At 67.5% G+C, this 230,686-nt stretch carries 199 protein-coding genes, 5 tRNA genes and 1 pseudogene (2 of these 205 cut by a window edge); 84 read left to right on the top strand and 121 right to left on the bottom strand.

What is annotated here, in order from left to right; translation table 11 throughout:
- The 11 genes from SLW55_RS14195 to SLW55_RS14145 all read left to right on the top strand — a co-directional run.
- On the top strand, positions 1-2,083 hold the 3' portion of the coding sequence (locus tag SLW55_RS14195) for a methyl-accepting chemotaxis protein (RefSeq protein WP_320745318.1). Its footprint begins 125 nt before the window's first position; the window shows 2,083 of its 2,208 coding nt (coding positions 126-2,208); its start codon lies beyond the left edge, outside the window; the stop codon is at positions 2,081-2,083.
- 60 nt (positions 2,084-2,143) lie between these two features.
- Positions 2,144-2,926 carry a flagellar brake protein gene (locus SLW55_RS14190; protein ID WP_026144691.1) on the top strand — a complete coding sequence of 261 codons (783 nt, stop codon included), beginning with the start codon at positions 2,144-2,146 and terminating at the stop codon, positions 2,924-2,926.
- 122 nt (positions 2,927-3,048) lie between these two features.
- Positions 3,049-3,543, top strand: coding sequence for a chemotaxis protein CheW (locus tag SLW55_RS14185; protein ID WP_017910573.1), 495 nt, complete (start codon positions 3,049-3,051; stop codon positions 3,541-3,543).
- A gap of 200 nt (positions 3,544-3,743) precedes the next feature.
- Positions 3,744-4,106: a hypothetical protein gene (locus SLW55_RS14180; RefSeq protein ID WP_017910574.1), complete on the top strand. Its 363-nt coding sequence runs from the start codon at positions 3,744-3,746 to the stop codon at positions 4,104-4,106.
- Positions 4,107-4,207: 101 nt separating this feature from the next.
- On the top strand, positions 4,208-6,592 hold the full coding sequence (locus SLW55_RS14175; RefSeq protein WP_152180626.1) for a methyl-accepting chemotaxis protein: 2,385 nt from the start codon (positions 4,208-4,210) through the stop codon (positions 6,590-6,592).
- 169 nt (positions 6,593-6,761) lie between these two features.
- Positions 6,762-8,987 (top strand): methyl-accepting chemotaxis protein, encoded by a 2,226-nt coding sequence (locus SLW55_RS14170; RefSeq protein WP_320745317.1) that lies wholly within the window; start codon positions 6,762-6,764, stop codon positions 8,985-8,987.
- A 360-nt stretch (positions 8,988-9,347) separates the two neighbouring features.
- Positions 9,348-11,573 (top strand): methyl-accepting chemotaxis protein, encoded by a 2,226-nt coding sequence (locus SLW55_RS14165; protein ID WP_320745316.1) that lies wholly within the window; start codon positions 9,348-9,350, stop codon positions 11,571-11,573.
- Positions 11,574-11,670: 97 nt separating this feature from the next.
- Positions 11,671-12,537 (top strand): CheR family methyltransferase, encoded by an 867-nt coding sequence (locus SLW55_RS14160; protein ID WP_017908722.1) that lies wholly within the window; start codon positions 11,671-11,673, stop codon positions 12,535-12,537.
- Positions 12,534-13,136, top strand: a complete 603-nt coding sequence (cheD, locus tag SLW55_RS14155; protein WP_017908723.1) for a chemoreceptor glutamine deamidase CheD — start codon at positions 12,534-12,536, stop codon at positions 13,134-13,136. The genes SLW55_RS14160 and cheD overlap by 4 nt, the downstream gene beginning before the upstream one ends.
- Positions 13,133-14,206 (top strand): chemotaxis response regulator protein-glutamate methylesterase, encoded by a 1,074-nt coding sequence (locus tag SLW55_RS14150; RefSeq protein WP_026143996.1) that lies wholly within the window; start codon positions 13,133-13,135, stop codon positions 14,204-14,206. Before cheD ends, SLW55_RS14150 begins: the two co-directional genes overlap by 4 nt.
- Positions 14,207-14,210: 4 nt before the next feature.
- Positions 14,211-16,808 carry an EAL domain-containing protein gene (locus tag SLW55_RS14145; protein WP_267084381.1) on the top strand — a complete coding sequence of 866 codons (2,598 nt, stop codon included), beginning with the start codon at positions 14,211-14,213 and terminating at the stop codon, positions 16,806-16,808.
- A gap of 132 nt (positions 16,809-16,940) precedes the next feature.
- Here the strand turns inward: SLW55_RS14145 and acnB are convergent, their stop codons facing one another.
- Genes acnB through SLW55_RS14130 form a run of 3 tightly spaced genes read right to left on the bottom strand, consistent with a single transcriptional unit; the run spans position 16,941 to position 20,252 of the window.
- Positions 16,941-19,532, bottom strand: a complete 2,592-nt coding sequence (gene acnB / locus SLW55_RS14140) for a bifunctional aconitate hydratase 2/2-methylisocitrate dehydratase (RefSeq protein WP_152245898.1) — start codon at positions 19,530-19,532, stop codon at positions 16,941-16,943.
- 52 nt (positions 19,533-19,584) lie between these two features.
- Positions 19,585-19,992 (bottom strand): type II toxin-antitoxin system VapC family toxin, encoded by a 408-nt coding sequence (locus tag SLW55_RS14135; RefSeq protein ID WP_017908728.1) that lies wholly within the window; start codon positions 19,990-19,992, stop codon positions 19,585-19,587.
- Complete coding sequence (locus tag SLW55_RS14130) at positions 19,989-20,252, bottom strand: AbrB/MazE/SpoVT family DNA-binding domain-containing protein (RefSeq protein WP_010343322.1); 264 nt, start codon at positions 20,250-20,252, stop codon at positions 19,989-19,991. The genes SLW55_RS14135 and SLW55_RS14130 overlap by 4 nt, the downstream gene beginning before the upstream one ends.
- Before the next feature lie 149 nt (positions 20,253-20,401).
- Between SLW55_RS14130 and acnA the strand changes: the two genes are divergently transcribed.
- From acnA to SLW55_RS14115, 3 genes are all read left to right on the top strand, one after another.
- Positions 20,402-23,161, top strand: a complete 2,760-nt coding sequence (gene acnA / locus SLW55_RS14125) for an aconitate hydratase AcnA (protein ID WP_320745315.1) — start codon at positions 20,402-20,404, stop codon at positions 23,159-23,161.
- Positions 23,162-23,826: 665 nt separating this feature from the next.
- Entirely contained in the window at positions 23,827-25,512 is a 1,686-nt protein-coding gene (locus tag SLW55_RS14120) for a long-chain fatty acid--CoA ligase (RefSeq protein WP_320745314.1), read from the top strand.
- Between the two features lie 149 nt (positions 25,513-25,661).
- Positions 25,662-26,534: a crotonase/enoyl-CoA hydratase family protein gene (locus tag SLW55_RS14115; protein WP_267084377.1), complete on the top strand. Its 873-nt coding sequence runs from the start codon at positions 25,662-25,664 to the stop codon at positions 26,532-26,534.
- Positions 26,535-26,587: 53 nt separating this feature from the next.
- On the opposite strand, the gene SLW55_RS14110 is transcribed toward SLW55_RS14115, so the two are convergent.
- From SLW55_RS14110 to SLW55_RS14025, 18 genes are all read right to left on the bottom strand, one after another.
- Positions 26,588-28,771 (bottom strand): ATP-binding protein, encoded by a 2,184-nt coding sequence (locus SLW55_RS14110; protein WP_267099501.1) that lies wholly within the window; start codon positions 28,769-28,771, stop codon positions 26,588-26,590.
- A 1-nt stretch (position 28,772) separates the two neighbouring features.
- Entirely contained in the window at positions 28,773-29,909 is a 1,137-nt protein-coding gene (locus SLW55_RS14105) for a two-component system response regulator (protein ID WP_043086876.1), read from the bottom strand.
- A 147-nt stretch (positions 29,910-30,056) separates the two neighbouring features.
- Complete coding sequence (lysS, locus tag SLW55_RS14100; protein WP_267099500.1) at positions 30,057-31,574, bottom strand: lysine--tRNA ligase; 1,518 nt, start codon at positions 31,572-31,574, stop codon at positions 30,057-30,059.
- Positions 31,575-31,668: 94 nt separating this feature from the next.
- A protein-coding gene (gene prfB, locus SLW55_RS14095) for a peptide chain release factor 2 (protein ID WP_100224025.1) occupies positions 31,669-32,794 on the bottom strand; the annotation gives its coding sequence in 2 pieces (ribosomal slippage) (positions 31,669-32,718 and positions 32,720-32,794; 1,125 coding nt in all).
- 68 nt (positions 32,795-32,862) lie between these two features.
- Positions 32,863-33,759, bottom strand: coding sequence for a LytTR family DNA-binding domain-containing protein (locus SLW55_RS14090; RefSeq protein ID WP_026143995.1), 897 nt, complete (start codon positions 33,757-33,759; stop codon positions 32,863-32,865).
- A 50-nt stretch (positions 33,760-33,809) separates the two neighbouring features.
- Positions 33,810-36,743 (bottom strand): VIT domain-containing protein, encoded by a 2,934-nt coding sequence (locus SLW55_RS14085; RefSeq protein WP_267099499.1) that lies wholly within the window; start codon positions 36,741-36,743, stop codon positions 33,810-33,812.
- Between the two features lie 314 nt (positions 36,744-37,057).
- Positions 37,058-38,791, bottom strand: a complete 1,734-nt coding sequence (recJ, locus tag SLW55_RS14080) for a single-stranded-DNA-specific exonuclease RecJ (RefSeq protein ID WP_320745313.1) — start codon at positions 38,789-38,791, stop codon at positions 37,058-37,060.
- The gene (locus tag SLW55_RS14075; RefSeq protein WP_152237822.1) at positions 38,788-39,708 is read right to left on the bottom strand and encodes a phosphoglycerate mutase; all 921 of its coding nucleotides are present in this window, start codon (positions 39,706-39,708) and stop codon (positions 38,788-38,790) included. Before SLW55_RS14075 ends, recJ begins: the two co-directional genes overlap by 4 nt.
- Positions 39,709-39,712: 4 nt before the next feature.
- Positions 39,713-40,177 (bottom strand): transcription elongation factor GreA, encoded by a 465-nt coding sequence (greA, locus tag SLW55_RS14070; protein WP_026143501.1) that lies wholly within the window; start codon positions 40,175-40,177, stop codon positions 39,713-39,715.
- An 8-nt stretch (positions 40,178-40,185) separates the two neighbouring features.
- Positions 40,186-43,428, bottom strand: coding sequence for a carbamoyl-phosphate synthase large subunit (carB, locus tag SLW55_RS14065; RefSeq protein WP_017915611.1), 3,243 nt, complete (start codon positions 43,426-43,428; stop codon positions 40,186-40,188).
- A gap of 53 nt (positions 43,429-43,481) precedes the next feature.
- On the bottom strand, positions 43,482-44,051 hold the full coding sequence (locus SLW55_RS14060) for a hypothetical protein (protein WP_152180614.1): 570 nt from the start codon (positions 44,049-44,051) through the stop codon (positions 43,482-43,484).
- Positions 44,048-45,175 (bottom strand): glutamine-hydrolyzing carbamoyl-phosphate synthase small subunit, encoded by a 1,128-nt coding sequence (carA, locus tag SLW55_RS14055; protein ID WP_295942743.1) that lies wholly within the window; start codon positions 45,173-45,175, stop codon positions 44,048-44,050. Before carA ends, SLW55_RS14060 begins: the two co-directional genes overlap by 4 nt.
- A 162-nt stretch (positions 45,176-45,337) precedes the next feature.
- A complete protein-coding gene (gene dapB, locus SLW55_RS14050; protein ID WP_267099495.1) occupies positions 45,338-46,054 on the bottom strand; it encodes a 4-hydroxy-tetrahydrodipicolinate reductase in 717 nt (238 codons plus the stop codon).
- A 327-nt stretch (positions 46,055-46,381) separates the two neighbouring features.
- Entirely contained in the window at positions 46,382-47,098 is a 717-nt protein-coding gene (locus SLW55_RS14045; RefSeq protein WP_153750902.1) for an MOSC domain-containing protein, read from the bottom strand.
- 20 nt (positions 47,099-47,118) lie between these two features.
- Entirely contained in the window at positions 47,119-48,327 is a 1,209-nt protein-coding gene (locus SLW55_RS14040; RefSeq protein WP_152245425.1) for a PLP-dependent aminotransferase family protein, read from the bottom strand.
- Positions 48,328-48,401: 74 nt separating this feature from the next.
- Positions 48,402-48,656, bottom strand: coding sequence for a DUF6587 family protein (locus tag SLW55_RS14035; RefSeq protein WP_148828380.1), 255 nt, complete (start codon positions 48,654-48,656; stop codon positions 48,402-48,404).
- Position 48,657: 1 nt separating this feature from the next.
- Entirely contained in the window at positions 48,658-50,517 is a 1,860-nt protein-coding gene (gene feoB / locus SLW55_RS14030) for a ferrous iron transport protein B (protein WP_320745312.1), read from the bottom strand.
- Entirely contained in the window at positions 50,514-50,765 is a 252-nt protein-coding gene (locus SLW55_RS14025; protein WP_026144392.1) for a FeoA family protein, read from the bottom strand. The genes feoB and SLW55_RS14025 overlap by 4 nt, the downstream gene beginning before the upstream one ends.
- Before the next feature lie 124 nt (positions 50,766-50,889).
- On the opposite strand from SLW55_RS14025, the gene SLW55_RS14020 reads away from it, so the two are divergent.
- The 6 genes from SLW55_RS14020 (at position 50,890) to SLW55_RS13995 (ending at position 55,120) form a co-directional block, all read left to right on the top strand.
- Complete coding sequence (locus tag SLW55_RS14020) at positions 50,890-51,678, top strand: enoyl-CoA hydratase-related protein (RefSeq protein ID WP_152237815.1); 789 nt, start codon at positions 50,890-50,892, stop codon at positions 51,676-51,678.
- Positions 51,675-52,079: a VOC family protein gene (locus SLW55_RS14015; RefSeq protein ID WP_152237814.1), complete on the top strand. Its 405-nt coding sequence runs from the start codon at positions 51,675-51,677 to the stop codon at positions 52,077-52,079. The genes SLW55_RS14020 and SLW55_RS14015 overlap by 4 nt, the downstream gene beginning before the upstream one ends.
- Before the next feature lie 142 nt (positions 52,080-52,221).
- A complete protein-coding gene (locus SLW55_RS14010) occupies positions 52,222-53,118 on the top strand; it encodes a hydroxymethylglutaryl-CoA lyase (protein WP_320745311.1) in 897 nt (298 codons plus the stop codon).
- A 112-nt stretch (positions 53,119-53,230) separates the two neighbouring features.
- Entirely contained in the window at positions 53,231-54,001 is a 771-nt protein-coding gene (locus SLW55_RS14005) for an SDR family oxidoreductase (protein WP_267120929.1), read from the top strand.
- A 116-nt stretch (positions 54,002-54,117) separates the two neighbouring features.
- A complete protein-coding gene (gene yeiP, locus SLW55_RS14000) occupies positions 54,118-54,684 on the top strand; it encodes an elongation factor P-like protein YeiP (protein ID WP_017912214.1) in 567 nt (188 codons plus the stop codon).
- Between the two features lie 4 nt (positions 54,685-54,688).
- Positions 54,689-55,120, top strand: coding sequence for a hypothetical protein (locus SLW55_RS13995; protein WP_267081471.1), 432 nt, complete (start codon positions 54,689-54,691; stop codon positions 55,118-55,120).
- A gap of 318 nt (positions 55,121-55,438) precedes the next feature.
- Here the strand turns inward: SLW55_RS13995 and SLW55_RS13990 are convergent, their stop codons facing one another.
- The 3 genes from SLW55_RS13990 to SLW55_RS13980 form a co-directional block, all read right to left on the bottom strand.
- Positions 55,439-57,361 (bottom strand): DUF4105 domain-containing protein, encoded by a 1,923-nt coding sequence (locus SLW55_RS13990; RefSeq protein ID WP_320745310.1) that lies wholly within the window; start codon positions 57,359-57,361, stop codon positions 55,439-55,441.
- A complete protein-coding gene (locus SLW55_RS13985) occupies positions 57,358-57,675 on the bottom strand; it encodes a DUF2388 domain-containing protein (RefSeq protein WP_010341821.1) in 318 nt (105 codons plus the stop codon). The genes SLW55_RS13990 and SLW55_RS13985 overlap by 4 nt, the downstream gene beginning before the upstream one ends.
- Positions 57,676-57,793: 118 nt before the next feature.
- Positions 57,794-59,182, bottom strand: coding sequence for an FAD-binding oxidoreductase (locus tag SLW55_RS13980; RefSeq protein WP_320745309.1), 1,389 nt, complete (start codon positions 59,180-59,182; stop codon positions 57,794-57,796).
- 349 nt (positions 59,183-59,531) lie between these two features.
- Here SLW55_RS13980 and serA point away from each other — a divergent pair, with 349 nt between their 5' ends.
- Complete coding sequence (serA, locus tag SLW55_RS13975; RefSeq protein ID WP_043091919.1) at positions 59,532-60,773, top strand: phosphoglycerate dehydrogenase; 1,242 nt, start codon at positions 59,532-59,534, stop codon at positions 60,771-60,773.
- 215 nt (positions 60,774-60,988) lie between these two features.
- Here serA and SLW55_RS13970 read toward each other — a convergent pair whose 3' ends face one another.
- Positions 60,989-61,570, bottom strand: coding sequence for an NUDIX hydrolase (locus SLW55_RS13970; RefSeq protein WP_320745308.1), 582 nt, complete (start codon positions 61,568-61,570; stop codon positions 60,989-60,991).
- 169 nt (positions 61,571-61,739) lie between these two features.
- On the opposite strand from SLW55_RS13970, the gene SLW55_RS13965 reads away from it, so the two are divergent.
- From SLW55_RS13965 to SLW55_RS13935, 7 genes are all read left to right on the top strand, one after another.
- Positions 61,740-63,212 carry an amino acid permease gene (locus tag SLW55_RS13965; RefSeq protein ID WP_043091917.1) on the top strand — a complete coding sequence of 491 codons (1,473 nt, stop codon included), beginning with the start codon at positions 61,740-61,742 and terminating at the stop codon, positions 63,210-63,212.
- A gap of 85 nt (positions 63,213-63,297) precedes the next feature.
- Positions 63,298-64,731 carry an amino acid permease gene (locus SLW55_RS13960; RefSeq protein ID WP_320745307.1) on the top strand — a complete coding sequence of 478 codons (1,434 nt, stop codon included), beginning with the start codon at positions 63,298-63,300 and terminating at the stop codon, positions 64,729-64,731.
- A 260-nt stretch (positions 64,732-64,991) separates the two neighbouring features.
- Positions 64,992-65,633, top strand: coding sequence for a methylthioribulose 1-phosphate dehydratase (locus SLW55_RS13955; protein WP_017912143.1), 642 nt, complete (start codon positions 64,992-64,994; stop codon positions 65,631-65,633).
- A gap of 94 nt (positions 65,634-65,727) precedes the next feature.
- The gene (locus tag SLW55_RS13950; protein ID WP_320745306.1) at positions 65,728-66,294 is read left to right on the top strand and encodes an acireductone dioxygenase; all 567 of its coding nucleotides are present in this window, start codon (positions 65,728-65,730) and stop codon (positions 66,292-66,294) included.
- Between the two features lie 3 nt (positions 66,295-66,297).
- Positions 66,298-66,996 carry an acireductone synthase gene (mtnC, locus tag SLW55_RS13945; RefSeq protein WP_320745305.1) on the top strand — a complete coding sequence of 233 codons (699 nt, stop codon included), beginning with the start codon at positions 66,298-66,300 and terminating at the stop codon, positions 66,994-66,996.
- Between the two features lie 34 nt (positions 66,997-67,030).
- Positions 67,031-68,110, top strand: coding sequence for a C13 family peptidase (locus tag SLW55_RS13940; protein WP_320745328.1), 1,080 nt, complete (start codon positions 67,031-67,033; stop codon positions 68,108-68,110).
- A gap of 517 nt (positions 68,111-68,627) precedes the next feature.
- A complete protein-coding gene (locus tag SLW55_RS13935; RefSeq protein ID WP_319019448.1) occupies positions 68,628-68,984 on the top strand; it encodes an STY0301 family protein in 357 nt (118 codons plus the stop codon).
- Between the two features lie 236 nt (positions 68,985-69,220).
- On the opposite strand, the gene SLW55_RS13930 is transcribed toward SLW55_RS13935, so the two are convergent.
- The 10 genes from SLW55_RS13930 to SLW55_RS13885 all read right to left on the bottom strand — a co-directional run bounded on the left by SLW55_RS13930 (position 69,221) and on the right by SLW55_RS13885 (position 78,339).
- Positions 69,221-70,804: a calcineurin-like phosphoesterase family protein gene (locus SLW55_RS13930; RefSeq protein ID WP_320745304.1), complete on the bottom strand. Its 1,584-nt coding sequence runs from the start codon at positions 70,802-70,804 to the stop codon at positions 69,221-69,223.
- A 77-nt stretch (positions 70,805-70,881) separates the two neighbouring features.
- Positions 70,882-71,505, bottom strand: coding sequence for a bifunctional phosphoribosyl-AMP cyclohydrolase/phosphoribosyl-ATP diphosphatase HisIE (gene hisIE, locus SLW55_RS13925; protein ID WP_267084358.1), 624 nt, complete (start codon positions 71,503-71,505; stop codon positions 70,882-70,884).
- Complete coding sequence (gene hisF / locus SLW55_RS13920) at positions 71,495-72,271, bottom strand: imidazole glycerol phosphate synthase subunit HisF (RefSeq protein WP_267084357.1); 777 nt, start codon at positions 72,269-72,271, stop codon at positions 71,495-71,497. The genes hisIE and hisF overlap by 11 nt, the downstream gene beginning before the upstream one ends.
- On the bottom strand, positions 72,265-72,999 hold the full coding sequence (hisA, locus tag SLW55_RS13915; protein WP_320745303.1) for a 1-(5-phosphoribosyl)-5-[(5-phosphoribosylamino)methylideneamino]imidazole-4-carboxamide isomerase: 735 nt from the start codon (positions 72,997-72,999) through the stop codon (positions 72,265-72,267). Before hisA ends, hisF begins: the two co-directional genes overlap by 7 nt.
- Positions 72,996-73,598, bottom strand: a complete 603-nt coding sequence (gene hisH / locus SLW55_RS13910) for an imidazole glycerol phosphate synthase subunit HisH (RefSeq protein WP_017913325.1) — start codon at positions 73,596-73,598, stop codon at positions 72,996-72,998. Before hisH ends, hisA begins: the two co-directional genes overlap by 4 nt.
- A gap of 31 nt (positions 73,599-73,629) precedes the next feature.
- The gene (gene hisB, locus SLW55_RS13905) at positions 73,630-74,703 is read right to left on the bottom strand and encodes a bifunctional histidinol-phosphatase/imidazoleglycerol-phosphate dehydratase HisB (protein WP_267084356.1); all 1,074 of its coding nucleotides are present in this window, start codon (positions 74,701-74,703) and stop codon (positions 73,630-73,632) included.
- Complete coding sequence (hisC, locus tag SLW55_RS13900; protein ID WP_320745302.1) at positions 74,700-75,800, bottom strand: histidinol-phosphate transaminase; 1,101 nt, start codon at positions 75,798-75,800, stop codon at positions 74,700-74,702. Before hisC ends, hisB begins: the two co-directional genes overlap by 4 nt.
- Positions 75,797-77,092: a histidinol dehydrogenase gene (gene hisD / locus SLW55_RS13895; RefSeq protein ID WP_320745301.1), complete on the bottom strand. Its 1,296-nt coding sequence runs from the start codon at positions 77,090-77,092 to the stop codon at positions 75,797-75,799. Before hisD ends, hisC begins: the two co-directional genes overlap by 4 nt.
- Positions 77,089-78,003, bottom strand: a complete 915-nt coding sequence (hisG, locus tag SLW55_RS13890; protein WP_152236963.1) for an ATP phosphoribosyltransferase — start codon at positions 78,001-78,003, stop codon at positions 77,089-77,091. Before hisG ends, hisD begins: the two co-directional genes overlap by 4 nt.
- 9 nt (positions 78,004-78,012) lie before the next feature.
- Positions 78,013-78,339, bottom strand: a complete 327-nt coding sequence (locus SLW55_RS13885; RefSeq protein WP_152236964.1) for a YerC/YecD family TrpR-related protein — start codon at positions 78,337-78,339, stop codon at positions 78,013-78,015.
- 189 nt (positions 78,340-78,528) lie between these two features.
- Between SLW55_RS13885 and SLW55_RS13880 the strand changes: the two genes are divergently transcribed.
- On the top strand, positions 78,529-79,779 hold the full coding sequence (locus SLW55_RS13880; protein WP_320745300.1) for a hypothetical protein: 1,251 nt from the start codon (positions 78,529-78,531) through the stop codon (positions 79,777-79,779).
- Positions 79,780-79,896: 117 nt separating this feature from the next.
- On the opposite strand, the gene hisS is transcribed toward SLW55_RS13880, so the two are convergent.
- The gene (gene hisS / locus SLW55_RS13875; RefSeq protein ID WP_267084351.1) at positions 79,897-81,297 is read right to left on the bottom strand and encodes a histidine--tRNA ligase; all 1,401 of its coding nucleotides are present in this window, start codon (positions 81,295-81,297) and stop codon (positions 79,897-79,899) included.
- Positions 81,298-81,408: 111 nt separating this feature from the next.
- Between hisS and SLW55_RS13870 the strand changes: the two genes are divergently transcribed.
- Positions 81,409-82,164 (top strand): helix-turn-helix domain-containing protein, encoded by a 756-nt coding sequence (locus SLW55_RS13870; RefSeq protein ID WP_017912245.1) that lies wholly within the window; start codon positions 81,409-81,411, stop codon positions 82,162-82,164.
- A gap of 321 nt (positions 82,165-82,485) precedes the next feature.
- Positions 82,486-82,782 carry a hypothetical protein gene (locus tag SLW55_RS13865; RefSeq protein ID WP_320745299.1) on the top strand — a complete coding sequence of 99 codons (297 nt, stop codon included), beginning with the start codon at positions 82,486-82,488 and terminating at the stop codon, positions 82,780-82,782.
- A 37-nt stretch (positions 82,783-82,819) separates the two neighbouring features.
- Here the strand turns inward: SLW55_RS13865 and thrC are convergent, their stop codons facing one another.
- From thrC to SLW55_RS13840, 5 genes are all read right to left on the bottom strand, one after another.
- A complete protein-coding gene (thrC, locus tag SLW55_RS13860; RefSeq protein WP_152245463.1) occupies positions 82,820-84,121 on the bottom strand; it encodes a threonine synthase in 1,302 nt (433 codons plus the stop codon).
- An 899-nt stretch (positions 84,122-85,020) separates the two neighbouring features.
- Positions 85,021-85,974, bottom strand: coding sequence for a homoserine kinase (locus SLW55_RS13855; protein ID WP_320745298.1), 954 nt, complete (start codon positions 85,972-85,974; stop codon positions 85,021-85,023).
- Positions 85,975-85,985: 11 nt separating this feature from the next.
- On the bottom strand, positions 85,986-88,430 hold the full coding sequence (thrA, locus tag SLW55_RS13850) for a bifunctional aspartate kinase/homoserine dehydrogenase I (protein WP_295913439.1): 2,445 nt from the start codon (positions 88,428-88,430) through the stop codon (positions 85,986-85,988).
- A gap of 545 nt (positions 88,431-88,975) precedes the next feature.
- Positions 88,976-89,308, bottom strand: a complete 333-nt coding sequence (locus SLW55_RS13845) for a hypothetical protein (RefSeq protein ID WP_226980490.1) — start codon at positions 89,306-89,308, stop codon at positions 88,976-88,978.
- A 416-nt stretch (positions 89,309-89,724) separates the two neighbouring features.
- Positions 89,725-89,801, bottom strand: a tRNA-Arg gene (locus SLW55_RS13840).
- A 170-nt stretch (positions 89,802-89,971) separates the two neighbouring features.
- On the opposite strand from SLW55_RS13840, the gene SLW55_RS13835 reads away from it, so the two are divergent.
- From SLW55_RS13835 to SLW55_RS13800, 8 genes are all read left to right on the top strand, one after another.
- Positions 89,972-91,504 carry an aldehyde dehydrogenase family protein gene (locus SLW55_RS13835; RefSeq protein ID WP_320745297.1) on the top strand — a complete coding sequence of 511 codons (1,533 nt, stop codon included), beginning with the start codon at positions 89,972-89,974 and terminating at the stop codon, positions 91,502-91,504.
- Between the two features lie 66 nt (positions 91,505-91,570).
- Positions 91,571-91,852, top strand: coding sequence for a DUF4190 domain-containing protein (locus tag SLW55_RS13830; RefSeq protein ID WP_017913403.1), 282 nt, complete (start codon positions 91,571-91,573; stop codon positions 91,850-91,852).
- Positions 91,849-92,622, top strand: a complete 774-nt coding sequence (locus SLW55_RS13825; RefSeq protein ID WP_267084346.1) for a class I SAM-dependent methyltransferase — start codon at positions 91,849-91,851, stop codon at positions 92,620-92,622. Before SLW55_RS13830 ends, SLW55_RS13825 begins: the two co-directional genes overlap by 4 nt.
- Before the next feature lie 8 nt (positions 92,623-92,630).
- Positions 92,631-93,686: a quinone-dependent dihydroorotate dehydrogenase gene (locus tag SLW55_RS13820; protein WP_043091899.1), complete on the top strand. Its 1,056-nt coding sequence runs from the start codon at positions 92,631-92,633 to the stop codon at positions 93,684-93,686.
- Positions 93,683-94,726, top strand: a complete 1,044-nt coding sequence (gene murB, locus SLW55_RS13815; RefSeq protein WP_152236846.1) for a UDP-N-acetylmuramate dehydrogenase — start codon at positions 93,683-93,685, stop codon at positions 94,724-94,726. Before SLW55_RS13820 ends, murB begins: the two co-directional genes overlap by 4 nt.
- On the top strand, positions 94,720-95,628 hold the full coding sequence (locus SLW55_RS13810) for a DMT family transporter (RefSeq protein ID WP_320745296.1): 909 nt from the start codon (positions 94,720-94,722) through the stop codon (positions 95,626-95,628). Before murB ends, SLW55_RS13810 begins: the two co-directional genes overlap by 7 nt.
- A gap of 130 nt (positions 95,629-95,758) precedes the next feature.
- Positions 95,759-96,448 carry an aspartate/glutamate racemase family protein gene (locus tag SLW55_RS13805; RefSeq protein WP_152236848.1) on the top strand — a complete coding sequence of 230 codons (690 nt, stop codon included), beginning with the start codon at positions 95,759-95,761 and terminating at the stop codon, positions 96,446-96,448.
- Positions 96,449-96,450: 2 nt separating this feature from the next.
- Positions 96,451-97,608, top strand: a complete 1,158-nt coding sequence (locus SLW55_RS13800; RefSeq protein WP_043091897.1) for a TPM domain-containing protein — start codon at positions 96,451-96,453, stop codon at positions 97,606-97,608.
- A 557-nt stretch (positions 97,609-98,165) separates the two neighbouring features.
- Here SLW55_RS13800 and SLW55_RS13795 read toward each other — a convergent pair.
- Positions 98,166-98,876: a phosphatase PAP2 family protein gene (locus SLW55_RS13795; RefSeq protein ID WP_152236849.1), complete on the bottom strand. Its 711-nt coding sequence runs from the start codon at positions 98,874-98,876 to the stop codon at positions 98,166-98,168.
- Complete coding sequence (ispG, locus tag SLW55_RS13790; RefSeq protein ID WP_017909991.1) at positions 98,857-100,122, bottom strand: flavodoxin-dependent (E)-4-hydroxy-3-methylbut-2-enyl-diphosphate synthase; 1,266 nt, start codon at positions 100,120-100,122, stop codon at positions 98,857-98,859. Before ispG ends, SLW55_RS13795 begins: the two co-directional genes overlap by 20 nt.
- A 124-nt stretch (positions 100,123-100,246) precedes the next feature.
- On the opposite strand from ispG, the gene SLW55_RS13785 reads away from it, so the two are divergent.
- The 3 genes from SLW55_RS13785 to SLW55_RS13775 all read left to right on the top strand — a co-directional run bounded on the left by SLW55_RS13785 (position 100,247) and on the right by SLW55_RS13775 (position 103,905).
- Entirely contained in the window at positions 100,247-101,470 is a 1,224-nt protein-coding gene (locus tag SLW55_RS13785) for an ATP-binding protein (protein ID WP_043091040.1), read from the top strand.
- Complete coding sequence (locus SLW55_RS13780; RefSeq protein WP_152236850.1) at positions 101,467-102,033, top strand: response regulator transcription factor; 567 nt, start codon at positions 101,467-101,469, stop codon at positions 102,031-102,033. The genes SLW55_RS13785 and SLW55_RS13780 overlap by 4 nt, the downstream gene beginning before the upstream one ends.
- Before the next feature lie 78 nt (positions 102,034-102,111).
- The gene (locus SLW55_RS13775) at positions 102,112-103,905 is read left to right on the top strand and encodes a sensor domain-containing phosphodiesterase (protein WP_193312619.1); all 1,794 of its coding nucleotides are present in this window, start codon (positions 102,112-102,114) and stop codon (positions 103,903-103,905) included.
- A 28-nt stretch (positions 103,906-103,933) separates the two neighbouring features.
- Here the strand turns inward: SLW55_RS13775 and SLW55_RS13770 are convergent, their stop codons facing one another.
- The 8 genes from SLW55_RS13770 to SLW55_RS13735 all read right to left on the bottom strand — a co-directional run bounded on the left by SLW55_RS13770 (position 103,934) and on the right by SLW55_RS13735 (position 121,034).
- Positions 103,934-105,496, bottom strand: a complete 1,563-nt coding sequence (locus SLW55_RS13770) for a sodium/sugar symporter (protein WP_152236851.1) — start codon at positions 105,494-105,496, stop codon at positions 103,934-103,936.
- A gap of 96 nt (positions 105,497-105,592) precedes the next feature.
- Positions 105,593-108,181 carry an exo 1,3/1,4-beta-D-glucan glucohydrolase gene (locus tag SLW55_RS13765; RefSeq protein WP_152236852.1) on the bottom strand — a complete coding sequence of 863 codons (2,589 nt, stop codon included), beginning with the start codon at positions 108,179-108,181 and terminating at the stop codon, positions 105,593-105,595.
- Positions 108,182-108,634: 453 nt separating this feature from the next.
- Positions 108,635-109,093: a hypothetical protein gene (locus tag SLW55_RS13760; protein ID WP_152236853.1), complete on the bottom strand. Its 459-nt coding sequence runs from the start codon at positions 109,091-109,093 to the stop codon at positions 108,635-108,637.
- Between the two features lie 187 nt (positions 109,094-109,280).
- Positions 109,281-109,490: a hypothetical protein gene (locus tag SLW55_RS13755; protein ID WP_152236854.1), complete on the bottom strand. Its 210-nt coding sequence runs from the start codon at positions 109,488-109,490 to the stop codon at positions 109,281-109,283.
- Positions 109,491-109,787: 297 nt separating this feature from the next.
- On the bottom strand, positions 109,788-109,931 hold the full coding sequence (locus SLW55_RS13750) for a hypothetical protein (protein WP_017912154.1): 144 nt from the start codon (positions 109,929-109,931) through the stop codon (positions 109,788-109,790).
- Positions 109,932-110,227: 296 nt separating this feature from the next.
- On the bottom strand, positions 110,228-110,677 hold the full coding sequence (locus tag SLW55_RS13745) for a hypothetical protein (RefSeq protein ID WP_152236855.1): 450 nt from the start codon (positions 110,675-110,677) through the stop codon (positions 110,228-110,230).
- Positions 110,661-116,036 carry an RHS repeat-associated core domain-containing protein gene (locus tag SLW55_RS13740; RefSeq protein WP_193312620.1) on the bottom strand — a complete coding sequence of 1,792 codons (5,376 nt, stop codon included), beginning with the start codon at positions 116,034-116,036 and terminating at the stop codon, positions 110,661-110,663. Before SLW55_RS13740 ends, SLW55_RS13745 begins: the two co-directional genes overlap by 17 nt.
- A 63-nt stretch (positions 116,037-116,099) precedes the next feature.
- Entirely contained in the window at positions 116,100-121,034 is a 4,935-nt protein-coding gene (locus SLW55_RS13735; RefSeq protein WP_320745295.1) for an IPT/TIG domain-containing protein, read from the bottom strand.
- Between the two features lie 113 nt (positions 121,035-121,147).
- Here SLW55_RS13735 and SLW55_RS13730 point away from each other — a divergent pair, with 113 nt between their 5' ends.
- Positions 121,148-122,203 (top strand): cytochrome c peroxidase, encoded by a 1,056-nt coding sequence (locus SLW55_RS13730; RefSeq protein WP_320745294.1) that lies wholly within the window; start codon positions 121,148-121,150, stop codon positions 122,201-122,203.
- On the opposite strand, the gene SLW55_RS13725 is transcribed toward SLW55_RS13730, so the two are convergent.
- From SLW55_RS13725 to pcnB, 7 genes are all read right to left on the bottom strand, one after another.
- The gene (locus SLW55_RS13725; protein ID WP_152236859.1) at positions 122,200-122,619 is read right to left on the bottom strand and encodes a hypothetical protein; all 420 of its coding nucleotides are present in this window, start codon (positions 122,617-122,619) and stop codon (positions 122,200-122,202) included. The two genes, SLW55_RS13730 and SLW55_RS13725, sit on opposite strands and share 4 nt — an antisense overlap.
- Before the next feature lie 139 nt (positions 122,620-122,758).
- Positions 122,759-124,273, bottom strand: a complete 1,515-nt coding sequence (gene pgi / locus SLW55_RS13720; protein WP_152236860.1) for a glucose-6-phosphate isomerase — start codon at positions 124,271-124,273, stop codon at positions 122,759-122,761.
- On the bottom strand, positions 124,270-124,650 hold the full coding sequence (gene panD, locus SLW55_RS13715; protein WP_017909999.1) for an aspartate 1-decarboxylase: 381 nt from the start codon (positions 124,648-124,650) through the stop codon (positions 124,270-124,272). The genes pgi and panD overlap by 4 nt, the downstream gene beginning before the upstream one ends.
- 159 nt (positions 124,651-124,809) lie before the next feature.
- Positions 124,810-125,649, bottom strand: coding sequence for a pantoate--beta-alanine ligase (gene panC, locus SLW55_RS13710; RefSeq protein ID WP_267094745.1), 840 nt, complete (start codon positions 125,647-125,649; stop codon positions 124,810-124,812).
- Complete coding sequence (panB, locus tag SLW55_RS13705; protein ID WP_152236862.1) at positions 125,646-126,464, bottom strand: 3-methyl-2-oxobutanoate hydroxymethyltransferase; 819 nt, start codon at positions 126,462-126,464, stop codon at positions 125,646-125,648. The genes panC and panB overlap by 4 nt, the downstream gene beginning before the upstream one ends.
- 31 nt (positions 126,465-126,495) lie before the next feature.
- The gene (folK, locus tag SLW55_RS13700; protein ID WP_152236863.1) at positions 126,496-127,005 is read right to left on the bottom strand and encodes a 2-amino-4-hydroxy-6-hydroxymethyldihydropteridine diphosphokinase; all 510 of its coding nucleotides are present in this window, start codon (positions 127,003-127,005) and stop codon (positions 126,496-126,498) included.
- Positions 127,002-128,420 carry a polynucleotide adenylyltransferase PcnB gene (gene pcnB / locus SLW55_RS13695; protein WP_026143854.1) on the bottom strand — a complete coding sequence of 473 codons (1,419 nt, stop codon included), beginning with the start codon at positions 128,418-128,420 and terminating at the stop codon, positions 127,002-127,004. Before pcnB ends, folK begins: the two co-directional genes overlap by 4 nt.
- A gap of 29 nt (positions 128,421-128,449) precedes the next feature.
- Between pcnB and SLW55_RS13690 the strand changes: the two genes are divergently transcribed.
- Positions 128,450-128,524: transfer RNA gene (locus SLW55_RS13690), tRNA-Glu, on the top strand.
- Positions 128,525-128,768: 244 nt separating this feature from the next.
- On the opposite strand, the gene folE2 is transcribed toward SLW55_RS13690, so the two are convergent.
- From folE2 to SLW55_RS13645, 9 genes are all read right to left on the bottom strand, one after another.
- The gene (gene folE2, locus SLW55_RS13685; RefSeq protein WP_193312623.1) at positions 128,769-129,719 is read right to left on the bottom strand and encodes a GTP cyclohydrolase FolE2; all 951 of its coding nucleotides are present in this window, start codon (positions 129,717-129,719) and stop codon (positions 128,769-128,771) included.
- Between the two features lie 431 nt (positions 129,720-130,150).
- Positions 130,151-131,578: a sugar porter family MFS transporter gene (locus SLW55_RS13680; protein ID WP_152236865.1), complete on the bottom strand. Its 1,428-nt coding sequence runs from the start codon at positions 131,576-131,578 to the stop codon at positions 130,151-130,153.
- A 91-nt stretch (positions 131,579-131,669) separates the two neighbouring features.
- Positions 131,670-133,010: a xylose isomerase gene (xylA, locus tag SLW55_RS13675; RefSeq protein WP_320745293.1), complete on the bottom strand. Its 1,341-nt coding sequence runs from the start codon at positions 133,008-133,010 to the stop codon at positions 131,670-131,672.
- A 34-nt stretch (positions 133,011-133,044) separates the two neighbouring features.
- Positions 133,045-134,538, bottom strand: coding sequence for a xylulokinase (gene xylB / locus SLW55_RS13670; protein WP_320745292.1), 1,494 nt, complete (start codon positions 134,536-134,538; stop codon positions 133,045-133,047).
- A gap of 743 nt (positions 134,539-135,281) precedes the next feature.
- Positions 135,282-138,164 (bottom strand): TIM-barrel domain-containing protein, encoded by a 2,883-nt coding sequence (locus SLW55_RS13665; RefSeq protein WP_320745291.1) that lies wholly within the window; start codon positions 138,162-138,164, stop codon positions 135,282-135,284.
- A 52-nt stretch (positions 138,165-138,216) separates the two neighbouring features.
- Entirely contained in the window at positions 138,217-139,902 is a 1,686-nt protein-coding gene (locus tag SLW55_RS13660) for a DUF5597 domain-containing protein (RefSeq protein WP_320745290.1), read from the bottom strand.
- A 17-nt stretch (positions 139,903-139,919) separates the two neighbouring features.
- Positions 139,920-141,854, bottom strand: coding sequence for a sialate O-acetylesterase (locus tag SLW55_RS13655; protein WP_320745289.1), 1,935 nt, complete (start codon positions 141,852-141,854; stop codon positions 139,920-139,922).
- Positions 141,855-141,939: 85 nt separating this feature from the next.
- Entirely contained in the window at positions 141,940-144,876 is a 2,937-nt protein-coding gene (locus SLW55_RS13650; RefSeq protein WP_152236870.1) for a TonB-dependent receptor, read from the bottom strand.
- 288 nt (positions 144,877-145,164) lie between these two features.
- On the bottom strand, positions 145,165-146,127 hold the full coding sequence (locus SLW55_RS13645) for a LysR substrate-binding domain-containing protein (RefSeq protein WP_017913161.1): 963 nt from the start codon (positions 146,125-146,127) through the stop codon (positions 145,165-145,167).
- 282 nt (positions 146,128-146,409) lie between these two features.
- On the opposite strand from SLW55_RS13645, the gene SLW55_RS13640 reads away from it, so the two are divergent.
- The 5 genes from SLW55_RS13640 (at position 146,410) to fdxA (ending at position 150,424) form a co-directional block, all read left to right on the top strand.
- Positions 146,410-147,030 (top strand): 2-dehydro-3-deoxy-6-phosphogalactonate aldolase, encoded by a 621-nt coding sequence (locus SLW55_RS13640; RefSeq protein ID WP_041500105.1) that lies wholly within the window; start codon positions 146,410-146,412, stop codon positions 147,028-147,030.
- Positions 147,027-148,178: a galactonate dehydratase gene (dgoD, locus tag SLW55_RS13635; protein ID WP_017913163.1), complete on the top strand. Its 1,152-nt coding sequence runs from the start codon at positions 147,027-147,029 to the stop codon at positions 148,176-148,178. The genes SLW55_RS13640 and dgoD overlap by 4 nt, the downstream gene beginning before the upstream one ends.
- A 4-nt stretch (positions 148,179-148,182) precedes the next feature.
- Positions 148,183-149,106, top strand: coding sequence for an SMP-30/gluconolactonase/LRE family protein (locus SLW55_RS13630; protein ID WP_320745288.1), 924 nt, complete (start codon positions 148,183-148,185; stop codon positions 149,104-149,106).
- Positions 149,103-150,002, top strand: a complete 900-nt coding sequence (locus tag SLW55_RS13625; protein ID WP_320745287.1) for a 2-dehydro-3-deoxygalactonokinase — start codon at positions 149,103-149,105, stop codon at positions 150,000-150,002. The genes SLW55_RS13630 and SLW55_RS13625 overlap by 4 nt, the downstream gene beginning before the upstream one ends.
- Before the next feature lie 98 nt (positions 150,003-150,100).
- Complete coding sequence (gene fdxA / locus SLW55_RS13620) at positions 150,101-150,424, top strand: ferredoxin FdxA (protein ID WP_017909525.1); 324 nt, start codon at positions 150,101-150,103, stop codon at positions 150,422-150,424.
- Between the two features lie 439 nt (positions 150,425-150,863).
- Here fdxA and SLW55_RS13615 read toward each other — a convergent pair whose 3' ends face one another.
- Together SLW55_RS13615 and dapA are read right to left on the bottom strand one after the other, a co-directional pair.
- Positions 150,864-151,388, bottom strand: a complete 525-nt coding sequence (locus SLW55_RS13615) for a hypothetical protein (protein WP_048489026.1) — start codon at positions 151,386-151,388, stop codon at positions 150,864-150,866.
- Between the two features lie 17 nt (positions 151,389-151,405).
- Positions 151,406-152,314: a 4-hydroxy-tetrahydrodipicolinate synthase gene (dapA, locus tag SLW55_RS13610; RefSeq protein ID WP_295911513.1), complete on the bottom strand. Its 909-nt coding sequence runs from the start codon at positions 152,312-152,314 to the stop codon at positions 151,406-151,408.
- A 166-nt stretch (positions 152,315-152,480) separates the two neighbouring features.
- Here dapA and SLW55_RS13605 point away from each other — a divergent pair, with 166 nt between their 5' ends.
- The 9 genes from SLW55_RS13605 to SLW55_RS13565 all read left to right on the top strand — a co-directional run bounded on the left by SLW55_RS13605 (position 152,481) and on the right by SLW55_RS13565 (position 158,437).
- Positions 152,481-153,056, top strand: a complete 576-nt coding sequence (locus SLW55_RS13605) for a glycine cleavage system protein R (protein WP_087943489.1) — start codon at positions 152,481-152,483, stop codon at positions 153,054-153,056.
- 65 nt (positions 153,057-153,121) lie between these two features.
- Positions 153,122-153,601: a peroxiredoxin gene (locus SLW55_RS13600; RefSeq protein ID WP_320745286.1), complete on the top strand. Its 480-nt coding sequence runs from the start codon at positions 153,122-153,124 to the stop codon at positions 153,599-153,601.
- An 82-nt stretch (positions 153,602-153,683) separates the two neighbouring features.
- Positions 153,684-155,084 carry a PhoH family protein gene (locus tag SLW55_RS13595; RefSeq protein WP_026144466.1) on the top strand — a complete coding sequence of 467 codons (1,401 nt, stop codon included), beginning with the start codon at positions 153,684-153,686 and terminating at the stop codon, positions 155,082-155,084.
- A 29-nt stretch (positions 155,085-155,113) separates the two neighbouring features.
- A complete protein-coding gene (locus tag SLW55_RS13590; RefSeq protein WP_052250903.1) occupies positions 155,114-155,575 on the top strand; it encodes a hypothetical protein in 462 nt (153 codons plus the stop codon).
- Positions 155,576-155,659: 84 nt separating this feature from the next.
- A complete protein-coding gene (locus tag SLW55_RS13585; protein WP_320745285.1) occupies positions 155,660-156,328 on the top strand; it encodes a YoaK family protein in 669 nt (222 codons plus the stop codon).
- A 47-nt stretch (positions 156,329-156,375) separates the two neighbouring features.
- Positions 156,376-157,185 (top strand): bifunctional hydroxymethylpyrimidine kinase/phosphomethylpyrimidine kinase, encoded by an 810-nt coding sequence (gene thiD, locus SLW55_RS13580; protein WP_320745284.1) that lies wholly within the window; start codon positions 156,376-156,378, stop codon positions 157,183-157,185.
- Positions 157,182-158,051 carry an alpha/beta fold hydrolase gene (locus SLW55_RS13575; RefSeq protein WP_150409710.1) on the top strand — a complete coding sequence of 290 codons (870 nt, stop codon included), beginning with the start codon at positions 157,182-157,184 and terminating at the stop codon, positions 158,049-158,051. Before thiD ends, SLW55_RS13575 begins: the two co-directional genes overlap by 4 nt.
- A 62-nt stretch (positions 158,052-158,113) precedes the next feature.
- Positions 158,114-158,190: transfer RNA gene (locus SLW55_RS13570), tRNA-Arg, on the top strand.
- Positions 158,191-158,360: 170 nt separating this feature from the next.
- Positions 158,361-158,437, top strand: a tRNA-Arg gene (locus SLW55_RS13565).
- Positions 158,438-158,668: 231 nt separating this feature from the next.
- Here SLW55_RS13565 and SLW55_RS13560 read toward each other — a convergent pair.
- The 3 genes from SLW55_RS13560 to SLW55_RS13550 all read right to left on the bottom strand — a co-directional run bounded on the left by SLW55_RS13560 (position 158,669) and on the right by SLW55_RS13550 (position 161,911).
- Positions 158,669-159,463 carry an SDR family oxidoreductase gene (locus tag SLW55_RS13560; RefSeq protein WP_320745283.1) on the bottom strand — a complete coding sequence of 265 codons (795 nt, stop codon included), beginning with the start codon at positions 159,461-159,463 and terminating at the stop codon, positions 158,669-158,671.
- 383 nt (positions 159,464-159,846) lie between these two features.
- Complete coding sequence (locus SLW55_RS13555; protein ID WP_320745282.1) at positions 159,847-160,836, bottom strand: DedA family protein/thiosulfate sulfurtransferase GlpE; 990 nt, start codon at positions 160,834-160,836, stop codon at positions 159,847-159,849.
- A 139-nt stretch (positions 160,837-160,975) separates the two neighbouring features.
- On the bottom strand, positions 160,976-161,911 hold the full coding sequence (locus SLW55_RS13550) for a LysR substrate-binding domain-containing protein (protein ID WP_320745281.1): 936 nt from the start codon (positions 161,909-161,911) through the stop codon (positions 160,976-160,978).
- Between the two features lie 149 nt (positions 161,912-162,060).
- On the opposite strand from SLW55_RS13550, the gene SLW55_RS13545 reads away from it, so the two are divergent.
- The 5 genes from SLW55_RS13545 to SLW55_RS13525 all read left to right on the top strand — a co-directional run bounded on the left by SLW55_RS13545 (position 162,061) and on the right by SLW55_RS13525 (position 167,595).
- Entirely contained in the window at positions 162,061-162,762 is a 702-nt protein-coding gene (locus SLW55_RS13545) for a pirin family protein (RefSeq protein WP_152239236.1), read from the top strand.
- A 229-nt stretch (positions 162,763-162,991) separates the two neighbouring features.
- The gene (glgX, locus tag SLW55_RS13540; protein ID WP_320745280.1) at positions 162,992-165,127 is read left to right on the top strand and encodes a glycogen debranching protein GlgX; all 2,136 of its coding nucleotides are present in this window, start codon (positions 162,992-162,994) and stop codon (positions 165,125-165,127) included.
- A gap of 340 nt (positions 165,128-165,467) precedes the next feature.
- On the top strand, positions 165,468-166,019 hold the full coding sequence (locus SLW55_RS13535) for a CPBP family intramembrane glutamic endopeptidase (RefSeq protein WP_267116726.1): 552 nt from the start codon (positions 165,468-165,470) through the stop codon (positions 166,017-166,019).
- Between the two features lie 287 nt (positions 166,020-166,306).
- A complete protein-coding gene (locus SLW55_RS13530) occupies positions 166,307-166,477 on the top strand; it encodes a CsbD family protein (RefSeq protein ID WP_017914264.1) in 171 nt (56 codons plus the stop codon).
- Between the two features lie 587 nt (positions 166,478-167,064).
- Positions 167,065-167,595: a hypothetical protein gene (locus SLW55_RS13525; RefSeq protein WP_320745279.1), complete on the top strand. Its 531-nt coding sequence runs from the start codon at positions 167,065-167,067 to the stop codon at positions 167,593-167,595.
- 191 nt (positions 167,596-167,786) lie between these two features.
- Here SLW55_RS13525 and SLW55_RS13520 read toward each other — a convergent pair whose 3' ends face one another.
- Positions 167,787-168,287, bottom strand: coding sequence for a DUF3592 domain-containing protein (locus SLW55_RS13520; RefSeq protein WP_320745278.1), 501 nt, complete (start codon positions 168,285-168,287; stop codon positions 167,787-167,789).
- A gap of 1,344 nt (positions 168,288-169,631) precedes the next feature.
- Here SLW55_RS13520 and SLW55_RS13515 point away from each other — a divergent pair.
- A complete protein-coding gene (locus tag SLW55_RS13515) occupies positions 169,632-170,006 on the top strand; it encodes a hypothetical protein (RefSeq protein ID WP_320745277.1) in 375 nt (124 codons plus the stop codon).
- A gap of 53 nt (positions 170,007-170,059) precedes the next feature.
- On the opposite strand, the gene SLW55_RS13510 is transcribed toward SLW55_RS13515, so the two are convergent.
- On the bottom strand, positions 170,060-171,670 hold the full coding sequence (locus SLW55_RS13510) for a MobA/MobL family protein (protein ID WP_320745276.1): 1,611 nt from the start codon (positions 171,668-171,670) through the stop codon (positions 170,060-170,062).
- Between the two features lie 613 nt (positions 171,671-172,283).
- Between SLW55_RS13510 and SLW55_RS13505 the strand changes: the two genes are divergently transcribed.
- The 3 genes from SLW55_RS13505 (at position 172,284) to SLW55_RS13495 (ending at position 174,339) form a co-directional block, all read left to right on the top strand.
- Positions 172,284-173,057 carry a DUF4145 domain-containing protein gene (locus tag SLW55_RS13505; protein WP_320745275.1) on the top strand — a complete coding sequence of 258 codons (774 nt, stop codon included), beginning with the start codon at positions 172,284-172,286 and terminating at the stop codon, positions 173,055-173,057.
- A 362-nt stretch (positions 173,058-173,419) separates the two neighbouring features.
- The gene (locus tag SLW55_RS13500) at positions 173,420-173,989 is read left to right on the top strand and encodes a hypothetical protein (protein ID WP_320745274.1); all 570 of its coding nucleotides are present in this window, start codon (positions 173,420-173,422) and stop codon (positions 173,987-173,989) included.
- A 50-nt stretch (positions 173,990-174,039) separates the two neighbouring features.
- A complete protein-coding gene (locus SLW55_RS13495) occupies positions 174,040-174,339 on the top strand; it encodes a hypothetical protein (protein WP_320745273.1) in 300 nt (99 codons plus the stop codon).
- Between the two features lie 78 nt (positions 174,340-174,417).
- Here the strand turns inward: SLW55_RS13495 and SLW55_RS13490 are convergent.
- Both SLW55_RS13490 and SLW55_RS13485 read right to left on the bottom strand, forming a co-directional pair.
- Positions 174,418-174,996 (bottom strand): annotated as a pseudogene (locus SLW55_RS13490) (integrase core domain-containing protein); the annotation flags it as partial.
- Between the two features lie 181 nt (positions 174,997-175,177).
- Positions 175,178-175,912, bottom strand: a complete 735-nt coding sequence (locus SLW55_RS13485) for a hypothetical protein (protein ID WP_320745272.1) — start codon at positions 175,910-175,912, stop codon at positions 175,178-175,180.
- 233 nt (positions 175,913-176,145) lie between these two features.
- Here SLW55_RS13485 and SLW55_RS13480 point away from each other — a divergent pair, with 233 nt between their 5' ends.
- Entirely contained in the window at positions 176,146-176,364 is a 219-nt protein-coding gene (locus SLW55_RS13480) for a hypothetical protein (protein ID WP_320745271.1), read from the top strand.
- Positions 176,365-176,595: 231 nt separating this feature from the next.
- On the opposite strand, the gene SLW55_RS13475 is transcribed toward SLW55_RS13480, so the two are convergent.
- The 5 genes from SLW55_RS13475 to radC form a co-directional block, all read right to left on the bottom strand.
- Entirely contained in the window at positions 176,596-177,402 is an 807-nt protein-coding gene (locus SLW55_RS13475) for a hypothetical protein (protein ID WP_320745270.1), read from the bottom strand.
- A gap of 614 nt (positions 177,403-178,016) precedes the next feature.
- A complete protein-coding gene (locus SLW55_RS13470; RefSeq protein ID WP_320745269.1) occupies positions 178,017-179,186 on the bottom strand; it encodes a DUF6161 domain-containing protein in 1,170 nt (389 codons plus the stop codon).
- Between the two features lie 122 nt (positions 179,187-179,308).
- Positions 179,309-179,992: a thermonuclease family protein gene (locus SLW55_RS13465; protein WP_320745327.1), complete on the bottom strand. Its 684-nt coding sequence runs from the start codon at positions 179,990-179,992 to the stop codon at positions 179,309-179,311.
- A gap of 108 nt (positions 179,993-180,100) precedes the next feature.
- The gene (locus SLW55_RS13460) at positions 180,101-180,301 is read right to left on the bottom strand and encodes a hypothetical protein (protein WP_320745268.1); all 201 of its coding nucleotides are present in this window, start codon (positions 180,299-180,301) and stop codon (positions 180,101-180,103) included.
- A 69-nt stretch (positions 180,302-180,370) separates the two neighbouring features.
- Positions 180,371-180,853 carry a DNA repair protein RadC gene (radC, locus tag SLW55_RS13455; RefSeq protein ID WP_320745267.1) on the bottom strand — a complete coding sequence of 161 codons (483 nt, stop codon included), beginning with the start codon at positions 180,851-180,853 and terminating at the stop codon, positions 180,371-180,373.
- A gap of 514 nt (positions 180,854-181,367) precedes the next feature.
- Here radC and SLW55_RS13450 point away from each other — a divergent pair.
- Positions 181,368-181,721, top strand: a complete 354-nt coding sequence (locus SLW55_RS13450) for a hypothetical protein (RefSeq protein ID WP_320745326.1) — start codon at positions 181,368-181,370, stop codon at positions 181,719-181,721.
- A gap of 566 nt (positions 181,722-182,287) precedes the next feature.
- Here SLW55_RS13450 and SLW55_RS13445 read toward each other — a convergent pair.
- Positions 182,288-182,749 (bottom strand): hypothetical protein, encoded by a 462-nt coding sequence (locus tag SLW55_RS13445; protein ID WP_320745266.1) that lies wholly within the window; start codon positions 182,747-182,749, stop codon positions 182,288-182,290.
- Positions 182,750-183,189: 440 nt separating this feature from the next.
- On the opposite strand from SLW55_RS13445, the gene SLW55_RS13440 reads away from it, so the two are divergent.
- A complete protein-coding gene (locus SLW55_RS13440; RefSeq protein ID WP_295842072.1) occupies positions 183,190-184,581 on the top strand; it encodes a tyrosine-type recombinase/integrase in 1,392 nt (463 codons plus the stop codon).
- Positions 184,582-184,675: 94 nt separating this feature from the next.
- On the opposite strand, the gene SLW55_RS13435 is transcribed toward SLW55_RS13440, so the two are convergent.
- Both SLW55_RS13435 and SLW55_RS13430 read right to left on the bottom strand, forming a co-directional pair.
- Entirely contained in the window at positions 184,676-185,005 is a 330-nt protein-coding gene (locus SLW55_RS13435) for a hypothetical protein (RefSeq protein ID WP_320745265.1), read from the bottom strand.
- Between the two features lie 50 nt (positions 185,006-185,055).
- Positions 185,056-185,328 carry an EexN family lipoprotein gene (locus SLW55_RS13430; protein ID WP_081047857.1) on the bottom strand — a complete coding sequence of 91 codons (273 nt, stop codon included), beginning with the start codon at positions 185,326-185,328 and terminating at the stop codon, positions 185,056-185,058.
- Between the two features lie 279 nt (positions 185,329-185,607).
- On the opposite strand from SLW55_RS13430, the gene SLW55_RS13425 reads away from it, so the two are divergent.
- The 3 genes from SLW55_RS13425 (at position 185,608) to SLW55_RS13415 (ending at position 187,333) form a co-directional block, all read left to right on the top strand.
- Entirely contained in the window at positions 185,608-185,889 is a 282-nt protein-coding gene (locus tag SLW55_RS13425) for a hypothetical protein (protein ID WP_155604425.1), read from the top strand.
- A 381-nt stretch (positions 185,890-186,270) separates the two neighbouring features.
- Positions 186,271-186,663, top strand: a complete 393-nt coding sequence (locus SLW55_RS13420; protein ID WP_320745264.1) for a hypothetical protein — start codon at positions 186,271-186,273, stop codon at positions 186,661-186,663.
- Positions 186,664-186,919: 256 nt separating this feature from the next.
- Positions 186,920-187,333: a hypothetical protein gene (locus tag SLW55_RS13415; protein WP_320745263.1), complete on the top strand. Its 414-nt coding sequence runs from the start codon at positions 186,920-186,922 to the stop codon at positions 187,331-187,333.
- A gap of 222 nt (positions 187,334-187,555) precedes the next feature.
- Here the strand turns inward: SLW55_RS13415 and SLW55_RS13410 are convergent, their stop codons facing one another.
- From SLW55_RS13410 to SLW55_RS13400, 3 genes are all read right to left on the bottom strand, one after another.
- Positions 187,556-188,917 carry a PIN domain-containing protein gene (locus SLW55_RS13410; RefSeq protein ID WP_320745262.1) on the bottom strand — a complete coding sequence of 454 codons (1,362 nt, stop codon included), beginning with the start codon at positions 188,915-188,917 and terminating at the stop codon, positions 187,556-187,558.
- A 214-nt stretch (positions 188,918-189,131) separates the two neighbouring features.
- Positions 189,132-189,266: a hypothetical protein gene (locus SLW55_RS13405; RefSeq protein ID WP_309915245.1), complete on the bottom strand. Its 135-nt coding sequence runs from the start codon at positions 189,264-189,266 to the stop codon at positions 189,132-189,134.
- 35 nt (positions 189,267-189,301) lie between these two features.
- Positions 189,302-189,628, bottom strand: a complete 327-nt coding sequence (locus tag SLW55_RS13400) for a helix-turn-helix transcriptional regulator (RefSeq protein ID WP_320745325.1) — start codon at positions 189,626-189,628, stop codon at positions 189,302-189,304.
- Positions 189,629-189,733: 105 nt separating this feature from the next.
- Here SLW55_RS13400 and SLW55_RS13395 point away from each other — a divergent pair, with 105 nt between their 5' ends.
- The 4 genes from SLW55_RS13395 (at position 189,734) to SLW55_RS13380 (ending at position 192,355) form a co-directional block, all read left to right on the top strand.
- On the top strand, positions 189,734-190,492 hold the full coding sequence (locus SLW55_RS13395) for a hypothetical protein (protein ID WP_320745261.1): 759 nt from the start codon (positions 189,734-189,736) through the stop codon (positions 190,490-190,492).
- Positions 190,493-190,567: 75 nt separating this feature from the next.
- A complete protein-coding gene (locus tag SLW55_RS13390) occupies positions 190,568-190,882 on the top strand; it encodes a hypothetical protein (RefSeq protein WP_320745260.1) in 315 nt (104 codons plus the stop codon).
- Complete coding sequence (locus tag SLW55_RS13385) at positions 190,879-191,259, top strand: hypothetical protein (RefSeq protein WP_320745259.1); 381 nt, start codon at positions 190,879-190,881, stop codon at positions 191,257-191,259. The genes SLW55_RS13390 and SLW55_RS13385 overlap by 4 nt, the downstream gene beginning before the upstream one ends.
- Before the next feature lie 355 nt (positions 191,260-191,614).
- Positions 191,615-192,355, top strand: a complete 741-nt coding sequence (locus SLW55_RS13380; protein WP_152180818.1) for a DNA/RNA non-specific endonuclease — start codon at positions 191,615-191,617, stop codon at positions 192,353-192,355.
- 115 nt (positions 192,356-192,470) lie between these two features.
- Here SLW55_RS13380 and SLW55_RS13375 read toward each other — a convergent pair whose 3' ends face one another.
- The 20 genes from SLW55_RS13375 to rlmE all read right to left on the bottom strand — a co-directional run bounded on the left by SLW55_RS13375 (position 192,471) and on the right by rlmE (position 213,070).
- The gene (locus SLW55_RS13375; RefSeq protein ID WP_267102444.1) at positions 192,471-192,806 is read right to left on the bottom strand and encodes a hypothetical protein; all 336 of its coding nucleotides are present in this window, start codon (positions 192,804-192,806) and stop codon (positions 192,471-192,473) included.
- Between the two features lie 377 nt (positions 192,807-193,183).
- Complete coding sequence (locus SLW55_RS13370; RefSeq protein ID WP_320745258.1) at positions 193,184-193,654, bottom strand: hypothetical protein; 471 nt, start codon at positions 193,652-193,654, stop codon at positions 193,184-193,186.
- Positions 193,655-193,844: 190 nt separating this feature from the next.
- Positions 193,845-194,249, bottom strand: a complete 405-nt coding sequence (locus SLW55_RS13365; protein ID WP_320745257.1) for an H-NS family nucleoid-associated regulatory protein — start codon at positions 194,247-194,249, stop codon at positions 193,845-193,847.
- Between the two features lie 92 nt (positions 194,250-194,341).
- A complete protein-coding gene (locus SLW55_RS13360) occupies positions 194,342-195,919 on the bottom strand; it encodes an ArsR family transcriptional regulator (protein WP_320745256.1) in 1,578 nt (525 codons plus the stop codon).
- The gene (locus tag SLW55_RS13355; protein WP_320745255.1) at positions 195,912-196,286 is read right to left on the bottom strand and encodes a DUF6516 family protein; all 375 of its coding nucleotides are present in this window, start codon (positions 196,284-196,286) and stop codon (positions 195,912-195,914) included. The genes SLW55_RS13360 and SLW55_RS13355 overlap by 8 nt, the downstream gene beginning before the upstream one ends.
- A 254-nt stretch (positions 196,287-196,540) precedes the next feature.
- A complete protein-coding gene (locus SLW55_RS13350; RefSeq protein WP_320745254.1) occupies positions 196,541-198,010 on the bottom strand; it encodes a site-specific integrase in 1,470 nt (489 codons plus the stop codon).
- Between the two features lie 69 nt (positions 198,011-198,079).
- Positions 198,080-198,172, bottom strand: a tRNA-Ser gene (locus SLW55_RS13345).
- Positions 198,173-198,253: 81 nt separating this feature from the next.
- Positions 198,254-198,466 carry a carbon storage regulator CsrA gene (gene csrA, locus SLW55_RS13340; protein ID WP_010341308.1) on the bottom strand — a complete coding sequence of 71 codons (213 nt, stop codon included), beginning with the start codon at positions 198,464-198,466 and terminating at the stop codon, positions 198,254-198,256.
- Positions 198,467-198,602: 136 nt separating this feature from the next.
- On the bottom strand, positions 198,603-201,254 hold the full coding sequence (gene alaS, locus SLW55_RS13335) for an alanine--tRNA ligase (RefSeq protein ID WP_267093990.1): 2,652 nt from the start codon (positions 201,252-201,254) through the stop codon (positions 198,603-198,605).
- Positions 201,255-201,360: 106 nt separating this feature from the next.
- Positions 201,361-201,855 (bottom strand): recombination regulator RecX, encoded by a 495-nt coding sequence (recX, locus tag SLW55_RS13330; protein ID WP_017914259.1) that lies wholly within the window; start codon positions 201,853-201,855, stop codon positions 201,361-201,363.
- 116 nt (positions 201,856-201,971) lie between these two features.
- Positions 201,972-203,009 (bottom strand): recombinase RecA, encoded by a 1,038-nt coding sequence (gene recA / locus SLW55_RS13325; protein ID WP_017910627.1) that lies wholly within the window; start codon positions 203,007-203,009, stop codon positions 201,972-201,974.
- Positions 203,010-203,205: 196 nt separating this feature from the next.
- Positions 203,206-203,841 (bottom strand): transcriptional repressor LexA, encoded by a 636-nt coding sequence (gene lexA, locus SLW55_RS13320; protein ID WP_017910626.1) that lies wholly within the window; start codon positions 203,839-203,841, stop codon positions 203,206-203,208.
- Between the two features lie 334 nt (positions 203,842-204,175).
- Positions 204,176-205,852 (bottom strand): 2-polyprenylphenol 6-hydroxylase, encoded by a 1,677-nt coding sequence (ubiB, locus tag SLW55_RS13315; protein ID WP_267099421.1) that lies wholly within the window; start codon positions 205,850-205,852, stop codon positions 204,176-204,178.
- Positions 205,853-205,886: 34 nt separating this feature from the next.
- Positions 205,887-206,381, bottom strand: a complete 495-nt coding sequence (locus SLW55_RS13310) for a CinA family protein (RefSeq protein WP_017914255.1) — start codon at positions 206,379-206,381, stop codon at positions 205,887-205,889.
- A 181-nt stretch (positions 206,382-206,562) separates the two neighbouring features.
- Positions 206,563-207,873, bottom strand: a complete 1,311-nt coding sequence (gene hflX, locus SLW55_RS13305; RefSeq protein ID WP_320745253.1) for a ribosome rescue GTPase HflX — start codon at positions 207,871-207,873, stop codon at positions 206,563-206,565.
- A 26-nt stretch (positions 207,874-207,899) separates the two neighbouring features.
- The gene (gene hfq / locus SLW55_RS13300) at positions 207,900-208,175 is read right to left on the bottom strand and encodes an RNA chaperone Hfq (RefSeq protein WP_010341316.1); all 276 of its coding nucleotides are present in this window, start codon (positions 208,173-208,175) and stop codon (positions 207,900-207,902) included.
- Positions 208,176-208,294: 119 nt separating this feature from the next.
- Positions 208,295-209,245, bottom strand: a complete 951-nt coding sequence (miaA, locus tag SLW55_RS13295; RefSeq protein ID WP_267093989.1) for a tRNA (adenosine(37)-N6)-dimethylallyltransferase MiaA — start codon at positions 209,243-209,245, stop codon at positions 208,295-208,297.
- The gene (folP, locus tag SLW55_RS13290; protein ID WP_267099419.1) at positions 209,245-210,150 is read right to left on the bottom strand and encodes a dihydropteroate synthase; all 906 of its coding nucleotides are present in this window, start codon (positions 210,148-210,150) and stop codon (positions 209,245-209,247) included. Before folP ends, miaA begins: the two co-directional genes overlap by 1 nt.
- Before the next feature lie 278 nt (positions 210,151-210,428).
- Positions 210,429-212,366, bottom strand: a complete 1,938-nt coding sequence (gene ftsH / locus SLW55_RS13285; protein WP_017910619.1) for an ATP-dependent zinc metalloprotease FtsH — start codon at positions 212,364-212,366, stop codon at positions 210,429-210,431.
- 71 nt (positions 212,367-212,437) lie between these two features.
- Positions 212,438-213,070, bottom strand: a complete 633-nt coding sequence (rlmE, locus tag SLW55_RS13280; protein ID WP_017910618.1) for a 23S rRNA (uridine(2552)-2'-O)-methyltransferase RlmE — start codon at positions 213,068-213,070, stop codon at positions 212,438-212,440.
- 66 nt (positions 213,071-213,136) lie between these two features.
- Here rlmE and yhbY point away from each other — a divergent pair, with 66 nt between their 5' ends.
- The gene (gene yhbY / locus SLW55_RS13275; RefSeq protein WP_010341321.1) at positions 213,137-213,442 is read left to right on the top strand and encodes a ribosome assembly RNA-binding protein YhbY; all 306 of its coding nucleotides are present in this window, start codon (positions 213,137-213,139) and stop codon (positions 213,440-213,442) included.
- Between the two features lie 18 nt (positions 213,443-213,460).
- Entirely contained in the window at positions 213,461-213,835 is a 375-nt protein-coding gene (locus SLW55_RS13270; RefSeq protein ID WP_017910617.1) for an Mth938-like domain-containing protein, read from the top strand.
- Between the two features lie 778 nt (positions 213,836-214,613).
- On the opposite strand, the gene SLW55_RS13265 is transcribed toward SLW55_RS13270, so the two are convergent.
- Genes SLW55_RS13265 through surE form a run of 4 tightly spaced genes read right to left on the bottom strand, consistent with a single transcriptional unit; the run spans position 214,614 to position 217,495 of the window.
- A complete protein-coding gene (locus SLW55_RS13265) occupies positions 214,614-215,411 on the bottom strand; it encodes a peptidoglycan DD-metalloendopeptidase family protein (protein WP_150409700.1) in 798 nt (265 codons plus the stop codon).
- Positions 215,408-216,022 carry a YqaA family protein gene (locus tag SLW55_RS13260; protein ID WP_017917495.1) on the bottom strand — a complete coding sequence of 205 codons (615 nt, stop codon included), beginning with the start codon at positions 216,020-216,022 and terminating at the stop codon, positions 215,408-215,410. Before SLW55_RS13260 ends, SLW55_RS13265 begins: the two co-directional genes overlap by 4 nt.
- Before the next feature lie 19 nt (positions 216,023-216,041).
- Positions 216,042-216,719: a protein-L-isoaspartate(D-aspartate) O-methyltransferase gene (locus SLW55_RS13255; RefSeq protein ID WP_017914224.1), complete on the bottom strand. Its 678-nt coding sequence runs from the start codon at positions 216,717-216,719 to the stop codon at positions 216,042-216,044.
- A complete protein-coding gene (gene surE / locus SLW55_RS13250; RefSeq protein WP_026143981.1) occupies positions 216,716-217,495 on the bottom strand; it encodes a 5'/3'-nucleotidase SurE in 780 nt (259 codons plus the stop codon). Before surE ends, SLW55_RS13255 begins: the two co-directional genes overlap by 4 nt.
- Positions 217,496-217,699: 204 nt before the next feature.
- Between surE and SLW55_RS13245 the strand changes: the two genes are divergently transcribed.
- From SLW55_RS13245 to SLW55_RS13225, 5 genes are all read left to right on the top strand, one after another.
- The gene (locus tag SLW55_RS13245; protein WP_017911056.1) at positions 217,700-218,233 is read left to right on the top strand and encodes a Smr/MutS family protein; all 534 of its coding nucleotides are present in this window, start codon (positions 217,700-217,702) and stop codon (positions 218,231-218,233) included.
- 323 nt (positions 218,234-218,556) lie between these two features.
- Complete coding sequence (locus SLW55_RS13240; RefSeq protein ID WP_267099416.1) at positions 218,557-219,624, top strand: VirK/YbjX family protein; 1,068 nt, start codon at positions 218,557-218,559, stop codon at positions 219,622-219,624.
- Positions 219,625-219,672: 48 nt separating this feature from the next.
- Positions 219,673-220,221 (top strand): RNA polymerase sigma factor, encoded by a 549-nt coding sequence (locus SLW55_RS13235; protein WP_017911058.1) that lies wholly within the window; start codon positions 219,673-219,675, stop codon positions 220,219-220,221.
- Positions 220,221-221,189 carry a FecR domain-containing protein gene (locus SLW55_RS13230; RefSeq protein ID WP_320745252.1) on the top strand — a complete coding sequence of 323 codons (969 nt, stop codon included), beginning with the start codon at positions 220,221-220,223 and terminating at the stop codon, positions 221,187-221,189. The genes SLW55_RS13235 and SLW55_RS13230 overlap by 1 nt, the downstream gene beginning before the upstream one ends.
- A 173-nt stretch (positions 221,190-221,362) precedes the next feature.
- Positions 221,363-223,675, top strand: coding sequence for a TonB-dependent receptor (locus SLW55_RS13225; RefSeq protein WP_320745251.1), 2,313 nt, complete (start codon positions 221,363-221,365; stop codon positions 223,673-223,675).
- 40 nt (positions 223,676-223,715) lie between these two features.
- On the opposite strand, the gene truD is transcribed toward SLW55_RS13225, so the two are convergent.
- The 10 genes from truD to SLW55_RS13175 form a co-directional block, all read right to left on the bottom strand.
- A complete protein-coding gene (truD, locus tag SLW55_RS13220) occupies positions 223,716-224,771 on the bottom strand; it encodes a tRNA pseudouridine(13) synthase TruD (protein ID WP_320745250.1) in 1,056 nt (351 codons plus the stop codon).
- Positions 224,768-225,271 carry a 2-C-methyl-D-erythritol 2,4-cyclodiphosphate synthase gene (ispF, locus tag SLW55_RS13215; RefSeq protein ID WP_152236374.1) on the bottom strand — a complete coding sequence of 168 codons (504 nt, stop codon included), beginning with the start codon at positions 225,269-225,271 and terminating at the stop codon, positions 224,768-224,770. Before ispF ends, truD begins: the two co-directional genes overlap by 4 nt.
- A gap of 39 nt (positions 225,272-225,310) precedes the next feature.
- The gene (locus SLW55_RS13210) at positions 225,311-225,778 is read right to left on the bottom strand and encodes a hypothetical protein (RefSeq protein WP_152236373.1); all 468 of its coding nucleotides are present in this window, start codon (positions 225,776-225,778) and stop codon (positions 225,311-225,313) included.
- Entirely contained in the window at positions 225,778-226,479 is a 702-nt protein-coding gene (ispD, locus tag SLW55_RS13205; protein ID WP_193312591.1) for a 2-C-methyl-D-erythritol 4-phosphate cytidylyltransferase, read from the bottom strand. The genes SLW55_RS13210 and ispD overlap by 1 nt, the downstream gene beginning before the upstream one ends.
- On the bottom strand, positions 226,476-226,838 hold the full coding sequence (gene ftsB, locus SLW55_RS13200) for a cell division protein FtsB (RefSeq protein ID WP_043095785.1): 363 nt from the start codon (positions 226,836-226,838) through the stop codon (positions 226,476-226,478). Before ftsB ends, ispD begins: the two co-directional genes overlap by 4 nt.
- Before the next feature lie 3 nt (positions 226,839-226,841).
- Positions 226,842-228,134 (bottom strand): phosphopyruvate hydratase, encoded by a 1,293-nt coding sequence (eno, locus tag SLW55_RS13195; RefSeq protein WP_017915389.1) that lies wholly within the window; start codon positions 228,132-228,134, stop codon positions 226,842-226,844.
- 87 nt (positions 228,135-228,221) lie between these two features.
- A complete protein-coding gene (locus tag SLW55_RS13190) occupies positions 228,222-228,566 on the bottom strand; it encodes a hypothetical protein (protein WP_026143441.1) in 345 nt (114 codons plus the stop codon).
- An 85-nt stretch (positions 228,567-228,651) separates the two neighbouring features.
- Entirely contained in the window at positions 228,652-229,482 is an 831-nt protein-coding gene (kdsA, locus tag SLW55_RS13185; RefSeq protein ID WP_017911068.1) for a 3-deoxy-8-phosphooctulonate synthase, read from the bottom strand.
- Complete coding sequence (locus SLW55_RS13180) at positions 229,479-229,766, bottom strand: hypothetical protein (protein WP_017911069.1); 288 nt, start codon at positions 229,764-229,766, stop codon at positions 229,479-229,481. Before SLW55_RS13180 ends, kdsA begins: the two co-directional genes overlap by 4 nt.
- Positions 229,763-230,686 carry the 3' portion of a CTP synthase gene (locus SLW55_RS13175; RefSeq protein ID WP_017912623.1) on the bottom strand. Its footprint extends 741 nt past the window's final position, so only the last 924 of its 1,665 coding nucleotides appear in the window; its start codon lies beyond the right edge, outside the window — the gene reads right to left on this strand; the stop codon is at positions 229,763-229,765. The genes SLW55_RS13180 and SLW55_RS13175 overlap by 4 nt, the downstream gene beginning before the upstream one ends.

Raw genomic sequence — 230,686 nt, 5'->3', positions numbered from 1 at the left:
CCTGGCCGCCGCCTGGCATCAGGGCGCGTGGACGCCGTGGCTGGCGGTCAGCCTGCCGACCCTGGCCGTCATTGCCCTGCAGGTGAAGCTGCATCCGGGCAGCCTGCTGAGCCGCTGCACCGTGGCCTTGGGCCTGATGGTGCTGGCCGCGGCGCTGATCCAGCAGGCCGGCGGCATGATCGAAGTGCACTTCGGCGTCATCCTGCTGATCGCGCTGCTGCTGTACTACCGCGACTGGCGGCCGATCATGGTCGCGGCCGCCGCGATCGCCGTGCATCACGTGCTGTTCTTCTGGCTGCAGCACCGCGGCCTGCCGGTGCGGGTGTTCACCGCCGAGGCCGGGATCGGCATCCTGGCGATCCATGCGCTGTACGTGGCGGTGGAAGCGGCGATCCTGGTGCCGATGGCGGTGCAGATGCGCCGGCAACTGCTGGACGTGGGCCACGACCCGCACGCCCTGGCCCAGGCCGCGCGCGCCATCGCCCAGCAACAGCCGCTGTCGGCCGCGATCCGCGAGCTGGACCTGCCGGAAGGCTCCATCGCCCACACCCTGGTGGCCGCCAACGCGCAGCTGCTGCGCAGCCGCGAGCAGGACAGCGAGGCCCAGCGCGAGACCCAGCGCATCCGCAGCGCGCTGGACGATGTCACCACCAACGTCATGATCGCCGATGCCGACCGCCGCATCGTCTACGTCAACCGCCCGCTGCTGCAGATGCTCAGCGAGGTGCAGGAAGACCTGCGCCGCGACCTGCCGCAGTTCAATGCCAGCGCATTGCTGGGCAAGACCATCGACGTGTTCCACCGCCATCCCGAACACCAGGCGCGCATGCTCGCCGAGCTGACCGGCACGCACCGCGCGCAGATCCGCGTCGGCGGCCACACCATGCGCCTGATCGTCAATCCGGTCACCGACGCGACCGGCAACCGCCTCGGCTTCGTCGTGGAATGGGCCGACCGCACCGACGAAGTGGCGGTGGAAGAGGAGATCGCCGGCATCGTGCGTGGCGCGGTCGCCGGCGACCTCGGCGGACGCATCCGCCTGGACGACAAGCACGGCTTCCTGCTGCAGTTGGGCGAGCAGATCAACGCCATGCTCGCCGCCAGCGCCTCCGGCCTGGGCCACATCCAGCAGATGCTGCGCGCGCTGGCCGAGGGCGACCTGTCGCGGCGCATCGACGCCGACCTGCAGGGCGTGTACGCAAACATGAAGGACGATGCCAACGCCACCGCCGAGCAGCTGTCGGCGATCGTGCGGCAGATCCAGGGCGCCTCGGACGCGATCAACACCGCCGCCGGCGAGATCGCCGCAGGCAACGACGACCTGTCGCGCCGCACCGAACAGCAGGCCGCCAGCCTGGAGGAAACCGCCGCCTCGATGGAGGAGCTGACCTCCACCGTCAAGCAGAACGCCGAGCATGCGCACCAGGCCAACCAGTTGGCGGTCGGCGCCGCGGCGGTCGCCTCGCAAGGCGGCAGCGTGGTCGGCAAGGTGGTCACCACGATGAGCGGCATCGAAGCCTCGTCGAAGAAGATCGCCGACATCATCAGCGTGATCGACGGCATCGCCTTCCAGACCAACATCCTGGCGCTCAACGCCGCGGTCGAGGCCGCGCGTGCCGGCGAGCAAGGCCGTGGCTTCGCCGTGGTCGCCAGCGAGGTGCGCGTGCTGGCGCAGCGTTCGTCCAACGCTGCCAAGGAGATCAAGGACCTGATCGACGATTCGGTGACCCGTGTGGCCGAAGGCTCGGCCCTGGTCGACCAGGCCGGCCGCACCATGCAGGACATCGTGACCTCGGTCCAGCGCGTCACCGACATCATGCGCGACATCGCCTCGGCCTCGCAGGAACAGTCGGCCGGCATCGAGCAGGTCAACCAGACCGTCGTGCAGATGGACGAGGCGACCCAGCAGAATGCCGCCCTGGTCGAGGAAGCCAGCGCCAGCGCCCGGTCGATGGAACACGAGGCGGGCGAACTGGCACGGGCCGTGGCATCCTTCACCCTGGAGCAGCGCCCGCCGTCGAACGCGGTCGCCACTGGCGGCAACGTGCAGCCGGTCTACAAAAAAGTCCAGCTCAGCCGATAGCATGCGTGGGGCGGCCCGACGCGGTGCCGCCCCACCCACCTCCAGTACCCACTCTCCACCATGGCCGAAGGCACTCCCAGCGACTCCCCTGTCCCGACTTCGCCGGAAGAAGAAGTGGAGGACGACCGTTTCCTGCTGACCAAGCCGCGACAGATCCGCCAGTTGCTGCAGTCGCTGATCCAGCAGCGTTCGCAGGTCAGCGCGCACGTGGGCGGTCGCGACCAGGCCTTCTCGACCGCGTTGCTGGACCTGGACGAGGACAGCGTGCTGCTGGACCTGAGCGTCAACGAGGCCTCCAACCGCGCCGCCGAGCAGGCCGAGTACCTGCTGTGCTTCGCCCAACTGGACAAGGTGCGGGTGCGTTTCCGCATCGAAAGCCCGCAGCGCACCGACGACAACGGCCAGCCGGGCCTGCGCGCGCCGCTGCCGGAATCGCTCTACTACCTGCAGCGGCGCGAGCATTTCCGCCTGGAGACCCCGATCACCGATTCGCCGTTGTGCGTGCTGCGCATCGACGACGATGCCGGCCAGGTCGAACTGAAACTGCGCGTGGTGGACATCAGCGGCGGCGGCCTGGCGGTGGCGCTGGTACAGGGCCAGCCGATGCCGCAGCTGCAGCAGAGCTATCCGAACTGCGTGCTGCAGCTGCCCGATGCCGACGCCATCCGGCTGACCCTGCAGGTCTGCAACATGTATGTCTCCAAGCTCGCCAACGGCCAGGACACCCTGCGCGTGGGCATGCGCTTCCAGGACCTGCCGCGCGGTGCCGACGCGGCGATCCAGCGCTACGTGTTCCGCATCGAGCGCCAGCGCAGCGCCCGCAAGAGCGGCGTGCTTTCCTGAACGCCGCAAGCGGCCGGCCGATCCAGGTCTAAAGTTCGCCGTGGCCGCGCCGATCTAGCATCAGAGTCGCGCTTTCCCACCCACGCCACCACCCGCAATCCCGTGCGCACCAGGAGCACACGATGAACGACAAGACCACCTCCAATTCCGACGCCACCGGCGGCGAATTCCTCAGCTTCACCCTCGGCGAAGAACACTACGGCGTGGATATCCTCAAGGTGCAGGAAATCCGCGGCTACGACTCGGTCACCCGGGTCCCGGACGCCCCCGAGTACATCAAGGGCGTGATCAACCTGCGCGGCACCATCGTCCCGGTGATCGACCTGCGCCTGAAGCTGCGCCTGAAGGAAGCGCGCTACGACGCCTTCACCGTGATGATCGTGCTCAACGTCGAGAACCGCGTGGTCGGCATCGTGGTGGACAGCGTCTCCGACGTGATCCCGCTGAACGAAGAGCAGATCCGCCCGACCCCCGAGTTCGGCGCCGCGGTCGACACCCGCTTCATCTCGGGCATCGGCACCCAGGACGACAAGATGTTGATCCTGCTGGATATCGAGACCCTGCTCGACAGCGCCGAGTTCGGCCAACAGCACGCCCACGTCGACGAAGCCGCCTGACCCCCGGCCGCTGCGGCGGCCGCCCGGCTGTAGACGAAACCCGCCGCAAGGCGGGTTTTTATTTGAAATGCGAACTGTTTATCACTTGGGCGAATCAAGTTAACCGGTTTCACGCCGATAGCTGAAGAGTGGCCGGCATCACACGGCCCTCACTTCAGCCCCCGTCCCCAAGGAGTCGTTCCATGAAACCGAGCTTTCCCATGCTGCTGGTCCTGCTGCTCGCCGCCAGCCCCAGCACCTTCGCCCAGTCCCAGCAGATGATCCCGCCGGAGATGGCCACCCGTTTCGTCGGCAAGGACGGCATGGTCTGCGGCAAGGTCGAGAAAGCCAAGTACGCCCAGAATTCCGAAGGCGAGCCGACCTTCCTGTACATGGGCGGCATGTTCCCGCGCCACACCTTCTCCGCCCGCATCGCCGGCGCCGACCGCAGCAAGTTCGGCTTCGCCCCGGAAACCCTGGAAGGCAAGGACGTGTGCGTGATCGGCAAGATCGAGCGGGACAGCTCGCGTGCCGAAATCCAGGTCAGCGCGCCGTCCAGCCTGAAGCTGGCCACCATCAAGTAAGCCATTGCGCCGCCGTGCTGGACCCGTGCACACGGTCCGGCGCGGCGGCGTTTGCTTTTTTGCCCCTTGTCGTCCCCCTCCGAATTATGGGAAACGCGCTCATGCAGTGGATTAAAGATCTGAAGGTGATGCCCAAACTGATGCTGGCGTTCGGCGTCGTGCTGGCGTTGATGCTGATCCAGGGCGTGGCCGCCTACCGCGGTCTTAACTCGCTCGATGGCGTGACCACGAATGTGTCGTCGCAGGTGGTGCCGAGCGTGCGCACCGGCGGCGAAATGCGCGGCATCCTCGGCGAGTACCGCAACGCGGCCTACCAGAGCCTGATCCGCAGCAGCGATGCGCTGAAGAAGGAATCGGCCGCGCGCAAGGTTGCGCTGAAGAAGCAGATGGACCAGATCCTGGCCCAATATCCGCCCAAGATCGGCAGCCCGCAGGAAAAGACCATCTACGACCGTCTGGTCGCCGACTGGAAGAAGGCCAGCGCCTCCTACCAGTCCGTCGACGAAATGCTGCAGCTCGACCTGCACGACGACGCCATCGATACCTTCACCGGCGAGACCCGCACCCTGCACAACAAGGTGGTGGACGACGTCGTCGCCCTGATCGCCGAGAACGATCGCCAGGCCAAGGCCGCGGCCGACGCCGCCAGCGGCACCTACCGCAATGCCTCGGCAACCCTGCTGATCTGCCTGCTGATCGGCCTTGGCGCAGCGGTCGGTCTGGCCTTCCTGTTCGGGCGGATGCTCGCCAACAGCGTGCGCGATGCGGTCAAGGTGGCCAGCGACGTCGCCGCCGGCAAGCTCGACGGACATATCGACGCCAACAGCAAGGACGAGATCGGCGAGCTGATGCAGGCGCTCAAGCGCATGCAGCAGGACCTGCGCGGGCGCATCGAGCGCGACGCCGCGGTCGCCGCCGAGAACCTGCGCATCCGCACCGCGCTGGACAACTCCTCGACCGGCATGTTCATCGTCGATCTGGACTACAACATCGTCTACGCCAACCCGTCGATGCAGGGCCTCACCGACAAGTACGCCGAGCAGATCCACTCGGTGGCGCCGGCTTTCGATTCGAGCCTGCCGCTGGTCGGCTCGCCGGTGACGGTGCTGGAGTACGGCAACCAGCACGATCCCAAGACCCTGGCGGAGCTGGAAAAGAAGGGGGTGATGGAACGCGAGATGGCCTACGTCGACGCGCGCGTCGCCCAGACCATCACCGCCATCCGCGACCAGCACGGCACGCACATCGGCTTTGTCTGCGAATCGCGCGACCGCACCCTGGAAGCGCAGGTCGAGCAGGAAGTGGCCAAGATCGTGCGCGAGGCCGCCGCGGGCGACCTCAGCGGGCGCGTCGGCATCGAAGGCAAGCACGGCTTCTTCCTGCAGCTGGCGCAGCAGCTCAATGGCCTGCTGCAGGCCAACGGCGACAGCATCGGCCAAGTGTCCAGGCTGCTGACCGCGCTGTCGCAGGGCGACCTCACCGCGCGCATGCATGGCGATTTCCAGGGCGTGTTCGCGACCATGCGCGACGACGCCAACGCCACCGCCGAGCAGCTGGCGGCCATCGTCGGCCGCATCCAGCAGGCGGCGAACGCGATCAATGCCGCCGCCGGCGAGATCGCCGCCGGCAACGACGACCTGTCGCGCCGCACCGAGCAGCAGGCGGCGAATCTGGAAGAGACCGCCGCCTCGATGGAGGAACTGACCTCCACCGTGCGCCAGAACGCCGAGCACGCGCGCCAGGCCAATCAGTTGGCCGGCGGCGCCGCCACGGTCGCCTCGCAGGGCGGCAGTGTGGTCGGCCAGGTGGTGCAGACCATGAGCGGGATCGAGGCGTCCTCGAAGAAGATCGCCGACATCATCAGCGTCATCGACGGCATCGCCTTCCAGACCAACATCCTGGCGCTCAACGCCGCGGTGGAAGCCGCGCGTGCCGGCGAACAGGGCCGCGGCTTCGCGGTGGTCGCCAGCGAAGTGCGCACCCTCGCCCAGCGCTCGGCCAACGCCGCCAAGGAGATCAAGGGCCTGATCGACGCGTCGGTGAGCCAGGTGGCCAACGGCTCGACCCTGGTGCGCCAGGCCGGCCAGACCATGACCGAAATCGTCGCCTCGGTGCAGCGCGTCACCGACATCATGGGCGAGATCGCCGCCGCCTCGCAGGAGCAGTCGGCCGGCATCGAGCAGGTCAACCAGACCGTCACCCAGATGGACGAGACCACCCAGCAGAACGCCGCGCTGGTCGAAGAAGCCACCGCCGCCGCGCGTTCGATGGAAGAACAGGCCGGCCAGCTGATCGAGGCCGTGTCGATCTTCCGCGTCGAGCAGTCGGCGCAGGCCAGCGCGGTCCACGCGCCGCAGGCCGTGTCCGCGCCGCGGCCGGCAGCGCCGGCGAAGAAGCCTGCGGCCGTCGCCGCCGCCAAGCCGGCGGCGGTGCGTGCCCGCAAGGTCGAGCCGGCCCTGGCCGATTCGGACTGGCAGGAGTTCTGAGACAGGCCCGGCCTGTCGCTGCATCCCCCCATCCCCGGCCTGCGCGCCGGGGATTTTTTTGACCGCCGCGCCAGCGCGAGGATTGTCTACGGATCGGTCGCGCCGCGCGCTCAACTTCCCCGTTCCCGGAGCCGTTAAACCTTTGGGAACCTTTCCAAGGATCAGGTCGATGTCGTCTCGCTCGTTGCTCACCCGCCTCTCGGATCTGCCGCTGCGCCGCAAGTTCCTCTGGCAGACCTTGTTGCTGGGTGCCGGCATCGTCCTGCTGGCGGTGATTGCCGCGCGCATGCAGTACCTGGACATCCGCAACACGCGCGAGCAGGCACTGAAGAGCCAGATCGAGCTGGCGCTGGGCGTGGTGCGCGCCTATGCGGCCGAGGTGGACAAGGGCAGCATGCCGCTGGCCGAGGCGCAGCGCACCGCCCTGCGCACCCTGGAATCGATGCGCGCCCGCGACGGCGTGGACTACTTCTACGTGCACGACCTGCACCCGACCATGCTGATGGACCCCACCCGCCACGACCTGGTCGGCAAGGATATCGGCCAGGTGCTCAGCGCCGACGGCAAGCCGATCTTCCGCGAGTTCGTGAAGGTGGCCGAGGCCGGCGGCGGCTATGTCGACTACCTGTGGCCCAAGCCCGGCAGCGACAAGCCGGTCGAAAAAATCTCCTACAACGCCGCGTTCGCGCCCTGGCACTGGGTGATCGGCACCGGCGTGTACATGGACGACGTGCAGGCGCAGGCGCTGGTCTTCACCGGGGTGATGACCCTGGCCGGCGGCATCCTGGTGCTGCTCACCTTCGGCATCAACTGGTTGATCGGCAGTTCGGTGCTGCGACCGGTATCGCGCAGCCTGGAGGCGATCCGCGCGGTGTCGCGCGGCGACCTCAGCGTGCGCATCGACAATCCCGGCCGCGACGAGACCGGCGAGATGCTGCGCGCCACCGGCGAAATGATCCGGATGCTGGAGCGCTTTTCCAGCGAGACCGCGCAGATGGCCGTACTGCACGCCGACAAGGACATGTCCCACCGCATGCCGGAGGACTTCCCCGGCGTGTACGGCGACCTGGCTGCCAGCATCAACCGCATGATGTTCGAGCACCTGGACGCGATCGTCGACGCCATCGCGGTGCTCAACGAGTACGCCAATGGCGACCTGCGCCGCGACGCACGCCGCCTGCCCGGCAGCCGCGCGGTGCTGCACGAATCGATGGACGCGGCCAAGGCCAGCCTGCTGGCGATCAACACCGAGATCAAGCGCCTGGCCGCGGCCGCCGCCGCCGGCGACTTCAGCGTGCGCGGCGACGCCGGGCGGTTCCAGCACGACTTCCGACTGATGGTGCAGGACCTCAACGCGATGATGGAGGTCAGCGACCGCAACCTGGGCAAGCTGTCGACCCTGCTGCAGGCCATCGCCGCCGGCGACCTGAGCGCGCGCATGCACGGCGACTTCCACGGCGTGTTCGCGCGGATGCGCGAGGATGCCAATACCACCGCCGACCAGCTTGCCGACATCGTCGGCCGCATCCAGACCGCGGCCCGCAGCATCCACGGCGCCACCACCGAACTGGCCGCCGGCAACGACGACCTGTCGCGCCGCACCGAACAACAGGCGGCCAACCTGGAAGAGACCGCGGCCTCGATGGAGGAGCTGACCTCCACGGTCAAGCAGAACGCCGAGCACGCCCGCCAGGCCAACCAGCTCGCCACCGGCGCGGCCGCGGTGGCCTCGCAGGGCGGCCAGGTGGTCGGCCAGGTGGTCACCACCATGAACGGCATCGAGGCCTCGTCGAAGAAGATCGCCGACATCATCGGCGTGATCGACGGCATCGCCTTCCAGACCAACATCCTGGCGCTCAACGCCGCGGTGGAAGCCGCCCGCGCCGGCGAACAGGGCCGCGGCTTCGCGGTGGTCGCCACCGAGGTGCGCACCCTCGCCCAGCGTTCGGCCAATGCCGCCAAGGAGATCAAGACGCTGATCGACGACTCGGTCGGTCGCGTGAACGAAGGTTCTGCCCTGGTCGACCAGGCCGGTCGCACCATGCAGGAGATCGTCGCCTCGGTGCAGCGGGTGACCGACATCATCGGCGAGATCGCCGCGGCCTCGCAGGAACAGTCGATGGGCATCGAGCAGGTCAGCCGCACCGTGGCGCAGATGGACCAGGCGATCCAGCAGAACGTCGCCGTGGTCGAGGAAGCCAGCGCCTCGGCGCGGGCGCTGGAAGACCAGGGCCGCCGGCTCGGCGAGGCGGCGGCGGTGTTCCGGCTGGACCCGGCGCAGGCCGGCGCGAACGGCGGCGCAGGCCCCACGCCCGCGGCCCCCGCACGCGGCGCGGCGCGGCAGGCGCCGCTGCGGCTGGTGCGCAAGGCAGTCCCGGCCATCAAGGCCGATTGAGCGGCCATACCGTTGCGATAGAAACAATCACGCACGACACGCCGATTCGCACCACGGCGCGGTTCAAGCTATCGCCGCGCTAGTCGATATCAGGATCACGCTTCGTGGTCCGCGCCCGTCACCGCCGGATCACCAACGCGACCGTTCAGGGAGCACGTGATGCCCAGCCGCCGACATCCGCCATCGTCCACCCTCCCGTCGCGGCGCCGCGGCGCCGCACGCGCGCCCCTGTTCGGCATGGGTTCCCGCCCGCCTGCGCGCGCCGCCACTGGCGCGGCGCTGCCCTCGCCCCGCTTCGTCTTCGCCGGCTGACCGCCGGCCGCCCTGCTTTTTTCAACCGCTGCTGCACATGGAATGCCCATGAACGTACTTGCGCACCTGAAAATCCGCGACAAGCTGATCTTCGCCTTCGCCGTGACCACGCTGCTGACGGTCGTGCTGGGAGGCTTTACCTACTCCCGGACCAACCTGTCCATCGCCGAGCTCAAGCACATCCAGCACGATTGGGTGCCGGCGACCCAGGCACTGGCCGAGGTGCGCGCGCAACTGGGCGAATTCCGTACCTACGAACTGGCGCAACTGTCGCGCGCCGGCGATCCCCAGGCCCAGGCCGACTACTTCAAGCGCATGCAGAAGGTGCGCACGGAGGTGGCGAAGAACCAGCAGGTCATCGCCGCGATGATGCGCGACCAGAAGCAGGTGCAGATGTACGCCGGCGTGCAGGAGACGCTGAAGGCCTACCTGCAGGCCAACACCGAGATGGGTGCGGCGCTGCGCGCCGGCGACGTGGCGGGCGCACAGAAGATCTCCGACACCCAGTCGCGGACGCTGCGCCGGACCCTGTTCGAGCGCATCGTGGCGCTGACCCAGTACAACGTCGCCGAACTGAACCGGGAGATGGATCTCGCCGACAGCCAGCTGTCCAACACCAAGACCCTGATCGTGACGCTGCTCGGGCTGGCCGTGCTGTTCGCCAGCGTCACCGCCTGGCTGATCGCGCGCGGGATGGCGCGCCAACTGCACGCGGCCAAGCGCCTGTCGCAGGCGGTGGCGCGCGGCGAACTGGAGGGCGCCACCTATCCGCACGGCAAGGACGAGATCGGCGAGCTGATGGACGACATGCTGATCATGCGCTCGCGCATCCACAGCGTGATCCGCGCCCAGGAGGAGATGGCCCGGCAGCACGCGTGCGGCACCATCAGCTACCGCATGGACGAGAACGCCTTCCCCGGCGAGTACGGGCAGATGGTCAAGGGCACCAACGAACTGGTGGCCTCGCACATCGCAGTGAAGATGCGACTGCTACAGATCATCCAGCGCTATGCGATCGGCGACCTGTCCGAAGACATGGACCGCCTGCCCGGCGAGAAGGCCGTGCTCACCGAAACCATGGACATGGCCAAGCAGAACCTGACCGCGATGAGCGAGCAGATCAAGCAACTGGCGGAGGCGGCCGCGGCCGGCGCCTTCGGCACGCGCGGCGACCCGGAACGCTTCCAGTACGGGTTCCGGGTGATGGTGCAGGACCTCAATGCGATGATGGAGGTCAGCGACCGCAACCTGGGCGAGCTATCCACGCTGCTGCGGGCCATCGCCGCCGGCGACCTGACCGCGCGCATGCACGGCGAGTTCCATGGCGTGTTCGGTCGCATGCGCGACGACGCCAACGCCACCGCCGCACAGCTGGCGGCGATCGTCGGCCGCATCCATGCCGCGGCCGCCAACATCAATGTCGCCTCCACCGAGATCGCCAGCGGCAACGGCGACCTGTCGCGCCGCACCGAACAGCAGGCGGCCAGCCTGGAGCGCACCGCCGCCTCGATGGAAGAGCTGACCTCCACGGTCAAGCAGAACGCCGAGTACGCACGCCAGGCCAACCAGCTTGCGGCCGGCGCCGCCGCGGTAGCCTCGCAGGGCGGCGACGTGGTCGGCCACGTGGTCACCACCATGAACGGGATCGAGGCCTCGTCGAAGAAGATCGCCGACATCATCGGCGTGATCGACGGCATCGCCTTCCAGACCAACATCCTGGCACTCAACGCAGCCGTCGAGGCCGCGCGCGCCGGTGATCAGGGCCGCGGCTTCGCCGTGGTCGCCACCGAGGTGCGCACCCTCGCCCAGCGTTCGGCCAATGCCGCCAAGGAGATCAAGACGCTGATCGACGAGTCGGTCGGCCGCGTCGCCGAAGGCTCGGCCCTGGTCGACCAGGCGGGCCGCACCATGAGCGAGATCGTGACCTCGGTGCGCCGCGTCACCGACATCATGGGCGAGATCGCCGCCGCCTCGCAGGAGCAGTCCGCCGGCATCGAGCAGGTCAACCAGACCGTGGTGCAGATGGACGAGAGCACCCAGCAGAACGCCGCGCTGGTGGAAGAAGCCACCGCCGCGGCGCGCTCGATGGAGGAACAGGCCGGCCAGTTGGGCGCGGCCATCGCCGCCTTCAAGCTGGACACCTACCACGGCGTGGCCGCCAACGCGCCGACTGCGCAAGCCGCGCCGGCCCCGGCCCGCGCCAGGCCCCGTGCGGCGGCGCGCCCGCGCCCCGCCAGCACCGCCGCCAGCGAGGCCCAGTGGCAGGAGTTCTGAGCCCGCACGCCACCGCCGGCGCTCTTTCCTGACTGCCGGCTGTCAATTTCGTCCGTTCCCGGCCGATAACCCGATTGACCGACCATCGCTGCGCACCATGGCCATCCAGACTCCCGCTTCGCCCTCCTCCGGTTCCGACAATCGCGACTTCGACTTCAGCGACCGCGATTTCAAGCGGGTCTGCGACCTGATCTACCAGAAGGCCGGCATCGCCCTGGCCCCGGCCAAGCGCGACATGGTCTACGGCCGGCTGTCGCGGCGCCTGCGCGTGCTGGGCCTGCGCTCGTTCCGCGACTACCTGGACTGGCTGGAGCGCGAAGGCGGCGACGAATGGGAGGCGTTCACCAATGCGCTGACCACCAACCTGACCTCGTTCTTCCGCGAGCCGCACCATTTCGAGCGGCTGCGCGAAGAGTTGCAGAAGCACTCCGGCGCGGCGCCGCTGAAGATCTGGTCCTGCGCCTCGTCCACCGGCGAGGAGCCCTACTCGCTGGCGATCACCGCCTGCGAGGCGTTCGGCACGCTGACCCCGCCGGTGCGGATCCTGGCCACCGACGTCGACACCCAGGTGCTGGCCACCGCCTCGCGCGGCGTCTACGCGCTGGAACGCGTCGCCAGCCTCGATCCCGCCCTCAAGCGCAAGTATTTCCAGCGCGGCAGCGGCGCCAACGAAGGCCACTGCCGGGTGCTGCCGGCGCTGCGCGACCTGCTCGAGTTCCGCCAGCTCAACCTGCTGGAACCGCGCTACGACGTCGCCGGCCCGTACCTGGCGCTGTTCTGCCGCAACGTGATGATCTATTTCGACAAGCCCACCCAGCGCGGCATCCTGTCGCGGCTGATTCCGCACCTGGACGACGACGGCATGCTCTACACCGGCCATTCGGAGAACTATCTGCATGCGGCCGACCTGATCCAGCCCTGCGGCCGCACGCTGTATCGCCGGGCGCAGAAGGATCGCGCATGAGCGCCGCGGCCATGGCCCTGGACCAGGTGATGCGCTATCACGACACGCGCTTCCAGACGATGGCGGCCAAGCTGTTGCCGACCCAGTACCTGGTGGTGGACGACGACACCGCGCTGACCACCATCCTGGGTTCGTGCGTGGCCGCCTGCATCCGCGACCCGCTGCTGAAGATCGGCGGCATGAACCACTTCATGCTGCCCGACGGCCAGAGCGGCGACGGCGCGCCGGCCCGCTACGGCAGCTATGCGATGGAAGTGCTGATCAACGACCTGCTCAAGCGCGGCGCCGCACGCAACCGCCTGGAAGCCAAGGTGTTCGGCGGCGGCAACGTGCTCAAGGGCTTCACCAACAATCCGGTCGGCACGCGCAACGCCGACTTCGTGCTGAACTACCTCAAGGCCGAACATATCCCGGTGGTGGCCGAGGATCTGCGCGGCATCCATCCGCGCAAGATCTGGTTCTTCCCCGCTACCGGCCGCGTGGTCGTGCAGCGCCTGCCGCACGCGCACGAGGAAGCCGAAATCGCCGCGGCCGAGTCGGCGGTGCGCGCCCGTCTCGCCAAAGCCCCCGTCACCGGTGCCGTGGAGTTGTTCGAATGAGCCTGGAAGCCCCTTGCCGCGTGCTGATCGTCGACGACTCGGCGGTCGTGCGACAGATCCTTACCGAAATCCTGTCGGGCGCGCCCGGCGTGGAAGTGGTCGGCTCGGCCGCCGACCCGCTGCTGGCGCGCGAGAAGATCAAGCGTCTGAATCCGGACGTGATCACCCTGGACGTGGAAATGCCGCGCATGGACGGGCTGGCGTTCCTGGAAAACCTGATGCGGCTGCGGCCCACGCCGGTGGTGATGATTTCCTCGCTGACCGAGCGCGGCGCCGACACCACCTTGCAGGCGTTGTCGCTGGGCGCGGTCGACTTCGTCTCCAAGCCCAAGCTCGACGTGGCCCGCGGGCTGGAGGAGTACGCCGAAGAGATCATCGCCAAGGTCAAGAACGCGTCCAAGGCCAAGGTCCGCGCCCTGGACCGGCCGGCCGCGCCGAAACCGGCCGGCGCCACCGCCACGCCCGCCGCGGTGTCCTCGCTGAAGTTCCGCACCACCGACCGGCTGATCGCCATCGGCGCCTCCGCCGGCGGCACCGAAGCGCTGCGCGTGGTGCTGGAAGGCATGCCGGCCGACGCGCCTGCGGTGGTCATGACCCAGCACCTGCCGGCCGGCTTCAGCACCGCGTTCGCCGACCGCCTCAACCGGCACTCGGCCATGGCCGTGCGCGAAGCGACCGAAGGCGAAGCGATCCTGCCCGGCCACGCCTACCTGCCGCCCGGCGGCAAGCACCTGCAGGTGATCCGCGACGGTGCGCGCTGGCGCTGCAAGATCGACGACGGCCCGCCGGTCAACCGGCACAAGCCGGCGGTGGACGTGCTGTTCCAGTCGGTGGCACGCAACGCCGGCGCCAACGCCATCGGCGCGATCCTCACCGGCATGGGCGACGACGGCGCGCGCGGCCTGCTGGAAATGCTGCAGGCCGGGGCCAGCACCCTGGTCCAGGACGAGGCCACCAGCGTGGTCTGGGGCATGCCCGGCACCGCCTTCCGCCTGGGCGCGGCGCAGGAGGTCTTGCCGCTGGACAAGATCGCCGAGCGGCTGATCGCCTTGTCCGTGCAGGCGCGCTGACACCATGCCGGGCCGCCGCGTCACAACGTCGAGCGTGCCCAGCGACGTCAGCGTGGAGGCGGCGCGGGTGGCATCGGCCCGTTCCGAACTGGACCTGCTGCTCTGCCTGCAGTACGCGCCGGAAGGCGTGCTGATCGTCGATCCGCAGGCGCGTGTGGTTGCCTTCAACCACACCGCCGAGGCGCTGTGGAACCGTCCCCGCGCGCAGGTGCTGGGGCGGCCGCTCGGCGAGTTGGCCGATGCCGACGTGCGCGACGACTTCCTCGCGCATTGCCTGCACGACGGCGGCAGCGGCAGCTACGAGCTGCTGTTGCGCGACTACGATGGCGCAGCGCGCTGGCTGGCGGTGAGCGCAGCGCGGGCACCGCAGCACTACAGCCAATTGCAGGTGCTGTTCGTGCGCGACATCAGCGCCGAGCGCGCTCGCGACGCCAGGATGCGGCTGCTGTCGCTGGCGCTGGACTCCAGCGACAACGCCATCGTCGTCTGCGATCCGGAATTGAACACCCTCTATGTCAACGCCGGCTTCAGCCAGGTGTTCGGCTACGCCGAGAGCGAAGTGCTGGGACGCCTGCCCAGCAGCGTGCTGAGCGGCCCCGGCACCGACCTGCAGACCGTGCAGCACACCCGCGAACGCGTGCGCGCCGGTTTCGGCCACCAGGCCGACATCCTGGCCTATCGCAAGGATGGCACGCCGCTGTGGGCCACCCTGGTGGCCACCCCCATCGCCAGCGAGGACGGCAGCCAACAGCACTACATCCTCTCGTTCACCGACATCACCCAGAGCAAGATGCACGAGGTGCTGCACAAGAACGTGCTGGATGCGCTGGTCCGCGAACAGCCGCTGATCGAGGTCGCCACGCTGATCTGCAAGGAGGTCGAGCGCATCGCGCCGGAACTGATGGCCGCGATCGTGAGTGTCGACGGCAACGGCTGCCTGCAGCCGCTGGCGGCGCCGAGCATGCCGGCGCGGTTCGGCGAGACCATGAACAACATGCGCGCCGGACCGCGGGCCGGCGCCCTCGCCACCTCGATCTGGCGCGGCAAGCAGGTACTGGTCCTCGACCCGCACACCGACCCGCTGTTCGCCGACTACATGGGGCTGGTGCAGCATGTGCAGTTGGGCACCTGCGTGGCCACCCCGATCAAGTCCAGCAGCGGTCGCGTCCTCGGCAGCTTCGCGCTGTGCTATCGGCAGGTGCGCGAGCCATTGGCCTGGCACCTGCGCCTGATCGAGCTCTGCGTGCATCTGTGCGCCCTGGCGCTGGAACGCGAGCAGACCAGGGCACGCGTGCACCAGCTCGCCTTCTACGACTCGCTCACCGGCCTGCCCAACCGGGTGATGTTCAGCGCCCGCGCCGAGCAGGCGCTGGCCGCCGCAGAGCATCAGGGCGCACCGGTGGCGATCCTGTTCGTGGACCTCGACCGCTTCAAGCGCATCAACGAGACCCAGGGCCATGCCGCCGGCGACGGCCTGCTGCGCGACATCGCCCAGCGCATCGGCGACACCCTGGGCCTGACCGATCTGGTCGGCCGCCAGGCCGGCGACGAGTTCGTGCTGATGCTGCCGAACTGCAGCGTCGAACAGGCCGCCGGCGTCGCCGAGCGCCTGCTGCTGGTTCTGGCCGAGCCGCTGGTGGTGGGCCAGGTGACCCTGCACCCCAGCGCCAGCATCGGCGTGGCCATGTTCCCCGACGACGGCCGCGACATCGAGACCTTGCTGCGCCATGCCGACCTGGCCATGTTCCGGGCCAAGCACGAAGGCGGCGACAGCGTGCGTTACTTCAGTTCCGACATGAACCGCATGGCGCAGGAACGCGTGGCAATGGAGACCGCGCTGCGCGACGCCCTGCATCGCAACAAACTGCAGCTGCACTACCAGCCGCAACTGGACAGCCAGGCGCCGCACGCGCTTTACGGCGTGGAGGCGCTGCTGCGCTGGGAACATCCCAATCTCGGCGCGATCTCGCCGGCGCGGTTCGTGCCGATGGCCGAAGAATGCGGGTTGATCGACGAACTCGGGCAGTGGGTCTTGCGCGAAGCCTGCCGGCAGATGGCCGACTGGCGTCTGCGCGGCATCGCGGTGCCGCGCGTGGCGGTGAACCTGTCGGCGAACAACTTCGCCGACCCCGAATTGCCCACGCGGGTGGAAGGCCTGCTCACCGCGTCCGGCCTGCAACCGTCCGACCTGGCACTGGAAATGACCGAGAGCGTCATGCTCTCCAACACCAACGCGGTGCTGGCCAACCTGCGCCAGTTGCAGGCCAGCGGCGTGCTGCTGTCGCTGGACGACTTCGGCACCGGCTATTCCAGCCTCAGCCATCTGCACCAGTTGCCGGTCAACGAGCTCAAGCTGGACATGAGCTTCGTCAGCGACCTGGAGCACTGCCAGACTTCGCGGGCGCTGACCACCTCGGTGCTGCGGATCGGCGAGACCCTGGGCATGCACACGGTCGCCGAGGGCGTGGAAACCGAAGCGCAACGCGCGTTCCTGGCGCGGCTGGGCTGCCGCGTACTGCAGGGCTTCCTGTTCGCGCCGGCGCTGCCGGCGGCGGCGCTGGAACACTGGCTGCAAGGGCGAGCGTCCGCACCACAGGCCTAGCGCAGGCAAGCGGCGAACCCACCGTCGTACCCACCACAGGCACCACCAACGAAAAAGCCCGGCAGTGCCGGGCCTCTTCGTTGCGACCGTGCCGCATGGGCGGCACGTCGCATCAGCGCATCGCCGGGGCGATCAGGCCGCGACCGTCGCGGCCACGTCCTGGTAGTCCTGGATCTGATCGAAGTTCATGTAGCGATAGATCTGTTCGCCACTTGTCTTGATCACGCCCACGTCGGCCATGTACTCGTCCTTGGTCGGGATCCGGCCCAGGCGCGAGCAGATCGCCGCCAGTTCCGCCGAACCCAGGTACACGTTGGTGTTGCGGCCCAGGCGGTTGGGGAAGTTGCGGGTGGAGGTCGAGAACACCGTGGCGCCCTCGCGCGCCTGCGCCTGGTTGCCCATGCACAGCGAGCAGCCCGGCATTTCCATGCGCGCGCCGGCGGCGCCGAAGGTGCCGTAGTGGCCTTCCTTGGTCAGCTCCGAGGCGTCCATCTTGGTCGGCGGCGCGACCCACAGGCGGGTCGGGATGTCGCGCTTGCCTTCCAGCAGCTTGGCCGCGGCACGGAAGTGGCCGATGTTGGTCATGCACGAGCCGATGAACACTTCGTCGATCGCCGCACCGGCGACGTCGGACAGGGTCTTCACGTCGTCCGGGTCGTTCGGGCAGGCCACGATTGGCTCGTGGATGTCGGCCAGATCGATCTCGATCACCGCCGCGTACTCGGCGTCGGCATCGGGCTCGAGCAGCTGCGGGTCGGCCAGCCACTCCTCCATCTTCTTGATCCGCCGCGCCAGCGAACGCGCGTCGGCATAGCCTTCGGCGATCATCCACTTCAGCAGGGTGATGTTGCTGGTCAGGTACTCGACGATCGGTTCCTTGTTCAGGCGCACCGTGCAGCCGGCGGCCGACCGCTCGGCGGAGGCATCGGACAGTTCGAACGCCTGCTCCACCTTCAGCTCCGGCAGGCCTTCGATCTCCAGGATGCGGCCGGAGAAGATGTTCTTCTTGCCCTGCTTGGCCACGGTCAGCAGGCCCTGCTTGATCGCGTACAGCGGAATCGCGTTGACCAGATCGCGCAGGGTCACGCCCGGCTGCATCTGCCCCTTGAAGCGCACCAGCACGCTCTCGGGCATGTCCAGCGGCATGACGCCGGTGGCGGCGGCGAAGGCCACCAGGCCGGAACCGGCCGGGAACGAAATGCCGATCGGGAAGCGGGTGTGCGAGTCGCCGCCGGTGCCGACGGTGTCGGGCAGCAGCATGCGGTTGAGCCAGCTGTGGATCACGCCGTCGCCCGGACGCAGCGACACGCCGCCGCGGGTGGAGATGAACTCCGGCAGGGTGTGGTGGGTCTTGACGTCCACCGGCTTCGGATACGCCGCGGTGTGGCAGAACGACTGCATCACCAGGTCGGCGGAGAAGCCCAGGCAGGCCAGGTCCTTCAGCTCGTCGCGGGTCATCGGGCCGGTGGTGTCCTGCGAACCCACCGAGGTCATCTTCGGTTCGCAGTAGGTGCCCGGGCGCATGCCCTGGCCTTCCGGCAGGCCGCAGGCGCGGCCGACCATCTTCTGCGCCAGCGAGAAGCCCTTGCCGGTGTCCGGCGGGTCCATCGGCAGGCGGAACAGGGTGGAGGCCGGCAGGCCCAGGAACTCGCGCGCCTTGGCGGTGAGGCCGCGACCGACGATCAGCGGGATGCGGCCGCCGGCGCGCACTTCGTCGAACAGCACGTCCGACTTCATCGCGAACTCGGCGATCACCTGCCCGTTCTTCAGCGCCTTGCCCTCGTACGGACGCAGTTCGACCACGTCGCCGTGCTCCATCTGCGACACGTCCAGCTCGATCGGCAGCGCGCCGGCGTCTTCCATGGTGTTGTAGAAGATCGGCGCGATCTTCGACCCCAGGCACACGCCGCCGAAGCGCTTGTTGGGGATGTACGGGATGTCCTCGCCGGTCCACCACAGCACCGAGTTGGTCGCCGACTTGCGCGAGGAACCGGTGCCGACCACGTCGCCGACGTAGGCGACCAGGTGGCCCTTGGCCTTGAGGTCGGCGATGGCCTGGATCGGGCCGCGCTTGCCGTCTTCTTCCGGCTCGAACGGCGCGCCGTCGCGCTTGTTCTTCAGCATCGCCAGCGCGTGCAGCGGGATGTCCGGGCGGGTGGTGGCGTCCGGCGCCGGCGACAGGTCGTCGGTGTTGGTCTCGCCCGGCACCTTGAACACGGTGATGGTCAGGCTCTGCGGCACTTCCGGCTTGCTGGTGAACCACTCGGCCTCGGCCCAGCTCTGCAGCACGGCCTTGGCGTGCGCATTGCCGGCCTCGGCCTTTTCCTGCACGTCGTGGAAGGCGTCGAAGATCAGCAGCGTGTGCTTGAGGCCCTCGGCGGCGACGGCGCCCAGCTCGGCGTTGTCCAGCAGCTCGACCAGCGGATGGATGTTGTAGCCGCCGAGCATGGTGCCCAGCAGCTCGGTGGCGCGGGTGGGCGAGATCAGCGGGGTCTTCTCGCTGCCGAAGGCGACCGCGGCCAGGTACGAGGCCTTGACCTTGGCGGCGTCGTCGACGCCGGCCGGCACGCGCTGGCTCAGCAGCTCGACCAGGAACTGCTCCTCGCCGGCCGGCGGGTTCTTCAGCAGTTCGATGACCTGCGCGGTCTGCTGCGCGCTCAGCGGCAGCGGCGGGATTCCGAGCGCGGCGCGCTCTGCAACGTGGTGGCGATAGGCTTCCAACATGCGGGTTCTCCGGAAAAATACGGTGGGGATGTGCGGCAGCGGCGGCGCGGCGTCAGCCGGCAGGCTTGGGGACGATGATCTTCAGGCCTTTGAAGTAATCGCGGAAAAAACGGTCGTCGTGGGTGATCAGGCCATCGCATTGCAGCAGCGCATGCGCACCGATCAGGAAATCGGCCACCACCCGCTCGCGCTTGCCGCCACGGGCGCGGAAGCGGCGCTGCATCTCGCCGGCGCGCAAGGCCGACTTGGCCTCCAGCGCGCTGAAGCGGATGCTCATGTCCTCCAGCACCGACAAGGCCTCGGCGCCGTCGCGCAGCGCGCTGCAGACCTCGGCCAGGACGATGTCGCAGACCACCACCGGGCCGGTGCTCAGGCACTGGCGCAGGCAGGCTTCGGTGGCGTCGGCCTGCGGGCCGTCGGCCAGCAGGTCCACCAGCACGGACGAGTCGATGGCGATCATGCGCCTGCGTCGGGCTCGGGTTCGAACGGATCGCCCGGGGCACGGCCGCGGATGGCGCGCATCGCCTCGTCGGTGCTGGCGAAGCCGTCGAGCTTGAAGCGGCCGCGGGCGCGCGAGATGGCATCGTCCACGCTCTTGCGCAGGATGATCCGGCCGCCATCCAGTTCCACCTTCAGGATGGTGCCCTTGCTCAGGCCCAGCGCATCGCGCACGGCCTTCGGCAGGGTGATCTGACCGCGTTCGGCGACAGTGGCTTCCATCGGGCGGGCTCCACAAGGTATGTACGAATTTTACATACTTGAAGCGTCATACTCAAGCCCGCATACAGCGGCGGTCACACCTGCCATACACACTGAATCGGTCAGAATGACCGCAGTCCCTACAGCCGCGACGCCATAGGAGTTCCGTGATGAGCGATTCCTTTTCCACCCGCGCCTCGCTCGAGGTCAACGGCCAACGCTACGCCTACTACAGCCTGCCCAAGCTCGCCGAGCGCTTCGATATCGCCCGCCTGCCCTACTCGCTGAAGATCCTGCTGGAAAACCTGTTGCGCCACGAAGACGGCGGCGTGACCGTGGGCAAGGACCACATCGAGGCAGTGGCCAAGTGGGATCCCAAGGCCGAACCCGACACCGAGATCGCCTTCATGCCGGCGCGCGTGGTGCTGCAGGACTTCACCGGCGTGCCCTGCGTGGTCGACCTGGCGGCGATGCGCGATGCGGTGGTCAAGCTCGGCGGACGCCCGGAGCAGATCAACCCGCTGATCCCCTCGGAACTGGTGATCGACCACTCGGTGCAGGTGGACGTGTTCGGCAAGCCCGACGCGCTGGATCTCAACGGCAAGATCGAATTCCAGCGCAACAAGGAACGCTACGGCTTCCTGCGCTGGGGCCAGAAGGCCTTCGACAACTTCAAGGTGGTGCCGCCGAACACCGGCATCGTGCACCAGGTCAACCTGGAGCACCTGGCGCGGGTGGTGATGACCGGCGAGCGCGACGGCGAGGCGATCGCCTACCCGGACACCGTGTTCGGCACCGACAGCCACACCACCATGATCAACGGCATCGGCGTGCTCGGCTGGGGCGTGGGCGGCATCGAGGCGGAAGCGGCGATGCTCGGCCAGCCTTCGTCGATGCTGATCCCGCAGGTGGTGGGCTTCAAGCTCACCGGCAAGCTGCCCGAAGGCGCCACCGCCACCGACCTGGTGCTGACGGTGACGCAGATGCTGCGCAAGCACGGCGTGGTCGGCAAGTTCGTCGAGTTCTTCGGCGACGGCCTGCAGCACCTGCCGCTGGCCGACCGCGCCACCATCGGCAACATGGCGCCCGAGTACGGCGCCACCTGCGGCATCTTCCCGATCGACGCCGAATCGCTGACCTATCTGCGCCTGTCCGGGCGCAGCGAGGAGCAGATCGCGCTGGTCGAGGCCTACGCCAAGGCGCAGGGCCTGTGGCACGACGCCGACAGCGCGCATGCCGAGTACAGCGCGGTCCTGGAACTGGACATGGGCGACGTCAAGCCGTCGCTGGCCGGTCCCAAGCGCCCGCAGGACCGCGTGCTGCTGGAAGACATGCAGCTCAACTACCGCGACAGCCTGGTGCCGTTCGCCGACGCGCGCGCCAAGCGCCGCAGCGATGCCGTGCAGGAAGACCGGCTCAAGAACGAAGGCGGCGGCGGCACTGCGGTCGGCGCCCAGGCGGCGCATGCGCAGGACGCCGAGGCCAGCGGCGCCGGCTGGCAGCTGCGCGACGGCGCGGTGGTGATCGCGGCGATCACCTCCTGCACCAACACCTCCAACCCGGCGGTGATGCTCGGCGCCGGCCTGCTCGCGCGCAATGCCGTGGCCAAGGGCCTGAAGGCGCAGCCGTGGGTCAAGACCTCGCTCGGGCCGGGTTCGCTGGTGGTCACCGACTACCTGAAGAAGGCCGGGGTCATGCGCGACCTGGAACAGCTCGGCTTCTACGTGGTCGGCTATGGCTGCACCACCTGCATCGGCAACTCCGGCCCGCTGCCCGAGGACGTGTCCGCGGCGATCGCCCAGGACGACCTGGTGGTGGCCTCGGTGCTGTCGGGCAACCGCAACTTCGAAGGCCGCGTGCATCCGGAAGTGAAGATGAACTACCTGGCCTCGCCGCCGCTGGTGGTCGCCTACGCCATCGCCGGCACCACCGACATCGACCTGACGCGCGACCCGCTGGGCACCGGCAGCGACGGCCAGCCGGTGTACCTGCGCGACATCTGGCCGAGCAACAAGGAGATCGGCGACACCATCGCCGCCACGGTCGGCCCGGAGATGTTCAAGCAGAACTACGCCGACGTGTTCAAGGGCGACAGCCGCTGGAACACCATCGCCTCGCCCGACGGCGAGCTGTACGCCTGGGACGGCGCCTCCACCTACATCAAGAACCCGCCCTACTTCGACGGCATGACCATGCAGGTCGGCCGCATCGAGGACGTGCATGGCGCGCGCGTGCTGGGCCTGTTCGGCGATTCGATCACCACCGACCACATCTCCCCGGCCGGCAACATCAAGAAGGACTCGCCGGCGGGCCGCTTCCTGCAGGAGCGCGGCGTGCAGCCGGCCGACTTCAACAGCTACGGCAGCCGCCGCGGCAACGACGACGTCATGGTCCGCGGCACCTTCGCCAACATCCGCATCAAGAACCTGATGTTCGGCGGCGAGGAAGGCGGCAACACCCTGTACCACCCGCCCGGTGGCGGCCAGCCGGAAAAGCTGGCGATCTACGACGCGGCGATGAAGTACAAGGCCGACGGCGTGCCGCTGGTGGTGATCGGCGGCAAGGAGTACGGCACCGGCTCCTCGCGCGACTGGGCAGCCAAGGGCACCAACCTGCTTGGGGTCAAGGCCGTGATCGCCGAGAGCTTCGAACGCATCCACCGCTCCAACCTGGTCGGCATGGGCGTGCTGCCGCTGCAGTTCCTCGACGGCCAGAACGCGCAGAGCCTGGGCCTGGACGGCTCGGAAGTCTTCGAGATCACCGGCCTGCAGGACGGCGCCAGCAAGCGCGCCAAGGTCGTCGCGACCAAGGCCGACGGCAGTGCGCAGTCCTTCGAGGTGGCAGTCATGCTGCTGACCCCGAAGGAAGTGGAGTACTTCCGCCACGGCGGCCTGCTGCAGTACGTGCTGCGGCAGTTGGCTGCGCGCTGACCGGCCCTGCGCTTTCCGGCAGCGGAAACCCGGCCCCCGCGCCTGCGCGGGGGCTCTGTCGGGACGCTTGAACCTGCGATTCGCTTGTTCGCGCGCCCGCGTCGTGGCCACAGTGAATTGCTGCAGTACCTGCGTCCCCAGTGGCTGCGCACTGATGCACCTTGCAGTCTGTGCGAACCACTGGCGGCATGCGCTCTAAAAGCAAAGGCTTTCGCCTTGCGGCGAGTTACTTTTCTTTGCTTGTGCAAAGAAAAGTAACCAAAAGAAAGCACACCCTGCCTCGCGCCCTCCGCGCTGCGCGCTCCGGGTCCGCGTCCATCACGGGGATCCGCGGAAGGGGCATCCTGCCCCTGCCGCGGACGGCGCACATCCCTGTGCGCCGCCCTTCGGGTGTTTCCCCGCGATGGCCGCCGCTTCGGAAGGGAACCCGGTACGGCAACAGCAACGGCAACAGCAACGGCAACGGCAAAAGCAGCGTTGCTGGCGTCCAGGCGGTCATCGCTCTTCGGCATTCCTCACAGAACCGTCACCCAAAGGCACCAGTCCACCGGCATTCGGTGCTCTCCCCTGTTCGCCTTTTCCCTACGGAACGGTATGCTGCCGTTGCCGGTTCTAGCGGATACTGTCCGTACAGAGCCCAACAATACGTTTCCTGGAGGGGGAATATGAGTCTGGATCGTCCGTGGTTGCAGAGTTATCCGGCCGGCGTTGGCGCCGACATCGATGTCGAGGAATACCGCTCCGTCGCCGCCGTCTTCGAAAGCTCCGTGGCCAAGTTCGGCGACCGCCCCGCCTACAGCAACTTCGGCAAGACCCTGACCTACCGCGAGGCCGGCGAACTGGCCCGGCAATTCGCCGGCTACCTGCTGGGCGAACTGCAGCTCAAGAAAGGCGACCGCGTCGCCCTGATGATGCCCAACTGCCTGCAGTACCCCATCGCCACCTTCGGCGTGCTGCTGGCCGGCATGACCGTGGTCAACGTCAATCCCCTGTACACCCCGCGCGAACTGCGCCACCAGCTGATCGACTCCGGCGCCAGCGCCCTGGTGGTGATCGACAACTTCGGTACCACCGTGCAGGAAGTGCTCGCCGATACCCCCGTCAAACAGGTCATCACCACCGGCCTGGGCGACATGCTGGGCTTCCCCAAGGGCCCGCTGGTCAACTTCGTGCTGAAGTACGTCAAGAAGCTGGTGCCGGACTACGACATCCCCAACGCGATCCGCTTCCGCGACGCGCTGACCCTGGGCCGCCTGCACACGCTGCCTCAGATCGACATCGAACCGGACGACATCGCCTTCCTGCAGTACACCGGCGGCACCACCGGCGTGGCCAAGGGCGCGATGCTGACCCACCGCAATCTGGTCGCCAACATGCTGCAGGCCGGCGCCTGGATCTCGGCGACCGGCAAGCTGGAGGAAGGCAAGGAAGTCATCATCACCGCGCTGCCGCTGTACCACATCTTCGCGCTGACCGCGAACGGGCTGGTCTTCATGAAGCTCGGCGGGCTCAACCACCTGATCAGCAATCCGCGCGACATGCCGGGCTTCGTCAAGGAGCTGCAGAAGACCCGCTTCACCGCCTTCACCGGCGTCAACACCCTGTTCAACGGCCTGCTCAACACCCCCGGCTTCGACAAGGTGGATTTCTCCTCGCTGAAGTTCACCCTCGGCGGCGGCATGGCGGTGCAACGCGCGGTGGCCGAGCGCTGGAAGCAGGTCACCGGGGTCACCCTGGTCGAAGCCTACGGCCTCACCGAGACCTCGCCGGCGGCCTGCATCAACCCGCTGACCCTGACCGAATACAACGGCGCGATCGGCCTGCCGATCCCGTCCACCGACGCCTGCGTCAAGGACGACCAGGGCCAGGTCCTCGCCCATGGCGAGGTCGGCGAGCTGTGCATCCGCGGGCCGCAGGTGATGAAGGGCTATTGGCGCCGTCCGGAGGAAACCGCCAGCGCCATCGACGCCGACGGCTGGCTGCACACCGGCGACATGGCGCGGATGGATCCGCAGGGCTTCTTCTACATCGTGGACCGCAAGAAGGACATGATCCTGGTGTCCGGCTTCAACGTGTATCCGAACGAGGTCGAGGACGTCATCGCGATGATGCCCGGCGTGCTGGAAGTGGCCGCGGTCGGCGTGCCGGACGAAAAATCCGGCGAGGCGGTCAAGGTGGTGATCGTGAAGAAGGACCCCAACCTGACCGCCGAGGAGGTGAAGGCGCACGCCCGCGCCAACCTCACCGGCTACAAGCATCCGCGCATCGTCGAGTTCCGCAAGGAGTTGCCCAAGACCAACGTGGGCAAGATCCTGCGGCGCGAACTGCGCGACGCGCCGCCGCCGCAATAAGCAGGTCCGACGGGCGCCCACGCGGCGCCCGTGCAGGCGCTGGCGGGGCGAGTTCCGGCCGCGGCACCCGGGTGTAGCATCCGCCGGGTGGAAACGCACTCGCCCGCTGCGCCACGCCATCTCCGCGGGCGTCTTTCCGAGAGCCCGCCATGAGCACGATCGACACGCTGCCCCGTACCCGCGCCTACTCCAGCATCCGCATCGATGCGGACGGCGACGACGATAGCCATTGGCTGTACATGCATGCAGGCAGCGCCGCGAAGCAGCGGCCCTGCTTCCATCCCACCTTGATGCGCGAGATGCACAGCTACCTCGCCTCGATCAGCCAGCCTGGCAGCCTGGCGTCGGCGAGATTGGGCAGTCTGGTGCTGGCGTCCGATGGCAGCGCGTTCAACCTTGGCGGGGATCTGGAACTGTTCGGCCATTACATCCGCCGCCGCGATCGCGCCGGCCTGATGGCCTACGCGACAAGCTGCATCGATGGCGTACATCGTTTTCACGAAGGGCTCGGCGGCAATTTCCGCACCATCGCCCTGTTGCAGGGTGATGCCCTCGGCGGTGGACTGGAAATGGCGTTGTCGTGCCATGTGATCGTGGCCGAAGAGGATGTCGGCATGGGTCTGCCGGAAATCATGTTCGGCCTGTTTCCGGGTATGGGTGCGTATTCGTTTCTCAGTCGCCGCATCGCGCCGCATGCCGCGGAGAAGCTCATCCTGGGAGGCCATGTCTTCAGCAGCCAGGAGATGCATGCCATGGGCATCGTCGACGTGCTTGTCCCCAAGGGCCAGGGCAAGGACGCGGTGCACGATCTGATCCAGCAACAGCGGCGCGCGCCCCTGGCGCATCTGGCAATGAATGCAATGCGCAACGTGGTGCAGCCGGTGCGCCGCGAAGAACTGCTGGCGGTGACGGAGATCTGGGTGGATGCGGCGCTGGCCCTTGGCGAAAAGTCGCTACGGATCATGGATCGGCTGGTACGCGCCCAGGTCCGGCGCGCCCAAGCCGGCGTGGTCGCCGCCTGAGCACGGCATGCTGCCGGCAATGAGGGATGACCCGGCTCAGCGCCGGGCCTTCCTCAGCGCAGTTCGCCGTCCTGTACGGCGCTCTGCCGGGCGCGCAGTTCCAGGGCTTCGCGGCCTTCGGTCAGGCTGGCGTTGAGCGCCATCAAGCGCGGGCGCCACTCGCTGCGCACCTGCCATTCCGGCATCTGCATCAGTTCCCCACCGAGACTGGCGAGCCGGATCAGTCCGAGATTGCTGGCAACACCCTTGATCGCATGCGCATGTTCGCGCAGGCGATCCCAATGCTCGGCCTCACCGGCGATCTGCATGCCGCCAAGGCAGCCCTCGGCATCGTTGAGGCATTGCGAGATGAATTCGCGCTCGAAGCCGTCGCCCATGCCAAGCCCGGCGAGTTCGTCCAGGACCGACGAATCCAGAACGCCCTCGCTCGACACCGCGCTCTGCCGCACCGTGCTCGTCTCGCTGCCGACGCGCAAGCGCCCCTCCATCGCGATGTCGGAGAGCGTGTCCAGCAGGCGATTGGCCACCACCGGCTTGGCCAGAAACGTCCGGGCACCGGCTTGCTCGCAGCGCTGGATCGACTCGGGAGTGACGTCGGCGCTGAGCACTACGACGGGGGTGCGCGGCCCGCCGGCCTGCATCACCCGCAATTGCCGCAACATGTCCAGCCCGCTCATGCCGGGCATGTGCAGGTCGACGATCACCGCATCGAATTCGCTTTCGGCCAATGCATCCAGCACCGCCTCGGCGCCGTCCACGCAAATGGCACGATGGCCGGCCTTCTGCAGCATGCGCTGCAGCACCATGCGATTGGCGGCGTGGTCGTCGGCGACCAGGATACGCATGCCGCGCACCCGCGCGCGGTGGCGCAGGAACGGATCGGAGAACGCGATGACGTTGCCGCTGGTATCGATCTCCTCGGCGACCGCCGACACGCTGGCCGCCGGCGCCCCGAGGTCCGTCGACGCCGGTACCGCCGCGGCCACGAACGGCAGTTCGAACCAAAAATGGCTGCCGTGCGGTGCGTTCTCCTGATAGCCGATACTGCCCCCCATCGCTTCGACCAGGCCCTTGGCGATCGTGGTGCCCAGGCCGCTGCCTTCGTAGCGGCGCGCGAGGCCGACGTCGGCCTGTTCGAATGCCTCGAACAGGCGCGGCCGCATCTCCGGCGTCACCCCGATCCCGGTATCGACGATGTCGAAACTCAGGCGTTTCGGCTGTCCCTGCTCGTTCTTGTGCAGGCGAACCCGGATATCGACCCGGCCGGTCTCGGTGAACTTGATCGCGTTGCCGGCCAGGTTCAGCAGCACCTGGCGCAGATGGCCCGGATCGCCGGAAAGATAGTCCGGCACGTCCGGCGCGACATCCACCTGGTAGGCCAGGCGCTTGGCCCGTGCCTGCGGCTGCAGGATCAGGCTGATCCCTTCCAGGGTTTCGCGCAGCGAGAAATCGCGCTTGTCGAGCCGGAGCTTGCCGGCCTCAATCGCGGAGATATCCAGCACTTCCTCGACCAGCGACAGCAGGCTACGCGCGGAAGCCTGGATGGTATTGACGCACTCGCGCTGCTCGGCGTCCAGTCGCGTGGTCGCCAGCACCTCGGTCATGCCCGACAGACCATTCAACGGAGTGCGGAACTCATGGCTCATGTTGGCCAGGAAGCGACTCTTGGCCTCGCTGGCGCGGCGCGCCTCGGCGGTGGTGCTGGTCAATTGTCGCAACAGCCCGGACAGGTATAGCGGAATGGCGGCGAGACCGACCAGCAAGCCGATACCCAGGCCGCGATTGGCGATCCAGTAGTCACTGGTCATCAGCGTGATGCTGAAACTGGCCACTGCCATGGCCACGGCCAGGTACAGATAACGGTTCCCGTAGCGCAGCCCGTTGCCGATGGTGACCCACATGATGACCACGTAGATGCAGGCCATCGGTTCGCCGATCGCACTCATCGCCATCGACATGAGTCCGTAGTCGGCGACCATGCCGATGATCCGGCGCACGTCAGAGCGCTGCGGCCGGGCCAGGATCCAGCTCATCAAGGCCAGAGCCACGGCCTGCGAGATCAGGGTCAGGCCGATGACATAGGCGCGCTGCCGCGGGGCGATGTCCCAACCGTGCGAGAACGACAGTTCGTACGCCAGGATCAGCGCGACCATGCAGATACGGACGAACGCCTGGCCGTGCTCGGTATCCTTGCGCTCCGCGAACCGTTGCCGCACCCACGTGATCGCCGAGGTCATGTCAGACTCCTGGTCGCGCCGAGGCGGTGGAGAATTTCTCGCAGATCACCTGCAACTGCTCGCGGCCGCGGAACAGCGCGTCCACGCAGCGCGGGTCGAACAGGCGGCCGCGCTGGGCGTAGAGATAGGCCAGCGTCGCATCCATGGTCCAGGCTTCCTTGTAGGGGCGCGGCGAGATCAGCGCGTCGAACACGTCGGCGACCGCCACGATCCGCGCTTCCAGCGGAATCGCCTCGCCGACCAGGCCGTCCGGGTAGCCGCTGCCGTCGTAGCGCTCATGGTGGCGCAGGGCGATCAGCGCGCCGACCTGGATGAAACGGTTCTGGCTGCCGCTGAGCAGTTCGTAGCCGATGCGCGGGTGCATGCGCATCACCGCCATCTCGTCCTCGTTGAGCTTGCCCGGCTTGAGCAGCACCGCGTCGGGAATGGCGATCTTGCCCATGTCGTGCAGGCTCGCGGCCATCTCGATGACCCGCACCTCGTCCTCGGACAGGCCCAGTTGCTCGGCGATCAGCCCGGCCACGTGCGCCATGCGTTCCAGGTAGGCGCTGGTACCGACGTCGCGGTACTCGATGGCCCGCGCCAGCCGCGACAGGGTCTCGCGCTCGCGTTCCTCGACCTCGCGCATGCTGGCCAGCAGGCGCTGCTCCAGCGACATCGCGCGCTGCTTGATGTTCTCGCTCTGCAGCCGCAGCTGCAGCAGGTTGTGGCAACGCGCGCGCAGCTCGCGCGGGCGGATCGGCTTGACCAGGAAGTCGATCACCCCCGCTTCCAGCGCCGCCTGGCGGATCGGCTCGTCGCCGACCACGGTGATCAGGATGATCGGGATGTCGCGGTGCTTGGGCAGCCGGCGCAGGCGCCGCGCGAACTCCAGCCCGTCCATGCCCGGCATGCGGTAGTCGAGCAGCAACAGGTCGACCTTGCCGGCCTCGCACCAGGCCAGCGCGGCCTGCGAGTCGCCGAAGTCGCGCACGGTCAGTTCCGGGGCGATGTCCTCGATGACATGCCTCAGCATCGTCCGCGCGGAGGTCTGATCGTCGACGATGACGATGTTCAAACGATTGTCGCTTCCGTCCGCCCAGTGGAGACGGTCCCCGTTCGAGGACGCGCCGGAGAGGCTCATGCTGGCATCATGCATCTGCAATCCTCCGCCCGTCGCATCTGCGCGGGCTGCTGAGACGACAACGGGAACGCGCCGACGCTGACTCACCCCGGCCCGTCCACCTCACTTCCTTTTGCGTGCAACGCCTGGTGCAAGAACCGCGCCACCTCGTCCGCGGCTAGGTTAAGCCTCCGGACGCATGTACGGAAACAGCAGCACGTCACGAATCGAGCTGCTGCCGGTGAGCAACATTACCAGTCGGTCGATGCCGATGCCCAGGCCGCCGGTCGGCGGCAGCCCGACTTCCAGCGCCCGGATGTAGTCGGCGTCGAAGTGCATGGCCTCGTCGTCCCCCCCGTCCTTCGCCGCGACCTGAGCCTGGAACCGCGCCGCCTGGTCTTCCGGGTCGTTGAGCTCGGAGAAGCCGTTGGCGATTTCCTTGCCGTTGATGAACAGCTCGAAGCGGTCGGTGTAGCCCGGCTCGGTGTCGCTGGAGCGGGCCAGCGGCGACACCTCGACCGGGTGGTCGGTGATGAAGGTCGGCTGGATCAGGGTGTGCTCGACGGTGGCCTCGAAGATCTCCAGCAGCAGCTTGCCCCAGCCGTAGGACGGCTTGGTGCGGATCTTCAGCCGCTCGCAGTGGCGCAGCAGGGCCTCGCGGTCGGTGCAGTCGGCGGCGCTGATCTCCGGGTTGTGGTGGCGCACCGCCTCGTCCATGCGCCAGCGGCGGAACGCCGGCGCCAGGTCGATGTCGGCGCCGTCCCAGTGCACCTGGGTGGTGCCCAGCACCTCGCGGGCGACGTCGCGGATGACGTTCTCGGTCAGGTCCATCACCTCGTGGTACGTGGCGTAGGCCTCGTACAGCTCCATCATGGTGAATTCCGGATTGTGCCGGGTGCTGACGCCTTCGTTGCGGAAATTGCGGTTGATTTCGTAGACCCGTTCCAGGCCGCCGACCACCAGGCGCTTCAGGTACAGCTCCGGGGCCACCCGCAGGTACAGGTCCAGGTCCAGGGCGTTGTGGTGGGTGGTGAACGGCTTGGCCGTGGCGCCGCCGGGGATGTAGTGCATCATCGGCGTCTCCACTTCCAGGAAGCGGCGCGCGTCCAGCCAGGCGCGCATGGCGCGGATGATCTTGGAGCGCTTGACGAACACCTCGCGCGCCTCCGGCGACACGATCAGGTCAACGTAGCGCTGGCGGTAGCGCTGCTCCACGTCCGACAGACCGTGCCACTTGTCCGGCAGCGGCCGCAGCGCCTTGGTCAGCAGCCGCAGGCCAGTGGCCTTGACCGACAGCTCGCCGGTCTTGGTGCGGGTCAGCCCGCCTTCCACGCCGATGATGTCGCCGATGTCCCAGCCCTTGAAGGCGTCGTAGGCCTCGCCCAGGGCGTTGGCCTGCAGGAACAGCTGGATGCGCCCGGACTCGTCCTGCAGTTGCACGAAGCTGGCCTTGCCCATCACCCGCTTGGCCAGAAGGCGCCCGGCCAGGCGCAGGCTGCGGCCCTGGGCCTCCAGCACCTCGGCGGTCCAGCGCTCGGTGTCGGCGAACTCGGCCTGCAGATCGCCGGCGAAGTCGCTGCGGCGGAAATCGTTCGGATAGGCCACGCCCTGCGCGCGCAGCGCGGCGAGTTTGGCGCGCCGTTCGGCGATGAGGCTGTTCTCGTCGACGGGAAGGGACGGCGCGGGGGTCTGCTCGGTCATGGGATGGGGGATGCGTGAGGAAGGGAAAGAATGCACCAGCCGGCGGGCCGTGTGCCGCCGCACGGCCTCCGTCGCCAGGACGGAGGCCGCCGGTTCAGGCGTCGCTGCGTTTCGCGCCGGCTTCCAGGCCGGACTTGAGGCTGGCCTCGACGAACTCGTCCAGGTCGCCGTCGAGCACCTTCTGGGTGTCCGAGCGCTCCACGCCGGTGCGCAGATCCTTGATCCGGCTCTGGTCGAGCACGTAGTTGCGGATCTGGCTGCCCCAGCCGATGTCGGACTTGGTCGCCTCCACCGCATCGCGCTCGGCATTGCGCTTCTGGATCTCCAGCTCGTACAGCTTGGCGGCCAGCATCTTCATCGCGTTGTCGCGGTTCTGGTGCTGGCTGCGCCCGGTCTGGCAGGCCACCACGATGCCGGTGGGCACGTGGGTGATGCGCACCGCCGACTCGGTCTTGTTGACGTGCTGGCCACCCGCGCCGGAGGACCGGTACACGTCGGTCTTCAGATCGGCCGGATTGATGTCGATGTCGATGTTGTCGTCCACTTCCGGCGACACGAACACCGAGGTGAAGCTGGTGTGGCGGCGGTTGTCCGAGTCGAACGGCGACTTGCGCACCAGCCGGTGCACGCCGGTCTCGGTCTTCAGCCAGCCGTAGGCGAAGTCGCCCTCCACGCGCAGCGTGGCGGACTTGATCCCGGCCACTTCGCCGCCGGAGACTTCCATCAGCTCGGTCTTCCAGCCGCGCGACTCGCACCAGCGCAGGTACATGCGCAGCAGGATCTCGGCCCAGTCCTGGGCCTCGGTGCCGCCGGCGCCGGCCTGGATGTCGACGAAGGCGTTGCTGGCGTCCATCTGCCCGGAGAACATGCGCTGGAACTCCAGCTTCTCCACCTGCGCCTGGAAGCGGTCGACGTCGGCCAGCACCGCCTGCGCGGTGGCCTCGTCGTTCTCGCTCTCGGCCAGTTCCAGGAATTCCAGCGATTCGTTCAGGCCATCGAGCACGCTGGCGATGCCGCCGACGGTCTTCTCCAGGCTGGCGCGTTCACGGCCCAGGCCCTGGGCGCGCTCGGGGTCGTTCCAGACGTCGGGGCTTTCCAGCTCCCGGGTGACTTCCTCTAGACGCTCCTTCTTGGCGTCGTAGTCAAAGAAACCCCCGTAGCGACAGCACCCGATCGGACAGATCGGCGATGCGGTGGCGAATCGGATTGAGTTCGATCATTGCGGCGTTTCCGGCAGACAAGAGCGCGATTCTAGCAATTCCGGCCGCCGCGCCACAGCGCCGCCGGACTACTCGACGGTCGCCGCCTCGCCCTCCCCAGCCGCCACGCGCAGCGCGGCGCGGTAGCGGCGGCTGCACGGCACCTGGCTGCCGTCGCGCAAGTGCACCCGCGCCTCGCCCGCCTCCAGCGGCTCGATCGAGACCACGCTGGCCAGGTTGACGATGTAGCTGCGGTGGATGCGCACGAACCGCGCCGGGTCCAGCCGCGCCTCGATCGCGGCCATGGTGCTGCGCAGCGGGTAGTCGTGGCCGCGCACGCGCAGGTTGACGTAGTTGCCGGCGGCCTGCAGCCACTCGATGTCGGCCGCGGCGACCAGGAAATCGCGGCCCAGCTTGCGCACCAGGAAGCGCTCCGGCCGTTCCAGCGAGCCCACCGGCGGGCCGGCGTCGGGCGCGCCGAGCAGCGCCGCCTCGCCCTGCCAGCGCCGCAACAGGAACCGGTACATCTCCACGCACAGCGCGATCGAGGCCAGGCTGCGCACGTCCTTGAGGTATTCGTAGGCCAGCCCCTGCGGCCACGGCCCGAAGTCGTACTGCTGGCCCTGCAGGCGGTAGACCAGGCTGCGCAGGGCGACCATTCCCACCACGTGCAGCACCGACAATGCCACGCTGCCCAGCAGGTAGCCCGGCAGCCGGCGCCGCCAGGTGTCCCAGTGCAGCGGGTAGCGCCGGGTCAGCAGCACCACCAGCGGCACGATCAGCAGGAACATCAGTTGGCTGGACCACTCCCAGACCACCGGCTCCCAGGCGGCGAAGTGCAACCCGGTGGTGCGGATGTCGATCAGCACCGTGATGCTGTTGGCGGTGGCGTTGATCAGGGTCAGCGCGACCCAGAAGCCGATCTCGAAACTGCGGCGCCAGGGCTGGAAACGGGAATAGGCGCTGGCGCCGGAGGGGTCTGACATCGGCAAAGTGTAGCGCGCCGGCATGACCGCACCGGCGCGCCATGGGCGGATCAGCGCACGTCGAACTCGCCGACCAGCACCGTCTCCTTGCGCTCGGTCAGGCGCAGCGTCACCTGCTGGTCGCGCTGCGCGGCCGTGCCCCAGCCCGTGCTCAGTTGCAGATGCAAGGTGGTGGCACCGGTGACCAGCGGCTGGCGCTCGCCGAAGAAGTTCGCTTCCACCTTGTACTTGCCGGGCTTGGCGGTGCGCAGCGAGAACTCCTCCGGCCCGTAGCCGCCGGTGAAGTCCGGCGACAGCTGGCCGCCCTGGTAGGTCGCGCGGTTTCCGTAAAAGCAGCGCTCGCCATTGGGGTCGGTCACCCACAGGTCCATGTCGCTGTTGTCGCTGTCCCAGTTCAGCACCACGCGCAGGTCCAGCGGCAGGTTGCGCAGCAGCCGTGGGTCGACGAAGCCGGTGTCCAGCGGCCGCGGCGCCCGCGCCACGATCGCGTTCAGTTCGTTGAGCGCGATCATGCTCACCCCGTCGAAGCGCGTGTCCCAGTCGCGCACCACCACCTGGTACAGCTGCGCGATCGCCGCCTGCGCGTCGCCGCGCGCGGCATAGGCCAGGCCCAGGTCGCGGAAACTCTGCGGCTCCTCTTCGCCCAGCCGCAGCACCTGCTCGAACACCGGCACCGCCAGGTCGGCGCGACCGGCCTGCAGCAGCCGATAGCCGAGCACGCGCAGCACGTGGCGATTTTCCAGTTGCAGCTCTGCCAGGTTGGAGAGCACCCGCAGGGCCAGGTCGCGCTGGCCGCGCTCGAACAGCACATCGGCCACATCCAGGTAGAACGCCACGCTGTCGGCGTGCGCCGCGCGTTCGCTCAGGTACAGCGGATACACCGCGTCCGCTGCGGCCGCACGCAGGCGCCGCGCATACGGCGAATCCGGCTGCCAGGGCTGCACGGCCAGGGAGATCGTGGCCGGAGCCGCCACACGCTCGCGCGCAGTCGCCGACGCGGCCGCGTCGCTGGGCGCGCCGGACGAACCGCCGACGATGTCCAGTTCCAGCGGCGCGAGTGCAGGCGCGGCAGCGGGCATCGGCGCAGGCGCTGCGAGGGCCATGGACCGTTGCGGGCCCGACGGGGTCTGCATGCGCTGGTCGGCAGTGTCAGCGGCGGCGATCGCCACTGGCGGCGCGTCCTTGGGAAAGCGCCGCTGCCACCAGGCGACACGCTGCGCGAACGCTTCGGCGATCGCGTCGATGCGTCGCTTGCGCGTGTCGTCCTGCAGCTTCTGCTGCCGCACCTGCGCACCCGCCACCGCCGCACGCAGCGCCGTGGGCGCCGGGATGCCATAGCGGGCGTAGTCGTCGGCATTCTCCAGCACCAGCAACGAAGTGTCGGCGCTGACCAGCCCGAAGCGCGTCGCCAGCGCCTGGCGGCGCGCGGCCGATCCCTGCGGATCGGCGGACAGGTTGCGCAGCATGGCCCGTGCCCAGGCGCCCGGCACCAGGTCGCCTGGAACTTCCTCCGCCTCGCGCAACGGCAAACTCAGGCGTCGGGTGCTGGCGGCGGTGGCGATCTCCAGGTGCAGCGTCGCATCGGCGCCGAGCAGGCGCCCGGCGATGCGCAGGTAGCCATCGTCGGCGTCGCGCGAATCGGCGACCAGATCGGCGACCAGATCGGCGACCTGGCTACCGTCCAGCGCGACCAGTTCGCCGCCACGCCGCAACAGCCGCTCGCTGGCCAGTTGCACGCCCGGCAGGCCCTGCAATGCGATCGCGCGTCCGCCGCGCGCTTCCGCGATCGCCGCCAGGCGCGCGGCATCGGCGTGCACGCCGGCCGAGTCGATCGCATACAGGCGCTGCCCCGGCGCCAGCGTCGGCATGGTCTGCGCGCCGTAGTTGCCCAGGCCATCGCTGAACAACAGATACTCCTGCACCTGCGCCGCCGGTTGCCAGGCGCCCAGCGCACTGGCGCCGTCGGGCTGCTCGGCCTGCAACGCCACCTTCAGGGCGCTCCAGTCGCCGTTGCGCACCTGGAACCTGCGCGGCGCCGCGGCACGGTCGCGCAGCACGATCAGATCGACCTGGGCAGTGCCGACAGCGGCGAAATAGCGCTGCAGCAAGGCCAGTTCGGCCGGAATGTCGCGCTGCCGTGCCGAACCGGACGCATCCCAGAGCAGGCCGATGCGTTGCGGCAGCGGGCGCGGGCCATGCAGGTCGGCGATCGGCACCAGCGCCTGGAAGTAGCGCTGGCCATCGTGGAGACCGGTCGCCACGCGCGGCGTGGCGCTTGCGCGCAGCGACAGCACGAGCTCCGACGGCAACTGCGCCGGGCTGCCGGACCAGGACGCGGCGTAGCCACCGTCCGCCGTCGGCAGCAGCCGCATGCCGGGCGTCGCCGCGCGTTCATCAGGCGCGGCCTGGGTACTCAGCGCGACCTGCAGCGACCGCGCGCCGACCGCATACGCCAGCGGCAAGCGCCATTGCCAGCCGGCGGCGGTACGCTGTAGCGATTCGCGATAGACCAGGCGCACATGGCGGCTGCCATGCGCCGGCAGCGGGTAGACGCGCAGCCGGAACTGGTTGCCGGCGGTCTGCTCCAGCAGGCCCGGATCCACGCCGCGCCGCTCGACCGCTTCGAACACCTGGCGCCCGCGCGCCTTGGGCACCGGCACCGCGTCGCGCATCTGCCCGTCGACATCCAGGGCGAAACCGCTGAGTTGCTGCCCCTCGCGCAGCGGAAACGTCAGCTGCCCTTCCAGCACGCGCGCGTTGGGATTGAAGAACTCCAGCTCCACCGTGGTTTCGGCCAGGCCAGCGGCGGCATACGCACGCACGGTCGCCGAGCGCAGCTCGACCGGACGTTCGCCGGCGTCGGTGTGCAGCAACGGCGCGACCAATTGCCGCTGCGGCGCGGACTGCGCCCCGACCGGGACCGCGGCGAGTAACGACAACGAAAGCAACAACACGTACACGCTTCTGCGCATGGTGGACGGCATGGATCGCTCCTTGCTGGGACGGTATGGCTTGAACGTCCGCCGTGACGCGATGGGGTTGCTTGTGTGCGTCCAGACTCAGGCGACGCGCAAGCCCTTCTCCCATCGGGAGAGGGGTTGGGGTGAGGGTGCGGCGCAAGGCGCGGCGCTTTGGCGATGCGAGGCTGCGCCCGTACCCTCATCCGCCCCTGCGGAGCACCTTCCCCCAAGAAGGGGGCCATGGTCCCGGCGGGAGAAGGGACCATGGCCCCTCTCCCTCCGGGAGAGGGGTTGGGGTGAGGGTCCGGCACCACGCGCAGCGTCAGACCGCCAACTGCTCAGCCATCCAATGGCAGACAGTGCTCCACCACCAGTTGCACCGCATCGCCGCCGCGGTAGTCGTCGGCGACCAGCCGATAGGCGATGTGCACGCGGCGGCCCGGTTCGCGACCGTGCCAGCCGTTGAAATGGATCGCGTTCAAGGGTTCGGCACGGCCGGGGCAACGCAGGCTCAGCTTGACGTGGCGCTCCTTCAGCAAGCGCCACTGCAGCACCTCGAATTCGCCATCGAACAGCGGCTCGGGGAAGCCCTGCCCCCATGGCCCACCCTGGCGCAGCGCCTCGGCATGGCGGTGGTCGAGTTCGTGCGGCTCCAGCGCGCCGTCGCTGAGCAATTCGGCCTGCAGCAGTTCCGCGTCCAGGCTGGCCAGCGCATGCGCGCGGAACACCTCTTCGAACTCGGCCAGCGCGTCCTGCGGCAGGCTCAGGCCCGCGGCCATGGCATGGCCGCCGAACTTCTCCATCAGGCCCGGCCGCTGCGCCTCCACCGCCGCCATCGCGTCGCGGATGTGGAAGCCGGGGATCGAACGCGCCGAGCCGCGCAACTGGGTGCTGCCCGGCTCGGCCGGGGCGAAGGCGATCACCGGCCGATGCAGGCGGTCCTTCATCTTCGAGGCGACCAGACCGATCACACCGGGATGCCACTGCGCATCGAACAGGCATACCGCCACCGGCGGCTGCTCGGGCGCGGCCAGCAGCGCCTGCGCCACCACCGCTTCGGCCTCGTCGGTCATCTGCTGCTGCACGGCGCGGCGCTCGGCGTTGATCTCTTCCAGCGTCGCGGCGATCGTGCGCGCCTGTTGCGGGTCCTCGCACAGCAACAACTCGATGCCCAGGGCCATATCCTCGAGGCGGCCGGCGGCGTTGAGCCGCGGCGCAAGGGCGAAGCCGATGTCGCTGGCGCTGAGCCGTGCCGGGTCGCGGCCGCTGGCCTCGATCAAGGCGCGCAGGCCGATGCAGCCCTCGCCGCGCTGCAGGCGGCGCAGGCCGGCCGAGACCAGCGCGCGGTTGTTGGGATCCAGCGGCACCAGGTCGGCGACGGTGCCGACCGCGACCAGGTCCAGCAGCACACTCAGGTCCGGCGGTGCCGCCGCGAACGCGCCGCGCACGCGCAGGTGCCGGCGCAAGGCCAGCAGCACGTAAAAGATCACCCCGACGCCGGCCAGCATCTTGCTCGGGAACGCGTCGCCGGCCAGGTTCGGGTCGACGATGGCGTCGGCCGGCGGCAAGGCCGGACCCGGCAGGTGGTGGTCGGTGACCAGCACCTGCCAGCCCAGCGCCTTGGCCGCGGCGACGCCGGCATGGCAGGCGATACCGTGGTCCACCGTCACCAGCAGGTCCGGCTGCAACGGCGCCAGTTCCGCGACCAGCGCCGGCGACAGCCCGTAGCCATGGACCATGCGGTTGGGCACCGCATGCAGCACCTGCGCGGCGCCGAGCAGGCGCAGCCCGCGCACCGCCACTGCGCAGGCGGTGGCGCCGTCGCAATCGAAATCGCCGACCACCAGGATGCGCTTGCCCGCCGCGATGGCTTCGGCCAGCAAGGCCACCGCGGCGTCGATGCCGCTCAGTGCATCCGGCGGCAGCAACTGCGCCAGCTTGGGCTGCGCCAGGCCACTGTCGTGCGCGCCGCGCGCGGCATAGATGCGCCGCAGCAGCGGCAAGGTGGCCTCATGCCACGGGCCGGCCGCGGCCGCCGCGGGCCGCCGCACGATGCGCGCGCTGGAACTCATGCGTCCAGGCGCGACAGCGGTCGCCGCCACAGGCGCCAGCGTTGCGCGGGAGCGATGCGAAAACAGGTGCCGTCCTCGAAATCCAGCTGCAGCTGCTGCAACTCGCCATCGCGCAACGCCTGCAGCAGCGGCTGCACCACCTCGCCGACGAACTGCTCGGGCGCGCGCAACTGGCGCAGGTCGACCAGCGCATCGACCCGCGGCGCCTGCGCATCGGCGACGCCGGCGGCCTGGGCCAGTGCGCGCAACAGCGGATCGCGGCTGCGCACCTGCGCATGCGCAGTGCCGACGGTGGCCGGCAGGCGGCCGCCGCCCCAGAACCACAGCGAATTGATGGCCGGCTGGCCGCGGGCGACGCGTTCGCGGTTCCAGGGATGCTGGTGCAGCACGATCTGCACTTCGGTCAGCAGGGCACGCCAGCGGCGCGCGTCCTCGCCCTGCGGCAGATGATCGAACAGGTCCGCCCCGAGTACCTGCGCCGGTGCCGCGAACACGGGCAGCACGCTGTCGGCCGGCAGGCGCAGGTACCAGCGGGTCGGATCGGGCGCATCCAGGGTCAGCCCGCTCTCGGCGAACACGCCCTGCACCGCCGGCAACAGCGCGTCCAGGTCCACCGCGTCGAGCGGCAGCATGTCGCCATGCGCCATTAGCCGCGCGCCCTGCATGTCCGGCACCACATAGGCGGGATCGGCGCGCAGCCACAGGCCGTCGCCGGCATCGCCGGCGTCCAGTTGGCGGGTCAGCGCCGCGGCCGGCAGCGATGCTTCCGCCAGCACGAAATGGCGGCGCAACTGCGCCTCGCCGCCGGGCGCGGCCTGCGTGCGGTCGGCGCGGCCGAACGCGCGCGCCACCTCGCCGGCCAGCACGGCGCCGGCCAGGCGGACCCGCTCCGGCAACAGCAAGGTGGCGACCGCCATCGGATCAGCCGACGTAGGCGACGCTGACGATCTCGTACTCGCGGCGTCCGGCCGGGGCATCGATGCTGACGCTGTCGCCTTCCATCTTGCCGATCAGCGCACGCGCCAGCGGCGAGGAAATCGCGATCAGGCCGAGCTTGATGTCCGCTTCGAGATCGCCGACCAGCTGGTAGCGCTTCTCTTCGTCGGTCTCCACATCGGCCAGGGTCACGGTGGCGCCGAACACCACCTTGCTGCCGACCGCCAGCTTGCTGACGTCGATGACCTCGGCGTGCGACAGCTCGCTCTCCAGCTGCTTGATGCGGCCTTCGATGAAGCCCTGCTGCTCGCGCGCGGCGTGGTACTCGGCGTTCTCCTTGAGGTCGCCGTGCGCGCGCGCCTCGGCGATCGCGGTGATGACCTCGGGACGCTTGACCGACTTCAGGTGATCCAGTTCCTCGCGCAACCGCTGCGCGCCTTGCATGGTGATCGGGGCTCTCACGCTTCCAGCTCCTTGTGCAGTTCCTGCAGCGCCCAGACCGGACCGGTGCCGCGGAATTCCAGTGAATGCACCAGCGCACGCGCGCCGGCGACCGTGGTCGAATAGGTGACGCGATGCTGCAGGGCTTCGCGGCGGATCGAGAACGAGTCGGAGATCGCCGCCCGGCCCTCGGTGGTGTTGACGATATACACGATTTCGCCGTTCTTGATCAGATCGACGATGTGCGGGCGGCCCTCGGCGACCTTGTTCACCTGCTCGCACTGCAGGCCGTGCTGCTGCAGCCAGGCGCAGGTGCCGCGGGTGGCGACCAGGGTGTAGCCGCGCTCGACCAGCGCCTGCGCCACCGGCAGCACGCGCTGCTTGTCCGGATCGCGCACCGACACGAAGGCCTTGCCCAGCGGCGGCGCCTTGATGCCGCCGGCTTCCTGCGCACGCGCGAACGCCGCGCCGAAGCTGCGGCCCACGCCCATCACCTCACCGGTGGAACGCATCTCCGGGCCGAGGATCGGATCGACGCCCTGGAACTTGGCGAACGGGAAGATCGCCTCCTTCACCGAGTAGTAGTCGGGCACGATTTCCTTCAGCGCGCCCTGCTCGGCCAGGGTCTTGCCGGCCATGCAGCGCGCGGCGATCTTGGCCAGCGGCACGCCGATCGCCTTGGACACGAACGGCACGGTACGCGAGGCGCGCGGATTCACTTCCAGCAGGTAGACGATGTCGTCGCCGGCATCGTTGACCTGCACCGCGAACTGGGTGTTCATCAGCCCGACCACGTTCAGCGCCTTGGCCAGTTCGACCACCTGGCGGCGCAGCTCGGTCTGGGTGGCCGGCGACAGCGAGTACGGCGGCAGCGAGCAGGACGAATCGCCCGAATGCACGCCGGCCTCCTCGATGTGCTCCATCACGCCGCCGATCAGCACCTGGCCGCTATGGTCGGCGATGATGTCCACGTCCACTTCCACCGCGTTGTCGAGGAAGCGATCCAGCAGCACCGGCGAATCGTTGGAGACCTTGACCGCATCGCGCACGTAGCGGGCCAGGTCGGATTCGCCATAGACGATTTCCATCGCGCGGCCGCCGAGCACGTAGCTCGGGCGCACCACCAGCGGATAGCCGATCTCGCGCGCCAGCACCAGCGCCTCGTCGGCGTTGCGGGCGATACGGTTCGGCGGCTGCTTCAGGCCCAGCTTGTCGACCAGCTGCTGGAAGCGCTCGCGGTCCTCGGCCAGGTCGATCGAGTCCGGCGAGGTGCCGATCACCGGCACGCCGTTGGCTTCCAGCGCGCGCGCCAGCTTCAGCGGGGTCTGCCCGCCGTACTGCACGATCACGCCCTTGGGCTGCTCCAGCTCGACGATCTCCAGCACGTCTTCCAGGGTCAGCGGCTCGAAGTACAGGCGATCGGAGGTGTCGTAGTCGGTGGACACGGTCTCCGGATTGCAGTTGACCATGATGGTCTCGTAGCCGTCCTCGCGCAGCGCCAGCGCCGCGTGGACGCAGCAGTAGTCGAACTCGATGCCCTGGCCGATGCGGTTGGGGCCGCCGCCGAGGATCATGATCTTGTCGCGATTGCTGGGCGCGGCCTCGCACTCGTCCTCGTAGGTCGAGTACAGGTAGGCGGTGCTGGTGGCGAATTCCGCCGCGCACGAGTCCACCCGCTTGTATACCGGGCGCACCTTGTGCGCGCGGCGCAGCGCGCGCACCGCGGCCTCGTTGGTGCCGCACAGCTCGGCCAGACGCGCATCGGAGAAGCCGGCGCGCTTGAGCGTGCGCAGGCGCTTGGCGTCCAGCGCGCCGAGGCCGTCGGCGGCCAGTTGCGCTTCCTGCGCGATCAGGTCTTCCATCTGGTCCAGGAACCAGGGATCGATGAAGGACAGCGCGTGCACCTGCTCCACGCTCATGCCGGCGCGGAAGGCGTCGGCGACGTAGAACAAGCGCTCCGGACCGGGCGCCTTCAGCTCGCGCTTGAGCGTGGCCAGGTCGTCCTCGCTGCTCAGGTCCAGCCCGGTCGGGTCCAGCCCGATCTTGCCGGTCTCCAGGCCGCGCAGCGCCTTCTGCAGCGACTCGGAGAAGGTACGGCCCATCGCCATCACCTCGCCCACCGACTTCATCTGCGTGGTCAGGCGCGCGTCGGCCTGCGGGAACTTCTCGAAGGCGAAGCGCGGAATCTTGGTGACCACGTAGTCGATCGACGGCTCGAACGAGGCCGGGGTCAGCCCGCCGGTGATCTCGTTCTTCAGTTCGTCCAGGGTGTAGCCCACCGCCAGCTTGGCCGCGACCTTGGCGATCGGGAAGCCGGTGGCCTTGGAGGCCAGCGCCGAGGAGCGCGACACGCGCGGGTTCATCTCGATCACCACCACGCGGCCGGTCTGCGCGTTGATGCCGAACTGCACGTTGGAACCGCCGGTGTCCACGCCGATCTTGCGCAGCACCGCGATCGAGGCGTCGCGCAGGCGCTGGTATTCCTTGTCGGTCAGGGTCTGCGCCGGGGCCACGGTGATCGAGTCGCCGGTGTGCACGCCCATCGGATCCAGGTTCTCGATCGAGCAGACGATGATGCAGTTGTCCGCGGTGTCGCGGACCACTTCCATCTCGAACTCCTTCCAGCCCAGCACCGACTCCTCGACCAGCACTTCGCTGGTCGGCGACAGTTCCAGGCCGCGGCCGACGATCTCGATCAGTTCCTCGCGGTTGTAGGCGATGCCGCCGCCGCTGCCGCCGAGGGTGAAGCTGGGGCGGATGATGGTCGGGTAGCCGACCGTGGCCTGGATCTCCAGCGCCTCTTCCAGGGTGTGCGCCACTGCCGCCTTCGGGCATTCCAGGCCGATCTCGCCCATCGCCACGCGGAACAGCTCGCGGTCCTCGGCCATGCGGATGGCCTCGCGCTTGGCGCCGATCAGCTCGACGCCGTACTTCTCGAGCACGCCGTGGTCGGCCAGGTCCAGCGCGCAGTTCAGCGCGGTCTGTCCACCCATCGTCGGCAGCAGCGCGTCGGGCTTTTCCTTGGCGATGATCTTCTCGACCGTCTGCCAGTTGATCGGCTCGATGTACACGGCGTCGGCCATGTTCGGGTCGGTCATGATCGTGGCCGGGTTGCTGTTGACCAGCACCACGCGGTAGCCCTCGTCGCGCAGCGCCTTGCACGCCTGCGCGCCGGAGTAGTCGAACTCGCAGGCCTGGCCGATGACGATCGGGCCGGCGCCGATGATGAGGATGGTTTGGAGGTCGGTGCGCTTGGGCATTTCTTTCTCGAAGTCTGGACTGGCGGCGTTTGGATCGGCGCGTCTAAAGTCGTTCAGGAAAAATCTTTGTCGGACAATGCGCATCGCTGGAAGAGTTCGTCTCCGAGCGAGGCCTGCTGTGCTTGCGTCATCTCAGGCGGTGAAAGCGGCGGCGCTGCGCTAAACACCATACCGGCCGGCGACGCCATGAACTCAAGCGTCTGCGCGGCTTGATCAGGCGTCATCCCAAGCAGCAACCCGGATCGATCCGGCCGTGGCCGCCCGAGGAACGTCGCCGAGGCATTAGCGGCCACGTACTGAATGTAGCGCTGCCCCGCCGCCGTCTTCGAGAAGGCGATCCAGCTCTCGGCTTGGGCGCTATTGCCAAAGATGGTCTTCAGCCGTGCCTGGGTATTCGTGTTCAGTATTTCTTCCAACAGCCCTGCAACGCAGGCTCGCTTCTCAGATGCGAGCTTCTGGAACATCGGCTGCGCTCCGACCGAATCCACGGCATAGGTGGCAATTGCTTGCCGTAGTCCGAGCAGATCAATGAGTTGCGCGGCCTGTTGCTCCGACACTTCGGAAGCACCCGCGCCGCCACTGAATGCGAGAGCGCCTAACAACGCCAGTTTGCGCAAGCTCATGCGCCTGCGGCCGCCATCAGCGCGGTGAAACGATCGAACAGCGGCGCCACGTCGCGCGGGCCCGGCGAGGCTTCCGGATGCCCCTGGAAGCTGAAGGCCGGCGCGTCGGTGAGCGCAATGCCCTGGTTGCTGCCATCGAACAGCGAGCGATGGGTGACGCGCACGTTGGCCGGCAAGGTCGCCTCGTCCACCGCGAAACCATGGTTCTGCGAGGTGATCATCACCCGGCCGCTGTCCAGATCCTGCACCGGATGGTTGGCGCCGTGGTGGCCGTGGCCCATCTTCAGGGTCTGCGCGCCGGCGGCCAGCGCCAGCAGCTGGTGGCCCAGGCAGATGCCGAAGGTCGGGATCTTGCGCGCCAGCAGTTCCTTGATCGCGGCGATCGCGTAGTCGCACGGCGCCGGGTCGCCGGGGCCGTTGGACAGGAACACGCCGTGCGGGTTCATCGCCAGCACCTCGGCGACCGGCGTCTGCGCCGGCACCACGGTCACCTCGCAGCCGCGCTCGGCGAGCATGCGCAGGATGTTGTGCTTGACCCCGTAGTCGTAGGCGACGACCTTGAACTTGGGCTCGGCCGTGACGAAGGCGTTGCTGTCCAGGTCGAGCTGGCCGTCGCGCCAGGGATAGGACTTGTCGGTGGAGACCACCTTGGCCAGATCCATGCCCTTCAACCCCGGGAACTTGCGCGCCGCGTCCAGCGCGGTGTCCACGTTCACCTCGCCGGCCATCAGCGCGCCGTTCTGCGAGCCCTTCTCGCGCAGGATGCGGGTCAGCTTGCGGGTGTCGATGCCGGCGATGGCGACCACGCCGCGCTGGATCAGCCAGTCCGGCAGCGCCACCTGGTTGCGCCAGTTGCTGGGGCGGCGCGGCACGTCGCGCACGATCAGGCCGGCCGACCAGACCTGGGCGGCCTCGTCGTCCTGGTCGGTGCAGCCGGTGTTGCCGATATGCGGATACGTCAGCGTGACCAGTTGGCGGGCGTAGGAGGGATCGGTGAGGATCTCCTGGTAGCCGGTCATGGCGGTGTTGAACACCACTTCGCCGACGGACAGGCCGGCAGCGCCTACGGATTCGCCCTCGAACACGGTGCCGTCTTCAAGGACAAGGATTGCGGGTTGAGTCACGGGGTTCGCCTTGGGGAGAGAGGAACCCTGCCCCACCAACTTGCAGGCTGCAAGAAACCGCGAACTCGGCGCTTCTCCGGGTCCGTGGCGATGGGTAACAGGCGAGCGAGAATTGTACCGGCGCGGGGCGGTCCGCGCCAGCCGTTTATGTGAAAACCGCGTTCAGCCGAGCAGGTCGCGCAGCCGATAGGCCCCGGGCGCACGCCCCGGCAGGCGCGCGGCGGCATGCAACGCGCCGCGAGCGAAGATGTCGCGGTTGCTGGCGCGGTGCACCAGTTCGACCCGCTCGCCGAGTCCGGCGAACTGAACCAGATGTTCGCCGACGATGTCGCCGGCACGCAGGCTGGCGTAGCGCGGGGTCGCGCCGCCGTGCGCGGCCGCGTCGCCGAGGGTGAGCGCGGTGCCGGAGGGCGCGTCCTGCTTGTGCACGTGGTGGGATTCGACGATGTCGCAGTCCCAGCCCGGCAGCGCCGCGGCGGCGCGCTCGACCAGATCGTGCAGCACCGCCACGCCCAGGCTGAAGTTCGAGGCCCAGATCAGCGGAATGCGTTCGGCCGCAGCGGCCAGCGCCTGCCGCTGCGCGTCCTCCAGCCCGGTGGTACCGGACGCCAGCGCCGCACCGCGTGCGGTGCACAGGGCCAGCACCGGGTCGAAGCCCTGCGGCAGGCTGAAATCGATCGCCACGTCGAAGGCCGGCACGCCGCCCAGTTCGGCTGCGGCGAAGTACGGCACGCCGTCGATCACCCGCTGCGCCGGCGCGCGCCGCACCACCGCGGCCACCACTTGCAGCGCCGGGTCCTGCGCGGCCAGCCGCAACAACGCCTGGCCCATCCGGCCCGACGCACCATGGATCAACACACGCAGCGGAGAAGTCGTCATCGGCACAAGGCTAGCGGTTTGCGCGCGGGTGCGACAGAGGGCGCGCGCGCCCGAGACGCAAGCGTCCCACGCGCCACCTCGGACGTGGCGATGCTTCCCTCGTCGGGGCTGCCGCCCCTCCCACAGGGGCGTGGCGGCACTGGAAGCGACAAAAAAGCCGCCGGGCGAGGCACCCGGCACCTGCCAAGAGACATCGCAGCCGATCGGACACCCCCTGTGGGAGGGACTTCAGCCCCGACGCGTTGCACCCACCCAATCGGGCATGCACCTGTCGACGCCACCACTCCCGCCAAGAGGGGAGCACGCTCGCCGGATCGATCAACCGCCCTACTCGGCCGCCGCCTGCCCCAACAAGCGCTTGTCCCAGTCCTCCACCGCACGCTGCGCCAGGCGCCGCTCGAACAGGGTGCGCCAGTTCGGCACCAGCGGCAGCGCCAGCACCTCCTGCAGTTGCGCCGGGTCGATCTCGCGGCGGTACAGCAGGCCGACCAGCCGCGCCAGCGGCCACTGCGGATACGGACGCTCCAGCAGCACCAGACTGTCACCGGCGGCGACCTCGCCGGGCTGCAGCACACGGTAGTACCAGCCGGTGCGGCCGCTGTCCTGCACGCGCCGCGCCAGCGCGGCCACGCCGAAGCGGTCGGACAGCTTCCAGCACGGCTGCCGCGACTGCGACACCTCGACCAGGGACGTGCCCAGGCGCAGGCGATCGCCCAGGCACAGGTCGGCTTCGGTCACCCCGCTACTGCTGAGGTTTTCGCCGAACGCACCGGGCGCGTCCAGCAAGGCATGTGCGCCGAGTTCCTCGCGCCAGGCCGGGTAATGGTCGCGGGGGTAATGGTGCAAGGCCTTGTCGGGGCCGCCATGCACGCGGCGGTCGCCCTGCTCGTCCAACTCCAGCCCCTCCGGGCCGATGCGCAGGCGTCCGTCCTGGGGCCGCTTGTCGATCGCGCTGCGGCTGCCCGGGCGGGTGAACGCCTGCGCGCGGCCGACCAGGACCGCGTCGATGGTCCAGGACGCGACGGCGGCATCGGACGACGTCATCGACGGAGGCGACGCCGGACTCAGGCCGTCGCCCGCCGGTGCGCAGCGACCTCGTCCTGCAGCAGCGCACCGAGGATGCGCACGCCGGTCTCGATGCGTTCGGCCGGCACGGTCACGAACGACAGCCGCAAGGTATTGCGCTGCGGCGCGACCGCGAAGAACGGCGCGCCCGGCACGAAGGCCACGTTGCGCTCGATCGCCTTGCTCAGCAGCGCGCCGCCGTCCATGCCCTCCGGCAGTTCGACCCAGATGAACATGCCGCCGGCCGGGCGGTTCCAGCGCACCTGCGCCGGGAAGTACTTGGCCAGGGCCGCCAGCATCTGCTCGCAACGGCTGGCGTACAGCGCACGGATGCCGGGAATATGCGCATCCAGGAACCCGTCCTGCACCGCCTCGTAGACGATGCGCTGGCTGAACGAGGGCGTGTGCAGATCCGCCGCCTGCTTGGCCTGCACCAGCTTGGCGTGCACGGCCTCCGGCGCGACCACATAGCCCAGGCGCAGGCCCGGCGCGAACACCTTGGAGAACGAGCCCATGTAGATGGCGCCGTCCGGGTTCATCGACAGCAGGCTCGGCAGCGTATCGCCGCTGTAGCACAGCTCGCCATAGGGATCGTCCTCGACGATGGGCACGCCGGCTGCGGCCGCACGCGCGACCAATGCCTGGCGGCGGTGCAGCGGCAGGCGCCGCCCGGTCGGATTCTGGAAGTTCGGCAGCACGTACATGAAGCGCGCGCCGGCCAACTGCGCATCGTCCAGCGCGTCCACCACCACGCCGTCGTCGTCCGACTGCATCGCCGCGAACGCCGGCTGGAACAGCGAGAACGCCTGCAGCGCGCCAAGATAGCTGGGCGTTTCCACCAGCACCTTGCTGCCTTCGTCGATGAACACCTTGCCGAGCAGGTCCAGGCCCTGCTGCGAACCGGTGGTGATCAGCACCTGGCTGGGACGGATGTGGGCGCCGTCGCGGCTCAGCCGCGCCGCCACCCATTCGCGTAGCAACAGATAGCCTTCGGTCGGGCCGTACTGCAGCGCCGCCTGTGGCGCGTCGCGCAGCACCTTGTCGCAGGCCTCGCGCATGCGCTCGACCGGGAACGTGTCCGGCGACGGCAGGCCGCCGGCGAAGGAGATCACTTCAGGCCGTTCGGTGACCTTGAGGATTTCGCGGATCGCCGAACTGGTCAGCGCCTGCGCACGGCGGGAGAACTGGAATGGGCTGGTCATCGGCATAGGATAGTCGCCGCCATCGCGACGCGCATGTGCGGCGCACAAGCGATGCGCCGGCCAGCAACGGGCGACGCGACTCAGTGCCGCCGCGGCGGCGTCGGCCCGCAGCTGTCGCAGCCGCCACAGGCGCCCGCACCGGCGCTGGCCGGCGGTGCGATGCGCCGCCCCAGCGCCTGCAGCCAGGCCGCCCGGCCGGGCTTGAGCAGGCGTAGTGCGAGCGCGCCGCGCAGCTTGCGCGCGGTGCCCGGGAACTGCTTCTTCAACACCACCCAGGCGCTGACCAGTACCGCCAGCGCGATCACCAGGTACTGCAGCAGCAGCGAGGCGCTCATCTCAGCCGGCTCCCAGCGCCACCGCAACCTGGTAGGTGACCAGCGAGGCCAGATACGCCAGCGCGAACAGGTAGAACGCGGCGAAGCTCATCTGCTTCCACGAATTGGTCTCGCGCTTGATCGTGGCCAGGGTGGAAATGCACATCGGCGCGTAGATGTACCAGACCAGCAGCGACAGCGCGGTGGCCAGCGACCAGCCGTCGTGGATCAGCGGCGACAGCGCCTGCGCGGCGGCATCGTCGTCGGCCGCCGACAGCGCGTAGACCGTCGCCAGCGAGGACACCGCCACCTCGCGCGCGGCCAGCCCGGGGATCAGCGCGATGCATATCTGCCAGTTGAAGCCCAGCGGCGAGAACACGGTGGTCATGGCGTGGCCGATGCGGCCGGCGAAGCTGTAGTCGATCGCCGGCAGGGTGGCGTCGGCCGGCGGCGCCGGGAACGACAGCAGGAACCACAGCAGGATGGTCAGCGCCAGGATGATGCCGCCGACGCGCTTGAGGAAGATCGCCGCGCGCTCCCACAGGCCCAGCGCCAGGTCGCGCAGGTGCGGCACGCGATAGGACGGCAACTCCAGCAGCAGCGGATGCTCGCCCTTGTCGCGGCGCCACTTCTTCATCGTCCACGACACCACCAGCGCACTGGCGATGGCGGCGAAGTACAGGCCGAACAGCACCAGCCCCTGCTGGTTGAACACGCCCCACACCTGCCGCTGCGGGATGAACGCGCCGATCAGCAGCGCGTACACCGGCAGGCGCGCCGAACAGGTCATCAGCGGCGCCACCAGGATGGTCGCCAGGCGATCGCGCGGATCCTGGATGCTGCGGGTGGACATGATCCCGGGCACGGCGCAAGCGAAACTGGACAGCAGCGGGATGAACGAGCGCCCGGACAGGCCGGCGGCGGCCATCATGCGGTCGAGCAGGAAGGCCGCACGCGGCAGGTAGCCGGATTCCTCCAGCGCCAGGATGAAGGCGAACAGGATCAGGATCTGCGGCAGGAACACCACCACCCCGCCGAGGCCGGCGATGATGCCGTCCACCAGCAGGCTGTTCAGCGGCCCCTCCGGCAGGGTTCCGCCGATCCAGGCGCCCAACGCCTTGGTGCCGCCATCGATCAGGTCCATCAGCGGCGCCGCCCAGGCGTACACCGCCTGGAAGATCAGGAACATCACCACCGCCAGGGTCAGCAGGCCGGCCACCGGATGCAGCAGCCAACGGTCCAGCGCATCGTCCACCCGCGAGGTGCGGGTCGGCATCGACACCGCCGCCGCCAGGATCGCGCGCACCTGCTGGTGGTAGTCGCCCTGCCCTTCGCTCGGCGCCACCGCGGGCGGCAGTGCCGGCGCCAGCGCGTCCAGCCGCTCGACCAGGGCGCGGGCGCCGTTGCGGCGCACCGCCACGGTCTCGATCACCGGCACGCCCAGCGCCTGTTCCAGCGCCTGGCTGTCGATCTGGATACCGCGGCGCTGCGCCGCGTCGACCATGTTCAAGGCCACCAGCATCGGCTTGCCCAGCTCGCGCAGTTCCAGCGCGAAGCGCAGGTGCAGGCGCAGGTTGGTGGCGTCGACCACGCAGACCAGCACGTCCGGCGCCGGTTCGCCCGGGTAGAAGCCGCGGCACAGGTCGCGGGTGATCGCCTCGTCCAGGCTGGCCGGCTGCAGGCTGTAGGCGCCGGGCAGATCCAGCACCGCGAACTCGCGCCCAGACGGCGCGCGGAAGCGGCCCTCCTTGCGCTCGACGGTGACGCCGGCGTAGTTGGCGACCTTCTGCTTGCTGCCGGTCAACTGGTTGAACAGCGCGGTCTTGCCGCAGTTCGGGTTGCCGACCAGGGCCAGGCGCAGCGGCGCGGCCACCGCGCTCACGAGCGCACCTCGTCCAGCGCGCTGACCTGCACCCGTGCCGCCTCGCTGCGCCGCAGCGCGAAGCGCGTATACCCCACCTGCACCAGCAGCGGTTCGCCACCGATCGGCCCGCTGGCCAGCACCTGCACCTGTTCGCCGGCGACGAAGCCCAGCTCGCGCAGACGCCGGGCGATGGCGTCGTTGGCCTGGCGGTCGTGCACGGATTCCACGAGGGCGCTGCTGCGCAACGGCATGTCGGACAACGTCACAGCACGTTCCGTCGATAAGAATGGTTATCAATTGTAGCATCGCCGCGGCGCGTCATGGCGGGACCGGCACGGCCGGCTATGATCGCCGTATGGCTGCCGTTTTCCCTTTGTACGAGCGTGTTCGATGAGCGATGCCCTGTTGTTGCAACGATCCGGCAAGGTCCTGACCCTGCAGTTGAACCGACCCGAGGTCCGCAACGCCTTCGACGCCGCGCTGATCGTCCAGCTCAGCGACGCCCTGCTGCAGATCGGCGCCGATCCGCAGGTGCAGGTACTGGTGCTGGCCGGTGCCGGCGCGGCGTTCTCGGCCGGTGCCGACCTGCAGTGGATGCGCTCGATGGCCGGCGCCGGCGAACAGGAGAACCTGGACGATGCGCTGGCCCTGGCGCGGCTGATGCGTCTGCTGGACGAACTGCCCAAGCCCACGGTGGCGCGGGTGCAAGGCGCGGCGTTCGGTGGCGCGGTGGGCCTGGTCGCCTGTTGCGACATCGCCGTGGCCGCCACCGATGCGCGCTTCGCGCTCAGCGAAAGCCGGCTGGGCCTGCTGCCGGCGGTGATCTCGCCGTACGTGATCGCGGCGATCGGCGCGCGCCAGGCGCGGCGTTGGTTCGCCAGCGCGGAAACCTTCGACGCCGCCACCGCGGCGCAGATCGGCCTGGTCCACCAGGCGGTGGCGCCGGAGGCGCTGGACGCGGCGGTGCAACGCCAGGTCGCCCTGCTCGGCCAGGCCGGGCCGCTGGCCGCCGCCGGCGCCAAGGCCCTGGTGCGGCGGGTCGCCGCCGGCGGCGAGCGCGATGCGCTGGACCAGGCCAACGCCGCCCTGATCGCGCAATTGCGGGTCTCGGCCGAAGGCCAGGAAGGACTGAATGCGTTCCTGGAGAAACGCGAACCGGCCTGGAGGGCTAGTCCATGAACCCGATCGACCATCTCGGCCTGCGCTGCAGCGACCTCGACCGCAGCCTGACCTTCTACCGCGCCGCCCTGGCCGCGCTGGAGCTGGACGTGGTGATGCAGGTGAGCGCCGAGGAAAGCGGCGGCCAGCGCCACGTCGGTTTCGGGCGCGACGGCAAGCCCAGCTTCTGGATCGCCGACGGCGGCCGCGACGCCGGCGACAATGGCGTGCACGTGGCCTTCGTCGCCGCCAGCCGCGCGCAGGTGGACGCGTTCCATCGCGCCGGCCTGGCCGCCGGCGGCCGCGACCACGGCGCACCGGGCCTGCGCCCGCACTACCACCCCGACTACTACGGCGCGTTCCTGCTAGATCCGGACGGCCACAACATCGAAGCGGTCTGCCACCGTCCGGCGTCGGCCTGATCCGCGCCGCCGCGTCGTTCCCGCGGACGGCGCTGGACGTGCCGCCGGTGTTTCACCGCCTCCCTCTCTCAGGAATTCCGATGATCCTCGTTGCTTCCCGTCTCATGCGCAGTACCCGGCCAACGGCGCAGGAGTCTCGCCGATGAGAGACAGCGTCCGCATCGTCGAAGTCGGCCCGCGCGACGGCCTGCAGAACGAGAAGGCCTGGGTCGCCACGGAAGACAAGATCGAGCTGATCGCGCGACTGGGGCGCACCGGCCTGCGCAGCATCGAGGCGACCAGCTTCGTCAGCCCGAAATGGGTCCCGCAGCTGGCCGACGCGGCCGAGGTCTACGCCGGCATCGCGCAGGTGCCGGGCGTGGACTATCCGGTGCTGGTGCCGAACCTGCAGGGCTACGAACGCGCGGCCGCGGTCGGCGTGCGCGAGGTGGCCGTGTTCACCGCCGCCTCGGAGACCTTCAACCGCACCAATACCAATGCCGGCATCGACGAATCGCTGGCGCGCTTCGCGCCGGTGCTGGAGCGCGCGGCCGCGGACGGAGTCAAGGTCCGCGGCTACGTGTCCACGGTGCTCGGCTGTCCCTATCAGGGCGACGTCCCCCTGGCCGACGTGGTGCGGGTGGCGCAGCGGCTGCATGCGATGGGCTGCTACGAAATCTCGCTGGGCGACACCATCGGCGTGGGCACGCCGGGCAAGGCGCGGGCGATGCTGCGCGCGGTCGCCGCCGTGGTGCCGATGGACGCATTGGCGGTGCACTTCCACGACACCTACGGCCAGGCCCTGGCCAACATCGCCGCCTGCCTGGAAGAAGGCGTGCGCGTGGTCGATGCCGCCGTGTCCGGCGCGGGCGGCTGCCCCTACGCCAAGGGCGCCAGCGGCAACGTGGCCAGCGAGGACGTGGTCTACCTGCTGCACGGCAATGGCGTGGAGACCGGCATCGACCTGCCCGCGCTGGCCGCGACCGGCCGCTGGCTGGCGCAGAAACTGGGCCGTCCTACCGGCAGCAAGGTCGGCCAGGCGCTGGCCGCCGAGGGCTGAGCCGCGGTAGTTCCTTACCCGGCGACGGACCTGCGCGCCGCGGCCCATCGCCGATCTCGCCGCGATGGGGCGGCAGCCTCTAAACTGGGCGTTTTCCTGGGAGGGAACATCCATGCAGCTTGCCGATCTCAAAGCGGTGGTCACCGGCGGCGTGTCCGGCCTCGGCCTGGCGGTGGCGCAACGCATCGTCGCCGAAGGCGGCAAGGTCGCGCTGTTCGATCTGAACGACGACAAGGGCGCGGCCGCCATCGCCACCCTGGGCGCGGACCGTGCCTGCTACCTGCGCACCGACGTCAGCGACGAAGCCCAGGTGGCCGCGCAGCTCGGCGCAGCGCAAGGCTTCCTCGGCGGCCTCAATGCCGCGATCAACTGCGCCGGCATCCTCGGCGCCGGCCGCGTACTGGGCAAGGAGGCGCCGATGCCGCTGGCCACCTTCCAGGGTACGGTGATGGTCAACCTGGTCGGCAGCTTCAACGTCGCCAAGGCCGCCGCCGACCTGATGCAGCACAACGCCCCGGGCGAGGACGGCGAGCGCGGCGTCATCGTCAACACCGCCAGCGTCGCCGCCTACGAGGGCCAGATCGGCCAGGCCGCCTACGCCGCGTCCAAGGGCGGCGTGGTGGCGATGACCCTGCCGATGGCGCGCGAACTGGCGCGCTTCGGCATCCGCGTCAACACCATCGCGCCGGGCATCTTCTGGACCCCGATGGTCGACGGCATGCCCGAGGCCGTGCAGCAGTCGCTCGCCGCGGCGATCCCGTATCCTTCGCGTCTCGGCCGCCCGGACGAATTCGCCGACACGGTGATGTTCCTGCTGCGCAACCGCTACCTCAATGGCGAAACCATCCGCCTCGACGGCGCGGTGCGGTTGGCGCCTAAGTAGCCGGGAATGGAGAATGGGGAATGGGGAATCGCAACGGCGTTTCCCTTCCGCTGATCCTCTCCGCCTGCTTGACCCTGTTTCGATTCCCTATTCCCCATTCCCGATTCCCAGCCCTCATGAAAGCCAACGAAATCAAGAAAGGCAACGTCGTCGAGTACAACAACGGCGTGTACCAGATCCGCGACATCGAGCGCAGCTCGCCGCAGGGCCGCGGCGGCAACGTGCGCTTCCGCTTCGTGATGTACAGCGTGCCGGGCGGCAACAAGCTCGATGCCAGCTTCGACGGCGACGACGACCTGCGCGAAGTCGAGCTGATGCGCCGCCAGTCCACTTTCTCGTACAAGGACGGCGAGGCCTTCGTGTTCCTCGACGACGAGGACTACACCCCCTACACCCTGGACGCCGATGCGATCGGCACCGACGCCGGCTACATCACCGACGGGCTCAGCGGCATCTACGTGCAGGTCATCGACGACCAGCCGGTGGCGATCCAGTTGCCGCAGAGCGTGACCCTGGAAGTGATCGAGACCCCGCCTGAGCTCAAGGGCGGCACCGCCACCAAGCGCCCGAAGCCGGCCAAGCTCAACACCGGGATCGAGATCATGGTGCCGGAGTACATCGGCAACGGCGAGCGCGTGCTGGTCAACACCACCACCGGCGAGTTCGCCGGTCGCGCCGACTGAGCCCATGCGCGGGCGCCGTGTCACCCACGTCTCCCGCACAGGCAGCGCCGCGCATGCGCCGCGGCCCGCCTGCCTCGGCCTGCTGCTGGCCGTGCCGGTGCTGGCGCTCGCCGCGCCGGCGACGCCGGCCACGGCGGCCGCCCCCAAGCCCGCGTGCACGATTCCCGACGCGGTCGATCCCGAGCACCACGACGGTTTCTGCACGCTGCCCGAGCCGATCCGCGCCTTCGTCGCGCGCCAGGACACCTGCACCCATTTCGCCGGCGAAGAGTCCTACGACGCGGCGCGGCGGCGCGAACTGGAGCAGGCGATGGCCAAGTACTGCGACGGCAATGAACAGACCTGGGCGACGCTGCGCGCGCAGTACCGCCAGGATCCGCCGCGCGACGCCTGGCTGCGCCGCTACGGCGAGGATGCCGGTCTCGAGCTGCCGTGATGGCGGCTTGCGTGCGGGCAAGGTGGCGCCCTTGCGGACATGGACGTCAGCCCTGACGGCCGTCGACATCGGCCTGCTTCGCGTCTTCGCTCGTCGCGGCTGAAGCCGCCCCTACATAAATGGGTTGGAAGCTGCGCCGCGTTTCTGTGGGAGGGACTCCAGTCCCGACCCATGGAGCGATCAGCCTTCCTTCATGCGAACACGGCTGCGCCTGCGACGCACAGGTGCTGCGGACTCACGCCGCCACCGCGCCGCCGTCAACCGCACGCACGATCCAGTTCCCTTCGATCGCCTCGCATCGCAAGCCCGCACGCTGCGCTACGGCTGCCCACCACGCTGCCGCAACAGCGACGGCGAATCCAACTGCAGTCCACCGCCTTCGCGATTGAGCGTGCGCAGGCGTGCGCCCAGCGTCGCCAGGTTGGCATCGATCTGCGCCAGGTCCGCCTGCAGCGGCGCCGGCAGCAATCCGCGCAGGCGCGTCTGCAGCGCGGCGCCGTCCTCGTGCAGCGCCGCGATCCGTGCCTGTCCCTGCACCTGCAGCCAGGCACGTTCCTGCGCCTGCGGCAGGCCATAGCCCGGCTGCCCCTGCAGCAGGCTCGCCGGTTGGCTCAGTAGCCCCTGCTCGGCCAGCACAGCACGCACCGCGCTGGCGGCGTCACGGGTGTCGGCACCCGCATCGCCCCCGCCCGCACCGGCCACCGCGGTCGGCAGCGGCTTGCCCAGATAGCGCCGTTTCAATGCATCGCGCCCACGCTGTTCGGCGCGGCGGCGGGCGGCGTTCTCCAGCAGCAACAAGGCGGCACTGGCACGCAGGTCGCCACGCTCAAGCCACGGCGCGCGCTGCGCGGCCGGCAGATCCAGCCACGCGTCGGCATTGCGGGCCGGCAGTGCCAGGGAGCCGCGCGCCACCGCGAACATCTGCGCAAAATGCGCGCTCGCCGCCGGGAAGAAGTAGCCATCGCGCACCGCCGCGTCGGCGTCGTCGAACACCGACGCATCGGCGATGCCGGCGCGTACCAGGCGCCGGCGCAGGCCGGTCGGGCTGATCCCGGACAGGTGCGCGGCCGCCAACCGCGGCACGCCGTCGTGCAACAAGGCGTAGGTCTCCACCGCGCAGTTGTTGCTCAGGAAGTAATAGCGGCCGTCGTAGCTCCAGTGCAGTTGCGCGGCACGCTCCAGCAGCGCGGCGATCTCTTCGCGCGACAGCCGCAGCGGCAGCGACTGCAGGCCGCGCAACTGCACCTGGGTGTAGTCGTCCACCACCTGGCGCAGCGGCAGCACGAACAGCCGCGACGGGTAGGAGCCGGTGAGCCCGCGCAGGTTGGAAATCTGCACGTCGTCGACGAAGGCGCGGAACGACAGCACCCGGTGCTCGGCCAGGTCCAGCCGGCATGCCGGGCCCAGCGGCCGCCCCGGCGCGCAGATCACCAGGCGCAACATGCTGTGGCCCCAGTGGCTCATCGGCTGCGCGTTGCCTTCGGCCAGCAGGTAGTCCACCGCGTAGATCCGCGCCGGGTCCACCTGCAGCAAGGCGGCCGCGTCGGCCAGCGGGTCCTGCACGAACACCTGGCCGGGCGCGCATGCGCTCGCCGGCGGCGTCCATGCCAGGCGCGCGGCGAAGTAGCGGGCCAGCGCCGGCCGCCGGCAGGCGTAGTCCGGATCGAGCAGGAAGTGCTCGAGATTCACCGCCACGAACTCGGCCGGCGACTGCAATTCGTAGCGATCCGGGCTGCGCTCGGTGAACCGGTTCTGGCCGCGACGCAGGCCCAGGCGCATCGGGCTCACCTGCCAGCCGGCCAGATCCAGCAGTCGCGGATCGGACGAGAGATGCCCGGCCGTGGAGCGGTCGTAGAAATGCGCCAGCTCGTGCAGCAAGGCGGCCAGCGCCGGGCGCCGTGCCGGGTCGGCGACCGGATCGGTGTCGCGCCCTGGCGCCGCGATCCAGTCGCGTAGCAAGCGCTTGTTCAACAGCAGGCGCCTGGCCTGCGCGCGCCCGTGCACCTGCGTGGGGAGATCGTCGCGCCACTGCAGCGGCAGTCCTGCGGGTAGCGCCGCGGTCCAGGCCGGCGGCAGTCGCGCCTGCGCCGCGGCCAGCACGGCCTCGCTGGCCATGCGTTCGGCGGGGCTCAGGCCGGTGGCGTCGACAGCGAGCGGCGCGGCCGCTGCGTGCACCGCAGCGGCCAGCGCCAGCAACGCCAGCCACCGCGCGCGCAGGCGCCGTGGCCGGCGCGGGATCACAGCGCCAGGATCGCCTGCGCCAGTTCCAGGTCGCTGGCCTGTTGCGCCTGCGGGTTGCGCTCGCGCAACACGCGCAGCGCCGCTTCCAGTTGCACGCCGCGGATGCGCCCGGCGCTGGCGACGAAGCCGGCCGCGTCGTCGCGCGCCTGCAGCACCACCTTATCGTTGTTGGAACTGCTGTCCGAGGACGCCGAGCTGCCGGCCGAGCCGGCCGAGGCCGAACCGGCGGAGCTGCCGGCGAAGCTGGAGGCCTGCGCGAACGCGGGCAGGATCAGGGCGAACAGCAGGGCGCAGCGCGCGGTCACTCGGGTCATTGCAATCGTTCCAAACGGGATCGTGAAAAAGGGGACGGCCAGCGCCGCGCCGCATAGCCTAGCGGTCCGCCCCGCGCAGCGCCTGAACGGGCCGCGCGGCAGCGGTGCACGGCTGCGCTCAGGGATCGAACAGCTTGCCCGGATTGAGCAACCCGGACGGATCGAACACGCGCTTGACCGCGCGCATCAGCGCGATCTCCTCGGCGCTGCGCGTGCTGTCCAGGTAGGGTTTCTTGACCAGGCCGATACCGTGCTCGGCGGAGATGCTGCCGCCGTGCTCGGCCAGCACCTGCGCCAGCAGCTTGGTGACCTGCTCGCAGGCCGCGATGAAATCCGCCGGCGCAGTGGCCTCGGGCTTGAGCACGTTGATATGCAGGTTGCCGTCGCCGATGTGGCCGAACCACACCACCTCGAACTGCGGGTAGGCCTCGCCGAGCAGCGCCTGGGTCCGCGCCAGGAACGCCGGCATCGCCGAGATCCGCACCGACACGTCGTTCTTGTAGGGGGTGTAGCGCGCCACCGCCTCGGTGATGCCTTCGCGCAGGCGCCACAGCTGCGCGGCCTGCGCCTCGCTCTGGCTGATCACCCCGTCCAGTACCCAGCCCTGCTCCATGCAGGCCTCGAACGCGGCCAACGCCGCGGCCTCCTGCGCCTCGTTGCCGCTGGCGTACTCGGTGACCACGTAGTACGGATACACCGTGTCGAACGGCGCCTGCGCGCCATGCGCGAGCACGTGCTGCAACGCGCGGTCGGTGAAGAACTCGAACGCCTCCAACTGCAGCCGGCTGCGGAACGCGGCGAACACCTGCATCAGCACCTCGAACGAGGGCAGCGCCAGCAGCATCACGTTGCTCGGCGGCGGCGGATCGGTGAGCCGCAGGGTGGCCTCGACGACGATGCCCAGGGTGCCTTCGGAGCCGATCAGCAACTGGCGGAAATCGTAGCCGCTGGAATTCTTGATCAAGCCGCGGTTGAGTTCGAGCAGTTCGCCGCTGCCGGTGACCACCTTCAGCCCGGCGATCCACTCGCGGGTGTTGCCATAGCGGATCACGCGGATGCCGCCGGCGTTGGTGGCGATGTTGCCGCCGATCGAGCACGAGCCGCGCGCGGCGAAGTCCACCGGGTACAGCAGACCGTGCTCGCGCGCAGCGTTGTGCACCGCTTCCAGCGGCATGCCGGCCTGCACGGTGAGAGTGCGGTCGACCGGATCGAAGGCCAGCGCCTTGTTCATCCGCTCCAGGCTCAGCACCAGCTCGCCGTGCGCCGCCACCGCGCCGCCGGACAGGCCGGTGCGGCCACCGGAGGGCACCACCGCCACCGCGTGCTCGTTGGCCCAGCGCAGCACTGCCTGCACCTCCTCCACCGTCGCCGGCAGCGCGATCGCCAGCGGCGCCGGGGTCCAGCGCCGGGTCCAATCGCGACCGTAGTGTTCCAGGTCGGCGGGATCGGTCTTCAGGCGCAGGCCGGGAACGGCAAGGGCCAGGGCATCCAGGCGCGGGTCGGTCATGGGCGGAGAGGCATCGGCGGAGGCAAGCATTCAAGCGTGCCAGCGTTGCGTAACCGCGTCCAGTTGGGGAGGAGCCGGGGCTCGGGAATCTAGAGCCGGGACCCGGGACCCGGGACCCGGAAAAGCAAAAGCAACCGACGTGGGACGTCAAGCAACACCGTCAGGCGCAAGAGGTGCACGCTTCTCCGGGTCCCGGGTCCCGGGTCCCGACTCCTCCCAACAAACATCGATGCACCTGAAACCTTTCCAGCGTTGCATCGCTATCCTCCCGGCATCCTATTGCGGCGCACCAAAGCGCGGAGCCATCTGGCATAGTGACCGGCCCGTTGGCCATCGCTCCCTCGCCGCAATGTCGCCCAAGAAGACCTCGTTTCCGAAGCAGGATATCCGCGTGCTGCTGCTCGAAGGCATCAGCCAGACCGCCGTCGACGTGTTCCGCGCGGCCGGCTACTCGCAGATCGAACTGCACGCCAAGTCGCTGCCGGAAGACGAGCTCAAGCAGCGCATCGCCGAGGCGCACATCGTCGGCATCCGCTCGCGTACCCAGCTCAGCGCCGAGGTGCTGGCCCACGCCAAGCGCCTGATCGCGGTCGGCTGCTTCTGCATCGGCACCAACCAGGTCGACCTGGACGCCGCGGAACTGGCCGGCATCCCGGTGTTCAATGCGCCCTACTCCAACACCCGCAGCGTCGCCGAGCTGGTGATCGCCGAGGCCATCTTGCTGTTGCGCGGCATTCCGCAGAAGAACGCCGAATGCCACCGCGGCGGCTGGTCGAAGTCGGCCGCCGGCAGCCACGAGACCCGCGGCAAGGTGCTGGGCATCGTCGGCTACGGGCATATCGGCACCCAGGTCGGCGTGCTGGCTGAGGCGCTGGGCATGCAGGTGATCTTCCACGACATCGAGACCAAGCTGTCGCTGGGCAACGCCCGCACCGCCACCGACCTGGACGACCTGCTGGCGCGCTCGGATGTGGTCACCCTGCACGTGCCGGAAACCGCGGCCACCCGCGACATGATCGGCGCCACGCAGCTGGCGCAGATGAAGCCGGGCGCGCACCTGATCAACGCCTCGCGCGGCACGGTGATCGACATCGACGCCCTGGACGCGGCGCTGCGCAGCGGCCACATCGGCGGCGCCGCGGTGGACGTGTTCCCGATCGAACCCAAGGGCAACGGCGACCTGTTCGAATCGCCGCTGGCCGCGCACGACAACGTGATCCTGACCCCGCACGTCGGCGGCAGCACGCTGGAAGCGCAGGACAACATCGGCGTGGAAGTGGCGGCCAAGCTGGTGCGCTACAGCGACAACGGCAGCACCCTGTCGGCGGTGAACTTCCCCGAGGTGACCCTGCCCGAGCACGCCGAGAGCCTGCGCCTGCTGCACATCCACCGCAACGTGCCGGGCGTGCTGTCGCAGATCAACGAACTGTTCTCGCGCCACAACGTCAACATCGACGGCCAGTTCCTGCGCACCGACCCCAAGGTCGGCTACGTGGTGATCGACGTCGGCGCCAGCGAGGAACAGGCGGCGGTACTGAAGGAGGAACTGGCGCAGGTGGCGGGGACGTTGCGGACGCGCATTCTTTACTAGCGGGGATTGGGGATTCGGGATTGGGGATTCGTGGGGGCGCTGCGCACCCGTACCCTCACCCCAACCCCTCTCCCGGAGGGAGAGGGGCTATGCATTTCCCTTCTCCCGCCGGGACCATGGCCCCCTTTTTGGGGGAAGGTGCCCCGAAGGGGCGGATGAGGGTACGGGCGCAGCCTCGTGCAGCTGAAACACCGCATGCGCTTCGCGCCCAACCCTCACCGCAACCCCTCTCCCGGGGGGAGAGGGGCTGATGCGCTGCGCTTCAACCACTTCTGCGCCATGCGCCGCAGCGACGGATCCAGGTCCGCTTCATCCAGCAATTCGGCAATCAGGCGCCAGGCCAGGGCCAGCGACTCGGCGCTGACCGCGAAGGCTTCGTCCGCACCGGCGCGGACCACGTAGCGTGCGTCGTAATGCCAGTGCCCCGGCACCTCGCCGCGGGCGGGAATCCAGTGCCGGTCCAGGTCGAAGATCGCGCCATCCTCCAGTGCCAGGCCGGGCAGCCCCGATTCTTCCTCGGCCTCCCTCAAGGCCACCCGCGCCAGATCGCGGTCGCCGTCGGCGTGGCCGCCCAGTTGCAGCCAGCGCTGCAGCTTGCGGTGATGGGTCAGCAAGGTGCGCGTGCCGTCGGCGCTGACCAGCCAGGCCGAGCCGGTGAAATGGCCGTCCAGGCGGGCGCGCACGAACGGATCGGCGGCATCGTCGAGCAAGGCCAGGAACTGCGCGGCGACCTCGGCCTGATCCGGACACTGCCGGGCATGGGCCTGCAACTGCTGGCGTAGGGACGACTCCGGCATCGGCGTTCTCGCGTTCGGGGGCGGCCATTATCGCCGTCCACGGTGCAGCGCGGCTTGTGGCGGCCGGCCGGCTTTGGCATGGTACGACGCTTGCGTCGCCCGCTGCGGGCCCGGCGCTTCGCCATTGCCGGGGCCGCTTGCCCCGTACCGCCACCTGGGGATGCACCGAATGCTCAAGTCTTTGCTGAGGGTCAAGCCGATCGAACCGGCCGGTCACGTCGATGCCGGCGAACCGTTCGAAGGCAGCCTGGAGGGCGAAGCCACCCTCAAACGCACCCTCACCGCCAGACACCTGATCCTGCTCGGCATCGGCGCGGTGATCGGCGCCGGCATCTTCGTGCTCACCGGCCAGGCCGCGGCCAATCATGCCGGCCCGGCGGTGATGCTGTCGTTCGTGTTCGCCGGCCTGGCCTGCGCCTTCGCCGGCCTGTGCTATGCCGAATTCGCGGCGATGCTGCCGGTCTCGGGCAGCGCCTACTCGTACTCCTACGCCACGCTCGGCGAAGGCGTGGCCTGGTTCATCGGCTGGTGCCTGGTGCTGGAATACCTGTTCGCCGGCTCCAGCGTCGCGGTGGGCTGGTCGGCCTATCTGATCAGCTTCGTCACCGGCACCCTCGGCCTGCCCTTCCCCGCGGAACTGGCCAGCGCGCCGCTGACCTGGACCGGCCACGCCTTCGTCGCCTCGGGCAACCTCGTCAACCTGCCGGCGGTGCTGATCGTGGCCGCCGTCAGCACGCTGTGCTACGTCGGCGTCACTCAATCGGCCTTCGTCAACGCCATCGTGGTGGCGATCAAGGTGCTGGTGATCTGCCTGTTCGTCGGCGTCGGCATCTTCTACATCAACCCGGACAACTGGCATCCGTTCATCCCGGAAAACACCGGCCCGGGCGAGTTCGGCTGGAGCGGCATCTTCCGCGCCGCCTCCATCGTGTTCTTCTCCTACATCGGCTTCGATGCGGTCTCCACCTCCGCCGGCGAGACCAAGGACCCGCAGAAGAACATGCCGATCGGCATCCTGGTGTCGCTGGCCATCTGCACCGTCATCTACATCATCGTCTGCGCAGTGCTGACCGGCCTGCTGCCCTACACCCAGCTCGGCACCGCCAAGCCGGTGGCCACTGCGCTGGAGCACTATCCGCAGCTGGCCTGGCTGAAGACCTTCGTCGAGATCGGTGCCATCGCCGGCCTGTCCTCGGTGGTGCTGGTGATGCTGATGGCGCAGCCGCGCATCTTCTACACCATGGCGCGCGACGGCCTGCTGCCGAAGCTGTTCGGCAAGGTCCATCGCCGTTTCCACACCCCCTACGTCGGCACCGTGGTGGTCGGCGTGCTCGCTGCGCTGCTGGCCGGACTGATTCCGCTGGACGTGCTGGGCGAACTGGTGTCGATGGGCACCCTGCTGGCCTTCGCCACGGTGTGCGTCGGGGTGATGGTGCTGCGCTTCACCCGTCCGGATCTGCCGCGTCCGTTCCGGGTGCCGCTGTTCTGGGCGGTGTGCCCGCTGGGCGCGCTGTTCTGCGTGGGCCTGTTCTTCCAGGCATTCCAGGAACACTGGAAGGTGTTCGTCGGCTGGACCCTGATCGGCCTGTGCATCTACTTCTTCTACGGCATCCGCAACAGCCGCCTGGCCACCAAGGCCTGATCCGCTCCTCCGAAGACCGGCGTCCGCGCCGGTCTTCGCGTTCGCCCCCTCTTCCTCGCACGCCGCGCCCGGCTGGAACCGCTCGATGCTCAAACAACTCTTGGCCACCAAACACCCCCATGCCAGCCACGAGGACGCCGGCGGGCTAGGCCTGCAACGCGCGCTGGGCCCCTGGGGCCTGACCGCGCTGGGCATCGGCGCGGTGATCGGCGGCGGCATCTTCGTCATCACCGGGCAGGCCGCGGCCAACCACGCCGGGCCTGCGATCATGCTCTCGTTCGTGCTGGCCGCGGTGTGCTGCGCGTTCTGCGCGCTGGCCTACGCCGAGTTCGCGGCGATGGTGCCGGTCTCCGGCAGCGCCTACACCTACACCTACGCCACCTTCGGCGAATTGGCGGCCTGGTTCATCGGCTGGATGCTGGTGCTGGAGTACGGCGTGTCGGCCTCGGCGGTGGCGGTCAGCTGGACCGGCTATTTCCTGAGCCTGCTCGACCACTTCAACATCCATCTGCCCGCGGCACTGGTCAACGCGCCGCTGGACGGCAAGCTGCAGCCCACCGGCGCGATCGCCAACCTGCCTGCCGCCGGCATCGTGCTGCTGCTGACCTGGCTGTGCTACGTCGGCATCCGCAAGTCCTCGGCGATGAACATGGCGATGGTGGTGCTGAAGAGCGGCCTGATCGTGCTGGTCATCGCCGCCGGCTGGAAGTACGTGGACCCGGCCAACTGGCACCCGTTCATCCCCGCCAACGAAGGCCCGGGCAAGTACGGCCTGGACGGCGTGCTGCGCGGCGCGGCGATGGTGTTCTTCGCCTACATCGGCTTCGAGGCGGTGTCGGTGGCGGCGCAGGAATCGCACCGGCCGCAGCGCGACCTGCCGATCGGCATGATCCTGTCGCTGGTGATCTGCACCGTGCTGTACATCGCCATGGCCGCGGTGATGACCGGGCTGCTGCCGTACGCGCAACTGGGCACCGACGAGCCGGTGGTGACCGCGGTGGCGGCGCATCCGCAGTTGGGCTGGCTGCGCGTGGTGGTGGAGGTCGGCGCGCTGATCGGCCTGTCCTCGGTGGTGCTGGTGATGATCATCGGCCAACCGCGCATCTTCATGATCATCGCCCGCGACGGCCTGCTGCCGCCGGTGTTCACCAAGATCCACCCGACCTACCGCACCCCGCACGTCAACACGGTGATCACCGGCATCGGCATCGCCCTGCTGGCGTCGCTGTTCCCGCTGGACGTGCTGGGCGAACTGACCTCGATGGGCACCCTGATCGCCTTTGCCGCGGTCTGCGCCGGCGTGCTGATCCTGCGCCGCACCCAGCCGGACCTGCCGCGGCCGTTTCGCATTCCGTTCGCCTGGCCGATCTGCATCGCCGGTGTGCTCAGCTGCCTGGCGCTGCTGTCGGCGATGACCGCGCACAACTGGATGCTGATGGCCGGCTGGACGGTGATCGGCCTGGCGATCTACTTCGGCTACGGCTACCGCCACAGCCGCCTGCGCGGCAGCCAAGGCTGAGCGCAGAGCCCCTTTCCCATCGGGAGAGGGGTTGGGGTGAAGGTACGGACGCGAAGCGCTGCACCCATCTGGCAACACGAGGCTTCGCCCGTACCCTCATCCGCCCCTGCGGGGCACCTTCTCCCGACGGGAGAAGGGAGAAGCCAAAGCCCCTCTCCCCCCGGGAGAGGGGTTGGGGTGAGGGTACGGCGTGAGGAGGTGCTACTGGGTGCACCACCACCTGTCATCCCAATCCAGCGATCAAGCCCTACACTACGCGCATGAACGCACTGCCCTACGATTCCGAGCGCCTGCGCACGCTGGCGCACCTGCTGATCGACAACATCCGCGAGCTCTCGCAGGCCGGCTGGACGCCCGCCACCAGCAGCAACTTCTCGCACCGCCTGGACGATCGCCATGCCGCGATCACCGTCTCCGGTCGCGACAAGGGCCGGCTGGTCGAGGACGACATCATGGTGGTGGACTTCGACGGCCAGGCCGTCGGCCGGCCGCTGCGTCCGTCCGCCGAGACCCTGCTGCACACCCAGCTGTACCGGCGCTTCCCCGAGGTCGGCTGCATTCTGCACACGCACTCGCCGGTGCAGACCATCGCCTCGCGCCTGTATGCCCCGCAGGGCCATATCCGCCTGGAAGGCTACGAGCTGCTGAAGGCGCTGCACGGCAACCAGACCCACGAGACCGCGGTGGACCTGCCGGTGTTCGCCAACACCCAGGACATGACCGTGCTGGCCGCGCAGGTCGACGCCCTGCTCGATCGCACGCCGCTGTGGGGCTACCTGATCGACGGCCACGGCCTGTACGCCTGGGGCCGCGACATGGCCGAGGCGCGCCGCCACCTCGAAGCGTTCGAGTTCCTGCTGCACTGCGAGCTGGAGCTGCGCAAGCTGCGCGCCGCCGGCTGATCCGCCGCGGCGCGACAGCGTTCCAGCGCCGCAACAGCCGCCGGCCGCGCACCTGCTACCCTTTTCGTCCCCACTGACGCTTTCGCCCGCCGCCATGAGCCGACTCCGCATCTTCGCCGACACCACTCCCGACGCGCCGCTGTTCGACAGCCGCGATGGCGACGCGATCGCCGCTGAACTGCGCAAGATCGGCGTCACCTTCGAGCGCTGGCAGGCCAACCAGCCGATCGAGCCCGGCGCCTCGCCGGAAGCGGTCATGGCCGCCTACAAGGCCGACATCGACCGCCTGGTCGCCGCCAACGGCTTCAAAACCGTGGACGTGGTCAGCATCGCCCCGGACAACCCGCAGCGCGAGGAGATGCGCAAGAAGTTCCTCGACGAGCACTTCCACAAGGAAGACGAGGTGCGCTTCTTCGTCGCCGGCTCCGGCCTGTTCACCCTGCACGTGGACGGCAAGGTCTACGAGATCGAATGCGTGCAGGACGACCTGATCGCCGTGCCCGACGGCACCCACCACTGGTTCGACATGGGCCCGGAGCCGCGCTTCATCGCGATCCGCTTCTTCACCGAGCCGGACGGCTGGGTCGGCCACTTCACCGGCACCGACATCGCTCAGCGCTTCCCGCGCTACGAGGCGAAGCTGCGCGGCGAGGCGCACTGAGCGATGACCGATCCGCGCGTCGTACTCACCGACATCGAAGGCACCACCAGCAGCATCTCCTTCGTCAAGGACGTGCTGTTCCCCTATGCGCGCCGCGCCCTGCCCGGCTTCGTGCGCGAGAACGGCCAGCAGCCGCAGGTGCGGCAATGGCTGGATGCCGTCGCCAGCGAATGCGGCGGCATCTGCACCGATGCGGTGATCGTGGAGACCCTGCAGGGCTGGATCGACGAGGACCGCAAGCACACCGCGCTGAAGGCGCTGCAGGGCATGATCTGGGAAGCTGGCTACCGCGATGCCGACTTCACCGCGCACATCTATCCCGATGCCGCGCCGGCACTGCGCCGCTGGCATGCCGACGGCCGCGCGCTGTACGTATATTCGTCCGGCTCGGTACCGGCGCAGAAGCTGTTCTTCGGCCATAGCGACGCCGGCGACCTTCGCGCGCTGTTCTCCGGCTGGTTCGATACCGAGATCGGCGGCAAGCGCGAGCAGCCCAGCTACGCGCGCATCGCCGAGGCGATCGGCGTGGCGCCGGCGCAGATCGTGTTCCTGTCCGACGTGGTCGCCGAACTGGATGCGGCCCGCGCCGCCGGCCTGGACACGGTGCTGATCGACCGCCGCGACGATTACCCGCAACCGCGCCAGGGCGAAGCCTGCAACGGCCACCGCCGCGCGGAGAGCTTCGCCGACCTGGGCTTCTGAGTCCCCGCGCATGCGCAGGCCTGTCGCTGCCTTGATGGCCGCCCTGGCGGCGTTGCGGCGCCCGTTGGCCGTGCTGCGGCGCCGGCTGCTGCCGGCCGCGCTGCTGGCGCTGGCGCTGCCCGCCTGCCATTCCGATGCCGGCGCCATGCCGGCCGGCGCGGCCGACACCGCGCAGGACGAGGCGGTGCAGGATCCGGTCGACCAGGCGCAGCTGCGCCAGGCGCTGGGATCGCTGCAGCCTCAGCGCCCGGGCGTCCCCGACCTGTACGTGGTCGGCTTCGCCGGCGACGCCAGCGAGGACGTGTTCCGCAACGAAGTGCTGTACCTGCGGCAGATGTTCACGCAGCGCTTTGGCGCCGCTGGCCGTATCGCCACCCTGATCAACCACGGCGACAATCTCGGCGCGCACGCCTACGCGCCACAGGCCTCGTACGACAACCTGGCCGATACGCTGGACCGCATCGGCAAGCTGATGGACAAGCGCGAGGACGCGCTGCTGCTGTTCCTGACCAGCCACGGCACCGAGCAGCACGAGCTGTATCTGCAGTTCGGCCCCGGCGAGGATGCCGAGTACGACACCATCACCCCGCAGGAACTGCGCCGCCTGCTCGACGACGCCGGCATCCGCAACCGCATCATCGTGATTTCGGCCTGCTACTCCGGCGGCTTCGTGCCGGCGCTGAAGACCGCCGACACCCTGGTCATCACCGCCGCCCGTCGCGACCGGCCCTCGTTCGGCTGCGGCAACACCGCCAGCGCCACCTATTTCGGCCGCGCCTGGCTGATCGACGCGCTGGCGCGTACCACCGATCTGGTCGACAGCTATCGCCTGGCCAGTGCCGAGATCAGCGCACGCGAGCAGGCCGAAGGCGAGGCGCCGTCGTATCCGCAGCTGTACGTGGGCGCGCGCATCGGCGCGTGGCTGCAGCACTGGCGCGCGCAGTTGCCGAACGCCGCCGCACCGGTCTATCCGTATCCGGAACCCGATGCGGACGACGCAATGACTGCGACCGATGGCGAACCGGACCACGCGCCCGGGACCACGCAAACCACTGCTCCCCCGACGCCCGCAAAACCGGCGCTACCGCCATCGACTGCCACTCCCACGCAGTGAGCGGCCCTGCTCCGTCGAGCAGCGCACGCAAGACTCCAACGCTCGGTGCGCCCTGGGCCTGGAGCAGGAGTCCGCAGGAACCCCATAGATGAGAGTAATTCGCATTCGATCGCCGATCGCGTGCAGCCGTTACACTGCGCCCCGCAGCAAGCCCGCCAGCCTTTCGCCAGCCAGCTGCGCACCGATCCGCCCGCCAGCCTTCGCTCGCCAGCCAGGATCCTCTCGTTTTATAGGCCTCCTTCATGGAGGTTTTTTTGTTTCATGCCGACTCCAGACCGGTAGTAAGCCGGACCGCGCCGCAGCGATGGTCCACAACCGTCTCAGCAGGTCGAGGGTGTAGTTGTTCTCAGCAGTGGCCAAGCCTAGAGCGTGTTATGAACTTGGAGTTCACGCGGCTATCGTAGGCGATGAAGCCACCACGCCAACCGACGTATCCGATGAAGAATGGGTCTTCGCCGCGCCCGACTTGATACTGACGGATCCGCAGGCACGGCAGCGCAGATATGAGCTACAAACAATGGAAACAACGTCTATTCCATTGAGCAAGCGAGTTGCCGCTCTTCTACTCTGCCTTTTTGCCTGGAGTACCGTGCTCGCCGCGCCTTCGGTCTGCCCCATTCGACAGGATCAGCCACTTCGCTCCATCGATGCATTCGATGGAGAACCACAGGATCTCGCAACGCTTGAGCCCGACGTGGCAAAGGAGCGATACGGCCATTGGGTTCTGGGCTACATCTACGATGAGGGCCGATTCGTCACCGTACGCTGCAGGTACGCGGACAAGCAAACGCATGACGTAAAACTGGCGAACCGTGTGGAACAGTGCAGTTATTCAATCAATGCAAAGCATGTCCTTCGAATAACTTGCAGATGAAAGCTGGCACGGCTCCTGGGACGGCGCGCCGAACTGGACAAACGGCGGCACATTCGCCAATGCTGGCGCCGATCGGCTCCTCGGCGTCATCGCCAACGACAACGACAACAGCCGGTTCTACTTCGCCCAGCGCCCGCGTGTGCCGGGTACCGCCCAGGACGGCGGTCAAAAGAACCTAGGTCGCGACTGAACTGGCGTCGCCAGGACGCGACGCCAGCGTCGCAACCGCGGCGCGATCAGGGAGAGGCGTCCTGCAATCGATAGCTGCCGCTGGCGTGCTGCTCGCCGCGCCAGCGGTCGAACGCGCGGACCTCGATGCGGTGCGCACCCACACTCAGGTCGGTCGGCAAGGCGCCGCGCCACAGGTGTTGCGACGGAATCGCTTCCGGCGACCGATCGTAGCCGCGCAGCGCATCGGCGGCATCGTCGCGCGCGTTCTCGGCGAGCAGCGTCGGGTCCGGCTGTTCGACCCGCTGCATCGGCTTCCAGGCGCCGTCGTCCACGCGGTACTCGACGCGCGTGTCGTCCTCGCCCATGTACACGTTCGCGTACACGCCCCAGGCCGGATAGGCACCGCGGCGCAATACCTTCGGCGCATGCAGGCCGATCTGGGTGTCGTCGGCGGCACGCGCGGCGTGGTAGGCCAGCGCATAGCCGCCGTCGCGGCGCACGGTCAGCAGCGCATAGCCGTTCGGGGTGCCGTCGGCCATGGTCGCGGCGGGAATGCCCTCGGCATCCTTGACCCCGGACCAGAACGCGCCGCAGGCCGCGCCGACGTTGTATTCGTGCAGCGGCTGCGCACCGTGCCAGCCCTCTTCGGCACCGTGGTAATAGTGGCGTTGGGTGTGGCTGTGGCCGCTGAGCACCAGCACGTGCGGGAACGCCTGCAGCAGCGCGAACAGCCGCGCGCGGTCGGCATGCCGGAACGTCTCCTTGCCGGGCGCCGCATCGAACAGCGGGATGTGCAGGCCCAGCACCACCAGTCGATCCTTGGGCACGCTGGCCAGGTAGGCCTGCAGGAACGCGAACTGGTCCGCGCGCAGGCCGCCGATGTACTTGGGCTGCTGCGTCGGCTGGTAGACCACGTCGTCCAGGAACACGAAGCTGGCGCCACCCTCTTCCACCGCGTAGGTGTCGGGACCGTAGACCGCACGCCAGCTCGACAGCGAATCGACGTCGTCGGTCGCATCGAAGTTGAGGTCGTGGTTGCCGGGCACATGGAACCACGGCACGCCGAGCTTGGCGGTTTCCGCATTCAGCGCCGGATACAGCGACAGGTCGTCGCTGACCACGTCGCCCAGGGTGGTGCCGATGCGCGCGTGGGTCTTGCCGCGCAAGGGCGCGACGATGTCGCGGGCGTAGTAGCCGACATCGGTCATCGATGCGGTCTGGGTATCGGCGAACACCAGCACCTCGGTGCTGTCGGCCTTGGGCTGCGCGCGCAACGCGAAGTCCCAGTGGTCGGTGGCGCCGCGGGTGGGCGCGATGCCCGGATACTTGAGCGTGGGCGAGCCGGCGGGCGCGTAGTGCCGCCAGTAGTCCGGCAGGCCGTTGCCGGCGCTGGCGAAGCTGTAGCCATCGGGCTTGATCACGAACACCGTGCGGCCGGGCTCCACTTCCAAGCGGTAGCGGCCCTGCGCGTCGGTGCGGACGATGTGCACGCCGTCGGACACCTGCACGCCGGCGATGCCGGCATCGCCCGGGCCGCGGCCCGGGGCGTTATCGCGTTCCTGGTAGACGCTGCCGCTGACCGTCGCGGTCTGCGCCACGGCGGGAGCGGCGGCGGCCAACAGGCAGGCAAGGACGACGGTGCGCAGCATGCGGAACATCCGGAGAAGCCGAGGGCCCCCGATTGTAGCCAACGACATCGACACGGCGATGACCGCGCCGGACAGACTCAGCGGTGCCGCGCTTCCAGTACCGCCACCGCGTCGGCCAGGCCCAGGCCGCGTGCGCGCAGCAGCACGGTCAGGTGATAGAGCAGATCGGCGGACTCGCCGAGCAGGTCCTCGTCGCCCTGGGCGACGCCGGCCAGCGCGGTTTCCACGCCCTCCTCGCCCACCTTCTGCGCGATGCGCCGCGTGCCCTTCTCGAACAGCTGCGTGGTGTAGCTGCCCGCAGGCCGGTCGCGCTCGCGTTGCGCGACCAGCCGGTCGAGCGCGCCCAGGAACTGGCCCGGCGCCTGCGGGAAGCAGCTGTCTCGGCCGAGGTGGCAGGTCGGCCCGCGCGGATGCGCCAGCACCAGCAGGGTGTCGCGGTCGCAATCGGTGTCGATCGCCACCACGTCCAGCACATTGCCGGAGCTTTCGCCCTTGGTCCACAGGCGCTGCTTGCTGCGGCTGTAGAAGGTGACCTGGCCGCTGCGGCGCGTCTGCGCCAGTGCCTCCTGGTTCATGTAGCCCAGCATCAGCACGCGCAGGGTCGCGGCGTCCTGCACCACCACCGGCAGCAGGCCATCGCCCTTGCCCCAGTCCAGCGCCGCATCGGCGGCGTCCGCGTCGTGGGAGTGTTCATGCGCCATCGCGCACCTCGATCTGTCGTTGGCGCAGGAAGCGCTTGAGTTCGGGAATGGCGATCGCGCCGCTGTGGAAGACGCTGGCGGCCAGCGCGCCGTCGACGTCGGCACGCTCGAACACGTCGGCGAAGTGCTGCATCTCGCCGGCGCCGCCGGACGCCACCAGCGGCACCTTGCACAGGGCGCGCACCTCGTGCAGTTGGGCGATGTCGTAGCCGCGGCGCACGCCGTCGCTGTCCATGCAGTTGAGCACGATCTCGCCGGCACCCAGGCGCTGCGCCTCCACCACCCAGTCCAGGGTGCGCATGCGCAGCGCCTGGGTCTTGCTGGGATCGCCGGTGAAGCGGCGCACGCGCCATTGGCCGTCGTCCTCGCGGATCGAATCGATGCCGACCACCACGCACTGCACGCCAAAGGCCTCGGCCAACTCGGCGATCAGCGCCGGCCGCTCCAGTGCCGGCGAATTGATCGAGATCTTGTCGGCGCCGGCGTGCAGCACCGCGCGCGCGGTGGCGACGTCGCGGATGCCGCCGGCCACGCAGAACGGGATGTCCAGCAACCGCGCCACCTTCTCGACCCAGGCGTAGTCCACCGAGCGCCCTTCCGGACTGGCGCCGATGTCGTAGAACACCAGTTCGTCGGCGCCCTGGTCGCGGTAGCGCAGCGCCAGCTCGGCGATATCGCCCATGTCCACGTGGTCGCGGAACTTGACGCCCTTGACCACGCGCCCTTCGCGCACGTCCAGGCACGGGATGATGCGCCGACTCAGCATGCCAGCGCCTCGTCCAGGCGCAGCCGCCCTTCCAGCAAGGCCTTGCCGAGCACGGCACCGGCGCAGCCGGCCTCGCACGCGCCACGCACATCGGCAGCGTTGCGGATGCCGCCGGAGGCCTGCACCGCCAACGCCGGCGCGAGCTGCCGCAGGTGCGCGTACAGCGCCAGGTTCGGCCCGGACAGCATGCCGTCGCGGGCGATGTCGGTGCACAGCAGGTGGATCAGGCCGGCCGCGGCGTACTCGCCGGCCAGCGCGTCCAGGCTCAGCGACGAGGTCTCGGTCCAGCCGTGCACCGGCAGGCGCCAGAAGCCGTGCGCGTCCTGGCGGCTGTCCAGCGCCACGGTGATGCGCTCGGGACCGAATTCGGCCAGCCACTCCAGTACCGACTCGCGGTCGCGTACCGCCAGCGAGCCGATCACCACGCGGCTGGCGCCGGCATCGAGCAGGCGCTGCACGTCGGCGCGCGAGCGCACGCCGCCGCCGGTCTGCACCTGCAGCCCGGTCTCGTTGCGGATCCGCTGCAGCAGCGGTGCCAGGGTATAGCCGCCGGCGCGGGCCGCATCCAGATCGACCAGGTGCATCCACTGCGCACCGGCTTCGGCGAAGGCCTGCGCGCGGCGCAGCGGATCGTCGCCGTAGTGGGTCTCGCGGGCGTAGTCGCCCTGCGCCAACCGCACCACGCGGCCGTCGCGGATGTCCAGGGCGGGATAGACGACGAAGCTCATGGGAAATCGGTCTCGAGGAAGTTGCGCAGGATGCGCGCGCCGGTGTCGGCGGAGCGCTCGGGATGGAATTGCGCGCCGCAGCGGCGACCATGCTGCACCACCGCGGTGAACAGGCCGCCATGATCGCAGGCGGCGACCGTGTCGCCTGTGACCGGTGCGGCATAGCCGTGCACGAAGTAGGCGCTGGCACCGTCCGGCACGCCCGCCAGCAACGACGACGGGCGCAGCGGCAACAGCCGGTTCCAGCCCATGTGCGGCACGCGGATGCCCAGCGCCGGCGGCATGCGCCGGACCACGCCGGTCAGCAGGCCCAGGCAATCGACATCGCCCTCCTCGGAATGCTCGAACAGCAACTGCATGCCCAGGCAGATGCCGATCAGCGGCACCTGCAGCGCGCGCAGTGGCTCGAGCAGGCCCTGCTCGCGCAGCCGCGCCATCGCATGCGGCGCCGCCCCCACGCCCGGCAGGATCACCCGCTCCGCGCCCTGCAGACCTGCCGCGTCGCGCACCAGCCGCGGCTCCACGCCGAGCCGCTGCAGCGCATAGCGCACCGAACCGAGGTTGGCGCCGCCGGCGTCGATCAAGGCCACCGTGCTCATCGCACCCTCCGCGTGTCCACGACGCGCCGATTCACAGCACGCCCTTGGTCGAGGGCAGCGCCGCACCCTCGCGCTTCAGCGCCTGGCGCAAGGCGCGGGCCAGCGCCTTGAAGCAGGCCTCGACCTTGTGGTGGTCGTTGTCGCCACGCACGCTCAGGTGCAGGTTAAGCCCGGCCGCATCGCACAGCGAGCGGAAGAAGTGCGGTACCAGTTCGGTGGGCATGTCGCCGACCCGCTCGCGCTTGAACTCGCCTTCGAACACGAAGTACGGGCGCCCGCTGAAATCCAGCGCGGCGCTGGCCAGGGTCTCGTCCATCGGCAGGGTGAAGCCGTAGCGGCCGATGCCGCGCTTGTCGCCCAGCGCCTGACGCAACGCCTGGCCCAAGGCCAGACCGGTGTCCTCGATGGTGTGGTGTTCGTCGATGTGCAGGTCGCCGTCGGCACGCACGTCCAGGGCGAAACCGCCATGCTTGCCGATCTGCTCGAGCATGTGATCGAAGAACGGCAGGCCGGTGGCGCAGTGCGGGTCGCGCGCCAGGTCCAGGTCCAGCTCCACCGCGATGCGGGTTTCCTTGGTGTCGCGCTGCACCCGCGCACGCCGCGGCGCATCGGCCAGCTCGTGGGCGATGCCGGCCCAGTCCCACTCGCCGCCGAACTGGGCGGTACGCAACTGGAAGCCGCGGATGCGCAGGTTCTCGGCGAACTGGATGTCGGTGACGCGGTCGCCGACCATCGCCGAGCGCGCCCAGTCGATGCTGCGGTCCTGCAGGTACGGCAGCATCAGGCCGATGCCGGGCTTGCGCGTGGGCGCATTGTCGGCCGGCCAGCTGCGGTCGACCAGCACCTCGCGGAACACGATGCCCTGGCTGGCGAAGATCTGCAGCATCAGGTCGTTGGGACCGTCGAAGGCGGCCTGCGGGTAGGCCTCGCTGCCCAGGCCGTCCTGGTTGGTGACGATGACGAACTGGTAGCCGGCGTCGCGCAGTTTGAGCATCGCCGGGATCACGCCCTGCACGAAGCGCAGCTTCTCGTAGGCGTCGATCTGGAAATCGGCCGGCTCCTCGATCAGGGTGCCGTCGCGGTCCACGAACAGGATCGGGGTCATGCCGCGGCCCTCCATGCCTGCAAGGCGCCGAGCACGCGCTGGTTCTGCGCCGGCGTGCCCAGGGTGATGCGCAGCGCATCGCCCAGGCCCGGCGCGGCGCGCTGGTCGCGCACCACCACCCCGGCCGCCAGCAGCGCCTGGAACGCGCCCTCGGCGTCGTCGAAGCGCAGCAGCAGGAAATTGCCCTGCGACGGATACACCTGGCGCACGCCGGGCAGTGCCGCCAGCGCCGCCTGCATGCGCGTGCGCTCGGTCCGCACCTCCTGCACCCGCGCCGCGGTCTGCCGCAGCGGTTCGGGCTGCAGCGCGGCCAGCGCCAGTTGCGTGCATGGCGCCGGAATCGGATACGGCGCCTGGCAGCGGCGCAGCACCGCGATCAGGGCCGGATCGGCGATCACGCAGCCGATCCGCGCCGCCGCCAGCGCGTGCGCCTTGGACAGCGTGCGCAGCACCGCCAGGTTGGCATGGCGCGCAAGCAAGCTGGTGGCCGAGGCTTCGTCGGAAAACTCGCCATAGGCTTCGTCCACCACCAGCACCGCACGTCCCTGCAGGCGCTCGGCGGCGCGATCGATGTCGGCCAGGGCGATCGCCGCACCGCCGGGGTTGCCCGGCGAACACAGGAATACCAGTTTGGCCATCTGACTCAATGCGGCGTCCACCACCGCATCCACGTCGGTCAGCAGGCCCTCGGCGGTATCGCGCAGCGGCACCTCGACCAGGCGCGCGTTCTGCAGCCGCGCGCACACCGCGTACATGCCGAACACCGGCGGGGTGATGACGATGGCGTCGCGGCCCGGCTCGCACAGGGCGCGCAGCAGCAGGTCGATGGCCTCGTCGCTGCCACGGCCGAGCAGCAGTTGTTCCGGGGCGCAGGCGTACAACTGCGCCAATGCGGCGCGCAGCGCCGGCGGCTGCGGGTCGGGATAGCGGCGATTGCCGGCGTCACCGTCGGCGGCGTTGGCCCAGGCCGACTCGTTGGCATTGAGCCAGATCTCGCCCTGCAGCGCACTGCTGCGCGCGGACGAATAGCCGGCGAACTCGCGCAGGTCCGGGCGGACCAACGCCAGCACGGCGCGTGCGTCTGGAGTCTGGCTCATGCCGCCTTCTCCATGCGCAGCGCCACCGCGTTGGCGTGCGCGTCCAGACCCTCGGCGCGCGCCATCAGCACCGCGCAACCGCCGATCGCGGCGATGCCGGCGGCGCTGGCGCTCTGCACGCTGACGAAGTTCTGGAAGCTGGCCACGCTCACGCCGCTGTAGGCACGCGCCGCGCCGCTGGTGGGCAGCACGTGGTTGGTGCCGCTGCAGTAATCGCCCAGCGCCTCTGGAGTGTAGTCGCCCAGGAACACCGAGCCGGCGGCCTCGACCCGGTCCAGCCAGTCGCGCGGCGCGCGCAGCGCCAGGATCAGGTGTTCCGGGGCGTAGCGGTTGCTGATGGCGAACGCATCCTCCAGCGTGTCGACGCGGATCAGCCGCGACGCGGCCAGCGCCTGCCGGGCGATCGCCGCGCGCGGCAGCGTCGCCAGCTGCCGCTCCAGTTCGTTCTCGACCGCCTCGATCAGCACGGCGCTGTCGGACAGCAGCAATACCTGCGAGTCGGGGCCGTGCTCGGCCTGCGACAACAGGTCGGCGGCGACGAAGGCCGCATCGGCGCCGGCGTCGGCGATCACCAGCACCTCGGACGGCCCGGCCGGCATGTCGATCGCCGCCGCGCCGGCCTGCGCGATTTGCTGCTTGGCCTCGGTGACGTAGCTGTTGCCCGGGCCGAACAGCTTGTCGCAGGACGGCACGCTTTCGGTGCCGAAGCCCATCGCCGCGATCGCCTGGGCACCGCCGAGCTTGAACACCCGGTCCACGCCGCACAGCGTCGCCGCGACCAGCACCGCCGGATCGGCCGAGCCGTCGGCGCGCGGTGGCGTGCACAGCACCACCTCGCGGCAGCCGGCCAGCGCCGCCGGCACGCACAGCATCAGCGCCGTCGACGGCAGCGGCGCGCTGCCGGCCGGCACGTACAGGCCGACCCGGCCGATTGGCCGCACCACGCGCTCGCAGACCACGCCCGGTGCGGTCTCGACCGCGTACGGCTGCGCCATGCCGGCGCGGTGGAAGGTATCGATCCGCGCCGCCGCCTCGGCCATCGCCGCGCGCAGCGGCGCCGGCACCGCCGCCTCGGCGGCGGCGAACTCGGCGGCGCTCACTTCGAAGGTCTCCAGCACCACGCCGTCGAAACGCGCGGTGAGCTCGCGCAGCGCGTCGTCGCCGCGGCTGCGCACGTCATTGAGCACCTGCGCCACCGCGTTGCGGGTCTGCTCGGCCACGCGCTGCACCGGCCGGGTCAGCGCCTGGGTGCGTTCCTGCGCGTCGAGCGCGCTCCATTCCAAACGATTCATGCCAGCGACCGCTCCACTGTCAACACCATCAAGCCCTGCGCGCCCGCGCGCTCCAGTTCCTCCATGCGCTGCCAGGTGATCGCACCGTGGCACATGGTCTGCAGCTGCAGCGGGCCGTCTGCGTCGCCGGGCAGTTGCACCAGCGGTTCGGCGTCGGGCAGCAACCGCGCCAGGTCGGCCACGCGCTCGCGCGCGGCGCGGAACATCAGCAGCTTGCTGTCGCGCAGCTTGAGCACGCCGTCGAGCCGGCGCAGCAGCATCGCCGCCAGGCCGGCGCGGGCATCGGCGGGTTCGCGCACCGGACCGGCCAGCACCGCCTCGCTCTCCAGCAATGTCTCCACCGGCTTGAGCTGGTTGGCGGCCAGGGTGGCGCCACTGGAGACCAGATCGCAGATCAGGTCGGCGGTGCCCAGGCGCGGCGCGATCTCCACCGAGCCGGACAGCTCCACCACCTGCGCGGCGATGCCACGCGCGTCCAGCCAGTCGGCCAGCACCGCCGGATAGCTGGTGGCGATGCGCAGCCCCTGCACCTGCTGCGGGCCGCTCCACTCCCAACTCTCCGGAACCGCCAGCATCAGCCGGCACTGCCCGAAGTTCAGCCCGCGCAGGGCGCGATAGGCCTCCGGCAAGCCGTTGCGGCGGCGCTCGCCGGCCTGCTCTTCGAGTTCGTTGCGGCCGACGATGCCGAAGTCGCACACGCCGTCGGCGATCAGCCCGGGAATATCGTCGTCGCGCACCAGCAGCAGGTCGACCGGCAACGATTCGCCGTAGCAGAACAGCTTGTCGCGGCTCTCGCGCCAGCTCAGCCCGCAGGCGGCCAGCACCGCACGGGCCGGCTCGGCCAGGCGGCCGCTTTTCTGGATCGCGATACGCAGCCGGTCGCGGGCCGGTGCTGCCAGGGAAGCACTCATCAGGACATCTCAGTGGGAATCGGAGGGGCGCGCCGTCTGCCGGCGCAGCGCCGCGGCATAGCCGCCGGCGCCGTATTCCAGGGTCCGTGCGACACGGCCGATGGTGGTGACGCTGACCTGGGTCAGGTCGTGGATCTCGCGGTACGGCACGCCCTTGAGCAGCAGCGGCACCACCCGCCAGCGGTCCGCCATCGCCTCCAGCTCGGCCGGCGTGCACAGGTCCTGCAGGAACGCCGCCACTTCCTGCGGCTTGCCGAGCTGGGCCAGGGTGCGCGCCAACGCCTTGAACGAGGCGTCGCTGTCGCGGTCTGCTGCAGGGACGGGACGTTGTTTCATTGCGCTAATGTAATAGCACGCTATTACAAGGTCAAGTTTGCGCGGGCCGCGGCGACCTGGCGTTCAGCCTCCGGGCCATCCTGTTGCGCGCTCTGGCGCCCTGTGCGTTGCCGCGATCCGGCCTCACGCTGCGCGCAGACACCTCCCGCGGCGGATGGAAGGATCGCCCGGCGGCCGCTAGGATCGGCGATGACCGCCGCCGCTCTGGAGTACCGCATGCGCAATGCGTGTTTTGCCGCCCTTGTCCTGTGCATGGCGATGTCGGCAGCGGCGCAGCCGCCGCCGGCGCCTCCCGCCCAGGGGGCCGCAAACGCCGACACCGCGGCCACTGTGGAGCAACTGCCGATCCGCTCCAGCGCGCAGCTCGCCGCCTACCTGCGCGCCCATGCAGGCCAGCGCACGCCGCTGGACGCGCTCACGCCCGGCGCCCGCGAACGCTTCCTCGACGGTCTCGTGTTCGGCCGCAATGGCCTGGGTGGATTCGATACGCAGGACCTGCCGCAGCTGACCCGCACGCAGGGCCGGGCGCTGCTGGCGCTGTTCGGGGTCGAGCGCTACGCGGAAAGCTTGCCGCACTGGGCGACGCAACCGCGCGTCCACGAGCCCACCGCCGCGATCGGCGACCTGGAGCGTCGCTACAACGGCTACCACCGGAATCTGGACGGCCTCGGTCGCACTGGACGCGATCCCTGGCCCGCAGTGCGCAGCGCCCTGCCCGAAGCATTCGACCCCGCCGCCATCGCGCAATCGGACGCGACCACGCTGGATCTTCTGTATCGGGCCGTCGTCGCGACCTACGCGCTGCGCCCCACCCCGGCGGGGCTGGACACGCAACTGCAGGTGTTGGCGCAGTTGCGGCGCCGCGGCCAGGCCAGCGCGGCGCAGGTGGACGACGCCGGCAACGCGCTGCTGCTCGCGCATCGCGTGGAAGACGCACGGCGCCTGCTGGCCGATGGCGGCAGCGCCGACTGGCCGCATTGGCTGCGCTTCGAGGACCGCCTGGGCGCGGCGGCGCAGGGGCCGACGCTGTGGTCGCTGGAACCCGATGGGCGCACGCTGCACCGGCAGCGGATCGATCTGGGGCCACCTCAGATCCTGGTCACCGCCGGCTGCCATTTCGCCGCCGACGCAGCACGCGCCATCGCCGCCGATCCCGAACTGGGCCCGGCGTTCCGCCGCCATGCGCTGTGGCTGACCCTGCCGCCCGGCAACGAGGACATGGAGGCGCTGCGCGCCTGGAACCAGGCGCAGCCGCAGACGCCGCTGCATCCGCTCTACGACGTGGAGGAATGGCCCCTGTTGCCGCGCGAATGGCGCATGCCGACGTTCTTCCTGGTGCGCGACGGCAAGGTCGTCGCGCAAGTGCAGGGCTGGCCGGCGGACGATGGCGCGCAACGGCGTGCGCTCAAGGCGATGCTGCAGGGTGCGGGCCTGCTGTAGTTAGCGTTTTTGGGATCGGCCGTGGCCGGGGTTACCGGCCGTGCCGGTCGCGGCTGAAGCCGCTCCCACGAAGATCTCGCACAGCGCGGCGGCCGTTGCCGGCCGCCGCCGCCAGACTCAGGCCATCACCTTGGCCTGCTCCAGCTCCACCTGCAGCGTGCTGGCCAGTTCGTCGCGGGCGATCTCGAACTGCTGCTCGCGCAGCAGGTCCTTGACCGCGACCACCCCGCGCGCCAGCTCGTCGTCGCCGGCCAGCACCACAAAGCGGATGCCGGCACGGGCCGCGTACTGGAACTGCTTGCCGATCTTCTTCGGCTCCATCTGCACTTCGGTGTTGATGCCGCCGGCGCGCAGGCGCCGCGCGATGTCCAGCGCGTCGTCCAGCTTGGCTTCGTCCATCAGCGCCACCATGGCCTGCACGCTGCTGGAGGCGATGCCGTCGATCAGGCCGGCCTCGCGCAACTGCCAGAACAGCCGGGTCAGGCCGATGGAGATGCCCACGCCGGGCAGCTTGGATTTGCTGTAGTGGCTGGCCAGATCCTCGTAGCGGCCGCCCGAGCAGATCGAGCCGATCTGCGGGTAGTCGGTCAGCAAGGTCTCGTAGACGGTGCCGGTGTAATAGTCCAGGCCGCGGGCGATGGAGAAATTGAGGCAGTACGCGGTCTCAGGCACGCCCAGCGCCTTGACCAGGGCCAGCACCTCGCGCAGTTCGACCACGCCCTCGCGCAGGGTCGCACTGGACGCCGCATCGGCCTCAAGCGCCTGCAGCCGCGCCAACGCGTCGTCGTGGCCGCTGGAGCGGACCGCGACGAAGTCGAGGATGCGCTGCACCTGCTCGGCAGGAATGCCGAAGCCTTCGCCGGTGAGCGTCTCGCGCACGTAGTCGGCGCCGCGCTTGTCCAGCTTGTCAACCTCGCGCAGCACCGCGAGCTGGCGCTCGCCCTCGGCCACGCCCAGGCTCTCGAAGAAACCGCGCATCAGCTTGCGGTTGTTCAACTGCACCGCGAAATCGCCGATGCCCAGCTCGGCGAACACCGCGTGGATCACCGCCAGCACCTCGGCGTCGTAACGGATGCTCAGCGCGTCCTTGCCGATCACGTCGATGTCGCACTGGTAGAACTCGCGGAAGCGGCCACGCTGGGCGCGTTCGCCGCGGTACACGCGCTGCATCTGGTAGCGCCGGAACGGGAAGCTCAGCTCGTGTTCGTGCTCGGCCACGTAGCGGGCCAGCGGCACGGTCAGGTCGAAGCGCAGCGCCAGTTCCGGCAGCCCGCCCTCGCCGCCCTCGGCCGCGGCATTGGCCAGCGCACCGGTGGACTGCACGAAGTACACTTGGCGCTCGGTCTCGCCGCCGGACTTGGTCAGCAGCACGTCGGACAGCTCGAACACCGGCGTCTCCACCGGCAGGAACCCGAACCGCTCGTAATTGCGGCGGATGACGTCCAGCATGCGCTGGAACGCGATCTGCTCGCGTGGCAGCAATTCCATGATGCCGGGCGGCGTACGGGGCTTGATCACGTGCGGAACTCCTGCGATTCGGGGGCGAGCGGGACGCCAATTCTAGCCGCACCGGCCACGCGCGGCCGCATCGGCGTATCATTCGCCTGTGCCGAAGCCGCTGCCCCGCCCATGAACAGGCCTCCTTCCGGATTCGCCCTGCCCTACGCCGACGCGTCCGCCCCGCGCGAACCGCGCGGCAACGAGTGCCTGCATTGCGCGGTCCGCCACCTGGCGATCTGCTCGGCGCTGGCCTGCGACGAGGTGCAGGCGCTGGAACGGGCCACGACCTCGCTGCACTACGCCGCCGGCGCCACTCTGGCGCGCACCGGCGAGGCACGACAGGCGGTCTACACCGTCACCGCCGGCGCGCTGCGCCTGGTCCGCACCCTTGCCGACGGACGCCGCCAGGTGGCCGGTTTCGTCCTGCCCGGCGACTACGTCGGCCTGAGCGAATCGGCCAGGCACCGCCACGATATCGAAGCCATCGCCGACAGCCGGGTGTGCCGGGTGCCGGTGGCGCAGATGCAGCAGTTGCGCACGCAGTTCCCGCACCTGGAGCGCAAGCTGCTGCAACGCGCCTGCCTGGAGCTGGATGCGGCGCAGGACGCGGCGCTGTCGTTGGCGCGGCTGCAGCCGGCCGAGAAACTGGCCGACTTCCTGCTCAAGCTGGCGGCCCGCGCGGCGCGCCAGGGCGATGCTGGCAACAAGGTGGTGCTGCCGATGGGCCGCGGCGACATCGCCGACCATCTCGGCCTGACCATGGAGACGGTCAGCCGTACCTTCACCAAGCTGCGCCAGCAGGGCCTGATCGCGCTGCCGCAACTGCACGTGGTGGAGATTCGCGACTTCGCCGCACTGCACCGGCTGGCGTCGGACGAAGACTGAGCGGACCGGCGTGGCGATTTTTTCGCCACGCCGATCCAGGCACCGACGCCATGCGGTGCCTGGCCACTTATCCACAGGATTCCAGAGCAACGCTCCACATCGCGTGTGGACAACCGTGCAGCGCCCGCCCGCCGGCGGCCAACCGATCACCGGTTTGCTGCCGCGTGCAGCACTGCCGCACCGCCAGCTCTGAACGCTTCAGCCGGCCATCGCGGCGGCGACGCCCGACCGGCATACACTGCGTGCGCAACACACCTGCGGCGCCGCCGCGGTGCCGGTGGGGGGACCACTCGGAGGGCCAACACGGCCGTCGCCATCGAGATGCAACACGCCTCGCGCGCCTGCGTGATGCTGGACCGCGAGCGCGAACTGGAGTTCTGGAAGGCGCATTACGCACACAGCCCCTTCCATCAGCCCGGTTACACGTTCCACGACTACGAGCCGGCGCTGAAGCTGGCCTACGATGCCTACCTCAAGTACCACGGCCAGCGCGTGGAAGAGGTGGTCGCGCAACTGCGCGACGTGTTCCTGCGCGACCACCCGCGCTCGCGCCTGGACTGGCTGCAGGTCCGCGGCATCGTCCTGGCCGCCTGGCAGCGGTTGCAGCCGTCCGACTGAGCCGTCGGGCGCGCTCGCGCGCCCCGGCCTGCGCTGCTCAGCCGGCCAGCAGCCGCGCGCGCAGCGCCGCGTAGTCCGGCGCGATCGGCTCGGCCTGCGCGGGCCGCTGCAGCAGCGCCGCCAAGGCCGGCGGCACCGCCACCGGCTGGCCGATCAGCGGCTCCACCACCCCTTCGAACTTGGCCGGATGCGCGGTGGCCGCCACCGCCCAATCGCCGGCGTCGGCCTCCGCGCCTTCGGCGCGCAGTTGCTGCAGCACGTGCAGCGCGGTGGCGGTGTGCGGGCAATGCACCTCGCCGTAGCGGCGGAAGCGCTCGCCGATGGTCTGGCGGATCTGCGCATCGTCCACCGAGTACGCCTGGAACTGGGTGCGCAGCGTGGCGTCGTCGCCCTGGTAGAGCCAGCGCAGGCGCTCGACATTGCTCGGCGCGCCGACGTCCATCGCATTGGCCAGGGTCGCCACGCTGGGCTGCGGCGCGTAGTCGGCGCCGGCGAAGAAGTCCGGCAGCACGCGGTTGGCATTGGTCGCCAGCACGATCCGGCCCAGCGGCACGCCCAGCGCCCGCGCCAGGATCGCGGCCAGCGCATTGCCCAGGTTGCCGGTGGGCACCACCAAATTCAGCGGCTGCGCATGCGCGGCATGGTGCTGCAGGGCTGCATGCGCGTAGTAGCTCATCTGCGGCAGCAAGCGCCCCAGGCTGATGCTGTTGGCCGAACTCAACGGCGCCTGCGCTTGCAGGTCGGCGTCGTTCAGGGCCTGCTTGACCAGCGCCTGGCAATCGTCGAACGAGCCGGCCACGCGCAGCGCCTGGATGTTGTCGCCAAAGCACCCGAGTTGATGCGCCTGCCGTGGCGACACGCGCCCGTCCGGATACAGCACCACCACGCGCAGCCCGGGCTGGCGATGGAACGCGGCCGCGACCGCGGCACCGGTATCGCCGGAGGTGGCGACGAGGATGGTCAACGGCGTTTCCGCACCCCGCCGCAGCCGGGTCAGACAGGCGGCCAGGAAGCGCGCGCCGAAGTCCTTGAACGCGGCGGTCGGCCCATGGAACAACTCCAGCGCGTGGTCGCCGGGCGTTGCCAGCGGCTGCAGCGGCGCGGCGAAGTCGAAGGCCTCCGCGCAGATGGCCGGCAGGTCCGCAGCCAGAGCGTCGCCATCGAAGAACGGCGCCAGCAGGTCCGCGGCGGTCTCGGCGAGGCTGGCACCGGCGCGCAGGTCGCGGGCGGCGGGCAGGCGCTCGGGGACGTACAGGCCGCCATCGGGGGCGAGCCCGGCGGCGATGGCCTGGCTGAGCGAAACGGCGGGAGCGGCGTTACGGGTGGAGATGAAGTTCATGGTGGTTCCGTTAACGGGGGGAATTCGATCGCACTGTCTTTCTTAGCTATTGCTGTTGCTGTTGCTGTTGCTTCGGACGTTGCTTTGGCTTCGGACGTTGCTTTGGCTTTGGCTCTGGCTGTTGCTCTGGCTTTGGCTGTTGCTGTTTTGCTTCACCCGGGGTCCCCTCGGCGCGGCAGCCACGGCGGGCGAATACCCGAAGGGCGACGCGCAGGATGCGCGTCGTTTTTCGCCGGCACATGGGTGAGCCGGACAAAGGCGAAGCACTGCTTCGCCCCGGCGAACGGGCTGGCGCCGTGAGGCGCCTGCCCCGGGCTTGGCCGCGTAGCGGACAAGTGCCGTCGAAAAATGCCCGTCGTGGCTGCGGACCCGGAGCGCGTTAGCGCGGAGGGCGCGCTGCGGGGTGTGCTTTCTTTTGGTTACTTTTCTTTGCACAAGCAAAGAAAAGTGACTCGCCGCTAGGCGAAGGCCTTTGCTGTTGCTTTCAAGCTTCCAACCGCAGCAACGACAACAGCAGAAGCAAAGGCTTTCGCCCTTGCGGGCGAGTTACTTTTCTTTGCTCGCGCAAAGAAAAGGTAACCAAAAGAAAGCGCGCCCTGCCTCGCGCCCTCCGCGCTGCGCGCTCCGGGTCCGCGTCCATCCCGGGGATCCGCGGAAGGGGCATCCTGCCCCTGCCGCGGACGGCGTACATCCATGTACGCCGCCCTTCGGGTTTTTCCCCGCGATGGCCGCCGCTTCGGAAGGGAACCCGGTACGGCAACAGCAACAGCAAAGCAAAAGCAAAAGCAACGATTAGAGCGACAGCGACAGCGACAACAAAAGCAAATTCGAAATCGGCAACAGCAACGACATTAGCAACAGCAACAGCGGCGCGGACAACGCACCGCTCCAATAAGTGGCTACAGCAACGCCGCGCCCGGACACTGCAACGGCGACACCCAGTGCTGGCTATCGAAACCAGCGTCCGCGAAGGCCGCCTGAACCGCCGGCGCCGCGGCCTCCGCCTCGACGCGGCTGGCGAACCAGGCGAACACACTCGGACCAGCGCCGGAAATGCCCGCACCCATCGCCCCCGCCGCCAGCGCCGCCGCCTTGGCCGCGTCGAAGCCGACGATCAGCGGCGCGCGCCGCGGCTCGATCAGCACGTCGCGGAGGCCGGCGCGCACCAGCGCCTCGTCGCCGGCATGGCAACCCGCCAGCACCAACGCCAGGTTCGCGCTCTGCGCGACGAACTCGCCGAGCCGGTACTCGCCGGCGAGCGCTGCGCGCGCGTGGCGCGTCTCCAGCGTCGCGTCTGGGTGCACCAGCAGGCTGTGCCAGCCGCTCGGCACCGGGACCGGCAGCAGCCGCTCCAGGGTCGACAACACCAGCCCGCCCAGCAGCATCGGGCCGAGGTTGTCGCCGTGGCGGCTGCCGCTGGCCACCGCCTCGCCGTCCAGCGCGTAGCGATACAGTGCATCGCGCGACAGCGGCGCGGCAAGCAAGGCATTGGCCGCCACCAGCGCGGCCACGCACGACGCGGCCGAGCCGCCCATGCCGGAGCTGAGCGGGATGCCCTTGTCGATCTCCAGTTCGAAGCCGAACGGCAGCGCCAGCGCCTCGCGCAGCGACATCAACGCGGCACCGGCGGTGTTGCGTGCGGCCTCCAAGGGCAAGGCCACGGTGGTGCCACGGATCGCGGCGATACGCACCTCCGGCGCGTCGATACGGCGCACCGTCACCGTGTCACCGACACCTTCCACCGCATAGCCCAGCAGGTCGAATCCCACCGCCACGTTGGCCACCGAGGCCGGCGCGAACGCGCTTGCCTGCGTCGGCAGCGCGGCCGGGCCTGCGGCGCTCTCTGCCAGCATCTGCATCCGGCTCACAGGCGCGCGCCCTCGCCCGCCGCGACCCGCAGCAGGTCGGCGAACACGCCGGCGGCGGTCACTTCCGGGCCGGCGCCCGGCCCCTGCACCACCAGCGGATTGTTGCAGTAGCGGCGGGTGGTGAACTGCACCACGTTGTCGGTCAGACGCAGATTGGCGAAGGCATGGTCGGCCGGCAGTTCCACCAGGCCCACGCTGGGTGCATGGCCCGGCGCCAGCCGCGCCACGTAGCGCAGCACGCAGCCGCGCGCCCTGGCCGCCTGCAGGCGCTGCGCGAACACCGCATCGACCTCGTGCAGGCGCGCCATGAAATCGTCCACGCTGGCCTGGCGCAACGCTTCCGGCACCAGGCTTTCCACCGCCACGTCCTCCAGGCTCAGCTCGTGCCCGGCCTCGCGCGCCAGGATCACCAGCTTGCGCGCCACGTCGGTGCCGGACAGGTCGTCGCGCGGGTCCGGCTCGGTGTAGCCCATGCCGCGCGCCTCGGCCACCAGTTGCGCGAACGGCAAGCTGCCGTCGTACTTGTTGAACAGCCAAGCCAGAGTGCCGGAGAAGATGCCTTCGATCGCGGTAACGGCGTCGCCGGTATCGACCAGGTCGCGCAAGGTAGTGATCACCGGCAGGCCGGCACCGACCGTGGCTTCGTAGCGGAAGCGCGCGCCGCTGGCGGCGGCCGCGGCGCGGATGGCGTGGAAGCGCGGCAGTGGCCCGGCGCCGGCCTGTTTGTTCGGCGTGACCACGTGAATGCCGGCGGCCAGCCAGCCGGCGTAGCGGTCGGCGACGTCGGCGCTGCCGCTGCAGTCGATGATCACCGCATGCGGCAGATGCGCCGACAGCAGGTGCGCGGTGAACGCGTCCAGGTCGGTCGGCTGCTGGCCGGCGGCCAGCGCCTGCCGCCAGTCGCCGGCGAAGGCGCGCGGCTCCAGGCACATCGTGCTGCGCGAGGCCACCGCGCGCAGGCGCAGGTCGAGGTTGGCCTTGGCCAGCAGTTGCGGCTGCGCGGCGCGCAACTGGTCCAGCAGCGCCGCACCGACGTTGCCCGGCCCGATCACGCCGACCGAGAAGGTCTGCGGCGACAGCCAGAAGCCGGCATGCGCGGCGCGCAGCGCCTTGGTCGCGTGCGCGCTGTCGATGGCCACCGAGATGTTGCGCTCGGACGAACCCTGCGCGATCGCCAGGATGTTGACCTGCGCGCGGCCCAGCGATTCGAACAGGCGCGCGGCCACGCCGGGCTGCCCGGTCATGCCGTCGCCGACCGCGGCCAGCACGCTGATGCCGGTGGTCAGCTGCACGCGCTGCACCTGGCCCACCACCAGTTCGTGGGCGAACGCGGAGAGCACCGCGTCGCGCGCGCGTTCGGCCTCGTTCTGCCGCACCACGCAGCAGATGGAATGTTCGGACGACCCCTGCGAGATCATCACCACCGACACCCGCGCGTTGCGCAGTGCGGCGAACACGCGCTCGGCGGTGCCGGGCACGCCGATCAGGCCGGTGCCTTCCAGGTTGAGCACGGCCAGGTCCGGGCTCAGCGTCAGCCCCTTGATCGGGCCGCTGGTGGCGCTGCTGGCGGTGATGCGGGTGCCCGGGTGCTCGGGCTGGAAGGTGTTGCGGATGATGATCGGCAGGCCGCGCTCGATCGCCGGCGACATGGTTTGCGGGTGCACCACCTTGGCGCCGAAATAGGCCAGTTCGCAGGCTTCGTCGTAGCTGAGCGTTTCCAGTTGCACCGCTTCGGGCACGACCCGCGGGTCCGCCGAAAGCACGCCGTCGACGTCGGTCCAGATGTGCAGCTCGGCGGCGTCGAACAGCGCGGCGAAGATCGCGCCGGAGTAGTCGCTGCCGTTGCGGCCGAGGGTGGTGATGCGGCCGGCGCGGTCGCGGGCGACGAAGCCGGTGACCACGATGCGCGGCTGCGGGTGCTCCGCGCGCCATTGCGCCAGGCGCTGCGCGCTGGCGGACCAGTCCACGTCCACGCCCAGTTCGCCGCGGTCGACCACCAAGACCTCGCGCGCATCCAGCACCGCGCACTCCTCGCCCAGCGCACGCAGGTGGTCGCCCAGCAACTGCGCCGAGTACACCTCGCCCAACCCCTGCACGCGGTCCAGCACTTCCCGCGGTAGTTCGCCGATCACCGCCAGCGCGGCGAGGATCTCGGCCAGGTGCTCGAAGCGCGCGTCCAGCCATTCGACCGTGGCACCGGCATGTTCGCCGAGCAAGGCCACTGCGGCGGCGCGATGGCGGGCACGGGTCTCGTGCCAGCGCTCGCGCCAGTCGCCGTGGCCGCGCGCGGCCAGTTCGGCCAGGCCGATCAACGCATCGGTGACGCCCTTCATCGCCGAGACGACGGTGACCTGGAGACGTTCCGGGCGCGCCAACAGCAGTTGCGCGACATGACGGTAGCGTTCGGCATCGGCCACCGAGGTGCCGCCGAACTTGTGCACGACAGTGGCGGCGGCGAGCGCGGGATCGACGGCGGAATCAGGCGAAGCGGCGACAGCAGGAGCGACGGCGGGGGGCGACATGGAAGACCTCGGAGTGGAGGCCCCGCTCGCATCAGGCTGAGGGATTCCCCCGCATCCTGATCCGGGTGCGGGGCCGTGGTGTTCGACGATCAGACGAAGACGACGGGCCGCACCGGGCGAATGGTGAGGGTGGTAATACCGGTGGTAATGCCCGCAGCAGCGCCCGCCGCGTGCCGAAGCGAGCGCGGAAGCGAGATGGCGATAGGGGCGAAGACCAGAGGCATGGACGCAAGAGGACATCATGCGCCGGGGCGCTGTCAAGCGCCGCGTGTGCGACCGCAGCATCGGCGCTGCGGCCCTGGCAAACGGTTGCAAAAGTGACTATCGCGCCAAGCCAGGAAACACCACGTTAAGGCCACCAAGCAGGGTGCGCCGGGCGACACGCAACGCCGTCCAAGCAGGCCTGCGCGATCGGCGCGCAGGGAACGCGCGACGCCGCCGGCGCCGCGCGTTTTGCGCAACCCTTACTGCTGCTTCTGATCGGTCGGCGGCGGCTGCTGCGGATCCGGGTTGGCAGGATCCTGGGGGGTAGTCGGGCTGGTCGGAGACGTCGTGGTCGGCGGTACGCCCTGCGACGCGTCCTGGCCCTGCATCGTGCCCTGCCCGGTCGCGGTGCCGCTGGCATCGCCGCTGGTGGTGCCAGCCGGGGCGGTGCTGCCGCCTGCCGGGCTGCCGTCGGCCGCTGCGGGCGGGTTGGCCGCATTCGGATCGGTGGCCGGTTGGTCGCCGTCGCGCTTGCAAGCCGCAAGCGCAGCCAGCATCGAACCGACCAGGACCATCTTCATTGCTGTTTTCATCTGTGACTCCTGCTTCGCATAGGGGTGGGAATCGCTGCGGGCGTGCCGGCAAGCCGGCGATCACGCCAGGCCCGAGGCGATCAGGACCGCCGATGCGCGGCGGCGATCGTCCCGCCGCACGGAGTTGCGGTCGGGACGCTTGTGGCGGACGTGGCGGAGGCGACTCCGTCCTCGTCGTCCATCGGCACTGCAATAAGTAGAGTTCGCGGCGCGAATCGCCGCCAAGCGCAGTGGCCGACGGACGCAGCCTACGCAGGACGATGCTCAGGCCGCGTCGGTACAAGGTGTAGAGGACGTTATTGCAGACAGATCGGACACCGCGCGACTCACCATCGCGGCCGCTGCTCAGGATGCATGGGCAGGCAACGCGATGGCCGCTGGCGGCGCCGCGGCCGCGGCGGACGGCATGCACGAAATGGTGACCCCGGCGCGATTCGAACGCACGACCTGTCCCTTAGGAGGGGACCGCTCTATCCAGCTGAGCTACGGGGCCATTGGCCTGGCGGGGATTCTACGGCATTGCCCACGCGTTTTTTGCGCTCGCCAGCCGCCCCCGCCAGCGGCGGCGGCCGGATGCGTCCGGTCTGCTAAAATTGCCGGCTGCGCGTCCCGCGTCCCCCGCCTGCGGTCGCCTTCCCTGTCGCAACGAACCCAGGAGATTCCATGTCCGCTGACCTGCTCAAGGCGCTCGGCCTCGCCGCCACCAACTCCGGCACCTATCTCGGCAATGGCGAGTGGTCCAGCGCCACCGGCGCCGGCGTGCTGCAGCCGCTCAACCCGTCGAGCAACGACATCATCGCCGACGTCCAGGCCACCACCGAGCAGGACTACGAAACGGTGATCGCCCGCGCCCAGGCCGCGTTCAAGGTCTGGCGCACCACCCCGGCGCCGCGCCGCGGCGAAGCGGTGCGGCTGTGCGGCGAAGCGCTGCGCAAGCACAAGGACGCACTGGGCTCGCTGGTCGCGCTGGAAATGGGCAAGAGCAAGCCGGAAGGCGACGGCGAAGTGCAGGAGATGATCGACATCGCCGACTTCGCGGTCGGCCAGAGCCGCATGCTATACGGCTACACCCTGCATTCGGAGCGCCCCGGCCACCGCATGTACGAGCAGTACCAGCCGCTGGGCCTGGTCGGCATCATCAGCGCGTTCAACTTCCCGGTCGCGGTGTGGAGCTGGAACGCGTTCCTGGCGGCGATCTGCGGCGACATCTGCATCTGGAAGCCGTCCAACAAGACCCCGCTGACCGCGATCGCGTCGATGAAGATCTGCAACGAGGCGCTGCGCGACGCCGGTTTCCCGGACATCTTCTTCCTGATCAACGACGCCGGCGTGGCCCTGTCCGAGCGCCTGGTCGAAGACACCCGCATCCCGCTGATCAGCTTCACCGGCTCCACCCAGGTCGGCCGCGTCGTCGCCGAGAAGTGCGCGCGCCGGCTGGGCCGCTGCCTGCTGGAGCTGGGCGGCAACAACGCGATCATCCTCGACGAGAGCGCCGACCTGAAGCTGGCGGTGCCCGGCATCGTGTTCGGCGCCGTCGGCACCGCCGGCCAGCGCTGCACCACCACGCGCCGGCTGATCGTGCACGAATCGATCTACGACACCGTGCTGGCCACCCTGGTCAAGGCCTACAAGCAGGTCGAAGGCAAGATCGGCAATCCCACCGACCCGGCCAACCTGATGGGCCCGCTGAACAGCCGCGGCGCGGTCGAGCAGTTCCTGGACTCGATCGCCAAGGCCAAGGCCGCCGGCGGCACCATCGAGACCGGCGGCACCGCGCTGGACCGCCCGGGCAACTTCGTGCTGCCGGCCATCGTCACCGGCCTGAAGAACAGCGATGAAGTGGTCCAGCACGAAACCTTCGCGCCGATCCTGTACGTGATGAAGTACAGCACCCTGGACGAGGCCATCGACATGCAGAACGGCGTGCCGCAGGGCCTCTCCTCGTCGATCTTCACCCAGAACCTGAAGGCGGCGGAGAAGTTCCTGTCCGCGGCCGGCAGCGACTGCGGCATCGCCAACGTCAACATCGGCACCTCCGGCGCCGAGATCGGCGGCGCCTTCGGCGGCGAGAAGGACACCGGCGGCGGCCGCGAATCCGGTTCGGACGCGTGGAAGGTGTACATGCGCCGGCAGACCAACACGATCAACTACTCCGATTCGCTGCCGCTGGCGCAGGGCATCAAGTTCGATCTGTAACGCGGCGAACGCGGCGGCCCGCACCCTGCGGCCGCCGCCCCTTTCCTTCTGCAAGGAGCGACAGCGATGAGTCAGGTGCGCGAGACCAATTCCCTGGCGGTGGTCAGCCTGGTCGCCGGGATCCTCGGCTGGACCCTGATGCCGGTACTGGGCAGCCTCGGCGCGATCATCACCGGGCATCTGGCCCGGGCGGAGATCCGCCGCCAGCCGCAGCGCTTCCAGGGCGATGGCCTGGCGGTGGGCGGGCTGATCCTGGGCTGGGCAGCGGTGGTGCTGGCCGTGCTGGCGGTACTGGCCTTCGTGCTGTTCTTCGGCGGGCTGGCCTGGTTCGCCAGCACCCAGTCGTGAGCCGGGACGCCGCCGCGCCGCGGGAACGCTTCAGCGACCGCGTCGCCGATTACGTGCGCTACCGCCCCAGCTATCCGGCGGCGCTGCTGGACTGGGTGCACGGCGAGCTGGGCGTGGCGCACGATGCGCTGGTCGCCGACATCGGCGCCGGCACCGGCATTTCCACGCGCCTGTTCCTGCAGGCCGGGCATCCGACCCTGGCCGTGGAGCCGAACGCGGCGATGCGCGAGGCCGCAGTGGCGCTGCTGCGGGACTTGCCGGGCTTCCGCGCCATCGACGGCAGCGCCGAGGCCACCACCCTGGCCGATGCCAGCGTCGACCTGGTCAGCGCCGCGCAGGCCTTCCACTGGTTCGACCTGGAGGCGGTGCGTCGCGAATGGGCACGCGTGCTGCGTCCGGGCGGGTTGGCGCTGGTGTACTGGAACTCGCGCCTGCTCGACGCCACGCCGTTCCTGGAAGACTACGAGCAGTTGCTGCTGGAGTACGGCACCGACTACAGCGCGGTGGCCGAGCGCTACCACGACGATGCCACCATGCAGCGCTGGTTCGGCGCCGGCCTGCGCGGCACCGCGCAGTTCCCCAACGCGCAGCGCATGGATTTCGAGGCGCTGCGCGGACGCCTGCTGTCCTCCTCCTACGCGCCGCTGCCCGGCCACCCGCAGCATGCGCCGATGCTGGACGCGTTGCGCGCGCTGTTCGACCGGCACCAGCGCGACGGCGTCGTCGCGTTCCACTACCGCACCCGCGCCTTCGCCGGGACGCTGAACTGAGCCACGCCATGTACTCCCTCGCCCGACCGTTCCTGTTCGCCTTCGACGCCGAGCGCGCGCATGCCCTGGGCCTGCGCGCGATCGAGCTGGCCTACCGCACCGGCACCAATCCGCTGCTGGCGCGCACGATCGCGCCGATGCCCACGCGCGCCTTCGGTCTGGACTTCCCCAACCCGGTCGGGCTGGCTGCGGGCCTGGACAAGAACGGCGAGCACATCGACGCGTTGCTGGCGCTGGGCTTCGGCTTCGTCGAGATCGGCACGGTCACCCCGCGCGCGCAGGCCGGCAATCCGCAGCCGCGCATGTTCCGGCTGCCGCGGCAGCAGGCGGTGATCAATCGCATGGGCTTCAACAACCTGGGCGTGGACGCGCTGGTGCGCAACGTCGAGCGCGCGCGGCGCCGGCGCGGCCTGCTCGGCATCAACATCGGCAAGAACAAGGACACCCCGAACGAGGACGCCGCGTCCGACTACCTGCATTGCCTGGAAAAGGTCTATGCGCTGTCCGACTACGTCACCGTCAACATCTCCTCGCCCAACACCGCCGGCCTGCGCGAGCTGCAGGAGGAACAGGCGCTGCGGCAGCTGATCGCGCGCCTGCGCGAGGCGCAGGAAGCGCTGGCGGCGCGCCACGGCAAGCGCGTGCCGATGCTGGTCAAGGTGGCGCCGGACCTGAGCGACAGCGACATCGACGCGGCGGCGCGGGTGCTGTCGGACCTGCAGGTGGACGGGGTGATCGCCACCAATACCACCGTCGCCCGCCCCGGCCTGGAACACGAACCGCTGGGTGGCGAAAGCGGCGGCCTGTCCGGCGCGCCGCTGCTGGGCCAGTCCACCCTGGTGCTGCGCCGGCTGCGCGCGCGCCTGCCCGAGAGCATCCCGCTGATCGGCGTCGGCGGCATCCTCTCCGGTGCCGACGCGGTGGCGAAGATGGCCGCCGGCGCGGCCCTGGTGCAGTGCTACAGCGGGCTGGTGTTCCGCGGGCCGGAACTGATCGGCGAGTGCGTGGAGGCGATGCGCCGGCGCCGCGAAGCGCCCAGCCGCGGGGACGTGGTCGTCCCATGAGCACGACGGCCTGGTCGCTCACCGCGCAGGCGCCGCTGCAGGCGCTCAACACCTTCCACGTCGCCGCGCAGGCGCCGTGGCTGCTGCAGATCTTCGCGCCCGAGGCGCTGCCCGAGGCGCTGCTGGCGCCGGAGCTGGCCGGCGCCGCGCTGCTGCCGCTGGGCAGCGGCAGCAACATGCTGTTCGCCGGCGATGCGCCGGGCGTGGTGCTGTGCTTCGCCAACCGCAGCATCGACACCCTGGAGCACCGCGCCGACTACGCCATCGTCCGCGCCGGCGCCGGCGTGGGCTGGCACGAGCTGGTGATGTGGTCGCTGGCGCAAGGCCTGTCCGGCCTGGAGAACCTGGCGCTGATCCCCGGCACGGTCGGCGCCGCGCCGATCCAGAACATCGGCGCCTACGGCGCGCAGATGGGCGAGTTCGTGCACGTGGTCGAGGCCTACGACCGCGCCGACGCGCGCTTCGTGCGGCTGGACGCGGCCGCCTGCGAGTTCGGCTACCGCGACAGCCTGTTCAAGCGCCAGCCCGACCGCTACCTGATCGCCGCGGTGGAGTTCAACCTGCCGCGGCTGCACGCGCTGCGCCTGGACTACGCCGGCATCGGCGAGGAACTGCAGGCGATGGGCATCGCCACGCCCAGTGCGCCGGACGTGGCCCAGGCGGTGATCAACATCCGCCGGCGCAAGCTGCCCGACCCGGACGTGCTCGGCAACGCCGGCAGCTTCTTCAAGAACCCGCTGCTGCCGCTGGAACAGGCGCTGGCGCTGCAACACGAACACCCGGCGTTGCCGGTGTTTCCTGGCGACGACGACAGCCAGCGCAAGCTGTCGGCGGCGTGGCTGATCGAGGCCTGCGGCTGGAAAGGCTACCGCGACGGCGATGCCGGCGTGTCCGCCGCGCACGCGCTGGTGCTGGTCAACCACGGCCAGGCCAGCGGTGCCGAGCTGCTGGGACTGGCGCGGCGCATCACCGCTTCGGTGAGCGAGCGCTTCGGCGTCATCCTGGAGCCGGAGCCGCGCATCGTCGGCGCACAGTGGTAGCCGCGCCCACGCCGCTGCGCGCGGCGCTGCTGATGCTGGCCAGTACGATGGCCTTCGGGCTGATGGTCGTCGCGATCCGGTTGGCCTCGGCGCAGCTGTCCACGTTGCAGATCGCGCTCTTCCGCAACCTGTTCGGCCTGCTGTTCCTGTTGCCGATGCTGCTGCGCCCGGGCCGGCCATGGCCGCGCACCGCGCAACTGCCGCGTTACCTGCTGCGCACCGCGATCGGCCTGGTGTCGATGCTGGCCGGGTTCTGGGCGATCGGACATCTGCCGCTGTCGCAGGCGATCGCGCTGTCCTACTCCACCCCGCTGTTCGCGACCCTGGCCGCCGCCCTGTGGCTGGGCGAGACGGTGCGCCTGCGGCGCTGGCTGGCGGTACTGTGCGGCTTCGTCGGGGTGCTGCTGATCGTGCGCCCCGGCGCCGCCGCGTTAAGCCCCGGCACCCTGGTGGCGGTACTGGCCGCGGTGATGAGCGCCCTGGTCGCGATCCAGATCAAGCAACTGGCGCGGGTCGACGCCGCCAACACGGTGGTGTTCTACACCTATGCGTTCTGGGTGCCGATGTCGCTGCTGCCGGCGCTGTTCGTGTGGCGCTGGCCGCACGGCATCGACTGGCTGTGGCTGCTGGCCACCGGCCTGTTCGGCACCCTCGGCCAGTTGCTGTGGACGCATGCGCTGCGCCTCGGCGAGGTCTCCGCACTGACCCCGATCAGCTTCACCCAGCTGCCGCTGGTGGCGCTGTTCGGCTGGTGGCTGTTCGACGAGACGCCGGACGGCGGCACCGTGCTGGGCGCGCTGGTGATCCTCGGCGCCAACGCCTACATCGCCCACCGCGAGGCGGTGCTGGCACGGCGTGCGGCGCGCGCCGGTGCCGGCACGCCGCCGCCCCTGGACGCCTAGCGGTGCGCGTGACGCCGCGTCGCGCCGCGGCGTCCCGACGATCGCCGACACAGGCACAGCGCGCGGTCGCCGCACGCGGCCGATGCCGCTACCATCCTCGCGCACTCGACACGGCGGCAAGCGACGCACGATGAAGACGATCGGCATGATCGGCGGCATGAGCTGGGAATCCACCCTGCCCTACTACCGGCACATCAACGAGACGGTGCGCGCACAGTTGGGCGGACTGCACTCGGCCAAGCTGCTGCTGCACAGCGTGGACTTCCACGAGATCGCGCAGTACCAGCGCGACGGCGACTGGAATGCGGCCGGGGCCGCACTGGCGGCCTCGGCGCGCGCGCTGCAGGCCGGCGGCGCCGATTTCCTGGTGCTGTGCACCAACACCATGCACTGCGTCGCCGACGCGATCGCCGCCGCGGTCCCGTTGCCGCTGCTGCACATCGCCGATGCCACCGCCGATGCGTTGCAGGCCGCCGGCATCGTCCGCGTCGGCCTGCTCGGCACGCGCTTCACCATGGAGCAGGCGTTCTACCGCGAACGGCTGCAACGGCGCGGCTTCGACGTGCTGATCCCGGATGCGCCGGCGCGCGAGGCCGTGCACCGCATCATCTACGAGGAACTGTGCCAGGGCGTGGTGCAGGCGCCGTCGCGGCTGCGCTACCGCGAGGTGATCGCAGGGCTGCAGGCGCAAGGCGCGGAGGCGGTGATCCTGGGCTGCACCGAGATCGGATTGCTGGTCGGCCCTGCCGACGCGGCGGTGCCGCTGTTCGATACGACCGCGCTGCACGCGCGTGCCGCCGCCCTGTACAGCCTGGCCTAGCGATGCGCAGCCAGGCCGCACATGCCGCCGCCAGCGTTCCGCGCGGCTGGACGCCGTTCCGACTGAGCGCCCTGCTGGTGCTGGCGTTGCTGCTGTGGCCGGTACTCGGCCGCTGCGCCGTCGCCATTCCGCCCTACACGCCGAACGTGGTCGACCCCGCCGGCACCCTCAGTGCGGACGACACCCAGCGGATCAACGCGGCACTGCAGCGCCTGCGCGAGCGCCAGCACATCTGGGGCGCGGTCTACATCGTGCCGTCGCTGCAGGACGAACCGATCGAGCGCCTGGCCGAGCGCGCCTTCCGCAGCTGGAGGCTCGGCCGGCAAGGCAGCGACAACGGCCTGCTGCTGGTGCTGGCGATGCAGGACCGGCGTTCGCGCTTCGAAGTCGGCTACGGCCTGGAGGGTGCGCTGCCCGACGTGGTCGCCCGGCACGCGCTGGACGATTACCTGGCGCCGCGCCTGCGCCAGGGCGACACCGCCGACGCGATCGTCGCCGCGTTCGACTTCATGGGCCGCGCCGCCGCGCAGGATCCCGCCGCCGTCGCCGAACTGGCGCAAGCGGCCGACGACGGCATGCACTGGCAGCGCGGCGCCATCGCCTGGGCGGGCCTGCTGGTGCTGGTGTGGCTGCTGCTGCCGCTGCGCCAGGCCTGGACCGGCTATCTGCGCAGGCGTCTGCTGCGGCGGCATCCGCGCCTGTCGGACAAGCCCGAGGAACTGGTCCAGGACACCGCGCGCGGCGGTTTCTGGGCATGGTTCATCCGCCTGTTCCTGAGCGCCAACCCCGGCATCTTCGTGGTGCTGCTGTCGGCCAGGTCGATGACGATGACGGTGATCTTCCTGGCGCTGGAACTGCTGATCCTGGTGTTGACCCTGGCCATCGCCGCGCAGCGCTACCGCTCGCCGCAGCGCTACAGCCGCTTCCTGCAGGCGCTCACACGGCGGCGCAATGCGCTGATCCGCAAGGGCCATATCGCCGAGACCGCGCCCGGCGTGTTCGCATACACCGCCAGCTACCATGCCGCTCAAGCCGCCAGGGAACGCGCCGCGGCCGAGTCCGCGGCATCGTCCTCATCCTCGTCGTCCTCCAGTTCCAGCAGCGACTCCTCCTCCGGCGGCGGCAGCTCCGGCGGCGGCGGCGCCAGTTCGAGCTGGTAGCGGGAGACTGCAGCGAACGCTCGAACAACATCAGCAGAGGAAATACTTTTCCCGTTTTACAAATATGTAGTGGGCCGCTTTGCACTTACATAAAGCGCTGCCCGCACCATCAGGCGGAAGAAATCAATTCTCTCCATTGGACGGACGTTCGCGAACAGCAGCTTCGAACCTTTCAGGCTGAGGATTGCCATGCGCGAGCCAGTCACATCCGAAAACCGCCATTTGCGCCCTACCCAACTCTTCTGCAGTGGCCCCAATAAAGCCGCTACCCGGCAAACCCGACTCCTGCTGTACGACTATCGCTGTGAGCGGGGGCAGCTGATTTAGCAAGCAATACGACTGAATAGGCTCAAGTAGCTGACCAAGACCCGCGGGATGTGCGCCCGTGAGCGCGGCCAACTGAAAGTAGGTTAAAGACTGGCGATGGCGTGCCGCCCACGCCAGCACTGCCCAAATCTGACACGCTCGCTCGGATCTGGTCATGTGTTCATCCTTCGCAGGTTTTGGAAGCGACGGCACAGCGAGCGCCAGCAGTGTGGATTGGCGCGTACTGGAGATCATGCCAATGCGCGCCGCGCACGCCAGCGCGGCCGGCGCTCGCCGCGGAACAGCAGCAGGTACAGCCCCACCACCCACACCAGCGCCGCGCTCCAGCCGCCGAGGATGTCCGAGGGGTAATGCACGCCCAAGTACACCCGCGACACGCCGACCAACAGAGTGAAGCTGCCGGCCAGCCACAGCACCGACCAGCGCCAGCGGGTACGCCAGCTCAGCGCGATCAGCACCGCGGCCAGGGTCATCGAGCCCATCGCGTGGCCGCTGGGAAAACTGAAGGTGTGGTGTTCCGGCGCGATCGACTCCCACAGGCTGGGCCGGTCGCGCTGGAAGAACTGCTTGGCGCCCATGTTCAACAGCGCCGAGCCAATGAAGGACAACGCGGCGAACAGCGCCTCGCGCCAGCGGCGCATGCCCAGCAGCACCAGCACGATCAGCGTGTCCAGCGGGATCACGCCGTACTGGTAGCCGGCTTCGGTGACCACGGTGAAGAAGCGGTCCCAACCCGGGCTGGTCAGGCCGCGCATGCTCCACAGCAGCGGCTCGTCGAAATACAGGTCTTCCAGCGCATGCACTTCGTCGGCCAGGGCCACGAACACGCCCAATGGCAGCAGGACTCCGGCGAACAGCAGCACCACGCGCCAGGCATTGAGCCGCAGCCAGCGGCGCAGGCCGGCCGCCTCGGCGGCGGATTCACCCGGTGCGGCGGACATAGGTGCGTTCGACGTACTCGTCGATCAACGCCACGAACTCATGGGCGATGTTCTCGCCACGCAGGGTCACCTTCTTCTCGCCGTCGATGAACACCGGCGCGGCCGGCGCTTCGCCGGTGCCCGGCAGCGAGATGCCGATGTTGGCGTGGCGCGACTCGCCCGGCCCGTTGACCACGCAGCCCATCACCGCCAGGGTCATGCTCTCGGCGCCGGGATGGGTCACCTTCCACTCCGGCATCTTCGCGCGGACGTGGTTCTGCACCACCTTGGCCAGCTCCTGGAAGAACTCGGAGGTGGTGCGGCCACAACCCGGGCAGGCGGTGACCAGCGGAGTGAAGGCGCGCTGGCCGGTGGTCTGCAGCAATTCCTGGGCGACGATCACTTCCTGCGTGCGCGACTGCCCCGGCTCCGGGGTCAGCGAGATGCGGATGGTGTCGCCGATGCCTTCCTGCAGCAGCACCGCCAGCGCCGCGCTGGAGGCGACGATGCCCTTGCTGCCGATGCCGGCCTCGGTCAGGCCCAGGTGCAGGGCGAAGTCCGAGCGCTGCGCCAGGTCGCGGTACACCGCGATCAGTTCCTGCACGCCGCTGACCTTGCAGCTGAGCACGATACGGTCGCGGCCCAGGCCCAGCTCCACCGCGCGCTCGGCCGAGTCCAGCGCCGAGCGGATCAACGCCTCGCGCAGCACCCGGCCGGCATCCCACGGCACTTCGCGCCGCGAGTTCTCGTCCATCAGCTGCGCCGCCAGCGCCTGGTCCAGCGAACCCCAGTTGGCGCCGATGCGCACCGGCTTGTCGTATTTCAGCGCGAACTCGATCAGCTGCGCGAACTGGGTGTCCTTCTTCTTGCCGAAGCCGACGTTGCCGGGATTGATCCGGTACTTGGCCAGCGCCTCGGCACAGGCCGGCTCCGCCGCCAGCAGTTGGTGGCCGTTGTAGTGGAAGTCGCCGATCAGCGGCACCTCGATGCCCATCATCCGCAGCTTGTCGACGATGCGCGGGATCGCCGCGGCCGACTCGGGATTGTTGACGGTCAGGCGCACCAGTTCCGAGCCGGCGCGCCACAGTTCGGCCACCTGCTTGACCGAGGAGGCGACGTCGGCAGTGTCGGTATTGGTCATCGACTGCACCACCACCGGCTTGCCGCCGCCCATGGTGACGCCGCCGATGCGGACCGGCTGGGTGAGACGGCGCGCCCAGGGCGCGGCATCGGCGGGAGGCGTGGGGCGGCTGACGGCATCGTACATGCGCCCATTTTAGCCTGCGCGGCCGCTCCTGCCGCACGCGCCGGCACCGCCGATTCAGCCAGGCGGCACCGCTGCGACGGTTTGTCGCAGGCAGCCCCTGGGTCCAGCGCATACGATGCGCAGCATGGATTCGACCGATGCCTCCTTCCTGCGCACCCTGTGCAGCCTGCGCTGGCTGGCCACCGCCGGCCAGGCCGCGACGATCCTGGTGGCGACCTGGCCGCTGCAGTTGCCACTGCCGCAGGCGCCGTTGTGGGCCGGCGTGGCGGTGCTGGCGCTGTTCAACCTGTACGCGCAGCTGCGCCTGCGCCATGCCGACTCGGCCGCGCCGGCCACCGCCTTCGGCCACATCCTGGTCGACGTGACCGTGCTGACCTGGATGGTCGGCTGGAGCGGCGGCATCGGCAACGCCTTCGGCTCGCTGTTCCTGGTGCTGATCGCGCTGGCGGTGCTGGCCCTGCCGCTGCGCTGGGCGCTGGCGGTGGCGCTGGCCTGCGTGGCCGGCTATGCGGTCAGCGCGCTGTTCGGCCTGCCGCTGCCGCACGGCCCCTACCAGGCGCTGGACCTGCAGCGTTGGGGCATGGCCGCCAACTTCCTGCTGTCCACGGTGGTGGTGCTGGTGTTCTCCACCCGCCTGGCGATGGCCATGCGCGAGCGCGAGCGCGAGCTGGCGCTGCTGCGCGAGCGCTTCACCCGCAACGAGGGCATCGTCGCCCTGGCCACCCATGCCGCGTCGGTGGCGCACGAGCTGAACACGCCGCTGGCGACGATGACCCTGCTCACCGACGACATCGCCGAACAGAGTACCCAGCCGGAGCTGCGCGAGGACCTGGACACCCTGCGCGAACTGCTGGTGCAGTGCCGCGAACGGGTGCTGGCGCTGGCCGCACCGGCGCAGCGCGCCGGCGGGCAGACGGTGTCGCTGGCGCAGGTACTGCACCAGTGGCAACTGGTGCGGCCGACCGTGCGGCTGCGCCGCAACGACGACGCGCCGCTGCAGCTGCGGATGGAAAGCGCCATCGGCCATCTGCTGCAGGTGTTGCTGAACAACGCCGCCGACGCCGGCGAACGCGCCGGCCACCCCCAGGTGGACCTGAACGTGCGGGTCACCGGCAGCGAACTGGTCGGCGAGGTGCGCGACTACGGCGGCGGCTTCGACGCCAACCAGGTCGGCCTGCCGGCCACTCTGTTCCGCAGCGGCAAGCCCGAGAGCATGGGCGTGGGCCTGGCGCTGTCGCATGCGACCATCGAACGCCTGGGCGGTGAGTTGTGGACCGAGCCGGCGCCGGACCACGGCGCCCGGGTCGGCTTCCGCCTGCCGCTGCTCGCCCTGGAGACCTCCGCATGAACACCGACACCCCGCTGGGCCTGCTGGTCGACGACGATCCGCTGTACCTGCGCACCCTGCAGCGCACCCTCGCCCGCCGCGGCCTGGAGACGCGCACCGCCGACAGCGCCGCCGCCGCACTGGCGCTGGCCGCCGAGGCGCCGCCGGACTACGCGCTGATCGACCTCAAGCTCGGCGACGAATCCGGCCTGGCGCTGATCCAGCCGCTGCGCGCGATCCGCGCCGACATGCGCATCCTGCTGGTCACCGGCTACGCCAGCATCGCCACCGCGGTGGAGGCGATCAAGCTCGGCGCCGACGACTACCTGCCCAAGCCGGCCACGGTGCCGATGATCCTGCGCGCGATCGGCCTGGAGGCCGAGGAGGAGGACGACGAGGACGGCAGCGACGTGCCGGACGCGATGACCCCGCTCAGCCGCCTGCAGTGGGAGCACATCCAGCAGGCCATGCACGAGACCGGCGGCAACGTCTCCGCCGCCGCGCGCCTGCTCGGCATGCACCGCCGCTCGCTGCAGCGCAAGCTGGCCAAGCGGCCCAGCCCGCAGCGCGATCCGCCACGCTGAGGCAGGCGGCGCGGCGGTGGCCTGAACCGCTCTTCCGGCCGGCGCTCAAGTCCCCTGGTACCGGGCCGATAACCCGGCATGCTGAAGTCTCCCCCACCCGCCTTGCTGGACGAGCCGCAACGGCTCAGCGCCCTGCGCCAGCTGTGTCTGCTGGACACGCCGGCCGACCAGGTCTTCGATCTGGTCACGCAGTTGGCGTCCCGCTACCTGCGGGTGCCGATCGCGCTGGTCTCGCTGATCGACGAACAGCGCCAGTGGTTCAAGTCCCGGGTCGGCCTGGAGGTTCCGCAGACGCCGCGCAGCCAGGCGTTCTGCGCCTATGCGATCCACAGCCCGGAACTGATGGTGGTGCCCGATGCCCGCCAGGATCCGCGTTTCCGCGACAACCCGCTGGTCACCGGCCCGCCGTTCATCCGCTTCTACGCCGGCGCGCCGCTGCTGATGGCCGATGGCGCCAGCCTGGGTACGCTGTGCGTGATCGACAGCGAGCCGCGCCACGAGTTCGACGAGGTGGCGCGCCGCACCCTGCAGGACCTGCGCGACCTGCTGATGGTGCGCATCGACACCCTGCGCAACAGCGGCTTCGTCGATGCGCTGACCGGCCTGCCCAACCGCAGCCGCTTCAACGACGACCTGACCATGTGGCTGTCGCTGCAGACCGCCGACCACCACGACACCGCGGTGGCGATCGACGTGTGCGGCATCGACTATTTCCGCGACATGGTCAAGGCGCTGGGCTGGGAGTACGCCGAGGGCTACCTGCTGGCCACCCGCGACCGCCTGCGCAAGGCGCTGGGCAACCTGCCGCTGTACCGCATCGACACCACCACCTTCGTGTTCATCATGGAAGGCAGCGACACGGCGCATCTGGAGTACTGGTGCGAGCACCTCTGCGACGCCTTCGCCGCGGCGATCGACCACCAGGGCATTCCGCATGCGGCCAGCCCCTCGCTGGGCGCGGTGCGTCTGGACGGGGCGCTGAGCGCCAATCACACGGTGCGCTCGCTGACCACTGCGGTGGACATGGCGCGCCAGCGTGGGCAGCGCTGGAGCCTGTACGAGCGCAACCACGACGCCAACCAGCGCAATGCCTTCCGGATCCTGGCCGCCTTGCCCGAAGCGCTGGAGGCGCGCGGCCAGCTGAGCCTGCACTACCAGCCACGGGTGAGCCTGCGCAGCGGCGAATGCGTGGGCGTGGAAGCGCTGCTGCGCTGGCAGCATCCCTTGCTCGGGACGGTGGCGCCGAACGACTTCATCCCGCTGGCGGAAAAGACCGCACTGATGAGCCGCATCACCGCCTGGGTGCTGCGCGCCGGCATCGCCCAGGCGGCGCTGTGGCAGCAGCGCGGCTATCGCTTCAGCGTCTCACTGAACGTGTCGGCGGTGGACCTGGAACAGGCCGACTTCATCGCCCGGCTGCAGGCGCTGCTGCAGCAGCATGCGCTGGCGCCCGGCGCACTGGAGATCGAATTCACCGAGAGCGCGATGATCCGCGATCCGCAGCGGGTGGCCGAACAACTGCAGCAGATCAGCGCGCTCGGGGTGAAGATCGCCATCGACGACTTCGGCACCGGCTACAGCAACCTCGGCTATCTCAAGAACATTCCGGCCAGCGCACTGAAGATCGACCAGTCGTTCATCCGCGCCCTGCCCGGCAGCCGCAGCGACGGCATGCTGGTGCCGTCGATGATCCATCTCGGCCACGACTTCGGCCAGCAGGTGGTGGCCGAGGGCATCGAGAGCGCAACCGTGTACCGGATGCTGCGCGACTGGGGCTGCGACGAAGGCCAGGGCTACTGGATCGCGCGGCCGATGCCGGCCGAGGCGCTCGACGCCTGGCTGGCCGAGCCGTGGCAGGGCGGCGACGTCTGAGCGCACCACGCCACGGCCGGCCCGTGGCTCACCAGAACACGGCGTACAGCGCCACCAGGATCGCGATTACCACGGCGGCGCCGAGCTTGAAGCCCAGCGTGGTGCCGTAGCGCACATCGTCGGTGCGGATCAGGTCGCGCGCAGGCGCCAGCGGGGTGAGCAGCGACACCACCACCGCCGCCACCAGCGACAGCACGAACACCAGGCCGATGCGGTCCATGAACGGCAGTTCCGGCCACAGTTTCTTGAGCGCGAACGACAGCAGCACCGAGCCGATCGCCGCGGTCAGTGCGCCGGCCTCGTTGGCGCGCTTCCAGAACAGGCCGAGCATGAAGATCACCACCACGCCCGGGGTGAAAAAGCCGGTGAATTCCTGGATGAACTGGAAGCCCTGGTCGAAATTGCCCAGCAGCGGCCGCGCGGTGAGGATGCCGATCAGCACCGAGGTCACCGCGGCCACGCGGCCGACCCGCACCAGCTGCGGCTGGTCGGCCTGCGGGCGGAACTTGGCGTAGAAGTCCAGGGTGAAGATGGTCGCCACCGAATTGATCTTGGAGGCCAGCGAGGCCACGATCGCCGCCACCAGCGCGGCGAACACCAGGCCGAGGATGCCGCTGGGCAGCAACTGCATCATGGTCGGATAGGCCTGGTCGGGCTTGGCCAGGTCCGGCGCCAGCACCACCGCGGCGATGCCCGGCACCACCACCACCACCGGCATCAGCAACTTCAGGAACGCGGCGAACACCATGCCCTTCTGCGCCTCGCCGATGTTCTTGGCCGCCAGCGCACGCTGGATGATGTACTGGTTGAAGCCCCAGTAGCTGATGTTCATCACCCACAGGCCGCCGAGCAGCACGCTCAGGCCCGGCAGATCCTTGTAGAACGGGTTGTCCTTGGACAGGATCATGTGGAAGTGCTCGGGGTGCGCGTTCCACAGGTGGCGGAAGCCGGCGAGCACGCCGGCGCCGTCGCCGATCCGCGAGAGGGTCAGTCCGGCGACCAGCAGACCGCCCAGCACCAGCAGGGTGACCTGGACGATGTCGGTCAGCGCCACCGCCTTCAGCCCGCCGTACAGCTGGTACACCAGCGCGAACACGCCGATCAGCGCCAGCGCCAGGGTCTGATCCATGCCGGTGACCTGGCTCACCGCGATCGAGCCCAGCCACAGGATCGAGGTCAGGTTGACGAACACGTACAGCAGCAGCCAGAACACCGCCATCAGCGTGCGGATCCACTTGCCGTAGCGCTGCTCCAGGAACTGCGGCATGGTGTAGATGCCGTTGCGCAGGAAGATCGGCAGGAAGAACTTGCCGACGATCAGCAGGGTCAGCGCCGCCATCCACTCATAGGAGGCGATCGCCAAGCCGATCGCGTAACCGGAACCGGCCATGCCGATGATCTGCTCGGCGGAGATGTTCGCCGCGATCAGCGAGGCGCCGATCGCCCACCACGGCAGAGTCTTGCTGGCCAGGAAGTAATCTTCCGCGCTCTTGCGGTGTCCGGCTTTCTCCCGCGAGACCCATTGCGCGAGCAGGAAGATGCCCGCCAGGTAGACCACCACGATCGCCACATCCAACGTCGCCAACCCCACTGCCTTCTCCTACGGGCCGCAGCCCTGTCGCACCGTTGTCCATGACGCCGCCCGCGTGGGCGGCGCCGCTCGTTCAAGAAAACCGTTCGCCGCCGCTCAATGCAGCGGGCAGTCGACCACGCTCTGCGCGTCGTTGCTGCTGCCCAGCGCGATCCGCGACAGCGACAGATCCAGCGCGCCGTCGCTCTCGATCAAGGGCAGGCGCTCAAGCCGGGTCAGGTCGGCGCCGGCCACCGCGAAGCACTTCAGCGGCACGCCGAGGGTGCGCCACTCGCCCTTGGGCAGCGCGGCCAAGGCCTTGCCGAGGTCCAGCCGCGCGCCGCAGTCGTGGCCGCAGGCCACGCCGATGCGGGCGGCGGCGCCGGGCGCCGCATCCACCTTGACGGTCAGGATCAATTGCACGTCGCCATTGCTCTCGCGCGACACGTCTAGCGGCTTGGGCAACACCAGCGCCAACCCGGACTTGCCGCTGCCGGACCAGACGAAGCGTCGCGCATCCTCCTGCGCCTTGTGGTCGATCGCGGTGACCTTCAGCGAGCCGTCGGCCAGTGCCGCCGGGAAGGTCGCCGCCGGCAGATTGGCCTGCGTGCCGCCGAACAGGATCAGATTGATGCCCGCCGCCGGCTTGCCGCGGTCCAGGTACACCCCACCCACCGCCTGCGCGCCGGACACGCCCGACACCTCGGACAAGCGGCTCAGATCGCCCTTGTCCTCGTAGGTGAGGCCGTAGCCGAAAGCGAACTGCGGGCTGTAGTTCTTCTGCCCGACGTTGTTGGCGAACTGCACCGCGGTGCGCGGCCAGGAGAAGCTCAGCTTGCCGTGGAAGTCGTACTGCACGCTGCCGTCCGCCTTGCGCAGCAGCACGTCGGCGATGCCGGCGCCTTCCGAACCCGGCAACCAGGCCGCGACGAAGGCGTCGGCGGCGTTGATCTCGCGGTTCACCCACAGCGGCCGCCCGCTCAGGAACACCGCCACCACCGGGATGCCCTGGGCCTTGAGCGACTTGATCAGGTCCAGGTCGCTGTCGTCGCCGGGCTTGTACAGCAGCGTGGCGATGTCGCCCTGGAATTCGGCGTAGGGATGCTCGCCGAACACCACCACCGCCACGTCCGGCTTGGTGGTGAACTTGCCGTCCACCGCCAGTTCGGCATTGCCGCCGGCGGCGCCGACCTGCTGCTGCAGGCCCTCCCAGATGGTGGTGCCGTTGGGGTAGTCGGCGCGCTTGGTGCCGGTGCCCTGCCAGTTAAGGGTCCAGCCGCCGGCCTGCTTGCCCATGTCGTTGGCGCCGTCGCCGGCCACCAGCAGCTTGAGCTGCGGCTTCAGCGGCAACAGCTGCCCCTGGTTCTTCAGCAGCACCAGCGATTCGCGCACCGCCTGCCGCGCCACCGCGCGGTGTTCGGGCGCGCCGAGCAGCTCGAACTTGCCGCCGAGCGGACGCTGCGACGGCTTGCCGGCCTCGAACAGGCCCAGGCGCAGCTTGACTCGCAGGATGCGCCGCACCGCATCGTCCAGCCGCGCCATCGGGATCTGCCCCGACTTCACCGCCTTCAGCGCGTTCTCGTAGACGCCCTTCCAGCTGTCCGGGGCCATCAGCATGTCCACGCCGGCGTTGAACGCGGCCGGGCAATCGTCGTTGCGGCAGCCGGGCACCTGGCCGTGGCCGTTCCAGTCGCCGACCACGAAGCCGCCGAAATGCATCTGCCCCTTCAGCACGTCGGTCAGCATGACCGTGTTGCCGTGCATCTTGACCCCGTTGACGCTGTTGAACGAGGCCATCACCGTCTGCGCCCCCGCGGCGATCGCCGGCGGATAGCCGGCGCCGTGGATGTCGCGCAGCTGCTGCTCGCTGATCCGGGTATCGCCCTGGTCCTTGCCGTCGGTGGTGCCGCCATCGCCGAGGAAGTGCTTGACCGAGGAGATCACGTGCGACCCGTCCAGGAAACCCGACGTGCCGGGCACGCCCTGCAGCCCCTCGACCACCTTGCCGGCGTAGCTGGCCACCACCTCGGGCGACTCGGAATAGCCTTCGTAGGTGCGGCCCCAGCGGTCGTCCTGCGGCACCGCCACGGTCGGGGCGAAGGTCCATTCCATGCCGGTGGTGCGCGTCTCGGCGGCGGTGATCTCGCCGATCTTGCGCATCAGTTCCGGGTCGCGGGTCGCGCCCAGGCCGATGTTGTGCGGGAACAGCGTGGCGCCGACGATGTTGCTCTGCCCGTGCACCGCGTCGATGCCGAAGATGATCGGAATCGCAGGTCCGGCACCGTCGGTCTGCATCGACGCCGTGTAATAGGCATCGGCCAGCGCCAGCCACTGCGCCGGGCTGGCGTCGTACTTGCCGCCGGGATCGGAATTGCCGCCAGCTAGCACCGAACCGATGTGGTACTTGCGCGCGTCCTCCGGGGTCATGCTGCCGATGTCGCCCTGTACGGTCTGCCCGACCTTCTGCTCCACCGACATCTGCGCCATCAGCTTGGTGATGCGCGCCTCCAGCGCCGGATCCTCCTTCAACGGCCAGGCCGGCGACGGCCACCGGTCCGGATGGATCGGCGGCGGCGGCGCGGCCGCCGGTGCGACCGGCACGGAGCGACCGGGAACGGCGGCGGCCAACGCCAGCAGGCCAAGCGCAGCGGCCGCGGCCAGCGCCGTGCGAAACGGCGCGCGCGCGCCAGCGGTCTGTGTGTGCAAGAGACTCCCTCCCAGGAACGGCGAACGCATGCCATGTCGCGGCCGGACCGCACACGCCGAGGTGCGGCCGGCGCCTACGCTTCCCGAATCGCCCCAAGCCTGTCAACCGCGACGCGAGGTATGCCTCGACGCCGCACGGATATCGACTGACGCTATAGCGATGGAATACCGGGTTTGCTTGGGGTGACTGGCATGGACTTGTTTTGCTTCACCAGCATACGCAGCGTCGCTGCGGAGATTTTGCTGCATCGCAGTAGAACCGACATTGCACACTGCGCAGATCTGGGACCGCATACGGGCAGATGACGCACCTGATCGCTTGCCAGTTCGATGGCCTTCTTACCCCGTCATGGAGCATGGCCGAATCCGTGACGGTGACGTCTGGTAGGCAATCAATGTCGAACCGAGACGGAGTCGTTCGCCACAGGCCCGCCGGCACAAGGACCATTCCTCCTAGATCGAGGCTCTCAGTCGACAGGCAGCGATAATGTCCTTCCATTGCCCGGAGGCAAGCAATGACGCATCGAGATTGACGACATGGTCGTTCCTGCGGAACGCGAACGCATACACCTGATCGAAAAAATCTGGAGAAAACAAACTTTCATAGCGATTAAAAGCCCCGCCATACATGCACAGGGAGAACCTGCAGCCCTCCGCATCGAACATGCTTGCCAAGGCCCGATGAATTTCTGCAGAGATCGCATCCGGAGCAGCCACGACCGTCTCGAGGAGCAATACGCCGTTCGGCCAATCGTCGCCAAGCATCCTGTAAACGGACGCTTCGCTCCGCGAACTGATATCCCGCTTCAGCGTTGCATATGCTCCCTGCAAGGAAGCTGCATCAAAAACACCGTAGCACAGAACGGAGAATGTGCTTGCGCCATAAACCGAGAGGAAATCAACGGCGCGCATAAATGTAAAAATCGAATTTATTCATGACCTATACACCTTCAATCCCAGAAAGGACGATACTGACCGCCTCATTCCCTAGGCCGCCTCAGCAAAGCCAAAATCAATCTCGCCGGACACATACCCACTAGATTTATTGCACGTACAGAGCTCATGCATGCCGAGCTCGATATACACGAGCAGCCAATAATCATTGCAGCCTTTTCCTAAGCCGCCAAGCATTAAAAAATTCAAATACTGTAACGGCAGAAAAAAACAAAGCAAAAAAAAGAAGAAGCTTCGCCAGCCACAATACATTTATAATCCATGCGATAGATGCCGCAACAGCAACAAACAAAATAAGCTTAATTCCACTACGAAAGCGAATCTCTGATTGCCTTATGCGAACCTCAATTCTCATCCCCTATCCTCCACAGCGGCACTACCACCAATAGCCATGGCGGCTACCAGTGTCAGCCGCCTTGCTCCGCATACTGCCCAGATGATCTGCCAGGAAATGCGCTCGGCCATTGACGTCATTCCGCGCATAGCGCTCATCCATACCAAGCCCTGTCAGGATCAGGTTGACGGTGCCGCCCTACGTCTCTTGCACCGCATCCAGTCCATCATACAAATAGCTGATCGTCTGTCCGCCTTCGGCCTTGCTCATTCTTCGGCCCAGCGGGTCGTAACCGAAGTTGGAAATGCTTGCTGCCCCCTATTTCCTTTCGACTAACTGGTCGCGCGCGTTCCAGACATAGGTGCGTACGCCGTCGGAAAGCAAGTTGCCGTTGGCGTCGTAGCTGAGCGCCTGGCCATCGGCCTGGGCTTGACGGTTGTTACTGCCGATCTGCGCCACCAAGCGGCCGACCTAGTCGTAGCCCTAGCCATAGCCGATCTCGCCCAGGGCCCTGCCGTCCGAATTCATCATCTGCATCAAAATCACCCAACCTTCCAAAGTTATTGACCTCAGATGATTGGAAACCATTATCCCGGGAGAGTTACTAGACAAAAATCAAAAAACCCAATGCAGAAAATAACCAAATTCTATTCATCAAAAAATAAACTCACCAAAAACAGGAAGAGCAACAGCCATAGAAGAAGCCCCGCCTCCCACCACAATCTTTATCCACACTCACATCCGCTTATCACCCAGAACTAACCAGCCTTGTTAAATATGAAAATATTATCATTCCACAATTTAGAGAAATACTCTAAAGGAAATTGCAAATCTGGGTGACTACCATCGTCAAAAATTAGTCGCCACCAAGGAGTTAGGTATGTAACAGACGCAGCCGGCACGCCGTTATTAAGAACACTCAATTTTGAAATAAATATATTTCGAACGCAATGCACCTCAACTCCATGCCCAATTTTAAAAACTAACCCACCAACATCGATAAATTTAAATCCATCGTCTTCAAAGAATATTATGCGCCTTGGGCCACGCAATATTTTCTCCCAATCAACAAGCCAACCCGCCACATTCAAACTCTTATTACCAGACGAAAAAAAATTTAACTCCCCAGCGCCATAGACAAAGACATCCTGCTCTAGCGGATCGTAGACCCTATAGCGACGAACCAGTATTTTATTGACCACAACCACAATTACCTCCAATTCTTCCTGCGCGCGTTGCCGAACCTACTAAGCCGCCTCCTACTAAAACGGATGTCCACCCAATGCTCGTTCTTCCTGCGCCAGCAATTATGTCGGCACTACTCTTTCCTTGCGCCACCAGGCCTTCATATGTGACGGCATGCCAATTTCTCAATGAGTAAGCGAAAGGTCCTCTGAAATAATTCTTCAGAGCGTTTCTTGCGATTACGCTTTCCTCTGCAGACAATCCCAATCTTGGAATCTGACGGGCTTTTGCCACGTAACCCAATCGACTCAGAGGCATAGCTAAACTATAAACAGTTCCGGCGACTTGCCCACCGGAATAATAACCTGAACATTTTTCAACTGCGCCATTAATATCCCATTGATCCCGTATGTAGTTCGTCAACCCAAATGACAACGAATCGCCAAAACCTGCTACCGCATCTACTACCGGCTGGGGAATTGATGGCAAATCAAAAAGACCTAAAGGATCTCCATACATCAGTGGGGAACCATGGACATAGGCATAAGGGTTTGCTCCACCGACCAACCCAATGGGGTCCTCACTAACAAAGCGCCCCAAGTCTGGCCGATAGTACCGCGCCCGGTAGTAATAAAGCCCACTCGTATCCCGCTCCCGCCCCGTGTACTGGTAGGGATTGCTGGTCCCTGTATTGGCCTGACTGGTCTGGCCGTAGGGGCTATAGTCATAACGCTGGATCAAGGCACCGCTGGCATTGGTAAGTGCACGCGTGCTGCCAAGCGCATCGCTCAGGAAATACGCACGTCCGCTGGCTTCGTTCCGCGCATAGCGCTCATCGATGCCCAGCCCGGTCAGGATCGGGTTGACGGTGCCACCCTGGGTTTCCTGCACCGCGTCCAGCCCATCGTACAGATAGCTGATCGTCTGCCCGCCTTCGGTCTTGCTCACTCTTCGACCCAGCGGGTCGTAGCCGAAACTGGCGATGCTCGCCGTTCCCTGTTTGATCTCCACCAACTGGTCGCGCGCGTTCCAGACGTAGGTCCTTACGCCATCGGAGAGCAGGTTGCCGTTGGCGTCGTAGCTGAGCGTCTGGCCATCGGCCTGGGTTTGCCGGTTGTTGTCGTCGAAGCTGCCGCTGCGGGCCGCCGGCAGCGCCTGCGGGGCGAAGCTGCCGGTCTGCGCCACCAGCCGGCCCAGTTGGTCGTAGCCATAGCCGATCTCGCCAAGGGCCGTGCCGTCCGGTTTGAGCCAGGCGATGCCGGTGGTCTGGTTGGCGGTGTTGTAGGCATACCCGGTCTTGACGCCGTTGGGCAGCGTGGTCTCGGTGAGGCGATCGGCGGCGTCGTAATCGAACGCCACGGTCTCGCTCCCCTGCAGCAGGGTGCGCAAGCGGTCGACGTCGTCGTAGCGGTATTCCAGTGCCGCCTGGTTGGCCGCGATCATCTTGGTACGGCGGCCCGCGGCGTCGTATTCGTAGACGATGTTGCCTTGCGGGGTGATGGCCTTGATGACCTGGTCGAACAGGTCGTAGTCCCAGCTCAGGGTGCCCGCTGCCGAATCGACCAGCGCGACACGGCGGTTGCCGGCGTCGTAGGTGAAGGTCTGGGTGCGCCCGTCGGCCTCGGTGACCACCGACAGGCGCCCAAGCACGTCGTAGGCGAACGTCTTTTTCTGGCTCTTGCGATCGGTGTAGCTGGCGACCCGGTCCATGGTGTCGTAGGTCCATGTCTCGGACTGGCCCAGCGCGTCGGTCCGGGTCAGCGGACGATTGCGCTCGTCGTAGGTATAGGTGATGCCGTTGCCGTGCGGCAGCAGGACCGCCACGACGTTGCCGTTCTTGTCGTAACCGAATTCGGTCGCGTTGCCGGCGGCATCGTAGGCCTTGCTGACCCGGCCCAGCGCATCGTATTCCTGGCGCGTGGCGTTGCCCTGGTCGTCGCGGCTGCCGGTCACCCGACCGAGGCTGTCGTACTGGAAGCGCGTGCTGCGCCCCAGCGGATCGACCATGCCGGCCAGATCGTAGCCAGCGTACTGGAAGGCGATCGTCTGGCCGATCGCATTGGTCGCGCTCAACGGCAGGCCCGCGCCATCGCAGGCGAAGCGCGCCGTGCGGCCGCCAGGATCGGTGACCGCGGTCAGGCAGCGGTTGGCGCCGTAGTCCAGCCGCGTGACCCGCCCGAGCGGATCCGTCGCCGATTGCAGGTCGCCGTCACTGGTGTAGCTGAGGCTGGACACGCGCGCCTGTGTGGTGCCCGCCAGCAGCGTGACCTGCAGCGGTCGCCCGCCCGCGTCGTAGCGATACTCGGTGCGACGGCCGAGCGGGTCGATACTGGCGGTGACCTGCCCGTAGGCGTTGCGCTCGAAGCTGTACGTCTGTTGCTTGTCGGTGCCATAGGCCAGGATGTCGGTCTTCGGATAGGCGCTGTTGCCGTCGAAGACGACGCGGCGTTTGCTGCCGTCCGGACTGGTGACGAGCACACCAGTGGTGCCGCCATCGACATGCGCATAGTCGATGACGAAGATGCCTCCGTCGGCCTGGGTCTGCTTGACGACCCTGCCGGTGGACACGCCGTTGACGACCTCGAACTCGTTGAGCAGGACGCGCTTGCCGCGCGCGTCGGTGATGGACTGCATCCGATGCTGCGCGAGTGCGTTGTTCTGGCTTCTGGACTGGTAGGCATACGCCTTGCTGCCGCCATCGGGGAACCCCACCGTGGCAAGCAAGCCATTGCTGTCGTAGGCATAGGTCCAGCGGTTGCCGGCGTTGTCGGTCGCCGCTGCAACGCGATTGCGGGTGTCGTACTCCAGGCCAATATAGCGCCCGCTGGGAGAGACGATGCGCGCGACCAGACCCGCGTCGTAGAGCAGCGTGGTGCGGTTGCCGTAGCGGTCTTCAAGCCAGCGCAGGCGGGTGTCCATGTAGCTGGAGAACTGCATGCGGCTGCCGTCGCGCAGGGTGATGCGGAAGCCGCGGCCCCAGGGCTGCAACGGGTCCGGATCGTAGACCGACTGCAGCACGGCGCCCGCATACTGCGTGGTCGAACCGGCTTGGCGCCACTCGCCACGCGGGCCGGAACCGGAGGCCCGATCGAAGCGGATATAAGCGCCAGTCGGCAGCACCAGATCGAGCGAATCGTAGGTGCCCCCTGGGTTGTGCAGGTAGTAGCCCCAGTTGGACGCGGTGCCGATGCCGAACTCGCGCTGCTTCATGTCATGGGGACGGTAGCTGCGCGACAGGCTCAGCGCCGTCACATCGGCGATCTGCAGGTCGGTTTCCGAATGGACGAATTCGCCGGTCTTCAGGTCGATGGGATCGGCCGCATTGGCGACGCCGCCGCTACCCGGGGTTCCGCAGCAATGCCCATCCGGCGGCAACCCGGCCTCGCTGGGCGGGTCGTTGCTGGGCACGCTGTACATGCCGCCCATGGTCTGGTGCAAGGCGACGCCAGGCTCGGGAACGAAATGCTTGCCGTCGGCCGAAACGGTGCCCTTGCCGTAGACGCGCCAGCCATCGCGCGGGTCGTACATCCAGAAATTGGCCTGGGTACCCGCGGCGTAGCCGTCGTAGTTGGGGTAGTAGACCTGAATGCCGTTGTTGGCGCCTGGGTCGAGTCCGCGGATCTGCGCGCCGCCCGGCTCGACCGTGAACGCCATCGGATGGTTTTCGGTGACCGGGAACGGCGCGCGATTGACCGGCGTCGGCACGATCGCCAGTTCGGTCACCAGGCGGCCCTTGCGGTCCAGCACGACGGTGCCCTTGGGAATGCGCAATTGCAGGCCGGGAATGTCCGGGTGGCCAACGACCATGTCCTGGACGGTCGGCGACGGGATCCGGATCTTGTCGCGCGCAGCGATGCGTGGCAGATGCAGCAGATAGCCGAGTTCGTTCAATCGGCCGGCGGCGACTTCGGTGCCGACGACGAATTGACCGTATTCAGCGCCGGCCGTGTTGGCGGTGCTGCCGTCGACGTAGAGTTCATGATGCCCCGCCGGCACATCGAACAGGGTGAACCAGCCGTTCTTGTCGGTAAGCGCGCGCTCCTTGCCGATGCTGACCTCGACCCCGGCCACGGGTTGCTGGTCGACCCGCACCACACGCCCGCGCACCATCGTCACGTGGAAGGTCGCGGCGATGCGCGCGATGCGCGCGTTATGTTCCGGCTGTTGCGATGCGCCATAGATGCGCCAGCGGCTGTCGGTATTGTCCTGTCCCGGGTACCAGACGCCGTCCACCAACAGGCCGTGCGCGCGGCACGGCACACCGTCATTGGCACAGGACGCCGACGTGCCTGCACCGGTCATCTGCACGCTGGGTGCGGCGCCCGCCTCTGCCGGCGCGGCCGTTGCGTGCGCCACCGGCTGTCCGTTGCTGTCGTACGCCGCAGTGCGGAAATCCAGGGCGATCAGCGGCACGGCATCGCCCGATGCGCCGCGCGCACCGTCGACCATCAGGGTGTAGCGGGAATCCGGGAACAAGGCCTGACGCGGCTGCACGAACAGCAGACGCCCCTGCTCCACAGGCGCGATGCGTACCGCGACGCGCCCCTCCGGACCGACCAGGGTGACGGTGCGCGCGGACAACGTGGGCATGTGCAGCGGACGCGAGAAGCGCAGCGCGAGCCGCGCGGTCAGCGCGACGCCGGCTGCCCCCTGCACAGGCACGCTGCCGGCGAGCCGTGGCGCGCCTGGCGTATCGGCGATGCTGGCCGGATACGGAAGAAACGCACCCGCGAGCGGATCGAACACGGCATCGCTGGCGATGCGCTGGGCGTTCCGCGACGCCGGCAACGCCACACGGCCATCGGCCAGCAGGCGCGAGGTTGCGTCGCCGCCGCCCGGCAGATCCGCAGGCAGGGTGATCGCCCGATCGCTGGCTTCGTCCCACACCTGCGCACCGGCGCCATCGCCAGTGCCGCCGGCGAGCAGGAGGCGACCATCGGTAAGGACCGTGGCGGTGTGCCCATAGCGCGCACGCAGGCTCAGCCCCATGGCCGGCTGCACGGAGGCGCTTGCCGGATCGAACCACGCGCCGCCGTCCTGCAGCCGGCCCTTAGCATCGCGGCCGCCCCAGACCAGCACGCGCCCGCTCGGCAGCAAGGTGACGCTAGCATCGATGCGTACCGATGGCAGCGCGATCTCGCGCGCACGCTGACCGGGCACGCGATGGCGCAGAAAGCGCCCGTCGGGCGCCAGCGCCAGCTCGCTGCCATCGGCCAATGTGGTCGCATGCCACTGCCCGACCACTGCAGGAACAGCACCAATGCCGACGGCCGGCATGGCCGCCGTCGACCAGACCAGCTGTTGGGAGGCGGCCGTCGACGCCAGCGCGCCCAGCAGCCCACCCAGGATCACGCTTTTCCATGCGCTGTTGAACCACGTCATATGCTCGCTCCGCTCCATGCCTGCTTCCGTTCTGCGTCCGTTCGACGGAACCGCGCCGGTGTTCTAGGGTGTACTGTCCAACGTGATGTCCATCGCCGCGGTGACACCGTCCTCGGGCACGATCCGCAATCGATAGGTGCCGCTCGTCGGCAGCGCCGGGAAACTCAGGTCGCTGCTGCCGGTGCTTGCGCTGAACGATCTATAGAACTGCCCGTCCGGCCGGTACAGCGCGTAGGTCACCGGCCGGCCGACCGGCGAGGTCGTCTGATTGACCACCCGCATCAGTACGCCCTGCCCTGCCGTGCCGCTGAAGGACAGCGTGGCGGTCTTTCCGTGCCTGTCCAGCGCGATCGACTGCGGGACATCCCACGCCAAGGTGCCAACGACGGTGCTGGACACCGAGGCGGTCAGGGAGAAGCTCTGGTCTTCCGTCGAAGGGACCACCACGACGCCATAGCGTCCAGCTTGCGCGGCGTCGATGGAGAATCCGCAGCCGTAGGTGCGGAAGCAATTCGTATTGGAGACGACCTTGCTGCCGTCCGGACGATAAAGCGTTACATAAACCCAACCGAACCCGCTGCCGGACAATGCGATCTGATTGAGACCGATATCGAGCTTCTGCCCGGCTTGAGCATCGAACCAGAAGTAGATACCTGCGCCGGGCGTGCCCGCAGCGAACGAGCGACTACCATCCACGGCCACCGGGGTGCCGGTGGACAAGGTGACGGTGGTGTCGACCGTCTGCCCATACTGCGGATCGACCACAATGCTGTACTGGCCGGTCGTCGGCAGGCTGCCCAGGCCGATCACGGTTCCTGTGCGCGTCGATCCGGACGTGAGCAGGGTGCCATTCGGCTGGTAGACGCTGTAATAGCTGGTGCCATCCGCGGGCGTGGTCGCCTGGTTCTGCACCAGCACGGCAAGTTTGTCGCCCGCCTGCCCCTGGAAACGCAGCCGCGCATTCTGTCCGCGCCGGGCAACGGAAACGGCCAGTGGCGTGTCGCGCTGCAGGTTCAGGGGCAGATCGCTGGACAGCGTCACGTCATAGGTCGCCGCCTGATCGTCGCCCTGGCCGATCAAGAGCGCGTACTTGCCTGCCGCCAGATTGGCGAGATCAAAATCGCAGCCGCCACGTTCGACATCGCAGTAACTGCTTGCCAATGTGCTGCCATCGGCCTTGTAGAGAGTAGCGACGACGCGCTGCGCGCCGGGACCGACGACCTGGATGCCGCTGATGCCCAGTCCCAGGTTCTGCCCCTGACTGGCGACGAAAGAAAAGTGCTTGTACTGCGCCGGCAACCGGGTCACGACATGCGCAGGAGCGCCGTCGATCGGCAGCGCGACGCCCGAGGACAGGATGATGTCCGCTTCCAGCGGGCTTCCTGTCCGGCTCTCGACCTGGATTGCATACTCGCCAGACGTTGGAATATTGATCAGATTGATGGCATCGCCCACCTTGATGGTCGCCGTCTTCCAGACAGCACCATCCGGCCGTAGCACGCGATACACCACATCGCGACCGGCGGGTAGTGTCGTCTGCGCCGCGACCAGCAGCATCAACGACTCGCCTGCCTGCGCCTGGAAGCGGAGCCGCGCATTCTGCCCATACCGGGCCAGCGCCAGATGCAAGGGCTGATCGCGGGTCAGCTGATCCAGCAACTCGGACGACAGCACGGCGCGGAACTTGATCGCCTGGCTCGCCGAGGTCGGTGTCGCCACCACGCTGTAGCGTCCCGCCAAGGTGTTCCTCAGCGGCAACGAACATCCGTCCTCGGCGTAGCAGATGCCGCTGTACAAGGTCGTACCGTTCGGGCTGTAGACGGCGATATTGAAGTAACTGCCCGAACTCACCGCGATGTCGGTGATCCCCAGCCCCAGATTCTGGCCGGCCTGGGTGTCGATGGAGAAATGCACGCCCTGCCCTGCGGGCGTCTGGTAGCTGCCACCTGCGCCGTCCAGTTCGACATTGCCGTCCTGTCCCGTGGAGAGTTTCAACCGGGCCGACCACAACGCGCCGCCCGCCGGATCGACGAACACCCGATAGCTCCCCGTCTCCGGGAGATTGGGCAGGGCCAGAATGACGTTGCCGCTGGCCGTCACGTCCTTCCACAACGCGCCGTTCGGCCGATACACCGCATAAACCACGTCGCGGCCTGTCGGCCTGGTCGCAGCGTCAGCGACGAGCAAAGCCAGGCTCTCGCCGGCGGTCCCGGCGAACGTCAGGCGCGCATTCTGGGCATAGCGCGAGATGTTCACGGAACTCAATGCATCCCTCTGCAGGAAGCCGGCGACCTCCGTGGAGAGGGTCGCCTTGAACGCCATGCTCTGGGAGCCAGATTGCGGACTCACGGTCACGCCATAGTTGCCCGCGGCGAGGTTGAGCAGATTGAAGGCGCAGCCATTGGCGGCATAGCAGGTCGCGGTCGTGAGCGTGGAACCGTTGGGATTGGCGATCTTGACGTTGACATAGGTCCCGCTGCTCAGGTTCAGATCGCCGATGCCCAATCCCAGGTTCTGCGAGGCCGCTGCGCTGAAGCTGAAGAACACGCTTTGACCGGCGGCGGCGCTGTACTCGCCGCTGCTGCCATCCAGTTGCAGCCCACCCGCACTCCCGGTCGTCACCAGCACCTTGGCGGCCACGGTGGCGCCATAGCGCGGATCCACGAACAGTCGGTAAGTCCCGGCGATAGGCGTATTCATCGTCAGGGTGCCCGAGCCAGACACCGCCATCGACGACAACGCCGTGCCATCGGGCCGGTACACGCGGTAGTACACCACGCCGTTCGCCGGCGTCGTGGTCTGCTCCGACACCTGCAGTGCCAATGCGTCGCCGGCACCCGCCTGGAACGACAGCACGGCGTTCTGCCCGCGCCGGCCGATGCCGACCTGGCTGACCGCATCCCGCGTCAAGGAAAGCGCCAGATCGGTGGACAGGGTCGCCTTGAAGCGCATCGTCTGCGTCGTCGTGGCAGGGGCGACCAGGACGCCATAACGTCCCGCCGCCAGTTCCGGCAGATTCACATCACAGCCGTCGTTGGCCACCTCGCAGGCGGCACCGGCCATCGGCGTGCCTGAAGGGCCATAGATCGTGACGTTGAGCGGGCCGCTTTCGTTGGACTGCAGCTCGCTGATGCCGAGCCCCAGGCTCTGCCCGGCGGTCGCGGTAAAGGTGAAGTACACGCTGTCGCCCGGCAGTTGCGTTGCGAATGCGCCGGTGGCGCCATCGATCCCACTACCGCCACCACCTGCGTCTCCGGTGCTGAGCCGCGTCTGCAACCGCACGGTTTCTCCGAATCCGGGATCCACCAGCACCTGATAGGTGCCGCTGGTCTTCGCCGTCACGTAGGTGGTACCTGCGGCGCGCACCGCCATCGAGGCAACACTGGTGCCATCAGGCGCGTAAACGCGGTAGTAAACATCGCGGCCGGCGGGCGCGGTGGTCTGGCCGGCGACTTGCAACGCGAACGCCTCGCCCGCCGCGGCCTCGAACGACAAACGCAGATTCTGGCCTCTACGCTGTGTCTCCACGACCACATCCTGGTCCTTCGGCAACGCCTGCACCAGATCCGATGAGAGCAACAGATTCAGGCGCATTGTGCGTGCGCCGCTCGTACCGGGCGTCAGCAGCACCTGATACACGCCGGTCCTGGGCGCGGCGATGTTGAGTGCGCAACCGTTGTTGGCCTGATTGCAGTACTGATAGCCCAGATTGACGCCGTCGGCGTCGAAGACCTGCGCCAAAGCTGTCCCCCACCCGCTGCCGACCGGCGACTGCTCGGTCAGCGCCAGGCCCAGCCTGCTCCCGGCCTGGGCCAGGAAGGTGTAGCGCTTCGATTGCGCGGTGATCGACGTGGCGACACTGGTTTCGGCGCCGTCCAGCGCAAGCCTCCCGGCATGCTCCACTCCCATCTTCCAGCTGGCGGAGGAAGTACTGGGTGTGAGCAGCAACAGGTAGGTGCCGCCCACCTTCAACCGCGGCAGATGCAGGGTGGGCTGGTTCGCATTCACCAGTCCACTGGCGATCTCCACGTTATCGGTGCCGAACACCAGGTAGTTCAACGTCGTGGACCCCAGCGACTGGAATTGCGCGCTGAGGTAATCGCCGGCCATGCCGGTGAACAGGACCGCGGCGGACCCACCCGCGTTGGCGACCGCGACGTCGACCGCGGCGGCGTCCAGGGTCAGGCGCGTGACGCTGGCGATGCCGACGGACGACACACTGCTTGGCACCACCAGCACATCCTGACTGCTGGTGGCGCTGCCGTAGGGCGTGGTCACGGTCACCGGCCCGCTGCCGCTCCTGCCCGGCACCGGAAAGACCAGGCGCGTGCCGGTGGCGCTCGACAGCACCGCGGTCTTGCGATCCAGCTTCGCCGTGGTCTGCCCGGCGACCGGGACCAGGTTCTGTCCGTCGACGATGATCGCCGTACCGGCGCTGGCGATCAACGGCGATATGCCGGTGATGGTCGGCTGACGGAGGTTGGCATCGACCACGAACTGCTGCGCACTGCTCGCGCTCTGTCCAGCCACGGTCACGGAGATCGGGCCGGTACTGGCGTTGGCAGGCACGAGCACGGTCAACTCGCGTGCGCTGGCAGCCACCACCGTGGCCGCCTGCCCATTGAAAGCCACGCTGTTGGAGGACGCAGCGGTGGAAAATCCCTGCCCCTGGATCAGCACGCGATCGCCCGCCGCACCGCGTCCCGGACTGAAGCCGAGCACCGCCAGGGTTCCGCTGGAGACGCGTTCGACGGCGACGATATTGCCCATCGTGTCGTAGCGATAGCGGGCACTGGCACCGGCATCGTTGCTGACCGCGACCAGACGCCCCTGCGCGTCGTAGACGTAGGAGGTGGCACCAGACGTGCAGGCCAGAAGGGTGAGCAACAAGGCCGCCACCGTTCTGCCCACGATGCGCCGCCAACCGCGCGCGGGCACATGCGCCGTCCGCTTCAGCAAACCCACCACCGAGCCCATCCCTGCGCCGCGACGTTCCATGCTTTCATCCCTGAAGACTGGCCACGATGGCCGGCTATCCGTATGCTGACCTTGCTTCGTGCATTCAGCCTGGATATAGATATCCGACAGTGGGGACAGGAGTCAACAGCGTCATGCCAAGGAACTGGCGTCATCACATCGTCATCTGCATGCGCCTGTGCTCGGCCGCCCTGGTCCTGGTGCTGACCGGGTGTGGTGGCGATCAGCACGACACGGCGGCAGCGCGGATCGCGCTTGGTCAGGCGCTGTTCCACGACATCCGGCTCAGCGCGGATGGCAAGACCAGTTGCGCAAGCTGCCATCGCGCCGAGTTGGCCTATACCGACGGTGCCGCGGTGTCCACCGGGACGGGCGGCCAACACGGCACACGCAACGCGCCCAGCCTGCTCGACAGCCGCTTCATGACCCACTTTTTCTGGGACGGACGCGCAGCGACACTGGAAGAGGCGGTCCTGCAACCATTGACCAACCCACGCGAGATGGGCCTGGCCGATCGGCAGGCCGTGCTGGCCCACCTCGCCCGCGACCCGCGCTACGCGTCACTGTTGCATGCAGCCGCCGGCGAGGACGACGGCGACATCCAGGTCGTGGCCGCCGCGCTCGCCACCTACATCCGTGCCTTGCCGGCGCCGCCCACGCGCTACGAGACGTACCGGACGACGCATGGCGCGCGCGCATCGCTGAGCGAGGACGAACGCGAGGGATTGGCGCTGTTTTCCGGCAAGGCCGGCTGCGTCGATTGCCACCGGCTGGACGGCACGCCTGCGACCACGAGCGATCAGCGCTTCCATCACGCCGGCATCGGTTTCAACCAGGTCGCCGGCAACGTCGCCGCCCTGCTCGACGTACTGGAGCGACAGAAGCGCGAAGGCAGGAGCCTGGGCGATTCCATCCTCTCCGACGTTCGCGTGGCGGAACTGGGCCGCTTTGCGGTGACGCGGGCGCCGCAGGATCTGGGCGCCTTCCGCACCCCGTCGCTACGGACGGTCGCCGATACTGCGCCCTATATGCACGACGGCAGCATCGCCGATCTGCCGGCGGCGGTGGAACACGAGGTCTACTATCGCAACCTCGCCCGCAATCGACCGATCAGTCTGACCGCGGAGGAGAAGCACAAGCTGGTGCTGTTCCTGCAGGCGCTGTCCAGTACGGGAGCCGCGCCGCGCTAGGAGCCCGTACGCGGCGCGCTGTTCGCCGACTCCATCACGTCGACGTCCTGCTGCGAGGCGAGCTTGCCATCGAGCGTCACCTCCAGCATGTAACGCCCCGGCGGCCAGCCGGCCGCGTTGTCGAAACGCAGCGACTGGAGCTGATCGGAGCGGGTCATGGCGCGCTCCACCAGCCCGACTTGGCGACCATCGCGCAGGTCCAGCAAGCGCGCTTTCAGGACCTGTCCGTGGGCAGCGCCGCGCAGGGCCACGTTGACCAGGATCGGCGCATCGCTGGTCTGCGGCACAGGCCTTCCGTCGCGCATCGCGCCGATCCGGACCTCGACGACGTGCAGCGGTTGCGCCGCCGTGGCCGGATTCTGCTCCGGTGCCTGCCGCTGGCACGCTCCCAGGCTCAGCACCGCCGGCAGCAACATCCAACACACCATCCTTTTCGCATTCATCATCCCTGCTTCCTTCCTGGACCGGAGATTGCCATTGCGATGCACGCCCGCCAGGCCGCATCGTTCCTCGCGAACGCACGGTGGCGAACGGCCCCGTGCGCTTCGCTTCGCGTCAGCCCTGCAACCGCGCCAGCACCGCGCGCGTCACCGGGTCGGCGATCTCGGTGGACTGGCCCTGCAGCGCCGGCAGCAACTGGCTCGCCAGCTGCTTGCCCAGTTCCACGCCGAACTGGTCGAAGGCGTTGATGCCCCAGACCACCGACTGCACGTACACGCTGTGCTCGTACATCGCGATCAGCGCGCCCAGCGCATGCGGGGTCAGCGCGTCGAGCAGGATCAGCGTGCTCGGGCGGCCGCCCGGGTAGTCGCGGGCCGGATCGTCGCTGCCCTGCCCGTTCGCCAGCGCTTCGGTCTGCGCAAGCAGGTTGGCCAGCAGCGCCTGGTGGTTGACGGTGTACGGGTCGTCGTTGCGGATGCAGCCGATGAAGTCGGCCGGCACGATGCTGGTGCCCTGGTGCAGCGCCTGGAAGAAGCTGTGTTGCACGTCGGTGCCGGCGCCGCCCCACCACACCGGCACGGTGTCGGCCTCGACCGGGCTGCCGTCCAGGCGCACGCGCTTGCCCAGGCTCTCCATCACCAGCTGCTGCAGGTAGGCCGGCAGCAGCGCCAGGCGCTGGTCGTAGGTCATCACCGCCTGCGTCGCATAGCCGAGCAGGTTGCGGTTCCACAGCGTGGTCAGGCCATGCAGCACGGCCACGTTGCGCTCCAGCGGCGCGTTCAGGGCGTGGTCGTCGAACTGCGCGGCGCCTTCCAGCAGCTGTTCGAAGGCGTCGGCGCCGATCGCCAGCGCGATCGGGAAGCCCACCGCCGACCACAGCGAATAGCGGCCACCCACCCAGTCCCACATCGGCAGCACGCGGCCGGCGGCGATGTCGAAGGCCTTGGCGGCGCGCTCGGGGTTGGCGCTGACCGCGTACAGGCGCTCGCTGCCGCCCAGCCAATCGCGCAGGATCTGGCCGTTGAGCAGGGTTTCCTGGGTACCGAAGGTCTTGGAGATCAGTACGCCGGCGGTACGCGCCGGATCCAGCGTGGCGAGGGTGCGCTGCATCGCCGCGCCGTCCACGTTGGAGACGAAGTGCACGCGGAAGCGCGCGCCGGTGACCGGACGCAGCGCGTCGGCGATCAGGCGCGGGCCCAGATCGGAGCCGCCGATGCCGACACTGACGATGTCGGTGACCTCGGTCTGCGCCAGGGCGTCGATCAGCGCACGCATGCGCTGCTGCACCTCGCGCGCGCTGGCGTGGGCCTGGCTGGCCACCGGTGCGTCGGTGAGGTCGCCGCGCAGCGCGGTGTGCAGCGCGGCGCGGCCTTCGGTGACGTTGACCGTCTCGCCCCGGAACAGGCGCTGGAAGGCGCCGGCCAGGTCGTGTTCGGCAGCCAGCGCCAGCAGCGCGTCGAGCGCGGCGCGGTCGTATTTCTGCCGGGCGAAATTGAAGTACAGCGGTCCGACCTGCAACGCCAACGTCTCGGCACGGCCGGGTTCGGCCGCCAGCAGGTCGGGAAGGCGCGCCCCGCGCAGGCGCTGGGCGTGGGAATGCAGTGCGTCGAAACCGGTGGACTGTGTCATGCGGCCTGCTTTGGGATGGTGGTGTTGGTGTGGGTGATCTTGTTGGCGCCGTCCACGTAGACCAGGGTCGGCTGGAAACGCGCGGCTTCCTCTTCGCTCATGCCGGCGAAGGCGGCGATGATGATCAGGTCGCCGACCTGCACGTGGCGCGCGGCGCCGCCGTTGAGCGAGATGATGCCGCTGCCCTCGTCGGCGCGGATCGCGTAGGTGCTGAAGCGCGCGCCGTTGGTGACGTCCCAAATGTGCACCTGCTCGAATTCGCGGATACCGGTCGCGTCCAGCAGCAGCCCGTCGATGGCGATCGAGCCTTCGTAGTTCAGCTCGGAATGGGTGACGGTGGCGCGGTGGATCTTGGTCTTCAACAGGCTCAGTTGCATGGCACGGGACTGCGGTCAGGAAAGACGCGCAGTTTAGCAGCCGAGGGTTAGGTGGCGGTGGTGAGGGGCGGCCTCAAACCGTCGCAGGAGCGGCTTCAGCCGCGACCGGCCTTACCGAGGAAGCCGCTCCTGCGAAAACGGTGCCGCGGCCTGCCGCGCTCAGAATTCCAGGTTGTCGATCAGGCGGGTGCGGCCCAGGCGCGCGGCGATCAGCGCCACGCGCGGACCGGTGCCGTCCTGCGGCTCGCTCAGGTCGGGCGTCCGCAGCACGCTGTAGTCGACCTCGAAACCGGCCGCCTGCAGCTGCGCGGTCGCGTCCGCCTCCACCTCCGCGCGCGGGCGCCCGGCCAGGTGACCGTCGCGCATCGCCCGCAGGGTGCGGTGGATCTGCGCCGCGCGCGGCCGCTCCTCCGCCGACAGGTACTGGTTGCGCGAGCTCATCGCCAGGCCGTCGGCCTCGCGCACGATGCCGCCGCCCAGGATCTCGATCGGGAACGCCAGGTCGGCGACCATCTGCCGGATCACCGCCAACTGCTGGTAATCCTTCTTGCCGAACGCGGCCAGGTCCGGCTGCACCTGGTTGAACAGGCGCGCGACCACGGTGCAGACGCCGTCGAAATGGCCGGGCCGGCAGGCGCCTTCCAGCACCTCGCTGACGCCCGGAGTGTGCATGCGCAGCGCCAGCTCCACGCCCAGCGGATACATGCTTTCCACCGTCGGCAGCCACAGCACGTCGCAGCCGGCGCCCTCCAGGCCGCTGGTGTCGGCTTCCGGGGTGCGCGGGTAGCGGGTGAAGTCCTCGTTCGGGCCGAACTGGGTCGGGTTGACGAAGACGCTGGAGACCACGCGGTCGGCGTATTGCCGCGCCAGCATCACCAGCGAGAAATGCCCGGCGTGCAGGTTGCCCATGGTCGGCACGAAGGCCACGCGCAGGCCCTGCCGCTTCCAGCCGGAGACGGTGGCGCGCAGTCGCGCCAGGTCGGTGATGGTCTCGATCATTTGGCGTAGGCGTGTTCGGCGTCGGGGAAGGTGCCGGCGCGGACCGCCTCGGCGTAGGCGCGTGCGGCACCGGCGATGGAACCGCCTTCGGCCAGGAAATCCTTGACGAAGCGCGGGCGGCGGTGGCCGCTGTCCAGGCCGAGGAAGTCGTGCATCACCAGCACCTGGCCGTCGCAGTCCGGACCGGCGCCGATGCCGATGGTGGGGATGTCGATCTCGGCGGTGATGCGCGCGGCCAGCGGCGACGGCACGCATTCCAGTACCAGCAGCGCGGCGCCGGCCGCGGCGACCGCCTTGGCGTCGGCGAGCAGTTTGGCCGCGGCAGCCTCTTCGCGGCCCTGGATCTTGTAGCCGCCGAAGGTCAGCACCGACTGCGGGGTCAGGCCCAGGTGCGAGCACACCGGGATGTCGCGTTCGCTGAGGAAGCGGATCACCTCCAGCTTGTGCCCGGCGCCCTCCAGCTTGACCATCTCCGCACCGGCCTGCAGCAGCCGGGTCGACGCGTCCAAGGCGCGCTCGGGGGTGGCATCGGACTGGAACGGCAGGTCGGCCACCAGCAGTGCGCGTTGCAGCACCCGCGCCACCGCGGCGGTGTGGTAGGCGATGTCGTCCACGCTCACCGGCAGGGTCGAATCGTGGCCCTGCACCACCATCCCCAGCGAATCGCCGATCAGGATCAGGTCCACGCCGTTGGCGTCGAAGGTCCGCGCGAAGCCGGCGTCGTAGGCGGTCAGCATCACCAGCTTCTGCTGGCGGCGCTTGGCCTCGGCCAGGGCGGGAACGGTCCAGGGCTTGCTGTCGGCGTGACTGCTCATAAGCTCATGTGCTGCGGTAATGAGCCGAGCATTATCTACCGATTGGCGCGATCCCGTCGGTTTCGATGCGGTCGCGTGCGTCACGCACCGTTCCATGGCCCGGAATGACCGCGTCGGCGGCGATCTCGGCCAGCGGCAGCAGCACGAACGCACGCTGGTGCAGGAACGGGTGCGGCACCTGCAACCCCGGCAGGTCGATCACCGCCTCGGCATACAGCAGCAGGTCCAGGTCCAGCGTGCGCGGGCCCCAACGCTCGCCGGGCAGGCGCTGGCGGCCGTGGCGGTGTTCCAGGTCGAGCAGCGCCTGCAGCAGGTCCAGCGCCGGCAGCGTGGTGCTCACCAGCGCCGCGGCGTTGATGAAGTCCGGCTGGTCCTCGCGGCCCCAGGCCGGGCTGCGGTACAGCTGCGAGGCGCGCAGCAGGCGGGTCTGCGGCAGCGTGTCGAGCGCGGCCAGGGCCGCGCGCAGGGTCGCCGCGGCGTCGCCGAGGTTGCCGCCCAGGCCGATGCAGGCCCGGACCGGCGCCGGTGTCGCGGCGCTCACTCGACGGGCGTGGCGGCGTCCGGGCGGCGGCGCCGGCGCCGGCGGCGCTTGGGGGTCTCTTCGCTGTCGGCCGGCGGCGCGAACGCCAGCTCGTCGCCGGCGTAGTCCACCTCCGGATCGAAGCCGCGCGGCGGCGGCGCGTAGCCGGGCTGCTGCTGCAGTTCGCGCCAGTAGGCGATGTCGGCCGCGTGCTCGTCCGACGCGGACTGGCGCACGATCAGGAAATCGAACGCGGCGCGGAAGCGCGGATGCGACAGCGTGCGCACTACCCGCTTGCGCTGGCGCGAGGTGAAGCGCGACTGCAGCAGCCAGATCTCCTGCATCGGCAGCGAGAAACGCCGCGGCAGGGCCACGGTGCTGAGTTGGTGCAAGGTCACCCGGTCGGCGGCGCGGCGTTGCGCCTCCTCCATCTGCATGCCCTGTTTCTGCAGGGTCATCAGTGCGCGGCAGTACGCCGGCCACAGCAGCAGCGCGAACAGGAACGCCGGCGACACCGGTTCGTCGTTGGCGACGCGGTTGTCGGTGTTGCGCAGGCCTTCGATCAGCATCCGCCGCAGCGCGCCGCTGCGGTTGGAGCGCAGCGCCGCCGCGCTCTCCGGGAACAGCGCGGCGAGCAGACCGTGCCGCTCCAGCCCCTCGAAGCTGGCCACGCCATGGCCGGACAGGAACAGCTTGAGCACTTCCTCGAACAGCCGTGCCGGCGCGGCCTCGGCCAGCAGCCCGGCCAGCCGCGGGATCGGCTCGGCGGTGCCGGCCTCGATCTCGAAATCGAGCTTGGCCGCCAGGCGCACCGCACGCAGCATGCGCACCGGGTCTTCGCGGTAGCGCTGCTCGGGATCGCCGATCAGCTTCATCAACCGCGCCTGCACATCCTCGAAGCCGCCGACGTAGTCCCGCACCGAGAAGTCCTCGATAGCGTAGTACAAGGCGTTGCAGGTGAAGTCGCGGCGCACCGCATCGTCCTCGATGCTGCCGTAGACGTTGTCGCGGACCAGGCGGCCGTTGTCCACCTCGCGGTCGCCGCTGCCGTCGTCGACATTGGCGCGGAAGGTGGCGACCTCGATGATCTCGCGGCCGTAGACCACGTGCGCCAGGCGGAAGCGGCGGCCGATCAGGCGGCAGTTGCGGAACAGCTGCTTGACCTGCTCGGGGGTGGCGTCGGTGGCGACGTCGAAGTCCTTGGGCTGGACCTGGACCAGCAGGTCGCGGACCGCGCCGCCGACCAGGTAGGCGCCGAAGCCGGCCTCGCGCAGCCGGTACAGCACGCGCAGGGCGTTGGGGCTGATGTCCTTGCGCGAAATGGGGTGCTGGTCGCGCGGGATCGCGCGCAGGGTGAATGGCGATGGAACTGGCGGATTGATGATGGCGCTTCCGTATCGGGTTGCGGGATTGCCGAAGGGCGGCGAGACCCATATACTAGCGCGCTGCAATCGACGCGACCAACGCTCCCTTCGTCTAGTGGTTAGGACGTGGCCCTCTCAAGGCTAAAACAGGGGTTCGAGTCCCCTAGGGAGCGCCATCCTCGCCTCGCCTGCAGCGCGACACAGCAAAAACCCCGCCTTGGCGGGGTTTTTTGCGTTTCGGCGCCGGCCACGGCCCGACGCGTCTCATTCCTGGTTGCGCGGGTGTCGATCGTCCTCGGCCAGACGGCTGCAGACGCCGGCACGCCGACCCAAGCCTACCCGGAACGCCGAGGTGGCCCGGGCGACGTGCGCGATCCGGCCGGCATCAGTGCGCACATGCGGACCACCCGCAGGCCGCGGTCAGGCCTGCGCCAAGTCAGGGGCGGCCTCCCCGGCCATGACCGCCACCGGCGCCGATGCGGTCTCCGCCACCGCATCGTGCGCATGCAGGCTCTCCAGATGCCGCACCTGCACCTGCACCTCGGCGTAGCGCGCACCCAGCGCCTGCTGCAGGCGGCGCGCGGCGTCCTCCACGTACATCAGGTTCTCGCCGTTGCGGCGCGCGAACGCCTGTTCGTCGGCGCGCCGCACCGCCGCCTGCACCGGCGTGGCCAGGGCCTGCTCGGCGAGCGCGATCACGCCCTCCGCGTCGAAGCGCACCGCGCGCGCCGACACGCCGACCCGCACCGAGGCCACGCTGCGCTGGCTATGCGGGGTGGCGTGACTGCCGTGCCGGAGCAGCCAGTCCGCCACCGCCTCCCGCGATAGCGAGGCCTGTTCCGGGTGCTGCTGCACGAAGGCCTCGCTGAGCAGTTGCCGCGCCAGCGCCGCCGAACACGGGCAGGTCGAGGAATACAGCAGATCCACGCCGAGTCCGAGCCGGACCACGCCGCCACGCAGTTCGGCGTCGATCCGCAGCGGATACGCCCGCCATCCGGCCAGCCCCGGGCTGCGCAGTGCCGGGCTGCGACGCAGCAGTTCCAGGCGCAGCGACACCCGCGCCGCGGTCGAGGCGCAGTCGGCATGGCTGTGCACCATCGCCCGCAGCAATTGCGACAGGCGCGACGGCGACAGCGGCTGCTGCGCGCTTTCGTCGAGGAGGCGGTACAGCCGCGACATATGAATGCCCTTGACCTGCGCCGACGGCAGGTCGACGGCGAGCGCGGCCTGCGCCGGCACGGGTGCCGCAGGCGTGCCCTCGCCCATGTCCAGACAGATCGGCAGCGCGATGCCGTCCATGCCCACCCAGTTCAGGGGAGCGGCGATCTGCGAAGGTTCGTCGGCAGCGACATCGGGCAACGGCGGGGGTATCTGCAGGTTCATCGGGTCGACTGGAACGGCAAGGGAGCGAGGGACGGCGAGGAAGCCAGAGTGACAATTGTTATAAAGTAACACATGAAGTGCGTATCCACGGGATCACCCATCGCACACCTCAGCCGTTGGGGTGCCCAGCACCATCGCCGGGAGGACATCAATGAACGTCTATGGGCTGTGCGGACCTGCTCGCAAGGATTCGCCCAGACCCTCATCCGCCCCTGCGGGGCACCTTCACCCCGAAAAGGGGGCCATGGTCCCGGCGGGAGAAGGGAAAGTCCAAAGCCCCTCTCCCACCGGGAGAGGGGTTGGGGTGAGGGTACGACACGCGCAGCGCCACCACCGATCCGGCAATACCTTCAGCCGCTCGGCTACAGACACACCGATCCAGAGATGGCACGCGCGCCGCGTGCGCGTGCGTATCGACCTCAGCCCTGCATCTGTTCCAGTTCCTTGCCCTTGGTCTCGTACACGTAGCGCAGCACGAAGAACACCGACAGGAACGCGGCCACGGTGTAGATGCCGTAGGCGCCGGCCAGGCCGATGCTGCCGAGCAGGACCGGGAAGGTCACGGTGATGGCGAAGTTGGACATCCACTGCGCCGCACCGGCCACCGCCAGGCCGGAACCGCGGATCTGGTTGGGGAACATCTCGCCCAGCATCACCCACATCACCGGGCCCCAGGACATGTTGAAGAAGACTACGTAGACGTTGGCGGCGATCAACGCCAGCCGGCCCATGCCCGGCGACAGCGCCAGCTTGCCGGCCGCATCCAGCGAGGCGCTGGCGAAGGCGATGGTGACCAGCGCCAGCGACACCGCCATGCCGGCCGAGCCGATCCACAACAACGGCTTGCGCCCGACCCGGTCGATCAACACCACAGTGATCAGGCAGGCACCGATGCTCAACGCACCGGACAGCACGTTGATCAACAACGCATCGCTCTCGGAGAAACCCACCGCCTGCCACAGCACCGCGCCGTAGTAGAACACCACGTTGATGCCGACCAGTTGCTGGAAGGTGGCCAGGCCGATGCCGATCCATACGATCGGGCGGACCTTGCCGGTGACCTTGCTGACCAGGTCCGACAGCCGCGGCGTGTGCTGGTCGGCCGACAGCGAGGCGGAGATTTCGGTCAGCTTGGTCTGCGCCGTGTTGGCGCCGTACAGCCGGGTCAGCACCGCCAGCGCCTGCTCGCGGCGGCCCCGCGCCACCAGGAAGCGCGGACTCTCCGGAATCGCCAGCAACAGCAGCAGGAACGCCGTGGACGGCAGCGCCTGCATCCAGAACATCCAGCGCCAGGCCGGCTGCCCCAGCCACAGCGCCTCGGTGGACGCGCCGGCGGCCTTGGCCAGCAGATAATTGCTGAGGAAGGCGCAGAACAGCCCGCCGATGATCGCAATCTGCTGCACCGTGGCCAGGCGCCCGCGGTAGCGCGCCGAGGCGACCTCGGCGATGTAGGCCGGCGACATCACGCTGGCCGCGCCCACCGCGAAACCGCCCATCATCCGCGCCAGCACGAACACCGCCGAGTTGTGCGCCGCGCCGGCGCCCAGCGCCGACAGCAGGAACAGCGCCGCCGAGACGATCAGCACCGTGCGCCGGCCCCAGCGATCGGCCAGCGAACCGGCCAGGAACGCGCCGATCGCGCAGCCCAGCAGCATCGAGGCGACCTCGAAGCCAGTGCCGGCGGAACTGGACTGGAAGGTCTGCTTGAGGCCATCGACGGTACCGTTGATGACGCCGCTGTCGAAGCCGAACAGGAAGCCGCCGATGGTGGCGACGCAGCTGATCAGGATGATGAGGCGGGTGTTCTCGCCGGCATCGGCGTGGCGATCGATCGGAACACTGGACATGGGTTCACCTGGTGGCGTGCAAGAGGGAGACGGCCGGCGCGCGGAAAGGAGCATGCGCGGCGGCGGCCCCGGGCCGCCGCCGCGCACCGGTTCAGCGCAGCAGGTACTGGTTGATCAGGTTCTCGTAGGCTTCCTGGCGGCCGCTGCGCTGGGTCGGCTCGCCGGCCTGCGCGGCGTGCGCGGCCAGGTCGGCCAGCGTGCTCTTGCCAGCGGCGAAGGCCGCACCGGCGCCACTGTCGAAGCTGGCGTAGCGCTCGCGGCGCCACTGCTCCAGCGGCGAGGCGGTGAGCAGCGCGTGGGCGACTTCCAGGCCGCGCGCGAACGCGTCCATGCCGCCGATGTGGGCGATGAACAGGTCCTGCGGATCGGACGACTCGCGGCGCACCTTGGCGTCGAAGTTGAGTCCGCCCGGGGCCAGCCCGCCCTGCCGCAGCACCACCAGCATCGCGCCCACGGTGTCGTACAGGTCGACCGGGAACTGGTCGGTGTCCCAGCCGTTCTGCGGATTGCCGCGGTTGGCGTCGATGCTGCCGAGCAGGCCGGCGTCGCTGGCCACCTGCAGGTCATGCTCGAAGCTGTGCCCGGACAGGGTGGCGTGGTTGGCCTCGATGTTGAGCTTGAAATCCTTGTCCAGCCCATGCTGGCGCAGGAAGCCGACCACGGTGGCGCTGTCGAAGTCGTACTGGTGCTTCATCGGCTCCATCGGCTTGGGCTCGATCAGGAAATTGCCCTTGAAGCCGATGCTGCGCCCGTAGTCGCGGGCCAGGGTCAGAAACCGCGCCAGATGCTCCTGCTCGCGTCGCATCTGCGTGTTGTGCAGGCAGGCGTAGCCTTCGCGGCCGCCCCAGAACACGTAGTTCTCGCCGCCCAGTTCCACGGTCGCTTCCAGCGCGGCCTTGACCTGCACCGCCGCGCGCGCGACCACGTCGAAGTCCGGGTTGGTCGCCGCGCCGTTCATGTAGCGCGGATGCGAGAACAGGTTGGCGGTGCCCCACAGCAGCTTGACCCCGGTGTCGGCCTGGCGCTGCCTGGCGATGCCGACCATGTGCTTGAGATTCTTTTCGTACTGGCCGACGTCCTCGGCGTCCGGCGCCAGGTCCACGTCGTGGAAGCAGTAGTACGGCACGCCGAGCTTGGTGAAGAACTCGAACGCCGCATCGGCCTTGGCCTCGGCGCGGCCCAGCACATCGCTGCCGGCATCCCAGGGATAGGCGCGGGTGCCGGGGCCGAACGGATCGGCGCCGTTGCCGCAGAAGCTGTGCCAGTAGGCCACCGCGAAGCGCAGGTGCTCGGCCATGGTTTTGTCGCCGATGCGCTTGCCGGCGTCGTAAACCTTGAACGCCAGCGGATTGTCCGAGGCCTTGCCTTCGAACGGGATGCGGCCGATGCCCGGGAAAAACTCCTTGGCGCCGGTGTAGACGGAAGTGCTCATCACGAAGTCCTGGTGCGTTGCGGGGGAAAGGGAATCACGCGGCGTACAGCGGGCCGATGGCCTGCAGATGCCGCTGGAAGCTCTGGTAGTGCGCCTGGTACTGCGCGCCGCGCTGCGCATCCGGCTGCGCGGAGCGCGTCGCATCGTCCTGCTGGTGCTGCAGCACCACCTCGGCCAGGCTGGCGCGCTCGCCCTGCGCCCAGCCGTCGGCCCACAGCGCCTGCAGCGCGGCGCCGAATGCCGCGCCCTCGGCCTGCGCCGGCACGTGCACCGGAAGCCCGAACAGGTCGGCGATGAGCTGGCGCCAGCCGGCGCTGTTGCTGCCGCCGCCGGTGAGGGAGATGGCATCGAACTGCAGGCCGGCGTCGACGAAGGCGTCGAAACCGTTGCGCAGGCTGTAGCTGGCGCCCTCCATCGCCGCGCGATAGAAATGCGCCGGCGTGGTGTTGTGCAGGTCCATGCCGGTCAGGCAGCCGCGTGCGGCCGGCAAGTTCGGGGTGCGTTCGCCGTTGAAGAACGGCAGCAGCACCAATCCGTCCGCACCGGGCGCGGTGGCGGCGAGCAACGCCTCGCCCTGCCCGGTTTTGATGCCGAACAGACGCGCGATGGTCTCGGTGGCGACCGTGCAGTTCATGGTGCAGATCAGCGGCAACCAGCCGCCGCTGGAGGAGCAGAACGCGGCCCAGCGTGCGTCCGGGTCGACCACCGGGCGCTCGGCGTAGGCGAACAGCGTGCCGGAGGTACCCAGGCTCATGCTCAGGCGTCCCGGCACCACGTTGCCGGTGCCGATCGCCGCCATCATGTTGTCGCCACCGCCGGTGGCCACGCGGACCTCGCGCGGCAGGCCCAGCGTCTGCGCCGCCGCGGCGGACAGGACGAAACTGGTCTCGGTCGGCACCAGCGGCGGCAGCGCCGCGGCCAGGTCGCGCTGCGGATCGATCGCCTGCAGCAGCGGCGCCGACCATTGCCGGGTGCGCACGTCCAGCCAGCCGCTGCCGGAGGCGTCGCCGACCTCGGCGTAGCGCTCGCCCGTCAGCCAGAAGTTGACGTAGTCGTGGGGCAGCAGCACCGTCGTCATCGCCGCGTAGGCATCGGGACGATGCTTGCGCGTCCACGGCAGCTTGGAGGCCGTGTAGCCGGCCAGGATCGGATTGCCGGCCAGTTCCACGCAGCGCTGCGCGCCGCCGACCTCCTCCATGATCTCCTCGCACTCGCGCTGGGTGCTGGTGTCGCACCACAGCTTCACCGGCGCGGTGACCTGGCCCTGCGCGTCGAGCGGCACGAAGCCGTGCTGCTGCCCGGACACCGCGATGGCCCGCACCTGCGCCCGCTGTTCGGCGCTCAGCGCGGCGAAGCAGGCGACGATGCCGTCGATCCACCACTGCGCCTGCTGCTCGCGGGTGCCGTCGTCGCGGCTGATCAGGTCCAGCGCGTGGCCGTGCGTGGCCACCACCTGCCGGCTGTCGGCATCGTAGGCGAGCAGCTTGACGCTCTGCGTGCCCACGTCCAGGCCGATGTACAGACTCATTGCCCTACCCGCCACATCGTGCACACACCCAGTTCCATCATCGCTCCAGGAGAAAGGCCGGCGTGCGGGGACCGCCCGCCGTGACGCCGAGTGTAGTGCGCACCGCACGCATCACGCAGCGAAGCATGATGACGCTGAGTGCCGCGCGCTGCCAGCGCGGCCCGGGCGATGGCGTACGCACGCACCGGACCCAGCCACCCTGCAGCCAATTCACGGTCAACGCATGCAGAAGCAGGACAAGGATCGAGCCAACGGATGTCACTGCGCGCAGTGATGGCCCGTCGCATCCGCGACACGATGACGACTGGCGCAGTCTCGGCTCTGCGCAGGATGTGTCTACACACGGCGCCATCTTGATGCGCTGCATCAAACCTGCGCGCAAGGCGGGAGCATGTTGTACCGGAGCGCATTCGATGCATCCCTTCTCCCCGTCGACCATGGCCCTCTTCGGGGGAAGTACCCCAGGGAGCGGATGAAGCGCTGCGCTCCGTACCCTCACCCCAACCCCTCTCCCGGGGGGAGAGGGGCTTAAGCGCACCGCGGCTGCTTCGTTGTCACCGTCACAATCACGCCCACGCGTGTGAACACGCATCCCTTCTCCGATTGGGGGAAGGTGCCCCGCAGGGGCGGATGAGGGTACGGGCGTAGCGCGCCTATTTCGCTGCATCGCGACCCAGTCGGCACGCCACGACCGCCAGCATGGGGCAACCAACGCTGGCACCATCTCACGCGCCATCCCAGACTCATCCAGCCCGCGCCGCGACGGCATGGCCGGTCGACTTGCGCGGCACCTCCAGTGGCTGGCCGCGATACTCCACGCTGGCGTCGGCCGCGGGTTCGAGTGCGCCGGCATCGTCGCGTGGGCCATCGACGAAGCGCACATGGATGGTGCGCCGGTCCTGCATGCCCGGCCAGCGCCCCTCGCGCGCGCCGATGCGCAGCACGCCGCTGGCCTGGTCCCACTGCAGCGGGATGCGGCTGAACTCGCCCTGCTCGTAGCCGTAGCCGGTGCCGTCATCCTCGTACAGCGAGAAACGGCCGTCGGCGCCGGTATAGACCACCACGGTCAGCGGCGCATCCGGAATCTGGTCGACGTACTGCTGCACTTGGGTCATCGGCACGATGGCGCCGGCGCGCACGAACAGCGGCATGCGCTGCAGCGGCGCGGCGGCGTCGATGGTCTGGCCGCCGGCGTGGCGCGCGCCGCTGTTGAAGTCGATCCAGTCGGTGCCCGCCGGCAGGTAGACCTTGCGCGAGGTCGCACCGAAGCGGGTCACCGGCGCGACCAGGAACGCTGGGCCGAACAGGTACTCGTCGTCGATGTCGGCGACCTTGGGGTCGTGCGGGAAGTCCATCGGCAGGCCGCGCATCATCACCCCGTCGTGGTGATAGGTGTCGCCGGCGAGCGTGTAGATGTAGGGCAGCAGCGCGTAGCGCAGGCGGCTGTAGTAGGCCATGCTGACGTAGTACGGCGTGCCTTCCGGCGCGATGTTCCAGATCTCGCGGTACGGGAACTGGCCGTGCGAGCGGAACAGCGGCACGAAGGCGCCGAACTGGAACCAGCGCGTGTTGAGTTCGCGCCACTCGGGCAGGTGCGCCGGGTCCTGGGTTTCGTAGCGCTTCTCCACGGCGAAGCCGCCGATGTCGAAGGTCCAGTTCGGCAGGCCCGACATCGACAGGTTGACGCCGGCGGAGATCTGCTCACGCATGTCCTCCCAGCGCGAGGCGATGTCGCCGCTCCACACCGCCACGGCGTTGCGCTGGATGCCGGCGTAGCCTTTGCGCGAGAGGATGAACACGCGCTTGCCGTCGGCGGCGCGGTCGCCGGCATAGACGCCGTGGGTGTGCGGCAGCGGATAGGAATTGAAGAACTCGGTGGACGGCCCCAGCGCGGTCGGGGTGGTGCGCGCCTTGCGCTCGGCGATGTCCAGGTTGGAGTGCACGTCGGGTTCGTCGGCATCCAGCCACCAGGCATCGATGCCCTTGCGGTTGAGTTTTTCGTCGATCTGCCGCCAGTAGATCGCCTGCGCGTCGGCTGCGTACGGATCGTAGAAGGCGTTGGTGTAGCCCTTGCCGATCCAGTCCAGCTCGCCCACCTCGACGTTGCGCCGGTAGATTTGCCCGGCCGCGTCCAGTTCCTTGTAGTGGTCCGTGCTCGGGTAGAACTTCGGCCAGACCGAGATCATCAGCTGCGCGTGGCTGGCGTGCACCGTGTTGACCATGCCGTCCGGGTCGGGAAAGCGCGCGCGGTCGAAGGCGTGCGAGCCCCAGGCGTTCTCGGGCCAGTACGACCAGTCGAGCACGATGTTGTCGATCGGCAACTGCCGCCGGCGGTACTCGGCCAGCACGCCGAGCAGTTCGTCCTGGGTCTTGTAGCGCTCGCGGCTCTGCCAGAAGCCGTAGGCCCACTTCGGCAGCAACACGGCCTTGCCGGTCAGCGTGCGGTAACCGGCGATGACCTGGTCGGCGTTGTCGCCGGCGACGACGTAGTAGTCGATCATCTGCCCCGCTTCGGACCACAACGACAGGTCGCCGGCTTCGGCCACCGGCAGCGGGTCGCGATGCAGCAGCGCGATGTAGCTGGGATCGACCAGGTCCCATTCGACCTTGAGGGTATGCCGCTGGCCGGGTTGCAGTTGCAGCGCGAACGCGTGGTGCCAGGGGTTCCAGTTCTGCCGCCAGCGGTCGACCAGTAGCTTGCCGTCGACCCACAGCCTGGCGTACTCGCTGGCGTAGAGCGAGAAGGTATGCGTGCCGCCGCGCTCGGCCTCGATCTGGCCTTCCCAGCGCACCTGCATGCGGCGCTTGTCGCAGGGCTTGGCCGCGGCGGGGAATTTCGCCAGGTCCTTGATGTACTGATAGTCGATGTCGGCTTCGCGACGCTCCAGCACCGGCTTGCCGTCGATCGCGTAATGCGCGGTCAGCGCACCGGGCTTGCCGTGCGCGTCGTACAGGCGCAGCGTCGCCGGCAGCGGCTGCAGCCCGCGCGGATCGCCGAAGCGGGTGATCGCGTTGTTGTCCCACAGGATCCCGTAGTTGCGGCTGGACACGAGGTACGGCACCGCCATGTCGAGATTGCTCTGCAGCAGTTCGATATCGTGGCCCTTCTGGTTCATCCAGCCCTGCTGGTGCTGGCCGAACCCGTAAAAGGCCTCGTCGGGCGGCGAGACGAAGCGCTGGCGCACGCTCAGATAGTGGCGGCCCTCGACCTGCAACGGCGCGAAGCTGCGCCCGCCCGCCACTTCCGCCAGCAGCGGCGTGCCCTGCGCATCGGTGAAGCCGACATGGCCGTCGACGGTGGACACCTGCGCGGTCATCCGCGCGGTCTTGAGCTGCACCGTGTCGCCGCGCTGCTCCAGCGTAAAGCCGGTGTCGCCCTGCACCGGCACCCGCATCAGGCTCGGTGTGCGCTGAAATGCGCCGGTCGGATCGGCACTGACCCGGACGATGCCGCGGTCGATCACCTGCAGGCGTACCGGCGCCGCGCCCCTGGTGCTGGGATGCACGGTGACGCCGTCGGCATCGCGAGTCACCTGCTGCGCGGCGGCGGACGCAGTGACCGCGAGCAACGCCAGCGCCAACAGGCGTGGCAACGAAGGCGGCAGGCAACGGTTGGCGTGGTGCATGTTCACTCCCTTGGAAGTCACGCGGCATGGCGCGTCTGGCGCCGCCGCGTCGTCAATAGGTCGCCAGGGTGACGCGCAGCAATTGCGGCACGTCGGAGAAGTTGAGTCCGTAATCGGTCTGATCGCCGTTCCAGTTGCGCCGGAACCGCCACTGCTCGCCGTCGTACACACCCTCCTCCACCCGGTCGTAAAGCATGTTGGCGGTCGTGGCGCTGGCCGGATGCAGGGTCACCCGCGCATGCTGGGCGGTGATCAGGAAGGTATCCGGGCCGAGTTCGGCGATCAGCGCCGCGCCGATCGGCGCGGGATTGCCGGGCGGCGCGCCCTGGAACCAGAACTGCGGCACGCCGTAGTTGACGGTGGCGCTCCAGCGCGCGTTGAGCGGCAGTTCCTGCACCGCCTGGCCCGGCGCCTCGGCGGTGCCGTGCAGCTTGCCGGCGGCCGCGGCGCGGGCGAACCCGCGCATGCCCATGCCCACCGCGCGATAGCCCAGCGCGAACGGCGCCAGCGCCTGCGCATCCACGCGCTTGGCACCGAGCGGATCGTTGGAGTAGCCGCTGTAGTCGATGCCGAAGGTCGACCAGCCGATGCCGTCGTGGCCCAGCGCCGGATACAGGTAGCGCGCGTACTCGGGGCGGTTGCCGGTCTCGGCGACGAACAGCGCGTTGTCGGGGCGTGCGTAGCGCTGCAGCACCGTGGTGTACAGCGGGTACTCGGGCATGTAGATGTCCGGCGCCAGCAGATCGATGTGCGGCGCTGCCGCCTTCCACACGTCGAGCACGTTATCGGTGGGGCCGCCGCTGGCGTACTGCCCGGGCTGGCCGGGATTGAACGGGCCGCGCAATGCCGCATTGACGTAGATCGGCAAGGGATACGCGGCCTTGCCGGCCTCGGCGATACGGTCGATGAAGTGCGCGATGTGCCAGGCATGGAAGATCTCGTCGGCATCGGCGCCGAACACCTGCGCCCAGCTGCCCGGCGACTTGCCGAGCCGCTGCAGCAACGCCTGTGGCACCGGGCCGTCGAACACGCGCTGCGCCATCGGCGAGAAGTCGCGCGCACTGCCGTAGGTGCCCGGCTCGTTCTCGGCCTGCACCATGATCACCGTGCGCTGCGGATCGGCCTGGCGCAGATGCCGCATGAAGGCGACGAACGCTTTGCGATCGGCCTGCAGCGTGGCCGGCGCCAGCGGCGACAGCGAACCCAGGCGTCGCCCGTCGCGCGTGACCACGCGCGGAAAGCGCGCATCGTCGGTCTTGACCCAGTGCGGCGCGTAGTTGGGGCCGTTGTTCTTCCAAGTGCCGAACCACAGCAACACCAGCCGCACCCGCTGCGTGCGCGCCTGCGCCAGCAGCGTGTCGACGAAGGAGAAATCGAAGCGGCCCTCTTCCGGTTCCACCTGCTCCCAGGCGACCGGCACCTGCACGGTGTTCGGCCCCAGCGCGCGGATGGCCGGCCACACCTGCGCCAGCGCCGCCGGATAGTTGCTGGAGTTGTTGACCTGCGCGCCGAGGATCAGGAACGGTGCGCCGTCGACCAACAAGGCATGCCGACCGTCGGTGCTGATCAGGCGCGGGATCGGTGCCTGGGCCGGCGCCGATGTCGCGGCAGCGGGCGTGTGCGCACCAACCGACGGCGCATCCGGCGCGGCCTGGCAGCCGCTCAGCAGCAGCGACAGCAGGACAGGTAGCCGCCATGCGGTGCGCAACGCGCGCGACGGCGATCCGATTCTCCGCATGTGGCCGGCGCCCTGCCTCACCAGTCGTCGCTGCGGAACGGGCCCACCGGCAACTGCTCGCGGTTGACCAGGTTGGCGTCCTCGGGGTTTTCGCTCCAGGCGTAGCGCACTGCCTGCGGCTGCGGCACCGCGTCGCTACGGACCACCACCTGGTCGCCCTCGATCCGCGCCTGCGCTGGATGGAAGCGGCGATCGGCGCCGGCCAGGGCGAAGCCACGCAGCACAGTGCCGCCGCCACGCACCGCCAGGGTGCTGCCCATCAAGTCGAACATCACCCGCGCCTGGCCATCGGCGAACGTGGCGCGCGCGAACACCGGCGCGCTGTAGACCAGGGTTTCGCCGTAGGCCACATGGCGTGCGACCAGCGCCAGGCGATGACCCACGTCCTGCTTGTTGGGGGGATGGATGTTGTCCGGCGTGCCGATGTCGATGGTCACCGCCTGCCCGGTGGCCGGCAGCGCCAGCGTCCTGGTCTGAGATTCGCGCAGTTGCGCCCACGGACTCAGGTCGCCCTGGTCGTTGCCGGCCTTCCAGTTGGCCAGTTGCACCCACAGGAACGGCAGCTGCGGCTGTCCGCGCTCCTGCCGCCAGCGCCCGATCAGCGAGGCGAACTGCTCGCGGTAGCGCAGCGCGCCATACGGGTAGGCGTTGCTCTCGCCCTGGTACCAGATCACACCCTTGACCGGGAACGGCTGCAAGGGGTGGATCATCGCGTTGTACAGCAGCGTCGGCACCTGGTTCTTGTCGTCGTTGGCGGCCAGCGTGACCTTGGCCGGGCGGAACCGCCAGTCGCCGGCCAGCGAGCGCGGCTGGCCGCCGTCGGGCTGCACGAAGAACGCCGCCGCATCGCCGGGAATGCCGCCGAAGCCGCCGGTATCCAGGATGCGGATCGCGATGTGGTTGACGCCGGCGCGCAGCGCTGCCGGCGGCACACGGTAGCGGCGCGGTTCGGTGTAGCGCCCTTCGGTGTGGCCGACCTCCACGCCGTTGACGTAGGTGGTGTCGGCATCGTCGGCCGGGCCGATGCCCACGACGGCGCCGGCCTTGGCTTCGGCTGCACTGAGGGTAAAGGTGGTGCGATACCAAGCCACGCCGTCCATGCCGACGTAGCCATGCTGTTCCCACAGCCCCGGCAGCGGCTGGCGGTCCCAGTCGCGGTCGTCCAGGTCGGCAGCGGCCCAGCCGGCATCCGCATCCGCGGTGGTCGGCTGTGGCCAGCGCGCCAGGCGCCGCCGGGTCTCGCCGAGGTCCTGTGCGTCCTTGGCCTGCATCTGCGCGATGCGCGTGCGCACCTGCGCCGCGTCCACGCCCGGCGAGGCGGCGTCCATCCAGGCCTCGATCGCACTGCCGCCCCAGGTGCTGTCGATGATGCCGATCGGCACGCCGGTGCGCTGGCGCAGCTCGCGCGCGAAGAAATACGCCACCGCCGAGAACGCGCCGGCGGTGGCGGGCGTCGCCGCGACCCAACTGCCGCCGGGCAGCCGTGGCTGCGGCTGCGCCGACCAGGCCTTGGGCACCTTGAAGTTGCGCAGTTGCGGATCCGTCGCCGACGCCACTTCACGTGCGCCGTCGCGCGCCTGCGCCAGCGGCCACTCCATGTTGGACTGGCCGCTGGCCAGCCACACGTCGCCGATCAGCACATCGCCGATGCGCCGCTGGCTGCCGTCGCCCTGCACGTCCAGCACGTACGGGCCACCGGCCGCATGCGCCGGCAACTGCAGTTGCCAGCGGCCATCGCGGCCTGCGACCGCACTGGCGCTGGCACCGTCCAGGCGCGCCTGGATGCGTGCGCCAGGCGTGGCCCAACCCCAGACCGGAATCGGTGCATCGCGCTGCAGGACGGCGCCGTCGGCGAACAGCAACGGCAGTTGCAGTTCCGCCGCGGCCGGCCATGACGCGAACGCCAGCGCCAGCAGCGCCAGGCGAACGGTGGGATGCAGCGGTCTTGCCATGAGCGGTTCCTGCGTCGCGAGGAAAAACCGGCGGCAGCCACCCGCCTCGCCGCAGGCGGACCGCGCGCCGGAGACGGCTGCGCGCCTACCAATTGGCGCGCAGCACCAGCGAGTAACGACGATCGTTGACGAACCAGCTGCGCGTGTACAGATGCCGGTCGACCTCGCCATCGCTGTAGGAGGTCGGCCCCATCAGCACCTTGGTCTCCGCGTTGGTGATGTTGTTGGCCTGGATGCCCAGTTGCAGGTGCGGCGAGAACCGATAGAACACCGAGCCGTCGAGCTGGCCGTAGTCGTCCGACCAGGTCGGCAGCTTGGTCGACACGTCGCTGGCGGTCAGCAGATAGCGCGAACGCCAGTTGTAGGCCAGGCGCACCGACAGCGGACCCTTCTCGTAAATGCCGGCGAAGTTGTAGCTGCGCCGCGACAGGCCTTCCAGCGGCAGCGCCACGCCGGTCACGGTGGTCTTGGTGTAGGGATCGGTCGCCGTGTTCACGCCGCCGCTGCTGTCGACGAAGGTGAAGTTGGCATTGACGCCGAAGCCGCTCATCCAGCCCGGTAGCGAATCGAAGAACTGGGTGTAGCCGTACTCGAAGCCGCGGATGCGGCCCTTGTCCATGTTGTACGGACGCGTCACCAGGAAATCCTGGCCGCCATAGTTCTCGGTGACGGTCTGGTTGGAGAAGTAGTCCTTGACGCTCTTGTAGAACAGCGTCACGTACATCATGTCGCTGCTGTCGAAGTACCACTCCAGCGCGGCGTCGTACTGGTCGGCCTTCATCGGCTTGAGGTTGGGATTGCCGGCGGTGCCGGTCCAGTCCTTCAGCGAGCCGTCGTCGTTGACGGTGGCCGTCAGCAGCAGATACGGCTGCAACTGGGTGTAGTCCGGCCTTGCCATCGCCTTGGACGCGGCCAGGCGCAGCTGCAGCGCATCGGAGAACTTGAAGCGCAGGTTCATGCTCGGCAGCACGTCGGTATAGCTGCCGCGCGCGTCGTTCGGAAAGTACTGCCCGTAGTACTGGGCCTTGAGCGCATCCGAGGCCGAGGTGGCGGACAGGTCCGGATACTGGCCGTAGCCCGAGGCCTCGGTCCTGGTCTGCACCACCCGCACGCCGATGTTGCCGTCCACCGGCACGCCCAGCGCGGTGTCGTTGCCGAAGTACATCACCATGTACGCGGCCTGGGTGCGTTCGAACTGGCGGTTGGTGTCCTGCAACTGGTACTGGTCCGGCGCCCAGCCATAGCCGCGCAGCGCGACGATCTGCTCGATCAGCGCCGAGGTGCCGGCGTAGTCCTTGACCGCGCTGTTGCGCGGGAAGTAAAGGTTGTTGGGCACGCGCACCTTGCCGCGCAACAGGTTCGAAAAGGAATACAGCGACGAGGACGCGGTCATGTAGCTGGCCAGGTCGGCCAGGCCGGTGGCGGTGCCGGGGATGGTCGCCCAGTTGTCGCTGATCACGCCCCAGTTGTAGCCGGAATTCTTGTTGGTCTGGGTGCGGTCGGTGGCGCGGATGCCGGCACGGAAGGTGCGCAGCCACGGGTTGTCGTCGTAGCTGTACTCCAGGTCGAAGCGCGTGGCCAGCTCGCGACCGCGGTTCTTGGCCAGGTGATCCATCGCCGCGCTCCAGAAGTAGTTGGAGGGGTCGGCGGTGTAGCTCGGGTCGGCCAGGGTCACTGCGGGATACTTGCCGCTGAGGTCGAAGGTCAGGCCCGGCAGATAGATCGAACTGAACAGGGTGAAATCCAGGGTGTCGCTCTGCGACTGCACCAGTTGCATGTCGCCGCGCACGGTCAGCCGGTCGGTCAAACGATGGGTGAAGCCGCCGGACAGATCGGAGGTGGTGGTGCTCTGCCGGGCGTAGCGGTTGTCGGTGTAGAAGCGCACGCCGTCGTTGCCGGTGACGTTGCCGCGCCAGGAACTGGACGCCGGCGACCCGCTGACGAAACGGCCTGCGTCGTCGTAGGTGAAGGTGGTGCCGGGTGCCGGCGCGATGGCGTTGGTGTCGTCGTTGAAGAACGCCGCGCGCTCCTGCCAGTTCATGTCGTAGGACGAGCGCAGGTATTGCACGTAGAGGTCGGTGGCGTCGCTGGGCCGCCACTGGAAGGCGGCCGCCACGCCCTTGCGCTTGCGTTCGAACTCCAGCTGCCGCCAGTTGACACCTCCGGGCACGTAGACCTTGTCGAAGCTGGTGCCGGCCAGCAACGCGGGATCGGTGCGGCGCACGAACGGTTCCACCTGGATGCCGTCGCTGCGCGTGGCCAGTTCCGAGTGCGCCACATCGAGCATGAAGCCCATTTCGCCCAGGCCGGTGTTCCAGCGATCGCTGAACAGGAACGAGCCCGAGGGCTTGTAGGTCTTGCTCAGGTCGCCGTAGTTGACGTCGGCGGTGAAGCCGATGACCCGGCCCGGCTGATCGAACGGCATGCGCGTGCGCAGGTTGACCGTGCCGCCGAGGCCGCCTTCGACGATCTCCGCCGAGGGATTCTTGTACACGTCCACGCCGGCCATCAATTCGGCCGGCACGTCCTCGAAGCTGAGCCCGCGTCCGCTGGCGGCACTGAAGCTGTCGCGGCCGTTGAGTTCGCCGCGCACCTGGGTCATCCCACGGATCATCACCCCACTGCCTTCGGCCGAGAAGTGGTCCGGGTCGTTGCGCGCCATGAAGTGATCGATGGTCACGCCGCTGACCCGCTGCAGGGTCTCGGTGACGCTGCGGTCCGGCAGCGCGCCGATGTCCTCGGCGCTGACCGAATCGACGATCTGCTCGGCATCGTGCTTGATCGATTGCGACTTGATCAGGCTGCCACGCACGCCCTTGACCTCGACCGCATCGAGCTGGGTCACCGGGTCGCCCTTCTTGCGCGCGGCAGGCTGCGCGCTTGCGGACTCCGCCTCCTGCGCCAGTGCCTGTGCGCTGAGCAGCAGGCCGATGCTCAGCGCGATGAGCGAACGCGGCAAAACACGGGGACGACGTGACGCTGCGGTCGGCAGAGCCGGACCACAAGAATGCTGCGATGCCATGCTGTTTCCCTCCCAGGAGACATGCACACAGACACGGGCGACGGTCGCACCAGGGCGCCGTCCTGCGAGTTGTGACGGCGTCGGTCTCAGCCGCTGCCGTATCGGATGGCGCCGCTGCGCAGAGTGGCAGGTCGGTCGCTACCGCGATCGGCCGAGACTAGGAATGCACTTGGCGTGAAACAAATGAAAAATTCCCGTCAAGCTATGTGATTCCAGACTAGCGGGATGCGCACCACGGCATGTCTACGAAATCGTCCGTCTGCGACATGGCAGCGCATCCGACGGCATTCAAACGCTCGCCGCCCGCTCGGGATACAGCCGCTTGGCCGCATTGCGCAACGCCAGCAACACGCGTTCGGCGCCAGGCGGCAACAGATAGTCGCGGCGGCGCACGATGCCGAACGATTCCATGCGCACGCCCAGCGTGATCGGCAGTACCGTCAGCAGCTTGGCCTGCACATACGGCGCCACCGCCTCGGCCGGCAGCGCGGCCAGCAGGTCGCTGCCGCGCAGCAGGCTGGTCATCACCGGCAGCGACGAGGTCTCGATGACGTTCTGCGGCGCCGGCACCGCATGCTCCAGGAACATCGCGTCCAGGCGCGCGCGCAGCACGCTGTCGGCCGGCGGCAGCACCCAGCCGTAGCGGGCCAGGTCGGCATGGCGCAGGTCGGCGCGGGTGGACAGCGGGTGGCCGGCGCGGGCGATCACCGAGTGCGGCTCGTCGGCCAGCGGCTCGAACTCCAGCGCCTCGGCGCCGTAGGGGCCGAGGATGCGCCCGATCACGATGTCGAGCTGACCATCGAGCAGCTTGGCCACCAGCGGCCGGCTGTAGTCCATCTCCACCCGCACCAGGATGCCGGGGAACTCGCGCTTGACCTCGGCGATGGCCTGCGGCACCAGGTTGGTGCCCGGATTGACCACGGTGCCGATCGAGACCTGGCCCATGCGCCCTTCGCACAGTGCGGCGATTTCTTCCTGGGCACGGCCGATCTCCGACATCGCCGCACGCGCGCGGCGGATCAGCACCTGCCCGTACCAGGTCGGCTCGACCCCGCGCGCGTGGCGCTCGAACAGCTTCACCCCCAGTAGGTCCTCCATTTCCGCCAGCAGCTTGGACGCCGCCGGCTGGGTCATGCTGGCCGCCTCGGCCGCGCGCAGCACCGAACGGTGCTCGTGCAACTGCAGCAGCAACAACAGATGCCGGGTCTTCAGGCGCGCGGCGTTGAACCAGGGATTGGCGGAAGCATTCATCGTGGGCAGGCGTCCTGGGGGAGCGGAGCCGCGTATTCGGCGGCGGAATAGAATATGCCTAAAATTTCATTTGCAGAGCATAGCTCACGCGCGCAGGCTACGACCCATCGCGCCCCCGCTGGCGTCGCCGTCGTCGGGCACCGGCCTGCCGCGGCGGATGCCGCCGGCTTGGCGCCAGCGCGCCGACGCACGGGCGCGGACCGTGGCCTCCCGCCTCCGGTCCCGCCGCGGCGTCGCGCTGGCCCGGCGCCTCCGTCACCGTCGTTTCCGCCAGGTATTCCGATGTCCGCCGCTTCCCCGTTCCGACTCCCGCTGATCGCGATCCTGCGCGGCCTCACCCCCGAGGACGCGCTGGCGCACGTCGGGGCGCTGGCCGATGCCGGCTACGACGCGATCGAGATCCCGCTCAACTCGCCGCGCTGGGCCGACAGCATCGGCCCGGCCGCGCAGGCGTTCGGGCAGCGCTGCTGGATCGGCGGCGGCACCGTGCTGCAGATCGGCGACGTCGACGCCCTGGCCGATCTGGGCGCGCGCTTCATCGTCACCCCCAACACGCGCCCGCCGGTGATCCGCCACGCGGTGGCGCGCGGCCTGCAGGTGGTGGCCGGCTTCGCCACCGCCACCGAGGCGTTCGACGCGCTGGATGCCGGCGCGCAGATGCTCAAGCTGTTCCCCGCCGCCACCTACGGCCCCGGCCACGTGCGCGCCCTGCGCGCGGTGCTGCCGGCGCAGGTGCCGCTGTTCGTAGTCGGCGGCGTCAACACCGAGACCCTGCACGACTACCTCGGCGCGGGCGCGATCGGCGCCGGCATCGGCGGCGAGCTGTACCGCCCCGGCCAGTCGCTCGCACAGACCCAGGCGCACGCCGCCGCCTTCCGCCACGCCTATCTGGACCGCGCATGAAGATCGTCCGCCTCACCACCTACCACGCCGCGCCGCGCTGGCTGTTCCTGAAGATCGAGACCGACGAGGGCATCACCGGCTGGGGCGAGCCGGTCATCGAAGGCCGCGCGCGCAGCGTCGAGGCCGCGGTGCGCGAACTCGGCGACAGCCTGATCGGCAAGGACCCGGCGCGGATCAACGACATCTGGCAGATGCTCTACCGCGGCGGCTTCTACCGCGGCGGCCCGATCCTGATGAGCGCCATCGCCGGCATCGACCAGGCGCTGTGGGACATCAAGGGCAAGGCGCTGGGCGTGCCGGTGTACGAACTGCTCGGCGGGCGCGTGCGCGACCGCATGAAGACCTACCGCTGGGTCGGCGGCGACCGCCCGGCGGCGACCATCGCGCAGATCCAGGGCTACCGCGACCTCGGCTTCGACACCTTCAAGTTCAACGGCACCGAGGAAATGAAGCTGATCGACGGCCCGCGCGCGGTGGATGCGGCGGTGGCCAAGGTGGCGCAGATCCGCGAGGCGTTCGGCACCGCCATCGACTTCGGCATCGACTTCCACGGCCGCGTCGCCGCGCCGATGGCGCGCGTGCTGCTGCGCGAACTGGAGCCGTTCAAGCCACTGTTCGTCGAGGAGCCGGTGCTGCCCGAGCAGGCCGAGTACTACCCGCGGCTGGCCGCGTCCACGCCGATCCCGCTGGCGGCCGGCGAGCGCATGTTCTCGCGCTTCGACTTCAAGCCGGTGCTGCAGGCCGGCGGCCTGTCGCTGCTGCAGCCGGATCTCTCGCACGCCGGCGGCATCACCGAATGCCTGAAGATCGCCAGCATGGCCGAGGCCTACGAGGTCGGCCTGGCGCCGCACTGCCCGCTCGGCCCGGTGGCGCTGGCCGCCTGCCTGCAGGTGGATTTCGTCTCGCACAACGCGGTGCTGCAGGAACAGAGCATCGGCATCCACTACAACGAAGGCGCCGACCTGCTCGACTACGTGCTCAACAAGGACGACTTCGCCTGCGACAATGGCGGCAGCATCGCCGCATTGCCCAAACCGGGCCTCGGCGTGGAGATCGACGAGGAGCGCCTGCGCCATGCCAACGCCAACCCACCCGACTGGCACAACCCCATCTGGCGTCACGCCGACGGCAGCATCGCCGAGTGGTGAGCCGATGAACACCTCTCTTCCGCCCCGCCACACCGCCACGCTGGCGGTGGACAGCCGCTGTGCGCACGGTGAGGGCATGCTGTGGTGCGAGCGCCGCGGCGTGCTGTTCTGGGTCGACATCAGCGGCCGCCGCCTGTGGCGCCACGATCCGTCCAGCAACGTCAGCCGGCATTGGGACCTGCCCGATCGTCCCGGCTGCCTGGGCCTGTTCGACGACGGCCGCCTGCTGCTGGCGCTGGCCAAGGGCGTGTACGCGGCCGATCCGGATGCCGCCGCCGAGACCGACGGCGCGTTGCCGCTGCAGCACCTGGCGGACGTGGAACCGGAGCGCGACGACACCCGCAGCAACGACGGCCGCGCCGATCGCCACGGCAACTTCGTATTCGGCACCATGAGCGAACGCGAGGACCAGGCGCCGGTCGGCAGCTTCTACCAATGGTCGGCGCGCCACGGCCTGCGCCGCCTGCCGCTGCCGGGCGTGGCCATTCCCAACGCGATCTGCTTCAGCGCCGACGGCCGCACCCTGTACTACTGCGACTCGGTGCAACCGCGCATCCTGTGCTGCGACTACGACCCGGACAGCGCGCACACCGCCAACAGCCGCGTGTTCGCCGAACTGGACCATGCCGGCGCCGAGCCGGACGGCGCCATCGTCGACGCAGAAGGCCACCTGTGGAACGCGCAATGGCGCGCCTGGCAGGTGGTGCGCTACCGCCCCGACGGCAGCGTCGAGCGGCGCGTCGCCCTGCCGGTCAAGCATCCCACCTGCCCCGCCCTCGGCGGCACCGACGGCGGCACGTTGTACCTGAGCACCTCGCGGCAGGATCACAGCGAGGACGAACTGGCACGCACGCCGCAGGCCGGCGGCGTGTACGTGGCCGCGGTCGGCATCGCCGGCCTGCCCGAAGGACGCATCGCCAGCGCATGATCGTCGTCGATTGGGGAACCAGCAGCCTGCGCGGCTATCGGCTCGACGCCGACGGCGGCATTCTCGACCAGCACCGCAGCGACCAGGGCATCGCCGCCTGCCAGGGCCGCTTCGCCGCGACCCTGGCCGCCCTGATCGACGGCTGGGACGGCGACGTCGTCCTGTGCGGGATGATCGGCAGCCGCAACGGCTGGATCGAACTGCCGTACGCGCCCTGCCCGGCCGACGCTGCCGCCCTGGCCGCGGCGATGCAGCCGCTACAGGATCCGGCCCTGCCCGGCCGCACGCTGTGGTTCGTACCCGGCGTGGCCAGCGACGCCGACGCCGTGCCGGACGTGATGCGCGGCGAGGAGACGCAGCTGATCGGCCTGCTCGCGTTGCTCGCGCAGGAACCGCCGACGACCGAGATCCACCACGTCTGCCTGCCCGGCACCCACAGCAAGTGGGTGACCCTGCAGGACGGGCGCATCGCCTCGCTGGCGACGATGATGACCGGCGAGCTGTACGCGCTGCTGCGCACGCACAGCCTGCTGGCGCGGCTGATGGACGCCGACGACGGCGTCTTCGATGCGGCCGCGTTCGACGCCGGCGTGCAGCGCAGCGGCGACCCCGGCGGGGTGCTGCACCATCTGTTCGGCGTGCGCAGCCTGGGCCTGTTCGAACGCCTGAGCGCCGCCGCGGCACCGTCGTATCTGTCCGGCCTGCTGATCGGCCACGAACTGCGCGCGCACCCCACCTTGCCGCCGGTGGTGCACCTGGTCGGCGGCAGCGGCCTGCTGACGCGCTATGCGCATGCGCTGGCCGCGCTCGGCAGCCGCGTGCGCACCCACCCCGAGGATCTGGCCGCGCGCGGCCTGTATCGGCTGGCACAGCAGCACGGCGGCCTGGCCGGCTGAGCCGCGCGCGCCGCCCGCCTCCTGCCCCGCTGCCCCGCACACACGGCGGCAGCGGCCGCTTTGCATTAGAATTACCGGGTTAATCGCCGGATCCCGCCATGCCTTTCGTCGTCACCGAAAACTGCATCAAGTGCAAATACACCGACTGCGTGGAAGTGTGCCCCGTGGATTGCTTCCACGCCGGCCCGAACTTCCTGGTGATCGATCCGGACGAGTGCATCGACTGCACCCTGTGCGAGCCGGAATGCCCGGCCAACGCCATCTACCCCGAAGACGACGTGCCGGCCGGCCAGGAAGGCTTCGTCGCGCTCAACGCGGAACTGGCCAAGGCCTGGCCGGTCCTGACCACGCGCCAGGAACCGCTGCCCGACGCCGCCGAGTGGGACGGCAAGCCGAACAAGCTGCCGCTGCTGCAGAAGTAATCCCGCCGCGGATTCTGCCCGGGTACTGCCCGCCGATCAGTCCATACAAGCGGCGGCTTCAGGGCGCCTCCAACTCGCTTTGCCTCAGTGCAACCGGACACGTGATTAAACCCTGGTAGGACGCGAGGCTTCGCCCGTACCCTCATCCACCCCTTCGGGGCACCTTCTCCCGGCGGGAGAAGGGAGAAGCCGAAGCCCCTCTCCCCTCGGGAGAGGGGTTGGGGTGAGGGTACGGCGCGCAGAAGCAAGGAGCGGCTCTTATTGCCTTGTTTGAATCAGACGCCACGCGCATCTCGCAGAGCCCATCGCGGCCAACGCCGCTCCTTGCATCCACAAAGAAGCAGCGCAGTGTTCTTGCCGAACGAAAACGGGCGCACTGGGCGCCCGTTTCGCGTTCTGCAGCAGATCCGGCGCAGGCGCCGGACCACACCGGCTCGGCTCAGTGACCCAGCTTGGCCTTCAGCGCCGCGATCAGCTTGACCGGCGCTTCGCCGGTGGCCGGCAGGCCGCGCGGGTCCACCGCCGAGACGTACACGCCGGCATCCACCGCCACCACGCGCACCAGGAAGTTGCTGCCTTCGTAGGCCACGTCGTAGGAGCCCAGCAGTTGCGCGCGGCTGGCGATGGTGACGCCTTCGATGCCGCCCAGCGCGTCGCCGACCTGGCCGAACACCTGGTCGCGCGCGCCCGGCACCACGAAGCCGCTGTTCGAGGCCGCCGGGGCCTGGCCGGCCGGGGCCGCAGGACGCTGCGCCGAGGCCAGCGCCGGCACCTTCATCGCCGCCGAGGTATCGGGCGAGGTCAGATCCGGCGGCACTTCCAGCGGACGCATGTCGGGCGCCAGCGCGTAGTCGCCGCGCGGCTTGCCCTTGTGGAACCAGCTGCAACCGCTGGTGGCCGCGACCAGGGTGGTCGCCAGCACGGCGGCCGACAGCACGCGGACGTAGGGAACGGAAGCACGCATCAATCAATCTCCTGGAGTCAGGCCGCGAGCGTTTCGCGGCTGGATAGGTCTTCCAACGCGGCAGCGTCGGCGGCAAGTCGGTCGGCCGTGGCGTGGTGCGCCGCGGACAACGGCAGCAGCGGCAGCCGCAGGCCATGGCCGATCCCGGCGCGCTGCAACAGCGCCTTGACCGGGATCGGGTTGGATTCGATGCCGCAGAACGCATGGAACGGCTGCAGCCGCGCGTCCCAGGCCTGCGCGGGTTCGGCCTGGCGCGCGCGTGCCAGGTCGCACAGCCGCCGGTAGGCGCGCGGCAAGGCATTGGAGGCCACCGAGATCAGCCCGTCGAAGCCGGCCAGCATCGCCTGCGCAGCGCTGCCGTCGTCGCCGCTGAACACCGCGAAGTGGTCGCTGCGCAGGGCCGCCAGCGCGGCGATGCGCTGCGGGTCGCTCACGGCTTCCTTGATGCCGACGATGTTCGGATGCTGCGCCAGTTGCGCCACGGTCTCCGGCAGCAGGTCGCAGCCGGTGCGGCCGGGCACGTTGTACAACACCACCGGCAGGCCGCCCTGTTCGGCGACCGCGGTGTAATGCGCGATCAGCCCCGCCTGGGTCGGGCGCACGTACGGCGGCGTCACCACCAGCGCGTACTGCGCGCCACCGGCGGCGGCGCGCTGGGTCAGCGCCACGGTCTTGGCGGTGCCGGACAGGCCGGTCCCGGCCAGCACCGGTACGCGCCCGCCGATCGCCTGCACCGCCTCGCGCAGGATCCGGTCGTACTCCTCGTCCAGCAGCGTGGCCGCCTCGCCGGTCGATCCCGCCACCACCAGCCCCTGCACGCCGCCGTCGAGCTGGCGTTTGAGCAGCCGCTGCCAGGCGTCGAGGTCGAGGTCGCCATTGCCCTGGAAGGGCGTGGCCAGGGCGGTGATGATGCCGGAGAGGGACAAGATGCCGGGTGCTCGCTGGGAGAAGAGGGCCGCGCAGGCTGCGCGGACGGGTCGGCCCCGCACGCGGGGCAGGGTCGCCCCGCATGTTACTTGCGGCCCGAAAGCGCGGGCAAGTATGCTGCACACCATGCCGGGCGACCGCCCGGATGCCGTTCAGCCTTACGCAATGCCGGAAGCCCCTTTGACCGACACCACGCCCCGGCCCGCGCCGACCGAAAACCACCTCCTGATCAACGCCTACACGACGCATCCGGAGTCGCCCTTGTTGCCGGTGACGCGTCGCATCGCCGACAGCGGCTGCAATCTCGTCGATGCGCGCCTGGCCACGGTCGGCCGCGACGTGTCGGTGACCGCGCTGGCGACCGGCTCGTGGGATTCGGTGGCCAAGCTCGAAGCCATGCTCACCCGCCTCGACCGCGAGGAAGGCATGAAGCTGGTGTGGTACCGCACCGGCGCCAAGCAGGCGCAGTCCAATCTGCTGCCGTACATCGTCGAAGTCATCGCCGCCGACAAACCGGGCATCCTGTTCCAGCTTGCCGACTTCTTCGACCGCCAGGGCATCACCATCGAGAACCTGCAGAGCACGCGCTACCGCGCCATGCAGACCGGCGCGGAGATGTTCTCGGCGCAGGTGACGATCGGCGTGCCGGCGAACATGCACATCGCCGCGCTGCGCGACGACTTCCTCGAGTTCTGCGACCACCTCAACCTGGACGCGATCATGGATCCCATGAAGTTCTGAGTGCGCCGCGCTGGACACCGACGCAATCGAACGCAGATGATGGCGATGCACGCGGAGGACACACCATGAAGGACGGCGACACCCTGGACCGCACCACGCTGGCCTTGCCGCTGGCGCTGTCAGGCGGCGCCAGCGCCACGCTCGGCGATTACGCCGGCCGCTGGCGGGTGCTGTATTTCTACCCGAAGGACAGCACGCCCGGCTGCACCACCGAGGGCATCGAGTTCAACGCACTGCTGCCGCAGTTCGAACAGGCCGGCGCCACCGTGCTCGGCGTGTCGCGCGACTCGGTGAAGTCGCACGACAACTTCTGCGCCAAGCAGGGCTTCCGCTTCGCACTGGTCAGCGATGCCGACGAGGCGCTGTGCCGCGCCTTCGACGTGATCAAGGAAAAGAACATGTACGGCCGCCAGGTGCTGGGCATCGAGCGCAGCACCTTCCTGCTCTCGCCGACCGGCCAGCTGGTCCGCAGCTGGCGCAAGGTCAAGGTTCCCGGCCACGCCCAGGCCGTGCTCGACGCGCTGCAGGCCGCCGCCCAGCAGTGATCACCGCCGTTTCCCGCACCCCGTATCGCCCTGCCCCGCAGGCAGCGATGGCGCGTCCCTGCTCCTCTTTCAGGAATCCATGATGACCCGAGGCAAGCGCATCTACGTGCTGGATACCAACGTGCTGATGCACGATCCGACCGCGCTGTTCAAGTTCGAGGAACACGACGTGTTCCTGCCGATGCAGGTGATCGAGGAACTGGACAATGCCAAGAAGGGCATGTCCGAAGTCAGCCGCAACGCGCGCCAGGTCAGCCGTTTCCTCAACGAGCTGATCGAGGGCGCCGGCGCCGAGCAGATCGAATCCGGCATTCCGCTCAGCCATCCGCAGGGCATCCAGCTCAAGAGCACCGGCGCCATCGGCCGGCTGTACTTCCAGGTGCGCCCGGTCGAGCCGGGGCGCAGCTTCGGCAGCGTGGCCCCGGACAACAAGATCCTTGCCGCGGTGCTGGCGCTGCGCGAGGAGCAGCCGGAAATCCCGGTGATCCTGGTGTCCAAGGACATCAACCTGCGGATCAAGGCGGCGATCAGCGGCCTGGTCGCCGAGGATTACGAGAACGACCGCGCGCTCGACGATTTCAGCCTGCTCTACACCGGCGCGATCGAACTGCCGGAGGATTTCTGGCAGAAGCACAACCAGGACCTGCGCAGTTGGAGCGACAAGGGCCGCACCTGCTACGAGATCGCCCTGGCCGCCGACGAGGACTGGTATCCGAACCAGTACCTGTACCTGCCGGGCGAAGACGAAGTGGAACTGCGCGTGGTCAAGGTCAACGCCGAGCGCAAGGCGACGCTGGCGCTGGTCGACGACTTCCGCAGCGGCCAGCACGCGGTGTGGGGCATCGCCGCGCGCAACCGCGAGCAGAACTTCGCGCTCAACGCACTGATGGACCCGGAAATCGACTTCGTCACCCTGCTCGGCACCGCCGGCACCGGCAAGACCCTGCTGGCGCTGGCCGCGGGCCTGGCGCAGACCATGGACCAGCAGCGCTACCGCGAGATCATCATGACCCGCGCCACGGTCAGCGTCGGCGAGGACATCGGCTTTTTGCCCGGCACCGAGGAAGAGAAGATGACGCCGTGGATGGGCGCGCTCACCGACAACCTGGAAGTGCTCACCCACACCCAGGAAGGCGGCACCTGGGGCCGCCAGGCCACCAACGACCTGCTCGCCAGCCGCATCAAGATCCGCTCGATGAACTTCATGCGCGGGCGCACCTTCCTGTCGCGCTACCTGATTCTGGACGAGGCGCAGAACCTGACCCCGAAGCAGATGAAGACGCTGATCACCCGTGCCGGCCCCGGCACCAAGATCGTGTGCCTGGGCAACGTCGAACAGATCGACACGCCGTACCTGACCGAGACCACCTCCGGCCTGACCTACGCGGTGGACCGCTTCAAGGCCTGGCCGCACAGCGCGCACATCACCCTGCGCCGCGGCGAGCGCTCGCGCCTGGCCGACTACGCCTCGGAGGTCCTGTGAACGCGGCGGCCGGCGTGCGCCTGGCAGGCATGGCGCTGGCCATGGCCCTGCTCGGCGCCTGCGCCACCGCGCGCGGGCCGGCCATGGTGCCGACCGCGGTCAAGGCCGGGCAGTCGTGGATCGTCACCCGCAACAGCACCGCGACGCAGGTGCTGGACACCTGCTCGCGCGACAGCCCGGCGCGCCAGGACGGCGCGGTCACCGGCTACTGGATTCCGACCCCGGAGCAGATCGCGCAACTGGAAGCGCACCTGGCGCAACTGCAGCCGCAGATCGCCGACCCCACCGCGTCCGATCGCCAGTACGTCGGCATCCTGTACCGCGGCAAGCAGGCGATCTACGTCAACGCCTTCGCGCCGGACGACAGCAGCGAGCGCGACCCCACGGTCGACGCGGTCAAGGCCTGCGGCGGCGGCAACCGTTTCTGGGGCGCGGTCTACGACCCGGCGAGCGCCAGCTTCTCCGAGATCGCGGTCAACGGCGCACGTTGAGATGGCTGCGGTCAGGTGCCACTGGCGGCGTGCCGGGGCGGCCGCACATCACGGGCGCCGCGCCGCGGCCGCACCGCGCGCGGCATGAACCTGGAACTGCCCCGCTGGGCCTGGGCCTTCGCCGGCACGCTGGCCGCGGTCGCCGGCATGGTCAACGTGGTCGGCTATCTCGGCTTCGAACATCAGGCGGTCACCCACCTCACCGGCACCACTACCCTGCTCGGCGCGGCGTTGGCCGATGGCGACGCCCGCGCGATCGCGCAACTGGTCGGCGTGGTCCTGGCCTTCCTCGGCGGATCGATGCTCGGCGGCTTCATCGTGCAGGACAGCCGCCTGCGCCTGAGCCGCCGCTACGGCGTGGCGCTGGCGCTGGAAGCGCTGCTGCTGCTGGCGGCGATGCAGGCGTTCAAGCAGCAGCAACTCGCCGGCGCCGTGCTCGCGGCGATCGCCTGCGGCCTGCAGAACGCCACCACCACCATCTACAGCGGCGCGGTGGTGCGCACCACCCATCTCACCGGCATGTTCACCGACCTCGGCATCGGCGTGGGCCAGGCGCTGCGCGGCCTGCCGCTGCCGCGCCGGCGCATCCGCCTGAGCCTGCTGATCATCGGCGGTTTTTTGTGCGGCGGCGTGCTCGGCGCCTGGGCCTACCGGCAGGTCGGCTTCGACGCCCTGCTCGGCCCCGCCCTGCTGACCGGCACGGTCGGCACGCTGTACGCGCTGCAGGCGCACTACCGCAGCCGCGAGCGCTGAAGGCGCGGCCGAGTGCATAACCCGCGCCGGCCCTGCACAATCGGCGCATGAGCGAACCCACCGTCGTCTCCGCACTGAGCATCGCCGGCACCGATTCCGGCGGCGGCGCCGGCATCCAGGCCGACCTCAAGACCTTCGCCGCGCACCGCGTGCACGGGCTGGCGGCGGCCGCCGCGCTGACCGCACAGCACACCCGCGGCGTCACCGCGGTACACGTGCCGCCGCTGTCGTTCCTGCGCGCACAGATCGATGCCTGCTTCGCCGACTTCGACATCGCCGCGGTCAAGCTCGGCATGCTCGCCAACGCCGAGGTGATCCACCTGGTCGCCGATGCGCTGGAAGAATATCGCCCACCGTGGGTGGTGCTGGACCCGGTGATGGTGGCCACCAGCGGCGCCAAGCTGCTGCAGGACGATGCCCTGGACGCGCTGCGCAAGCGCCTGCTGCCGCTGGCGACGCTGGTGACGCCGAACGTGCCGGAAGCGCAGTTGCTGCTCGGCCGCCCGATCGACACCGCCGACGACGCCGAGCACGCCACCGCCGCGCTGCTGGAGGCGGGCGCGCAGGCGGTGCTGCTCAAGGGCGGCCACCTGCAGGAAGGCCAGCGGGTGATCGACCGCTACGACGACGGCGTCAGCCGCAGCGAGTTCAGCCATGCGCGTCTGCCGCTGGACGCGCACGGCACCGGCTGCACCCTGGCCGCGGCGATCGCCGCACAGCTGTGCCAGGGCCTGGCCTTGCCGGCCGCCTGCGAAGCGGCGATCGACTATGTGGCGCGCGCCCTGCGCGGCAGTTACCGGCCCGGCCGCAGCGACGTGACGGTGCTGGACCACTTCGGCGCGGCGCGCGGCCCATGAGCGCAGCGCCCATCGCCGCGACGGCGATCGCCGAGCACGCCCTGCCCGTCGCCGCGGCCGACGGCCATCGCTGGAGCTTGCTGGCGCGCCTTCCCGACGCGCCGCGGCAGGCGCTGCTGTGGCTGCCGGCGCTGGGCGTGGCTGCGCGCCACTACTTGCCGTTCGCCGAAGCGCTGGCCGCACACGGCGTCGCGGTGTTCCTGCACGAATGGCGCGGCAACGGCAGCAGCACGCTGCGGCCGTCGCGGCAGTGCGACTGGGGCTATCGCGCCCTGCTGCAACTGGACCTGCCCGCCAGCCAGGCGGCGATCGCCGGGTGTGGGATCGCGGCGCCGCTGCTCGTCGGCGGCCACAGCCTCGGCGGACAGCTCGCCTGCTGCCACGCCAGCCTGCAACCACAGGCCTTCGCCGCGCTGTGGCTGGTCGCCAGCGGCACGCCGTACTGGCGCCGTTTCCCCGCACCGCGCGGCTATCTGCTGCCGCTGGCGTACCGCTTGCTGCCATGGCTGGCGCAGCGGCAGGGCGTGCTGCATGGACGCCGCCTGGGCTTCGGCGGCACCGAAGCGCGCGGCCTGATCGCCGATTGGGCGCGCGTCGGCCGGAGCGGCCGCTACGCCGCGGCCGGCCTGGCGATCGACCTGGAGGCGCAACTGGCGCATCTGACACTGCCGGCGCGCGGCGTGGTGCTGCAAGACGACTGGCTGGCGCCGGAGAGCTCGCTGCGCGGTCTGCTCGACAAGCTGGCCACGCCGGCGCCGCAGATCCGCTGCCTGGACGCCACGCAACTGGGCGTGGCCGCCGACCATTTCGCCTGGATGAAGCGGCCTGCGGCGGTGGCCGCGGCGTTGCTCGCCGGGGATCGGTGAAATTTTTCGGAAAGAGCATTGACGGGCCTGATCGACTCCCGCATAATTCCGCTCCTGACGACGCGCCCGTAGCTCAGTTGGATAGAGTACCTGGCTACGAACCAGGCGGTCGGGAGTTCGAATCTCTCCGGGCGCACCAGTCAGATGAAAAACGACAAGCCACCGCTTGTCGTTTTTTTTTGCCCTGCCGCGGCGAGGCGATCGCATCGAGACCGCTCCGGGAGCGCACTCGTTCGCGATTCGTCATGCCGTCGACACGCAGGTGTAGACGAATCGCCGCAACTCGTGAATAATCCCGCGCCTGACAACGCGCCCGTAGCTCAGTTGGATAGAGTACCTGGCTACGAACCAGGCGGTCGGGAGTTCGAATCTCTCCGGGCGCACCAGTCAGATCAAAAACGACAAGCCAGCGCTTGTCGTTTTTTTTGCCTGCGTGATTCCGATTGCACGACGCGCGCAACGACGAGTGAGGCATGCACACGGAAGATGTGCCGATCACGGCACCGCCTCGCGCATCGGCACTTCAACTCCAGCGCCGGCGATCCGCCAGATATTGCGAGGCGGCGGCGCGCGCCGCCTCGGCCTCGCGTACGCGAATGCAGAGACCCCTGCCCGGCTCAGGCGATGGTATCCACCACGCCGCCATCCACGCGCAGCGCCGCACCGGTGGTCGCGGACGCTTGCGGCGAGGCGACGTACACGCAGAGATTGGCGACCTCTTCCACCGTCGCGGCGCGGCGGATGATCGAGCTGGCGCGATGCGCCTTGACGAAGTCGGCAGCCACCTCGTCCAGAGGTTTGCCGGACTGTTGCACCTGGTCGGACAACATGGCGGCGACGCCTTCCGTCAGCGTCGGCCCGGGCAGGATGGCATTCACGGTGACGCCGGTGCCGGCCATGCGCTTGGCCAGCCCGCGCGACAGGGCGAGATCGGCGGTCTTGGTCACGCCGTAGTGAATCATCTCGACGGGAATGTTGAGCCCGGACTCGGAGGAGACGAAGAGCACACGCCCCCACCCCTTGTCCGCCATCGCCGGCAGATACGCGCGGGAAAGCCGCACGCCGGACAGCACGTTCACCGCCAGGAAGCGCTCCCATTCCGCGTCGGGCGTCTCGAAGAAGTCCTGCATGCCGAAGATGCCGGCGTTGTTGACCAGAATGTCGACCGCGGGAAGCGTCGCGACGATCGCCTCGCAGCCGGCCGCGGTCGCCACGTCGCCCACTACGGCCCGCACGCGGGCATTGGCGAGGTCGCGCCTGAGGGTAGCCACCGCGGCATCGGTGCGGGCCTGGTCGCGGCCGTTCAGCGCGACCTCGGCGCCCGCCGCGGCCAGGCCCTTGGCAATGCCGAAACCGATGCCGGCGGTGGAGCCGGTGACGAGGGCGGTTTTACCGGATAGATCGATGTGCATGGCTGTCTCCAAGGATGAGGTTGAGGATGAGGAGTCGCTTCGGCGCACGCCGTGCGAGGTCGTCGCCGCAGACACACGCTGGCCGCGCCGGTCGTGCTGTCGATTCGTTCTGTCGATTCATCATCTGCGCATCCAACCGCAAGGCAAGACACGGCAAGTGAACGTCACGACGTGAACCTCGCCCATTGCAGCAGGTCGCCGCATCAGCGAGGCGCAGACGGCACAGGCAAGAGGATCAAGCGCATGACCGCACAACTTGCCCTGCCGTGCACAGCCGCCCGCACGCGCCTGAGGACAACGCACCCGCCTGCATCAGCCGACGCGCACGCAGGGCCGTGCATCGCAGGCGCCATCGGCACACATGACGCCTCCGCCACACCGACTCACGCCGCGATCGTGTCGCCCTTCGGCGGCGGCGCCACGGCAGCCGCAGCGTCCAGCGCAACCAGCGGATGGCCCGCCGCACGCCACGCATCCAGGCCACCGCGCAGCGGCAGCACGCCTTCGAATGCGTGCTGGCGCAGACGCTTGGCCAGTATCGCGGCCGAGACCTCGTTCGGGCAGGCGCAGTAGATGACGATCCGGCGGTCGCGCGGCAAGCGCGCGACGAGCGCATCGACCTGGCGATCGTCCACTTCCAGCGCGCCGGGAATGGCGAACGGCTCCAGCGTACGGTAGCCGGGAGCGCGAATGTCCAGCAGCAGCGGCGGCGCCTCGCCCTGCAGCAGCGCGTGCAGTTCGTCGACGTCGATACGCTGCATCTCCATCGCCTTGCGCAGCGTATGCCGGCGCCAGGCGCGGTAGCCGACGTACAGCGCCAGCAGACCGGCCAGCAGCAGCGCCGCGCGCCTGCCGAGCAGGCTCAGCCAGTCCAGCAAGTCCTGCACCTGGTCGGCGAAGCACAGCCCCAGCAACAACCCGACACCCGCCCACAAGGCCGCGCCCAGCGCGTCGTAGCGCAGGAAGGCCGTCGGACGCACGCGCATCGCGCCGGCCATCGGCACCGATACCATCGACAGGCCCGGCACGAACTTGGCCACCGCCAGCACGCGCACGCCCCAGCGCGCATAGAAGCGTTCGGTGCGCTTCATGCAGGTGTCGCGCGACAGCGACAGCCGACACAGCGACTGCAGCGTGCGATTGCCGTAACGGCGGCCGGCGCCGAACCACAGCAGATCGCCGAGCAAGCTCGCCGCGATCGACACCGACAAGGCGCCCAGCAACGCACTCCACATCGCCGCGCCATCGAGCAGCGCATAGGTCGCCCCGACCAGGATCAACGTGGGCAGCGCCGGCACCGGCAGGCCCAGCGACAAGGCCAGGACGTTGACGAACACCAGCCCGAGTCCATAGCGCGCAATCAGGTCCTGCATGGCGTGGCGGGTGGAAAGAAGAAGATGCCGCGCATTATCCTCCGGTCGCCCACCGCGCGCGCAGGCATCACGGCATCACCGGCGGAACAGACCCATCCATCGTCGCCCTGCGGCACGTATTGCCGGTGTCCAACGTGCCTCACACGCCCTCGTCCAGCCGCGCCGCCATCTGCTCCAGCCATGCCGCGAACACGCCCGGCTGGCGCATGCGCGCGCGCCACCAGGCCAGCGCCGCGCCCTCCTCGCCGCTGCGCCAGGCCAGTTGGAACACCTCGTCCGGCTTCGGCTCCTCCACCGTCTTGCGCACCAGCGTGCCGCGCGCCAGCGCCGCGCGCGCATAGGGCTCGGGCAGGAAACCGAAGCCGAGCCCGGCCAGTTGCAGCCGGTACTTGCTGCGCATGTCCGGCACGGTCAGCGCGTCCTGGCCGAACAGCAGCCCGACCGTGCGCGGCAGCAAACGCCGCGCCGAGTCCGCCACCGCGATCGCGCGATGTGCGCTCAGCTGGCTGCGGCTGAGCGGTTCCGCCGCCTGCGCCAGCGGGTGACTGGGCGCGACCGCGAACACGAACGGAAGCGTGCCCAGCGGCTCGGTCACGTAGCCGCCGCCGCTGGGCCCTTCGCCGGCCGCCCCGACCAGCAGATCCACCCGCCGGTCCAGCAGCGCCTCCCAGGTGCCGGACAGCGATTCCTGCACCACCCGCAGCCGGGTCTGGTCGGCAACCGCATAGAACGCCGCCATGTCCTGCGCCAGGCATTCCGGCGCGAACACCGCATCCAGGCCCAGCGCGAACTCGGTCTCCCAGCCGGAGGCCACGCGGCGCACGCGCAGTTCCAGGTCGCCAGCGGCGCGCAGCAGGTGACGGCCCTCGCGCAGCAGTTCGGCCCCCGCGGCGGTCGGCACCGCCTTCGGCCCGATCCGCTCGAACAGTTGCACGCCCAGGTCCTCCTCCAGCTTGGCGACGGTGTAGGAGATGGTCGACGGCACCTTGTGCAGCGCCTTGCCGGCGGCCGAGAACGAGCCGCGACGGTCGATGGCGTCGAGGATCTGCAGGGCATCGAGGCTGAGCTTGAGCATTCGAATTTTTCGATGATGGATGCCGAATCTATCCGTTTTTCAAACCCGGCGACAGCGCGGATACTTGTTTCCAAGCCGGATCTCTCGCGAAATCATGCCAACCGGCGCTTTCGATCCACTTGCACATCAACGCCACCAAGGAGCCTCCCATGCTGCAGATCCGCCCCGCCAACACCCGTGGCCGCGCCGAACACGGCTGGCTGTCCTCGCGCCACACCTTCTCCTTCGGCCACTACCACGACCCGCGCCACATGGGCTTCGGGCCGCTGCGGGTGATCAACGAGGACCGCGTGCAGCCGGGCCAGGGCTTCGGCACCCACGCCCATCGCGACATGGAGATCCTGTCCTACGTGGTCGAGGGCGCGCTGGAGCACAAGGACAGCATGGGCAACGGTTCGGTGCTGCGCTACGGCGACGTGCAGCGCATGAGCGCCGGCTCCGGCGTCACCCACAGCGAGTTCAACCACTCCGCCAGTGAGCCGGTGCACTTCCTGCAGATCTGGGTGATGCCCGAGCGCGCCGGGATCGATCCGGGCTACGAGGAGAAGCATTTCGCCCCCGACAGCAAGCGCGGCCAGCTGCGCCTGATCGCCGCCCCGCAGGGCGAGGACGGCGCGGTGCGCATCCACCAGGACGCGCGCATCTACGCCTCGATCCTCGACGGCGATGCGCGCCTGGACTACCCGCTGGCGGCCGGGCGCGGCGCCTATGTGCAGGTGGTGCGCGGCACGCTGAGCGTCAACGGCCAGACCCTGCAGGCCGGCGACGCGATCCAGGCGATCGACGAGGCCAGCCTGCAGTTCGCCGATGCCCAGGACAGCGAGTTCCTGCTGTTCGACCTGCCGCGCTGAGCAGGTCAGGCCAGGTCGCGCCCGCGGCCCACTGGACCGGGCCGCGACGGTTTCGCGAAATCCGCCCACGCAACGGCGCCACGGCGTGGCTGCGTGGGTCGCTGCATTCGCGGCAATGCCCGCATCCTCACGCCATCCTCGGGACCCCGTAACGCGTCCTGCACGGCCTCCGCGTCAATGCTTCCGCTCTCCCTCCCCTACTGCCGGCGTGCCGGCCGAGAGCCTGCCGATGCGTCACCCGACCAGCGCCGCCTATGCCACCCCCTCGCGCATCCGCGAAGGGCGCCCCTTCCCCCGCGGCGCCGTGTTCGACGGCCAGGGCACCAACTTCGCGCTGTTCTCGGCGCACGCCACGCGCGTGGAGCTGTGCCTGTTCGACGAGGCCGGCACCGAAACGCGCCTGGACCTGCCCGAATACACCAACGAAATCTGGCACGGCTACCTGCCCGACGTGAAGCCCGGCCAGCGCTACGGCTATCGCGTGCACGGCCCCTATGAACCCAGCGAAGGCCACCGCTTCAATCCCAACAAGCTGCTGCTGGACCCGTACGCGCGCGAACTCGAGGGCGACCTGATCTGGGCCGACGAACTGTACGGCTACACGGTCGGCCACCCGGACGGCGACCTCAGTTTCGACGAGCGCGACAGTGCGCCGTTCATGCCCAAGTGCGTCGTGGTCGAGGACACCTACGACTGGGAGGACGACCAGCGCCTGATGACGCCGTGGAGCGAGACCCTGGTCTACGAGACCCACGTCCGCGGCTACACCATGCGCCACCCGCAGGTGCCGGACGAGCTGCGCGGCACCTGCGCCGGGCTGGCCCAGGAGCCGGTGCTGCGCTACATCAAGGAACTGGGCGTCAGCGCGGTGGAACTGCTGCCGGTCCACGCTTACCTCGACGACCAACACCTGCTCGACAAGGACCTGCGCAACTACTGGGGCTACAACACGCTGGGCTTCTTCGCGATCAAGTCGCGCTACCTGGCCAGCGGCCACCGCGACGAGTTCCGCGACATGGTCAAGGCGCTGCACCGCCAGAGCCTGGAGGTGATCCTCGACGTGGTCTACAACCACACCGCCGAAGGCAGCGAGCTGGGCCCCACCCTCTCCTTCCGCGGCATCGACAATGCCAGCTACTACCGGCTGGCCGAGGACAAGCGCTACTACATCAACGACACCGGCACCGGCAACACGCTCAACCTGAGCAACTCGCGGGTGATCCAGTTCGTCAACGACTCGCTGCGCTACTGGGCCGGCGAGATGCACGTGGACGGCTTCCGTTTCGATCTGGCCACCATCCTCGGTCGCGAACCCACCGGCTTCGACCAGCGCGGCGGTTTCCTCGACGCCTGCAACCAGGATCCGCTGCTGTCGCAGGTCAAGCTGATTGCCGAACCCTGGGATTGCGGCCCCGGCGGCTACCAGGTCGGCCACTTCCCGCCCGGCTGGTCGGAATGGAACGACAAGTTCCGCGACAACGCCCGCGCGTTCTGGAAGGGCGACGAGGGCAAGCTCGCCGAGTTCGCCACCCGCTTCACCGGCTCGGCCGATCTGTTCGACCGGCGCGGGCGCCGGCCGTGGGCCTCGGTGAACTTCATCACCGCACACGACGGCTTCACCCTGCACGACCTGGTCAGCTACAACGAAAAGCACAACGCGGCCAACGGCGAGGACAACCGCGACGGCTCGGACCACGACAGCTCCTGCAACTACGGCGCCGAAGGCGAGACCGACGACGCCGGCATCCTGCAACTGCGCGAGAGGCAGATGAAGAATCTGCTGGCCACGCTGCTACTCGCGCAGGGCACGCCGATGCTGCTCGCCGGCGATGAGCGCGCGCAAACCCAGGGCGGCAACAACAACACCTACTGCCAGGACAACGAGATCACCTGGATCGACTGGGAGCGCGACCCCACCGAGGGCCGCCTGACCGCCTTCGTCAAGGCGCTGAGCGCGCTGCGCCAGCGTTACCCGATCCTGACCCGTGGCCGCTTCCTCAACGGCCAGTACAACGAAGAAGCCGGCGTTCGCGACCTCACCTGGCTCAACCCCGGCGGCACCGAGATGGACGATGCGCACTGGACCGATGCCGGCGCACGCTCGGTCGGACTGTTGTTGGAAGGCAAGGCGCAGACCTCCGGCGTCAAGGAACTGGCCAACGACCATACCTTGCTGATCGTCATCAACGCCTACCACGAGGGCGTGAGCTTCGTGCTGCCGTCCTCGGAAGAGGAATTGCACTGGAAGCTGGTGCTGTCCACCGACGACGCGCTGCAGGTCGACAGCATGCCGGCCGGCGCCAGCGAGTTCCTGGCGCCGCCGCGCAGCATCAGCGTGTTCGAGTGTCAAACGGCGGGCGCATAGTCGCCACTCGCCACTTCGGATTGCGCGCGGACTGACGCGTCCGCGCCTTTATTACGTCGCCAGCGCTTGCCGCGGGCGACGCGCGATGCTGGCATCTGCACGCTCCCTACGACGCGCCGCATTGCATTGGTCTACATGGCCTTTGGCACAGTGCTCGATGGCGCATGCTCGCTAGGCTGAATGCCCGCTTCCTTCCAGGCCAGGCATGCAGCACTCCGCGCAAGGCAACACCCACGCGACGTCCAACACCTCCTTCATGCGTCACCCGCTGCTGCGCATCGCGCTCAGCGCCGCGATGCTCGCGCTGGCGTCCTATGCATGGCTCCCGTTTCTGTGGCGCATGCCCGTGGTCGGCCTGCTCGGTCTTTGCCTGGTCTGGATCGAGACACGTTCCTCCAAGGCCTGCGGCGTCGCACGCCCTCGCCTGGTGTCCGTGATCGGCTGGACAGCGCTGCTCGTGTTGTTGACCGTCGGCTTCATCACACCGGTGCTGCAACCGCTGATCGACACCATCACCGGGCACAAGACCGACTACAGCGCCTACGGCGCACTGAAGGGCAACGTCGACGCCACCCTTCACCTGATCGGAGCAGCATGGCTGAGCGCGGCGCTTGGCGAAGAACTGGTGTTCCGTGCCTTCCTCATGCATCAGCTCGATGCCCTGCTGGGTCGGCTGCGCGGCGGCCGCTGGATCGCCGCGCTGGCCGGTGGCGTGGTGTTCGGCCTGATGCACGCCGCGCAAGGCGCGTCCGGCATCCTGCTGACCGGCGTGGTCGGCACGATGTTCGGCTATGCCTATCTGCGCTCCAGGCGCAACCTGTGGGCGATGATCCTCGCGCATGGCCTGATCGACACCTGGGGCGTGACCACCCTCTATCTGGGCTGGTACTGAGCGCGCAGCGCAGTCGAGGGTCGCCACTCGGCGCACCTATGCGGACCACGCCGTCGCCGCCAGCAGACAGACGAAGGACATGTCGCGGTGCGCGTGTTCCCGCTGTAAAAGCACCAAGCGCGCCCAGCCCGAACGGGACGCGCGATCGCCGCTACAGGCTTCGGCATACAACCCGTCCGCTACCTAAATGATAGAGAGCACGCCCGCTCAATTTTCACTTGCACGCCACCGGCCCGCGCGCAGTTTGGCGATGCCCACTTGAGGGCATCCCTACTGCGGAGTCAACGATGGACAAGAATCGCACCGAAGGCGCCAAGAACCAGATCAAGGGCACCATCAAGGAAGTCGCCGGCAAGGTCACCGGCAACAAGCTGAAGGAAGTCGAAGGCAAGATGCAGAAGAACGCCGGCAAGGTACAGAGTGAAGTGGGCAAGGCGCGCGACCACGCGCGCGGCTGAGTTCCAGGTTCTCGTGCTCCCCTGCCGCCAATGGCCGGGGAGTTTTGCGAGCGACCTGCACCTCGCCGACTCGCTGTCGATTCGCCTGATGCGCAGCTCAACGGGGTGCACACAGACCTCCGCAATGACCAACGGGTGGACTGGAGTAGCGAGACGCAGTACAGCGTTCAACAAGCTGCCACGGCACCAGTCCTCGACAGCAAGTCGATCGAACACGGCACATCCAGGAACGGTTTGCCGACAGCGCTACCAGGCGCATCCCAAACGACCCGATGCGCTGCGCACCGTGGACTCGGATCGACCCGCAAACAGTCAGTTACACGCCCGATCAGATCGACGCCGAACTGTTGCGAAGGCACCACCCTGACGTCGCTTGGTGCATGCCAGTCCGGAAGCGCTGGCGCCACCCCATGCATCCCACCATACTGAGGCTCACGTCGCGCCTGCATCGGGACAAACTCGCCGATGCGCAACGCACTGTGTGATCTGACAGCCACAGTCTCCGGACCACGAACACGCCTCTGATATTTCCGCCCCCACTCAAATCATCGATGCACACGATTACCTCCCCCAGAAGAGCAGCGCTCTTGCTTTTCCTGCTGCTTCCTGCCGCCCAGGCGGATATGGCTGCTGCGGCAGCAGCTCGCGCAGCGCCTGTCGAAATGACCGAAAGCGACTTCGCCGTAGCCATCAACAACCACTCTTTCGCCCTGGGTGAACGCTGGAGCGAACAAGTCAGGACGCAGGCAGGCGCCCAGATCAGCGAGAGTTTTGTAGGAGACGTGCCCGCCGGGGAGACAAGCTACGAGTACTACCAGCATCGCTATGCCGGATTTGACATCTATACGGCAAACCTATCCTGGCAAAAACAGCAACGCGACATCGACAGCTACGTCATTGCGCAGATCACCATCAATGCATCCACGATCAAAACGGTCAGAGGCGTCGCGATCGGCGACACGCAGAATGTGCTGATCGACACCTATGGCCAAGGCACTCCGGATGACTGCGATGGCCAGCACTGGCGCTCCTATGAGACCAAGAACAAGCGCCTCTCGTTTCAGCTTGAACATGGAAGAATCATCCACATCATGATGACCCTCGACACGGACAGCTGAAATCAGCGTTGTGCCATGCGCCACCAACGCCATTTCGGGCGTCAGGTGACCGCTCCCGGTGCCCGCCCGGAACAGAAACGCGGCAAAACGTGTTTCTTGCCGAAGACCACTGGTCCAGCTTGTCTTTCTTGTTGGCAGATCAAGACTCGGCGGCGCGCCGCTGCGGCGCCGAGACTGTCAGGGCCGCCTTTCTACGCCTTGCGAGCACGATGCAGAAAGTATCCCGCTCCAAGCAAAGCAATCAGTCCGATCATGGCACCAAACCGGCCATTCTTGCGCCGTGCCTGGAGCGCCTGCTCAGGCGTGACGACGACGTCATCGCCCAAGCGCAGTCCCCAGATGGATCGCTTGCTGTCCGCATCGTCGAAGATGACATGAACCGGTGATCCCACCTTGAGACGACCCCACACCGCATCGATGCCAGGCAGCACACTGGAGTACTCGAATGCATCGCCTCCGGTCGCAAGGGTGAAGTTGACGCTTTGAAGCCGTCCCTTTCGCTGCGTTGCGTCGACCTTTTCAACCGTCCCATCGGCTTCAGCCAAATGTGTCGGCCCTGCCGCAGGCCTGCTGAAAAAAGTGACGGCACTGGCCAACGCGAGGCCAAGGCAGAGCAACGCGATGATGATGAAGCGGATCTTGTGTGACTGCATCTCATACCAGAGCAAGAAGGAAACGTCGCGATCCAGCAACGACGCACATTTTTTCGTGACAATGCGTGGGAATCAATCGATGGATCACCCCCTTCACTCAAAGGCACCGTGGGCTTGCGACCTCCATACGCAAGGACTTCGATCGCATTGAAGCGTCGAGTCAACCGTTGCTGAGTGGACCTTGCAGCGATACGCGACGAACGGGAGATGAGCAGCGTCAATGCGTCGCAGAGAAACGACATGAAGCAGCACTGCATCCCCAAACGTGTTCACCGTCGTCGCGCGTGTCCCGGCGTGAACTCGAAAAACAAGGGCGGTCGCGCGACTTGGTTGACGTCCATCGTCAACAAGGACACACCTCGGAGATACGGTCGATCGACACCGACAAGATGGCCTGCGCTTCAGGGCGCGCTGGCTGCGCTGCCTCGAACAGGACTGGGCCCTTGCGCGATTGATTAGATTGCGTGGCAAAACGAGCTGCAAGCACCTGTATAGCGCAGCGGGCTGAACGCGATAAAGCAGACGATGTGGGATGCAGCGATCGCCCTGCTTTCGTCCTCAACGGCCCGTTGCGAACAAGCTTGAACGCAGCCGCAGGCCCTGAACTTCGTCATGCAAAGCGTTGAGGGCGCTGCGCTCGTCACAGGATCCTTGAGCACAGACATGCGCGATACCGTCTGCTCGAACTCCTGCAAGGCGCGTCAGCGCTCACGTGCCACCATGCTGACACGCGGAGGCAAGCATGATATCGCTGGAGCAGCACGACGCCGTTGCACATCACGTCGGTGCTGCACTGAAGACTTTGCGTCCGAACTGTTTCTACAGGTCAGCAGGAACGCGCAAACGAACGTAGTAGCGGCCGGTCTCGCCGCGCGTGAGGTAGTGCGCTACTCGCACGGAAGTGTCCAAGCGAGTGTCCAAGGTCGGGAAAAAGAAAAACGCCCACAAATCGTTGATTTGCGGGCGTTTTCTTGACACTGGCGGAGTGAGAGGGACACAATTCAGAGTCCTCTAACCCATTGATGCCAATCGTCTTTTCCCACCTGGACACCCGCAAATAGTGCCCAAGGGATGGTCCTGCCCTGGGGATCGTAGCCGAGGCAGCACGCAATGTGGATCCCCTGCGGCCCATTCCGCTCGCTGTGCGACGACCGATGCGCGGCCGCCCACGGAGCGAGATGAGGAGCGCACTCTCAGCAGCAGGACGCCTGGCGATTGCTGATCGTTGGCTGTCCATTGACTCCTTCTAGGTGTCTTCAGACATGAGAAAGCCAACTTTGCAGCGCCTATTTATATTTGTGAAATAGCTCTGAAATTTGCACTTGCGGGTTTGCAACTTGGTGTTTGGATGAAAGCTCCTTCCACAGGCTCCAAGGAGCATCCATGCAGTCCGAACTCACGCTTCAAATCGCCAGCCGTCTCGTCAGCGGCCTTCTTTGCCAAGAGCGGCACTGCCGCTTGCCGGATCGTGTCGACGACATCCGGCACGCCCTGGAGGTGGCCACGGAAATGCTGCGCCAATACCGCGGCGGCTCCTCTGCGCCGCCGGCGCAGGACTACGTCCCACCCACGCCGGCCCCGACGCTGCCACCACCAGCGTCCTCCTCCCCACCTCAAGCGCCGCGCCAGCAAGAGATCCGCACCCGGGAGGCGGTCGTGGTGCGCGATATCCCATCCGTCGAAGAGTGGCGCAAGAACCGCCGACGCAAAGCGGCTCCCGATCCGGTGGCGAACAGGCATAAGCCGACGCTCCACTGATCCGCCACCGCCGCCCCAACAACAAAGTGCCCCGCAAGCGGGGCACCGTTGTTTCAGTGGAGGCGGGGGCGCGGTGGTCGGGGGCCACTCGGTTCAAGGTCCAGGGTCGGCAGGTCGTCGAGCGCAGCCGGTTGAGCCTCCTGGACTCCAAAGACCAGCGGTCGGTCGAGCTCGAGGGGATAGCGCCCGAGCATCTCCTGGCTCCATGCCTCCAGGAGGCGGCCACTCTCTGCCGCCTCCTTTTCGCAAAAGGCCTGTTGCTCCGGGGTGACCCGTGCCCGCGCTTCGGCCAGCTCGGCCGTCCGCTTTTCTAAGGTGCTCAAGCGCCATGCCCGCCGTTGCCTCCAATCCTGCTCCGTCCAAGAGGTGCCAGGCTGGGGATTGTTGACCGTGAACTCCTCCCAAGACCGCTCAGCAAGATGGCGGAGCCTGGAGGCGCGTTGCTCGGCCTGCAGGCGCCGTGCAAACCGGATCAGGCTGGCTTTGAATCCGCGTAACCGCCGGGTCAGCTCCAACAGGTCCGAGCGGAACCGGGCGTGCTCGGCGAACGCCGCGGCGCGCTCGGCCGCCCAGGCCAAGAGCTGGCGGGTGGCGTGGAGCGCCAGCGCGACTGCCTCGCGGCGCAGTGCTCCCCACTCCTGGCTCAACTCGGCAACGAGCGTCGGGATGGACACCGGCTCCGGGCGTGGCGCCCCGGAAGCGGTCTCCTCCAGCAATCCCAGGCGTTGGGCGATGGCTCCCATGTTGCGAGAGACCTCGATGTGCCCTGCCCCGCGGCCCAGCGACAGGGGCAGCACGGCCGCTGGACGTCGGAGTTCCCGTTGGGCCTGTTCGTGGCTGTGGCCATCGGGCACTTCCACCGCTCGCCCCTCGTTTTCGAAGACGGCGATGAGCTTTTGGAAGGTCTGCTCATTCGCCTCTTCGATTCGGCGGTTCGCTTCCACGCGCTCAGAGGCCTGGCCCCGTCGGGCCATGGCGGTCGCGTTCTTGCCCACATGCTTGGTCGGCTCCCGCGAGAGCACGGCAGCCGCAACCAGGTCGCCGCGGGCCAGGGCTTCGCCTGCCTGCGCCTCAAGGCTGCGGTGGTCCACCTGGACTCCTAGGTCGGCCGCCTTGAGGTAGGCATTGACGGTCGTGGCGATCAGTTCGCGGACCCAGTGCACCTCTGCCCGGCCAGAAGGACCGCCGTCCAGTTCCTTGGTTTTGTCCGTGAAGCCCTCCGGCCCCATGCGCCGCGTCGTTGCCAAGACGTGGACGTGCCAGTTCAAGCCGTCTTTGCTGCCTGGGCTGTGGATGCTGGCTTGGGCCGCGAACCCGTAGCGACTGACCAGCGCACGGGTGACCTCCATGGCCAGCGCCGATCGCTGCGCCTCGTCGAGTTCGTGGGGCAACGCGAACTCGAACTCGCGCGCGATCGTGGCGTCCTTGCGCCGCTCGGCCGCCTCCACCGCCGGCCAGAGCTCGGCCGGGACCAGGGCCCAGTCGGGCGCGTCCTCGGGGGCGACGCAGCGGGTTTCGACCACGCCGTCCCGGCGGCGGTAGTCGTGGCGCTGCCCGGTCTTCTCGTCTTCGAGAAGCAGGCCGGCGCGGTAGGCGGCCGCAGCGATGGACGAATGTCCTTTGGCGCGGCTGAATGTTTTTACGTTGGCGTGGTAGATGGCCATGAGGTGTTGCTCCGAAGCAGTGGGGTTGCTTCGTTTATGCCTCGGCTTTGGATTTGCGCAAGCGCTGGCGGCGCTTGGGGTTCAAGGGGCGAAGCCCTTTGCGCACGTGTCACGCAGTGACACCTAGGTGCGCTCTTGCTCTTTCTTTAAGCCTTGCTTTTTAGATCTTTTCGGCGTGGAGGGATCATAAATTTTCAAGCCGACGCAAACTTGACGCGAGCCATTTCTTTGATTGAATCGTAAGCATGCAGAGGAGAAATCAGGGGAGCACGGCAGACCACTATCACGACAAAGTCCACCGAACGCGGAGAAATGAAGTGAAGCGGCTGAACCGCGTGGCAGAAATGGGCCTCCTAATCGTCGCCCATGCCCTGGACGACGCGGAAATGGAAGTATTGTTCGGCATTCACAAGAAGTACTGGACAGCCCCAACCCGCTAATGCTTGCTATGCCAAGCAAGTGCAGTAAACGCGGCGACAAGAAGATTGACTTCAAGAGATGTCACCACTTCTGGAATAGGTATCCCAGTAACTTGGGTAGGCAGCAAGACTGGTTCTTGTAAGCCCGGCGTGAACGCCAGATAATCGGTTAATCATCACTATGGAAGGCAGTCATGGCATTTGATCGTGAACTCTGGTCCGGCACTTATGACCCAAAAAAATTCCCCAACTTTCCTTGCCCCAAGTGCTCGAAAGGGCGTGCAAAGCACGATGGGGAAAATGTCAAAATCACCGAACCAACATACTCTGCCACGGACCGACGCCATCCTGACTGGGAACCAGGCTGGGATGTGGAGCGTTTTAGCCTTCAGCTCATTTGCGACAATACTATCTGCGGCGAAGTGATAGTCGTGACGGGGGAAACATCACTTGTAGAGTTTTATGATGAGGATGATGAAAGATGGGAGTATTTCTCTCACCTACGCCCCCGCTCAATGTTCCCAGCCCCTCCCATAATTAACATCCCGACCCAGGCCCCAAGGAATGTGGTCGATAACATTCGCCTCGCTTCCTCGCATTACTGGCTAGATACAAGCGCAGCCGCCAATCGACTACGAGCCAGTGTTGAGTTTCTTTTGGACTTTCTCCAAGTCCCTCGCGAAACCATTAACAGCACCACGGGCAAAGCAAAGCGCACAGATCTCAACGGACGAATTGCTCACTACGAACTACTGAATGCTGAGCATGCCCCTTCTCTTACAGCTCTTCGAATTATCGGAAACTTAGGATCACATGGGGAAGATGTTCAACAGGAAGTATTGTTGGACGCTTTAGAGGTCTATGAATACACCCTAGACGCGTTGTGCGGCCAGCGTAAGGACCGCATCGAAGCACTGAGGCAAAAGTTGATTTCCACAAAAGGGAAATACAGCCAGTTAATCTCGTGACCATAATGCATCCGCATTGGTATCGGGCCCGACTGTCATTAGGGTTGTCACTTTATAGTGTGGCTTCCCACGGGTTGTGCACCTCATGGGACGGGACGGGCTAGGCGTCTGGCAGCGCCAAAGAGTACCGCGGTAGCGGCGCGCAGCGAATGGGCTGAAAAAAGTGAGGGAGGTCTGGATTGGTGGTTGGGACAGCAAAGCCAAGCCCTGTTTTCGAGATGCCCAACAATTCGGGAGATGATGGCGATAGTGCAGTCACGTCCGCCCCGCAGAAGGCGTCAACTTCTAGAAACGTCGGCACGTACTTGATGGACTAGCATCACCCTATCTATTTTTGCAAAAAACTCAAAAGGAGAAGCCCAATGGAAGAGCAAGGCATTCCCACTGGAAAACAATATCAATATGTGAAGACTTACAAGTGCAATAAAGACATCTATTTCCACGGCCTTTCTTTTCTAGCAGCCGGGCGCTTACTATACAAATCAGAAGATAAAAAGTTGTTTACGCCCGCCATGATTAACATATGTCTGGCTACCGAGATACTTTTGAAATCCATCAACGTTAAACATACATGGATCGCAGACGAGGTTAAATTTGGAGACACAATAGCATACATTGGTCGAGATAGCTCACTAAAGATCACTAGCAGTAATGGGCACCACCTCAGCAAACTATTTAGGGCACTGCCCGATGAGACACAGCTTCAGATATCGGAAATTGCAAAAAAAGAGTCTTACAAAGGCGATATTGCTTCTGGATTAGAAGCCTACGACAAAGCATTCGTTGACTGGCGCTACATCTACGAAAAAATAGAATCAATGAGCTTGGGCACATATCCACTATTTAAAATATGCGATGCAATAAATACATACTGCGAAATAAGTCACACGCTATCACCGTCCGTTGAATCCCAAGAGCTAACTCAACAGTAAAGAAATAAATTAAACTAATTATTTTCAAATAATATTTAAGGGGCTAATGCATGAATGAAGATGACCAACTAATTGAAAATGCCGCAGAGGCATGGAATAAGGGAGAAACATCCAAGCTCCCTTCCCCGGTAGAGCTGGAATCAGCCTCAAATCGAATCGCAAAGAGGCAAGGCTGGAGTGGAGTCCAGCTTGAAGAAGACACCGAGGGAAATAAAATACTCACTGGCGGCGACCTACAAGACATGCTTACTCAATCGCGCAAGACTAGGGCCACCGAGAAAATCAATCAATCAGAAACACAAGCCATATGGGATGCCATTAAAGGAATCTATGATGCCAAGGAGCACTAACCTTTATAGGTCATGCGTCATGACTACTTCAATGCGTTGTGTCCCCGACGCCCCCCCGGCTTTCAGTAGCGGAGCTCTTTAGAGTACGGGTTTCATCGTAGCGGCTTGGGCCGCTAGCTGTTGGGCATAGGCGGCCGGGGTCAAGCCGCCCAAGATCTTCTTCGGTCGCTCCTCGTTATATTCCCGTCGCCAGGTCTCGATCTCGGTGCAGGCATGCAGCAGCGCCGGGAACCAGTGCTCGTTGAGGCACTCGTCGCGCAGGCGGCCGTTGAAGCTCTCGATGTAGGCGTTCTGGTTCGGCTTGCCTGGCTGGATCAAGCGCAGCTGCATACCGCGCGCGTGGGCCCACGTCACCATCGTCTTGCCGCAAAGCTCCTTGCCGTTGTCGATGCGGATCACCTGCGGCAGAGCCCGTGTCAGCGCCAGGCGATCCAGCACCCGGGCTACGCCGTGACCGGAGATGGCCCGCTCCACCTCGATCGCCACCGCCTCGTGCGTGGCATCGTCGACAATGGTCAGGGCCTTGAGCACCCGGCCCTCGGCGGTGCGGTCGAACACGAAGTCCATCGACCAGACCTGGTTGGCGGCTTCAGGCCGAAGCAACGGCTGGCGCTCGCCCAGCAGCACCTTCTTCCGCTTGCGACAGCGCACCTGCAACCTGGCCTAAACTTGCTGGGAAATGTGTAGCGTTGCTACTGGTGCACGGCTGAACAATTCCCGGCCTGCCAAGACGGCAGCGCGAATGTGGGCGCCGACATCGTGGCCGGGTGCCACCTGTGCAGCCTAAGGCGCCATGAGCGCCCTCCCCAGCCCCTCACAGCAGGCCTATTGGGAGCCCTTACGCCTTCCCGCCACCGTCAAAGGTGGGTGGAGCAGGTGCGGCTTCGCCCAACACCTGAACAAGCCGCATGGCCCGCAACATGGCGACGATCTCCAATTGCTTGTCCGCAACCCAATGCGGTCGGGTTGCGACTTGTTCCTGTGGAACCCGCTTTCCGGCGAGTTCCACGGTTTCGAGAGAAGCATGGAGCGCCATGGACGTGCTGAATCCCAACAGGTCCACCACCTCGTCAGGAGAAGTATCGATGACGCCGGAGCGACGGATCAGGGACTGATAGCCGTGGTGGACGTAGCCGTGCATCGTCTTTTGAGACTTCTCCCAGGTATCCAACAAATCCGCGTAGCGCTTTTCACCGGAACGCTGAACTACCCTACGGATCATCTTCTCTGGGGGGGCTGTGTCATGGCCCTTCTGGAACCGCGCCAACTCTTGGTTATCGGCCCATTGCAGCCACAGGCCGCGCACAAACACCTCAAAGGCAGGCCGCATCAATGCCGTCGCAGAGCCCAGTAGCCCATGTTTGACGAGAAGCATGGCTGACGCTTGGTGCTCGTGAACCACCGCGAAAGCCACGGCCGCCATGTGGTCCGGCTCCGTGCCATGCAGGGCCAACCCATAGAGTTGCTCCTCGTTCCAACGCCGCACGTGGTCGGCCCACTCCAGTGCCCGCTGCACGCGCGGCTCCTGCAGCCAAACGGGCCACGCGTCCGGTGCTGCGCTGCCCTCAGGCATCAGTCTCTTCCCCGCTGGCCGGACACAAGGTCACCGAGGCGTCGAGCAAATCAAATTTTTGGTCAAGGATAGCCATGGCCCATCTTGACACCCACCGCCCTGGGACGCGACAACCCCTTTGTCGCGAGGGGAAACACCCCGGCGTATTGCCTGCTTAGATCAAGGCAACAGGTTCCCGATTCGATCGCACAAGCGACGGCGGGATGGTTTTTCCTGTTTTCTGAGATCTAAGCATGCCCAAACTCCAACGCTTGAGAACCGACGCTTTCCACGCGCAGAATGGTCGCTGCTGCTATTGCAGCCTGCCGACGTGGAACACCTCACCCGATGAACTAAAGCTGTTCCGCCTGTGTGCCAAAACGGCCACGCCGCTCCGTTGCACCGCCGAGCACCTGGTGGCCCAGCAATACGGCGGCAAGGACGTGGCCGGCAACATCGCTGCCGCCTGCTAGCTCTGCAAAACACGCCGGCACAAACGCAAATCGCCGCCCTCCCCCGAGGCTTACCAAACCTTCGTCCAGAAGCGCCTAGCGAAGGGAAAGTGGCATCCGCCGGAGGTAGCCAAGCTGAGTGTCAAAGCGCGTCGTGCGCCAACACCCGCCGGAAGATCTCGGCCATGCTCACGAGCTGCCGCTGTGCTTCGTAGCGGACGCGGCTAGCCAAGTGGCGGGACGCCCGGACAACTAGAGCGCCACAGACGGGAAACGTTCCTCGTGTTCCGGATACAGATCGATCATGAAAAACTCTCGGCGAAACCGTTCGAAGATTCCTGGATCGCGGATCATGGCCTCGATTTGCTCCTGCGACCAAACAGCGCCATGTTCCGCAGCGCAGGACCGGAGACGTTCGGCTCGGCGCGCCACCGCCTCGTCCGTAAGATAGCGTTCCACGTAGCCTTCCACGATCAACCGATAGATGGTCTGCGCGCTCAACTGCCAGAACTCATTACCAGCGTGCGTTGCACGAAGGGCGCCCATGGCACGCTCCGACGACCGGGTCATCATCAGGGTTTGATAGAAAGCAGATAGCGCCGTTTCCAGATCTCCGGCCGATATCTGCCGCTTTGGGGCCAAGAATGCCCAGAACGGCGCCCGATGCTCGGCACGAACAAAACTGGCGATGGCGCCCCCATGGCATGCGGCCACTACTGTGATGAGGTTCAAGCGGCTTGCCACGTTGAGGGCAACGAACGCCGGCTTCATGTCGTCCCACGTCAGCCTAGACCCGTCGGCGAACTCCAGCCCTTCTTCTCGACCATGGCACTCGATGTGAAGCAACGGCACGTAAGGGTCCCTGGATGCTTGCTGAGCAAGTCGGGCTAACAGGTCGAGAAGGGCACCGCTGGAAGGAACACGAACGCTGGCGATGTGAGGAACGTCGCCTATCACCCGCGCCCAGTCCCGGGCATCCGCGAACAGGCGGGCTGCGGTGTTGAGTTGGCCTTCCGCGAGCGAATCCACGATGAGAATCTGATTGAAAGTGGCGTTCATCGGCGCCCCCCTAGCCCCGGGCTCCCACCTCTCCTCCGCCGCCCATCGTCCGGACCCAGCGCAAGTTCCAAACGTTGCAGCGCTGTCTCGGGCGGAGGCCTAGTATCAACGAGCGGTAGCGTGGCTATCTCGGCCTTGGTCATTTGGGTCGAAAGCTTGAACCGAGTCTTAGGAAGCTTTGTATTGCCCGGCACTTTTCTCTCAAGAGACTTCCGTATCGGCGCAGGCGGCGCCTCGTTGAGCATGCGAAGCTTGGCGGAAACGATACGCAGTTTCGACGGTGAATTGGCCTTGCTGAGAAAAATACGCGCTCGGTGCTCCGCGTGGACTCGGAAACATCGCATGCGTGTCATTCCCTCAACGATCGTTCCCAAAAAACCTTTCTTGGGTCGAGGCAAGAACAATTGGAACGGAAGGCCGCCCCTTCTTTGCCCCCGCTTTTGGGAGGGATACCCGGCAGACACCTTCTTGCCTGGAAGCTGCGCAGACTTCGACTTCCTTGCTGATCGAGTAGTCACCCATCCACCTCAGATTTAGCCGGCCGTGTTTGCATACGCTCCTGCTAGGTCTCGGTGACGAAATCCACAAACGCGACGGCAGGCGCCATGTATGGATTACTTCTTATTTCCTACGCGGCTGGAAAGAAGATCGAACCAATGAACGGGTGGAGCATCATCAACCACAGCTCCGCTAGAAGGCCGGAATAAGGCATGCAGAATCAAAATCCGATCCTCATCCTTGATGACTGATTGACCTGTGGAGTCATCCTTCATGAGCGCCAGGAACGTCATCACCAAAGTAGTCCGCTCACTTGCATCGCGCATTAAGGAGATACTCTCTGACAACAGCCTACCAATGATGCGCAGAATCCAGACTGCGGCAAAGGCAGGAATAACCAAGGGAGCAAGTGCGACGAAAACATTCGCTTTTTCACTAATTCCAGACAGGTATGGAACACCCTCAACAATGAAGACCGCTGAAAATAACGCCATTACTGCTGCAAACACGACTCCATAGATGCTCGCAGTAATGAGCTGCTTCCTGGCTCGATCTTTCCAGTAAGTCGTAGGTGCTCGCAATCCAAGTTCCGTATCGTAGACCTTCTTCAATGCAGCCCACTCGTCGACATGGGCTTTTGACTGATCTTCCCACTCCTGACGAATTTTGGCATGACCCGCTCCCCAAGAAACATCTCGTTGATGCTCACTAAGATCGAAGTCATGATGAAACTTCTCGATCTGCTGGGCCTGCTCTTCAATGCGAGATTCAAGGGTTTTGATTAGCTCGGCTTGCTTCTTATTGAGCCGTTCGCTCAACTGCCTAACTTCCTCCACTTGATCTATATCGGGATCAAAGCGACTCGCCGATATCAGGACCAAACTGCGCAGCCACTTGATCTGTTCGCTGCCAAAGCCGACGCGGCTCCAATACCTTGAATAATCCGAGCGAAAAGCTGCGTAAGCCATGCCAAACGCGTCCCCGCCTCTCCTCGCCAATAGGCGAAGCGTTGGGAAATTCGAAGAACTATGCGTAAAAACTAACCCACTCGTCACCGGCAAAAAGACTTCCCCTATGGAACCATCCGGATCGGACGACTCCACAAATCTACGCAAATTTTCAACAAACCCAGAATGCTCCCCCGCAAAAGTCGCAGTGAACTTCTCAGACTGTTCAAGATTAAGCTCAACCCAAGCTTTAATCTCCTTTTCAAGCCAGGCTTTAATTTGGCCCTTTGACTCAAATTGAAGGGACTTCCTCTCATCATAAAGCTTTATCTCAATCATCCATCCCCCGTCACTCATGCACTTATACGGCACCGGAAGCCGCCCTCGGCTGCGCCAAAGCGTCCGCCCATGGTGCAGAGAGTCTACTGCTGCCGTCCTTCACCTGCGCAGACAAAAGCACGTCAGCGCTTTGCCGGCTGCCAGCCTGCCCGCATGGCCTCCTCCGGGCTGCAGAACATCCGCTCGCCGCGTGCTTGGTCGATGCTGGTGCGCTCGTAGTCCCGCTGCCCGGGCACGTGGTAGATCTTCTTGCCCTGACGGGAGATGTTGCCCTTGATGCGGCATCCGCTGGACACGGACGGCTTGGTCACCTGAGCCTGGCGGCTAGCCTTGTGCCGATTGCCTCGCCGGTAGTCGGCGGGCATCTGGAAAGGCCCTTGCCAGAGATTGCGCCTCTGCTGTCGCGCGTCGGCTTCGTCCGCTATGAACGCCGTGGCGTATTGGCGATATGCGACGGCCCAGCCTGAGCTCACCATCCAGCGGTTGACGGATTTCCCCTGGACGAAGCACTCGGCCACCACTCGGCCGTAGCGGTCCGTATCCTTGGGCTGGCAGCGAACGGTCTTGTCCAGCACGTAGCCGTCCAGCGCGGCGGCGGACCGCCGGCCACAGGGCCAGGCATGCCCGTCTTTGGTGGTGCATTGCTGGGCGCTTTCTGGGGCATCGATGCCCCACAGGCGGATGCGCTGTTTTGCGACCGTAATGGTGTCGCCGTCTGTGACGGTCGCGCGGCCGACCAGCTCTGCTGCCACACCAGGAATCGAAGCAAAAACCGAAGACAGCACCAACAGACCCTTCAACGCCATCAACAACGACTTCCTCTAAGCGCACGCCCAGGTGGCGATCGCCAGTTCAAACACGGTCCGACACTTTAGCGGAAGCGGGAAACGGGCGCCGATCAACTCGCCAATCCTTCAATCCCGACTTGCGTTCACGGTATGGTCGCCGTCGGTCTCCTCTACGACAACGAAGTCGCTCACCAGCCAGCCGTATGCATCGCTGAGCGCATCGACGATTCCCTCCTCGCTTTCGCATTCAACTGTTGCTTCGGCCGGCAACGCAGGACGCTTGCCATCGATCTCCCAGACAATCCCTCGCACGTGAAACGCTTTCATTCCTGCTCCATGGATGTGCATCTGCCTTGGCAGTCTAGCGTCGGCACGCTGCATAGGTGAAGGGGCGGGCTATGCCCACCCCCTGCTTGCCAGGCTGGTGTGCTGGTGGCCGCCGATGATCAGGTGGTCGAGGACTCGGATGTCGAAGAGGCGAAGCGCTTGCTTCAGGCGCTCGGTGACCTGGCGGTCAGCGTCGCTGGGCTCCGGGTTTCCGCTCGGATGGTTATGGAAGAGGATGACGGCGGCAGCGTTGAGGTCCAGGGCACGCTTGGCAACGACTCGGCTGTGGACTTCGCAGCCGTCGATGGTGCCGCTGAAGAGATGCTCGGTGGCCAGGATGTGGTGCTTGGTGTCGAGGAAGACGACGCCGAAGACTTCGTGCGGCAGGTGGGCGCAGCGAGCGACCAAGTAGCTGCCGGCGTGGATGGGGTTGTGGATCCGGCCTTGCCGCTGAAGCCGTCGTTCGAGGATGTGGGCTGCTGCGAGCAAGATGCCTTCTTCGTCCATCGGGAGCTGGTATTGGGCCGTGCGGTCCTGGGTGGTGCGCTTCATCGGTTCTTCTCCACCAGCGCGTTGTGCGCCTCGTGGGAACCGGCAGGCGAAGCGTCCGGCCCGACCGCACCCGGGAGTGAGCACCGCGGCAGCGGCGCGCAGCGGAGGGCCGCAACAGAGCGTCAGCGCCGAGGAGGAGGCTCGCCCTTGCGGTCGGGACAGCGAAGCTAGGATTCCCTTCCAGAGGCCCAGCGCTGGTGGAGAGCAATGATGTGCGACTCCCATGCCGGCGATCGAAGAGCCAAGGGGACTTGAGTGCTGCCTGCGTGCAACGTTGCCCATAGTCCAGGCGTGCGTTGCCGGGTGCTGGCTTGCCGTTGCCGTCAGCGTCCGCTCACTGAGAGTGCTCATGCCCACAGCACTCAAGTTCGGCAGTCCCTGGTGCGCATCTCAGCCTTGGATTGCAGAGCTGTGGGACACTCAGGCCGTCTTCGGAGCCGCCCCAGTCATGCGAATCGAACAACGAAAAGCCGCCCGGACCTTTTGGACGAGAGTGGAAGCACTTGCAGCGCTGATGGCCATGTCACTTGCCGGGTGCGCGACGTGTGGTCCGGTCGCGAGCCGTCCCATTGAAGGCCCTGTTCGCCTGGGCGAGATTGCGGCGGTCGATGGACCCAGGGTGCGCCCTGAGCGGGTCATCGAAGACAGCCGTTGCACTGCCGACGTTCAATGCATCCAGGCCGGCCGGCTGGTCGTCAGGGCAACCGTGCTTGGCGGCGCCTGGTCCAAGGAGATGGACCTCACGCTGGGCGTCCCGGTCCCTGTTGCCGATGGCATGTTGACGCTGGTGGACGCCACACCCGTGCCGATTGCCAGCGAGACCGCCGCATCCGCTCGCTTCACCTTCAATTTTCAGGGCGGCCGTTAGGCGCTGTCCTTCACTGCAACTAGAACAAAGTCATCCTACGACGCAGGCACTGGGGACACTGCATCAACGGGCTGGCTTCTTGAGCACGTGGCAACAAACCAAGGCGCCCCGTTCTCGGGAATCCACTGGAAGAACAGCCACCACGTTTTACGTAGAGGCATTGCTTGCGCTCGCTGGACATCGACCACCTGCTCACCACAGGCAGCCGGAGAAATCGTTGTCCGCGTCTCGAATTCCTGGCCTGTGGCCAAGGGACCACGCATGGACTCCCCAACACGCCAACGGACCACCTCTTGCTCCGAGTAAGGCGCGTCACCGCGCTGAACGATCTTTCTCTGCACGGAAACCATCGTCGCCTGGACAGCCACGGTAGCCCTGGCTTTAGCGTCGTCCAAGCTTTCATACATCAAGCAGCTGCAGGCCATGGCTGCTGATGCTGGCAGCAAAAGAGCCCAGCTGAGCAGCGATTGGCGGATTAGAGACATCTCCATATCGGCTTCCCTCCCCTATGCGGGAATCATAGCCGGCGATGGAGATGGCGGGTCAGCTGCCTATGCCGCTGGACTTCATAGGCCTGGAGCATCCTCATAGGAACCGCGGTTCCAGGATCGGTAGCGCCAGGGCACCACTTCTTCTAAAAACGTGATGCGGGGGCTCGGGAAGTTGCAGAGCCCAGCCAGGCTGGTGCTCAGCCGCTCGGCTTGCGCCTCAGGAACGAAGAGCCAGGGTCGGACTCCCCAATCCAGCGGCACGCCACTATCGCGAGCCAGCGCCGCCCTCAATCCAGGCCAATGTTCGTTCCATGCCTTCAGTCGGGCCAGGAGCGAAGGGGCCCGGGCTGCGTAGGTGATCTCGCAGAGATAGCCGGCCCGCTCCTTGAAGCTCACGGCCACCGCGTCGCAATACCAATGCGGGCCGCTGGTGTCCGGATTGGCTCCCTCGTTGAGCTGGATGCAGCATTGGCTGTTGACGAACAACGCACGGTCCGCTCGGAGGTAGTCGAGCACCACGCCTTCGAAGTGATCCACCGTCGCAACTCCCTCCCCTGTTATTGAATGACGGATAGCGTCATCGCGAGCCCAATAGAAAATACAATAAAACTAACTAAAAGTGGCATCGCGGCGCAACTGGTTAACTTAAAAAATAAATCAAACTAACAAATAATAGCTAACATTTAACTTGCGTTCATTTTAAAACGGCCCGATTTTAGTTTTTAGCTAACCAATTAATTTTTAAACACTACAGTAAAGTCTCAGCGAAGAGCCACCCTCGCCCACCTGAAACCATTGCCACATATGGGATGAAGAGAAATTTGTGAGGTTAAGTCGGGCTACCTGCCATGGCTCAAATACCCTCCAACCCGGCAACACCTGAGGTGTTGATTAGCGGCGCAGAAAAGTTCCGATTTTGGATTGACGAATTTTGAGGCCGACGTATCAAGCTTCCATCTACCGATGGAAGCACAGCAATGGCAAACGACCTCACCAATGAACTACAGAAATACAAGGACCACCCCTTCGGCGAATTGACGTTTGGCAGCGTCCGAGTCGGCCGCGTCACGTTCAACAACGTGCGCCTTCGAGGACGCGAGGCCCTCATCGGGCTGGAAGAGCTTCTCCAAGCCGCCTGTGAGAAAACGCAGCGTATCCGAGTCCGGAAGGACGGAACCCGGTATCCAGAACCTCTGCCCATAGCCACACCCGGCCGGCAGCTGTCGGAAGAGATCGCCGACTACCTGCGCGACATGACCCGCCGCAACCTGCGGCCGCGCACCATCGAGGCCACCGCCCGCACGCTGGGCCTTCTGCAACGCGTCTGCGGCGACATTCGGATCTCTCGCATCGACCACAAGCACATCTACCGCCTGTGGGATCTCATCCGCTGGGCTCCCCCAGGCGCGGCTTCGGATGCAGAGCTCAAGTCCTTGTCCGTCGAAGACCTGATCGTGCGAGGCCAGGCCATCAAGGTCGAGCCACCCGCGCCCGCGACGCTGGAACTGCACCGGCGCTTCCTAGTCGCGTTCTTCGGGACGCTGGTCAAAGCCCAGGCCATTCCCGTCTCACCGATGGAGCCCTTCCGCGAAATAAAGAAGGACTTGCTCCAGGACAGCAGCAAGCCCGACCGCCTCTTCAGCGACGAGGAACTGCAGCGCATCTTCGACCCAAGCAACTTCATTCCCTGGGCCAAGAAATGGCCGCATCGTTGGTGGGGGCCGATCTTGGGGCTCTACACCGGCGCTCGAGTCGGCGAGGTTGCCCAGCTCAAAGTGGCGGACATCATTCAGGAACGCGAGATGTGGTGCATTTCCATCCGCAAGACGATCGACGAGGACTTGGCCGGCAAGGTTGGCACGCGGAGCCGCCAGAGCCTCAAGGGCGACTCCGCAGTGCGGGTCATTCCCCTGGCCCAACCGGTGCTGGATGCGGGCTTCCTCGACTTCCTGGAAGACATGAAGGCGTGCGGCCATCCCCGGCTATTCCCCCACCTGTCCGCCGGCGTGAACAAGAAGACGGGGGAGACGAACGCGCGCTACAGCCAGGGGCTGCTCAACCAATTCAGCAGCTACTTGAAGGATCTCGGCTTTCCGAAAGGGGTCGGCTTCCATGCGTTCCGCCACACGATCGCCACTGAGCTCTACCACCGCGACGTGCCCCAGGAAGAAGTTGCCCTCATCACCGGCCATTCGCTGAGCAAGAAGGTGCCGGTCCTGCAGGACTACTACCTCCACAAGCGGCCGGACCGGATCCGCGTGAAGCAAGCACGGGCATTGGAATTGTATCGGCCGTCGGTCGAGCTACCGAAGTATCAGGCGGGACAGTTCAAGGAGCGGTTGCGGGACAAGCAAAAGTTCTATCCATGACTTTGCCTACACCCGACTCTATCGGATGGGCCACTTCAAAAAATCTCTGGATAAAGCTATCCGGTGCCGTGCGCCTGCCTTGTCGCACTCCCAATCAATCGTCTCCTTCAGCACCGTGATTGTCGAACCACTCAGCATAGGGAGTGTTGCGGACCAGGTGGCGATTGAAGTCTTTGCAGCCATCGGTCCACCAAACCGGCCCCCGTTCGCCAAGCCCCACCTTGGCGGCGTTCACCTCTCGTCGAGCCTTGGCGAGGTCGTCCGAGTCTCCGGCGGCCTTCGCCGCTTTAACGGCCCGTCGCGCATCCATCAGTTCGTGGACCAGGCGCTCTCGTTCCTGAGCACTCAGGGCAGGGTTGGCGGTGCGCCAGAGGCGTCCACGAACAATGAGGTAGCGGCCATCTGGGGTCGTCAGGGAATCCATGTTCCTACTGTAATTTTGTAGGCGTGGTGCTTAGACGCAACGCCCAACCGTCATGGCTTCTTAAGATCCTCAGCGGTTAGTGGCTTGAGGTCCAAGTGCCCACGGCGAGCCAAGGCCTTCTTGGCATCCGCCCTTTCTGCGTTGACGCAATCCGGCGTCTCTCGAAGCTCGCCAGGGTTATCGCGACAACGAGCCAGAACGGCCTTCCTTTCTTCGCCGTGCTCAGAGTAGTAGCTCACCGTCTTCGGCGTATTAGCGTTTGCTTGGCTGCTCAAGGCGAGGCCGCATGTCAGCAGGGCGGCTAGCCATCTTTGGATGTTCATGACTGTCGCTCCTTGATTGTTAGGAATGGCCAACGTATCGCGACGCATTGCCGAGTGCAACGACCTAGGGATACGAAGTTTCCATACAACCTAAGGCCTCTCCTCTTTGATCACGAGTTGCTCAATTTCGTCATCGATCAGAGTATCCAATTAGGCAAAAACGCCGCGCGCACGACCGGCTACGCGAGTGCTGCCATTGACCTTATGGTCGCTGGGGGCAATTGACAAATCCCGGATGGATGGTAGTAAAGCGAATCAAAAGCGACTCCGAGCCCTGCCATGAAGATCGAAGATTTTTGGAACAACGCCTACTTGGCCTGCCTATCACGCCTTCCGCCTGAGGAAGCAGAAAAGCAGGCCACCGAAGCGACCAATCGTTGCATTGAGTTCTGGCAGGCGAACATGGAGCGGCGCGGTCTTCAGACAAGCGCTCCCCTATGGAAGGACCAAGATGTCACGTGGGTTCCGCTATCAGGCGATAGATACCGTGAAATCCTAAAACGGCATTCGACGACTGAGCAGCAAGACCAAGAACGCCATTTCCCTTCAAGCGGTATCTAAGCCTAATGTGGCGCCGGTGTGCTCTCGAAAACCAGAGCTTGAGAAAAGGCTTCGTCTCTCCCCACGTATTGACCAAGAAGCGTGACGGGCTGCGTGTCCTCAAAAACCGCCCATGGCTTAGAAGGTGAAGTCGGACAAATAGAGCCATCAGGAAGATAGCGCGTCCGATCCACTACAAAGATTTTCCGCTTGGGTGACTGCTTTTTACCGGCCGCATTGCTGGTTGGCTTCACTGAATAACCTCTTTTGGTTGACTGTGGCCCATACTTTAAACGCTACGGACTGCGATTGAGGCCTGTCAGCGCAGGGCCAAAGCCTAGCACCTGTAGGACCTTGCTCCGCGAAACATCCGCAGTGGTCTCGACTCCAAAGGAGTCCAGTATGGCTTTTTTGGCAGCACCTGTCCGCTGGCGTGAACAAGAAGACGGGGAGACGAACTCGCGCTACAGCCAAGGACTGCTCAACCAGTTTAGCAGCTACCTGACGGATCTCTGCTTCCCGATGGGTGTGAGCTTCCACGCCTTCCGCCAAACGATCGCCACCGAGCTCTACCACCGCGACGTGCCCCAGGAAGAGGTCGCCCTCATCACCGGGCATTCGCTGAGCAAAAAGGTGCTGGTCCTGCAGGACTACTACCTCCACAAGCGGCCCGATCAGATCCGGGTGAAACAGGCACGGGCGTTGGAGTTGTATCGGCCGTCGGTTAAGTTGCCGAAGTATCAGGCGGGACAGTTCAAGGAGCGATTGCGGGACAAGCAAAAGTTCTATCCATGACTTTGCCTAGACCCAACGACCACCACAGCCAACTCAAGCGTCAGCACCCCATGTCCCTCTCCAATTCCTGCCCTTTTCGGAGTTCTATCATGAGCTTCACCAACACGCCCACTACCGGCCTGCATCCCAGCCCACGCCCACGCCCACGATGCAAGCAGATCGAAGCCATAACGATATAGCAGCCTAATATAGGGCTGTCGCGCTACGAGCGAGGCGGCTCGCCGAGTATTGGCAGACCAAATCAAGGAACTAAACGATGGAAACCGCAATCGTGGCCGGACTTTTTTCTCTCCTTGGCGCATTGCTAGGAGCATTTCTATCGCGAAAAGGCGAGCGTGGCCGCTGGATCAGAGAGAGACGAGCCTTAGCGGCCGAGAAGTTCTTGGCCACATTGAGCGAATGTAGCAAGGTCCACTACCATCAGAAGCACGCCAATCGAACCGAGCAAGCGTTGGCTGTTGCAACGACGTTCCTGCCAGCGGAGGACTACGCGCGCGTAGTTCGCCTCTATCTGCCAGATGCGAAACGAGAGAAATTTTCCATCCTCACCAATAAGATCGTTACGCTACACATCTCTTTAGGTGCAAATGCTGCCCTACTAAGTGATCTGAACAAGGCGATGGATCAGCTGCAAGAACTATTTGAGGAAAGCCTAACCACCCCTTACTAGCTCCCTAGTCATTTTTCTCAGCCCCCTGATTATTGAACCACTCCCCATAGGGAGTGTTACGGGCGAGGTGGCGATTGAAGTCTTAGATGCAGTCGGCACGGCCCTCTCAAACGACAGAGAGCATACTTCGCCCCAAAAATCGTCGTGAACGCAACGTCGGAAAGCGGAGTTCAACGCCGTCGAATTAATTCACCGATGCCGATAAAATAACACTGGCTTGGATTACAACGTGCTGTCGATCAGCAGTCGCCCTACTACTTCGTCACTATCCTGCCAGTTGATCGCCAAGCGGATCGGATACTTTTTCTCGATGGCCTTGGGAAGGTTTCTTGCCGACCAGCGGACATGCAAGCATCCTCTCGGCTCATCTTCATTTTGAGGCAGGCATAGGATGACAGGAAGCTCTACTCTACGGATCTGATGCCGAAAATCCTCACATGTTCCCTCAGCAGCCTTACACATTAGATGGTCTTTATCTTTGTAATCCCAATAGAAGCCCTGAAGATCGCGAGCTTCTGGTGGCATTCGGATGAGGTCATGCATCCTGCTTAGATGCTCAGGAAAGGTGGGCTGCCTCAACATACTAAACCGTTCCATTTTTGGCGGCCTCGGCAGAACCAAGCGGGGCGAAGATGTATAGAGCTCGTTCTTCAACACATCGTTAACCAACATCATCGATCCTTCAACCCATGCTCTAACCAACAGGCCCTCTGCTGGAGCGCTACCTGAGTTGCTAACGGCAAGGGTCAGATCGACCGAGCCGTGGTAGAGGTTGAGTCTCGCTGTCTGTCTCTTTAGATGCTCCTTGGTCTTATTCCACCATTCACTTCGCTCTTGCTGATACTTTTCGATCGCTGCTGCTCTGGTCACTGTGACCTGCCCAGGAACACCAGCGCTTTCTTCCGGATGCCGTTGTTCGATAACCTGCATCGCGTCGTCAAGAAACTCTTCGGACAATGGGCGATAACGGCAGATGGATCCTTCAACCCGTTCGATCACCTCGCCCTTACTGACCAGTTGCACCTCAAGCTGCGGTGAACGCTTGCTCCAAGTCCTCAATTCATCCTTAAGCTTAGCGATCTCCTTGTCTCGATCATCAGTCTCGGGATCGAGAAGCCAAGAGTCAGGAATCTTCTGGTGGGACAGACCAAGAGCCTTGGCCATTCTTCGCGGCAGTCGGTCATTGCTCAAGAATGCAAGGTCCCCAAGCATCTGCTGAAGAGCAACGGCTTGCTCAACAATCCTTCCATCGGCTGTGGAAAGATCCAGTACGGTCGGTTTCGTTCGTCCTGAGTCCAAGAAGGGTGCAAGCCGCCATACAACCTGCGGCCCACTCTCTTTGACCACCAGCTCCTCGAGCTCATCATCAATCAGGGGATCCAACTTGGCAAATACGTCACGCGCACGTCTGGCCGGGCGAGTGTTGCCATTGGCCTTATGGCGATCGAGCTCCCCCAAGACTTCGTCAAGCAAAAAAAGCTCGACTCTTACCGCATCGGTCAGATCCTGCCAAGGCAACTGCTCTGCCGTCTTAGCTTGGAGAAAGAAATTCGTATCGGGGGCATAGCGTTGAATTCGGTCCATCCCCTATTCTCACCCTCCCTGGAGCCATTTTCCAGCAGGTTAGCAAGGGCGTTGGAGTGAGGACCTTTAGCGTCATTAGTTCTGGCATCCGGGCTACGCAGTTCTTAGCAGAGCCCCCCAACTCCACTTCGTTGCCGTCAACTACAACAAAGGGCGCATCACGGAAGGGCGATGCGCCCTTAAAAAACCTCTCAGCCAACCTCCAATACCAGCCTCACTTCTTCTTGCTTGGCCCGCGAGGCGGCGTCTTAATGGTTTCCACTACAGAGCCTTGCTTATCACGCTGCGCTTCTTTGACGGGCTTGAATTTACCCGTGCCTGCATCTCTCCCAATCTTCTTCGTAGCCATTCGCCGCTCTCCTTGATGAAGGAAACTACCGAATTTCAACGTTTGATCTTTTTCAACAACCAACGCGCTGCTTCCGCGCGCTCTTCTGGCGACAACTCATCTAGCGCCAAAATTACGTTTGCAGTGTGGTCATCCCCCGCCACCAGGTAGGCCATTGGCACACCCAGCGTATCGGCCAGCTTCCCCAGCCCATCCAAGTCGATCCCGCTGACCTCTGTCTCGTAGCGGTTGACCCGGCTGCTGGCCAACTTCTTATCCAACCCCATCAGCACCCCCAGCGCTCGTTGGCTGGCGATGCCGCGCAGCTCTCGGGCCTGCTTGAGGCGAGCTGCAAAGAGAGCGCGGGGTGAGGCCTTCGACAAGTGAATGGGAGTTGAAAACTGGGCCGAACAGCATGACTCGGTCCTCCTCTGCATGGCAGACTCTTCATGAAATGTAGCACCCTCCAACCACAGACAGGGGATTTCATGAAGACCGCACGGATCGCAGGCGCCGCCCTGCTCGTAACATCACTGGCCATCTCGGCCCACGCCCAAGACGGCTCCGACCCCAAGCCCTGCTTCTTCCGCCAGCTGGGCGGCAGCCTCAAGGACGCGGGCAAGCAGATCGTGGGCATCAAGCCGAACGCAGACACCAAGTCCACCGCCCGGACCAGCGGCACAGGCCCCCTCTACACGCCCCTCAGCGGCACCGGGAAGCTGCGCGGGCTCTTCAAGGGCGACAACCACCAGGCCGCCCAGGCAGGCCGCTTGGAGTGGCCTCGGGTCGCGCTGACGTTCACCGAATGGGGCGTCTCGCTGCCCTGCTGGACCGTGGAAGCGCGTATCTGGTCCGACCCCGCGACCTCGAGCACGGAGACCTTCCGCGCCTGCGCCGACGCGCCGCTGACCGACACCGACGACTTGGGCGAGACGGCCGAGCTCAACACGTCCGCTTTGTGGAAAGGCCGCGACACGCTGACCGGCATCCGCGTGCCGCCCAGCAAGCCGAACACGGGCGCTCAGCGCGCCACGGGGCCCACCCCGCCTGCGCAACCGTTCGCCGTCAACGTGAGCCGCCCCGGCGTCGCCGATCGCGCCGTCGACGTCGCCCTGCGCGTCGCCTGGGTCTCGGGCTTCCTCCAGACCGCGGATCTCCATCCGGGAGCATCGGGATTGCTGACGCCCTTCAAAGACACCCGGCTCTGGATCGCGGGCTTCAAGCCCGACGGCAACCGCGACCGGTAGGCACTCGCCTTCCCGCTCCTATTCCTCTCGCGGGCCGGCCTACCGGCCCGCACCACCCAGCAAAGGAACGACAGGATGAAAAACACATGGATTGGCCTGGTCGCGTTGACCACGGCCTTGGGCCTGACCGCCTGCAGCGGCAAACCCTCGAACGACAACGCCAAGCAGGCCCTGGTGACCCTGCTTGAGCAGAGCGGCGCCGGCCGAGTGAGCGACATTCGGGACTTCGAGCTGACCGGCTGCACCAAGGCCGAGGACGCCGACGGCTACCGCTGCGACACGCGCGGCCAGGTCGTCCTGGAGATTGCCGGTCGGCAGGTGCCCGTGCCCGTCAACAAGAACTTGCGCTATGCCAAAGCCGACGGCACGTGGAGGGCCTACGCAAAATGACGACCCGCCCTGACCCGATGGCCAGCACGCCGGTTGGCTTGGCACACCCGCTTCCTGGCGCCTGTGCGCCGCGTGCTGCGCCTAAAAAAGTGCTGACGCCGCACAACCGGTTTTTCTGGTGGTTCTCGCTGACCCTGCTCTTCCTGGGTCCGTTCGGCTTCCTCGTCGGGCCTTTGATGGCCCGGCGCGGTCTGCGGAAAGCGGAGCGGCTCTACCCGGGCGCCGCCTACGCAGCTCGGCAGCGCGACCAGGGGTTCACTGCTGGGCAGTGGTGGGTCATGACGCCACTGGCTCTGATGGGAGCCTTCTGGATCTTTTCGCTGCTGAGCGGGCTGCCGATGGTGTTGCTGGTGCTGTGGGTGCAGCTGACCAGTTGATTCCGATAGAGCATCCGCATCAAAAAGCCCGGCAATCCGGGCTTTACTTTTTGCTCCATACCTCGCCCTTATTTCATGGCTGTGGAGGCCGTTTTACAGCGACGCAGTCTTCCGACCAGGTCACACCTTGGCCAATCCGCGGTTGACCCGCTCAGCGCGCTGTTAGATACATGTCGCAACCGCGTGCCACTCCGTGGCAAAGGGGCGCGGTTGTCGTCTCTCCACCACACCGGCATCGAGCCGGTCTCGGCTGTCTGCTCCACCTCTGTCAACTCGCGCGTCTCTCAACATGCACGGCCCTTGTCCGTGCGTGCTGGGTTCGTGCGGCCTGCCTAAACACATGGAGAAGTGCACTATGCGATTCCGGATCTTCCTCGCCGTCTTCCTGTTCACCACCGCCAGCGCTGCAGCGCAGGCCCAGGTCGTCACGCTCAACAAGGGCGGCTTTATCCTGACCTACGACTGCACCGAGCACACCGCCACGCGCTACGAATACTCGCTCAACGCGGACACCGGTTCCGCGGCTCGTCCGTCCGACTTCAAGCTCGATACCACCCTGCCGAGCGGCTGTGGCGGTCAGACCTCGACGAAGTCCTACGCCAGCGTGCGCTCGGGCTACGACCGTGGCCACCTGGTCACGTCGAACCACATGGACTACAACTCGACCTACATCGTGCGCGCGAACCTGATGTCCAACATCGTGCCGCAGGTGTCGGGCTTCAATCAGGGCATCTGGGTGAGCGCGGAAAATGTCGCCGAGTGCTACCGCGATATCCGGCCGGTGAAGGTCTACGGCGGCGTGGTCTTCGGAGACACGTCTAACGACTACTTCCTCTCGAGCCACGGCATCCGCACGCCCGAATATTTCTGGAAGACGATCATCACCACGGACCCAAGCACCGGCGCCGAGAAGGCCATCAGTTGGATCATTCCGAACCAAACCGGTCTGGGCAGCCTGGACGACTACATCGTGTCGATCGCTGACTTGGAAGAGCTCATCGGCGCCAGCAATGTCGGCATCACGGCATCGTCCGCGGTGAAGAACATGCTGCCGGCGACGACGTGGAAGCTGCCGAGCAACTGCGATCTGAGCTGAGCACGCGCCGGCTTCGCAACGCGTTTCCTCGAAAGCCCTGGGTCACCACCTAGGGCTTTCTCTTTGCGGGCAAGGGATAGCTACGAGGGGAGTCCCGCTCTCCGGGATCATCCGCTCAACTGGTCGCGTCGCCCTCAAGCACGGGCAGCGGTTGTCCCGCGGCAGAGCCGATCGGCAGGCGAGACTCGGCGCCAGGCGTGACGACGATGACCGTAATGACATCGTCCTGCAGCGAGTTGATTTGAACGAACTTGAGGCCGGCCTTCTCGAACACATAGGCCTTGAACAGCGGCGACAGGCTGACGTTTTGTTTGCCGGGCGGCACGCGCTCTCCCATGCCTTCGATGACGTCGGCCGGGTTCAATGCCGGCTGCTCCGCTGCCTTGGCGAGCGGGCACAACCCGGCGGCCATCATGGCCACGCCGATCACTATTCCGGAGAAGGATTTCATCGGTCGATCCTTGAGGTATGCGGCCTCATAGACGCTACTGCTGGGCCGAAGGGGCCGCAAGCGCCGCCCATAGGGAGGGAAAAACCGTCTACGGGATTGGACAAATGCATCCGCGAAGTCGAGCTCGAGCCGCGGCCCCTCCCCGCCTGGCCCATATCAGACCGCAGCCCAGCCGGGCGAAAAGCAAAGGCCCCGCGTGCGGGGCCTTTGATCGTCGGCGCTTAGGTGGAGGTTCTGGCCTCCGTCCCCCAGCCATGGTGGGTGAAGTGGCCTGGACGATGGAGACAGCTTGCCATGGGAGATGCGGACTCGTGATCAGTTGAACACGGACCTTGGCATCAGAAAAATCCTACGCAAACCTCACAGCCTTCAAAGCCCTAGTCCTTCACTTTTTGCTTCACCGCATTCCGCCGCTCAAGCCTCTCCTCAAGCGCCGCAACTTTTGCTTCTTGGCGCTGCACATACTTGGCTCCCTTCTTCAGCCGAATGATGATGCCGATCGCGTAGACGACACAGGTATAGATGCCCAATCCAAGGATGGCCAAGATTGGCCCAATCAGCTTTGCTCCACCGTCCATGAAAGCCATCGGCGCATAGGCCATTCCAATCCCCAGGATTCCGAAGCAGCAGAGCAATTGGGTGAGAAGAAATTCCGCAACTTTTCCTGGGTTCTGCTGAAGACTCAATACCTTGTTCAACTCAGCCCGAAGGATCTTGAGGCTAATCCTGTCGTTCATCAGGCCTAGCCGCATCCTTGCCCATCCCAGTGCCCAACCACCTCCTCCAAGCAGCAGAGCAACGACGATTCCGTTGAAAATTCCGTTCGCGTCAAAGTGCAGGTCACCCATGATTTCTCTCTCTCTCGCTGGTTGATTTTTCAGCCCGTGCGGCTAGCACCCACATCCGATGCGCGCCACGGCAGGAGTAGACAGAAGAGGTGTCGCACAGATCGAGACAGTGCTTGGGAATTTTTCCGGTTTCCCAAAGCAAAAAGCCCTGGATCACCAGGGCTTCTTTTCAACGAACGTCCGAGACGGGCTACCCCGGATACTTCGGAAACTTCTCGTCCGGGTGGCTGGCCTTCCACTGCTTGTAGGCCGCCGTGCCCTCCCACGCCTTGAACGCCAAGGGGGTGCGTCCGCGGCCCGACCAGGTCTCCTGGGTATGGGGCAGCCAATACTTGGGGGCGACCTCCTTTTTGGCCTGGGCGGGAGCAGCCCTGCGGCCACGGCCTGGGCTGCTGGCGCCGATGGCCACCGCCAGCTCGGCTTTCTGCTTAGGGGTGAAGTGCTCGCCGTATTGGGTTAGCAGGCTCGTGATTTCCGCAATAGCGGAAGCAGCCTGTTCTTGGCGGAGGGCTGCTTCTTGCTCTTCAAGCTTGCGGAGCTCTTCTTCGAGCTTAGCCTTGGCGGAAAAAATCGACTCAAAATCACTCTTATTCATTTAGCTAACATCCCAACTAACACCTTAAACAATCAATTTCGATCAGGCAGCCCAACTCCCGGGTGCCACTTCCGATCATTATCACCACACCTCTATGCACCTTCTAAAAAGTTGTTGCGATATTGATAATTCACAACATCAAAGTGAACCCCGTAATGCGAAGCAACCTCACCAAAGGACTTTCCATCTTCGTCAACCATAGCGATAACCCCCACTGCGGGCGCCATAAATTCAGCAGCAAAAGCACGCCCCACAGCTTGACGATCAGTATAACTATTGGTCACGCATGATTTTTTGCTCTGAAAAACCAAATAGTCCCCAATTGATCTCGCCAAGGCAAAAGTCCCACCCGTTACACCCCACTCTTCTTGCACCAGCACAGTTGGAACACCCTTCGTTTCTTCCTGAAAGGCTCCGAGTGGAGCCCCATCTAAGCAGCTAAGTTCAAATCTTTCAGCACCGAACAATCGAGCAAGACTCGCCACGTCCCCGACCGCAGCTTCCCCAGTCAAATTAAGGTGTGCACGAAGTATCTTGGCAGCAAATATGCCTTTCTGCCATGGCTTCAATCCACTCCCAGCCAACCCTAGAATTCGATTGCGTGTAAGTAGGGGAATCTCAGGAATTCCAAAAAGTGTATTAAGACCTTCAACATTCCTAATCTCACCCCGAATTCTCCCAGAAACCTTTTCAAAATCATCAGCAGGTATCACGGATGCAAAATCCAACCGAGAATCCTCATCCGGCATGAAAGAAATAAGATCGCGCACAAGCTGGGCCACTTCATTTGATAACCCATATGGCATCAAATTAAGAGCACCTGCAGTCCGACAAAAATCTCGCTCCGCAGGCTCTCCATAGGAGTCTTCTAACCGAGACAGGTTAGACGCCAGCGTCTCATCTATAGTTTCTTTCCTTAGATTGCAGGCCGCAAGCACTGGACGGAAAATAGACTCAATCAACTCATGCTCAAAAGATGCGCGATCAACGGCATCTCGTTCGAGCTGAGAAGTAGAGCCATTCCGCAACAATCGCTCAACTCTTGGTCCAGTTGACCGAAGAAGCAATGTTATCTCATGATTTTCAGAAGTTGAAAAGCTTCCAACCTTATAGGGTGCATCCCTGCGATACCAGATCCTCCACCAGCTATCAAAAAGGCGATGTATCGCCGCCCGAATATCATCATTATCAGTGCCCACAACAATCTGACCACGCAAAGGAGCATTAATAGAAAGATGACCAAGCTCTCCCTCAGCTAAATTTTCATGTGAAATGAAAAAATAGGGAGAAGGACCTTGAATTTCGTCCTCGACACCACCAGCCGTCTCATTTACTGGATCGCCGGCACGTTTGACAAGGCCTAGCTCCTCGACCTTTTGAAGGCCGAGAGCGGTAAGACTAGGCACAGACATCCGACCGTTTGCTATGACTTGAACCAAGCCAGCTCTCATGAGCGCGGACAAAGAGCGACTAACATTTGGCTGAACTCGATCAGCGATCCTGGAAAGCTCACCAATACTTTGCGGGTTATCCTGATAAATTATAAGAAGAAGCTCGCGATTTACGGGACTGGCCAGCACCTCAAGCCAAGCGGTATTTTCATCAACGACGCTGTCTCTCCGAGCCGTCAATCTGGCCCGCAGATCCCTTCCTGAAATAACCTTACTCATTGGTGCCATCCTCGAAATCAAACGAAAATCCCTTATTGATACAGTGAGCTTCCATACGCTCCCAGAAATCATCTAAAAGCTTCCCTGGGCTAACAAAGTCATATTGGAACCGCTGACCGACTTTTCCTACTCGATGTTCGTGATCAAATGTGTCATCAGGTCCCGCGCCATCGAACGCATGCGAATTGTCAAAGCCCAAAATGCGATTTCCACGCTCATCCTTGAGAACAAGTGCGTAGCTAAGACCTCTAGGGCGTCCCACAGAGACATCGCACCACTCTGCGCGAATCACCACGAGCCACCCACAGGTGAGCCGATACGTCCCGGACTCATCTATCAACCATGCAAGACCACTATCACCGATCATCCATATCTTCCTATGATATATGTCAAATCATCCACGTCAAGCATACGACTACTAGGAAGGTCAACCTACTCGCAACTAAAAATCTCAGTAAGCAATGAGACTTTAGATTTCCATCCATCACATGAGATTTACGTCCTTGATACAAACGACCAATTAACAATAGCGGACAGCTAATAGGACACCTCGTCACGTAGCTCAGGTCGGAAATTCAGTCAAAGCTCGTTAAAAATTGGCGGGGGCCGTCCGATTGACAGTCATATGTCGATAACTTTGCAATCAGCCAGTTCCACACTCCACGCGATAGCTGAGTGGCAAGCCGCAGCCAACGCCCTCGGACTGAACTCCGTCTCATACGCATGGGCATGCTCCTGCCGGTCGGACAGCTCGTGCCCCGTGTATTCCTCTCGCATTTCCCGATGAACCCCAGCCGCCTTCAACGCGCCGATGACCGTGTCCCGGAAGCTGTGGTGCCCCACCCTGCCGCCGCCTCGCGCCTTGATGCCCAGCTTGACCAGGTAGCGTGAGAACGCGTGCTGGGTCCGGCCGGCCGGACCGTTCTTGGCGTCGAAGCTCAGCTCGGGGAAGAGCTTCGTCTCGCCGGCTGCCTTGAGCCGCTCCACGCGCTCCCACAGGCCCAGCTTGATGAGGTCCGGGTGCACAGGGGTCTTCCGGTCGCTGGCGTCCGTTTTGAGGCTCTTGTCCTCGCCCATCCAAGTGAAGTGGAAGATGGGAATGCCGTCTTCCTCTCGGCAATCCTCGAGCTCCAACCTCGCCACCTCATTGGAGCGTGCGCCGGTGTAGAGCAGGATGAGCGGGAGCCACCGTGCCGCGTCGCCCTTCAACTGCTTGAAGTTCTCCGGGTCGAAGATGCGCTTGACCTGGTCCGGGGTGAACGCCTGCGAGCCGTGACTCTTCGCTCGCTGCTTCTTCAACTGCTTGGGCACGGAGGCGTGCCCCGACGCCGGGTTGTCGCCTTGCGGGTAGTGGCCAGCCGTCTGCGCCCACTTGATGAAATCCGCGCAGGCCGAAAACCGGTTGGTGATGTAGGTGATGACGCGCTTCTGTGCGGTCTCGTGCAAGAACCACTCTGAGAAGTCGGTCCGCGTCAGCTCCTTCAACATCACCGACTGTTTGCCTTTGCCCTTGCGCTGGCTCGTCACGAAGGCTTCCAGGTCCTTCAGGGCGCGGGTCTTCTGGACAATGGTCTTGGCGGTGTTCTTGCCCTGGATGCTGACCAGATACTTGTCGCGCGCAGCCGCGAGGGTCAACCCCACCGGACGCGGTTCGCTGATGGGCTTGACGACCCTGCGCGGAGGAAACGGTGTCGACGACGGCACGGGCACCGCGTGCTGCTCCGCGAGCTTCTGGAACAACGACAAGTCGTTCTGGTCGTTGATCTCCACCTGGCCGAACGAAGCACCGCCCGGCAGCTTCACGTCCTTGAGGATCAGCTCAAGCGACGACTTGCCCTCCAGGCTCTTCAAGAGCTCTTCCAGCTCCTTCCCCATGCTGCCGTTCCTGATGGCTGCGAAGGCTTGAGCATAGCGTTGCTGCAACAGGAGCGCGTAGCCAAGCGCGGCGCGATCGCACGTCGTGCCGGCACTGCGCTTGATGACCTTGCGCCCGAAGCGGGCCTGCAGGTCAGCAGGAACGCGCAGACGAACGTAGTAGCGGCCGGTCTCGCCGCGCGTCAGGTAATGCGCTACTCGCATGGAAGTGTCCAAGCGAGTGTCCAAGGTCGGGAAAAAGAAAAACGCCCACAAATACTTGATTTGCGGGCGTTTCCTTGACACTGGCGGAGTGAGAGGGATTCGAACCCTCGATAGAGCTTTTGACCCTATACTCCCTTAGCAGGGGAGCCCCTTCAGCCACTCGGGCATCACTCCGGATTTCTGCGCTGCGGATATTCCGCGACCGGGCGCGAAGAATACCGGGTTGTGGGGTCTCAGGTAAACCCTTTCGACGCATCAATCGGCAGATTGGTCGCCGTGACCGCCGCCGTGGGAGTTCGGCTCGTCGCCGCGCTGGATGCGCTGGTAGATCTCTTCGCGATGCACCGCCACGTCCTTCGGCGCGGTGATGCCGATACGCACTTGATTGCCCTTGACCCCAAGCACCGTCACGGTGACCGAATCGCCGATCATCAAGGTTTCGCCTACCCGGCGAGTCAGGATCAACATTTTTAGAATTCTCCAGGGAACCGGTGGGTCTCACCGGCACGGCGCCCGCGCTGCGGCACGCCCCATAATGAAAGTGAAAAGAGGAGTGATGTTACGGGAAGCCGCGCCCTGCCAGCAAGGCGCGGCGTTCGGATGTTCAGGGGAGATGTTGCTTGACCCAGGCGGGGACGCCGGCGAGTGCAGGGGCAAGGGCGGGCCCGTCCTCGCCACCACCCTGGGCGAGGTCCGGGCGGCCGCCGCCCTTGCCCGAGATCTGACCGGCGATATGGCTCAACAGTTCCCCGGCCTTGACCCGTCCCATTGGGCTGCCGTTCACGCCGGCGACCAGGGCGACCTTGCCCTCGCTGGCGCCGGCCAGGACGATCACGCTATCGCCCAGCTGCTGCTTCAGACGGTCCATCGCCTCGCGCAGGGCCTTGGCGTCGAAGCCTTCCAGTCGCACGGCGAGGACCTTCACACCGGCCACGTCGATCGCCGAACCGGCCAGGTCGGCGGTGGCGCCGGACGCCAGCTTGGCCTTCAGCGCCTCCAGCTCCCGCTCCAGGCGCTTGTAGCGGTCGCCGAGCTGACGGATCTTGTCGACCACGTCATGGCTGTTGCCGCCGACCAGGTCGGCCGCCTCGCGCAGCCGGGCCTCCTCGGCCGCCACGTAGTCCAGCGCGCCCTGCCCGGTCACCGCCTCGATGCGGCGGACGCCGGCAGAGACGCCGCCTTCGCTGGTGATCTTGAACAGGCCGATGTCCCCGGTCCGGCCGACGTGCGTGCCACCGCACAGTTCGGTGGAGTAGTCGCCCATCTTCAGCACGCGCACGCGCTCACCGTACTTCTCGCCGAACAGCGCCATCGCGCCGAAGTCCAGCGCTTCCTGCATGCCCATCTGGTGCACTTCGGCCGCATTGTTGGCGCGGACCTGCTGGTTGACCTTGCGCTCGATCAGCGCCAGTTCCTCGGCCCCGATCGGCTGGAAATGCGAGAAGTCGAAGCGCAGCCGATCCGGCGCCACCAGCGAGCCCTTCTGCTGGACGTGGGTGCCCAGTACCTCGCGCAGGGCCGCATGCAGCAGGTGCGTCGCCGAGTGATTGAGGATGGTGGCGCCGCGGCGCTCGGCATCGACCTCACCGGCGAGCACGTCGCCGAGCTTCAGGCTGCCTTCTTCCAGGGTGCCGACGTGGCCATGGAACTGGCCGGCGAACTTCTGCGTGTCGGTTACCGTCAGGCGGGTGCCGGCGGCGCTCAATGTGCCTAGATCACCGACCTGGCCGCCGGATTCGGCATAGAACGGGGTCTTGTCGGTCAGTACGATCACCGCGTCGCCGGCCTGGGCGGACTGCACCGGACGACCGTCCTTGAGCAGGGCGACCACGCGCAGGCCGTCGGCCTGCAGGCTGTCGTACCCCAGGAACACGGTCGGGGCCAGCGTCGCCACCAGATCCGCCGGCAGCTGCACGCCGCCGCCGAACTTGCCGGCTTCGCGCGCGCGCCGGCGCTGCTCGTCCATCGCCGTCTCGAAGCCCTGCTCGTCCACGCGTAGATCGCGCTCGCGGGCGATGTCCTGGGTCAGGTCCAGCGGGAAGCCGTAGGTGTCGTACAGGCGGAAGGCATCCTCGCCGGCGATTATCCCGCCCTGCGCCTTGGCGGCGACGTCCTCGAAGATCTTCATACCGGCATCGAGGGTTTCGGCGAAGCGCTCTTCCTCGGCCTGCAGGGCGCGCAACACGGTGTCCTGGGCAGCGGCCAGCTCCGGATAGGCCTCGCCCATCAGCTCCACCAGGGTCGGCACCAGCTTGCTGAAGAACGGCTGGCGCACGCCGAGCATCCAGCCATGGCGCAGGGCGCGGCGAATGATCCGGCGCAGCACGTAGCCGCGGCCTTCGTTGGACGGCAGCACGCCGTCGACGATCAGGAACGCGCAGGCGCGGATGTGGTCGGCGATCACGCGCAGCGACTTGTTCTCCAGGTCGGCGGTGCCGGTCAGCTCGGAGGCCTTGCGGATCAGCGTCTGGAACAGGTCGATCTCGTAGTTGGTGTGCACGTGCTGCAGGATCGCTGCCAAGCGCTCCAGGCCCATGCCGGTGTCCACGCAGGGGGCCGGCAGCGGCACCAGGGTGCCGTCGGGCTGGCGGTCGAACTGCATGAACACCAGGTTCCAGATCTCGATGAAGCGGTCGCCATCCTCGTCGGGCGACCCCGGCGGACCGCCGGCGATGTGCGCGCCGTGGTCGTAGAAGATCTCGGTGCACGGGCCGCAGGGGCCGGTGTCGGCCATCTGCCAGAAGTTGTCCGAGGCGTAGGGCGCGCCCTTGTTGTCGCCGATGCGCACGATGCGCTCGGCGGGCACGCCGATCATGTCGCGCCACAGGCCGTAAGCCTCGTCGTCGGTGTGGTAGACGGTGACCAGCAGGCGCTCGGCCGGCAGCTTCCAGACCTGGGTCAGCAGCTCCCAGGCCCAGGCGATGGCGTCCTTCTTGAAATAGTCGCCGAACGACCAGTTGCCGAGCATCTCGAAGAAGGTGTGATGGCGCGCGGTGTAGCCGACCGAATCCAGGTCGTTGTGCTTGCCGCCGGCGCGCAGGCAGCGCTGCACGTCCGCCGCGCGCACGTAGCTGCGCTTCTCGGCGCCCAGGAACACGTCCTTGAACTGCACCATGCCGGAATTGGTGAACAGCAGCGTCGGATCGTTGCCGGGCACCAGCGGTGCGGACGGCACGATGGTATGGCCCTTGCCCTTGAAGAAGTCGAGGAAGTCGCTGCGGATCTGGGAGGTGGAGAATTTGGCGGGTGCGTTCATGGGCTGGCTATAGACGAGCGGACGGGCGTCCTGGCGCTCCCTCGTAGATGAGGGCGCCACGGAAACCGGACAAGACAACTCGCCAAGGGTAGCAGGCCCGGCCCGCTCAGTCCTCCGCAGCGTCGCGCACCGCGGCGCGGATGCTGTCCCCATCGAAACCGCGCCGCGCCAGCAGATCGGCGGCTTTGCGCTGCTGCGGCAGGTCCATCGCCCCGGCAGTACCGAAGCGGCGCCGGACCAGATCGCGCGCGTTTTCGGTCCAGTCGCCCTCGAAGGCCCCCATCGCGGTGGCGATGGCCTCACTGTCCAGGCCGTGGGTCCCAAGCTCGGCACGGATATGCAGCGGGCCATACCCTGCCCCGGCGCGGCTGCGCACCAGCAGTTCGGCAAAGCGCCCGTCGTCCTGCCAGCCCTCGCCGCTCAGGCGTTCCACTGCCTCCGCGGCGGCGTCGGCTTCCACGCCACGCGCACGCAGCTTGCGGGTCAGCTCCTTGCGCGAATGCTCGCGCCGCACCAGCAGACCCAGCGCCTTCTGCAGCGGCGTCTGTTCCGGTTGCCGGCGACGCCGACGTGGTGCTTCTTGTGCCTGTTCGTCGCTCATGGGCGATGCCACCCCATTCAAAATGCGCCGTCCCTGGCGCGCGCCCTCCTGGCTTGCTCAAGACTGCCGAGGGAGACGAGCGGCACTGACTCCACCGCTCCCCCGGCAGAAAACCATTACGCGTCGTCGTCTTCCGCCTCGGCCTCGCTCGGGGCGATTTCCGTGGGCTGGAACTTCTCGCGCAGCTCGCTTTCCAGCTTGGCCGCGACCTGCGGGTTGTCGCGCAGGTAACCGCGGGCGTTGTCCTTGCCCTGGCCGATGCGCTCGCTGCCGTAGCTGTACCAGGCGCCGGCCTTCTCGACCAACTTGGCTTCCACGCCCATGTCGATCAGTTCGCCCTCGCGGCTGATGCCCTCGCCGTAGAGGATTTCGGTGACGACCTGCTTGAACGGCGGCGCCAGCTTGTTCTTGACGACCTTGATCTTGGTCTGGTTGCCGATGATCTCGTCGCCCTTCTTGATCGCGCCGATGCGGCGGATGTCCAGGCGCACCGAGGCGTAGAACTTCAGCGCGTTGCCGCCGGTGGTGGTTTCCGGGCTCTGGCCCGGCATCATCACGCCGATCTTCATGCGCAACTGGTTGATGAACACCACCAGGGTGTTGGAGCGCTTGATGTTGCCGGTGAGCTTGCGCAGCGCCTGGCTCATCAGACGGGCCTGCAGGCCCGGCAGCTGGTCGCCCATCTCGCCTTCGATTTCGGCCTTGGGGGTCAGCGCGGCGACCGAGTCGACCACCACGATGTCCACCGAGCCCGAGCGCACCAGCATGTCGGCGATTTCCAGCGCCTGCTCGCCGGTGTCCGGCTGCGACAGCAGCAGCTCGTCGACGTTGACGCCCAGCTTGGCGGCGTAGATCGGGTCCAGCGCGTGCTCGGCGTCGATGAACGCGGCGGTGCCGCCGTTCTTCTGGCACTGCGCGATGGCCTGCAGGGTCAGGGTGGTCTTGCCCGAGGATTCCGGACCGTAGATCTCGACCACGCGGCCCTTCGGCAGGCCGCCGATGCCCAGCGCGATGTCCAGCATCAACGAGCCGGTCGGGATCACTTCCACCGCTTCGATGACGCGATCGCCCATCCGCATCACCGAGCCCTTGCCGAACTGCTTCTCGATCTGGCTCAGGGCGGCGGCGAGCGCGCGCTTCTTGTTCTCGTCCATTGTGGTGTCCTTGGAAGGTGAGGAGGATTTGCGGAGTGAGGTCAATGTAAGGGCCTGGTATCGCACGGACTGAGACAGTGCGTGGCGAGATGAAAATAATTCGTCCGGACCGGGCGACGGCAGCGGCGAATGGCGATATCCGGGGTCGGAAAAGTCCGGCCGGCGCTGTAGTGGATGCCCTGCTCCACGCGCGGCATCAGCGGTTGGGACGCAGCAGGCCGCAGTACAGGCCCTCGATGGCGAACTCCTGGTCCGGCAGCACCTCGATCGGCGCATAGTCCGGGTTGCGCGGGAGCAGGCGGATGCGGTCCTTGCCGATCTTCAGCAGCTTGACCGTGATCTCCTCGTCGATGCGCGCCACCACGATCTGCCCGGAGCGGGCGTCGCGGGTGCGGTGCACGCCGATCAGGTCGCCGTCGAAGATGCCTTCGTCGCGCATGGAGTCGCCCTGCACCTTCAGCAGGTAGTCCGGTGCCGGCGAGAAGAACACCCGGTCCAGCACCACGAAGTCGTCGGAGCCGATGTCCGCGCCGATCGGCAGGCCGGCGGCGACACGTCCGAGTACTGGCAGGCGCAGCACGTCGGCGCTGTCCACCTGCGGCGCGGGGGCCGGAGCGGCCGCCCCACCCAGCAGGCGGATGCCGCGCGCCTGCCCGGGCACCCGGCGGATCGCGCCGGCCTGTTCGAGCGCTTCCAGGTGGTACTGGGCCGCGCGCACGCCTTTGAAGCCGAAGGCACGGGCAATCTCGGTCTGCGACGGCGGCACGCCGTCGTGTTCGATGCGCTCGGCGATCAGGTCGAGGATCGCCTGCTGGGTTTCGGTCAGGTCCATGGTTAGTAGTAATACTACTAAATTAGCTGGCGAGCAACTGGCACGTGGGTCTGGAGTGCCGGCGCGCTTCGCTGCCGCCAGTGATGGATGCTCCGCGCGACCGCCCGCAATGCCGTCGTCGGCAGGCGCGAGGCTTCTGATCCTGGAGGCCTTTTTGGACCCCGCACAGCGTCAGTGCGATGTGTACCGGGGGATTCGAGTGCATCGCGTCGGGGCTGAAGCCCCTCCCACAAGGGATCGCTTGCGCGCCGACACTCCTGTGAAGCGGGGCGCTGCCTGCGGACCAGCCGCCTCGCAGCTTCCGGCAGATCGTGCTCGAGAGCATGCGCCGCGCTCAGCGCCCGCTGCGCCAGATCGAGAACAGGATCCACACCCCCGACAGTGCCGCGCCGACGAAGCCGCAGACGCCGATCGCCAGCAGCCAGCGGCTGGAAATGCCGCCGACGCTGTTCATCACGATCGACGAGCCGATGATCAGCGCGGCGGTGACGATGCCCATGGTCAGGCGGTTGGCGGCGCGGTTGACCTGGTCGCCGAAGCCTTTCAGCGAGCCGGTCTCCACGTTCAACTGCAGGCGCCCGCGCCGCGCCGCCTGCAGCAGCCGGCGCGTGTCGCGCGGCAGGTCGCCGAGCAGTTCCAGCGCGCCCAGCACGGTGCGGCGGCCGCGCCTGGCCATCGCCCGCGGCGCGAACCGCTGCAGCATCACCCGCTCCAGGTACGGGGCGGCGGCGCCGGCCATGTCGAAGTCCGGATCGAGCTGGCGCCCGACCCCTTCCAGGGTCAGGAAGGTCTTGATCATCAGCGCCAGGTCGGCCGGCAGCGCCAGCGCGTGCTGGCGCAGCAGCGCGGTGACGTCGCCGAGCATCGCGCCGACCCGCAGATCCTTCAGCGGCACGCCGCGGTACTGGTCCACGAAGGCGGCGATTTCCAGGTGCAGGCGCGCCTCGTCGACCTCGACTTCGCCGTCGGTCCACTCCAGCAGGATGTCGGCGACCGCCTCGGCGTCCTGCGTGACCAGCCCGTGCAGCAGTTGCACCACCTGGTAGCGGCGCTGTTCGGAAATGCGCCCGACCATGCCGAAGTCGATCACCGCGATGCGCTCGCCGGGCAGGTAGAAGATGTTGCCCGGATGCGGATCGGCGTGGAAACAGCCGTCCTCCAGCACCATCTTCAGCACGATGTCGGCCCCGGTACGCGCCAATTGGCGACGGTCCAGGCCGGCGGCGTCGACCGCGGCCAGGTCGCGGCCGCCGATGCCGTCGACGAAGTCCTGCACGTTCAAGGTCTCGCAGGTCCATTGCCAGTGCACCCGCGGGATCACGATCTCGTCGTGTCCCTGGAAGTTGGCGGCGATGCGCTCGGCATTGCGGCATTCGCCGGCGAAATCCAGCTCGCGGCGCAGCGACAGGGTGAATTGCTGCACCACGGCAGCCGGGTGGTAGCGCTTGAGGTCCGGCGCGCGCGCCTCGACGATCTCGGCCAGCCGCGCCAGCAGCCGCAGATCGGCCTCGATCACCTCGCGGATGCCGGGGCGGCGCACCTTGATCACCACGGCGGTGCCGTCGTGCAGCCGGGCGCGATGGGTCTGCGCCAGCGAGGCGGCGGCCAGCGGGGTTTCCTCGACCTCGGCGAAGATCGCCGTCGGTGCCTCGCCGAGCGCCTCGATCAACTGCGGCAGGATCTGCGGGTAGTCCAGCGCCGGCGCGGCGTTCTGCAGTTCGCCCAGTTCGTCGATCCACTCCGGCGGCAGCAGGTCCACGCGCGTGGCCAGCACCTGGCCGAGCTTGACGAAGGTCGGGCCGAGGTCCTGCAGGGCGCGCCGTACCCGTTGCGGCGCCGACATGCGCAGCAGTTCCTCGGCGTTGTGCCAGTGCAACAGGCGCCCGGCGCGTTCCAGCACGTCGGCCATACCGATGCGCCGGACCACGTCGCCGAACCCATAGCGGATCAGCACCGAGGCGATTTCCTGCAGGCGTCCCAGGTCGCGGACGGTGCTCAACGCCTCCCACATCGCGCTCATCCTCGGGGAAGGCGCGCGGCCACGATCACAGTAACGCGTCCAGGCCGCGCAGGGCCGCCGCCACGGTCTGCCGGCGCACCGCGTCGCGGTCGCCCGGGAACTGGAACAACTGCGCGCTGGCGTAGCCGCCGCGACGCTTCCAGCCCAGCCAGACGCTGCCGACCGGCTTGTCCGCCGAGCCGCCGCCGGGGCCGGCGATACCGGTCACCGCGACCGCGACGCTGGCGCCGGAATTGACCAGCGCGCCGGACACCATTTCGATCACCGTCTCCCGGCTGACCGCGCCGTGGTGCTCCAGCGTCTGCGGGCGCACGCCCAGCAGCGCCTGCTTGGCCTCGTAGCTGTAGGCGACGATGCCGCAGTCGAACCAGGCCGAAGACCCGGCGACGTCGGTCATCACCTTGGCGATCCAGCCGCCGCTGCAGCTTTCGGCGGTGACCAGGCGCTCGCGCGCGGTGCGCAAGCGATCGCTGAGGGCGGTGGCCTGTTGCAGCAGATCCGAATCGGTGGGAAGCGTCATGGCACAGCTCGGGAAACCAGTGCGCTTTGTAGCCCAATTCGCCGTGGCTGTCGCGCCTGCGCGTGCCGGCGGATGGCCGGCCGTCAGCCAACGCCGCGCATGGGCCGCGACCACGCCGGCCCGCCCATCGGCGTCGAGCGTGCCGACGCCAGCGTCGACGCGGCACTCAGCGCTGCTGCCACTACTCCTGCTCGCGCGGCGGCAGCAGCGCGCGGATCGGCGCGCCGTCGGCCGCGGCGGCCAGGCGCTCGGCCTCGGTGATCGGGATGTCCACCTGCAGCAGCCAGCCGTCCTCGTCGGCCTGCTCGCTGCGGATCACCTGCAACTGGTGCAATTGCGAGCGCAGGCGTCCGGCGCTCGGCGGCAGGCGCAGGCTGCCCTGCACGTGGCGCAGGCCCAGGCGCTGGCCGAGCACGTGCTGCAGCAGGTCCAGGCCGCGCCCGTCGCGCGCGGAGATCCACACCCGCTCGCGCCGCGCGGTGTCCGGCACGCCGTCCTGCGCATCGTGACGCACCTCGGCGCCCTCGATGCGGTCGATCTTGTTGAACACCAGCAACTGCGGCAGTTCGCCGGCGCCGACCGCGTGCAGCACCTCGTCGACCTGGGCGATGCGCTCCTCGCGCAGCGGATCGGCGGCGTCGACCACGTGCAGCAGCAGGTCTGCCTCCCGCGCCTCGGACAGGGTCGAGCGGAACGCCGCCACCAGCTCATGCGGCAGGTTGCGCACGAAGCCGACGGTATCGGCCAGCATCGCGTTGCCGCCGGGCAGCGCGATGCGCCGCACGGTCGGGTCCAGGGTCGCGAACAACTGGTCGGCGGCGTAGGCTTCGGCGCCGGTCAGCGCGTTGAACAGGGTCGACTTGCCGGCGTTGGTGTAGCCCACCACCGCGATCCGCGGCAGCTCGCTGCGCACCCGCGCGCGGCGCATCTGGGTGTGCTGCACCTCGACCTTATCCAGCCGCTTCTGCAACTGCTCCACACGCTTCTGCAGCAGGCGGCGATCGGTTTCCAGCTGGGTTTCGCCGGGGCCGCGCAGGCCGATCGAACCACCGCGCTGGCGCTCCAGGTGGGTCCAGCCGCGCACCAGCCGGGTGGCCATGTGCCGCAACTGGGCCAGTTCGACCTGCAGCTTGCCTTCGTGGCTGCGCGCGCGCTGGGCGAAGATGTCCAGGATCAGCCCGGTGCGGTCGATCACGCGCCGCTCCAGGTATTTCTCCAGGTTGCGCTCCTGGCCGGGGCTTAGCGCGTGGTTGACCAGAACCAGGTCGGCACCGCTGGCGTCGGCGGCGGCCTTGACCTCTTCCAGCTTGCCGCTGCCGATCAGCGTCGCCGGGCTCGGCTTGTCGATGCGCGCGGTCACGGTGGCGGCGATGCTGGCACCGGCCGAGCGCGCCAGGTCGGCGAACTCCTCCAGCACATCGTCTTCCAACGGACCGCCGGCGTAGGGCTGGATCAGCAGTGCATGTTCGCCGCGGCGGGACCGATCAAACACCCGCGGCTCCGCACTTCGTTACGGTACTACTCGACTTCATCATCACCCGCACTGCCACCTTCGTTCTGCTGCACATAGCCGCCGCCCGGTCCCACGCGCACGTTGCGCGCCGGCACCACGGTGGAAATGGCGTGTTTGTAGACCATCTGGCTGACGGTATTGCGCAGCAGGACCACGAACTGATCGAACGACTCGATCGTGCCCTGCAGCTTGATGCCGTTGACCAGATACACCGAGACAGGGACCCGTTCGCGACGCAACGCGTTGAGGAAAGGATCCTGCAAGGATTGCCCCTTGGACATGCTTCACTCCCAAATTATTGTTTTTATTGTCCGGGACGGCACTGCAGCTCCCCTGCCGTGGTCCGGAACGTCGATGTTACACAACCGCGGGCGCCAGCACAGCGCGGCGGCGCGCCCGATCAGCCGAGGAAGGCGTCCAGGGCCGCCTGCAGGCGCCCGGCGTCGCGCGCCGGGTCGAACCAGCGGGCATCCTGCTCGCCGCGCAACCAGGTGAGCTGGCGCTTGGCCAGCTGCCGGGTGGCGGCGATGGCGCGGACGCGGAAGTCCGCCGCATCGCCGACGCCGTCCAGGTACTCCCAGGCCTGGCGGTAGCCGACCGCGCGCACCGCCGGCAGCGCCAGCGGCTGCGCCACCGCCTGCATCCCGGGCAGCGCACGCAAGGCGCGCACTTCGTCGAGGAAGCCCTGCCCCAGCATCGCGTCGAAGCGGGCCTCGATGCGCCCGTGCAGCACACTGCGCTCGGCCGGCGCCAGCACCAGTTTCAGCACCCGCAGCGGCAGCCGCGGCGGACCCGGGTCCGCCTGCCAGGCACTGATCGGCCGGCCGCTGAGCCGGTACACCTCCAGCGCACGCTGGATGCGCTGCGCGTCCCCGGGGCGGATGCGCTGCGCGGCCAACGGATCGATCCGCTGAAGTTCCGCGTGCAATGCCGCCCAACCCTCGGCATGCGCCTGCGCGGTCAGCGCCGCGCGCAGCTGCGGGTCGGCCGCCGGCATCGGCGCCAACCCTTCCAGCAGCGCCTGGAAGTACAGGCCGGTGCCCCCGGCCAGGATCGGCAGGCGGCCGCGGGCCACGATCGCCTCCAGCGCGGCGCGCGCGTCGGCGGCGAATTCGGCCGCCGAATACGTCTGCCAGGGATCGCGTAGGTCCAGCAGGTGGTGCGGCACCCGCGCGCGCTCGGCGGCATCGGGCTTGGCCGCGCCGATGTCCAGGCCACGGTAGACCAGCGCCGAATCGACGCTGACGATCTCGCCGCCGCAACGTTCGGCCAGGGCGATCGCCGCGGCGGTCTTGCCCGAGGCGGTCGGGCCCATCAGCGCGATCGCGCGCGGGCGCCGGTCGGCCGCCATCAGTCCTCGTCCGGCCAGCGGATCGTTGCCGCGGCCGACGCTGTGGCGGCGCGCGGCAACGGCACGGCCTGCAGCGCCTGCCAGACCTTCAGCGCGTCGACGGTGGCAGCGACGTCGTGCACACGCAGCAGCGCGGCACCGCGCTGTGCAGCCAGCAGATGCGCGGCGACCGAGCCGGCCACCCGCTGCTCCGGCGCCTCGCGCCCGGTCAGCTCGCCGATGCTGCGCTTGCGCGACAAGCCGGCCAGCACCGGCACGCCCAGCTCGACCAGCCGCGCCAACTGGGCCAGCAACTGCAGGTTGTCGGCGGTGCTCTTGCCGAAGCCGAAGCCCGGGTCGACCAGGATGCGTCGCTTGTCGATGCCGGCCATCTCCGCGGCGAAGATGCGCTCGGCCAGGAACCGGTGCACCTCGCCGACCACGTCGTCGTAGCCGGGCGCGCTGCCGGCGGCATAGGCGTCGGCGGGCATGTGCATCAGCACCACCGGCACCCCCAGTTCCGCGGCAGCGTCCAGTGCGCCGGGCTGGCGCAGGGCCTGCACGTCGTTGATCATGCCGGCGCCCGCCGCGACCGCGGCGCGCATCACCTCCGGCTTGAAGGTGTCCACGCTCAGCGGCAGCGCGGTCTGCGCGGCCAGCCGCTCGATCACCGGAATCACCCGCCGCAGTTCTTCTTCCACCGGCACCGGCGTCGCGCCCGGACGGGTCGACTCGCCGCCGATATCCAGCACGTCGGCGCCCTCCTCGGCCAGACGCAGGCCGTGCGCCACCGCCGCGTCCACGCTGGCGTGCGCACCCCCGTCGGAGAACGAATCCGGGGTGACATTGACGATGCCCATCACCCGCGGGCGATCGAGCAGCAGCCGGTGGGCGCCGCACTGCAAGCTGGGCGAGGTGTCGAACATCGGTGAGTCTCCTGGTAGTGGCCGTGGCGGGCGGCGGGATGGCGCTGCGCAGCGCCATGCGGCATCCGCGACACACGCATGGCGGCAGCGGCCTACGCGACGTTTCCGCGGCACATCGCATCGACGCGGCAACCTGCGGCCAGCGCAGTGCCATTGTCGCCCACGCGCATGCAGGCGGCGAGTCGGCGTAAGCCGATGCGACCGGCCCCGCACCGCCACCAACAAAAAAGCCAGGGATCGCTCCCTGGCTTTTCGACGCTTGAAGGGCGCTCCTGCGCTTACACCTGCTCGGCAGGCCCGGCGATCGGCGGCAGCGGACGCGAATTGCCCTTGTCGTTGTTGCCGCCGTCCTTGCCGGACTTGTTCCAGCCCATCGGCGGCGGCGGATCGCGGCCTTCCATGATCGCCTCGATCTGCGGCGCGTCGATGGTCTCGTACTGCAGCAGCAGCTGCGACATGGTGTGCAGCTTGTCCAGATTCTCGGTGAGGATCTGCGTGGTCTTCGCATACGCCTTGTCGAGGATTGACCGCACCACTTCGTCGATGCGCCGCGCGGTGTCGTCGGAGACGCTCTTGTGCTGGGTCACCGAACGGCCCAGGAACACTTCGTCGTCCTCCTCGCCGTAGGCGATCGGCCCCAGCTCGTCGGACAGGCCCCACTTGGTGACCATGTTGCGCGCCATCTTGGTCGCGCGCTCGATGTCGTTGGACGCGCCGGTGGTGACCTTGTCGGTACCGAAGATCAGTTCCTCGGCCACGCGGCCGCCATACAGCGAGCACAGCTGCGACTCGATCGCCACACGGTTCATCGAGTACTTGTCGCCTTCCGGCAGATACATGGTCACGCCCAGCGCGCGGCCGCGCGGGATGATCGTGACCTTGTAGACCGGGTCGTGCTCGGGCACCAGGCGGCCGACGATGGCGTGGCCGGCTTCGTGGTAGGCGGTGAGCGTCTTCTCGTCCTCGCTCATGGCCATCGAACGACGCTCGGCACCCATCAGGATCTTGTCGCGGGCACGGTCGAAGTGGTCCATGCGCACTTCCTTGACCGACTCGCGCGCGGCGAACAGGGCCGCCTCGTTGCACAGGTTGGCCAGGTCGGCGCCGGAGAAGCCCGGCGTGCCGCGCGCGATCACCATCGGCTCGATGTCGTCGGCCAGCGGCAGCTTGCGCATGTGCACCTTGAGGATCTGCTCGCGGCCGCGCACGTCCGGCAGGCCCACCACGACCTGGCGGTCGAAGCGTCCCGGGCGCAGCAGCGCCGGATCCAGCACGTCCGGACGGTTGGTCGCGGCGATCACGATCACGCCCTCGCCGCCCTCGAAGCCATCCATCTCCACCAGCAGCTGGTTGAGGGTCTGCTCGCGCTCGTCGTGACCGCCGCCCAGGCCGGCACCGCGATGGCGGCCGACCGCATCGATTTCGTCGATGAAGATGATGCACGGCGCATGCTTCTTGGCCTGCTCGAACATGTCGCGCACGCGGCTGGCGCCGACGCCGACGAACATTTCCACGAAGTCCGAACCGGAGATGCTGAAGAACGGCACCTTGGCCTCGCCGGCGATGGCCTTGGCCAGCAGGGTCTTGCCGGTACCCGGCGGGCCGACCATCAGCACGCCGCGCGGGATCTTGCCGCCGAGCTTGGTGAACTTGGTCGGATCGCGCAGGAAGTCGACCAGTTCGCCGACCTCTTCCTTGGCCTCGTCGCAGCCGGCGACGTCGGCGAAGGTGATCTTGATCTGGTCCTCGCCCTGCAGCTTGGCGCGCGACTTGCCGAAGGACATCGCGCCCTTGGCACCGCCGCCGCCGCCCTGCATCTGGCGCATGATGAACAGCCAGAAGCCGATGATCAGGATGACCGGCAGGAAGTTCAGCACCAGCGACCAGAAGCCCGGACCGTTGTCGGGCTTCTGCCGGGTGATGTCCACGTTCTTGCTGTACAGCACGTCGATCAGCTTGCCGTCGCTCGGGCCGTACACCGAGCCTTCGCTGCCGTCGGCGCGCTTGAAGCGGATCGCGTTGACCGACAGGTTGGTGGCATCGGTGAAATCGACCGACTTCACCCGCCCGGCGTCCACGTCCTTCAGGAACTGGGAGTAGGTCACGTTGTCGGTGCCCGCGCCGCCGGCGAGCCGCGGCGAGAAGCTCTGGAACACCACCATCAGCACGACGGCAACGACTACCCACAACAGCAGATTCTTGGTCAAGTCGTTCATCCTCATTGGCTCCGGTGTCCCTTCAACTCTGTCTCGATGCGTGGCATTGCGGATTCAGCCTTGCGTTCAGCTTACTTGATCTGGGCGCGCTTGCCCTGTCCGAGGGCGTAGACCTCCGGCGAGCGCTTGCGCGACGCGGCCGGCTTGCGGATGGTCACCTTCTCATAGCGGCGGCGCATGTCGCGGATGTAGTCGTCGAACCCCACGCCCTGGAACAGCTTGATCAGGAACGCGCCGTTCGGCTTCAGGTGGCTGTCGGCGAACGCCATCGCCAATTCCGCCAGATGCATCATCCGCGGCTGGTCGACCGCATCCATTCCGCTCTTATTGGGGGCCATATCCGACAGCACAAGGTCCACCGGGGTATCGCCCAGCATGGCCTCGAATTGCGATAGCACCGCGTCCTCCCTGAAGTCACCGTGAAGGAACTCCACGCCGGCCAGCGGCGGCATCTCCAGAATGTCCAGGGCCAGCACGCGACCGCGGTCGCCCATCGACTTGCGCACCTGCTGCGACCAGCCGCCCGGCGCGGCGCCGAGATCGACCACCACCATGTCCGGCTTGAGCAGCCTGTCGCGCTGCAGCAGTTCCTCCAGCTTATAGGCCGCGCGCGAGCGCATGCCTTCGGCCTGGGCCTTCTTCACGAAGGGATCGGCGAAATGTTCGCGGAGCCAGCGTTGGCTGCTTTTGCTGCGGGTGGCCATGGACGCACGGTCGGGAGGGGCGGCCATGATACCCTGATCGCCCTTGCCAACCCTGCTCCCACCTGCATGTCGATCAGCCTGACCTCGGCCCAGAACCGCTTCCTGCGCGGCCTGGCCCACGACCTCAAACCCCTGCTGCAGATCGGCAGCAAGGGCGTCACCCCGGCCTTCCTGGCCGAACTGGACGAGGTGCTGGAGCGCCACGAACTGGTCAAGGTGAAGGTTGGCGGCGACGACCGCGAGGCCCGCGACGCCGCCATCGGCAGCCTGGTGGAGCAGTCGCACAGCGTGCTAGTGCAGCGCATCGGCCATACCGCGATCCTGTATCGCCCGGCCAAGGAAGACCGGCAGATCGTGCTGCCGCGCGCCTGAGCGCGCTCCGGTGACCTCATGCAACTGACCCAGGACCTGCCCGACTACGCCTATGCCCTGCGCATGGCCGACGGCCGCCAGGCCAAGGTGAACGACCGGCTGTTGACCCGCAGCTTTGTCCTCGCGCCGGACACCCTGGTCGAGGACTGGCAGGCCCCGCCGGCCGGCGACCTGCAGCCGCAACATCTGCAGCCGCTGCTGGAGCTCAACCCGGCCCTGGTGATCCTCGGCACCGGCGAACGCCAGGTGTTTCCCGCCGCGGCGGTGATGGCGCTGTTCCTGACCCGCGGCATCGGCATCGAGGTGATGAACAATGCCGCTGCGGCGCGCACCTACAACGTGCTGGCCGCCGAAGGCCGGCGCGTGGCGGTGGGGTTTCTGCTCGAAGGCTGAGCCAGGCGTCGCGGGCCGGGCACTGCGACCTCCTCATCGTTGACCTCAGCGGCCTCAACCACGGCCTGGCCGCGCCGCGGACAACATGCGATCGAGGCAGAGAGGACGCCTGTCGTTCCTTTCGTCTCTTGCAGATCGCTGCGCGGCGTCTGCCGCGCGATGCGAGCACGGCGCGTCGGGGCTGAAGCCCCTCCCACAAAAGAATGCATGCACGGTGGCACCCCGGGTGAGCCGGCGGCGCTTGCGGCCCACTGGGCCGCGCCGATGGCGAACGCCCGGCGCGCTGCGCCGGGCCGGGGATCCGCCCGCGTAACGACGCAACCGGTTACTTCGGCGGCAGATACAGCAGCGGGTCGACCGGCTTGCCGTTGTAGCGGGTGAGCCGGCGGCGCTTGCGGCCCACTGGGCCGCGCCAACGGCGAACGCCCGGCGCGCTGCGCCGGGCCGGGGATCCGCCCGCATAACGACGCAGCCGGTTACTTCGGCGGCAGATACAGCAGCGGGTCGACCGGCTTGCCGTTGTAGCGGGTGAGCCGGCGGCGCTTGCGGCCCACTGGGCCGCGCCGTTGGCGAACGCCCGGCGCGCTGCGCCGGGCCGGGGATCCGCGCGCGCAACGACGCAACCGGTTACTTCGGCGGCAGATACAGCAGTGGGTCGACCGGCTTGCCGTTGTAGCGGGTGAGCCGGCGGCGCTTGCGGCCCACTGGGCCGCGCCAACGGCGAACGCCCGGCGCGCTGCGCCGGGCCGGGGATCCGCCCGCGCAACGACGCAGCCGGTTACTTCGGCGGCAGATACAGCAGTGGGTCGACCGGCTTGCCGTTGTAGCGGATCTCGAAGTGCAGCATGTCGCGCGCCGCGCCGCTGTGGCCCATTTCGGCGATCTGCTGGCCGGCCTTGACGTTCTGGCCTTCGTTGACCAGGCGCTTGCGGTTGTGGCCGTAGGCCGACAGCCACTGTTCGTTGTGCTTGACGATGATCAGTTCGCCGTAGCCGACCAGGCCGGCGCCGGAATAGACCACCACGCCGTCCGCCGCGGCGCGCACGGCCTCGCCATTGCTGCCGCCGATGTCGATGCCCTGCTTGGTCGCCTCGCCGCCGACGAAGCGGCTGACCACCACGCCATCGGCCGGCCAGCGCCAGGGGAAACCGCTGCTGACCGGCGCCGGCACCGGAACGGACGGCGGCCGAGCGGCGGCGCCGGCACCGGAGGCCGGCGGCGTCACCGGGCCGCTACCGGGCCGCACGGCGACTGCCCCACCCGGCGGATACAGCTTCAGCGACTGCCCCGGATAGATGGTGTACGGCGGCTGCAGGCCGTTCCAGCCGGCCAGGTCCTGCGGGGTGATGTTGTTGGCGCGGGCGATCGCGTACAGCGTGTCGCCGCGCCGAACGGTGGCGCTGACTCCGGGCTTGGGCACGGACACGCGAGGCGCCGAGGCAGCAGCGGTGCCGCGCACCGGCGCGCCGCCCGGCGTGCGCACCACCGTGGCGCTGCTGCAGGCGCCGAGCGCCACCGCCACCAGCACACCCAGGCCGCAACGCAGGCCGTTCCGCACCACCCGATCCACGCTCATCCGACCTTCGCTCTCCATATGACCCACACCACCAGCAGCGCCAGGATCGCCGAGGCGACCCAGCCGAGCGGCTCGATCCAGCGGCGCAACGCGGCTTCCGCACGCGGCCCGCCGAGTCGGATCGCCCCGGCCACCAGGTACACGCGCTTGCCGCGTCCCACCAGCATGCTCGCCAGGAACGGTAGCAGCGGCACCCCGACGATGCCTGAGGCCCAGGTGAATATCTTCAGCGGGATCGGGGTGAAGCCGGCCAGCACCAGCAGCCAGAACGCACGCCACGGCGACTCGGCGATGACCTCGCGCAAGTGGTTCACCTGCGCGTCGATCTTCTGCGTCCAACCGAGCCATTCGATCAGCGGCTGCACCGCGGCGAAGGCGAAATGGCCGAGCAGGTAGCCGATCACCGCGCCAGCCAGGGAGCCGAGCAGGCTCAACGTGGCGAACCACAGCGCGCGCCGCGGCTGTGCCAGCGACATCGGCGCCAGCATCACTTCCGGCGGCACCGGGAACACGATGGCCTCGGCGAAACTGAGCCCGGTCAGCAGCGCCGGCGCGCGGCGATGCCGCGACCAGGCGATGGCGCGTTCGTACAACGGCCCGAAAATCTTCATCCAGTGCGGCTCCGGGAAGTCAATCCAGCATGCCCGACAGCAACGGGACGAAGGTCACCGGCGCCAGGACGTCTTGTTCGATCTGGCCGTCGGCGGCGCGGCGCAGGCGGATCAGCGATTGCGCGGACGGGCCACCGACCGGCGCCACCAGGCAGCCGCCCGGGGCCAGCTGTTCGATCAGCGCATCGACCAGCGCCGGTGCCGCCGCCGTGACCACGATGGCGTCGAACGGGCCATGCTCGGGCCAGCCGATGCGGCCGTCGTCGTGCTTGCTGCGCACGTTCATGCCGAGCTGGCGGAAACGCTTGCGCGCCTGCCGCAGCAGATCGCCGATGCGCTCGACGGTATGCACTTCCAGACCCAGCGCGGCCAGGATGGCCGCCTGGTAGCCGGAGCCGGTACCGACTTCCAGCACCCTCTTCGGCGCCGCTTCCAGCACCGTCTCGGTCATGCGCGCCACCACCCACGGTTGCGAGATGGTCTGGCCGTGGCCGATCGGCAGCGCGGTGTCCTCGTAGGCGCGCGAGGCCAGCGCCTCGTCGATGAACAGATGCCGCGGCACGGTGCGCACCGCGTTGAGCACGCTCTCGTCGCGGATGCCGGCCTCGCGCAGGCGCTCGACCAGGCGGTCGCGTACGCGCTGCGAGGTCATGCCGATGCCGATCGCTTCCGGCTGCAGGCGCAACCGCGGGGTCATGCCGGGCGGTCCAGCGCGGCGGTCAGGCCGCCGACCCAGCTGGCGACCTTTTCCAATGCCTGATAGCGGGTCAGATCGACCTGGATCGGGGTGATCGAGATGAAGCCGGTGCGTACCGCGTGGAAGTCGGTACCGGGACCGGCGTCCTGCTCGCGCCCGGCCGGGCCGATCCAGTACACGGTGCCGCCGCGCGGGTCGGTCTGCGGCAGGCACGGTTCGGAGCGGTGGCGGTTGCCGAGCCGGGTGACCTCGAAGCCCTTGATCTCCTGCCACGGCAGGTCGGGCACGTTGACGTTGAGGATGGTGTCGGCCGGCAGCGGATCGGCCTTGAGCTGGGCCACGATCTCCACTGCGGCGCGTGCGGCGGTCTGGAAATGCCTGGGGTCGTGGTTGTGGCTGACCAGCGACACCGCCACCGCGGGCAGGCCGAGGAAGCGGCCTTCCATCGCCGCCGAGACGGTACCGGAATAGATCACGTCGTCGCCGAGATTGGCGGAATTGTTGATGCCGGAGACCACGATGTCCGGGTCGAACTCCAGCATGCCGGTGAGCGCCAGATGCACGCAGTCGGTGGGCGTGCCGGCGACGCTGCAGGTGTAGTGGTCGATGCGCTTGAGCCGGATCGGCAGATCCAGGGTCAGCGAATTGCTGGCGCCGGACCGGTCGCGGTCGGGTGCGACCACCGTCACCTCGTGGCCGGCGCCGCGCAACTGCTCGGCCAGCATGCGGATGCCGGGGGCGTCGACGCCGTCGTCGTTGCTCACTAATACGCGCATGGTGCTCCTCGAAAACCGGGGGCATGATACCGGATGCGCCCTGCCAGGTCGCTGACAGCGCGACGACGACCGCGGTGACGGCCATCGCGCCGCGCACTGGAGCGGCGTCGCGCCGTGCGACCGCAGCGCAGTGGTCCGCACGCCAGACGCTGCCGGCAACGCCGCGCTCACCTCAAACCGCGCCGCACGCTCTAAGCTGTGCGCATGGCGCATTCCGACGACGAAGATCCCGCCGCGCTGTTCCGCGCGGCCATCGGCAAGGTGGCCCCGCTCAACGCGACGCCGCCGGCCAATGCCAAGCCGCGCCCCAAGCCGCGCGCGCGCATGGCCGAACGCGACGACGCCGAGGCGCAGGGAGAGTTCCAGCAATTGCTGCGCCAGAGCACGCCACTGGAAGCCGGCGACGTGGCCAGCTACCGCCGCGAGCATCTGCCGGCGCGGGTGTTCCAGCGCCTGCGCAAGGGGCAGTTCTCGGCCCAGGACGAACTGGACCTGCACGGTGCCACCGCGGCGCAGGCCGAGACGCTGCTGCGCCAGTTCCTGGCCGAGGCGCACGCGCACGAGTTCGGCTGCGTTCGGATCGTGCACGGCAAGGGCCTGCAATCGGGCGGCGTGCCGCTGCTGAAGAACCTGGTGGACCGCCTGCTGCGCCAGCGCAACGACGTGCTGGCCTTCCATTCGGCGCCGACCGCGCAAGGCGGCACCGGCGCGATGCTGGTGCTGCTGGCGCGGCGCTGAGCGGCGCCGCAGCCGCGGGCATCGCGGCTCGCGGGCCCGATCGGGAACCTGTGCATGGCCGAGGTGGAGGGCGCCGGATCGTGGCGCCGCCGAATCCGGCATCGCCCACTGATCTGTCATTCGCGTGCAAGAGCGGCTTCACCGCGACCGGCGTGAACGGGAACGCCCGTCGCGGCTATCGCGCGCGCCCGCTGCCTGCATGATGCAGATCCGGCCAGGCCGGGACGCCGCGGACGCGGCCGAGCACCGCGCGTGCGGACCCATTTCAATTTTCGCTTCTTGAAACGTCTTGTCAGAGAGCACCGTCCCTCTGCGAGCCGAACGTGACCGAAGCGACCACCGAATTCTTCCTGCAACCCACTGATCTGGTGGACGTTTCCGCGAGCGCCGCAGCGTTCGAGTCGGCGCCGACCCGCCTGGCCCGGCCTGCGCTGCCGCCCCGGCCGAGCGCCGATGCCGCACCGTCACGGTGGTGGCCGCTGTTCCTGGCCTCGTTCCAGCGGCGCACGGACTGGCACGGCAACCGCCTGCAGCGCGGGATCAAGGCGACCAAGTACCTGCTGCGCGCGTTGAGCATGCCGACCGAGCACGGGCGGTTCCTCGACGCAGTGCGCCGCGATCCGCGCATGCGTGGCTATGCCGAGCGCGACCCGCGCCTGCTCGAGCGCCACCTGCATCGTTTCGTGAACACCCGCTGGAGTAGCAAGGCGCGGCTGCGTCACCTCCGGCAGCACTATCGCCTGATGCTTGAGCGCCTGCCGGCCGCGTTGTTCGACGCCATCTACCGTCAAGGCCAGGCGGACCTGGGGACGCTGCCGCTGCACGATGGCAGCCTGCTGACGCTGTCGCTGCTGCCGCCGGCGCCGATGAGCTGCGAAGGCGAGCTCTGGTTGCAGCTCAGCGACGCGGCGGGACGCGAACTGTATCGCCTGGTGCTGACCGTGACCGGCGACGACGCCCATCCGACGGTACTGATCGGTTGCCTGCAGGGCCCAAAGGGTGCCGACGCCCGCGACGTGGTGCGCGCGCTGACCAAGCAGATGCACGGGCTGCGGCCCAAGCAACTGATGCTGTCCCTGGCCTGCACCTTCGCCGAGCGCCTCGGCGCGCACGCGATCCGCGCCGTCTGCAATGGCGCGCATCCGCTGCAGCGCAAGCGAGACGTGTTCCTGTCCGACTACGACGCGTTCTGGATCGAGCAGGGCGGTACGCCCATCGTCGATGGCTGGTTCGCGCTGCCGCTGACCCCGGCACGCAAGACCGCAGCCGACGTACCCAGCCAGCACCGCGCGGCGTTTCGCCGCCGCGAGGCATTGCGGACGCATGCGGAAGGCTTGCTGGCCGCGGCGCTGCCAGCCGCTTGCGGTGCTGCGTCGCGTGACGGCCAGTGAGCCTGGCTATACTGCCGCGGCCGCTTCCCTCCAGGAGCATCAGCAGTCGTGAGCCGGGCCGAGCACACCGAGGGCGCGCCGTCGCCGGAGCAGGCGCCTGCGCACCAGGTCGACGCGCTGTTCAAGGAACATCACCGCGCCCTGCTCGCGTTCCTGCACTGCAAGCTCGGCTCGATGGCGGACGCGCAGGACGTGGCGCAGGAGGCGTACATGCGCATCGTGACGCTTGAGCGTCCCGACGCGCTGGCATCGCCGCGCGCCTACCTGTTCCATGTCGCCTCGAACCTGGCGGTGGACCGGCTGCGCATGCGCAAGGTCCGCGAAAACGCCGCAGTGGAGCTGCCGGAACACGATCTGCCGCTCCCGCCGGTTCCGGAGCGGCACGCCACGGCCAGCGAGCAGCTGCGCGCGTTGACCCGGGCGTTGAAGGAACTTCCCGCAAAGACCAGCCGCGCCTTCGTGCTGCACGTGATCGAAGGCAAGGACTTCGGCATGATCGCCAAGGCGATGAACGTGAGCGAACGGATGGTCCGCTACCATGTGGCCAACGCGCTCGCGCATTGCCGCAAACGCTTCGACGAAGCGGAGATCCCGTAATGGACAGCGGCATCGACCAACACATCCTCGACGACGCCGCGCGCTGGTGGGCCCTGCTGCGCGAACCCGACAGCAACGAGGACACCGTGGCGCGCTGGCTGGACTGGACGGAGGCCGACCCGCGGCACCTGCAGGCGTTCGAACGCATCAATGCGCTCGGCGGCGACCTGGCGACGCTCGATGCGGCAGCGCGGGACGAGGTGGTGCGCAGGTTCGCGCCGCCGCGTTCGCGCTGGCGGCCGCTGCAGGTCGCGGCCTGCGTGGGCGTGCTGGCGCTCGGCGGCGCCCTGGCCTGGCGGCAGTTGCACCCGCCGCCGCGCATCCAGGTCTACAGCAGCGCGACCAGCCGCCACCAGGACATCGTGCTGGCGGACGGCTCGAAAATCGCGCTCGGCGGTGCATCGAAGTTGAGCACCAGCTTCAGCGCCGCGCAGCGCCACGTGGAGCTGATCGCCGGCGAGGCCTTCTTCGACGTGGCGCATCACGCCGGGCGCCCGTTCGTGGTCGACGCCGGCGGCGTGTCGATCCTGGACTTGGGCACCGCCTTCGACGTCAGCCGCGACGGCGAACGCGTCGAAGTCGCGGTCACCGAAGGCCGGGTCCGCATCTACGGCGCCGGCCAGGTGCCGGCCGACGGCAGCGGCGGGCTGGAAGCGGTGGCCGGACAGCGCGTGTCCTACGATCCGGCCAAGCCCGCGCTGCAGGTCAGCCAGATCGACGTGGCGCAGGCCACCGCCTGGCGCGATCACCGGCTGGAGTTCGTCGATACGCCACTGGACACGGTGATCGCGCGGGTCAACCGCTACAGCGACCGGCCACTGCGCCTGGACGACCCGGAGCTTGGACGACTGAGCTTCACCGGAACCGTCGACACCCAGGCGACCGCGCAGTGGATCGAGGCCTTGCCGCAGGTGTTCCCGCTGCGGGTGCGCCAAGGCAAGGACGAGATCGTGCTGAGCCGCCGTTAGGCGATACCGCGCGCCGCCCGGGCTTAGGGGCGGCGGCGGCCCGCGTCGGCATCACCGCGCGTGGCATAATTCGCGCTTCCGCTGGGGGGCGACGGGCAGTGCGTGGGCTGAGGCGACTGATCATTTGCGGCAGCCTGGCATTGCAGCTCGCACCCTGCCCCACTGCCCTCGCCGTGCCACTCGCACCCGACGCACGGCAGATCGGGTTCTCGATCCCCCCGCAGGCGCTGTCCACGGCGCTGATCGCGTACGGCAAGCAGGCCAACATGCAGGTGCTGACCGCCAGCCCGACCCTGGCCGGGATGCGCAGCGACGGGCTGCAAGGCATGTTCACCCCGGACGCGGCGCTGCAGCGCCTGCTGCAATCGAGTGGCCTCGCGTACCGCATGCTCGATGCGAACACGGTGGCGGTCACCCCCGCCGCCACGGCGCCGGTCGATCCTGCGGATGCCGCCGATGCGCACCGCGCCGGCGCGCCAGCCAAGCTGCTGGAACAGGTCGACGCCGCGGCGCTGACCGATCACGCCATGGGCGACGTGCCAGCCTATGCCAGCGACGCGCTGCGTTACGCCGCCGATTCCATCGCCGTGCCGCAGTCGGTGAACGTGGTCGCTCCGCATCTGCTGGCCTCGCAACAGGTGCGCACCGTCGCCGACGCCCTGCGCAACGTGGCCAGCGTGCAGCAGATCGAAAATCCGTTGCGCGCGCCGCTGTTCAAGATCCGCGGCATCTACACCGGCAACGGCATGACCGACGGAATGCCGAACAGCTTCGTCGGCCTCGGCGGCTACCCGCCGATGATCGGCGTGGAGCGGGTCGAAGTGCTCAAGGGCCCGGAGTCGATCCTCGGCGACAGCAACGGCGGCGACATGAGCGGACTGATCAACGTCGTCACCAAGCAACCGCTGCGCACCCCGAAGCGCGAACTCAGCTACGTCCTCGGCGAGCGCGGCGACGTGCAGGCCGGGCTCGATGCGACCGGACCGATCGGCGCCACGCCGCTGAGCTATCGGCTCGTCGTCTCCGGCCAGCATGCCGATTCCACGGCGCAAGGCTACGGCCCGCGCAATGCCGCCTACCTGGCGCCGTCCATCGCCTGGCAGGGAGACGACAACCGCCTGGTGCTCGGCGTGCAGCGCGTGACCGATCGGCAGCCGGCCGCCGACCATGCCCTGCTGCTGCGCAACCGCGTGTCGGCGATGACGCCCAGGAGCTTGCGGCTGGGCAACGCACAGGACCACACCGCCTACCGCACCCAGCGCGCCTATTACCTGTTCGATCAGCGGCTCAGCGACCGCTGGCAACTGCGCAGCCGCGGCCAGTACGTGACCCAGGCGATCGACGCGCGCAACTGGGGCATGCTGTCGCCTTCGCCGAAGGGCGCCGTGCGCGCCTATGCCGAGGCGTACCGCAATACGACGGCGTACTACACCATCCAGAACGACCTGGTCGGCAGCTTCGGCGCCGGGCCGCTGCGGCAGACCGTGACCCTGGGCCTGGATTACACGCGCGCGCGGCTGGGCAGCAGCGATTACTTCATCCGCATGCACCGCAACCGCTACGACGTGTTCGGCGACGAGCGGCTGGGTCCGGTGCACTGGCCGCATTCGCGGCGCGGGATCCTGCATTACCCCGGCAGCCCATGGTCGAGCCGGAGCGGCATCCTGCTGCAGGACCAGATCAGCATGGGCGAACGCTGGGACGTGCTGCTGGCGCTGCGCCGCTCGGCGTACGAGATTTCCAGCTACGACGCCAAGGGCAAACTGCGCCAGTTGCGCCGGCGCCGCTGGGTGCCCAACGTCGGCGTGGTCTACAAACTGACCCCGGAGGCGTCGCTGTACGCCAGCACCATGAACGGCTTTGCGCCGAGTGCCGTGCTCGGCAAGAACGGCCGGCCATTGCCGCCCGCGTTGTCGCGGCAAGTGGAGGTGGGGGCGAAGATCGATCTGTTCGAGCACCGGGCGCGGCTCAGCGCCGCCTACTACCAGATCACCGTCGACCGCAGCTTCGACCTGGTGCTGGCGCATCCGTCGTACTTCGCCAGACCGATCGACAGCCAGAGCAACCACGGGCTGGATCTCGACTTCGTCGGCGCCCTCGCCCCCGGCCTGGAACTGAGCAGCAGCCTGGCGCTGGCCCGCATCGGCCGGCGCGACGGTACGCCGACCCTCGGCGTCCCGCGCACCCGTTTCACCCTGTGGAGCAGCTACCAGTTCCAGGACAGCCGCTGGAGCGGCTGGGGCGTGGCCGGCGGCATCCTGGCGCGCGATCACACCCTCGGCCGCCGCCTGGCCGGCGGCTATTTCAAGATTCCCGGGCAGGCCAGCGTGGACGCGAACGTGTCCTATCGCACCGAGACCTGGGGCGTGACCGTGGGTATGCGCAACGTCTTCGATCGGCGACTGTACGCCGACGAGTTCGACGAAACCTTCGTGCCGCTGCCTGACGGCCGCAGCCTGCTGCTGACCGGCACCTATCGGTTCTAGCGCGCGTCGTCGCGACCGACGCGGCAGGCGTCGGCCGCGCTCAGGCCTCGGTGGAGACCTGCGGCTGCGGCGCCTCTTCGACCTGGCCGAGTTCGTGCAGCAGTGCCGTGGCGTAGCTGCCCGGCGGCAATGCGAAGCGCAGTTCCAGCGCGTCGTCCTGCCCGTCCAGCCAGCGCCATTGCAGGTCGGCCACGCGCAGGCGGGTCGCCCGCCGCTCCTGCTTCAGGCCCTCGCGCTCCAGGCCGTCGCGCAGGCGCTGCGCGACCGCCTCGTCCAGCACCGCCAGTTCCAGCGCACGCGCCGCCTCGGCGCTGCGCAGCTCGCCGGCGCCCCACAGCGGCGCGGACGGATGGATGTCGAAGCGCTGCAAGCGCTCGGCCAGCGCCTCCGACCACGGCTCCGGACCGAACACGCTGCGGCTGCCGTCGAGCATCCACACTTCGCCGTCCAGCGCGCTGTCCCAGTTGCCGGCAGCCACGCGGGCGGCCAGCACCCGGTTGAACAGCTCCGAACGGGCCGCCGACAGCAGCAGCGAGCGCTGCTCGCGGCGCACGCGGCGGCCGCCGAACATCGCCAGCGCGGCGCCGACGTTGCCGCCATCGCGGCCGAAGCGCTGTTCGCCGAACCAGTTGGGAATGCCGCGCGCGGCGATCTGCGCCAGCCGCGTCTCGATCGCGCCGCGCTCGCCGCGCACCTCGCGCAACACCAGCACGAAGCCGTTGCCGGCCAGCGCGCCACGCGGCAGCTTGCGGTTGTGCCAGTGCGCTTCCAGCACCTGCAGATCCGCGTCCTGCAAGCTGTCCAGCGCCGGCGCCACACGCTTGGGCAGATGCACCGAGAAGCGCTGGGTGGTGACCGCATGGCGGTCCTTCATGCCGGCGTAGCCGATCGCCAGTTCCGCCACCCCGGCCCACTGCGCCAGGCGGCGCGCGGCGAAGGCGGTGTTCATGCCGCGCTTGCGCACGGTCAGCAGCAGGTGCTCGCCCTCGCCGCTGGGCGCGAACGCGGGCAGTTCGTCGACCTGGAAATCCTCGGCGGTGCTGCGCATGCGCGCCTGCAACGGCGCGGCGCCGAACGCACGCGGCAACTCGCTCACAGCGCCACCAGCAGGGCCACGGCCTGCGCCGCGATGCCTTCGCCACGGCCGGTGAAGCCGAGCTTCTCGCTGGTGGTGGCCTTGACGCTCACGCAGTCCAGTTCGACCTGCAACAGCGCCGCAAGGCGCTCGCGCATCGCCTGCGCATGCGGGCCGACCTTGGGCCGTTCGCAGATCACGGTGATGTCGGCATTGCCCAGGCGCCAGCCGCGCGCGTGCAGCAGGCCGACGCAGTGATCGAGAAACTGCGCACTGTCGGCGCCCTTCCAGCGCGGATCGGACGGGGGGAAATGCTGGCCGATGTCGCCCAGCGCCAGCGCGCCGAGCAAGGCGTCGCACAGGGCGTGGATCGCCACGTCGCCGTCGCTGTGGGCGAGTACGCCGCGCTCGTGCGCCACGCGCACGCCGCCGAGCATGATGTGGTCGCCCTCGCCGAAGGCGTGGACGTCGTAGCCCTGGCCGATGCGGAAGGGAGGAACGGAAAGGGAATCGTGTGACATGGGAATCCTGTTCGTAGAAGCGTCGACGCCGTCCGGCGGTCAGACGCCGGAGTGCAGCGTGCGCACGTAAACCGGGAGCGGCTCGGACGCCGGCATGGCCTCTCGTTCGTCCGCTGCGCCCCACAGCGGGTTGAGCCAGTCGTCATGGACGATGCGTTCGACCAGCGCCGGCAGCGGCGTGTGCCGGGTCGGCACGCGGAACGGCAGACGGCCGTGCGCCGACGACACCAGGCTGAAGCGCAACTGCCGCGCCTGGCCATCATGCCAGCAGTAGAAGGTCATCGCCGGCGCCGCCTGCGCGCGCAGCGTGGCCTGGCGATCGTCGGCGGCCGCCTCCACGAACCGCGCCACGCTCGCCACGTCGATGCCCGCGGCGTGATCCTCGCGCGGCGAGAACGCCCACAGGTTGGCATTGGCCTCGTGCTGGATGTCGTCGCCATCGACCACGATCGCAGCGTTCGCGGCCTGCTGCAGCCAGGCGTGCGCCACCGCGTCCTCGAACCGCATCAGCCGCCCTGCCGCTGGAACAGTTCGAACTCGAAACGCGCCAGGTCGGCCGGTGTGGTGACCTTGAAATTGTCTTCGGCGCCCTCGACCAGCAGCGGCCGCAGCCCCAGCAACTCCATCGCCATCGCGTCGTCGGTGACCTCGACGCCGGCCGCGGCGGCCTGCTCCAGGGCCCGGCTCAGTTGCATGCGCCGGAACAGTTGCGGGGTCAGCGCGCGCCAGAGGCGCTCGCGCGGTTCGGTGCCGTCGATGCCGCCGTCGTCGCCGGCGCGCTTGAGCGTGTCGCGCACCGGCGCGGCCAGGATCGCGCCGACCGGATCGCCGCGCCCCGCCTCCAGCAGCCGGTCCAGGTCGGCCAGCGCCAGATTCGGCCGCGCCGCATCGTGCACCAGCACGAAGTCGTCCGCCTTCACCGACTCCGGCAAGGCATGCAACGCGGCCAGCACCGAGCCGGCACGGCTGCCGGCGCCCAGGCAGGTCAGGACCGGCTTGCCAGCCAGTTCGGTCCAACCCGGCCACTGTGCATCGTCCACGCCCAGCGCCACCATCGCCCCGGCCACCGCCGGATGCGCCAGCAGCGCTTCCAAGGCATGCGCCAGCAACGGGCGCCCGCCCGCCTGCAGGTACTGCTTGGGCGTGGCGCCGCCGAAACGGGTGCCGCGGCCAGCCGCCGGGACCACGGCCCAGACGGTGGCCATCAGGGCTGCTCGCCCGGCGCCGGCGTCACAGGCGCCGGCTGCGCGCCGGCTGCCGTACCGGCCGGCGCGGTCGACACCGGCGCGTTCTCGACCACGCGGTAGAACTTTTCGCCCGGTTTGATCATGCCCAGTTCGCTACGCGCGCGCTCCTCGATCGCCGCCTCGCCGTCCTTGAGGTCCTTGACCTCGGCGGCGAGCGCGGCGTTGCGTTGCTGCAGTCCTTCGTTGTCGCGCTTCTGGTGCTCGACCTGACTTTCGAGCACCAGCACTTCGCCGGAATTGCCCGGGCCGAGCCAGAAACGGTACTGCAGCCACGCCAGCAGTCCCGCCAGCACCAGCAGCAGCCAGCGCCAATTGCGCACGGCTTATCGCTTGAGCGAGACGAACGCGTCGCGCCCGGCGTAGCGCGCGGCGCTGCCGAGCGCTTCCTCGATGCGCAGCAGCTGGTTGTACTTGGCCACGCGATCGCTGCGGCACAGCGAGCCGGTCTTGATCTGGGTGGCGGTGGTGGCCACGGCGATGTCGGCGATGGTGGTGTCCTCGGTCTCGCCGGAACGGTGCGAGACGATGGCCGCGTAGCCGGCCTTGTCGGCCATGGCGATGGCTTCCAGGGTCTCGGTCAGGGTGCCGATCTGGTTGACCTTGATCAGGATCGCGTTGGCGGTGCCGGACTCGATGCCCTGCTTGAAGATCTTCGGGTTGGTCACGAACAGGTCGTCGCCGACCAGTTGCACCTTGCTGCCGACGCGGTCGGTGAGCAGCTTCCAGCCGGCCCAGTCGTCCTCGGCCAGGCCGTCCTCGATGCTGACGATCGGATACTGCGCGGCCCAGTCGGCGAGGAAGTCGACGAACTGCTCGCTGGTCAGGCGCTTGCCCTCGCCCACCAGGTGGTACTTGCCGTTGTCGTAGAACTCGCTGGAGGCCACGTCCAGGCCCAGCAGCACGTCCTCGCCAGCGGTGTAGCCGGCCTTGCCGATCGCTTCCAGGATGGTGTCCAGCGCTTCCACGTTGCTGCGGAAGTCCGGGGCGAAGCCGCCCTCGTCGCCGACCGCGGTGGACAGGCCGTGGCCCTTCAACACCGACTTCAGCGCGTGGAAGATCTCGGTGCCGGCGCGCAGCGCCTCGGAGAACGAGGCGGCGCCGACCGGCAGCACCATGAATTCCTGGAAATCGACGTTGTTGTCGGCATGCGCGCCGCCGTTGATGATGTTCATCATCGGCACCGGCAGCGCCAGGTTGGCGGTGTTGCCCGCGGCCAGCGACTGCCACAGCGGCTGCTTGCGCGAGGCGGCAATGGCATGGGCGTTGGCCAGCGAGACGCCGAGCAGCGCGTTGGCGCCCAGGCGGCCCTTGTTCTCGGTGCCGTCCAGGTCGATCAGGCGGCGGTCCAGGCCCTGCTGGTCGGCGGCGTCGAAGCCCTTCAGCGCGCCGGCGATGGTGGTGTTGACGTTCTCCACCGCCTTGCGCACGCCCTTGCCCAGGTAGCGGGTCTTGTCGCCGTCGCGCAGCTCGACCGCTTCCTTGGTGCCGGTAGACGCGCCCGAAGGCACCGCGGCACGACCGAACGAACCGTCCTCCAGGATGACATCGGCTTCCAGCGTGGGATTGCCGCGGCTGTCGAGGATTTCACGGGCGTGGATGCTGCGGATCGTACTCATGGGCGGGCCGGTTACCTGTAGGAAGAGGGGGCGGAAACGAATGCCGGCTGATTATCCCCGGCCGCCGGTTCCTTGCCAAATCCCGCCTCAGCCGGCGCCCATCAGGCCCAGCGGGATTCCGCTGAGGAAGAGCAGGATCAAGACCAGCATCGCCAGCAGCAGGCCGCCGGCGATGCCGGCCAGGAGGCGGCCGCGGCGCTGCGTCCAACTCAGCGCGGCGGCGATCGTCGCGCCCACCGCAGCCACTGCCACTACCAGCAGGGCGATCACCATCCAGAACAGCATGGCCAGGAAATGATCGCCGTGGCTGGGCGTGCCAATCCCACTGGAGAAGGCGAACAGCGCCACGACCAGCGCCGCCCACGCCAGCAACGACAACAACAAGGCACACAGCCCCCAAGGCCAGGCGCCGGCCCGCTCGGGTGCGGTCATCGCCGCGGCTCCGAGAAGGCGACGCACACCCGGCAGCCCGCACCCGGCCAGGATCGGCACAGCCGCAGCGGCGGCGGCGCGCGCCTCACGCGAAGCGCGAGAACCCGTGTTTCTTGGTCACCGCGTCCAGTTCCATCAGCGTTTCCAGCAGCGCTTCCATCTGATCCAGCGGCCACGCATTGGGGCCGTCGGACAGCGCCTTGGACGGGTCCGGATGGGTCTCGGCGAACACGCCGGCCACGCCCACGGCCACCGCCGCGCGCGCCAGCACCGGCACGAACTCGCGCTGGCCGCCGGAACTGCCGCCCTGCCCGCCCGGCAGCTGCACCGAATGGGTGGCATCGAACACCACCGGGCAGCCGGTCTCGCGCATCACGCTCAGCGAGCGCATGTCGCTGACCAGGTTGTTGTAGCCGAAGCTGGCGCCGCGCTCGCAGACCATGATCTGCTCGTTGCCGGTGGACTTGGCCTTCTCCACCACCGGCTTCATGTCCCACGGCGACAGGAACTGGCCCTTCTTGATGTTGACCGGCTTGCCGGCGGCGCACACGTTCTTGATGAAATCGGTCTGCCGCACCAGGAACGCCGGCGTCTGCAGCACGTCCACCACCGCCGCCACCTCGTGCATCGGCGTGTACTCGTGCACGTCGGTCAGCACCGGCACGCCGATCTGGGTCTTCACCGCCTCCAGCACCTTCAGCCCTTCCTCCAGGCCGGGGCCGCGGAAGCTGGTGCCGGAGGTGCGGTTGGCCTTGTCGAAGCTGGACTTGAAGATGAAGTTGATGCCCAGCCGGCCGGTGATCTCCTTGAGCCTGCCGGCGACGTCGAGCTGCAGTTGCATCGACTCGATCACGCACGGGCCGGCGATCAGAAACAGCGGCCGGTCCAGGCCGACGTCGAATCCACAGAGCTTCATTGATTACCTTCCGGAGGTTCAGAGGGGCGCGGGAGGGGCGCAGGGACGGAGCCGCCGCCAAACCTGCCGGCAGCCCAGATGAGTGCGCCGATCAGCGCCAGCGGCGCAGCTAGCCCCACCGCCACGATCAGGCAATACATCAGCCCCATCCCATAGCTATCGGCCAAGCCGGTGCTGCTGCGCCAGGAGAAATAGACCAGCAAGGCCGCAGGAAACACCAGCACCGCCGCCGCAAAGAACCAGCGCGCGACCCTGCTCTCGCTGCTGCGCCCGGTCGCAGTCACGCCCTGGCTTCCTTGAGCAGCTTGCCGCCGGCCTTGCGCTCGCGCGCGGCGCGCACGAAGCCGATGAACAACGGATGGCCGTCGCGCGGCGTGGACAGGAATTCCGGGTGCGCCTGGCAGGCCAGGAACCACGGATGCGTCTCGCGCGGCAACTCCACCATCTCCACCAGGGTGTCGTCCATCGACTTGGCGGCAATCACCAGGCCGGCGTCCTCGAGCTGGGTGCGGTAGCGGTTGTTGAACTCGTAGCGGTGGCGATGGCGCTCGGCGACCACGTCCTTGCCGTACAGCTCGCGCGCCAGCGTGCCCGGCTTGAGCCGCTGCTCCTGCAGGCCCAGGCGCATGGTGCCGCCGAGATCGGACTTCTCGTCGCGCTTCTCGACATCGCCAGTGGCGGTGCGCCATTCGGTGATCAGGCCGATCACCGGGTACGGCGACTGCCGGTCGTTCTCGGTGCTGTTGGCCGCGTCCAGCCCGGCGACATGCCGCGCATAGTCGACCACCGCAGCCTGCATGCCGTAGCAGATGCCGAAGTACGGCACGCCGTGCTGGCGGGCATAGCGCGAGGTCAGCACCTTGCCTTCGAAGCCGCGGTCGCCGAAGCCGCCCGGGACCAGGATGCCGTCCACGTCGGCCAGGGCCGCCATGTCGCTGCCTTCCAGGTCCTGCGCTTCCAGCCACTTCAGGTTGACCTTGGTGCGCTGGCGCAGGCCGCCGTGCTTGAGCGCCTCGCCCACCGACTTGTACGCGTCCTGATGGTCCACGTACTTGCCGACCACGGCGATGGTGACCTCGTCGAGCGGATGCTTGATCGCGTCGACCACGGCTTCCCACTCCGACAGGTTGGCCGCGCCGACCTTGTCGCGCAGCTTGAACTGGTCGATGACGATCTCGTCCAGGCCCTGCCGGTGCAACTCCAG

It is taken from the genome of Xanthomonas sp. LF06-19 (genome assembly GCF_034105425.1).
Lineage (GTDB): Bacteria > Pseudomonadota > Gammaproteobacteria > Xanthomonadales > Xanthomonadaceae > Xanthomonas_A > Xanthomonas_A sontii.
The sequence above is the reverse complement of the archived record's forward strand: the minus strand, read 5'-3'. Positions and strand labels throughout refer to the sequence as shown.

Coding starts and splice junctions, on each gene's coding strand:
- SLW55_RS14190 (WP_026144691.1), top strand. CDS start 2,144: ATGGCCGAAGGCACTCCCAGCGACTCCCCTGTCCCGACTTCGCCGGAA.
- SLW55_RS14185 (WP_017910573.1), top strand. CDS start 3,049: ATGAACGACAAGACCACCTCCAATTCCGACGCCACCGGCGGCGAATTC.
- SLW55_RS14180 (WP_017910574.1), top strand. CDS start 3,744: ATGCTGCTGGTCCTGCTGCTCGCCGCCAGCCCCAGCACCTTCGCCCAG.
- SLW55_RS14175 (WP_152180626.1), top strand. CDS start 4,208: ATGCAGTGGATTAAAGATCTGAAGGTGATGCCCAAACTGATGCTGGCG.
- SLW55_RS14170 (WP_320745317.1), top strand. CDS start 6,762: ATGTCGTCTCGCTCGTTGCTCACCCGCCTCTCGGATCTGCCGCTGCGC.
- SLW55_RS14165 (WP_320745316.1), top strand. CDS start 9,348: ATGAACGTACTTGCGCACCTGAAAATCCGCGACAAGCTGATCTTCGCC.
- SLW55_RS14160 (WP_017908722.1), top strand. CDS start 11,671: ATGGCCATCCAGACTCCCGCTTCGCCCTCCTCCGGTTCCGACAATCGC.
- cheD (WP_017908723.1), top strand. CDS start 12,534: ATGAGCGCCGCGGCCATGGCCCTGGACCAGGTGATGCGCTATCACGAC.
- SLW55_RS14150 (WP_026143996.1), top strand. CDS start 13,133: ATGAGCCTGGAAGCCCCTTGCCGCGTGCTGATCGTCGACGACTCGGCG.
- SLW55_RS14145 (WP_267084381.1), top strand. CDS start 14,211: ATGCCGGGCCGCCGCGTCACAACGTCGAGCGTGCCCAGCGACGTCAGC.
- acnB (WP_152245898.1), bottom strand. CDS start 19,532: ATGTTGGAAGCCTATCGCCACCACGTTGCAGAGCGCGCCGCGCTCGGA.
- SLW55_RS14135 (WP_017908728.1), bottom strand. CDS start 19,992: ATGATCGCCATCGACTCGTCCGTGCTGGTGGACCTGCTGGCCGACGGC.
- SLW55_RS14130 (WP_010343322.1), bottom strand. CDS start 20,252: ATGGAAGCCACTGTCGCCGAACGCGGTCAGATCACCCTGCCGAAGGCC.
- acnA (WP_320745315.1), top strand. CDS start 20,402: ATGAGCGATTCCTTTTCCACCCGCGCCTCGCTCGAGGTCAACGGCCAA.
- SLW55_RS14120 (WP_320745314.1), top strand. CDS start 23,827: ATGAGTCTGGATCGTCCGTGGTTGCAGAGTTATCCGGCCGGCGTTGGC.
- SLW55_RS14115 (WP_267084377.1), top strand. CDS start 25,662: ATGAGCACGATCGACACGCTGCCCCGTACCCGCGCCTACTCCAGCATC.
- SLW55_RS14110 (WP_267099501.1), bottom strand. CDS start 28,771: ATGACCTCGGCGATCACGTGGGTGCGGCAACGGTTCGCGGAGCGCAAG.
- SLW55_RS14105 (WP_043086876.1), bottom strand. CDS start 29,909: ATGCATGATGCCAGCATGAGCCTCTCCGGCGCGTCCTCGAACGGGGAC.
- lysS (WP_267099500.1), bottom strand. CDS start 31,574: ATGACCGAGCAGACCCCCGCGCCGTCCCTTCCCGTCGACGAGAACAGC.
- SLW55_RS14090 (WP_026143995.1), bottom strand. CDS start 33,759: ATGTCAGACCCCTCCGGCGCCAGCGCCTATTCCCGTTTCCAGCCCTGG.
- SLW55_RS14085 (WP_267099499.1), bottom strand. CDS start 36,743: ATGCCGTCCACCATGCGCAGAAGCGTGTACGTGTTGTTGCTTTCGTTG.
- recJ (WP_320745313.1), bottom strand. CDS start 38,791: ATGAGTTCCAGCGCGCGCATCGTGCGGCGGCCCGCGGCGGCCGCGGCC.
- SLW55_RS14075 (WP_152237822.1), bottom strand. CDS start 39,708: ATGGCGGTCGCCACCTTGCTGTTGCCGGAGCGGGTCCGCCTGGCCGGC.
- carB (WP_017915611.1), bottom strand. CDS start 43,428: ATGCCCAAGCGCACCGACCTCCAAACCATCCTCATCATCGGCGCCGGC.
- SLW55_RS14060 (WP_152180614.1), bottom strand. CDS start 44,051: ATGAGCTTGCGCAAACTGGCGTTGTTAGGCGCTCTCGCATTCAGTGGC.
- dapB (WP_267099495.1), bottom strand. CDS start 46,054: ATGACGACTTCTCCGCTGCGTGTGTTGATCCATGGTGCGTCGGGCCGG.
- SLW55_RS14045 (WP_153750902.1), bottom strand. CDS start 47,098: ATGACGTCGTCCGATGCCGCCGTCGCGTCCTGGACCATCGACGCGGTC.
- SLW55_RS14040 (WP_152245425.1), bottom strand. CDS start 48,327: ATGCCGATGACCAGCCCATTCCAGTTCTCCCGCCGTGCGCAGGCGCTG.
- SLW55_RS14035 (WP_148828380.1), bottom strand. CDS start 48,656: ATGAGCGCCTCGCTGCTGCTGCAGTACCTGGTGATCGCGCTGGCGGTA.
- SLW55_RS14020 (WP_152237815.1), top strand. CDS start 50,890: ATGAGCGATGCCCTGTTGTTGCAACGATCCGGCAAGGTCCTGACCCTG.
- SLW55_RS14015 (WP_152237814.1), top strand. CDS start 51,675: ATGAACCCGATCGACCATCTCGGCCTGCGCTGCAGCGACCTCGACCGC.
- SLW55_RS14010 (WP_320745311.1), top strand. CDS start 52,222: ATGAGAGACAGCGTCCGCATCGTCGAAGTCGGCCCGCGCGACGGCCTG.
- SLW55_RS14005 (WP_267120929.1), top strand. CDS start 53,231: ATGCAGCTTGCCGATCTCAAAGCGGTGGTCACCGGCGGCGTGTCCGGC.
- yeiP (WP_017912214.1), top strand. CDS start 54,118: ATGAAAGCCAACGAAATCAAGAAAGGCAACGTCGTCGAGTACAACAAC.
- SLW55_RS13995 (WP_267081471.1), top strand. CDS start 54,689: ATGCGCGGGCGCCGTGTCACCCACGTCTCCCGCACAGGCAGCGCCGCG.
- SLW55_RS13985 (WP_010341821.1), bottom strand. CDS start 57,675: ATGACCCGAGTGACCGCGCGCTGCGCCCTGCTGTTCGCCCTGATCCTG.
- SLW55_RS13980 (WP_320745309.1), bottom strand. CDS start 59,182: ATGACCGACCCGCGCCTGGATGCCCTGGCCCTTGCCGTTCCCGGCCTG.
- serA (WP_043091919.1), top strand. CDS start 59,532: ATGTCGCCCAAGAAGACCTCGTTTCCGAAGCAGGATATCCGCGTGCTG.
- SLW55_RS13970 (WP_320745308.1), bottom strand. CDS start 61,570: ATGCCGGAGTCGTCCCTACGCCAGCAGTTGCAGGCCCATGCCCGGCAG.
- SLW55_RS13965 (WP_043091917.1), top strand. CDS start 61,740: ATGCTCAAGTCTTTGCTGAGGGTCAAGCCGATCGAACCGGCCGGTCAC.
- SLW55_RS13960 (WP_320745307.1), top strand. CDS start 63,298: ATGCTCAAACAACTCTTGGCCACCAAACACCCCCATGCCAGCCACGAG.
- SLW55_RS13955 (WP_017912143.1), top strand. CDS start 64,992: ATGAACGCACTGCCCTACGATTCCGAGCGCCTGCGCACGCTGGCGCAC.
- SLW55_RS13950 (WP_320745306.1), top strand. CDS start 65,728: ATGAGCCGACTCCGCATCTTCGCCGACACCACTCCCGACGCGCCGCTG.
- mtnC (WP_320745305.1), top strand. CDS start 66,298: ATGACCGATCCGCGCGTCGTACTCACCGACATCGAAGGCACCACCAGC.
- SLW55_RS13940 (WP_320745328.1), top strand. CDS start 67,031: ATGGCCGCCCTGGCGGCGTTGCGGCGCCCGTTGGCCGTGCTGCGGCGC.
- SLW55_RS13935 (WP_319019448.1), top strand. CDS start 68,628: ATGGAAACAACGTCTATTCCATTGAGCAAGCGAGTTGCCGCTCTTCTA.
- SLW55_RS13930 (WP_320745304.1), bottom strand. CDS start 70,804: ATGCTGCGCACCGTCGTCCTTGCCTGCCTGTTGGCCGCCGCCGCTCCC.
- hisIE (WP_267084358.1), bottom strand. CDS start 71,505: ATGGCGCATGAACACTCCCACGACGCGGACGCCGCCGATGCGGCGCTG.
- hisF (WP_267084357.1), bottom strand. CDS start 72,271: ATGCTGAGTCGGCGCATCATCCCGTGCCTGGACGTGCGCGAAGGGCGC.
- hisA (WP_320745303.1), bottom strand. CDS start 72,999: ATGAGCTTCGTCGTCTATCCCGCCCTGGACATCCGCGACGGCCGCGTG.
- hisH (WP_017913325.1), bottom strand. CDS start 73,598: ATGAGCACGGTGGCCTTGATCGACGCCGGCGGCGCCAACCTCGGTTCG.
- hisB (WP_267084356.1), bottom strand. CDS start 74,703: ATGACCCCGATCCTGTTCGTGGACCGCGACGGCACCCTGATCGAGGAG.
- hisC (WP_320745302.1), bottom strand. CDS start 75,800: ATGAGCCAGACTCCAGACGCACGCGCCGTGCTGGCGTTGGTCCGCCCG.
- hisD (WP_320745301.1), bottom strand. CDS start 77,092: ATGAATCGTTTGGAATGGAGCGCGCTCGACGCGCAGGAACGCACCCAG.
- hisG (WP_152236963.1), bottom strand. CDS start 78,003: ATGAGTGCTTCCCTGGCAGCACCGGCCCGCGACCGGCTGCGTATCGCG.
- SLW55_RS13885 (WP_152236964.1), bottom strand. CDS start 78,339: ATGAAACAACGTCCCGTCCCTGCAGCAGACCGCGACAGCGACGCCTCG.
- SLW55_RS13880 (WP_320745300.1), top strand. CDS start 78,529: ATGACCGCCGCCGCTCTGGAGTACCGCATGCGCAATGCGTGTTTTGCC.
- SLW55_RS13870 (WP_017912245.1), top strand. CDS start 81,409: ATGAACAGGCCTCCTTCCGGATTCGCCCTGCCCTACGCCGACGCGTCC.
- SLW55_RS13865 (WP_320745299.1), top strand. CDS start 82,486: ATGCAACACGCCTCGCGCGCCTGCGTGATGCTGGACCGCGAGCGCGAA.
- thrC (WP_152245463.1), bottom strand. CDS start 84,121: ATGAACTTCATCTCCACCCGTAACGCCGCTCCCGCCGTTTCGCTCAGC.
- SLW55_RS13855 (WP_320745298.1), bottom strand. CDS start 85,974: ATGCTGGCAGAGAGCGCCGCAGGCCCGGCCGCGCTGCCGACGCAGGCA.
- SLW55_RS13845 (WP_226980490.1), bottom strand. CDS start 89,308: ATGAAAACAGCAATGAAGATGGTCCTGGTCGGTTCGATGCTGGCTGCG.
- SLW55_RS13835 (WP_320745297.1), top strand. CDS start 89,972: ATGTCCGCTGACCTGCTCAAGGCGCTCGGCCTCGCCGCCACCAACTCC.
- SLW55_RS13830 (WP_017913403.1), top strand. CDS start 91,571: ATGAGTCAGGTGCGCGAGACCAATTCCCTGGCGGTGGTCAGCCTGGTC.
- SLW55_RS13820 (WP_043091899.1), top strand. CDS start 92,631: ATGTACTCCCTCGCCCGACCGTTCCTGTTCGCCTTCGACGCCGAGCGC.
- murB (WP_152236846.1), top strand. CDS start 93,683: ATGAGCACGACGGCCTGGTCGCTCACCGCGCAGGCGCCGCTGCAGGCG.
- SLW55_RS13805 (WP_152236848.1), top strand. CDS start 95,759: ATGAAGACGATCGGCATGATCGGCGGCATGAGCTGGGAATCCACCCTG.
- SLW55_RS13800 (WP_043091897.1), top strand. CDS start 96,451: ATGCGCAGCCAGGCCGCACATGCCGCCGCCAGCGTTCCGCGCGGCTGG.
- SLW55_RS13795 (WP_152236849.1), bottom strand. CDS start 98,876: ATGTCCGCCGCACCGGGTGAATCCGCCGCCGAGGCGGCCGGCCTGCGC.
- ispG (WP_017909991.1), bottom strand. CDS start 100,122: ATGTACGATGCCGTCAGCCGCCCCACGCCTCCCGCCGATGCCGCGCCC.
- SLW55_RS13785 (WP_043091040.1), top strand. CDS start 100,247: ATGGATTCGACCGATGCCTCCTTCCTGCGCACCCTGTGCAGCCTGCGC.
- SLW55_RS13780 (WP_152236850.1), top strand. CDS start 101,467: ATGAACACCGACACCCCGCTGGGCCTGCTGGTCGACGACGATCCGCTG.
- SLW55_RS13775 (WP_193312619.1), top strand. CDS start 102,112: ATGCTGAAGTCTCCCCCACCCGCCTTGCTGGACGAGCCGCAACGGCTC.
- SLW55_RS13760 (WP_152236853.1), bottom strand. CDS start 109,093: ATGCGCGCCGTTGATTTCCTCTCGGTTTATGGCGCAAGCACATTCTCC.
- SLW55_RS13755 (WP_152236854.1), bottom strand. CDS start 109,490: ATGAGAATTGAGGTTCGCATAAGGCAATCAGAGATTCGCTTTCGTAGT.
- SLW55_RS13740 (WP_193312620.1), bottom strand. CDS start 116,036: ATGACGTGGTTCAACAGCGCATGGAAAAGCGTGATCCTGGGTGGGCTG.
- SLW55_RS13735 (WP_320745295.1), bottom strand. CDS start 121,034: ATGGAACGTCGCGGCGCAGGGATGGGCTCGGTGGTGGGTTTGCTGAAG.
- SLW55_RS13730 (WP_320745294.1), top strand. CDS start 121,148: ATGCCAAGGAACTGGCGTCATCACATCGTCATCTGCATGCGCCTGTGC.
- SLW55_RS13725 (WP_152236859.1), bottom strand. CDS start 122,619: ATGTTGCTGCCGGCGGTGCTGAGCCTGGGAGCGTGCCAGCGGCAGGCA.
- pgi (WP_152236860.1), bottom strand. CDS start 124,273: ATGACACAGTCCACCGGTTTCGACGCACTGCATTCCCACGCCCAGCGC.
- panD (WP_017909999.1), bottom strand. CDS start 124,650: ATGCAACTGAGCCTGTTGAAGACCAAGATCCACCGCGCCACCGTCACC.
- panC (WP_267094745.1), bottom strand. CDS start 125,649: ATGATCGAGACCATCACCGACCTGGCGCGACTGCGCGCCACCGTCTCC.
- panB (WP_152236862.1), bottom strand. CDS start 126,464: ATGAGCAGTCACGCCGACAGCAAGCCCTGGACCGTTCCCGCCCTGGCC.
- SLW55_RS13680 (WP_152236865.1), bottom strand. CDS start 131,578: ATGTCCAGTGTTCCGATCGATCGCCACGCCGATGCCGGCGAGAACACC.
- xylA (WP_320745293.1), bottom strand. CDS start 133,010: ATGAGCACTTCCGTCTACACCGGCGCCAAGGAGTTTTTCCCGGGCATC.
- xylB (WP_320745292.1), bottom strand. CDS start 134,538: ATGAGTCTGTACATCGGCCTGGACGTGGGCACGCAGAGCGTCAAGCTG.
- SLW55_RS13665 (WP_320745291.1), bottom strand. CDS start 138,164: ATGCACCACGCCAACCGTTGCCTGCCGCCTTCGTTGCCACGCCTGTTG.
- SLW55_RS13660 (WP_320745290.1), bottom strand. CDS start 139,902: ATGCGGAGAATCGGATCGCCGTCGCGCGCGTTGCGCACCGCATGGCGG.
- SLW55_RS13655 (WP_320745289.1), bottom strand. CDS start 141,854: ATGGCAAGACCGCTGCATCCCACCGTTCGCCTGGCGCTGCTGGCGCTG.
- SLW55_RS13650 (WP_152236870.1), bottom strand. CDS start 144,876: ATGGCATCGCAGCATTCTTGTGGTCCGGCTCTGCCGACCGCAGCGTCA.
- SLW55_RS13645 (WP_017913161.1), bottom strand. CDS start 146,127: ATGAATGCTTCCGCCAATCCCTGGTTCAACGCCGCGCGCCTGAAGACC.
- SLW55_RS13640 (WP_041500105.1), top strand. CDS start 146,410: ATGTCCGCCGCTTCCCCGTTCCGACTCCCGCTGATCGCGATCCTGCGC.
- dgoD (WP_017913163.1), top strand. CDS start 147,027: ATGAAGATCGTCCGCCTCACCACCTACCACGCCGCGCCGCGCTGGCTG.
- SLW55_RS13630 (WP_320745288.1), top strand. CDS start 148,183: ATGAACACCTCTCTTCCGCCCCGCCACACCGCCACGCTGGCGGTGGAC.
- SLW55_RS13625 (WP_320745287.1), top strand. CDS start 149,103: ATGATCGTCGTCGATTGGGGAACCAGCAGCCTGCGCGGCTATCGGCTC.
- fdxA (WP_017909525.1), top strand. CDS start 150,101: ATGCCTTTCGTCGTCACCGAAAACTGCATCAAGTGCAAATACACCGAC.
- SLW55_RS13615 (WP_048489026.1), bottom strand. CDS start 151,388: ATGCGTGCTTCCGTTCCCTACGTCCGCGTGCTGTCGGCCGCCGTGCTG.
- SLW55_RS13605 (WP_087943489.1), top strand. CDS start 152,481: ATGCCGGAAGCCCCTTTGACCGACACCACGCCCCGGCCCGCGCCGACC.
- SLW55_RS13600 (WP_320745286.1), top strand. CDS start 153,122: ATGAAGGACGGCGACACCCTGGACCGCACCACGCTGGCCTTGCCGCTG.
- SLW55_RS13595 (WP_026144466.1), top strand. CDS start 153,684: ATGACCCGAGGCAAGCGCATCTACGTGCTGGATACCAACGTGCTGATG.
- SLW55_RS13590 (WP_052250903.1), top strand. CDS start 155,114: ATGGCGCTGGCCATGGCCCTGCTCGGCGCCTGCGCCACCGCGCGCGGG.
- SLW55_RS13585 (WP_320745285.1), top strand. CDS start 155,660: ATGAACCTGGAACTGCCCCGCTGGGCCTGGGCCTTCGCCGGCACGCTG.
- thiD (WP_320745284.1), top strand. CDS start 156,376: ATGAGCGAACCCACCGTCGTCTCCGCACTGAGCATCGCCGGCACCGAT.
- SLW55_RS13575 (WP_150409710.1), top strand. CDS start 157,182: ATGAGCGCAGCGCCCATCGCCGCGACGGCGATCGCCGAGCACGCCCTG.
- SLW55_RS13560 (WP_320745283.1), bottom strand. CDS start 159,463: ATGCACATCGATCTATCCGGTAAAACCGCCCTCGTCACCGGCTCCACC.
- SLW55_RS13555 (WP_320745282.1), bottom strand. CDS start 160,836: ATGCAGGACCTGATTGCGCGCTATGGACTCGGGCTGGTGTTCGTCAAC.
- SLW55_RS13550 (WP_320745281.1), bottom strand. CDS start 161,911: ATGCTCAAGCTCAGCCTCGATGCCCTGCAGATCCTCGACGCCATCGAC.
- SLW55_RS13545 (WP_152239236.1), top strand. CDS start 162,061: ATGCTGCAGATCCGCCCCGCCAACACCCGTGGCCGCGCCGAACACGGC.
- glgX (WP_320745280.1), top strand. CDS start 162,992: ATGCGTCACCCGACCAGCGCCGCCTATGCCACCCCCTCGCGCATCCGC.
- SLW55_RS13535 (WP_267116726.1), top strand. CDS start 165,468: ATGCCCGTGGTCGGCCTGCTCGGTCTTTGCCTGGTCTGGATCGAGACA.
- SLW55_RS13530 (WP_017914264.1), top strand. CDS start 166,307: ATGGACAAGAATCGCACCGAAGGCGCCAAGAACCAGATCAAGGGCACC.
- SLW55_RS13515 (WP_320745277.1), top strand. CDS start 169,632: ATGCAGTCCGAACTCACGCTTCAAATCGCCAGCCGTCTCGTCAGCGGC.
- SLW55_RS13510 (WP_320745276.1), bottom strand. CDS start 171,670: ATGGCCATCTACCACGCCAACGTAAAAACATTCAGCCGCGCCAAAGGA.
- SLW55_RS13505 (WP_320745275.1), top strand. CDS start 172,284: ATGGCATTTGATCGTGAACTCTGGTCCGGCACTTATGACCCAAAAAAA.
- SLW55_RS13500 (WP_320745274.1), top strand. CDS start 173,420: ATGGAAGAGCAAGGCATTCCCACTGGAAAACAATATCAATATGTGAAG.
- SLW55_RS13495 (WP_320745273.1), top strand. CDS start 174,040: ATGAATGAAGATGACCAACTAATTGAAAATGCCGCAGAGGCATGGAAT.
- SLW55_RS13485 (WP_320745272.1), bottom strand. CDS start 175,912: ATGCCTGAGGGCAGCGCAGCACCGGACGCGTGGCCCGTTTGGCTGCAG.
- SLW55_RS13480 (WP_320745271.1), top strand. CDS start 176,146: ATGCCCAAACTCCAACGCTTGAGAACCGACGCTTTCCACGCGCAGAAT.
- SLW55_RS13475 (WP_320745270.1), bottom strand. CDS start 177,402: ATGAACGCCACTTTCAATCAGATTCTCATCGTGGATTCGCTCGCGGAA.
- SLW55_RS13470 (WP_320745269.1), bottom strand. CDS start 179,186: ATGATTGAGATAAAGCTTTATGATGAGAGGAAGTCCCTTCAATTTGAG.
- SLW55_RS13465 (WP_320745327.1), bottom strand. CDS start 179,992: ATGGCGTTGAAGGGTCTGTTGGTGCTGTCTTCGGTTTTTGCTTCGATT.
- SLW55_RS13460 (WP_320745268.1), bottom strand. CDS start 180,301: ATGAAAGCGTTTCACGTGCGAGGGATTGTCTGGGAGATCGATGGCAAG.
- radC (WP_320745267.1), bottom strand. CDS start 180,853: ATGAAGCGCACCACCCAGGACCGCACGGCCCAATACCAGCTCCCGATG.
- SLW55_RS13450 (WP_320745326.1), top strand. CDS start 181,368: ATGGCCATGTCACTTGCCGGGTGCGCGACGTGTGGTCCGGTCGCGAGC.
- SLW55_RS13440 (WP_295842072.1), top strand. CDS start 183,190: ATGGCAAACGACCTCACCAATGAACTACAGAAATACAAGGACCACCCC.
- SLW55_RS13435 (WP_320745265.1), bottom strand. CDS start 185,005: ATGGATTCCCTGACGACCCCAGATGGCCGCTACCTCATTGTTCGTGGA.
- SLW55_RS13430 (WP_081047857.1), bottom strand. CDS start 185,328: ATGAACATCCAAAGATGGCTAGCCGCCCTGCTGACATGCGGCCTCGCC.
- SLW55_RS13425 (WP_155604425.1), top strand. CDS start 185,608: ATGAAGATCGAAGATTTTTGGAACAACGCCTACTTGGCCTGCCTATCA.
- SLW55_RS13420 (WP_320745264.1), top strand. CDS start 186,271: ATGGCTTTTTTGGCAGCACCTGTCCGCTGGCGTGAACAAGAAGACGGG.
- SLW55_RS13415 (WP_320745263.1), top strand. CDS start 186,920: ATGGAAACCGCAATCGTGGCCGGACTTTTTTCTCTCCTTGGCGCATTG.
- SLW55_RS13410 (WP_320745262.1), bottom strand. CDS start 188,917: ATGGACCGAATTCAACGCTATGCCCCCGATACGAATTTCTTTCTCCAA.
- SLW55_RS13405 (WP_309915245.1), bottom strand. CDS start 189,266: ATGGCTACGAAGAAGATTGGGAGAGATGCAGGCACGGGTAAATTCAAG.
- SLW55_RS13395 (WP_320745261.1), top strand. CDS start 189,734: ATGAAGACCGCACGGATCGCAGGCGCCGCCCTGCTCGTAACATCACTG.
- SLW55_RS13390 (WP_320745260.1), top strand. CDS start 190,568: ATGAAAAACACATGGATTGGCCTGGTCGCGTTGACCACGGCCTTGGGC.
- SLW55_RS13385 (WP_320745259.1), top strand. CDS start 190,879: ATGACGACCCGCCCTGACCCGATGGCCAGCACGCCGGTTGGCTTGGCA.
- SLW55_RS13380 (WP_152180818.1), top strand. CDS start 191,615: ATGCGATTCCGGATCTTCCTCGCCGTCTTCCTGTTCACCACCGCCAGC.
- SLW55_RS13375 (WP_267102444.1), bottom strand. CDS start 192,806: ATGAAATCCTTCTCCGGAATAGTGATCGGCGTGGCCATGATGGCCGCC.
- SLW55_RS13370 (WP_320745258.1), bottom strand. CDS start 193,654: ATGGGTGACCTGCACTTTGACGCGAACGGAATTTTCAACGGAATCGTC.
- SLW55_RS13365 (WP_320745257.1), bottom strand. CDS start 194,249: ATGAATAAGAGTGATTTTGAGTCGATTTTTTCCGCCAAGGCTAAGCTC.
- SLW55_RS13360 (WP_320745256.1), bottom strand. CDS start 195,919: ATGAGTAAGGTTATTTCAGGAAGGGATCTGCGGGCCAGATTGACGGCT.
- SLW55_RS13355 (WP_320745255.1), bottom strand. CDS start 196,286: ATGATCGGTGATAGTGGTCTTGCATGGTTGATAGATGAGTCCGGGACG.
- csrA (WP_010341308.1), bottom strand. CDS start 198,466: ATGTTGATCCTGACTCGCCGGGTAGGCGAAACCTTGATGATCGGCGAT.
- alaS (WP_267093990.1), bottom strand. CDS start 201,254: ATGAACGCACCCGCCAAATTCTCCACCTCCCAGATCCGCAGCGACTTC.
- recX (WP_017914259.1), bottom strand. CDS start 201,855: ATGAGCGACGAACAGGCACAAGAAGCACCACGTCGGCGTCGCCGGCAA.
- recA (WP_017910627.1), bottom strand. CDS start 203,009: ATGGACGAGAACAAGAAGCGCGCGCTCGCCGCCGCCCTGAGCCAGATC.
- lexA (WP_017910626.1), bottom strand. CDS start 203,841: ATGGACCTGACCGAAACCCAGCAGGCGATCCTCGACCTGATCGCCGAG.
- ubiB (WP_267099421.1), bottom strand. CDS start 205,852: ATGTGGGAGGCGTTGAGCACCGTCCGCGACCTGGGACGCCTGCAGGAA.
- SLW55_RS13310 (WP_017914255.1), bottom strand. CDS start 206,381: ATGACGCTTCCCACCGATTCGGATCTGCTGCAACAGGCCACCGCCCTC.
- hfq (WP_010341316.1), bottom strand. CDS start 208,175: ATGTCCAAGGGGCAATCCTTGCAGGATCCTTTCCTCAACGCGTTGCGT.
- miaA (WP_267093989.1), bottom strand. CDS start 209,245: ATGGCGGCCGACCGGCGCCCGCGCGCGATCGCGCTGATGGGCCCGACC.
- folP (WP_267099419.1), bottom strand. CDS start 210,150: ATGTTCGACACCTCGCCCAGCTTGCAGTGCGGCGCCCACCGGCTGCTG.
- ftsH (WP_017910619.1), bottom strand. CDS start 212,366: ATGAACGACTTGACCAAGAATCTGCTGTTGTGGGTAGTCGTTGCCGTC.
- rlmE (WP_017910618.1), bottom strand. CDS start 213,070: ATGGCCACCCGCAGCAAAAGCAGCCAACGCTGGCTCCGCGAACATTTC.
- yhbY (WP_010341321.1), top strand. CDS start 213,137: ATGTCGATCAGCCTGACCTCGGCCCAGAACCGCTTCCTGCGCGGCCTG.
- SLW55_RS13270 (WP_017910617.1), top strand. CDS start 213,461: ATGCAACTGACCCAGGACCTGCCCGACTACGCCTATGCCCTGCGCATG.
- SLW55_RS13265 (WP_150409700.1), bottom strand. CDS start 215,411: ATGAGCGTGGATCGGGTGGTGCGGAACGGCCTGCGTTGCGGCCTGGGT.
- SLW55_RS13260 (WP_017917495.1), bottom strand. CDS start 216,022: ATGAAGATTTTCGGGCCGTTGTACGAACGCGCCATCGCCTGGTCGCGG.
- SLW55_RS13255 (WP_017914224.1), bottom strand. CDS start 216,719: ATGACCCCGCGGTTGCGCCTGCAGCCGGAAGCGATCGGCATCGGCATG.
- surE (WP_026143981.1), bottom strand. CDS start 217,495: ATGCGCGTATTAGTGAGCAACGACGACGGCGTCGACGCCCCCGGCATC.
- SLW55_RS13245 (WP_017911056.1), top strand. CDS start 217,700: ATGGCGCATTCCGACGACGAAGATCCCGCCGCGCTGTTCCGCGCGGCC.
- SLW55_RS13230 (WP_320745252.1), top strand. CDS start 220,221: ATGGACAGCGGCATCGACCAACACATCCTCGACGACGCCGCGCGCTGG.
- ispF (WP_152236374.1), bottom strand. CDS start 225,271: ATGTCACACGATTCCCTTTCCGTTCCTCCCTTCCGCATCGGCCAGGGC.
- SLW55_RS13210 (WP_152236373.1), bottom strand. CDS start 225,778: ATGCGGTTCGAGGACGCGGTGGCGCACGCCTGGCTGCAGCAGGCCGCG.
- eno (WP_017915389.1), bottom strand. CDS start 228,134: ATGAGTACGATCCGCAGCATCCACGCCCGTGAAATCCTCGACAGCCGC.
- SLW55_RS13190 (WP_026143441.1), bottom strand. CDS start 228,566: ATGACCGCACCCGAGCGGGCCGGCGCCTGGCCTTGGGGGCTGTGTGCC.
- kdsA (WP_017911068.1), bottom strand. CDS start 229,482: ATGAAGCTCTGTGGATTCGACGTCGGCCTGGACCGGCCGCTGTTTCTG.